The organism is Massilia sp. TSP1-1-2 (assembly GCF_049896185.1).
Classification (GTDB): Bacteria; Pseudomonadota; Gammaproteobacteria; order Burkholderiales; family Burkholderiaceae_D; genus Telluria_A.
The window spans coordinates 1-178,995 of the sequence record NZ_JAFCTU010000013.1; the positions used below are offsets into that span (position 1 = coordinate 1).

General features: G+C 64.2%; 147 protein-coding genes, 2 tRNA genes and 1 pseudogene. 84 read left to right on the top strand and 66 right to left on the bottom strand.

All coding sequences use genetic code 11. The annotated features are described in order from the left end of the window. Positions 1 to 162 precede the first annotated feature (162 nt). On the top strand, positions 163 to 432 hold the full coding sequence (locus ACP7BV_RS13125; RefSeq protein WP_426104325.1) for a hypothetical protein: 270 nt from the start codon (positions 163 to 165) through the stop codon (positions 430 to 432). An 82-nt stretch (positions 433 to 514) separates the two neighbouring features. Here ACP7BV_RS13125 and ACP7BV_RS13130 read toward each other — a convergent pair. After that, positions 515 to 591: transfer RNA gene (locus ACP7BV_RS13130), tRNA-Arg, on the bottom strand. 242 nt (positions 592 to 833) lie between these two features. On the opposite strand from ACP7BV_RS13130, the gene ACP7BV_RS13135 reads away from it, so the two are divergent. Beyond that, positions 834 to 1,388: an OmpA family protein gene (locus ACP7BV_RS13135; protein WP_426104327.1), complete on the top strand. Its 555-nt coding sequence runs from the start codon at positions 834 to 836 to the stop codon at positions 1,386 to 1,388. Between the two features lie 27 nt (positions 1,389 to 1,415). On the opposite strand, the gene ACP7BV_RS13140 is transcribed toward ACP7BV_RS13135, so the two are convergent. Further along, positions 1,416 to 3,272: a protein kinase domain-containing protein gene (locus tag ACP7BV_RS13140; protein ID WP_426104329.1), complete on the bottom strand. Its 1,857-nt coding sequence runs from the start codon at positions 3,270 to 3,272 to the stop codon at positions 1,416 to 1,418. A 390-nt stretch (positions 3,273 to 3,662) separates the two neighbouring features. On the opposite strand from ACP7BV_RS13140, the gene tssA reads away from it, so the two are divergent. The 11 genes from tssA to ACP7BV_RS13195 all read left to right on the top strand — a co-directional run bounded on the left by tssA (position 3,663) and on the right by ACP7BV_RS13195 (position 16,857). Further along, a complete protein-coding gene (tssA, locus tag ACP7BV_RS13145; protein ID WP_426104331.1) occupies positions 3,663 to 4,709 on the top strand; it encodes a type VI secretion system protein TssA in 1,047 nt (348 codons plus the stop codon). Between the two features lie 66 nt (positions 4,710 to 4,775). Further along, positions 4,776 to 5,276 carry a type VI secretion system contractile sheath small subunit gene (gene tssB, locus ACP7BV_RS13150; protein ID WP_426104332.1) on the top strand — a complete coding sequence of 167 codons (501 nt, stop codon included), beginning with the start codon at positions 4,776 to 4,778 and terminating at the stop codon, positions 5,274 to 5,276. Positions 5,277 to 5,300: 24 nt separating this feature from the next. Beyond that, the gene (tssC, locus tag ACP7BV_RS13155) at positions 5,301 to 6,791 is read left to right on the top strand and encodes a type VI secretion system contractile sheath large subunit (protein ID WP_426104334.1); all 1,491 of its coding nucleotides are present in this window, start codon (positions 5,301 to 5,303) and stop codon (positions 6,789 to 6,791) included. 85 nt (positions 6,792 to 6,876) lie between these two features. Beyond that, the gene (locus ACP7BV_RS13160; protein ID WP_426104335.1) at positions 6,877 to 7,371 is read left to right on the top strand and encodes an Hcp family type VI secretion system effector; all 495 of its coding nucleotides are present in this window, start codon (positions 6,877 to 6,879) and stop codon (positions 7,369 to 7,371) included. A 100-nt stretch (positions 7,372 to 7,471) separates the two neighbouring features. Then, positions 7,472 to 8,305 (top strand): type VI secretion system accessory protein TagJ, encoded by an 834-nt coding sequence (locus ACP7BV_RS13165; RefSeq protein ID WP_426104336.1) that lies wholly within the window; start codon positions 7,472 to 7,474, stop codon positions 8,303 to 8,305. Next, positions 8,298 to 8,810 (top strand): type VI secretion system baseplate subunit TssE, encoded by a 513-nt coding sequence (gene tssE / locus ACP7BV_RS13170; protein ID WP_426104338.1) that lies wholly within the window; start codon positions 8,298 to 8,300, stop codon positions 8,808 to 8,810. Before ACP7BV_RS13165 ends, tssE begins: the two co-directional genes overlap by 8 nt. Next, positions 8,807 to 10,681 (top strand): type VI secretion system baseplate subunit TssF, encoded by a 1,875-nt coding sequence (gene tssF / locus ACP7BV_RS13175; protein ID WP_426104340.1) that lies wholly within the window; start codon positions 8,807 to 8,809, stop codon positions 10,679 to 10,681. Before tssE ends, tssF begins: the two co-directional genes overlap by 4 nt. Beyond that, positions 10,666 to 11,709: a type VI secretion system baseplate subunit TssG gene (tssG, locus tag ACP7BV_RS13180; RefSeq protein WP_426104342.1), complete on the top strand. Its 1,044-nt coding sequence runs from the start codon at positions 10,666 to 10,668 to the stop codon at positions 11,707 to 11,709. Before tssF ends, tssG begins: the two co-directional genes overlap by 16 nt. A gap of 21 nt (positions 11,710 to 11,730) precedes the next feature. After that, complete coding sequence (gene tssH, locus ACP7BV_RS13185; protein WP_426104343.1) at positions 11,731 to 14,448, top strand: type VI secretion system ATPase TssH; 2,718 nt, start codon at positions 11,731 to 11,733, stop codon at positions 14,446 to 14,448. A gap of 31 nt (positions 14,449 to 14,479) precedes the next feature. Continuing rightward, positions 14,480 to 15,556 carry a Bd3614 family nucleic acid deaminase gene (locus ACP7BV_RS13190; RefSeq protein WP_426104344.1) on the top strand — a complete coding sequence of 359 codons (1,077 nt, stop codon included), beginning with the start codon at positions 14,480 to 14,482 and terminating at the stop codon, positions 15,554 to 15,556. Positions 15,557 to 15,630: 74 nt separating this feature from the next. Continuing rightward, positions 15,631 to 16,857, top strand: a complete 1,227-nt coding sequence (locus ACP7BV_RS13195; protein WP_426104346.1) for an anthrax toxin-like adenylyl cyclase domain-containing protein — start codon at positions 15,631 to 15,633, stop codon at positions 16,855 to 16,857. Between the two features lie 41 nt (positions 16,858 to 16,898). On the opposite strand, the gene ACP7BV_RS13200 is transcribed toward ACP7BV_RS13195, so the two are convergent. Next, complete coding sequence (locus tag ACP7BV_RS13200; protein WP_426104347.1) at positions 16,899 to 17,798, bottom strand: hypothetical protein; 900 nt, start codon at positions 17,796 to 17,798, stop codon at positions 16,899 to 16,901. Between the two features lie 242 nt (positions 17,799 to 18,040). Here ACP7BV_RS13200 and ACP7BV_RS13205 point away from each other — a divergent pair, with 242 nt between their 5' ends. From ACP7BV_RS13205 to tagF, 7 genes are all read left to right on the top strand, one after another. Next, entirely contained in the window at positions 18,041 to 18,430 is a 390-nt protein-coding gene (locus ACP7BV_RS13205) for a DUF4280 domain-containing protein (RefSeq protein WP_426104349.1), read from the top strand. 54 nt (positions 18,431 to 18,484) lie between these two features. Further along, entirely contained in the window at positions 18,485 to 20,518 is a 2,034-nt protein-coding gene (locus ACP7BV_RS13210; RefSeq protein WP_426104351.1) for a type VI secretion system Vgr family protein, read from the top strand. 131 nt (positions 20,519 to 20,649) lie between these two features. Continuing rightward, entirely contained in the window at positions 20,650 to 22,209 is a 1,560-nt protein-coding gene (gene tagH, locus ACP7BV_RS13215) for a type VI secretion system-associated FHA domain protein TagH (protein ID WP_426104352.1), read from the top strand. 10 nt (positions 22,210 to 22,219) lie between these two features. Beyond that, entirely contained in the window at positions 22,220 to 23,563 is a 1,344-nt protein-coding gene (tssK, locus tag ACP7BV_RS13220) for a type VI secretion system baseplate subunit TssK (RefSeq protein ID WP_426104354.1), read from the top strand. A 6-nt stretch (positions 23,564 to 23,569) separates the two neighbouring features. Next, the gene (icmH, locus tag ACP7BV_RS13225; RefSeq protein ID WP_426104356.1) at positions 23,570 to 24,925 is read left to right on the top strand and encodes a type IVB secretion system protein IcmH/DotU; all 1,356 of its coding nucleotides are present in this window, start codon (positions 23,570 to 23,572) and stop codon (positions 24,923 to 24,925) included. A 37-nt stretch (positions 24,926 to 24,962) separates the two neighbouring features. Next, complete coding sequence (tssM, locus tag ACP7BV_RS13230) at positions 24,963 to 28,514, top strand: type VI secretion system membrane subunit TssM (RefSeq protein WP_426104358.1); 3,552 nt, start codon at positions 24,963 to 24,965, stop codon at positions 28,512 to 28,514. Continuing rightward, positions 28,508 to 29,233 (top strand): type VI secretion system-associated protein TagF, encoded by a 726-nt coding sequence (gene tagF, locus ACP7BV_RS13235; protein WP_426104360.1) that lies wholly within the window; start codon positions 28,508 to 28,510, stop codon positions 29,231 to 29,233. Before tssM ends, tagF begins: the two co-directional genes overlap by 7 nt. A gap of 111 nt (positions 29,234 to 29,344) precedes the next feature. On the opposite strand, the gene ACP7BV_RS13240 is transcribed toward tagF, so the two are convergent. The 3 genes from ACP7BV_RS13240 to ACP7BV_RS13250 form a co-directional block, all read right to left on the bottom strand. Further along, positions 29,345 to 30,775, bottom strand: coding sequence for a PA domain-containing protein (locus tag ACP7BV_RS13240; protein WP_426104361.1), 1,431 nt, complete (start codon positions 30,773 to 30,775; stop codon positions 29,345 to 29,347). After that, the gene (locus ACP7BV_RS13245) at positions 30,762 to 31,193 is read right to left on the bottom strand and encodes a post-PEP-CTERM-1 domain-containing protein (protein WP_426104363.1); all 432 of its coding nucleotides are present in this window, start codon (positions 31,191 to 31,193) and stop codon (positions 30,762 to 30,764) included. The genes ACP7BV_RS13240 and ACP7BV_RS13245 overlap by 14 nt, the downstream gene beginning before the upstream one ends. Positions 31,194 to 31,521: 328 nt before the next feature. Continuing rightward, entirely contained in the window at positions 31,522 to 32,397 is an 876-nt protein-coding gene (locus tag ACP7BV_RS13250) for a GlxA family transcriptional regulator (RefSeq protein ID WP_426104364.1), read from the bottom strand. Positions 32,398 to 32,491: 94 nt separating this feature from the next. Here ACP7BV_RS13250 and ACP7BV_RS13255 point away from each other — a divergent pair, with 94 nt between their 5' ends. Both ACP7BV_RS13255 and ACP7BV_RS13260 read left to right on the top strand, forming a co-directional pair. Next, positions 32,492 to 32,932: a hypothetical protein gene (locus tag ACP7BV_RS13255; RefSeq protein WP_426104365.1), complete on the top strand. Its 441-nt coding sequence runs from the start codon at positions 32,492 to 32,494 to the stop codon at positions 32,930 to 32,932. A gap of 39 nt (positions 32,933 to 32,971) precedes the next feature. Continuing rightward, on the top strand, positions 32,972 to 33,718 hold the full coding sequence (locus ACP7BV_RS13260; RefSeq protein WP_426104366.1) for a M23 family metallopeptidase: 747 nt from the start codon (positions 32,972 to 32,974) through the stop codon (positions 33,716 to 33,718). A 6-nt stretch (positions 33,719 to 33,724) separates the two neighbouring features. Here the strand turns inward: ACP7BV_RS13260 and ACP7BV_RS13265 are convergent, their stop codons facing one another. The 4 genes from ACP7BV_RS13265 to ACP7BV_RS13280 form a co-directional block, all read right to left on the bottom strand. Next, complete coding sequence (locus ACP7BV_RS13265; protein ID WP_426104368.1) at positions 33,725 to 34,429, bottom strand: M50 family metallopeptidase; 705 nt, start codon at positions 34,427 to 34,429, stop codon at positions 33,725 to 33,727. Between the two features lies 1 nt (position 34,430). Next, positions 34,431 to 35,270, bottom strand: a complete 840-nt coding sequence (locus ACP7BV_RS13270) for a PP2C family protein-serine/threonine phosphatase (protein WP_426104370.1) — start codon at positions 35,268 to 35,270, stop codon at positions 34,431 to 34,433. After that, on the bottom strand, positions 35,267 to 36,115 hold the full coding sequence (locus ACP7BV_RS13275; RefSeq protein WP_426104372.1) for a serine/threonine-protein kinase: 849 nt from the start codon (positions 36,113 to 36,115) through the stop codon (positions 35,267 to 35,269). The genes ACP7BV_RS13270 and ACP7BV_RS13275 overlap by 4 nt, the downstream gene beginning before the upstream one ends. Before the next feature lie 451 nt (positions 36,116 to 36,566). Then, positions 36,567 to 36,643: transfer RNA gene (locus tag ACP7BV_RS13280), tRNA-Arg, on the bottom strand. A gap of 237 nt (positions 36,644 to 36,880) precedes the next feature. On the opposite strand from ACP7BV_RS13280, the gene ACP7BV_RS13285 reads away from it, so the two are divergent. The 4 genes from ACP7BV_RS13285 to ACP7BV_RS13300 are packed head-to-tail and all read left to right on the top strand — an operon-like array spanning position 36,881 to position 39,297. Next, positions 36,881 to 37,354 carry a hypothetical protein gene (locus tag ACP7BV_RS13285; protein WP_426104374.1) on the top strand — a complete coding sequence of 158 codons (474 nt, stop codon included), beginning with the start codon at positions 36,881 to 36,883 and terminating at the stop codon, positions 37,352 to 37,354. Then, complete coding sequence (locus tag ACP7BV_RS13290; RefSeq protein WP_426104375.1) at positions 37,305 to 38,435, top strand: sensor histidine kinase; 1,131 nt, start codon at positions 37,305 to 37,307, stop codon at positions 38,433 to 38,435. Before ACP7BV_RS13285 ends, ACP7BV_RS13290 begins: the two co-directional genes overlap by 50 nt. Further along, positions 38,413 to 39,153, top strand: a complete 741-nt coding sequence (locus ACP7BV_RS13295; protein WP_426104377.1) for a LytR/AlgR family response regulator transcription factor — start codon at positions 38,413 to 38,415, stop codon at positions 39,151 to 39,153. Before ACP7BV_RS13290 ends, ACP7BV_RS13295 begins: the two co-directional genes overlap by 23 nt. A gap of 21 nt (positions 39,154 to 39,174) precedes the next feature. Further along, positions 39,175 to 39,297, top strand: coding sequence for a hypothetical protein (locus ACP7BV_RS13300; protein ID WP_426104378.1), 123 nt, complete (start codon positions 39,175 to 39,177; stop codon positions 39,295 to 39,297). Here ACP7BV_RS13300 and ACP7BV_RS13305 read toward each other — a convergent pair. Both ACP7BV_RS13305 and ACP7BV_RS13310 read right to left on the bottom strand, forming a co-directional pair. Next, complete coding sequence (locus ACP7BV_RS13305; RefSeq protein ID WP_426104379.1) at positions 39,294 to 40,238, bottom strand: D-2-hydroxyacid dehydrogenase; 945 nt, start codon at positions 40,236 to 40,238, stop codon at positions 39,294 to 39,296. The two genes, ACP7BV_RS13300 and ACP7BV_RS13305, sit on opposite strands and share 4 nt — an antisense overlap. Positions 40,239 to 40,254: 16 nt before the next feature. Next, on the bottom strand, positions 40,255 to 41,172 hold the full coding sequence (locus tag ACP7BV_RS13310; protein ID WP_426104381.1) for a LysR family transcriptional regulator: 918 nt from the start codon (positions 41,170 to 41,172) through the stop codon (positions 40,255 to 40,257). A gap of 131 nt (positions 41,173 to 41,303) precedes the next feature. Here ACP7BV_RS13310 and ACP7BV_RS13315 point away from each other — a divergent pair, with 131 nt between their 5' ends. The 7 genes from ACP7BV_RS13315 (at position 41,304) to ACP7BV_RS13345 (ending at position 50,097) form a co-directional block, all read left to right on the top strand. After that, the gene (locus ACP7BV_RS13315) at positions 41,304 to 41,492 is read left to right on the top strand and encodes a hypothetical protein (RefSeq protein WP_426104383.1); all 189 of its coding nucleotides are present in this window, start codon (positions 41,304 to 41,306) and stop codon (positions 41,490 to 41,492) included. Beyond that, positions 41,489 to 42,337: an alpha/beta hydrolase gene (locus ACP7BV_RS13320; RefSeq protein ID WP_426104385.1), complete on the top strand. Its 849-nt coding sequence runs from the start codon at positions 41,489 to 41,491 to the stop codon at positions 42,335 to 42,337. Before ACP7BV_RS13315 ends, ACP7BV_RS13320 begins: the two co-directional genes overlap by 4 nt. 143 nt (positions 42,338 to 42,480) lie before the next feature. Then, positions 42,481 to 43,683: an efflux RND transporter periplasmic adaptor subunit gene (locus ACP7BV_RS13325; protein WP_426104386.1), complete on the top strand. Its 1,203-nt coding sequence runs from the start codon at positions 42,481 to 42,483 to the stop codon at positions 43,681 to 43,683. 4 nt (positions 43,684 to 43,687) lie between these two features. Beyond that, positions 43,688 to 46,864: an efflux RND transporter permease subunit gene (locus tag ACP7BV_RS13330; RefSeq protein WP_426104387.1), complete on the top strand. Its 3,177-nt coding sequence runs from the start codon at positions 43,688 to 43,690 to the stop codon at positions 46,862 to 46,864. Next, entirely contained in the window at positions 46,864 to 48,273 is a 1,410-nt protein-coding gene (locus ACP7BV_RS13335; protein ID WP_426104388.1) for an efflux transporter outer membrane subunit, read from the top strand. The genes ACP7BV_RS13330 and ACP7BV_RS13335 overlap by 1 nt, the downstream gene beginning before the upstream one ends. Positions 48,274 to 48,488: 215 nt before the next feature. Continuing rightward, positions 48,489 to 49,073: a sigma-70 family RNA polymerase sigma factor gene (locus ACP7BV_RS13340; RefSeq protein ID WP_426104390.1), complete on the top strand. Its 585-nt coding sequence runs from the start codon at positions 48,489 to 48,491 to the stop codon at positions 49,071 to 49,073. Next, on the top strand, positions 49,060 to 50,097 hold the full coding sequence (locus ACP7BV_RS13345) for a hypothetical protein (protein ID WP_426104392.1): 1,038 nt from the start codon (positions 49,060 to 49,062) through the stop codon (positions 50,095 to 50,097). The genes ACP7BV_RS13340 and ACP7BV_RS13345 overlap by 14 nt, the downstream gene beginning before the upstream one ends. Positions 50,098 to 50,200: 103 nt before the next feature. Here ACP7BV_RS13345 and ACP7BV_RS13350 read toward each other — a convergent pair whose 3' ends face one another. Both ACP7BV_RS13350 and ACP7BV_RS13355 read right to left on the bottom strand, forming a co-directional pair. Next, complete coding sequence (locus ACP7BV_RS13350) at positions 50,201 to 53,110, bottom strand: VIT domain-containing protein (protein WP_426104393.1); 2,910 nt, start codon at positions 53,108 to 53,110, stop codon at positions 50,201 to 50,203. Between the two features lie 152 nt (positions 53,111 to 53,262). Then, positions 53,263 to 53,652 carry a hypothetical protein gene (locus ACP7BV_RS13355; RefSeq protein ID WP_426104395.1) on the bottom strand — a complete coding sequence of 130 codons (390 nt, stop codon included), beginning with the start codon at positions 53,650 to 53,652 and terminating at the stop codon, positions 53,263 to 53,265. 185 nt (positions 53,653 to 53,837) lie between these two features. Here ACP7BV_RS13355 and ligD point away from each other — a divergent pair, with 185 nt between their 5' ends. Then, on the top strand, positions 53,838 to 56,378 hold the full coding sequence (ligD, locus tag ACP7BV_RS13360; RefSeq protein WP_426104396.1) for a DNA ligase D: 2,541 nt from the start codon (positions 53,838 to 53,840) through the stop codon (positions 56,376 to 56,378). Positions 56,379 to 56,583: 205 nt separating this feature from the next. Here ligD and ACP7BV_RS13365 read toward each other — a convergent pair whose 3' ends face one another. Genes ACP7BV_RS13365 through ACP7BV_RS13375 form a run of 3 tightly spaced genes read right to left on the bottom strand, consistent with a single transcriptional unit; the run spans position 56,584 to position 58,800 of the window. Further along, entirely contained in the window at positions 56,584 to 56,817 is a 234-nt protein-coding gene (locus tag ACP7BV_RS13365; protein ID WP_426104398.1) for a hypothetical protein, read from the bottom strand. Between the two features lie 7 nt (positions 56,818 to 56,824). Then, positions 56,825 to 57,790 (bottom strand): Ku protein, encoded by a 966-nt coding sequence (locus ACP7BV_RS13370; protein ID WP_426104399.1) that lies wholly within the window; start codon positions 57,788 to 57,790, stop codon positions 56,825 to 56,827. A 14-nt stretch (positions 57,791 to 57,804) separates the two neighbouring features. Further along, positions 57,805 to 58,800, bottom strand: coding sequence for an SDR family oxidoreductase (locus tag ACP7BV_RS13375; protein WP_426104400.1), 996 nt, complete (start codon positions 58,798 to 58,800; stop codon positions 57,805 to 57,807). 150 nt (positions 58,801 to 58,950) lie between these two features. Between ACP7BV_RS13375 and ACP7BV_RS13380 the strand changes: the two genes are divergently transcribed. Next, on the top strand, positions 58,951 to 60,402 hold the full coding sequence (locus tag ACP7BV_RS13380) for a diguanylate cyclase (RefSeq protein WP_426104402.1): 1,452 nt from the start codon (positions 58,951 to 58,953) through the stop codon (positions 60,400 to 60,402). Between the two features lie 88 nt (positions 60,403 to 60,490). After that, a complete protein-coding gene (locus ACP7BV_RS13385) occupies positions 60,491 to 62,125 on the top strand; it encodes a SulP family inorganic anion transporter (protein WP_426104403.1) in 1,635 nt (544 codons plus the stop codon). Positions 62,126 to 62,234: 109 nt separating this feature from the next. Here the strand turns inward: ACP7BV_RS13385 and ACP7BV_RS13390 are convergent, their stop codons facing one another. The 6 genes from ACP7BV_RS13390 to ACP7BV_RS13415 are packed head-to-tail and all read right to left on the bottom strand — an operon-like array spanning position 62,235 to position 68,117. Further along, positions 62,235 to 63,080 carry a GNAT family N-acetyltransferase gene (locus ACP7BV_RS13390; RefSeq protein WP_426104405.1) on the bottom strand — a complete coding sequence of 282 codons (846 nt, stop codon included), beginning with the start codon at positions 63,078 to 63,080 and terminating at the stop codon, positions 62,235 to 62,237. 60 nt (positions 63,081 to 63,140) lie between these two features. Further along, a complete protein-coding gene (locus tag ACP7BV_RS13395) occupies positions 63,141 to 63,884 on the bottom strand; it encodes a LytR/AlgR family response regulator transcription factor (RefSeq protein ID WP_426104557.1) in 744 nt (247 codons plus the stop codon). A gap of 20 nt (positions 63,885 to 63,904) precedes the next feature. Further along, positions 63,905 to 65,044: a sensor histidine kinase gene (locus ACP7BV_RS13400; RefSeq protein ID WP_426104406.1), complete on the bottom strand. Its 1,140-nt coding sequence runs from the start codon at positions 65,042 to 65,044 to the stop codon at positions 63,905 to 63,907. After that, positions 65,041 to 66,171, bottom strand: coding sequence for a serine hydrolase domain-containing protein (locus ACP7BV_RS13405; RefSeq protein WP_426104407.1), 1,131 nt, complete (start codon positions 66,169 to 66,171; stop codon positions 65,041 to 65,043). The genes ACP7BV_RS13400 and ACP7BV_RS13405 overlap by 4 nt, the downstream gene beginning before the upstream one ends. A 19-nt stretch (positions 66,172 to 66,190) precedes the next feature. Beyond that, on the bottom strand, positions 66,191 to 67,687 hold the full coding sequence (locus ACP7BV_RS13410) for a carotenoid oxygenase family protein (RefSeq protein ID WP_426104409.1): 1,497 nt from the start codon (positions 67,685 to 67,687) through the stop codon (positions 66,191 to 66,193). A gap of 13 nt (positions 67,688 to 67,700) precedes the next feature. Next, positions 67,701 to 68,117 (bottom strand): DUF2141 domain-containing protein, encoded by a 417-nt coding sequence (locus ACP7BV_RS13415; protein WP_426104411.1) that lies wholly within the window; start codon positions 68,115 to 68,117, stop codon positions 67,701 to 67,703. A gap of 490 nt (positions 68,118 to 68,607) precedes the next feature. Here ACP7BV_RS13415 and ACP7BV_RS13420 point away from each other — a divergent pair. The 8 genes and pseudogenes from ACP7BV_RS13420 to ACP7BV_RS13455 all read left to right on the top strand — a co-directional run. Beyond that, positions 68,608 to 69,303 (top strand): annotated as a pseudogene (locus tag ACP7BV_RS13420) (urease accessory protein UreD); the annotation flags it as partial. A gap of 162 nt (positions 69,304 to 69,465) precedes the next feature. Continuing rightward, a complete protein-coding gene (gene ureA, locus ACP7BV_RS13425; RefSeq protein ID WP_426104558.1) occupies positions 69,466 to 69,768 on the top strand; it encodes an urease subunit gamma in 303 nt (100 codons plus the stop codon). Positions 69,769 to 69,777: 9 nt separating this feature from the next. Beyond that, the gene (locus tag ACP7BV_RS13430) at positions 69,778 to 70,101 is read left to right on the top strand and encodes an urease subunit beta (protein WP_426104413.1); all 324 of its coding nucleotides are present in this window, start codon (positions 69,778 to 69,780) and stop codon (positions 70,099 to 70,101) included. A gap of 1 nt (position 70,102) precedes the next feature. Then, entirely contained in the window at positions 70,103 to 71,803 is a 1,701-nt protein-coding gene (ureC, locus tag ACP7BV_RS13435; RefSeq protein WP_426104414.1) for an urease subunit alpha, read from the top strand. Positions 71,804 to 71,812: 9 nt separating this feature from the next. Next, positions 71,813 to 72,319, top strand: coding sequence for an urease accessory protein UreE (ureE, locus tag ACP7BV_RS13440; RefSeq protein WP_426104415.1), 507 nt, complete (start codon positions 71,813 to 71,815; stop codon positions 72,317 to 72,319). Continuing rightward, complete coding sequence (locus tag ACP7BV_RS13445) at positions 72,316 to 72,981, top strand: urease accessory protein UreF (RefSeq protein ID WP_426104416.1); 666 nt, start codon at positions 72,316 to 72,318, stop codon at positions 72,979 to 72,981. The genes ureE and ACP7BV_RS13445 overlap by 4 nt, the downstream gene beginning before the upstream one ends. A 10-nt stretch (positions 72,982 to 72,991) precedes the next feature. Next, complete coding sequence (gene ureG / locus ACP7BV_RS13450; RefSeq protein ID WP_426104417.1) at positions 72,992 to 73,660, top strand: urease accessory protein UreG; 669 nt, start codon at positions 72,992 to 72,994, stop codon at positions 73,658 to 73,660. An 8-nt stretch (positions 73,661 to 73,668) separates the two neighbouring features. Beyond that, the gene (locus ACP7BV_RS13455; RefSeq protein WP_426104418.1) at positions 73,669 to 74,175 is read left to right on the top strand and encodes a HupE/UreJ family protein; all 507 of its coding nucleotides are present in this window, start codon (positions 73,669 to 73,671) and stop codon (positions 74,173 to 74,175) included. 224 nt (positions 74,176 to 74,399) lie between these two features. Here the strand turns inward: ACP7BV_RS13455 and ACP7BV_RS13460 are convergent, their stop codons facing one another. Then, positions 74,400 to 75,029, bottom strand: a complete 630-nt coding sequence (locus tag ACP7BV_RS13460) for a 1-acyl-sn-glycerol-3-phosphate acyltransferase (RefSeq protein ID WP_426104420.1) — start codon at positions 75,027 to 75,029, stop codon at positions 74,400 to 74,402. 168 nt (positions 75,030 to 75,197) lie between these two features. Here ACP7BV_RS13460 and ACP7BV_RS13465 point away from each other — a divergent pair, with 168 nt between their 5' ends. The 4 genes from ACP7BV_RS13465 (at position 75,198) to ACP7BV_RS13480 (ending at position 77,263) form a co-directional block, all read left to right on the top strand. Beyond that, positions 75,198 to 75,512: an ArsR/SmtB family transcription factor gene (locus ACP7BV_RS13465; RefSeq protein WP_426104422.1), complete on the top strand. Its 315-nt coding sequence runs from the start codon at positions 75,198 to 75,200 to the stop codon at positions 75,510 to 75,512. A 10-nt stretch (positions 75,513 to 75,522) separates the two neighbouring features. Then, positions 75,523 to 75,945 carry an arsenate reductase (glutaredoxin) gene (gene arsC / locus ACP7BV_RS13470; protein ID WP_426104423.1) on the top strand — a complete coding sequence of 141 codons (423 nt, stop codon included), beginning with the start codon at positions 75,523 to 75,525 and terminating at the stop codon, positions 75,943 to 75,945. After that, positions 75,946 to 76,659, top strand: coding sequence for an arsenical resistance protein ArsH (arsH, locus tag ACP7BV_RS13475; protein ID WP_426104425.1), 714 nt, complete (start codon positions 75,946 to 75,948; stop codon positions 76,657 to 76,659). 88 nt (positions 76,660 to 76,747) lie between these two features. Beyond that, complete coding sequence (locus tag ACP7BV_RS13480) at positions 76,748 to 77,263, top strand: SRPBCC family protein (RefSeq protein ID WP_426104427.1); 516 nt, start codon at positions 76,748 to 76,750, stop codon at positions 77,261 to 77,263. Positions 77,264 to 77,295: 32 nt separating this feature from the next. Here ACP7BV_RS13480 and ACP7BV_RS13485 read toward each other — a convergent pair whose 3' ends face one another. The 4 genes from ACP7BV_RS13485 to ACP7BV_RS13500 form a co-directional block, all read right to left on the bottom strand. Further along, positions 77,296 to 77,724: a DUF5990 family protein gene (locus ACP7BV_RS13485; protein ID WP_426104428.1), complete on the bottom strand. Its 429-nt coding sequence runs from the start codon at positions 77,722 to 77,724 to the stop codon at positions 77,296 to 77,298. Between the two features lie 45 nt (positions 77,725 to 77,769). Beyond that, positions 77,770 to 78,822, bottom strand: a complete 1,053-nt coding sequence (locus ACP7BV_RS13490) for an alkene reductase (protein WP_426104430.1) — start codon at positions 78,820 to 78,822, stop codon at positions 77,770 to 77,772. Positions 78,823 to 78,830: 8 nt separating this feature from the next. After that, positions 78,831 to 79,127, bottom strand: a complete 297-nt coding sequence (locus tag ACP7BV_RS13495; protein WP_426104431.1) for an ArsR/SmtB family transcription factor — start codon at positions 79,125 to 79,127, stop codon at positions 78,831 to 78,833. 79 nt (positions 79,128 to 79,206) lie between these two features. Beyond that, a complete protein-coding gene (locus ACP7BV_RS13500) occupies positions 79,207 to 79,578 on the bottom strand; it encodes a DUF1304 domain-containing protein (protein ID WP_426104433.1) in 372 nt (123 codons plus the stop codon). A gap of 127 nt (positions 79,579 to 79,705) precedes the next feature. On the opposite strand from ACP7BV_RS13500, the gene sugE reads away from it, so the two are divergent. Beyond that, complete coding sequence (gene sugE / locus ACP7BV_RS13505) at positions 79,706 to 80,026, top strand: quaternary ammonium compound efflux SMR transporter SugE (protein ID WP_426104435.1); 321 nt, start codon at positions 79,706 to 79,708, stop codon at positions 80,024 to 80,026. An 89-nt stretch (positions 80,027 to 80,115) separates the two neighbouring features. Then, positions 80,116 to 81,048 (top strand): proline racemase family protein, encoded by a 933-nt coding sequence (locus ACP7BV_RS13510; RefSeq protein WP_426104437.1) that lies wholly within the window; start codon positions 80,116 to 80,118, stop codon positions 81,046 to 81,048. 84 nt (positions 81,049 to 81,132) lie between these two features. Here ACP7BV_RS13510 and ACP7BV_RS13515 read toward each other — a convergent pair whose 3' ends face one another. Beyond that, entirely contained in the window at positions 81,133 to 82,113 is a 981-nt protein-coding gene (locus ACP7BV_RS13515) for a succinylglutamate desuccinylase (RefSeq protein WP_426104438.1), read from the bottom strand. Between the two features lie 91 nt (positions 82,114 to 82,204). On the opposite strand from ACP7BV_RS13515, the gene ACP7BV_RS13520 reads away from it, so the two are divergent. Next, a complete protein-coding gene (locus tag ACP7BV_RS13520) occupies positions 82,205 to 83,332 on the top strand; it encodes an acyltransferase family protein (protein ID WP_426104439.1) in 1,128 nt (375 codons plus the stop codon). A 4-nt stretch (positions 83,333 to 83,336) separates the two neighbouring features. On the opposite strand, the gene ACP7BV_RS13525 is transcribed toward ACP7BV_RS13520, so the two are convergent. From ACP7BV_RS13525 to ACP7BV_RS13535, 3 genes are all read right to left on the bottom strand, one after another. After that, a complete protein-coding gene (locus tag ACP7BV_RS13525) occupies positions 83,337 to 83,783 on the bottom strand; it encodes a hypothetical protein (protein WP_426104440.1) in 447 nt (148 codons plus the stop codon). Between the two features lie 153 nt (positions 83,784 to 83,936). After that, positions 83,937 to 84,812, bottom strand: a complete 876-nt coding sequence (locus ACP7BV_RS13530; protein ID WP_426104441.1) for a pirin family protein — start codon at positions 84,810 to 84,812, stop codon at positions 83,937 to 83,939. Positions 84,813 to 84,851: 39 nt separating this feature from the next. Continuing rightward, positions 84,852 to 85,451 carry an FMN-dependent NADH-azoreductase gene (locus ACP7BV_RS13535; RefSeq protein ID WP_426104443.1) on the bottom strand — a complete coding sequence of 200 codons (600 nt, stop codon included), beginning with the start codon at positions 85,449 to 85,451 and terminating at the stop codon, positions 84,852 to 84,854. 107 nt (positions 85,452 to 85,558) lie between these two features. On the opposite strand from ACP7BV_RS13535, the gene ACP7BV_RS13540 reads away from it, so the two are divergent. Both ACP7BV_RS13540 and ACP7BV_RS13545 read left to right on the top strand, forming a co-directional pair. Then, positions 85,559 to 86,476: a LysR family transcriptional regulator gene (locus ACP7BV_RS13540; protein ID WP_426104444.1), complete on the top strand. Its 918-nt coding sequence runs from the start codon at positions 85,559 to 85,561 to the stop codon at positions 86,474 to 86,476. Positions 86,477 to 86,559: 83 nt separating this feature from the next. Beyond that, positions 86,560 to 87,009, top strand: coding sequence for a nuclear transport factor 2 family protein (locus ACP7BV_RS13545; protein WP_426104445.1), 450 nt, complete (start codon positions 86,560 to 86,562; stop codon positions 87,007 to 87,009). 40 nt (positions 87,010 to 87,049) lie between these two features. On the opposite strand, the gene ACP7BV_RS13550 is transcribed toward ACP7BV_RS13545, so the two are convergent. The 3 genes from ACP7BV_RS13550 to asd all read right to left on the bottom strand — a co-directional run bounded on the left by ACP7BV_RS13550 (position 87,050) and on the right by asd (position 92,589). Then, positions 87,050 to 90,094: a diguanylate cyclase gene (locus tag ACP7BV_RS13550; RefSeq protein ID WP_426104446.1), complete on the bottom strand. Its 3,045-nt coding sequence runs from the start codon at positions 90,092 to 90,094 to the stop codon at positions 87,050 to 87,052. Between the two features lie 231 nt (positions 90,095 to 90,325). Beyond that, complete coding sequence (locus tag ACP7BV_RS13555; RefSeq protein WP_426104447.1) at positions 90,326 to 91,741, bottom strand: C13 family peptidase; 1,416 nt, start codon at positions 91,739 to 91,741, stop codon at positions 90,326 to 90,328. Further along, on the bottom strand, positions 91,738 to 92,589 hold the full coding sequence (asd, locus tag ACP7BV_RS13560; protein ID WP_426104559.1) for an archaetidylserine decarboxylase: 852 nt from the start codon (positions 92,587 to 92,589) through the stop codon (positions 91,738 to 91,740). The genes ACP7BV_RS13555 and asd overlap by 4 nt, the downstream gene beginning before the upstream one ends. 209 nt (positions 92,590 to 92,798) lie before the next feature. On the opposite strand from asd, the gene ACP7BV_RS13565 reads away from it, so the two are divergent. Next, positions 92,799 to 95,051: a TonB-dependent receptor plug domain-containing protein gene (locus tag ACP7BV_RS13565; RefSeq protein ID WP_426104449.1), complete on the top strand. Its 2,253-nt coding sequence runs from the start codon at positions 92,799 to 92,801 to the stop codon at positions 95,049 to 95,051. Positions 95,052 to 95,061: 10 nt separating this feature from the next. On the opposite strand, the gene ACP7BV_RS13570 is transcribed toward ACP7BV_RS13565, so the two are convergent. Then, positions 95,062 to 96,297 carry a TCR/Tet family MFS transporter gene (locus ACP7BV_RS13570; RefSeq protein ID WP_426104451.1) on the bottom strand — a complete coding sequence of 412 codons (1,236 nt, stop codon included), beginning with the start codon at positions 96,295 to 96,297 and terminating at the stop codon, positions 95,062 to 95,064. Positions 96,298 to 96,592: 295 nt separating this feature from the next. Between ACP7BV_RS13570 and ACP7BV_RS13575 the strand changes: the two genes are divergently transcribed. Further along, a complete protein-coding gene (locus tag ACP7BV_RS13575; protein WP_426104453.1) occupies positions 96,593 to 97,348 on the top strand; it encodes a hypothetical protein in 756 nt (251 codons plus the stop codon). Here ACP7BV_RS13575 and ACP7BV_RS13580 read toward each other — a convergent pair. The 3 genes from ACP7BV_RS13580 to ACP7BV_RS13590 form a co-directional block, all read right to left on the bottom strand. Beyond that, positions 97,326 to 98,012: a ribonuclease HI family protein gene (locus ACP7BV_RS13580; protein WP_426104455.1), complete on the bottom strand. Its 687-nt coding sequence runs from the start codon at positions 98,010 to 98,012 to the stop codon at positions 97,326 to 97,328. The genes ACP7BV_RS13575 and ACP7BV_RS13580 overlap by 23 nt on opposite strands. An 81-nt stretch (positions 98,013 to 98,093) precedes the next feature. Beyond that, the gene (locus tag ACP7BV_RS13585) at positions 98,094 to 98,888 is read right to left on the bottom strand and encodes a hypothetical protein (RefSeq protein ID WP_426104456.1); all 795 of its coding nucleotides are present in this window, start codon (positions 98,886 to 98,888) and stop codon (positions 98,094 to 98,096) included. 261 nt (positions 98,889 to 99,149) lie between these two features. Further along, the gene (locus ACP7BV_RS13590; protein WP_426104457.1) at positions 99,150 to 99,404 is read right to left on the bottom strand and encodes a hypothetical protein; all 255 of its coding nucleotides are present in this window, start codon (positions 99,402 to 99,404) and stop codon (positions 99,150 to 99,152) included. A 199-nt stretch (positions 99,405 to 99,603) separates the two neighbouring features. On the opposite strand from ACP7BV_RS13590, the gene ACP7BV_RS13595 reads away from it, so the two are divergent. The 8 genes from ACP7BV_RS13595 to ACP7BV_RS13630 all read left to right on the top strand — a co-directional run bounded on the left by ACP7BV_RS13595 (position 99,604) and on the right by ACP7BV_RS13630 (position 111,550). Further along, positions 99,604 to 102,732 (top strand): penicillin-binding transpeptidase domain-containing protein, encoded by a 3,129-nt coding sequence (locus ACP7BV_RS13595; protein ID WP_426104458.1) that lies wholly within the window; start codon positions 99,604 to 99,606, stop codon positions 102,730 to 102,732. Positions 102,733 to 102,804: 72 nt separating this feature from the next. Continuing rightward, positions 102,805 to 104,103 carry a hypothetical protein gene (locus ACP7BV_RS13600; protein ID WP_426104459.1) on the top strand — a complete coding sequence of 433 codons (1,299 nt, stop codon included), beginning with the start codon at positions 102,805 to 102,807 and terminating at the stop codon, positions 104,101 to 104,103. 4 nt (positions 104,104 to 104,107) lie between these two features. Then, positions 104,108 to 104,665 (top strand): hypothetical protein, encoded by a 558-nt coding sequence (locus ACP7BV_RS13605; protein ID WP_426104460.1) that lies wholly within the window; start codon positions 104,108 to 104,110, stop codon positions 104,663 to 104,665. A 7-nt stretch (positions 104,666 to 104,672) separates the two neighbouring features. Beyond that, positions 104,673 to 105,686 carry a hypothetical protein gene (locus tag ACP7BV_RS13610; RefSeq protein WP_426104462.1) on the top strand — a complete coding sequence of 338 codons (1,014 nt, stop codon included), beginning with the start codon at positions 104,673 to 104,675 and terminating at the stop codon, positions 105,684 to 105,686. After that, positions 105,679 to 106,668, top strand: a complete 990-nt coding sequence (locus ACP7BV_RS13615; protein WP_426104464.1) for a hypothetical protein — start codon at positions 105,679 to 105,681, stop codon at positions 106,666 to 106,668. Before ACP7BV_RS13610 ends, ACP7BV_RS13615 begins: the two co-directional genes overlap by 8 nt. A 148-nt stretch (positions 106,669 to 106,816) precedes the next feature. Then, positions 106,817 to 109,033: an SPFH domain-containing protein gene (locus tag ACP7BV_RS13620; RefSeq protein ID WP_426104466.1), complete on the top strand. Its 2,217-nt coding sequence runs from the start codon at positions 106,817 to 106,819 to the stop codon at positions 109,031 to 109,033. Positions 109,034 to 109,041: 8 nt separating this feature from the next. Next, positions 109,042 to 111,273, top strand: coding sequence for a bifunctional serine/threonine-protein kinase/formylglycine-generating enzyme family protein (locus ACP7BV_RS13625; protein ID WP_426104468.1), 2,232 nt, complete (start codon positions 109,042 to 109,044; stop codon positions 111,271 to 111,273). Between the two features lie 61 nt (positions 111,274 to 111,334). After that, positions 111,335 to 111,550: a hypothetical protein gene (locus tag ACP7BV_RS13630; RefSeq protein ID WP_426104470.1), complete on the top strand. Its 216-nt coding sequence runs from the start codon at positions 111,335 to 111,337 to the stop codon at positions 111,548 to 111,550. Here ACP7BV_RS13630 and ACP7BV_RS13635 read toward each other — a convergent pair. The 3 genes from ACP7BV_RS13635 to ACP7BV_RS13645 all read right to left on the bottom strand — a co-directional run bounded on the left by ACP7BV_RS13635 (position 111,531) and on the right by ACP7BV_RS13645 (position 115,437). Continuing rightward, on the bottom strand, positions 111,531 to 112,973 hold the full coding sequence (locus ACP7BV_RS13635) for an FHA domain-containing protein (RefSeq protein ID WP_426104472.1): 1,443 nt from the start codon (positions 112,971 to 112,973) through the stop codon (positions 111,531 to 111,533). The two genes, ACP7BV_RS13630 and ACP7BV_RS13635, sit on opposite strands and share 20 nt — an antisense overlap. A gap of 197 nt (positions 112,974 to 113,170) precedes the next feature. Further along, entirely contained in the window at positions 113,171 to 114,142 is a 972-nt protein-coding gene (locus ACP7BV_RS13640) for a PP2C family protein-serine/threonine phosphatase (protein ID WP_426104474.1), read from the bottom strand. Between the two features lie 41 nt (positions 114,143 to 114,183). Beyond that, positions 114,184 to 115,437: an MFS transporter gene (locus tag ACP7BV_RS13645; protein WP_426104476.1), complete on the bottom strand. Its 1,254-nt coding sequence runs from the start codon at positions 115,435 to 115,437 to the stop codon at positions 114,184 to 114,186. Between the two features lie 126 nt (positions 115,438 to 115,563). Here ACP7BV_RS13645 and ACP7BV_RS13650 point away from each other — a divergent pair, with 126 nt between their 5' ends. Together ACP7BV_RS13650 and ACP7BV_RS13655 are read left to right on the top strand one after the other, a co-directional pair. Then, positions 115,564 to 115,971 (top strand): GNAT family N-acetyltransferase, encoded by a 408-nt coding sequence (locus tag ACP7BV_RS13650; protein WP_426104478.1) that lies wholly within the window; start codon positions 115,564 to 115,566, stop codon positions 115,969 to 115,971. 2 nt (positions 115,972 to 115,973) lie between these two features. Next, positions 115,974 to 116,807 (top strand): hypothetical protein, encoded by an 834-nt coding sequence (locus tag ACP7BV_RS13655; RefSeq protein ID WP_426104480.1) that lies wholly within the window; start codon positions 115,974 to 115,976, stop codon positions 116,805 to 116,807. Between the two features lie 40 nt (positions 116,808 to 116,847). Here ACP7BV_RS13655 and ACP7BV_RS13660 read toward each other — a convergent pair whose 3' ends face one another. The 4 genes from ACP7BV_RS13660 to ACP7BV_RS13675 form a co-directional block, all read right to left on the bottom strand. After that, positions 116,848 to 117,315, bottom strand: a complete 468-nt coding sequence (locus ACP7BV_RS13660; RefSeq protein WP_426104482.1) for an SH3 domain-containing protein — start codon at positions 117,313 to 117,315, stop codon at positions 116,848 to 116,850. A gap of 1,324 nt (positions 117,316 to 118,639) precedes the next feature. Continuing rightward, positions 118,640 to 121,177 carry an FtsW/RodA/SpoVE family cell cycle protein gene (locus ACP7BV_RS13665; RefSeq protein ID WP_426104484.1) on the bottom strand — a complete coding sequence of 846 codons (2,538 nt, stop codon included), beginning with the start codon at positions 121,175 to 121,177 and terminating at the stop codon, positions 118,640 to 118,642. Next, the gene (locus ACP7BV_RS13670; RefSeq protein WP_426104486.1) at positions 121,174 to 122,262 is read right to left on the bottom strand and encodes a protein kinase domain-containing protein; all 1,089 of its coding nucleotides are present in this window, start codon (positions 122,260 to 122,262) and stop codon (positions 121,174 to 121,176) included. The genes ACP7BV_RS13665 and ACP7BV_RS13670 overlap by 4 nt, the downstream gene beginning before the upstream one ends. Positions 122,263 to 122,373: 111 nt before the next feature. Then, positions 122,374 to 122,946, bottom strand: a complete 573-nt coding sequence (locus tag ACP7BV_RS13675; RefSeq protein WP_426104488.1) for a glycine zipper domain-containing protein — start codon at positions 122,944 to 122,946, stop codon at positions 122,374 to 122,376. Between the two features lie 216 nt (positions 122,947 to 123,162). On the opposite strand from ACP7BV_RS13675, the gene ACP7BV_RS13680 reads away from it, so the two are divergent. Together ACP7BV_RS13680 and ACP7BV_RS13685 are read left to right on the top strand one after the other, a co-directional pair. After that, a complete protein-coding gene (locus tag ACP7BV_RS13680) occupies positions 123,163 to 124,299 on the top strand; it encodes a metallophosphoesterase (protein ID WP_426104490.1) in 1,137 nt (378 codons plus the stop codon). Between the two features lie 76 nt (positions 124,300 to 124,375). Further along, positions 124,376 to 125,800 (top strand): M20/M25/M40 family metallo-hydrolase, encoded by a 1,425-nt coding sequence (locus ACP7BV_RS13685; RefSeq protein WP_426104492.1) that lies wholly within the window; start codon positions 124,376 to 124,378, stop codon positions 125,798 to 125,800. 150 nt (positions 125,801 to 125,950) lie between these two features. On the opposite strand, the gene ACP7BV_RS13690 is transcribed toward ACP7BV_RS13685, so the two are convergent. The 3 genes from ACP7BV_RS13690 to ACP7BV_RS13700 form a co-directional block, all read right to left on the bottom strand. Beyond that, positions 125,951 to 126,142, bottom strand: a complete 192-nt coding sequence (locus tag ACP7BV_RS13690) for a Thivi_2564 family membrane protein (RefSeq protein ID WP_426104494.1) — start codon at positions 126,140 to 126,142, stop codon at positions 125,951 to 125,953. A 121-nt stretch (positions 126,143 to 126,263) separates the two neighbouring features. Further along, positions 126,264 to 126,635, bottom strand: coding sequence for a DUF1566 domain-containing protein (locus ACP7BV_RS13695; protein WP_426104496.1), 372 nt, complete (start codon positions 126,633 to 126,635; stop codon positions 126,264 to 126,266). A 167-nt stretch (positions 126,636 to 126,802) separates the two neighbouring features. Then, entirely contained in the window at positions 126,803 to 129,010 is a 2,208-nt protein-coding gene (locus ACP7BV_RS13700; protein WP_426104498.1) for a TonB-dependent receptor domain-containing protein, read from the bottom strand. 328 nt (positions 129,011 to 129,338) lie between these two features. Here ACP7BV_RS13700 and ACP7BV_RS13705 point away from each other — a divergent pair, with 328 nt between their 5' ends. Continuing rightward, positions 129,339 to 131,057 (top strand): rhamnogalacturonan lyase B N-terminal domain-containing protein, encoded by a 1,719-nt coding sequence (locus ACP7BV_RS13705; RefSeq protein WP_426104499.1) that lies wholly within the window; start codon positions 129,339 to 129,341, stop codon positions 131,055 to 131,057. 4 nt (positions 131,058 to 131,061) lie between these two features. Here the strand turns inward: ACP7BV_RS13705 and ACP7BV_RS13710 are convergent, their stop codons facing one another. Continuing rightward, positions 131,062 to 131,229, bottom strand: coding sequence for a hypothetical protein (locus ACP7BV_RS13710; RefSeq protein WP_426104500.1), 168 nt, complete (start codon positions 131,227 to 131,229; stop codon positions 131,062 to 131,064). Here ACP7BV_RS13710 and ACP7BV_RS13715 point away from each other — a divergent pair. From ACP7BV_RS13715 to ACP7BV_RS13725, 3 genes are all read left to right on the top strand, one after another. Then, complete coding sequence (locus tag ACP7BV_RS13715) at positions 131,216 to 131,758, top strand: PEP-CTERM sorting domain-containing protein (RefSeq protein WP_426104502.1); 543 nt, start codon at positions 131,216 to 131,218, stop codon at positions 131,756 to 131,758. The two genes, ACP7BV_RS13710 and ACP7BV_RS13715, sit on opposite strands and share 14 nt — an antisense overlap. Positions 131,759 to 131,995: 237 nt before the next feature. Next, positions 131,996 to 133,948, top strand: coding sequence for a family 43 glycosylhydrolase (locus ACP7BV_RS13720; RefSeq protein WP_426104504.1), 1,953 nt, complete (start codon positions 131,996 to 131,998; stop codon positions 133,946 to 133,948). A gap of 24 nt (positions 133,949 to 133,972) precedes the next feature. Continuing rightward, a complete protein-coding gene (locus ACP7BV_RS13725) occupies positions 133,973 to 135,214 on the top strand; it encodes an oligogalacturonate lyase family protein (protein WP_426104506.1) in 1,242 nt (413 codons plus the stop codon). Between the two features lie 15 nt (positions 135,215 to 135,229). Here the strand turns inward: ACP7BV_RS13725 and ACP7BV_RS13730 are convergent, their stop codons facing one another. Genes ACP7BV_RS13730 through ACP7BV_RS13755 form a run of 6 tightly spaced genes read right to left on the bottom strand, consistent with a single transcriptional unit; the run spans position 135,230 to position 142,001 of the window. Continuing rightward, positions 135,230 to 136,591 carry an FGGY-family carbohydrate kinase gene (locus ACP7BV_RS13730; RefSeq protein ID WP_426104508.1) on the bottom strand — a complete coding sequence of 454 codons (1,362 nt, stop codon included), beginning with the start codon at positions 136,589 to 136,591 and terminating at the stop codon, positions 135,230 to 135,232. Further along, positions 136,588 to 137,604, bottom strand: coding sequence for an ABC transporter permease (locus ACP7BV_RS13735; RefSeq protein ID WP_426104509.1), 1,017 nt, complete (start codon positions 137,602 to 137,604; stop codon positions 136,588 to 136,590). The genes ACP7BV_RS13730 and ACP7BV_RS13735 overlap by 4 nt, the downstream gene beginning before the upstream one ends. Beyond that, a complete protein-coding gene (locus ACP7BV_RS13740) occupies positions 137,601 to 138,599 on the bottom strand; it encodes an ABC transporter permease (RefSeq protein WP_426104510.1) in 999 nt (332 codons plus the stop codon). Before ACP7BV_RS13740 ends, ACP7BV_RS13735 begins: the two co-directional genes overlap by 4 nt. Beyond that, complete coding sequence (locus tag ACP7BV_RS13745) at positions 138,596 to 140,125, bottom strand: sugar ABC transporter ATP-binding protein (RefSeq protein WP_426104512.1); 1,530 nt, start codon at positions 140,123 to 140,125, stop codon at positions 138,596 to 138,598. The genes ACP7BV_RS13740 and ACP7BV_RS13745 overlap by 4 nt, the downstream gene beginning before the upstream one ends. Before the next feature lie 5 nt (positions 140,126 to 140,130). Next, the gene (rhaS, locus tag ACP7BV_RS13750; protein WP_426104514.1) at positions 140,131 to 141,138 is read right to left on the bottom strand and encodes a rhamnose ABC transporter substrate-binding protein; all 1,008 of its coding nucleotides are present in this window, start codon (positions 141,136 to 141,138) and stop codon (positions 140,131 to 140,133) included. Next, a complete protein-coding gene (locus ACP7BV_RS13755; RefSeq protein WP_426104516.1) occupies positions 141,135 to 142,001 on the bottom strand; it encodes a DeoR/GlpR family DNA-binding transcription regulator in 867 nt (288 codons plus the stop codon). Before ACP7BV_RS13755 ends, rhaS begins: the two co-directional genes overlap by 4 nt. 326 nt (positions 142,002 to 142,327) lie before the next feature. Between ACP7BV_RS13755 and ACP7BV_RS13760 the strand changes: the two genes are divergently transcribed. Genes ACP7BV_RS13760 through ACP7BV_RS13785 form a run of 6 tightly spaced genes read left to right on the top strand, consistent with a single transcriptional unit; the run spans position 142,328 to position 151,395 of the window. Continuing rightward, positions 142,328 to 144,436, top strand: coding sequence for a bifunctional rhamnulose-1-phosphate aldolase/short-chain dehydrogenase (locus ACP7BV_RS13760; protein ID WP_426104518.1), 2,109 nt, complete (start codon positions 142,328 to 142,330; stop codon positions 144,434 to 144,436). 27 nt (positions 144,437 to 144,463) lie between these two features. Beyond that, on the top strand, positions 144,464 to 145,756 hold the full coding sequence (gene rhaI / locus ACP7BV_RS13765) for an L-rhamnose catabolism isomerase (RefSeq protein WP_426104520.1): 1,293 nt from the start codon (positions 144,464 to 144,466) through the stop codon (positions 145,754 to 145,756). Positions 145,757 to 145,762: 6 nt separating this feature from the next. Next, positions 145,763 to 148,453: a tRNA(Met) cytidine acetyltransferase TmcA domain-containing protein gene (locus ACP7BV_RS13770; protein WP_426104522.1), complete on the top strand. Its 2,691-nt coding sequence runs from the start codon at positions 145,763 to 145,765 to the stop codon at positions 148,451 to 148,453. Beyond that, on the top strand, positions 148,450 to 149,898 hold the full coding sequence (locus tag ACP7BV_RS13775) for a glycoside hydrolase family 28 protein (RefSeq protein WP_426104524.1): 1,449 nt from the start codon (positions 148,450 to 148,452) through the stop codon (positions 149,896 to 149,898). The genes ACP7BV_RS13770 and ACP7BV_RS13775 overlap by 4 nt, the downstream gene beginning before the upstream one ends. A gap of 1 nt (position 149,899) precedes the next feature. Beyond that, positions 149,900 to 151,084, top strand: a complete 1,185-nt coding sequence (locus ACP7BV_RS13780; protein ID WP_426104526.1) for a glycoside hydrolase family 88/105 protein — start codon at positions 149,900 to 149,902, stop codon at positions 151,082 to 151,084. 17 nt (positions 151,085 to 151,101) lie between these two features. Then, a complete protein-coding gene (locus tag ACP7BV_RS13785) occupies positions 151,102 to 151,395 on the top strand; it encodes an L-rhamnose mutarotase (protein WP_426104561.1) in 294 nt (97 codons plus the stop codon). Here the strand turns inward: ACP7BV_RS13785 and ACP7BV_RS13790 are convergent, their stop codons facing one another. Further along, entirely contained in the window at positions 151,396 to 152,301 is a 906-nt protein-coding gene (locus ACP7BV_RS13790) for an alpha/beta hydrolase (RefSeq protein ID WP_426104528.1), read from the bottom strand. It abuts the gene before it with no gap. A gap of 173 nt (positions 152,302 to 152,474) precedes the next feature. Here ACP7BV_RS13790 and ACP7BV_RS13795 point away from each other — a divergent pair, with 173 nt between their 5' ends. The 4 genes from ACP7BV_RS13795 to ACP7BV_RS13810 all read left to right on the top strand — a co-directional run bounded on the left by ACP7BV_RS13795 (position 152,475) and on the right by ACP7BV_RS13810 (position 162,198). After that, a complete protein-coding gene (locus ACP7BV_RS13795) occupies positions 152,475 to 154,109 on the top strand; it encodes a GDSL-type esterase/lipase family protein (RefSeq protein WP_426104530.1) in 1,635 nt (544 codons plus the stop codon). A gap of 169 nt (positions 154,110 to 154,278) precedes the next feature. Continuing rightward, positions 154,279 to 156,684 carry a glycosyl hydrolase 115 family protein gene (locus ACP7BV_RS13800; RefSeq protein ID WP_426104532.1) on the top strand — a complete coding sequence of 802 codons (2,406 nt, stop codon included), beginning with the start codon at positions 154,279 to 154,281 and terminating at the stop codon, positions 156,682 to 156,684. Positions 156,685 to 156,985: 301 nt separating this feature from the next. Next, positions 156,986 to 160,759 (top strand): TonB-dependent receptor, encoded by a 3,774-nt coding sequence (locus ACP7BV_RS13805; protein ID WP_426104534.1) that lies wholly within the window; start codon positions 156,986 to 156,988, stop codon positions 160,757 to 160,759. A 5-nt stretch (positions 160,760 to 160,764) separates the two neighbouring features. Further along, positions 160,765 to 162,198, top strand: coding sequence for an SEL1-like repeat protein (locus ACP7BV_RS13810; protein ID WP_426104563.1), 1,434 nt, complete (start codon positions 160,765 to 160,767; stop codon positions 162,196 to 162,198). A gap of 295 nt (positions 162,199 to 162,493) precedes the next feature. Here ACP7BV_RS13810 and ACP7BV_RS13815 read toward each other — a convergent pair whose 3' ends face one another. From ACP7BV_RS13815 to ACP7BV_RS13830, 4 genes are all read right to left on the bottom strand, one after another. Then, the gene (locus ACP7BV_RS13815; protein ID WP_426104536.1) at positions 162,494 to 164,056 is read right to left on the bottom strand and encodes a GDSL-type esterase/lipase family protein; all 1,563 of its coding nucleotides are present in this window, start codon (positions 164,054 to 164,056) and stop codon (positions 162,494 to 162,496) included. Continuing rightward, complete coding sequence (locus ACP7BV_RS13820) at positions 164,053 to 165,270, bottom strand: rhamnogalacturonan acetylesterase (RefSeq protein WP_426104538.1); 1,218 nt, start codon at positions 165,268 to 165,270, stop codon at positions 164,053 to 164,055. The genes ACP7BV_RS13815 and ACP7BV_RS13820 overlap by 4 nt, the downstream gene beginning before the upstream one ends. Next, positions 165,267 to 167,612, bottom strand: a complete 2,346-nt coding sequence (locus ACP7BV_RS13825; protein ID WP_426104540.1) for a glycoside hydrolase family 2 TIM barrel-domain containing protein — start codon at positions 167,610 to 167,612, stop codon at positions 165,267 to 165,269. The genes ACP7BV_RS13820 and ACP7BV_RS13825 overlap by 4 nt, the downstream gene beginning before the upstream one ends. A gap of 181 nt (positions 167,613 to 167,793) precedes the next feature. Beyond that, positions 167,794 to 168,117 (bottom strand): hypothetical protein, encoded by a 324-nt coding sequence (locus ACP7BV_RS13830; RefSeq protein ID WP_426104541.1) that lies wholly within the window; start codon positions 168,115 to 168,117, stop codon positions 167,794 to 167,796. 215 nt (positions 168,118 to 168,332) lie between these two features. Between ACP7BV_RS13830 and ACP7BV_RS13835 the strand changes: the two genes are divergently transcribed. The 3 genes from ACP7BV_RS13835 to ACP7BV_RS13845 all read left to right on the top strand — a co-directional run bounded on the left by ACP7BV_RS13835 (position 168,333) and on the right by ACP7BV_RS13845 (position 172,724). Further along, positions 168,333 to 170,000: a rhamnogalacturonan lyase B N-terminal domain-containing protein gene (locus ACP7BV_RS13835; protein ID WP_426104543.1), complete on the top strand. Its 1,668-nt coding sequence runs from the start codon at positions 168,333 to 168,335 to the stop codon at positions 169,998 to 170,000. 206 nt (positions 170,001 to 170,206) lie between these two features. Then, positions 170,207 to 171,343: an alpha-hydroxy acid oxidase gene (locus ACP7BV_RS13840; protein ID WP_426104545.1), complete on the top strand. Its 1,137-nt coding sequence runs from the start codon at positions 170,207 to 170,209 to the stop codon at positions 171,341 to 171,343. Positions 171,344 to 171,365: 22 nt separating this feature from the next. Continuing rightward, positions 171,366 to 172,724, top strand: coding sequence for an enolase C-terminal domain-like protein (locus ACP7BV_RS13845; RefSeq protein ID WP_426104547.1), 1,359 nt, complete (start codon positions 171,366 to 171,368; stop codon positions 172,722 to 172,724). Positions 172,725 to 172,793: 69 nt separating this feature from the next. Here ACP7BV_RS13845 and ACP7BV_RS13850 read toward each other — a convergent pair whose 3' ends face one another. The 5 genes from ACP7BV_RS13850 to ACP7BV_RS13870 all read right to left on the bottom strand — a co-directional run bounded on the left by ACP7BV_RS13850 (position 172,794) and on the right by ACP7BV_RS13870 (position 178,823). Beyond that, complete coding sequence (locus ACP7BV_RS13850) at positions 172,794 to 173,723, bottom strand: hypothetical protein (protein ID WP_426104549.1); 930 nt, start codon at positions 173,721 to 173,723, stop codon at positions 172,794 to 172,796. 5 nt (positions 173,724 to 173,728) lie between these two features. Next, complete coding sequence (gene galA, locus ACP7BV_RS13855) at positions 173,729 to 176,644, bottom strand: beta-galactosidase GalA (protein ID WP_426104551.1); 2,916 nt, start codon at positions 176,642 to 176,644, stop codon at positions 173,729 to 173,731. A 151-nt stretch (positions 176,645 to 176,795) separates the two neighbouring features. After that, positions 176,796 to 177,002, bottom strand: a complete 207-nt coding sequence (locus tag ACP7BV_RS13860) for a hypothetical protein (protein ID WP_426104553.1) — start codon at positions 177,000 to 177,002, stop codon at positions 176,796 to 176,798. Between the two features lie 46 nt (positions 177,003 to 177,048). Further along, a complete protein-coding gene (locus tag ACP7BV_RS13865) occupies positions 177,049 to 177,681 on the bottom strand; it encodes a head GIN domain-containing protein (RefSeq protein ID WP_426104554.1) in 633 nt (210 codons plus the stop codon). 140 nt (positions 177,682 to 177,821) lie between these two features. After that, the gene (locus ACP7BV_RS13870; protein ID WP_426104555.1) at positions 177,822 to 178,823 is read right to left on the bottom strand and encodes a glycoside hydrolase family 53 protein; all 1,002 of its coding nucleotides are present in this window, start codon (positions 178,821 to 178,823) and stop codon (positions 177,822 to 177,824) included. Positions 178,824 to 178,995: the final 172 nt, after the last annotated feature.

The window sequence follows — 178,995 nt, forward strand, 5'->3', positions numbered from 1 at the left end:
CATCCACCCGCCCGCCATCACCCCTCATACCGCTTCATTGATGTCCCGTTTAATCGGGTAGGGAAACCATTGCTCGCAACATTGCAATCGCTGCCGATGAGGCCCCGCGTCGGCCAGCGGGAGACGCAGTGGCAGTTTATGAAACATCCAGGCTAGAATGCAATGACTTCTCTCCCTTCCTTGAAAACGGGATCTGTCCCCACCGCAGCGACCGCGCTCTTGCTCTTTGTTCTGTCGGCAGCGTCGCTGGGATGCGCCTACGCCGCCTGCTTCGGCGTCACCGCGTCGACCCCGGCGCCGCGCCCCACCGCGCCGGCGGCCAGATTGCAAGAAGCCGACCCGATGGCCGGCGCCGGCGCGCACATGCGCTGTTCGCCAGGTGCGCGCTTGCGCCGTCCTTACTGCCGCACGGCTGACCTGCCTGCTGTCTGATCGCCGCGGCGGTTAACCTTGCTGCGGACGAAAAAAAAGACCTGCGCCGCAATGCGACCCAGGTCTTTTTTCCTACGAATGTTGGTGCGGCTGGCAGGAATTGAACCCACGACCCCTTGGTTCGTAGCCAAGTACTCTATCCAACTGAGCTACAGCCGCGACGAGCGAGATTATAGCAGCGCCGCGCCAAATTACCAAGGCCGGCGCGCAACCTCCCGCGCGCGTGGCTTGGCGGCCCACCCTCCGGGCCGGGAAGCAGCAAGCGCGCCGCCCTGCGGAACCGGCAATGGCGGATCGTCAAAGTGAATAATTTACTACGATTATTGACGCATTCTCCCGTATAGTAAGCAAAAAAGTTTCCATAATGGCCAAGTCGAGCTTCACTTAACCAGGAGTCCACCATGTACGCCAAATTGCTGATCTCGTTTTGTCTCGTTGCTGCCGCCTTGCCCGTCTGCGCCCAACAGGCACCGGTCATGAAGGAGGGACAGGTGACTGAAAATGCGCTGGTCGACGCCTTGACCCCGGCCGAAGAGCCGATCCGCACGCGCGGCATCCGCGTCATCCGCGACGAGCAACCGGGCGGCGCGGCGCCCAAGCAGCCGGCCAAGCGCGCCGCTGCATCGTTGCTGATCACCTTTGAGACCAATTCAGCCGCGCTCACCGCGCACGCCAAGCGCTCGCTCGACGTGGTCGGCCAGGCGCTCGCGTCCGAGAAGCTGGCCGCGTTCCGTTTCGGTATCGAGGGCCACGCCGATCCGCGCGGCGGCCAGGAAGTCAACCTGAAGCTGTCGCAGGCGCGCGCCGAATCGGTGCGCGACTACCTGGTTTCAGCCAAGCAGATCGATACGGCGCGGCTGGAGCCAATCGGCAAGGGCGCAAGCGAGCTGATGAATAAAACCAGTCCGGCCGCCCCGGAGAACCGCCGCGTCACGATCGTCAATTTGTCCAAGTAAGCGTGCAGCGCGGATGTGGCGCGCGCGTCAGTTCGCGTATTCTTCCACCGAGAACATGCTCGCGCCATACAGCGGCGAGCACTGTGCCGGGTCCGGGCACACCGGGACCCCGGCGAACACGGGCGCCGCGCCCGTGTAGCTTTGCAGCGCCCTGGCCGCGCCGGCAGGGGAAAAGTCCAGGAAATCCCCACCCTTGACGCCGCCGGTGGCGCTGAAATCGCGCTCTACATCGGAGACGATGACCAGCACATGATCCTGCCCGGCGGGCCCGGTCATTTCAAGCTTGAAGCCGCGCGGCAGCTTGATCGTTTCGCCGGCCTTGATCCGATTGCGCGTGTCCGAGCGGTTTGGAAACAGCATGACAAAGGTTTTCGGGTCGGCCCCCAGCAGGTGGACGTACAGGTAGCCTGCGTGCGAAGCGGTCACTGAAAAAGCGAGACGGTCGCGTTTGATCAGCAACCGCCTGGGGCCGCTGTCTATGCCCACGCTGCGCTGCTCGCTGGCGCCGGCCACCACGTGCTGAAATGCGGCGAGCGGGTTGAACGGCGCGCTCGCCGCCGTGGCCGGGGGCGGGGCGACTGGCGGCGCCACGCCGGGATGCACTACCGGCACCACCACTGGCTGCACTGCCGTCGGCGGAGCCACGGCTACCGCCGGCGCCGGCAGGACAGCTTGATTCACGCGGGCCGGTTTTCCCATCATCAAGTAGCCAAGCCCGGCCGCCACCGCCAGCGCGCCGGCGACAGCGCCCCCGATCAGCATACCCTTGCGCGCATGTGGCGCCGGCGCCGGCATCGGCGCGGCCAGCGGCGGCGGCGGCGGCGGCTTGGGCGACGGCGGGCGCACCGACGCCGGCGGCGCGTACGTGGTGGCGCCGGGCGGCAGGCCCAGCAGCGCGCGCATCTCGGCCGCGCTTTGCGGGCGCTCTTCTGGCCGCACCGACAGCGCCTGGTCGATGGCGGTCAGGAAAGCGACGCTGTAACGGTCGGCGTAGCGCTGCGCCAACGGCACGTACGGGTCCGAGATGGCGCGCCCCACCGCCGGCGGCGGCGCCTTGCCGTCGATTGCGAAATGCACGACCGAGGCGAGCGCGAACAGGTCGGTCCAGGCGCCCTGTTGCATGCCCGGCGTTTCGGCGTACTGCTCGATGGGTGCGTAACCCTGCTTGAGGATGACGGTAAACGCCTGATCCATGCCGCTGATGGCGCGCCGCGCGGCGCCGAAGTCGAGCAGCACCGGCTGGCCTTCATCAATCATCATGATGTTGTCGGGCGCAATGTCACGGTGAAAGCATTGCTGGTCGTGAATCAGCGTGAGCGTGTCGAGCAGCGGGGCAAGCAAGCTTTTCAGCCACGCTTCGTCCGCTGGCGCCGTGCGTTCGCGCAAAGCCTGCTTGAGCGTGATGCCCTGGTAGTACGGCATGATCATATAGGCCGTGCCGTTCGCTTCCCAGAAGCGGTAGACCTTGATCAGCGACGGATGGTCGAACTGGGCCAGCATGCGCGCTTCATTGACAAAGCTGCGCAGACCGGCCTGGAAGGTTTCCAGGTGGCGCTCGGACTTCACCCGCACTTCCGAGAGCAGGGTGCGCGAAGCGAATGCGGAGGGCATGTATTCCTTGAGGGCCACGTGGCGCTCGAGCGAGCTGTCGTAGGCCAGGTAGACGATCCCGAAGCCGCCTTCGCCGAGCAATCCCGTGATCTCGAATTCTCCCAGGCGCGTGCCCACGGCCAGCGCATTGTGGGGTCCGTCGTCGGCCGGCGCGCCGGTGGCCGGCCCCGTCACCGGCATGTGGCCGGGGCCGGCGGCGCCGCTTGAGCCGGGAGCGGACGCCGCCTTGTTGGCCGCAAGGACAGTACGTTCGTCGTCAGAAGGAAGTGTCATGAAGGGGCTCTGGTTGGCCAGGCGGCGGCACGTTGCCGCCTGCTCGCATTTTTATTCTAGGGGCAAGCGCTCGCCGGCGGCATGATCGGCGGCGCTGTCCGCGCTCTTTTTACGGGCATCGGTCCGCCCGCAGCAAATGTTGAGGCCGCTATTTTAGGCTCGTATATTACAGAATATACGCCCTTGTAAAGATGTTCTAATAAAAATATTTTTTTGTAATTTTTTGAGATTTTTTGCCGTATAGTGAGGTTTCTGTCCCGTGTCCATACAACAATTCTAAATGCGGATGACCATGACCATAATTGCAAGGTATGCGCACTCACGCGTACTGTCCGAGCCCGCCTTCGCCGTCGATGTTGACGCACCAGTCTGCCTGGCGGGAGTGCTCCTTTGAGTCAGATTGACGTGGAGAGCCTGCTGCAGGAACTCGATCCGGCAGCCCCTTGCGGCCCCAACCTTGAATACGATCCCATCTTTGTCGCGCTGGAGCTGGAAGCGATTGGCAAGCCCGAAGTGCAGTACGGCGAGACTATCACGCCGGCCGTGCCGCCCGACTGGAAAGCAGTGCGCAAGATGGCTGCCGGCTTGCTCGAGCGCAGCCGCGACCTGCGCCTGGCGGTCTACCTGCTGCGCGCCGAACTGGCGCTCACTGGTCTGGCCGGCATGGCCGACGGCCTGCGCCTGATCGAGCGCCTGCTCGACGAGCGCTGGAACAGCGTCCACCCCGAACTGGACGCCGACGACGACAACGACCCGATGTTGCGGATCAATTCGCTGGCCATCCTGGCCGACGCCGGCACCGTCCTCAAGGACTTGAAGGAAGCGTCGCTGATCGTGCTGCCGGGGCTGGGACCGTTCAGCCTGCGCACGCTCGAGATTGCGAACGGCGAATTGCCGCCGCCGCCGGGCCAGGACAAGGTCTCGCTCGATTCGTTGCAACGCTCGCTGGACGACGTTGACGCCGCCGCGTTGAGCGCCGCGGTCGATCTGCTCGGGCGCGCGCTGGAAAGCGTCGTCGGCATTGAAACCTTGCTGGTGCGCCAAGTGGGCAGTTCGCAAGCGCTCAACCTCGATGCGCTCACCCGCCCCCTCAAGCGCGGGCGCGACTTCCTGGCGCTGCGCGAAAGCGCGCGCGCACCGGCCGAGCTCGCCAACGAAGAAGCCGGCGCCGTCCCACGCGCAGACGGCGCCGCGCACGCCGCCCTGATCAGCGGGGCCGTCGCCAACCGCGACGACGTGGTGCGCATGCTGGAAAAATTGATTGCCTACTATCACAAGTATGAGCCTTCCAGCCCCTTGCCCATCCTCCTCGAGCGCGCCAGGCGCCTGGTGCCCAAGTCGTTCATGGAAATCATGGAAGACCTCGCGCCCGATGGCATGGCGCAACTGATGGTGATCAAGGGCCCGGATGGTTCTCAGCAAGAAGACAGTTACTAGCTGCCAGGTTAGGACCGGGCATTGGGCGGGTGGGTTTGTGTGTGTTCATTCAAGGAGGTATCAATCGTGGGTAAAGAGAGTAGCCAGAAGTTCATCGCACGCAACCGTGCACCGCGCGTGCAGATCGAATACGACGTTGAAGTCTACGGCGCCGAAAAGAAGATCCAGCTGCCTTTCGTGATGGGTGTGATGGCCGATCTGTCGGGTCAGCCCGCCGATCCGCTGGCGCCGGTTGCCGAGCGCAAATTCCTTGAGATCGATGTCGACAATTTCGACGAGCGGCTAAAAGCCATGAAGCCGCGCGTTGCCGTGCAGGTGCCCAACACGCTTACCGGCGAAGGCAATCTGTCGGTCGAAATGACGTTTGAAAACATGGATGACTTTACTCCGGCGGCCATCGCCCGCAAAGTCGGCTCGCTCAACAAGCTGCTGGAAGCGCGCGGCCAGTTGTCGAACCTGATGACCTATATGGATGGCAAGACAGGCGCCGAAGACCTGATCGCCAAGCTGCTGGCCGAACCTGCCCTGATGCAGGCGCTGACCTCGGCGCCCAAGCCAAAAGACTAACACCTGACGTCCTGGAGAACTACGATGGCTGAACTTCAACAAGATACCCAGCAGACCGGCGGCACGCTCGAGATGAGCGAGTTCGGCAGCCTGCTGCAAAAAGAATTCAAACCGCAGTCGGACAAGGCCAAGGAAGCGGTCGAGAACGCCGTGCGCACGCTCGCCGAGCAAGCCCTGATCGGCAGCAACGTCATCTCCGGCGACGTGCTGGCCACGATCGAAGGCTTGATCGCCCAGCTCGACAAAAAGCTGTCCGAGCAAATCAACCTGATTTTGCACACGCCCGAATTTCAGGCGGTGGAGGGCGCATGGCGCGGCTTGCATCACTTGGTCAATAATACCGAGACGGATGAAACGCTGAAAATTCGCGTGCTCAACATTTCCAAGAATGACCTGGGCAAGACGCTCAAGAAGTTCAAGGGCACGGCCTGGGACCAAAGCCCGATCTTCAAAAAGATGTACGAAGAAGAATTCGGCCAGTTCGGCGGCGAACCATTCGGCGCCATCGTGGCCGACTATTATTTCGACAACAGCGCGCCGGACGTCGACCTGCTCTCGAACATGGCCAAAGTGGCCGCCGCCGCCCACGCCCCGTTCATCGCCGCCGCTGCGCCGTCGGTCATGCTGATGGAATCGTGGCAGGAACTGGCCAACCCGCGCGACCTGACCAAGATTTTCCAGACGCCGGAACACGCCGCCTGGCGCTCGTTTCGCGAGTCCGAGGATTCGCGCTACGTCGGCCTGGCCATGCCGCGCTTTTTGGCGCGCCAGCCGTACGGCGCCAAGACCGACCCGGTCGAAGCGTTCGATTTTGAAGAAGATACGTCCGCCCCCGGCAGCAAGAATTACACCTGGGCCAATGCCGCCTACGCGATGGCGGTCAATATCAACCGTTCGTTCAAGGAATACGGCTGGTGTTCGCGCATTCGCGGCATCGAGTCCGGCGGCGCGGTGGAAGGCTTGCCGGTGCACTCGTTCCCGACCGACGATGGCGGCGTCGACATGCAGTGCCCGACCGAAATTGCCATTTCCGACCGGCGCGAAGCGGAACTTGCCGCCAACGGCTTCATGCCGCTGGTACACAAGAAAAACACCGACTTCGCCGCCTTTATCGGTGCCCAGTCGCTGCACAAGCCGGCCGAATACGACGATCCAGACGCCTCGGCCAACGCCAACCTGGCGGCCCGCCTGCCGTACCTGTTTGCCACCTGCCGCTTCGCCCACTACCTCAAATGCATCGTGCGCGACAAGATCGGCTCGTTCAAGGAGCGCGATGAAATGGAGAAATGGCTTTCCAAGTGGATCGCCCAGTACGTCGACGGCGACCCGCAAAACTCGAGCGAAGCGACCAAGGCGCGCAAACCGCTGGCCGCGGCCGAAGTGCTGCTTGAGGAAGTCGAAGGCAATCCCGGCTATTACCGCTCAAAATTCTTCCTGCGTCCCCATTACCAGCTTGAAGGTTTGACCGTGTCCCTGCGTCTCGTGTCGAAAATGCCGTCTGCCAAGGGCGGTTGATGTGCCTGCAGTAAGCATCACAACTGTCACTATCGTTGTATAACTTGCCGGCGCTGGTCGCCGGTCAAAATTAGGGAGAAAAATCATGGCATTAGATATGTTCATCAAGTTCGACGGCATGACCGGCAGCTCGCAGGACAAAGCGCAAAAGGGCAACTCCGACGTTCTCGCCTACAGCTGGGGCATGTCGCAGTCGGGCAGCTTTCATACGGGCGCGGGCGGCGGCGCAGGCAAGGTCAACATCCAGGATCTGTCGTTTACCAAGTACCTCGATGATTCGACCACCGCGCTGATGATGCATTGCTGCACCGGCAAGCACATTCCCAAAGTCGTCATGCTGATCCGCAAGGCAGGCGGCGAACTGGGCAAGCCGGGTGACAAGGAAGTTGAAATCACGATGACCAAAGTGATGGTCACCTCGGTGTCGACCGGCGGCAGCGGCGGCGAAGACAAGTTCACCGAAAACGTCACCTTGAATTTTGCCGAAATTAAATTCGAAAACTTCAAGCAAGACGCAAAAGGCGTCGTCAGCACAGCTGGCAACCTGGACTGGAACATCGCGGAAAACGCCGGCAAATAAACGCCGCGCAGTAAGTCGGAACCGACCGTGGGAGCCTCTGGCCCCCACGGTGTCTACTTCGCGCCGCAGGCCAATGCCCGCGCACTAACGAAAGCTGCCGATGCTCGCTGAACAATCCCTTGAAGCGGGCAATCTGCCCGCCGCGCTCACTGCGCTGCAAGACGCCGTGCGGCGCGAGCCGGCCAACGTCAAACACCGTATTTTCCTGTTCCAGCTGCTGTCCGTCATGGGCCAGTGGAACCGGGCCTTGACGCAATTAAATGTCGCTGGCGAACTAGACGCCGCAACCTTGCCGATGGTCCAAACTTACCGCGAAGCCATCCAGTGCGAAGCCTTGCGCGGCGCCATATTTTCCGGCGCCCACGCCCCGCTCGTGTTTGGCCAGCCGCAACCGTGGCTGGCGCTGCTGCTGGACGCGCTGCAGTGCGACGCGGCCAATGCGCCCGAACGCGCGGCCAGCGCCCGCGCCCAGGCATTCGAACTGGCACCGGCGATTGGCGGCAGTATCGACGGCCAGCGCTTTGCATGGTTGGCCGATGCCGACCAGAGCTTAGGTCCGGTGCTCGAAGCGGTCGTCAATGGCCGCTATTTCTGGATTCCCATGCAGCGCATCAGCCGCATCGAGATCGACGCGCCGGCCGACCTGCGCGACGCGGTCTGGATGCCCGCCTCGTTTACCTGGACTAATGGCGCGCACACGGTGGGCTTGATTCCCACGCGCTACCAGGGCACGGTGGCCCATGGCGGCGACGCGCTGTTGCTCTCGCGCCGCACCGAGTGGGTGGAAGAGGGCGCTGCGGCCGGGCGCGGCCTTGGCCAGCGCACGCTGGCCACCGATGTGGGCGATTTTGCGCTGATGGACGTGCGGGTGATCGAATTTGACGCCCAGGAGGAAGTTGAGCAAGCTGAACCGGGCGCGGTGCAACATGGCTGAGTTGGCCCCGCGCGAGCGGCTGCAGCCGAGCTTGCTTGACCGCCTGTGCGACGACGAGCCGGCCAACGGTAGCGAGTCGCGCGAGCGGCGCGTGCTGTCGCTGCGCACGCTGCGCGAAGGCGTGCTGCGCGACCTGGCCTGGCTGCTCAATACCACCAATTTGCTCACCGTCATCGATGCTGCCCCCTTGCCTTACCTGGCCAATTCGGTGATCAACTTCGGCGTGCCCGATATCTCGGGCAATTCGGCGGCGAACATGAACGTGACCAAGCTCGAACGGGGCATTCGCCAGGCCATCTGGGACTTCGAGCCGCGCCTGATCCGCGCCACGGTGGTGGTGACGGCGCGCGCGGGCGGCGCCATCGAGCAAAACAAGATTACCTTCGATATCGAAGCGGACCTGTGGGCCCAGCCCTATCCGGAACGGCTGTACCTCAAGACCGAGCTCGACCTTGAGCGCGGTGCCGTCGTTGTTGCCGAAGCGAACGGCAGGGGCCGGCCATGAATCCCCGTTTTTTGCGTTATTACAGCCAGGAATTGCAACACTTGCGCGAAGTGGGCGGCGAATTCGCCCAGGACTTCCCCAAGATCGCCGGGCGCCTGGGCCTGGACAGTTTCGAGTGCGCCGACCCGTATGTGGAGCGCTTGCTGGAAGGCTTCAGCTTCATGGCTGCGCGCGTGCAGATGAAAATCGACGGCGAGTTTCCCCGTTTTACCCAGCATCTGTCGGAACTGGTGTATCCCCATTTGCTGGCGCCCACGCCGTCGATGGCGGTGGTGCAGCTGCAGCCGGATTTGAGCAATCCCGCCTTGCAGACGGGCTTTGTGGTGCCGCGCGGCAGCAGCATGCGCAGCGTGCTGGGCAAGGGCGACAACACGGCCTGCGAGTACCGCACCGCCCACGAGCTCACCTTGTGGCCGATCGAGCTCGTTGACGCCAAGTTCTTCACGTACGGCGGCAGCCAGGCTGGCCTGAACGTGCAATTGCCCGACACCGTCAAGGCCGGCATCCGGCTGCGGCTGCGCAGCAGCGGCGCGCCGTTCAATGCCTTGCCGCTGGAGCGCTTATGCCTGCACCTGCGCGGTGCGGACGATATGCCGGCGCGCATCTACGAAAAACTGCTTGGCAGCGTGGAAGGGGTGCTGGTGACGCCGCCGGGGCGGCCCGCCGCCTGGCACCGCCTGCTGCCAAAAACGGCGCTGCGTCCGCTCGGCTTTGCCGAGAGCGACGCACTGCTGCCCAGCGGAAAGCGCACCTTCCAGGGCTACCGCTTGCTGCAAGAGTATTTTGCCTTCCCGCAGCGCTTCCAGTTCGTCGAGATCGGCAGCCTGCAGCAAGCGCTGCGCCAGTGCGACGGCAATGAAGTCGAGATCACGATTCTGCTCAACCGGGCCGACGCGCAACTGGAAAAAACGCTCGACGCCGCCAATTTTGCGCTGCATTGCACCCCCGTGGCCAACCTGTTCCAGCGCCGCGCAGACCGCATCAACGTCACCGGCGAGCAGCTTGAATACCACGTGCTGGTGGACCGCACGCGGCCGATGGACTATGAAGTATTCCAGATCGAGTCGGTCACCGGCTACGGCAGCGGCGCCGCGTCCGAGCAAAGCTTCCAGCCTTTTTATGCGGCCAAGGATATCGGCACGCTCAATCAGGACCAGGCTTTTTTCCAGCTGCGCCGCGAAAAGCGCGTCATCTCGCAGCGCCAGCGGCGCGACGGCCCGCGTTCGAGCTACATTGGCAGCGAAGCGTTCATCGCCATCGTCGACGCGCGTGAAGCGCCGTACCGCAGCGACCTGCGCCAGCTTGGCCTGGCGCTCTGGTGCACCAACCGCGACTTGCCGCTGTCCATGCCGCTGGGGACCGGCAAGACCGATTTCATCCTCGACGCCGGGGCCCCGGTCACGGCGCTGCGCTGCGTGGCGGGACCGAGCCAGCCGCACCCGTCGTTTGCCGAAGGCAGCGTGGCCTGGCGCCTGCTCAACCACCTCTCGCTCAATTATCTCTCGCTGCTCGACACCGACGCCGCCCAAGGCGCGGTGGCGCTGCGCGAAATGCTTTCGCTATACTGCCATCCGGCCGACTTGAATGCGCAGCGCCAGGTGGAAGGGGTGCGCAGCATCGCCTCCAAGGCGATTACCCGGCGCCTGCCGTCGCCCGGGCCGATCACGGTCGGGCGCGGGATCCAGATCACCGTCACGCTCGACGACGCCGCTTTTGAGGGCACCGGCGCCTTTATGCTGGGCGGCGTGCTGAGCGAGTTTTTTGCCCAGTACGTGTCGATCAATTCGTTTACCGAAACCGTGGTCAGGACGCTCGAGCGGGGCGAGATCATGCGTTGGCCGGCCAAGGTGGGCGCATGCGCGACCCTGTAGAACTCGACCTCCTGCTTGAAGCGCAGGTGGCGCGCATGGATTTTTACCAGGTGCTGCGCCTGATCGAGAACGCCCATCCGGAGCTGCCGCGCATCGGCGCCTCGCTGCGCGCGCGCGACGACGCGGTGCGCTTCGGGCAAGACCCGGCGCTGGTCTTTCACGCCACCATGCTGGGCCAGTTCAAGCGCGCCGACGGCGAGGCGCGCGCGCGCCTGGCGGTCAATTTTTTCGGCCTGCTGGGCGCCAACGGGCCGATGCCGGTGCATATTACCGAGTATGTGCGCGACCGCCTGCGCCATGGCGGCGACGCCACCATGCTCGCCTTTCTCGACGTTTTTCATCACCGCATGCTCTCGCTGTTTTACCGCGCGCGGGCGGCCGCCGAACCGGTGATCAGCCTTGACCGAGTTGACGGCGACCGTTTTTCCGTCTTTGTCGGCAGCATGTTCGGCATCGGCGCCCCGGCGCTGCGCGAGCGCGACGAGATCGGCGACTTCGCCAAGCTCCATTTCGCGGGCCTGTTGGCGAACAAGGCGCGCCCCGCCTCGGGCCTGGCGACGATCCTGCGCCAGTACTTTAAGCTGCCGCTGCACATTGAGCAATTCGTCGGCCACTGGATGCGCCTGCCGACCGAGGCGCACAGCCGCATCGGCAGCCAGGACGCGTCCAACCGCCTGGGCAGCACGCTTTTGCTGGGCAAGAGCGTCTGGGATTGCCAGCACAAGTTTCGCATCGTGATCGGCCCGGTGGGCTACGCCGACTACCAGCGCTTTCTGCCCGGCGGGGCCAGCACCCGGCGCTTGCTGGCCTGGGTCAAGAACTACGTGGGCCTGACGCTGGACTGGGACGTGCGCGTGATTTTGAAGAAGGAAGAGATGCCGCCGCTGCGCCTGGGCGGCGCCACCCGGATGGGATGGAGCACCTGGCTGGCGAGCGCGGCGCCGGTGCGCAACCTTGACCAGATGTTGATTAATCCCGTCCTGATCGAAAGCAGCACCCGAGAACCGGCCGCACCAGGCCGGCATTAGAAAACCATCTGAGGGGAAGTCATGGCCGACATCAGTCGCGTTGCATTGTTTGGCAAGCTGAACAGCCTGTGTTATCGGGCGATCGAAAGCAGCACCGTGTTTTGCAAGCTGCGCGGTAACCCCTACGTGGAAGTGCTGCACTGGATGCACCAGATCTTGCAGCTGCAAGACTCCGACCTGGTACGCATCATCCGCCAGTACGACCTTGATCCGGCCACGCTGGCGCGCGACCTGACGGCGGCGCTCGACCGCCTGCCGCGCGGCTCCACCTCGGTCACGGATTTGTCGTCGCAGCTGGAAGAATCGGTCGAACGCGCATGGGTGTACGGCACGCTGATGTTCGGCGAGTCGCAGGTGCGCTCGGGCCACCTGATCATTGGCATGCTGAAAACGAACGGTCTGAAAAACGCGTTGTACGGCATGTCCAAGCAGTTCGAGAAAATCAAGCTGGAGCACCTGAGCGACAATTTTGCCAGCCTGCTGGCCGAGTCGCCCGAAGCAAAAATGGTCGCCACCGACGGCTTTACCGGCGGCGGCGCCGCGCCTGGCGAAGCGTCCGGCGCCATCGCCCCGGCGGCGATGGGCAAGCAGGAAGCGCTGAAAAAATTCACGGTCGACCTGACCGAGCAGGCCCGCAGCGGCAAGATGGACCCGATTGTCGGGCGCGACGACGAGATCCGCCAGATGGTCGACATTTTAATGCGGCGCCGCCAGAACAACCCGATCATGATCGGCGAAGCGGGCGTGGGCAAGACCGCCGTGGTGGAAGGCTTCGCCCAGCGCATCGCGCGCGGCGACGTGCCGCCCGCGCTCAAGGAAGTGCAACTGCTCACGCTCGACGTGGGCCTGCTGCAGGCAGGCGCGAGCATGAAGGGCGAGTTTGAGCAGCGACTGCGCTCGGTCATCGACGAAGTGCAGGCCAGCCAGAAGCCGATCATCCTGTTCATCGACGAAACCCACACGCTGGTGGGCGCGGGGGGCGCCGCCGGCACCGGCGACGCGGCCAATTTGCTCAAGCCTGCCCTAGCGCGCGGCACCTTGCGCACCATCGGCGCGACCACCTTTGCCGAGTATAAAAAGCACATTGAAAAAGACCCTGCGCTCACGCGCCGCTTCCAGAGCATCCAGGTCGACGAGCCGAGCGAAGAGCGGGCCATTCTCATGATGCGTGGCGTTGCCTCGACCATGGAAAAGCACCACAAGGTGCAGATCCTGGACGAAGCGCTGGAAGCTGCCGTCAAGCTGTCGCACCGTTACATCCCCGCGCGCCAATTGCCAGACAAATCGGTGAGCCTGATCGACACCGCCTGCGCGCGCGTGGCCGTCAGCCTGCACGCCACGCCGGCCGAAGTGGACGACAGCCGCAAGCGCATCGAGTCGCTCGACGTTGAGCTGGGCATCATCGGTCGCGAGAGCGCGATCGGCATCGACATCGGCAAGCGCCACAGCGACGCCACAGCCTTGCTGGAAGAAGAAAAGAGCCGCCTGGCGGGCCTGGAGACGCGCTGGAACGACGAGCGCGCGCTGGTCGACCAGTTGCTCTCGCTGCGTGCCCGCTTGCGCGACGGCGCGCAGCCGGTCGAAGGCACCGGCAGCAAGCTCGAAGCGCAGGCCGATTCCGTGGCGCCGGCCGCGCCCTTGTCGGTCGAGCAGCGCGCCGACTTGATGGAGCAGCTAAAAGGCGTACAGTCCAGGTTGACCGAGCTGCAAGGCGAAACGCCGCTGATTTTGCCCACCGTCGACTACCAGGCCGTCGCCGCAGTGGTGGGCGACTGGACCGGTATTCCGGTCGGGCGCATGGCCAAGAACGAGATGGAAACCATCCTCAAGGTCGCCTCGCTGCTCAGCCAGCGGGTGATCGGCCAGGACCACGCGATGGAGATGATCGCCAAGCGCATCCAGACCTCGCGCGCGGGGCTGGATAATCCGAGCAAACCGATTGGGGTGTTCATGCTGGCCGGGACTTCGGGCGTGGGCAAGACCGAAACGGCACTGGCCTTGGCCGAAGCGCTGTACGGCGGCGAGCAAAACCTCATCACCATCAACATGAGCGAATACCAGGAAGCGCATACGGTGTCGACTCTGAAAGGCGCGCCGCCCGGTTACGTGGGTTACGGCGAAGGCGGCGTGCTGACCGAGGCCGTGCGCCGCAAGCCGTATTCGGTGGTGCTGCTCGATGAAGTCGAAAAAGCGCACCCGGACGTGCACGAGATGTTCTTTCAAGTGTTCGACAAGGGCTTCATGGAAGACGGGGAAGGGCGCTTCATCGACTTCAAGAATACCCTGATCATCCTGACGACCAACGCCGGCACCGATTTGATCGCCGGCTTGTGCAAGGACCCGGACCTGATGCCGGACCCGGAAGGCATGGCCAAGGCACTGCGCGCGCCGCTGCTCAAAGTGTTCCCGCCGGCGCTGCTGGGGCGCCTGGTGACGATTCCTTACTATCCGCTGTCGGACGAGATGCTGGGCCAGATCGTCAAGCTGCAACTGAACCGCATCAAGAAGCGGGTCGAGGCGCGCTACAAGATTCCGTTCATGTATGGCGAGGACGTGGTCAAGCTGGTGGTGTCGCGCTGCACCGAGGGCGAGTCGGGCGGGCGCATGATTGACGCGATCCTCACCAACACGATGCTGCCCGATATCTCGAAAGAGTTCTTGACGCGCATGATGGAAGGCAAAGCCGTCGAGCGCGTGCAGGTCGACGTTGCCGATGGACAATTCCATTATCAATTTTAAACGGCGAGGGAGGAATCGATGGCTACCGTTGGTGATTAGAAACAAAGGCGCCAAAAAAGTTGCGGCACGATTGTCCACCAAGAACCGGCTGTACTATTACGAGACAGACAATCTGTCGCTGGTTCCACCGTCGGTGTATTTGCACGACTACATGTCGTCGCTGAAGCCTGGCTTGCTGGTAAAAGGCAAGCTGCTGGTGAATTACCCCCGGACGGAATGGGTGAACAACAAAGAGGGCGCAAAGTTCGAGTTTGACTGGAACGATGAAAAGGACACCGAGTTCCAAGGCGCGCCCATCCTGGTCAAGCCGACGATGGCGCACTACAAGCAGTTTTCCCTTGAAAAACTCGGCGCGCCGCCGAACTTGACCTCAATCTACGAGGAAACGGTGCCGTACGGCGAGAGCAAAGCCAGGCGCATCTACATGCTGGCGACCTTCTGCGTGCTGAAAAAGCATGGGTTTGTGTATTACCACAAGACGGAAGGGCATAACATCGGCGCGATCTTGACGTCCAAGCACGGCGATGTCCTGGCCTGGGGCGTGAATACGGGGGAGCACCGGCATGCCGAGGTCAATACCGTCATCAGCTATTTCCTGCGCAATCCTGGCGCCACCAGGTTGCCGGTAGACTCAGTGCTGTTCTCGACCTTGAAGCCTTGCAAGATGTGCTCCAGTCTGATCAAGGCCGCGTCCGATGCCGCGCGCACCCGTGTTTGGTACGGCATGATGGATGAAGGGAAAAGTGGCGCCAGCAAGTTGCTGGGAAATATGGCGTCCAGTTTCACCGGCGTCGATCTTGCCGAGCTAGACGTGTTCGAATTGATGAGCGAGAGCGGCACGCTCGACACGGCCATCACGGCCAAGGGCACCAAGCCGGTATGGGTGCCGGTCGACGGTGGCAAGGTTGACCTGTACGCGACCTTGAACGCCAGCAAGAAGAACGACCCCATCAATAAATCGGCCGCCGACTGGGTCGACGACAGCGCCGACATGATGAAGCTGGTCGAGGCAGCGCTGGTCAAGTTTCAGGGCAAGGCCGACAAGAAGAATCGCGCCGACAGCGCCGTCAAGAAAGTGCTTGCGCACTTGCAGGAATTCGTCAAGTAGGAATCAAGGTAACGGTCCCGTTTTGCCAGGTGCGCAAGGCAGGCCGGCGAGGTCAATCAACAAAAGGATAGCTTATGCGATACGGTGATGCAGCCTGCGAGGAAACCGGGATTTCACAGCGCCACGCCGCCGTGTTCCAGGAGGTGGCTAACGTCACCAAATGCATCATCGCATGCAGAGCGGTGGGCAAGTTCGCAACAGGACTGATCAGTGAGAGCTACTCATCGAAAGGCTTTCACAACAAGGCCAAATCGTGCAACTGGGGGCCGATGGCTGGCTTTGTACTGGCCGATCCGCGCTTTACCAAGTCGCCCGACTTGAAAGGGCAAACCAAGACGCTGGTCGCCGCCTATCTGGCGGGCGCGACCCAGGTGCCATTGTTTATTTCCGAGCAGCGCAGGATCTGGCTGCAAAACGCCGGCTTGTTCCAGTTCCGGTACGGCGACGAGCGGGTGCAGGAAGTTCGCGCGCAGCGGGAGGGACTAGTGATCGATTTTGAGTTGCACCGGGATGTGGGCGAACCCAAAGCTTTGACCTGGGGCATGTGGGCCGTCATGTACAGCATTAACGATCGTGTTGAAGCCTTGGTTCCCCCATTGGCAAGAGCGGCCGCGCAGTCCACGGTTGAAAAGGTAGGCACCCGTGCGCTCCCCAAGCCGCCCAGCGATCGCGCCCAGCCCAGTTCCGGCAGAATCGGCCCGCCGCGGCCGGCGCTGAAAGTGGCTGTGCAAAGCAGCAGCAGGGAACAAATCGAAGAGCGTCTTGCGCGCATCAATGCGCCCCCCGTGCAGCAGCGCATGGCCGACCCGCACCTGGTGCCCGTGATGGCGGTGCGCGATCCGCACTGTACCGTGGCGGCCAGCGACTATCGTTCGGCGACGACGGGTGATTATGATTTGTTCGCCGTATGGCCGCGCGTCGGCCCCGCAGAACTGATGAACCACCTGGACAGGCGCATGATCCAGACCCACGAACTCGAACAACGCATCACTGCAAGGAAAACCTACAGCTACGAAAGCGAGCACCAGGGTAATCTGACGCCGCGCATCTCCGAGGTTAAAAGCTTGCTCAATGGCGGCTTCATGCGCGCAGGCTACACCGGCGGCAACATGGTGCACCATAGCGACGAGGGTGGCCGCCCGTTCGTGACCTCGATCGACTTGCCTGTGTTCGCCGTTGTTCCCGGCGAAACGCAACCGTATTGCATCGAGTCGGCGCAAGACATGCGCGCCTTTGTCCGGGGGCGCGACGACTATGAATTCCCGATGAACCAAGGGTGGGTGCATGAGATGCGGAACTGAGGCAGACGGCTGCCTCAGCCCGGGCCGGCAGCATTGCCGCCTCAGTGCGCGGCAGCGGCAATTGCGGCGAACGTATCGAAGATCGCCGCATTCGGGTTGCCCGCCGGTGCGGCCGGCTCGAGCGCCGTCACGGGCGTGCCGTCATGCTCGAAGATAGCGAAGATCAGGCCGCCGGTCGGATCGTTGTGCGAGCCGAGCACCAGGCCGCTGTCGCTGTCGGCGCGCGACGAGGCTGCGCACACGCCCGCATTGCCGGTGCTGTGGCGGCGGTCGAAGACGGCGTCGGCCAGGCCGCGCGCGGCGCTGTAGTCTTGCGACTCGCTGGCGGCCGAGACCAGCATGTCGAACGGCGCCCAGTCGACGATGCCGTAACGGCTGCGCGCCTCGCCGCTGGCGCGCAGGCGCTGGAACAGGGGCGCGAGCGCGCTTAGGCGCAGGTCGGCAAACTGCAGCGGGTGGCGCAGCCGGAACAAATGAAAGCGTTGCGCCGACAGCGGCAGGGCGCCGCTTTTTTGCTGCTGCATGAAGGCGCCGGTCTGGTCGGGCGTGCCGGGTTTCCACAGCGCCGGCGCCGCCTGCTGCAGTGTGGAGGCCGGGTAAGACTGCAGGGAATAGTGGGCGTGCTCGCGCAAGATGCCGCCCACCGTGCCCACGTACAAGGCGCCCTGGCCGTTGCGCCCGTCAAGGCGGGGGCCGCTGAAACGGTTGTTGCCGTTCATGGAGCTGCCCGGGGGAATGGTGCGCGCTTGCTGGATGCTGAGCGCGCTGTTGACCACGCGCAGCACCAGGCGCCCTGCGCCCAGCGTCATGGTCGGCAATTGCTCGCGCAGCATGGCGTCGTAGGCGATGTCGTAGAACACGTCATACAGCGAAGGATTGCGGATTTTGCCGGCGACCGTCATTCGGCGGCGCGGCTGGTGGCGGCTTTGATAGGTAGTCATGGGCCTCTCGATGTGTTTGTGTCGGACAAAGCCTGGCCAATTGCGGCAGGCGCCGTGCTGTCGAGTATGCCATTGTTAAGGCCGGCCGCAAACGGGAATTGACGGCGCAGCGATCTTGTTGCGTTGCTGCCCAATAGTTGATTGCCATGCCTGCCGCATGCAGCAAAATATTGCATAAATGTACTTTTCCCGACATACTGAACACGAGCGCCACGCAGCGCTCACATTGCAAAGGACGACACATGGCAAGCCAGGTTTCAATGGGAGCGATGATGATGTGCACGATGGGCGCGGCGCCATCCTCGCTGGTCGTGCTGCCCAAGAACAAGGTGCTGTGCGAAGGGCCGCCAGCGGCCAACATCATGGACCATGTGCCGATGATGAACATCATGCCTTTTGGCGTGTGCATGTCGCCGGCCAATCCAATGGTCGCCGCAGCCACCGCAGCCGCGCTCGGCGTGCTCACGCCCATGCCCTGCATCCCCGTCACCGCCGCGCCCTGGGCGCCGGGCGCGCCGACTGTCTTGATCGGCAATATGCCTGCGCTGAACAATATGTCCAAATGCATGTGCAACTGGGGCGGCGTGATTTCCTTCACCATGCCCGGCACCGTCAAGACCATGATCCCGTAGCCGCGCCTTGGCCCGGCCGCAACCGCAGCTCCCTTCCACTTTCAGCACACTCCTATGCCACTAGCCCGCCAAGTTTCCGTCACTTCCGCACTGGCAACCGACGTGCTGCTGTTCAAGTCGATGAGCACGACCGAGGCGCTTGGCCGCCTGCCGGAGTTTCGCGTGCAATTGCTCAGCAAGGATAGCGAAATCAAGATCGCCGATGTGCTCGGCAAGGCCATGAGCATCGAACTGCTCGGCGGGCTGGGCGAGGGCGAGCGCCACTTCCACGGGATCGTCACGCGCTTTGGCAGCACCGGCTGGAGCGGCGAATTCGCCACCTACGAAGCGACCATCCATCCCTGGTTGTGGCTGCTCAAAAAGAGCGCGAACTGCCGCATCTTCCAGGATTTGAAGGTCACCGACATCGTCAAGAAAGTGTGCGCCGTGTATGGCGGCCTGGTCAGCCTGTCGCTCGACTCGCTCAGCGGCGAGTATCCCGTGCTGCCGTATTGCGTCCAGTACCGCGAGAGCGATTTCGATTTCGTGTGCCGCCTGCTCGAAGACGCCGGCATCTATTTTTACTTTACCCATACGGCCGACGCCCACACCATGGTGCTGGCCGACTCGCACAATGCCCATGAGCTCATTCCCGGCTACGGCAGCCTCAAATACGCGGTCCACAAAAACCCGGGGGAACTCGAAGAAGAGGCGATCTACCAATGGTCCGCCGGCGGCGAAATTCAGTCCAGCAGCTACGTGCTCAACGACTTTGATTTTGAAAAAACGGCCGCCAGCAACAGTGCCGGCCTGTTGACCACCAGGACCATCGCCGCCTTGTACCAACAGGAAGCGTTCGAGATGTTCGACTATCCCGGCGCCTACACCGATGCCGACGTTGGCAAGGCGCTCGCGCTGGCGCGCATCGAGCGCCTGCACGGCCAGTGCGAACAGATTGAAGCGCAGACCGATGCGCGCGGCCTGTTTGCCGGCGGCGTGTTCGCGATGGCCGACCATCCGCGCGACGAGCAAAATCGCAAATACCTGGTCACCAGCGCCCGCCTGGAAATCGGCGGCGGCCAGTACCGCAGCGGCGAAGAGGCGCAGCCGTTCACGGTGCTGTGCCAATTCACCGCGATCGGCAACGCCTACCCGTACCGGCCGAGCGCCACGGTGACCAAGCCGATCGTGCAGGGGCCGCAAACGGCGATGGTGGTCGGCAAGGCCGGTGAAGAAATCTGGACCGACAAATATGGCCGCATCAAGGTCCAGTTCCACTGGGACCGGCTGGGCAAGGAAGATGAAAACAGTTCGTGCTGGGTGCGCGTGTCGCAAGCCTGGGCCGGCAAGGGCTGGGGGGCGATGGCCGTGCCGCGCATCGGCATGGAAGTGATCGTCAGTTTCCTCGAGGGCGACCCGGACCGCCCCTTGGTGACCGGCTGCGTCTACAATTCCGACGCCATGCCGCCGTACGCGCTGCCGGCCGAGCAGACCAAGGCGACCTTCAAGACCAACACCAGCAAGGGCGGCGGCGGCTTCAATGAACTGCGCTTCGAAGACAAGAAGGGCGCCGAAGAAATCTTCATCCAGGCGGAACGCGACTGCAACCGGATCGTCAAGAACAACGACACGCTCAAGGTCGGTTTCGAGGTCGCCAAGAAGGGCGACCAGACCATCGACATCAAGAACGACCAGGCCGAAACCATCGGTAATGACCAGACGCTCAAGGTCGGCAACGACCGCAACGTCACGGTCACGCACGACGAGACCGTCAAGGTCGACAACAACCAGACCATCACCATCAAGGTTGACCAGAAACTCGATGTCGGCGCCAACCAGACAGTGTCGATCGGCGCCGACCAGGAAACGGCCATTACCGGCAAGCAGAAAGTCGATATCGGCAGCACGCTGGTGATCGAAGCGGGCACCTCGATACTGCTCAAGGTGGGCGGCAGCAGCATCAAGATCGAGGCCGCCAAAATCACCATCAAGTCGGCTGAAATCGAGATTTCCGCCGACGCCAACGCCAAGCTGAAGGCGGGCGCGATGATGGAAGTAAAAGCGGGCGCGATCATGACGGTCGAAGGGGCGATGGTCAAGATTAATTGATGCCGTTAGACATTTTTATTGTGTAAATTAATTGTTTGTGCAAAGTATAATCATCTGACTCGGTCGGCTGGCGGCGCGTTTTGCGATCGTGGCGCGACCGCAGGCAACCTTACCTATCTCATCCGATGCTGTTGTACCTACGAATCCTGACGTATCGCAATCAGCCCGTGCCGCCCGCCGGCCCTGTCGGCTTTGCCAAGGCCGGCGGCACCATCGGGCGCGCACCCGACAACGCGCTGGTGCTCGACGACGCCTCCAAATACATCTCGCGCGTGCACGCCAAGGTCGCCTTGCGCGACGGCGTGTTCATGCTTGAAGACGTGGGCAGCAATCCGAGCGTGGTCAACGACCGGCCGCTGGGCAAGGGCAAGGAAGTCGCGCTCGCCCACGGCGACCGGGTCACCATCGGCGACTATCAATTGATGGCCGTGATTGAAGCGGGCATGGCCGCGCTGAACTTGCCGCAGGCGCCACTCAACAATCCCGACTTGCCCCTGTTCGTGCCGCCGCCGCCACCGCCGCCGGTTCAGCTGCCGCCGCTTGAGCTGACGCCGCGCCCTGCATCCGGCATTCTGTCGGCCTCGACACCCCCGCCGGCCATCGGCATGCTCGACGCATTGTCTGCCGCAAGCATCCTGGACGTGGGGCCGGGCGACAGCTTCCAGGTCGGCGGCGCCGATCCGCTGGGCCTGAATTTGTTCGGCGATGGCGCCGACGTGCCGCGTCACGCGGCCGAGAGCGACCATGTGTCGCCGGAACTGGCTGCGTTTTCCATGCCCGCGATGTTTGCCGCAGCGCCGCCTGTACCTGCGAGCGCGCCGGCGCTAGCACCGGCTGCGCCTGGCAGCTTTGCCTTCCCGGCCGATTACGATCCGCTGGCCGACTTTTTCGCGCCACCGCTGGCCAAGCCGGCGCCGCCGGTGTATGCGCCGCCTCCCGTGCCCACCTCCGCCCCCGCATTCGTGCCCGACGAACTGGCGTCGTTCGACCTCGGCGGCCTGACCGACGCAGCGCCGTCGCCCGTCGCGCCGCCCATGGAGATCGCGCCGCCGGCCGCCGCGCCGGCGCCATCGACGGGCGCCGCCGACAGCGAAATCCTGCAAGCGCTGCTGCGCGGCCTGGGCTTGCCCGAACTGCGCTTTCACCGTCCGGCTACCGAAGTGGCCGAGATCGTGGGCAGCATGCTGCGCGAAGCGACCGCCGGCACCATCGACGTGCTCATGGCGCGCGCGCTGACCAAGAAGGAAAGCCGGATGGACGTGACGATCCTGTCGGTGCGCGAAAACAATCCGCTCAAGTTTTTTCCCAACGCCGAGGGCGCGCTGACCCAGATGCTGACCGGCACCATGGCCGGCTACATGGCGCCATCGCAAGCGATGGCCGGCGCCTTTGACGACCTGCGCGCGCACGAACTGGCCGTCATCGCCGGCATGCGCGCGGCGCTGGCAGCCGTGCTGCACCGCTTCGACCCGGACCAGATCGAGGCGCGCCTGGCCGTGCCGACGGTGATGGACAAGATGCTCAGCTCGAACCGCAAGGCCAAGATGTGGGACCGCCTGGTCGAGCTGTACGGTGAAATCGCGCGCGAGGCCGACGACGACCTGCAGCGCCTGTTCGGCGAAAAATTCGCGGAAGCGTACGAAGACCAGGTCGCGCGCCTGCGCCAGGCTAAAAAAGCGGCACTCAACTGAAAGAGACACGATGGCGTGGAAAAATAAGGTAGTGTGGTCGGAAGGCATGCTGTTGCAGCCCCAACACTTGCAGCAGCACGACCGGTACTGGCAAAGCCAGCTCGAAGCGCGCGTGGCCGGCTTGCGCCCGTACAGCTGGGGTTTCATCGACGTCAAGATCGACGAACAGCAACTGGCGCTGGGCAAGGTTGCCTTGCAAGCTTGCAGCGCGGTGCTGCCCGATGGTACCCCGTTCGCGCTGCCGGCCGAAGATGAACTCCCGCTGCCGCTGGACATTCCGGCCGATGCCCGCAACGTGATGGTGATGCTAGCCTTGCCGCTGCGCCGCCACGGCGTGCCCGAAACACGCTTTGACGGCGGCGCCGACAGCGGTGCCGATAACTTCGCGCGCCACCGCGCCGACGAATACGAAGCCTGGGACAGCAATGGCCTGGACAACAGCGCGCTGATGCAAGTGGGCAAACTGCGCCTGCGGCTGGCCCTCGAAAGCGAGGTCGCCAACGCCTACGCCACCGTGGGTGTGGCGCGCATCATCGAACGGCGCTCCGACAACCGCGTAGTGCTCGACCCGGACTATTGCGCGCCATGCCTCGATTTCCGGGCCGCGCCGCGCCTGGCGGGCTTCGCCGACGAACTGGTGGGCCTGTTGCACCAGCGCGGCGACGTGCTGGCCAGCCGCCTGTCGCAGCCGGGCGCTGCCGGCGCCGCCGAAATCGCCGACTTCCTGCTGCTGCAACTGCTCAACCGCGCCGAGCCGCTGTTCATTCACCTGGCTGCGGCCACCGGCGTGCATCCCGAAACGCTATACCGCGCAATGCTTGGCTTGGCCGGCGAACTGGCAACCTTTACCGATGCCGGCAAGCGCTGCAGCGCTTATCCGCCGTACCGCCACACCCACCTGGGCGAGACGTTCGCGCCCTTAATCGCGGACCTGCGCAAGTCGCTGTCGGTGGTGATGGACTCGCAGGCGGTCCCGATCCCGCTCGAGGAACGCCAGTTCGGCATCCGCGTGGCGGTGGTGCCCGACAAGGAGCTGCTGCGCTCGGCCACGTTTGTGTTGGCGGTCAATGCGCAGATGCCGCCCGAGACGCTGCGGGGCGCGTTTCCGTCGCAGGTCAAGATCGGTTCGATCGAAAAAATCCGCGACCTGGTCAACCTGCAGCTGCCGGGCATTGGCATGCGCGCGCTGCCGGTCGCGCCGCGCCAGCTGCCGTTCTATGCCGGCTACACCTACTTTGAACTTGACAGCAAGAGCGAGTATTTCCAGCATCTCCATCAGTCGGCCGGCGTTGCGATGCATGTAGCCGGGGACTTTCCAGGCTTGCAGATGCAATTCTGGGCCATCAGGAGGTAGCACCGCGTGAGCAATCGAGAGAGCAACCCAGAGAGCAACCCAGAGGGCCAGGATCCGCCCCAGGATCCCGACAAGACGATGCTGGTGCCCACGCCGGGCGGACGGCGCGCCGCTGCCGCGGCCAGTGCGGCGCCGCCCGCGCCGGCTTACAATCCCGGCCACGCGGGCGCGTCCGCCGCGCCGCTGGCCACGCTGCCGGGCAGCGGCGTCAATCCCCTGGTGCGCGCCGCTAATGGGCTGCTCGACCTGGTGGTCCCGCTGCGCATGACGGCCCAGCCGCCCGACCAGCAGCAGCTGCGTGAAAAGCTGGCCACGGCCATCAAGGCGTTCGAGAACCAAGCGCGCGCCGCCGGCATTGCCGTCGACACCATCGCAGCAGCGCGCTACGTGCTGTGCGTGCTGCTCGACGAAACCATCTCCAGCACCGCCTGGGGCAGCGGCGTGTGGGGTTCGCGCAGCCTGCTGGTCGCCTTTCACAACGAAGCGTCAGGCGGCGAAAAAGTTTTCCTGATCCTGCAAAAGCTAAGCCAGAACGTGGCCGCCAATATCGACCTGCTCGAACTGATGTATCTGTGCCTTTCGCTTGGCCTGGAAGGGCGCTACCGCGTGATCGACCAGGGCCAGGCCCAGCTGGCCACGCTGCGCGAACGCCTGCTCAAAATGATCCAGGACCAGCGCGGCCCGCGCGAGACCGACCTGTCTCCGAACTGGCGCGGCGAGGCGTCCAGGCTGGTCTCGCCGCTGTCGGGCGTGCCGGTATGGGTGATGGCCGCTGCCGCCTGCGCGCTGCTGCTGGTGCTGCAACTGGTGGGCAGCACGGTGCTCAACCGTGCTTCCGACCCGGTGTACGCGGGCCTGTCTAAAATTCGCGTAGCCGTGCCGGCGCCAACCGTGACCCCCGCCGCCGCCGCCCCCGCGCCGGCCAAATTTGCCACCTTCCTCGCGCCCGAAGTCGCGCAGGGCCTGGTGAGCGTCAAAGAGACGGCCGAACGCAGCGTGATCACCGTGCGCGGCGACGGCATGTTCGGTTCGGGCAGCGCCGAGGTGCAGGACAAGGTCGCGCCGCTGCTGGCGCGCATCGGCGACGCACTCAAGACCGAACGCGGCAAGATCATCGTGATCGGCCACACCGACGACACTAAGCCGGGCCTGTCGGCGCGCTTTCCCTCGAACTTTGACCTGTCCAAGGCGCGCGCGGCAGGCGTCATGGTCGAACTGGCCAACCGCGCCGTCACGAGCGCGCGCTTTAGCGCCGAAGGGCGCGGCGACACCGAGCCGATGGTACCCAATGTCTCGCCGCTGAACCGCGCGCGCAACCGGCGCGTCGACATCGTTGTCCTTGCGCCGCCGGCGGCGCCATGATCGCTTACCTTTTCCCGGGCCGCCACGGCGCGCAACCATGAAAAAACTATTTACCTGGATGTTCAAGCCGGCAGTCCTGGCGCTGGCGGGCGTTTTCCTGCTCGCGCTGGTGATCTGGTTCGAGGCGCCGCTGCTGGTATTTGACGGCAAGGTGCCGTTCGGCTCCAGCGGCGTGCGCTGGTTCATCATCGTGCTGCTGCTCGCGCTTTGGGCTGGATACTTTACCTGGAAGGTGGTCGCCGCGCGCCTGGCCAACAAGCGCCTGATGGCGAGCCTGGCGCCGCCGCTTGATGCGCCGCCGGCAAACGCCGGCGCGCCGGCCCAGCAGGCGGCACTGGCCGAACAGGCCGCACTGGCGCAGCGCATGCAGCAGGCCGTGGGCCTGTTGAAAAAATCGGCATCGGGCAAAAAGCAGTGGGGCGGCCAGTACCTGTACCAGCTGCCCTGGTATATGTTTGTCGGCGCGCCAGGCAGCGGCAAGACCACCACGCTGCTCCATTCGGGATTGAAGTTCCCGCTGGCCGAAGCGATGGGCCCCGGCGCCATTGGCGGGGTGGGCGGCACGCGCCAGTGCGACTGGTGGTTCACCGATGAAGCCGTGCTGCTCGATACCGCAGGGCGCTACACGACCCAGGACAGCAACGCTGAAGTCGACCAGGCCGGCTGGCAGGGCTTTTTGGGGCTGCTAAAGAAACACCGGCCGCGCCGCCCCGTCAACGGCATCATCGTCGCGCTCAGCGTGGCCGACCTGCTGCAGCAAGGCCCGGCCGCGCGCCAGGCGCAGGCGCTGGCCATTCGTGCCCGCATCAAGGAGCTGCACGACACCCTGGGCAGCAGCTTTCCGATATACGTAGCCGTCACCAAGTGTGACCTGCTGGCCGGCTTCGTGGAGTTTTTCGATCACCTTGGCCGCGACGAGCGCGCCCAGGTCTGGGGCATGACGTTCCCGCTGGCGCTTGAGGGTCAGGCCAGCGCTGCGCTGGCCAGTTTTCCCGAGCGTTTTTTGGCGCTCGAGCAGCGCCTGCAGGTGCGCGTGCTTGACCGCGTGCAGCAGGAGCGCGACCTGCAGCGGCGCGCCTTGCTGTACCGCTTCCCGCAGCAGTTCGCCGCGCTTGGCGACGTGCTGGGCGGCTTTTTGACGGCCGTGTTCGAGCCGAATCGCTTCGAGAGCGCTTCGTTGCTGCGCGGCGTGTACTTCACCAGCGGCACCCAGGAAGGTAGCCCGATCGACCGCGTCATGGCGTCGCTGGCGGCGGCCTTTGGACTGGACCGCAAGGTGCTGCCGCCGAACGCGGCCAGCGGGCGCAGCTACTTCATTACGGCACTGCTCAAAGAGCTGATGTTCAAGGAAGCGGGCCTGGCGGGCACCGACAGCCGTTTTGAAAAGCGCCGCAGCCAGATGCGCCTGGCGCTGGGCGCAGGCGTAGCCTTGCTGGTGGTGTTGGTGGCGACCGGACTTGGCGTGAGCTACTTTCGCAACCAGGCGTACGTGGCCCAAGTGGCCGCCAAGAGCGACCAGCTGGGGCAACTGGCCGGGGCCGCGCCGCAGCACGGCAGCGTGGTGGGCGTGCTGCCGCTGCTGAACGCCGCGCGCGAGCTGCCCGGTGGATATGCCGAGCGCGATGCCGGCGTGCCGGTCATGAATCGCTTCGGGCTGTCGCAGGCTGACAAGTTGGGCAATGGCGCCCAGAACGCCTACCGGCGCCTGCTGCGCAGCGCGCTGCTGCCGCGCGTAACGAGCCGGCTCGAAGAAGTGCTGCGCCGCGGCGACGCCAATAACCAGGAATATTTGTACGAAGCCTTGCGCGTGTACCTGATGCTCGGCCAGAGCGGCCATCTCGATCCCGATTCGGTGCAAGCCTGGCTGGCGATCGACTGGGCGCGCAACCTGATTGATGCCACACCCGAGCAGCGCGACCAGCTGGCGCTGCACGTGGGCGCCATGCTCGCGCCTGGCGCCGACAGCGAAGAACCGGCGCCGCTGGACGCTGCGCTGATTGCGCAAACGCGCATGACGCTGGCGATGATGCCGCTGCCGCAGCGCCTCTACAACCGCCTGAAGCGCCAGGTGGCAACGGCCAAGCTGCCGGAGTTTAGCGTCAGCAGTGCCGTGGGCCGCGACGCCACGCAAGTCTTGGCGCGCAAGAGTGGTGAGCCGCTCACGCGCGGCATTCCCGGCCTGTACAGCGTGGCCGGCTACAAGGAATTGTTAAAAGAAGCGCCCCAGGCCATGCTCGACATCGCCCAGGACAGCTGGGTGCTCGACAAGCGCGAAGCACAGGGCGCGCTGGACGCTGTCAGCGGCGACCAGATGCGCGCCGCCGTGCTTGCCTTGTACTACGCGGACTACATTGCGCAGTGGGATGCGATGCTGGCCGACGTGCGCATCTTGCCGTTTTCCAGCCTGGACCAGGGTGCGCGCATCACCAATGCGTTGGCGGCGGGCGACTCGCCGCTGCGATTGTTCCTGCAGGGCGCGGCCAGGGAAACCAAGCTTGCCGCAGCAGCGGGCAAGGCGCCCGCGCTCGACCAGGCGGTACTTAACAAACTGGCCGCCGCGCGCAAAAAGCTGGAAGCGGCGCTCGGCGCCGACGCCGCGCCTGCCGCCGGGCCGGCCGCCACCAACCCGGTCAACCAGCATTTCGAACCACTGCACAAGCTGGTGGGCGCGCCGGGGGCCACCACGCCAGCGCCGCTGGACGCCATGCTCGCCATGCTCAAGGAAGCGTCCGTGTATTTTGACGCCGCCGAAAACGCGCGCAAGGGCGGCCTGCCGCCGCCGCCTGCGGAAGTGCTGCAGCGTATCAAGCGCGAGGCCGACGGCAAGCCGGCGCCGCTGGGCGAGATGATGCAGACCATCGACAGCGCCGGCGCCGGCCTCACGCTGGGCAGCGAGCGCGCGCGCCTGAAAGCGTTGTGGGATGCCGCCGGCGCCACCTTCTGCCGCGAAGCGAGCAGCGGGCGCTATCCGCTGGTGCGCGGCGCCACCAAGGATGTGACGCTGGACGACTTTGGCAAGTTGTTCGGGCCGGGCGGGGTGATGGAGGACTTCTTCAACAAGAACATGGCGACCCAGGTCGACATGTCCGGGCCCCAGTGGAAGTGGCGCGATGCGGCGATCGGCATCCCGCAAGACACGCTCAACCAGTTCCAGCGCGCCGCGCGCCTGCGCGAGATGTTCTTTTCCGCCGGCGGGCGCCAGCCGGGCCTGCGCTTTGACCTGACCCCGGTCAGCGCCGATCCCGTGCTCACCAAAGTCACCGTCGACATCGACGGCCAGCCGGTGGTGTATGCGGCCGGCGCGGTGGCGCGGCCCACGCCGATCACGCTGCCAAGCGGCAAAGGCGGCGGCCTGGTGCGGCTGGAAGCGACGCCGGCGCAAGGCGCCGAGCTGCGCGGCGACGGCGCCTGGGGCTGGTTCCGCATGCTTGACCAGGGTGTGCTGGCGCCGACCGGCCAGGGTGAGCGCTACAAGCTGACGTTCGACCTGGGCGGCCACAAGATTGTCTATGACCTGACCGCCAGCAGCGTGATCAATCCATTCCGGCGCGACGGCCTGGAACAATTCCGCTGCCCGAGCGCATGGTAGACATGGTGGATCCACGGCCAGGCTTTTACGGCAAAGTCACCAGCCATGGCGACTTTGTCGGGCGCCGCCTGGCGCCTTCGTTCCAGCAGGGCTGGGATGGCTGGCTGCAGGCGGGCATGCAGCAAAGCCGGCAGACGCTGGCCGAGCGCTGGGTCGCCACCTGGCTGAGCAGCCCGATATGGCGCTTTGCGCTGGCGCGCGGCGTGTGCGGCGAGAACGCGTGGGTCGGGCTGATGATGCCCAGCGTGGACCGGGTGGGGCGCCATTTTCCGCTGACGCTGGCCGCCTGCATCGACGCTCAGGAGTCGCTGCTCGACTGCGCGAGTTTGCATGACGACTGGTTCAAGGACCTGGAAGAACTGGCCCTGTCGTCCCTGGGCGAAGGGTTTTCGCTTGACGCTTTTGACACGGCCTTGTGCAACCTGGGTCCGCCCGATCAATCCGGTGCTGCCAACGCGGCTGGCGGCAGCGAGGCCGGCACCGTGATTGCGCTCGATCCGGCGCTTCAATTGCATCAGCAGTTGGCAACGCCCTCACCAGGCTTGGTGAAAGCGGTGGCCGGCGCCGCGCTGCATGGCCACAGCTTGTGGTGGACCGATGGCTCGCCCAAGATTGCGCCTTGCATGCTCGTGTGTGACGGCTTGCCCGCGGCCGCTGCATTTGTTGCGCTGCTCGATGGGACGTGGAATGCGCATGGGTGGGTTGGGGCGCATGCTTGACGCCACAATCTCCACAATCTCCACAATCTCCACAATCTCCACGATCTGGCATAAAAAAACCGCCTGCAAGCAGGCGGTTTCGTTATACGGCGGTGGCAAGCAGCTTGCGCATTACCAGCCAATATCCTTGAGCAGCTCGAACGTCAGGTCAACCGGCACCGTCAGCGAATGGGTCAGGTCGGCGCTGATGGCTGGCTCCATCAATTGGTTGCGCCGGGCCGAGGTGTTGTAGTGCGATACCGACGAGCCTGACTCATACGGGTTCGGCGTGTACATCGTGATGCGCCGCTGAGAGTCGGTGCCGGCGATCAGCGTTTTCGACAGTTCAAGCTTGCCGACCGTACCGGAGGTGTCGCCGTTGGGCTTGCTCAGACTGGCGCCGATCGCGGCGCCGTCAGCTTGCGTGACGCGCACCGCCGGAATGGTGATGCTGGGATCCGCGCCGCCTAGGCCACTGAGTTCAGCGGCGACATTGTCGGCAACAATGACACCGATCGCACCGGCATTCTGGGCGTTCTTGACCTTGATCGTAAAGCCGCAAGTGCCGCGGCTGACCAGCGCAATTTTACCGTACACGGAGGCCGTATTGGCTGGATTGAACGGCGTGCAAGCCGAACCGGGGCTGTCGGCCTGCAGGGCCACTTTGGCGATTTCGCCCGTGACGGCCGCACTGCCGATCGCCGGGCCAAAGTCGGCCGCGCCCACCGCATACAGACTGGCGGCCTGCTTGGCGCCATAGCCGACCAGGCGCAGCTGCGGTGTGGCCGACAGCACCTTGGGCACGGCCGCCGTCACGCGCGCGCCGGTCCAGGACAAGCCTGCCGGCTTGAGCGACGATGCAACGCGCTCGGCGGCGGTCATGTTGACCCACAGTTTGTTGGTCGTATTGTCGAGCAGGAAGTGGTCCCAGACCGACGGGTAACCGGCCAACTGGCTGCCCGTCAGGCCGCTGGTAAAGGTCTGAAAGCCCAGGCCGTGACCCATTTCGTGCAGCAGCGTGGCGACAAAGTCGATGTTGCTGCCGTGGTTGGCATCCAGGCCCAGGTAAAACGAGGTACCGGTGAGGCAATTTGCCTTGCCCAGTTCGGAATTGAAGTTGGCGTTGATTTGCGGACCGACCTCGTCCGAGATTTCCGCACCATACAGCTTGTTTGCCAGCGCGTACGAATACAAGGTGCCAGCCTTTGGCGCGCCGGGGAAGTCGGCGAAAATCTGGGTCGCGCCAGCGCTGCCCAGTACGGCGCCGGTGGCGGTACAGGTGAGCGGCCGGAACTGCGCATTGATCACGATGGGCACGGCGCTGGTGACGGTCGCGCCCCAGATATTAGCCGCGTGGGTAAAGGCGATCAGGCGCTGCGCGCCGACCGTGGTGCCGGTATTGCCGCCCACTGGCGTGGCGGGCGTGGCGTCGTTAAAGCCGACACCGGCCGCGTTGGCGTTGTTGATGACAATCGTGGCCGCTGCCTGGGCGGCGCCGGCGGCGAACGAGCATGCCAGTGCCGCGGCAAGCAGGGTGAGGCGAGGGCGCTTATTGAACATCATTGTGCTGCTCCTTCGATTGCCTGGTCACTGGGCTCGACATGGTGCTCACTGCGGCGCTGGCGCCGGTGACGCAATCGGTTTCAAGGCCGCCTGCAGCGCTGCGCCGCACGACCGAATACGAGATCGATTCTTCGTCGACGTGGGCGGCGAGGATGCCGTTTTTTTGCAGGCGAATGACGTTGGCCTGCGGCGCGCCGGTGGCCTTGCGCGCGGCAAGCTCGCTGGCGCGGTGGGCGGCGCGCAGGTCGTTCAGTTGCTTCGCTTCAGCCGCGGTCGGGTTGCGCATCTTGCCGGTGGCCGGATCCTTGAACGCGGTCTGGCCGGCTTGGGCGTCCTGGCCTGCGGCGGACGCCGTGGCGGACAGCGCCAGGGCCGCGACAGCGACCAAAGTGCGCAGTGAAAACACGGAGGTATGCATTTTGTGATGTCTTTCTAAAATGTACTTCGATCGGTCTTTCAGGTCTACCGTCCCACTGTTCAAGCCGGTTGGCAATAACTATAGCTTCCCCGATAAGCTGCATGATTGAAATTCTCACGGTGAATATCTCGTTCTTCTCGTAAATGTAAAAATATCGTGCGGTTTCTCCTGGTAAAGCCCGGGCAGTGGCCGGCTTGGCACTGTTGTTTTCCGCGTTATGCGAAGCGTGCCTGGTACTCGCTCGGCAACACACCGAGTTGCGCCGCGAAGGCGCGCCGTAAATTGTATTCGGTGCCATAGCCGCTCTGGCGCGCCGCCTGTTTGACGCTCATTCCCGGCTGTTAAGCAGGCCGCAGGCCAGTTCCATGCGCAGGCGCAGCAGCAACTGGGCCGGCGCGACGCCGATCTCCTGGCGCAGCCTTCGGTGTAGCGTGCGCACCGACAATGCGCATGCGCCAGCCATCTGCACGACATCAACTTCCTGGCGCAGGCGCGGCCGCAGCCACGCGGCAAGCTGCCCGCCAACGCTCTGTTCGGGCAAGTGCGACAACATCTCTGAACTGAACTGGCGTTGTCCGCCGGGCCGCTTGAGGAAGAAAACCATGCGCTTTGCGACAGCGAGCGCAGTGGCGCGCCCAAGGTCCTGTTCCACCAGGCTCAAAGCCAGGTCCATGCCCGCCGAAATGCCGGCCGATGTGTGAAATTTCCCGTCGCTCACATAAATTTCGTTGTCTTGCGTAACGACGCCTGAATGCTCGCTGCGAAGTTGCGCGACGTCTTTCCAGTGCGTCACGGCGCGCCGCCCGTCCAGCAGCCCGGCGCGCGCCAGCACGAACGCGCCCGTGCAGACCGAACAGCAGCGCGCGACGGCGTCGCTGGCGCGCACGATCCAGCGCAGCAGCGTCGCGTCTGTTGGCAAATCCGCGCAGCGACCGCCCGCGACGATCAGCGTCGCGCCGGCAAGGCTGCGCCTCGGTAGTGCCGCAGTCAGCACGCTGATGCCAGACGACGAGACGACCGCGCCGCCACCGGGCGCGATGAGATGGATGCGATAGGGCAGCGGCCGGCCGGCGTCGCGCGCTTCGTCGTTGGCGGTGGAGAAGACCTGCGCGGGACCAGTGGCGTCAAGCAGCAGAAAGTGGGGAAACACCAGCAGCCAGATGTCGATGGGCGCTGCCGCATCGTTGTTTCTTGAAATTTTCATCGTGGCCGATATTCAACCATGAATATCATTTATGTCAATCGCCGTATCGCTACAATTGCGGTTTACCAAGTTACTTCAGAAAGAGAAATTGCCAATGCCGATCAAACAACATGCCCGTTCATTCGCGCTTGCCGGCCTGCTAGGCTTTGCCTGTACAGCATCGTGGGCCATTGCCGAAGCGCTGCCGGCCGGGTGTCAGTTGGCAGCCAGCACGGCAGCGGCCACGGGCGCGGGCGCGGCCAGCGCGCCTCAGGCTGCGTTTCCCCCGGTGCAGCTGGAAGTGCGCACGCCCGTCGCGCCGGTGCCTGTTCCGCGCGAGGGACGCAATTACCTGATCTATGAGCTGCACTTGCACAATTACGCCGCCGAGGCGTCGAGCGTGCGCGCCATCGAAGTGCGCAGCGCGGATGGTCGCAGCACGGCGAGCGCCCAATTCAAGGACGCGGCCCTGCAGGCGGTGCTGGCGCCGGACAGCGGCGACGAAATCGACAATAGCAACAGGATCAACCATGTGCGCCGCATCGGCGCAGGGTAGGCGGTGGTTGCCTTTTTGTGCGTGGCGTTTGACAAAACGTTGCCAATCCCGGCCAGACTGCGGCACCGCATCGTGCTCGATGGCGCGATCGCCGACGGTCCTGTCGTTGACGTGCGCCGCACCGCCTTGCCGATGCTCGGACGGCCCCTGACCGGCAGCGGCTGGCTCCCCCGCAACGGGCCGCACGCCGGTTCGCATCACCGCATGGGCCTGTTCGTTGCCGACGGCCTCGCAACCATTTCGCGGCGCTACGCGATCGACTGGCACAAATCGAAGCAAGGGGCAACGTTTTCAGGCGATCCGCGCGACCTGCACGCGTACTACGCTTATGGCGAAAACGTGCTCGCCGTGGCTAGCGGCACGGTGCTGGCGGCAAGCGACGGCATGCCGGACAATATCCCCAAGACCGAGGCCGGCTTTGCGACAGCGGTACCAATGTCCATGGCGTCGATCGCCGGCAACGCCATCGTCATTGCACTCGGTGACGGTCAGCTCGCATCCGATTCCCATTTGCAGGCCGGCAGCGTGCGCGTGAAGACGGGGGAGCATGTGAAACGGGGTCAAATGATTGCCCGCGTGGGCAATTCAGGTGACGCGCGTTGGCCGCATTTGCACTTCCAGGTCACGGACCGGGTGCACGCGCTGATGGGCGAGGGCAGCCCTTTTGTGATCGACCACTACCTGATCCAGCAACCCGGTGCTACGTGGGAAGCGCGCAGCGGCGAGTTTCCCTGGGGTGACACTGCCGTGATCGATTTCGGGCCTGGCGCCAGCGCCGCCCAGTAGTTAGCGTCAGCGCCTGGCCGGGACTGGCCCCGGGCGCGCGTTCGGCAGCTTGATATGGCCATGGCGAAACGCCGTCCACCAGATCAGCAGCGACAGCACGGCCATGCACAGCGCAATGGGCAAGGTCAGCAATTGCACGCCCATGTACCTGGCCAGGATGCCCGCGTCGGTGCGGCCGGGAATCGAAAACAGATACATCTGCACGTCGCGCCACGATTCGGAGGCGAACAGGGCCGACACAAGCAGCGTCACCGGTCCGGGGAACTTGCGCCACAAAAAGAACAGCCCCACGCTGATCGCAAGGATAGCCAGCAGGCTCAGGCTGATGCCATTTCCAAAGAGCATAACCAGCGGGGGCAGCGCCACCGTCAGCAAATGCATGGGCCAGATCCACGCGGGCCTGCGCGCCGTGACCAGCAAGGCCGCGCCCCACAGCGAGGTGCCGACATACCCGGCCATGGAAATGACGGGGAACCAGCCGCCCGACGTCCACGTCACGCCATTGCGCGCGTGCACTTCCATGCTGTGCACGGAGCCGCCGGTCAGCCAGGCGCCCACGGCGTGCATGCTTTCGTGCCAGGCGATCAGGTACAGGTCGACCGGCGCCATCAGCGCCGTTTGCCGCAGGTACGCGACGACAATGCCAAAGGCGATGAAGCCAAACAGGGTCGGCCAGATCCGGATGTCGAACCATTGCTTTATTTGTGGCATCTCAGATTGGTCCGTCCTGGCACAGCGCAATTAAGATCGTGATGTTGTCGCGGCCCCCGCACTCCTTGGCGCGTTCGATCAGCTGGGCGCAAATGGCCGCCAGCGACGCCGTCGTCGCGCCGCCCAAAGCCGCTTCCATTTCACCGTCCGTCACGCTGCCGTGCAAGCCGTCGCTGCACAGCATCAGAACGTCGCCCGGCTGCACCAGCTGCGAGCGTACTTCCGGCGCCACGGCAGGCGACGGCCCCATCGCCTGCAGCAGCATGTTGCGCGGCGGGAGATTGTCGAACAATCCCGCATCGAACGCCTGCTGGTACATGGTCTGGTCGCGCGTGAGCTGTTCGAGCCGCCCGCCGCGCAGGCGGTACAGGCGGCTGTCGCCGACATGAAAGAGCACGAAGGGCGCCTGTCCGGCCGGGCGCCAGATGCCGGTCAGCGTCGTGCCCATGCCGCCGCCGTCTTCGCAGTCATTGTCCATGTTGCGCCGGTACAGGCTGCGATTGGCGAACTCGATCGCGTCGTGCAGCAGGCCCACGGCGCGCATGGACGGGTCGGACCAGGTGGCGTCCGGATCGGCGGCGGCGAAGTCGCCGCCGTCGGCCAGCTTGTGCGCATGTGCAGTCAAGTACTCGCGCAGCGCCGTCAGCACGCCGGCGCTGGCCACTTCGCCGGCCGCGTGGCCGCCCATGCCGTCGGCCACCATCGCCAGGCCGAGCGCGGCGTCGATCAGGAAGTTGTCTTCATTGGTGGTGCGCACAGTGCCGATGTCGGTGGCGCCGTACGCCACGATCGAAGGCAACTGGTGCAGCTTGCTCGGGGAAAGTGCGGTCCAGGTGCTCATGGCGTCCTTGTCGGGAAAAGGGTCGGGGCGGGGCGGGGCGGGGCGGCGCGCGCCAGCGCATCGAGAAAGGCGCGCGCGCACTGAAATCGGTCTTGCGGTGCCTTGGCCAGCGCACGCGCGACGATGGCGTCGTACGGGCCCAGGCACGCCAGCAGCGTCGATGGCGGGGCGGGCGACTCATGCAATATCTGGTGCATCACCGCTGACGACGAGCCGGCAAAGGGCCGCGCGCCAGTGAGCAGCTGGTAGAGCAGCACGCCGCATGAAAACACGTCGGAACGGGCGTCGGCGGTCTCGCCGCGGAACTGCTCGGGCGACATGTAGCTGGGCGTGCCGATCATCGAGCCGGTCTGGTTGAGCGCGGACGGCTCGATGCGCGCGATGCCGAAGTCACTCAGCTTGACGCAGCCGCAGGATGTGATCAGCAGGTTGGCCGGCTTGATGTCGCGGTGGACGACGCCGCGCGAATGGGCGTAGTCGAGCGCGAGCAGCAGCTCGCTCATCCAGGCAAACACGCGCGCCGGCGCGGTGGGCCGCTGGGGGAATATCAATGTAGAGAGTGGCGCGCCGTCGACAAATTCCATGGCGATGTAGGCCGAGTCGCTGTCTTCGCCGTAGTCATGGACCATGACGATATGTGGATGGTTCAGCCGTCCGGCCGCCTGCGCCTCGTTCTTGAGGCGGCTGATCAGGTCTGCCTGCTGGCTGTTGGAGAACAACTCCTTGCGGATCGTCTTGAGCGCGACGACGCGTTCGCGCTGCGGGTCGAACGCTTTGTACACCACCCCCATGGCGCCTTGGCCGAGGATGCTGTCGATGCGGTATTTGCCTAGCTGCTCGATCATGCCGATCCGTCCCGCCTTATTCTTTCAGCACTTTCATGGCGCCAGCAGCGACCTGCTCACGGCATACCAGCTTATGAAAACATTGCCGCGCCCGGAAGTTTGCCTTCGCTTTTCCGACCCACGCTCCGGCTCATGCAAGTAAGTATAATTTGTCAAGATTGTACCGCAGCGTTCCTGGATAAAGTTGTGAAAGTTTGGGGTTTTTGGGGAGGCGAGGGTGTCCAAAGAGATACTGCGTGTTTCGGCTAGCATCTCAAACAACATCGTCCTCGCGCACGCGGGGATCCATGGAACAGTTGCACAGTTGAACCGTTCCATGGGTCCCCGCGTGCGCGAGGACGATGTCGTGCTGCGGCATTGCTGCCCCTTTTGCAACAGCCTCGTGCGCCAGGACGATACAAAGAAAAAAGGCCTGAAGATCACTCTTCAGGCCTTTCATCTTACGAATTTTTGGTGCGGCTGGCAGGAATTGAACCCACGACCCCTTGGTTCGTAGCCAAGTACTCTATCCAACTGAGCTACAGCCGCGAAAGAGACAGGAGTATAGCAGCAATGTTTTAATTCTGGAAGCGCAAAATAATAGTGGCGTTCCCTACAATGCCGCAGGCCGTTGCAGCATCGTGCCGCGCACCTCGATCTCCAGCGAAGGAAAAGCCAGTTACCTTGATTGCCGCAGTCATCCCCGAAAGGAAGCCATTCATCGCAGAGTGGCTGGTGCATACCCTCTTTGAAAGAATCGGGTTTCCCCCATTCTTGGAGCGACACATGCATACCCTTGCCCACCCTGCGACAGAGAAGCTTATTGCGCGTAAGTTCCTTTTGCTGTCACTAATTTGCCTGCTTGCCGCCCGCGGACTAGGCACCGTCTTTGCCTGCGCCGCGGCCGTGGTGCGGATGTTTTACCCTGCTTTCGATGTCCATCCGGCGCTGTCGTGGGCGCCGTTGACGCTGGTCGCCGCGCAGCTGGGCTATTTCGGGTTCTGCCGCTATCTGACGGAGGGGAAGACATCGTGGCCCGTCAGCGTTTTGTATTCATGCAAACTCCAGTTGCAGGCCACGTTTGAGTGTTTGTTAGTGATGGCTTGGATCCCACTTGGGATCGGGGGAATTTTACATCGCTGCAAGCATGAGGGGCGATCAGTCCACGGTCCACTGGATACTTCAGACCGTTGCGACGGGGCGCTTTGGGATGCTGGTTGTGGAGCTGTGCCTCGCAGCGCCCATCCTGGCGATCATTAATGCCAGCATACGCCTGTATGCCGCAAGCCGGCGCACTGACGCGCTGGTCAGGCTAATCGACGGCAGCCTCTTGGTGGACACAGTGCTTTTGCGCGGCAATGTCCTCGACTGCGAAAGCGAAATGGCACGCCAGATCGAACGCATTACCAGCGGGCAGATGCCGGGCTTGGGCCGCTTAATCTACGGCAGCCACGCTAAACTGACAAAGCGAATCAGGGGCAAGCAGACCGTCCATGCATTAACCTGGCTGGGCTGCCCGATGCATGTGGAGATCTCCATGCACGCGCTTGAGAATGGCCTACAGCAATTGCGCGTGCGCACTGTACGGTCCGGCGGGCTCGCCTGGTTTGTCGCCGCGCCACTGGACGCGATCGCGCAGATGCAGTACATGGACAGCAACTTGGTACAGCCATTGGTGAACCTGCTTGAGCGCAGGACTGCACAGCGCCAACGCGAAGCGCTGCACAACCAAACCATTGAAGCGCAGTTGCGCATCCTGCAGGCGCAGATCGAGCCCCACTTCTTGTTCAATACCCTGGCCAATTTACGCCAGCTCTACCGCACCAGCGCGGTCGATGGCGAGTCGATGCTCGATCATCTGATCGCGTACCTGCGCAGCGCCATGGAAAACCTGCGTGCCGAGTATTCATCCGTGGTGCAGGAAATGGACCTGGCTATGCATTATCTGGCGATCATGCAGATTCGCATGGGCTCGCGCCTGGCCTATCGTTTTGTCGTTCCGGATGCATTGCTGAAGCACCCGCTGCCACCGGCCATGCTCATTTCGCTGGTGGAAAATGCAGTCAAGCACGGCATCGCGGAGAGCAGCGAAGGGGTAATCACACTGTCCGTTGCGCGCATAGGCGCCGCGCTGCACGTTAGCATTGCCGACAACGGACCAGGCATCTCCAGCGTAGGCGGCACGGGTCTTGGCTTGTCGAATATCAGGCAGCGCCTGGAAGCGATCTACGGCAGTAGCGCTTGCCTGGAAGTGGGTTCCCCGGTCGAGGGCGGATTTACTGGCACGATTATCATCCCGTTTGAAGAAGGAGTTGTTCATGCCGACCGCATTGCTGGCTGAGGATGAAGCACTGCTGCTCGCCGAATTGCGCACCGCGCTTGCCGACCTGTGGCCAGAGCTGCGTATCGTGGCCGAGACCACCGATGGCGCGGCCACGCTGGCGGCGCTAAGGCAGCATGTACCGGACGTGGCCTTCCTGGACATTAATATGCCAAAGGCGACCGGCCTTGACGTTGCGCGTGTCCGACCGGCTGGCACCGCGGTGGTCTTTCTGACCGCGTACGGGGAACATGCGGTTGACGCGTTCAATGTGGGCGCTGCGGATTATCTGCTGAAGCCGCTCGACCGGGGGCGCTTGCTCGATACCATCGAACGCTTGAAACTGCGACTGGCGGGACCACCCGTTGCGCTCGTCGCACCAGTACCCGCGGGCGCGCCTGAACAACCACGTTATCTGTCGTGGATTCAGGCATCCGTGGGCAACCTGCTGCGCGTGATCACGGTGGATGAAGTGATCTATTTTCAGTCCGATGCGAAGTACACGAAAGTGGTGACTTCAAACGTTGAGGCGCTGATTCGTTTGCCGGTCAAGGATTTGGTGGAACAACTTGACCCGCAGGAGTTCATACAGATTAACCGGGGCGCGATCGTCAATCGCCGCCGGATCGAGGCCGTGTATCGGCAAGATGGCCACATGGAGGTGCGGCTGAAGGGCCGCGCCGAGGTGCTGAGCGTGAGCGCGTCGAATCAAAGCGAGCAGGCGTTCCGTCAAATGTGAATGATGGGCATGGAGATGCCGATGGATGACGCTTTCAGGGACAAGATCGGCAATGAGCTTGACCTGCCGATGGCCTTTTGCGGCCTGCGCGTCATCCTGGATGTCGACCGCCGCATCCTGCTTTCCGCCACTTGTCCACCTTAAACGACGTTCAGCGGCCTGCCCGCATGCCAGGCTTCAATATTATCGATCAGCATATCGGCCAGCGTTTGCATTGCGCCTGCGCTGGCCCACGCCACGTGCGGCGTCAGTATAAAATTGGGCAGCCGAAGCTGCAGCAGCGGATTGTCGGGCAAGGGCGGCTCCTGGCTCAAAACATCAAAGCCGGCGCCCCCGATCACGCCATCGGTCAAGGCTTGCGCCAGCGCCGCCTCGTCGACCAGGCCGCCGCGCGCCGTATTGATCAACAGCGCGCTGCGCTTCATGGTAGCCAGTTCCGCCGCGCCGATCAGCTTGCGCGTCTGCTCGTTCAAGGGCAGGTGCAGGCTGATGACGTCGGCCGTGCGCAGCAGTTCGGCCAGCGGCAATTCGGTCACGCCGGCGTCGCGGGCCGGCGAGCGGGACGTCACGCACACTTGCATGCCAAAGGCGCGCGCAATCGCCGCCACCTTCTTGCCCAGCGCGCCATACCCCACGATGCCAAGGCGGCTACCGGCCAGGTCTGCAATTGGATGGTCGAGCAGGCAAAACCGGCTCGATTGCTGCCACAGGCCCGCCTCGACATCGGCGCGATAGGCGCGCAGGTTGCGGCGCAAGGCCAAGATCAGCGTGAACACGTGTTCGGGCACCGACACGAGCGAGTAATTGCGGATGTTCGACACCAGAATGGCGCGCTCGCGGCAGGCCGCCAGGTCCACGTTGTCGGTCCCGGTGGCGGCGACAGCGATCATTTTCAGCTCCGGCAGCTGCGCGATATCGGCCGCGCGCAGCGGCACCTTGTTGGTAATGGCAACGCTGGCGCCGCGCAGGCGCTGCACAAGGTCGCCGGCGCCGGTGGCCGCGTGCTCGCTCCACTGGTGTGCAAAGCCCGGGCGGCGCACCTGCGCCTGCAGGCTGTCGCGGTCCAGAAAAACAATACGATCCATGACGCTACGCTCCATGTCAGGCTTTCTTCGGTTGCAAGCTGGGGTGGGTCATCAACAGGTCAGCCACCCATTCCACGAACACGCGCACCTTGGCCGACAGGTGGCGGTTTTCCGGGTACACGATATTGATCGGCATGGGCGCACTGGTCCAGTCTTGCAGCACCAGTTCCATCTGCCCCGAGGCCACCAGCGAGTCGACCTTGTAGCTGGCCATCTGCACCAGCCCCAGGCCCTGCAGCCCGGCCGTCATGTAGACGGTGGAGTCGTTCACCGCCAGGCACGACGGCACGGGAATGAAAATGGTTTCGTCGCCGCGCACAAAGTCCCAATCATGCGTCTTGCCGCTCTTGGACGAAAAATAATTGATGCAGCGGTGCTCGGCCAACTGGTCGGGGTGCGTGGGACGGCCATGCATGTCAAGGTACTCGGGCGTGGCGGCAATGGCGAAGTGCAGCACGCCGATGCGGCGCGCAATCAGGGCCGAATCGGGCAGGTTGCCGCCGCGGATGGCGCAGTCGACGCCTTCTTCGATCAGGTCCACGGCGCGGTCGCTGCAGCCAAGGTCGAGCCGGATGTCAGGGTAGCGCGCAAAAAAATCCGGCAGGGCGGGGATGATCAGATCATTTGCCATGCCCGTTGAAACGTCCACCCGCAGGCGCCCGCTGGGCGAAGCGCGGTTGGTCGAGAGCGACTCCTCGGCTTCGCGCACGTCCGACAGGATGCGCAGGCAGCGCTCATAATAGGCGGCGCCGTCGGAGGTCACGCTGACCTGTCTTGTGGTGCGGTGCAGCAATTTGACGGTCAGCGCCGTTTCCAGCGCCTGCACCAGGGTCGACACCGTCGCCTTGGGCAGTTGCATGTTCTCGGCCGCGCGCGTAAAACCGCCGGCGTCGACCACCTGCACGAATACTTCCATTGCCTGTAACTTATTCATTTTTCCCTTATTGTTCGGATTCCTGAACAATCAATTCGCGCTTGCCATCTTTATTAGATTGTAGAACAAGTTTAAAGTGTCTGTACTGGCTCAAGAGATGCAGTCAACAACAAAGCGGGAAGGGGTGTCGTATGCGTATTCAAAATGGTTTGTTTGTCGTGGCGGCGCTCACGCTGGCGGCCCTGACCGCTTTCGGTACCGTCTATACCGCCCCGTACCAGCAAGCGTCACGCTCGCAAAGCGCCGGTTTTGATGCACTTGCACATGACCTGTTCGGGGACCTTATGGGTTCCGGCCAGGGCCAGGACGCGGGCAAATGAGCGCGCCCATGAATCCCGCCGAGCTGACACTGCGCGACATTGACGTTGCCGGCGCCGAAGGCGCCCTGGCTGCCCGCCTGTACCGCGGCGGCGCCGACAAGGCCAGGCGCGACGGTCTGGTGGTGTTCTTTCATGCGGGTGGTTTCGTAGGTGGCGACCTTGACGAGGCGGACGAATTTCTGCGCCATCTGGCCTGCTGCTCGACCCGGCATCTGGTGCTTGCCTCGTGCTACACGCTGGCGACCGAACGGCCTTTCCCGGCAGCGGTCGAAGACGCCCATGCGGTGCTGGCGTGGGTGCGCAAGAACAAGACCAAGCTGGGTTGGACCGGCAAGCGCCTGGTGGTGGCCGGCATTGAAGCGGGGGCCAACCTGGCTGCGGTGGCGGCCCTGATGGCGCGCGACCGCGGCGGTCCGGCGCTCGCTGGCCAGATCCTGGTCATGCCCATGCTTGACCCGGGCTTGTCGACCTGCTCGATGCGCGAAGTACCGGTTGATTCCGGCGTGGCCGGCGTGGCCGGCGCGTGCGCGGCGAGCTATCGCGGCTACCTGCCCAACGCCGCCGACCGCAGCCACCCGTATGCGTCGCCCTTGCAATCGAGCCGCCTGAAAAACCTGCCGCCGGCGCTGATTCTATCGGCCGAAGACGATCCATTACGCGACGAAGCTGAACAATACGGCGCCAAACTGAGCGCCAGCGGCGTCACCACCACCATCAAGCGGCTCAATCCCGAGCCGCTGCCGGACGCCGCGGCGCGCAATGAATGCGCTTGCCAGGCGGCCGCGCTCCAGGAAATCGGCAAATTCCTGGTCGCCCTGGAAGAAGAAATTCCGGTTCTTTCCTAGTCAACTCCGCTGTACCAGTTAAACCCGTGCAGCTGCGCTGAGAGACCCTCGGTGCAGCGTACGGACCCTATTCGCCCGCAGTTTGCGGCGCGGACGCTTTGTCGTCTTCATCATTAAAAATATTCAATAAAACAAGGAATCTCATGAAAGACGTTAATTCACGAATTGCTCCGCGAATTTCTCCACTACGTCGCCCGCTCATCGCCGCGCTGGCGCTTGCCGGGTTGGCGCTGACGCTGTCGGGCTGCGATGAAAGCCGGGCCACGCCATCGGCGCCGATGGCCCCGCCGGTCACCGCCGCCGCCGTCATCGAACGCCAGGTCACTGAAACCGAGGAGTTTTCGGGCCGGCTGGAAGCGGTGGAGCGGGTTGACATTCGCTCGCGCGTGGGCGGCTTTGTGGTCTCGTCCAACTTCACCCCGGGCAGCCTCGTCAAGAAAGGGGACCTCTTGTTCGTGATCGACGCGCGGCCATTCCAGGCCGAGGCCAGCCGCGCCGAAGCGGCGGCCGGTTCGGCCCGCGCGCGCGCCGACCTGGCCAAGCTGGAACTGGCACGGGCCGAACGGCTGCTGGCCGACAAGGCCATCGCCCAGCGCGAGTTCGATGAAAAAGCGTCCGGCCTGAAGGAACTTGACGCCAATGTGCGCGCCGCGCAGGCCTCGCTTGAAGCTGCGCGCCTGAACGTGAGCTACACGCGGGTGCTCTCGCCTATCAATGGCCGCGTCTCGAAAGCGGAAGTCACCACCGGCAACCTGGTGGACGGCGCCGTGATCCTGACGACGGTGGTGTCGAACAATCCCATCTACGCCAGCTTTGACGGCGACGAAGACACTTACCTGCGCCTGGCGCGCGTGTCGCAAAAAGGTGCACCGGTCGTGGTCAAGGTGGGCCTGGCCAATGAAGAAGGCTTCCCGCACAGCGGCAAGCTTGACTTTGTCGACAACACGCTCGACGCCAAGACCGGCAGCGTGCGCATGCGCGCCACGTTCGACAACAGCGACAACACGCTGGTGCCGGGCCTGTTCGCCCGCGTCCAACTGGGCGGCGCGGACGGCGCGCAAACGAAAGCCGTATTGATCAGCGAGCGCGCCGTCGGGACCGACCAGAATCGCAAATTCGTGTATGTGGTCAAGGCCGACAACACCGCCGAATACCGCGCCGTGACGCTCGGCCCCGTGATCGATGGCCTGCGCGTGGTGCGCAGCGGCGTCAAGCCGGGTGAAAAAATCGTCGTCAACGGCCTGCAGCGGGTGCAGCCGGGCGCACCGGTGACCGCGCAGATCGTTGCGATGGACGCCGACACCAAGGGCGCAATCAAACTGGCTGCTGCCGCAGTCAAGGAATAAGAACATGAATTTTTCGCGCTTTTTCATCGACCGGCCGATCTTTGCGGCGGTCCTGTCGATCATCATCTTTGTCGCCGGCCTGCTCGCCATTTTCGAGCTGCCGGTGTCTGAATATCCCGACGTGGTGCCGCCATCGGTGGTGGTGCGCGCCCAGTACCCGGGCGCCAATCCCAAGGTCATCGCCGAAACCGTGGCCGCGCCGCTCGAAGAGCAGATCAACGGCACCGAAAACATGCTCTACATGTCGTCGCAATCGACGTCCGACGGCTCGCTCGCGCTGACCGTCACCTTCAAGGTCGGCACCGACGTCGAGAAGGCCGAGTCGCAGGTGCAAAACCGCATCCAGCGCGCCTTGCCGCGCCTGCCCGAGGAAGTGCGCCAGATTGGCGTCACCGCCGTCAAGAGTTCGCCCAACCTGACCATGGTCGTGCACCTGGTCTCGCCAAGCGGTCGCTATGACGACACTTATCTGCGCAACTACGCCGTTTTGAACATCAAGGACCAGCTGGCGCGCCTGCAGGGCATGGGCGAGGTGCAGCTCTTTGGCGCGGGCGACTACGCCATGCGCATCTGGCTCGACCCGCAAAAAGTGGCGGCGCGCGGCATGACTGCCGGCGACGTGGTCGCGGCAGTGCGCGAGCAGAACGTCCAGGTTGCGGCCGGCGTGGTCGGCGCGTCGCCTTCCAAAGGAGCCGAGTTCCAGTTGACCGTCAATACCCAGGGCCGTTTGACGACGGTCGAACAGTTCGGCGACATCATCGTGCGCACCGGCGAAGACGGCGCACTGACGCATCTGCGCGACGTGGCGCGGCTGGAACTGGGCGCCAACTCGTATGCGCTGCGCGCACTGCTGAACAACAAGTCGGCAGCCGCCATTCCCCTGTTTGAAGCGCCGGGCGCCAACGCCCTGCAATTGTCGGCCGACGTGCGCGCCACCATGAAGCGCCTGTCCAAGGACTTCCCGGAAGGCGTCGACTACCAGGTCGTGTATGACCCCACCCAGTTCGTGCGCGAATCGATCAAGGCGGTCGTGGTGACGCTGCTCGAGGCAGTGGCGCTGGTGGTGCTGGTGGTGATTATTTTCCTCCAGACCTGGCGCGCCTCGATCATCCCGCTGGTGGCGGTCCCGGTGTCGATCATCGGCACCTTTGCGGTGATGCTGGCGTTCGGGTTTTCGATCAATACGCTGTCGCTGTTCGGCCTGGTGCTAGCGATCGGCATCGTCGTCGATGACGCCATCGTCGTGGTGGAAAACGTCGAGCGCAATATCGAATCGGGCTTGAGTCCGCGCGACGCCACGGTGCAGGCCATGAAAGAAGTCAGCGGCCCGATCATCGCCATCGCGCTGGTGCTGTGCGCCGTGTTCGTGCCGATTGCCTTCGTGTCTGGTTTGTCGGGCCAGTTCTACCGCCAGTTCGCGCTGACGATTGCCATTTCCACCGTAATTTCGGCATTCAGCTCGCTCACGCTCTCGCCGGCGCTGGCCGCCGCCTTGCTCAAGCCGCATGACGCGCCGAAAGACGCCCTCACGCGCGGCATGGACAAGGTGTTCGGCGGCTTTTTCCGCTGGTTCAACCGGTTCTTCGGGCGCGCCTCGACCCGCTACGAGAGCGGCGTCAATGGTGTCCTCAAGCGCAAGAGCGCGGCCGTTGCCGTGTATGCGCTGCTGGCGATCGGCGCCGTGTTCATGTTCAAGGCGGTGCCGAGCGGCTTTGTGCCGGCCCAGGACAAGCAGTACCTGGTCGGGTTTGCACAACTGCCCGACGCGGCGTCGCTGGACCGGACCGAAGCCGTGATCCGCCGCATGTCCGACATTGCCTCCAAGGTGCCGGGCGTGGAATCGTCGATCGCTTTTCCGGGCCTGTCGATCAATGGCTTTACCAATGCCCCCAACGCCGGCATCGTGTTCACGTCGCTCAAGCCATTCGACCAGCGCAAGGGCAAAGGCGAGTCGGGACCGGAAATCGCCGCTGAAATCAACAAGCGCCTGGGCGCCATCCAGGACGCCTTCATCATGGTGTTCCCGCCGCCGCCCGTCAATGGCCTGGGTACCATCGGCGGCTTCAAGATGATGGTCGAAGACCGCGGCAACGTGGGCTACGATGAGTTGTACAAGGGCGTGCAGGCACTGCAGGCCAAGGCCTGGCAAAATCCCCAGCTGGCCGGCGTGTTCTCCAGCTTCCAGATCAATGTGCCGCAGCTGTTTGCTGACGTCGACCGCGTCAAGGCGCGCCAGCTCGGCGTGCCGCTGGCGACGATCTACCAGACCTTGCAGATCAACCTCGGTTCCCTGTACGTGAACGATTTCAACCAGTTTGGGCGCACCTACCAGGTGCGGGTGCAGGCGGACGCGCAGTTTCGCTCGCAGGCCGACCAGATCGCCCAGCTCAAGGTGCGCAGCGACAAGGGCGAGATGATTCCGCTGTCGTCGCTGATGCGGGTGAAGGACAGCTATGGCCCGGACCGCGTGCAGCGTTACAACGGCTATGTATCGGCCGATATCAATGGCGGCGCCGCGCCCGGCGTGTCGTCCGGCCAGGCCCAGGCGGCGCTGGAAAAAATCGCTGCCGAAGTACTGCCAAAGGGCGTGACGTTCGAATGGACTGACCTGACGTACCAGGAAATCCTGTCGGGTAATACGATGGTGCTGGTCTTTCCGCTGTGCGTGCTGCTGGTGTTTCTGGTGCTGGCCGCGCAGTACGAAAGCTGGACGCTGCCGCTGGCGGTGATCCTGATCGTGCCGATGTCGATCTTGTGCGCGCTGGTGGGCGTCAAGCTGACCGGCGGCGACAACAATATCTTCACCCAGATTGCCTTGTTCGTACTGGTGGGGCTGGCTTCCAAGAATGCGATCCTGATCGTCGAATTTGCGCGCGAGCTGGAAGACCATGGCCGCAGCGTGGTGGAAGCGGCGCTCGAGGCTTGCCGCCTGCGTCTGCGTCCGATCCTGATGACGTCGATCGCCTTCATCATGGGCGTGGTGCCGCTGGTGTTTTCCAGCGGCGCGGGCGCCGAAATGCGCCACGCGATGGGGGTGGCGGTGTTTGGCGGCATGCTCGGCGTGACGTTCTTCGGCCTGTTCCTCACGCCCGTGTTTTACGTCCTGCTGCGCACCTTTGCAAAGCGCATGGAGCGCAAGGCTCCCTTGCCCCAAAAATTGATCATTGAAGGAGCCATCTGATGAACCGCATTGCACAACGGGTCGCCCCCCTGCTGGCGGCGCTGCTGCTGGTGGCCTGTTCCACCGTACCCGTGTTGAAACCAGCGCCGCTCGAGATGCCGGCGGCCTACAAGGAGGCCGCAGCCAGCGGCGTATGGCAACTGGCCGCGCCGGCCGACGCCCAGCAGCGCGGCCAGTGGTGGCTGGCCTTCAAGGATCCGGCGCTCACCGCGCTGATCGACGAGGCGACCAGGGCCAACGCCAGCCTGGCGGTGGCGGCGGCGCGCGTCAAGCAGGCGAGGGCGCTGGCCGGCCTGTCCGAGTCGGAGCGCAGCCTGCAGCTGGGCGCCGGACTGGGCGCGCGGCGCACCGGTGCCGACGGGGTGAACGCGGCAACCCAGTACCAGGCCCGGTTGAGCGCGAGCTACGAGGTCGACCTGTTCGGGGGCGTTGGCGCGAACGTCAGCGCGTCGCGCGCCGATGCCGCGGCATCGACCGCGAAGTATCATTCCGTGCTGCTGTCGCTGCAGGCCGATGTCGCGCAGACCTACTTCAGGCTGCGCGCCACCGATGCGGAGCTTGAAACGCTGGCGCGTTCGGTCGACTTGCGCACGCAAGGCGTCAAGGTCAACCAAAGCCGCTTCGACAATGGCGACATTGGCGAATTCGATCTGGCGCGCGCCAAAACGGAGCTGGCCAATGCGAGAGCGGAAGCCATTGGTTTGCAGCGCCAGCGCGTGCAGACCGAGCATGCGCTGGCCGTCTTGCTGGGCAAGCCGGCTGCCATGTTCAGCGCGGCGGCGGGGCCTTTGCCTGAAACGCTCACCTTGCCGCTGATCCCGGCCGGCGTGCCGTCGCTGCTGCTGCAGCGCCGGCCCGACATCGTCGCCGCGCAGCGCGCAATGGTGGCATCGAATGCGCGCATTGGCGTGGCCAAGGCGGCGCGCTTTCCGTCGCTGATGCTCGATGGCGGCCTGGGAACCGATGCGGCGAGCGCGTCGAACCTGTTCAAGTGGAACGCGCATTCCTGGGTGCTGGGGGCGGTGATGTCGCTGCCGATCCTGGACGGCGGTCGCAACAAGGCCAATATCGCGCGCAGCGAAGCGGTGCTGGAGGAATCGGTGGCCGCCTATCGCCAGAACGTGCTGGTGGCGTTCGCCGAAGTCGAGGACAACCTGGCCGGGCTGCGCATTTTGGCGGGGCAGGCCGAACAAGTTGATGCGGCAGTGGTGTCGGCGCGGCGCTCGGCGGACCTGGCGCAAAAACTGTACCGTGCCGGTCGTTCGAGCTATCTCGACTTGCTCGACGCGCAGCGCAATCTGGCGGCGGTGGAACGCAGCGAAGTGCTGCTGCGCGGCGACCGCGCGGTGACGACCGTGGCGCTGATCCGCTCCCTTGGCGGCGGCTGGGACCAGGTCGCGCTTAAATAGCCCTTAAGCACCAGTCAAGAAACACCGGGGTCAGACCACTTTTGCCGAATCGCAAAAGTGGTCTGACCCCGTCTTGGTTTTGACCGCGCGTCGGTTTGGTAGGCAGGTGCGTTTGGTGCGCGGCTTTTGGTGGATTGGGCCGATAATCGTAGTCATGAAACAGTTTTGCCCCCTGCGATTGCGGTTTGGTATGGCGCACCCTACAATGTCGTTACATGCCGCCCACACCCATTCCCGACGAAGAGCTGATGATCCGTTACCGCGAAGGCGACTTGCGCGCGTTCGAGGAACTGTATGGTCGTCACCGCCTCGGCCTGTACCGCTTCGTGGCATGGCGTTCGCCGCGCGCCGACTGGGTCGACGAAGTCGTGCAGGACAGCTGGGCCAACCTGCATCACGCCCGCGGACGCTATCGGCCCGAGGCCACCTTTCGTACCTATCTGTATCAGATTGCGCGCAACCGCCTGCTCGACCTGGTGCGCCAGCAGCAGCCTTTGCTGGCCGCCGACATGGGCACCGGCACCGATGGCCGCGACGTTTTCGACAGCCTGGCCGATACCGCGCACGAAGTGATGACGCCCTACGCCGCGCTCGACGAAAAGCAGCGCAACGACCGTTTATATATGGCGCTGGCTGCCTTGCCGAGCGAGCAGAAGGAAGCGGTCGTGCTGCAGCAGTTCAGCGGCATGAGCCTGGACGAAATTTCAGCCATCGTAGCCGCGCCGGTCGAAACAGTCAAAAGCCGCTTGCGCTATGCGATGCGCCGGCTGCGCGAGGGGAGCCTTAGTGAACAAGGATGACATGAGCGACGACGCGCTATTCGACGCTTTTATAAGCGGCGAGGACGACCTTGCGCGCCGCCTGCAGGCACTTGCGCAGCCGGCTCCGAGCGCGGCCCTCGATGCTGCGATTCTTGCCAGCGCGCGCGCGGCCATGGCGCAGGAGGCGCGGCCAGCGGCGGCCAACGACAGCGGTGACAGCACTGCCGCGCCGCAGTTGGCGCGCAGCCTGGGATGGCGCTGGCGCATGCCGGCGGGGATCGCCGCAGCGGTGCTGGTCGGGGTGTTCGCCAAGCAGGCGTATGAAGCGTCGGCCGACTTGCACCAGGGCGGGGCCCCCGCTCCTGCGCAGTCCGAAGCGGTGATGGCCCCGGCTCCAGAGGCGACGGCCCCAGCTCCAGAGGCGACGGCTCCGACTCCAGAGGTGACGGCGCGGGATGATCGGCGTGCTGCGGCGCCGGTATTGGAGCCGGTGCCGGTGCCGGCGCAAAAACCAGCCGCTGCGGCGCCGCGGGTGAAGGCGGACATGCCGTCGCCGCCACCGCCGCCGACGGCGGTATCTGAATCGTCTGTGCCTGCGCCTGCTCCGGCACCTGCTCCTGCTCCGCCGGCCAAAAGCGCTCCGCCTGAAATGGCCGACAAAGCTTCCATTCCCGCATTGCCGCTCGAGGAGTACGCGCGCGCGGCGCCACGCACGCCGCCCGTGTTCAATTACAGCGCAGCGCCGGCGCCAATGGCGAAACAGGAATTCAAGCCGTCAGCGCCGGTTACTGTCTCGGTTTCGGGACGACGCAACCGGGTGGACGCTGCGGGCGCTGATGTCGCGCGCGAGCTGGCGCGGCCTGTGGTGGCTGCGCCGGCAGCGCCAGCGGTCGCCGCGCCGGCAGCGCCGACGGGGGTGATGGCTGAACGTGATTGGCTCGAGCGCATCAAGAACCTCCTCGCCCAGAGGCGGCAGGCGGAGGCTGTGGCTGACTGGAAGGCGTTTCGGGAGGTGTATCCGCATTATCCGGTGCCTGAGGAAATCAGGTCCCGGTTGGAATAAAAATGCGGCGCTGGCGGAGCATGGCGCAATGCGCTGCGCTTTTCCGGCCTACGTATGGTTACTGTACGGTGGAAAAGCGGCAGGACTTTCGCCTCTTCTCGCTTTAGGGCTTGACCTCGAACTCCCCGACGAACACCGTTTCGCTGGCTTCCTTCAGGCGCAAGGTAATTAACTGTTCCCTTTGCCGTGCCGTGCCGAATTGGCTGAACAGCTTTACTTGCAGCGTCGTCGCGCCGGCGATGACTTGCTGGCGACTGCCAAAGAAATTGGCTTCGATTTTGTACTTGCCCGGTCGCGCGCGCCGCAGCGAAAACTCTTCCGGACCGTAGCCGCCGGTGAAGTCGCGGGTCATGCGCCCGCCTTGCGCCGTTAGTTGATTCTGGTACGAGCAGCGTTCCCCGGTCGGATCGGTGACGTACAAATCCATGTCGGTGTTGTCCGCGTCCCACGTCATCACCACCCGCAGGTCCAGCGGCAAACTGGCGAGCAGGCGCGGGTCGATACGGCTGGTGTCGAGCTTGTGGCTGCTGGTGGCGACGATGGCGTTCAGTTCGGCCAGTGCGATCGATTCGATGTCGGGAAAACGGTCATGCCACGGCCTGAGCGCCACTTCGTAGAACATGTCGACGGCTTCTTGCTGGCGGCCCGCTGCGGACAGTGCCAGGCCCAGGTCGCGAAACGATTGCGGCTCTTCCATCGCAATACGCTGCACCTGTTCGAACACGGGGACGGCCAGTTGCGGCTGGCCGGCCTGCAGCAGGCGGTAGCCCAGGATGCGCAGCACGGCGCGGTTTTCAAGGTCCATTTCGGCCAGGTTGGATAACACGCGCAGCGCCAGGTCAGCCTGGCCGCGGGCGGCCAGGATATCGGCCGCATCGAGGAAGAAGGCGCTGCTGTTCGCATAGTCGGCCTTCTGGTCCAGATAGACTTGGTACACCTGGTCAGCCGGGGCGCGCTTGAGGCGGTCCATGTAGGGTGCATTGGCTTCCCACTTGCGCAAGGCAATGCCGATCGACGGCGCTATTTTTCCGGCAGCCGCGAAGTTTGACCGAGTACCGCTGTCCGCCGCCTTTTGCGATTCTTGCGGCGCCATTGCCAGCGCCATCGACCGGCGCGCCGTTACCACTACCGATTCAGGTGGCGGCGGTGGGGGCGCCGTCGCCGGCATTGGTAGAAAGGCTTCCATCGATGGCTGGGCTTCAAGCCGGGCTGCCCCTGCAACAGGCGGCGCCTTGCGCCGGTTGGCCGCAAAGGTGCGCTCCCACCACGTCTTGCGCTCTTCGAACCCCTGCACCACGCGCGCGAAGTGATCGCGGCGCTGGCCGGCGCGCTGCTCGTTTGCGGCGCGCTGCAGGCGCTCATACTCGGCCACCAGCTGCGCGGGCGGCGTGATGCCGTAGCGCAGGTAGTCGCTCACCTCTTCGAGTACGATCAGCGACGTTTCGCGCGTCGGAATGCCGAAGCGGCGACCGATGCGGGCAATTTCGCCGCGATGCGCTTCGAAGTCCGCTTCCAGGGTGCGCAAGCGAAAACTGGCCCACATGGCGCCAGCACGTGGATGCGGCACCGCATCGGCCGGCAGCGGCACGACGATGGTCTCGCGCTTGCCGCCATTGACGAGCGTGACCGTCAGCGCAGCCTGCGGCGAGAGCACGCGGCCCGCCACGCGCAGCATCGCGCCGCGCACCGTATGCGAGTCCATCTCGATCTCGGTGGCGCCGGTGGCGCTGATACTATCGACATGCGCTTCCTGGAACAGCAGTGCTTGCGCCCCCGCGCCGGGCGCGGCCCGGTCGATGGCAATCAACTGGCCGCCCTGGCGCTCGGCCAGCGCCGCCAGGCGCGCGCTGTCGGCGGCCAAGGACGAGGTGAGCGCAAACAGCTGCTGGTGCGCCGCCAGTTGGGGGAAGCGCGCGCCGCCATAGTTGTACAGGCCATCGCTAAAGAGCAGGTACTGGTTAACTGCCGGGTCGACCTTCCAGTCGTTTAGCGCAGTGGCGCCGTCGTACACTGTTGTCTCAAGCGCGCGCCGCAATTGGCTCCAGTTGCCACCCCGTACAGCAAACGTTTGTGTCGCTTCCGGTCGGTCGCGCAGGCGCGTCAGGCGAATTTCCACGTTATTCAGGGCTGTCAGGTAGCGATCCAGTTCGGCCAGTTCAGCGTCCACGGCGCGGTTGGCGCCGGAGCCTGAACTGTCCCACAACAGTCCGATGACGCGCGGGGCGGTGCGCGCCGCGCGTACCGATTTGACGGGAATATCGGCTACGAACCAGGCGGTGTCGCCAAGCTGCTGGCGATACACGCGTGGTTCGGCGCTTGCGCGGGTGACGATGTCGAGCGCGCCGTCGGTGGAAAAGCGCGTGCGGCTGGCGCGCGCTTGAAAGCCGTTGCCAACCTGCTCGAAAGCCAGGCCGGCCAGCGCGCCAGAGGCTTGCGGCGGCGCAGCGCTGTCATTGACCCGAATTTTCAGGTCAAGGTCGCGCACCGTGCCGTAGGCCAGCGGCAGCTTGTAGGCCCACGCCTGGGCGCGCCGCACCAGCGCTTCGCTGTAGCGTAGTTCGACGACGCGCACCGCCTGCGGCTCAATCGGATAGACGCGCAGTTTGAAGTTATTCCCTTGGGTGACTTCAAGCAGGCCGGGATCGACCCGTTGCCGCGCCACCGCTTCGAACACTTCCCGGCCGCGCGCCTTGTCGACCGGTACGGCCGGACGCATGTCGCCCTTGATATCGAGCGCAAAGCCGGTGATCTGCTGGCCGTCGGCGAGCGGGAACTGCAGGTTGCCTTCGAGCCGGCGCCGATTCGGATTGAAAAAGACCATCCGCACTGTCGTTTCGGCCATGCCGCCGCTGATGTCGGCGCTGATCTCCAGGCGCTGCAGTTCAATCGGTGTGGCGGCCTTGTCGGCCAGGGTCATGAGTGGCGCGCGCACGCGCTGGGCCGGATGGGTGGCCGGTTGCGCCAATGCGGTGCTCGCGCACAGGAGGATGAGGGTGAAATAGCGCGTCAGCATGGGTCTCTCCAGGTTGCCGGAACGTCCGGCTTACTGATGAAACGTGACTGCGCCAATAAAGGGGTTAAAACGGACGCCCGTTTGGACTAGCGAAGCGAAAAGGGCAGGTCCCTTGCGAGACCCGCCCCTTGTTCGGTACTGCCGGACTGAAATTACTTGGCTGCGGCTGCTGCGTCAACCTTGGCATCGACCATCGCGGACGATTTGTCAGCGGCTGCGGCTGCTTTGGCTTTTGCCGATTTACGCTTGGCTTTGGCTTTGGTAACTTTAGCGTCGGCCTTGGCAACTGCGACGTCGCCCTTGGCGTCGGCGGCTACTTTAGCGACTTTGGCGTCGGCCTTGGCATCGGTCTTCATTTCTTTGGCATCGGCCTTGGCGACAGCTTTGTCAGCCTTGACTTCAGCTTTGACAACAGCAGCGGCTGGAGCAGCAGGCACTGCCTTGACCGCTGGGGTGGCAGCCTTTGCCGGGGTCGCTGGATCAGCTGCAAATGCGGAAGTTGCGAACAGGCCTGCGATCAAAACTGCGATGACTTTTTGCATGATGTATCCTTAGATTGGTTTATGGCGTTGCGTTTTATATGTGCTGCAAGGATACAAACGCAGGCCCCACACCTTCGGTTGACATGTTATTTGGAAATTTTGAAATAGTGCTCGGTTAGCTGGCGTACGGTGCGTCCCCGATGCCAGTCATAGACTGATGGTATCTCTCCAGAAGGTACTGCGCCATGCCTGATCCATTAGAACGCTACAAATCCAAACGCGACTTTTCCATCACGTCCGAGCCGGCCGAGGGCGGGGAACAGGGCAAAGAGGAACTCAGCTTCGTGATCCAGAAGCACTGGGCCAGTCGCCTGCACTACGATTTTCGCCTTGAACTGGACGGGACAATGAAAAGCTGGGCCGTGCCCAAGGGGCCGAGCTACGATCCCAAGGACAAGCGCATGGCCGTGCATGTCGAGGATCACCCGATTGCCTATGCCAGCTTCGAGGGCACCATTCCGGAAAAGCATTACGGGGCCGGCAAGGTGATTATCTGGGACAAGGGGACCTGGACGCCGCTGGACGATCCGCACCAGGGCTACGAGGCCGGCAACCTGAAGTTTGAAATGCATGGCCACAAGATGCATGGCAAATGGGCGCTGATCCGGATGAAGGGCAAGGGGGAAAAGCAGGAGCCGTGGCTCCTGATCAAGGAGAAAGATGCGCTGGCGCGTCCGGCGGCCGAGTTTTCGGTCATTGACGAGATGCCCGACAGCGTCAAGGAGCTTGCGCTGCCGGGCGCCGCCAAGCAAACCGCAGCCAAACGCGCAGCCAAGCCTGCCTCCAAGGCCGCGTCCAAAGGCGCCATGCCGTCCGAGGCCGCCATGCCGCCCGAGGCAGTCAAGGCTGCGCTGCCCGCGACGCTGGCCCCGGAGCTGGCAACGCTGGTCGACCAGCCACCGTCCACGCCCCAGGACTGGATTTTTGAAATCAAGTTCGATGGCTACCGCATGCTGGCCCGGGTCGACGGCAAGGACATCAAGCTATTTACGCGCAACGGCAATGACTGGACCCACAAGCTTGGTGCGCTGCACAAGAACCTGTTGAAAGCCAAGCTGGCCGACGGCTGGTACGACGGCGAGATCGTGGTCCACGATGAGCAGGGCCGCCCCAATTTCGGCATGCTGCAGCTGGCGTTCGACGGTTCCGACACCGCCGACATTGTCTATTTCGTGTTCGATGCGCCTTACCTGGACGGCTACGACCTGCGCGAGGTGCCGCTCGAGGCGCGCCGCTTGCTGCTCAAGGCGGCGCTGGGCGAGGACAGCGCCGCGCTGCGCTTTAGCGAGGAATTTGGCACCGATCCTGAGCAACTGGTGCTTGCCGCCTGCAAGCTGGGACTCGAAGGCGTGATCGGCAAACGGCGCACGTCGCGCTACGTGACGCGCCGCTCGCCCGACTGGATCAAGCTCAAATGCGGCCAGCGCCAGGAGTTTGTGATTGCCGGCTACGCCGACCCGCAGGGCGCGCGCACCGGCATCGGGGCGCTGCTGCTGGGCGCGCACGATGATCATGGCGTGCTGCAGTACGCAGGCAACGTGGGCACGGGCTTTAATGAAGCAACGCTGCGCGACCTGAAGAAAAAGCTCGACGCGCTGGCCACCGACGAGAGCCCCTTTCCGCCCAAAGCGGTGGCGGGCCGCAAGCATCACTGGGTCAAGCCGACGCTGATCGCCGAGGTCAGTTTCGCCGAATGGACCAGTTCCGGCTCGGTGCGGCACGCCGTGTTCCAGGGACTGCGCGCCGACAAGCAGGCCAAGGCAATCGGCCGCGAAAAAGCACAACCCGTGGAGGAAACCATGCAAACGCGAAGCGAACCGGCAGCGCCCAAGGGCAAGCTGCCCGACAGCGTGAAAATCACCAATGGGGAACGGGTGATCGACGCCGAAAGCGGGGCCACCAAGCTTGACCTGATCCGCTATTACGCGCTGGTGGGCAGCCTGATGATGGAGCACCTGAAAGGCAGGCCCGTATCGCTGGTGCGCGCGCCGGCCGGCGTAAGCGGTGAACTGTTTTTCCAAAAGCACGCCGATGTCGCCAAAATGCCGGGCATGAAGCAGATGGACGCCGCACTGGACCCGGAGCATCCAGCGATGCTGGAAGTGGGCAGCGCCCAGGGCTTGTTGTCGGCGGCGCAGTGGAACGTGGTGGAGTTTCACACGCAAAACGCGGTGGGCAAGGCGTACGAGACGCCCGACCGGATGGTGTTCGACCTCGATCCGGGCGAAGGCGTGGAGTTCGCCACCATGCGCGAAGCGGCGCAATTGATGCATGCCTTTCTCGACCAGCTGGGACTGCCGTCTTTTCTCAAGACCAGCGGTGGCAGGGGGCTGCACGTGGTGGTGCCGATCAAGCCGTCCTTGGACTGGGACACGGTCAAGGATTTCTCGCAGGCGATCGTGCGCCACCTGGCCGCCGCGTTGCCCGAGCGTTTTGCGTTCAAGAGCGGGCCGAAAAACCGGGTCGGGAAAATTTTCATCGATTACCTGCGCAACGGGCAAGGGGCGACGACGGCCTGCGCATGGTCGGCAAGGGTGCGCCCCGGGCTGGGAATATCCGTGCCGCTGGCGTGGGATGAATTGGCCAATCTCAAGGCCGGCGACCAGTGGAATGTTAAAAATGCGCACACCAGGCTCGATCGCGGCAACGAACCGTGGGCAGGGTATGCCAAGGCCGCCAAGTCCCTCACGGCAGCGATGAAAAAAATGGATTTCAAACCGGATTAACGGCCTGTGAAGATAATCCTCCCCCCTTTAATGCTGAGCTCGTGTCGCAATTGGGGGAACTGACCCCGGCGAAGGTTGTGCAATCGTAGGGCGGAAAAGCCCATCGGGCGCATTCCGACATCCGGTACAGCGGCGCCTGCCGACACCCGCGCCGTCCGCTTTCCGGCCCTACCGGCGGCAACGGCCGCTGCCCGCGACCAGCCCGTCAATCCTCATTTTTGACAATGCCCCTGACGTTCAAGGCCAGCAGGCCAACATTGAGCGCAATGAGCGCCCACGCCTCGTCGCCCCAGCCCCACGCGATCCACATCAGGTTCCCGGCGATTAACAGGCAAAACGCCATGATGCGTTTTTCAGCTTTTTTGGACCCCATCCACCACGCCGCTGCAAGGCTGATGGCCATGGCGGGCCACTCAAGGTAAGCAACAATGTCTTCCATAGGCAGCTCAGGCCGATTTGCGACGCGCCGGCGCCGCCTTGGCGGGAGCTGCAGCCTTGCCGGTCTTGGGCGCTGCCGTCTTGGCGCTTGGCGTGCGCTTGGGCGCGCTCTTGGCTTCTTCCACGTCCTCAGCTTCGTCTTGCTCTTCGTCGTTCGCCGCCGTGGTCTTGCCCGCCGGTTTTTTGCCCAGGCTTTGCTGCAGCAGTGCGACCAGGTCGATCACGTTGCCAGACTTGGCAGGCGCTTTTTCCTTGCCCGGCATGGTGATGGTCTTGGTTTCCTTGGCCTTGACCTTTTTCTCGACCAGGGCCAGCACGTCTTCGCGGTAGGTATCGTGGTACTGTTCCGGCTTCCATTCCTCGCTCATACCCTCGACCAGCGCCATCGCCATCTTCAGCTCCTTGTCCGAAATGGCGGCTGCCTTGGCGCCCGAGCCGGGGATTTTCAGGTCGGCGGTGTCGCGGATTTCGTCGCTGTAGCGCAGCGTGTTCATGACGATCGCGTCCCCCACGCACACCAGCACGCACAGGTGCTGCTTGACGCGGATCACGACGTTGGCAATGCCGACCTTGCCCGTCTTGCGCAGCGTTTCGCGCAGCAAGGCATACACCTTGTCGCCGCCCTTGCCGGGGGCGAGATAATAAGGCTGTTCGTAATACAGCAGCGGCACCTGGTCGGCGTCGACAAAGGCAAGGATGTCGATCGTTTGCGTCGCTTCGGGATTTGCCTGGCGCAGGTCTTCGTCGGACAGCACGACGTATTCGCCATCGCTGTATTCGTAGCCTTTGACGATGTCGTCCCAGGTCACTTCCTGGTCGTTGCCCTTGTTGTAGCGCTTGAAGCCGATGGGCGAAAAATCACGCCGGTCCAGCATGGTCAGATCGAGCGATTGTTCGCGCGCGGCCGAATATATCTCGACCGGAATATGCACCAGCCCGAAGCTGATAGCGCCTTTCCATAAACTGCGTGCCATATGCCCGTCCTTTTTTAGGCGCCGACGTTGCCCGTCACGGGCAGCACTATGCCCGTGATGTAGCTTGAACAAATGGACGAGGCCAGGAACACATAGGCCGGCGAGAGCTCTTCGGGCTGCGCCGGGCGATGCATGTCGGTGTCCTCGCCGAAGGTGGCGATTATTTCGGGTGGCTGGTCGGCCGGATTGAGCGGCGTCCAGACCGGGCCGGGCGCGATGGCATTGACGCGGATCCCTTGGTCGAGCAGGTTCGACGCCAGCGACATGGTAAAGGCGTGGATCGCACCCTTGGTAGCGGAGTAGTCGAGCAGGTGGCCCGCGCCGCGCAGCCCCGTCACCGAACCTGTATTGATGATCGCCGCACCGCGCTTGAGGTGCGGCAGGGCGGCCTTGGCCATGTGAAAGTAACCGTAGATATTGGTGCGCATGGTCTCGTCGAAGCGCTCCTCGGTCAGGTCCATCAGCGAATAGGCATGTTCCTGAAAGGCCGCGTTGTTAACCAGTACGTCGAGGCGGCCAAAGGTTGCTACCACCTTGTCGATCGCATCCTGGCAAAAGACCATGTCCTTGACGTCCCCTGCCACGGTCAGGGCGCGCCTGCCCTCGGCCTCGACGCAGCTGGCCGTGTAGGCCGCGTCTTCATGCTCGTTGAGATAAAGGATGGCGACGTCGGCGCCTTCGCGCGCGAACAAGACCGCCACGGCGCGCCCGATGCCCGAGTCGCCCCCGGTGACCACGGCCACTTGCCCCTCGAGCTTGCCGCTGCCCTTGTAATTGTCTGCCATGAAGCGCGGCTTGAGTTCCATTTCGGACTCAAAGCCCGGCTTTGCGAGATGTTGATGGGGAAAGGGTGGTGCCGGTTGAATAGACGGACCTGCCTGGAAAGGCTCCTGGCTTTCCGACTTGATTGCTTCCCCATCCTTTTGATCTTGCCGGCCTTGAATCGCGCGCTGCTGGTTCGCGACAGACTCGACTGACATGTTTCCGCCTGATTGATTCCCTATGGCCATGATTGCCTCCCCCTGTGAAAGCCGAGTATTGGCGCACTCTGTTCGCGCGACCGTGCGCACGCACACACATGAACAGGATTGGTCGTGTGCGCCGCCTTTTATGGCAAACTAAGCCGCATGTGTGGATCAAAGAAATTATCAGGAGAATGCATGTTGCAGCAAGAGCAGAAAATGTCGCATCAGGTCGCCGTGTACCTAAACCCGGTGGCCGAACGGCGCGTGCACTTCCAGTCGCTGTTCGGCGAGCAATTCGCCCGCCTGTTCCTGGCCGACGGCCTCGAACAGGCCCGCGTCTTGCTCGCCCAGCAGGAGGTCGGCCTGCTGGTGATCGACCTGGCGCGCTTTGAACGCGGCTTCGATGGCGAGGCGCTCGGTCAACTGATCGGCCAGCGCGCGGGCGCGCCCACCTTGCTGCTGTGCCCATTTGAAAGCGCCGGCTGGCTGCCGCTCTTGATGTCCTTCGGCCCCATCACCTACGCCATATCGCCGCTGGCCGACGAGCACTTGCTCAGGCAAGTGCAGGCCGGAGATGCCATGGCGGCGCCCCCGGACGAAGAGCGCCTGCGCGCCTTGCTCGCCACCGACGCCCGGCTGCAGCACGCTGTCGCGCATGAGGACGACCTTGCCAACATGGCCGAGCGCCTGTGCGCGGCCATCGCCTGCCTACCCGGCGTGATGCACGCGTCGCTGTTTCATGCGCGCGAGGGGGGCGAACTGCAGCTCGAGGCGCAGCACTCGACGACTGGCCTGAGCCTGGCGCGCGTGCTGTATCGAACCGACCGCCTGATGCATTCGCCGCTGCGGCATGCGTTTCCCGGCCTGCTGGCTGCTTGCACCGGCGAGATGGCGCTGCTGGACGCGCCGGCCAAGTGCGGCGAACCGGAGCTGGCGGTGGCGCTGGTTGATTGCGGCGTAGAGATGGTGCTGGCGGTGCCGCTGCCGGTGGGCCGCAGCGGCGCGCAGCGCGGCTCGCTGTGCCTGATGTTTGACAAAGCGCGCCAGTTTTCAGCTGTGGAGTTGAGCGCCTTTGGCGGTTTTGCCCAATTGGCCGGCGTTGCCCTGCGCGTGGCTGACCTGAGCCGCGAGAATGAGCAATTGGCGGGTCGGCTTGTCCACATGTCGAGTAGCGATGCGCTCACGGGCGTGGCCAACCGGCGCCACGGCGAATATCTGCTCTCGCTCGAAGTGCGGCGCGCGCGGCGCTACCACGTGCCGCTGGCGCTGATCGCGTTCGATGTAGACCGTTTCAAGGCCATCAACGACCAGTACGGCCATCCCGTAGGCGACGGGGCGATCCGGGCGGTGGCCGAAGCGGCGCAGGCAGCGCTGCGCAACAGCGACGTGCTGGTGCGTTCGGGCGGCGATCAATTCCAGATCATCGCGCCGCATACCAGCGCGATCGATGCGCTCAAGGTCGCCGAAAAGATCCGCCTGGCCATCGCCGCGACCGATATTCCCGGCTGCGACAGGGTGACGGTGAGTCTGGGCGTGGGGCAGGTGTCGGAGCAGGAGACGCCGGACGCGCTGGTGGTGCGGGTGGACGCGGCGCTGGCCCGGGCCAAGCGCGCAGGGCGCAACTGCGTGGAGCTGGCGATGTCATAGGCTGGTGCCGGCAGGAGGCGAGGGGGCCGGCCTTGGGGGAACGCAGCGGCGGTGTTAAGCTGACGCTTTTCCCCACAGTCTTTCCAACATGCTCCACTGGCTCAGGCACTACCGGCGCTCGCTGCTGGCGGGCGACATCAGCGCCGGCATCGTCGTCGCCATGATGATGGTCCCGCAAGGCATGGCTTACGCGCTCGTCGCCGGCCTGCCGCCGGTGGTCGGCCTGTACGCCAGCATCGTGCCGCCGCTGCTGTACGCGCTGTTCGGCTCGAGCATGACGCAGTCGGTCGGGCCAATGGCCATCACGTCGCTGATGACCGGCGCCGCGCTGGCGGCCATTCCCAACGTCGGCCCCGGCCTGTACATGGTGCTCGCCGCCCAGCTGGCGCTGCTGTCGGGCGCCGTGCTGCTGCTGTGCGGCCTGCTGCGGGTCGGCTTTCTCGCGAATTTTTTCTCGCGGCCGGTGATGAGCGGTTTTACCATCGGCGCGGCGCTGCTGATCGCGTGGGGGCAGGTCGAACCGCTGCTTGGCGGTTCCGTGCGCACCCTCCACCTGCCCAGTGCCGCGCTGGGACTCGGTTCGCTCGCGGCGCTGTTCCTGGCGCGCCAGTTTCTCGCCGCGCTGCTGCGCGCGGCCGGCATGCGCGCAGGCGCGGCCGACGTCGTCGCGCGCCTGGCGCCCATGTTCGTGGTGCTTGGCGCCACGCTGCTGGTCGCCGCGCTGGACCTGGGCGGCGCCGGCGTTCACCTGACGGGCGAGGTGCCATCCGGCCTGCCGGGCCTGAATTTGGCCAGCTCCGCGCGGCACTGGCCGCAGCTGGTGAAGCCGGCGCTGCTGATCGGGTTTGTCATTTTCCTCATCAGCATGTCGGCCGCGCAGACGCTTGCGCTGCGGCGCCAGGAAAAGCTGCAAAGTAATTACGAGCTGGTTGGGCTGGGTCTGGCCAACATCGGCAGCGCGCTGACCGGCGGCTTTCCCGTCACCGGCAGCATCTCGCGTTCGGCGGTCAATTTTTCGGCGGGCGCCAACACGCCGCTGGCAAGCGTCATCAGCGCCGCCCTGCTGGCGCTGGCGCTGGTCGCGCCCACCGGCTGGCTGGCGCTGCTGCCGCTGCCCACCTTGGCCGCCAGCATCATCGTCGCGGTGCTCGGCATGCTCGAACTGTCGACGCTGCGCACGGCCTGGCGCTACGACCGCGGCGACGCGCTGGCGCTGCTCGCTACACTGGCCGGCGTGCTCTCGCTTGGCATCGAGGCCGGGGTTGTGCTGGGCGTGCTGCTGTCGATGGGGAACCTGATCTGGCGCGCCAGCCGGCCGCACATCGCCGTGCTTGGCCGCATCGCCGGCTCCGAGCACTTTCGCAATATCGAGCGCCACCCGGCCCAGACCACGCCCGATGTGCTGATGCTGCGCATTGACGCCAACCTGTTTTTCGGGAACGTGGAAGCGGTCAACGCACGCATCGAAGAAGAACTCCAAGCGCACCCGGACACGCGCCACCTGGTGCTGGTGATGACGGCCGTCAGTTCGATCGATACATCAGCCTTGTTCGGACTGGAAGAACTGAACCTCTCGCTCAGGCAGCGCGCGATCGGCCTGCACCTGGCCGAAGTCAAGGGGCCGGTGGTGGACCGGCTGCGCCATAGCGACTTGATCGACGCCTTGAACGGCAAGGTGTTCCTGAGCGCGGCCATGGCGTGCGAAACGCTCAGCGCGCAATGAGCGCGGGACAATTTGCCAGCGACGGCTTCGCGCCGGCCGAGCGGGTCCTGTCGGCCATGCCTGCGCTGCCGCGCTGCAGTTAGGCGCTGCAGTTAGGCGCTGCAAGAGCTTAAAGCACGCCCCGCGTGGTCCACGGCGCGAGCGTCACCGTGGCGTAGTCGCCCACCACGTTAAAACCGATCGCGCGATAGGCTGCCTGCGCGGCGGCGTTGCTGCGGCCCGTGGCCAGGACCGCTTCCACCACGCCCGCGTCGCGCGCAATGGCCAGCGCGCCGGCTACCACCGCGCGTGCATAGCCGTGGCCGCGCAGTGCGGGCGGTGTCCACACGTTTCCAATCTGGACCATCCGCGGCAAGCGCGCGTTAAACGAGCAGCACGCCAGCGCCTGTTCGCCTTCGAGGATGAACAGACTGCCGGCGGGGAGCAGGGCGGCGATGTCGGCGCCGCTGGTGAGCATGGTTTTCTCGCCTGGCGCATCGTTCAGCGTGGCCTGACGAAATGCGTAGCGCCAGGCCACCAGGTGCTCAAAGTCGCTCTCCACTGCCACCCGGCAGCGCACCTGTTCCTGCGCCAGGATGGCGGGCACGCGCAGGTCCGCCAGCGCGAGCGCAAACAGGTCTTCGGCGGTGTCCTTGAGCAGCCCCACCTGGCCCAGACCCATGTCGCGCAAGGCGCTGCGCACCTGCACCAAGGGACCAAAAAATCCGGCCAGCCGGCGCGCGCTGTCATTCAGGACGGCGGTGGCGACGGCGCCGGCGCACTGCGGCGCCTGCAGCAAGACCATCCCGCTTGGCGCCTGGGTGGCGGCGGCGACAATGCGACCCTGATCACGCGCGACGAAAAAGGCGCCCGTGGCGCGCCGAAGTTCCGAGCGCAAATAGGCCGAACTGTGGGCGTGCAGGGTTAAAAAGGCGTCCAGTTCAAAGGCGTCATGGACGCGGCTTATCTCAATCACGATTCGATTCTACGGCGCGTTAAAGGTGTCGCGTCAAATCTTCGAGCCGCTGGCATGGCCTCACATCTGGCGAAAGAGATCAGCATAATTGCGGCTGACGGTCAATTGCTCGGTGCGGCCTTTGAGCTTGACCACCAGGCGCCCGCGAAAGTCGGTATGCGTTCCCGCCACGTGCCGGGCGGCGACGATTGCGCTGCGGTGGATCTGCCAGAACCGCGATTCGTCGAGCTGCTCGCGCAGTTTGGAGAGCGGCGTGCGGATCAGGCATTCTTCGTCCTGCAAAAAGACGCTGGTGTATTTGTCATTGCTCTGAAAGTACACCACTTCATCGATGGCGATCAGGCGCGTTTCGTCCCCGTGCGCGGCGCGTATCCATTGCAGCGGCGCGGGCGCCGCCAGGATGGGCGCGGCGGCCGGCGCCAGGTGGCCGAGCAGCGCGCGCAAGGCGTCGGCCGGCACGCCGGGCGCGGCGGCCTGCAGCGCGGCCTTGACCTTGGCCACCGTTCTGGCCAGGCGCTCGGCGCCCACGGGCTTGAGCAGGTAGTCCAGCGCCGAATGCTCGAACGCGTCCACCGCATACTGGTTGTGCGCGGTGATGAACACGATGTGCGGCGCCTTGCCGTCGCTGGCCAGCTTTTCGGCCAGGCCCAGCCCGGACAGGCCCGGCATCTGGATGTCGAGGAACACGACGTCCGGGGCCAGTTCGTCGATCAGGCGCAGCGCATCGAGGCCGTTGACGGCCTTGGCGACGATGCGCAGTTCCGGCCACGCGGCGGCCAGCTGCGCTTGCAGGTACTCGAGCAGTTGCGGTTCGTCGTCGGCGATCAGGGCGCGGGGTTGGTTGATGGCAGGCTCTCCGTGAGTGGCAGCACAATGCGCAGCGTGATGCCGCAGGGTTGATTTTCCAATAATTGTACCTGAGCGGCGCCGTGATACAAACTGCGCAACCTGGCGCGCAGGTTGGACAGGCCCACGCCGCCGCCCGGCTTGACGGGCGCGCCGGACAGGCCGGCTCCGGTATCGCTCACTTCGATCAACAGCTGGCCGTGCTGGCGCGACGCGCGCAGTACGATCTCGCCGCCTTCCACCTTTGGCTCCAGACCGTGCGCGACCGCGTTTTCCACCACCGGCTGCAGCAGCATCGGCGCAATCACGATGTCGCGGCAGCCCGCTTCGATTTCGTAGCGGTAGCGCAGGCGCGGCCCCATGCGCACCGCCAGCACGTCGAGGTAGGCGGCCACCAGGTCCAGTTCCGCGCCCAGCGTGGCGCTGTCGGCGCGGCTGGCGTCGAGCGAGGCGCGCAGGTAATCGATGAAGCGTTCCAGCATGTGGCGCGCCTGCGTCGGGCGGGTGTCGATCATGCCGACCACGTTGGCTAGCGTGTTGTACAAAAAATGCGGTTCGATCTGCGCCTGCAGCGAGCGCAGCCTGGCTTCGGCCACCAGTTGCGCGGCGCTGGCGATCTGCTCGCGCTGGCGCAGCGCCAGTGTTTCGGTGGCGATGCGCCGCTCGCCAAGGACGAACACGGCGAACATGAAGATGGCCGTGAACAGGGCAAAAGGCAGCAGCGTCATGGCCGCGCCGCGCGTCATGTAATGCAGGGGATTGACGCCCTTGAGCAGCGCGCTGCCCAGCACCGTGCCGAGCACCACGCAGCCTGCCACAAGCACGACGTAAAAGAGCAGGCGCGGCAGGCCGCGCGCGCGCGCCGGCCACGCTTGCAGCAGGGGACTGGCCACCGTCATGGCGCCGTGGATCAGGTAACCAATCGTGTTCGACAGCACCAGCGAAGGGTAGAGATCGGCCCAGAATGTGCCGCTGCGCTCGCTGAACATCCGGTTCACGACCACCAGGAACAGCGCCAGCAATGTGTTCCAGATGCCCGTGTAGAGCAAATTGCGCGCGGGCGAACCGGGCCAGCGCCGGAAGTAAGGAATCAAGTCGAGCGGGTGCATGCTGGTCATGGCGCGCCTTTTTCAGTGTTGGCCGCCGGGCCGTATTCCCATTCCCATGGCATGCCGGTGGTACCCAGTACCAGGTGCGCCAGCTCGGGATAAATGCGTTCTGCCCGCACGTCGTTGGAGAGCATGACGATGCAGCGCCGGCCCGCCTCCTGGCAAATCACCATGTTCGCGGTAGTGTCATTGTGGCCGCCCTTGAACCACGTTAAGGCGCCGGCGTGGCGAAAAGTCACCACGCCCAGGCCCGCGGCCAGAGCAATACGCGCGTTGTCCGGATTGACGCCGGGCGCCAGGGTGGGAAACTGGCGGCTGGACGTGATCGGCAAATGCGCCCTGACCAACTGCGCGCGCGCTGCGGCGGAGAGACCTTCGCCGCGCACGATGCCGGACCACAGGCGTGCCTGGTCGGCGATGGTGGTGTCCATCGACCCCGCAGCGCGGACGCGGCTGCGCTGGTCATGCGCTTGCATGCTGCCGTCGATGGCAAAGCCGTCGGCCAGATCAAAGGCGAAGTCGGCGCGCCAGGTCATGCCGGTGCGCGTCATGCCGAAGCGGTCGAACACCCGCCGCTGCATTTCCTTGCCGGTGTCCAGCCCCAGGCCCTGTTCCAGCACGAGCTGCAGGATGTAAAAGCCTTCGCCTGAATAGGCGTAGCGGCTGCCTGGCGTGAAGTGAAAGCGCAGCTTTTGGTCGGGCTCGAGCCAGCGGAAGTTGGCAAAGCCGCCGGCGTGCGTGAGCAGGATGCGTGGCGTCAGCTTGCGCCAGCGCTCGTCGCCTTCCAGGTCGGAAAAATCGAAGCCGGCGTCCCGATATTGGGGCAAGAGGCGCGGCAGGGGGCGCGGCAGCAGCGCGGCGATCGAGGCATCCAGGTCGAGCCGGCCCTCATCAGCGAGCTGCAGCAGCAAGTAAGCAAAGGCGGTCTTGGTCAGTGAGGCGCCATACATGACCGTGTCTTGCGTCAGCGGCTGCGACCCATTGCGCCGGCCATAGGCGCTCACCTTCACCACGGCGCCGTTGTCGATCAGCGCCAGGGCCAGGCCCTCGACATTTTCGCGTGTCATCAGGCGCGCGGCCTGCGCGTCAAGGTCTGGAGCAACGCTGGCGCAGCCGGCCAGCACTAGGAGCAGCATGAACGGTGCAGCACGCATCTTAGCTTTGAAGGAAATTGCCATGGAAGCATTGTGGCGCACGGTAGGGCAGGCGCGCAAGTGCAACCGGTCCCGCGCTGACGCGGCTGGCGTCAAATACCGTCAACACGGTTTGCGCGCGCCGGGTGTCTTGCGCCACCCCGACCAGATAGCCGTCGGTTTCGGACCTGGCGTTGGCGCGCGGGACCAGCACATGTTCCTCGACTTGCCAGCCGGCGTCGAAAAGGTGGGAATCTGCCTTGCCGTTGTCGGTGTCGACCAAGTTGACGGTATCGAATTTGACGTCGGTCTTGCGCGGCGAGCTGCTGATCAGGGCCAGCCTGCGATGGCGCTGCGCGACCACGTGCGGCATCACGCGCGGGAACTCGCTGGCCGCCAGCATGCGTTCGATGCTCGCCTGGCCCGTCGCGTAATTGAGCGTGACGTGCACGCAATCGCTGCGCTGGTCCCGGTTCTTCTGGCGCTCGCCCTGCATCAGGCGCGCCAGGTCGCCCAGCACGTCGCCGGCATGGAGCACCACGTCAAAGCGGGTTGCGGCGCCGTCATCCCAGGCGTTCCCGAAGTGAAAAACCATCAGCGGCGGCAGCTCGAACACCTGGCGTACCTTCAGCGTCGCCTTGGAGACGACGATGGCACGCAGCGGGCGCGCGCTGGCGCCGCTGCCGGCCCAGTGATGCTGCTCGGCGAAGCTCTTGTCCTCGGCCGCCACCATGTCGTACGGCGGCACCAGGAAAATCAGGTGCCTGGCGCTGACCACGAAGTCGTGCACCATGGCCAGTTGCGGCACGTCGATCACGGCGTGCGACAGCATCTGGCCGTTGGCGCCGATACGGTAGATCACCAGCTTGTCGGCGCCGGGCAGGGCGCCGAAGTTCCACATGCCGCCGTCCGGATCGAGCTTGGGGTGGGCCGAAAACGGCATCGACTTCAGTTCGTCGGTCCAGGTTTTGAGGCCCACCGTGGCCAGCGTGAGCGGATCGACCTCGGTGGCCGAGCCGCCTTCCCACAACGCGTACACGCGGCCCTGGAACGGCAGCAGGTTGGTATTGGCCGCATTCAAGCTGTCGTTGCCCTTGATGCCGCGGCGCGCAATGTGGGTGCCGAACGTGGGGTACAGGAATTGGCCCGCCGCCGACTCCTCGGTGAATTTTTGCGTGGCGACGAAGCGGCCGCGGTGGCTCACCTTGCCGTCGGCAATCTGCCAGCGCTGGGCGAAGCCGTCGCCGTCGAACAGGTGGTGATAGCGTTCGCCGCCCAGTTCGAGGCGCCCGGGCCCGTTGCGGTAAAAAATGCCGTTCAGGTCGGCGGGAAGGCGGCCCGTGACTTTGGCCTCGCCGGCTTTTTCGCCGACAGTGTCGGCATACACGACCAGGCTCGGGTCGCGCTGCAGCGCCGCCTGGAAGCGCTTGAAGGTGGCGGCGTCGGCCAGCGCGGCGCCGGAGGTGAGGGCGAGAGCGCCGAAAGCGGCGCCGGAGGAGAGAAATTTGCGGCGGTCCATGCTGTTTTCCCCCTTATTTCAGTGACACGCGCAGGCTGGCGCCGGCGGCGGGCAGTACGAATCGGGCGCTGGCATAGCTCGGCGGCCCCATTTTTCCCAACGCGTTATTGCTGAAGCCGTAGTCTTCGGTGGGGATGCCGAGCAGGTTCCGGTCCATCTTGCCATTCGCGTTGGCGTCGTGGTAGACGGCGAAGGCATAGTCGCCCTCCGGCAGATCCCCGATGACGACGGTAGTGCCGTTCAGCGTGGCGGGCGCGCCGCCGGACTTGGCCGCAGCCTTGAGGAAGGTGCCTTCCGAATTGAAAACGGCGACCAGCACGCTGCCGGTAGCGGCCTTGACGTCGTCGACCTGAATGGTGAGATCGGCGGCGCCGGCGAGGCCGGTGGCCAGGCTTGTGACGAGGAAGGCGGTCTTGATCAGGGTGTGCATGGTTGTCTCCGGTGGTGTGGTTGCGATGCATGCCACTGTAGGGAAAAGCCGGCGCCGCAAGTTGGTGATGCGACCAATGGCAGCAAAACGGCGCCAGTTGCAGCCACGCGCCGCCAGTTGCGGCGATCAGCCGGGGGCTGCCTGCACCGGCACAGGATAGCGGGCAAATTGCGCTCGTCATGCACAGCGCATTGACCCGGAAAAACGGCAGGACTACGATCATCTCACGCTCAGCCGCAGGGCGAAAAGACCAGCTTGCACTTGCGACGGGCATGGTGTGCCAGGCGGTGCACCGGCACGGTGCGATCTGGTGTTGGATGTTGCTGTAGTTGCTGTAGTTGCTGTAGTTGCTGTAGTTGCTGTCTGGTGCGCCAGGGTGGGGGCCCTGGTGCGTCCTGAAAGGGTCAGGGGTGTCCGTTGGGTTCGGATGCCCCTTTTTTTGCGTCCTTGCAGATATTGGGCTGGCATGCATCCTGCTAAGTGAAAAAATATGCCCGACTCCACCCACCCATCCTCCGTCGCCGCCAACGCCTGGCAAGCCAGTCTGCGGCTGCGCTTCGCCGACGATGCCGGTACCACGCGTTTGGTCGAACGCGCGCACAGCGGACCGCTGCGAGTCCAGAAGCCGCTTTATCCCGAAGGCGCGCACATCTGCCACGCGATCGTGATCCATCCGCCGGGCGGCGTGGTCGGCGGCGACCGCCTCGCGATCGACGTCGGCGCCGGCCCCGCCACGCATGCCTTCCTGACGTCGCCGGGCGCCGCCAAGTGGTACCGCGCCAACGACAAGCTGTCGATGCAGGACGTGCACATCAGCGCCGGCGCCGGGGCGTGCGTCGAGTGGATGCCGCAGGAAGCCATCTTTTTCAATGACGCCAACGTGCGCATGACGCACCAGGTCGAACTGGCGGCCGACGCGCGCTACATCGGTGCCGAGATCCTGTGCTTTGGCCGCAGCGCCTCGGGCGAACGTTTCGACAGCGGCGCCGTCGCCCAGCGCACCGGCATCCGGCGCGGCGGCAAGCTGCTGTGGTGGGAGCAGGGTATGCTGACAGGGGGCAGTCCGGCCATGCACAGCGTGTTCGGCCTGCATGGCGCGACCGTCTGCGCCACGCTGATCGGGGTCGGCGTCGGGCCGGGTGTGCCGGCGCCGCTGCTGGCGGCCATGCGCGCGCTCGATCCGGCGCTTGCCGTCACGCAGATCAAACCGGTGTTCGTCGCGCGCCTGCTGTGCGCCGACAGCGAACGGGCGCGCCGCGTCGTTACCGGTATGGCAATTGCTGCGCCCTTACTTGCTCGGCTGCGCCGCGCCGGTGCCGCGCATCTGGAATACCTGATTGGAGGCCGCATGGACCTGACACCCCGCGAAAAAGACAAGCTGCTCATTTTTACCGCCGGCCTGCTGGCCGAAAGGCGCCTGGCGCGCGGACTGCGCCTGAACTATCCGGAGGCGGTGGCGCTGATCAGCGCGGCCATCATGGAGGGCGCGCGCGAGGGCAAGAGCGTGGCGCAGCTGATGTCCGAAGGCGCCCGCATCCTGAGCCGCGCCGACGTCATGGAAGGCATCGCCGAGATGATCCCCGACATCCAGGTCGAGGCCACTTTCCCGGACGGCAGCAAGCTTGTGACCGTCCACAATCCGATTCCGTAGAAGGTTGCCATGATCCCTGGTGAATATTTGCTCGAGGACGACGATATCGCCTTCAACCTCGATCGCGCATGCGTGACGCTGGTCGTTGCCAACAGCGGCGACCGCCCGATCCAGGTCGGCTCGCACTTTCATTTTTTCGAAGTCAATACGGCTCTCAAGTTCGGGCGCAGCGCGGCCATTGGCATGCGCCTCAATATCGCGGCCGGCACGGCTGTGCGCTTCGAGCCGGGCCAGCAACGCACCGTCGAACTGGTGGCGCTGGCCGGAGAGCGCCGTGTGTTCGGCTTTAACGGCCTGGTGATGGGCGAGCTGCCGCCTGCGGGAGCGAACTGACATGCCGTCCATTACCCGCCGCGCCTACGCCGAAATGTACGGCCCCACCACCGGGGACCGCATCCGCCTGGCCGACACCGAGCTGTTCATCGAAATCGAGAAGGACTTCGCCTTGTATGGCGAAGAGGTCAAGTTCGGCGGCGGCAAGGTGATCCGCGACGGCATGGGCCAGTCGCAGCGCGTGCACGCGCAGGTAATGGACACCGTCATCACCAACGCCGTCATCGTCGACCATTGGGGTATCGTCAAGGCCGACATTGGCATCAAGAACGGCCTGATCGCCGCCATCGGCAAGGCCGGCAATCCGGACATCCAGCCAGGCGTGACGATGGCCATCGGCGGGGCGACCGAGATCATCGCCGGCGAAGGCAAGATCGTCACCGCCGGCGGGGTCGATACGCACATCCACTTCATCTGCCCCCAGCAAATCGAGGAGGCCTTGATGAGCGGCGTGACCACGATGATAGGCGGCGGCACCGGCCCCGCCACCGGTACAGCTGCCACCACCTGCACGCCGGGGCCGTGGCATCTGCATTCAATGCTGGCCGCTGCCGATGCGTTTCCGATGAATCTGGGCTTCATGGGCAAGGGCAATGTGAGCCTGCCGGCGCCGCTGGAAGAACAGGTGCTGGCCGGTGCGGTGGGCCTCAAATTGCACGAGGACTGGGGCAGTACCCCGGCCGCCATTGACAATTGCCTGGCCGTGGCCGACCGCATGGACGTGCAGGTGGCGCTGCATTCCGATACCCTGAACGAGGGCGGTTTTCTGGAAACCACGCTGGCCGCCTTCAAGGACCGCACCATTCACACCTTCCATACCGAAGGTGCCGGCGGCGGACACGCGCCGGACATCATCGCCGCGGTAGGCCAGGCCAACGTGCTGCCATCGTCGACCAATCCCACCCGCCCGTTCACCGTCAATACGCTCGACGAGCACCTCGACATGCTGATGGTGTGCCACCACCTCGACCCGGCTATCGCCGAGGATGTTGCCTTTGCCGAGTCGCGCATCCGGCGCGAGACTATCGCGGCCGAGGACATCCTGCACGACATCGGCGCCATCTCGATGATGTCGTCCGATTCGCAGGCCATGGGCCGCGTGGGCGAAGTCATCATGCGCACCTGGCAGACGGCGCACAAGATGAAAGTGCAGCGCGGGCCGCTGGCGCCGGACAGCTCTCGCAACGACAATTTCCGGGTCAAGCGCTACATCGCCAAGTACACCATCAACCCGGCCATCACGCACGGCGTGGCACACGTGGTCGGCTCGCTCGAAGTGGGCAAGATCGCCGACATCGTGCTGTGGAAGCCTGCCTTTTTCGGCGTCAAGCCGTCGATCATCCTGAAAGGGGGCATGATCGCCGCGGCGCAGATGGGCGACCCGAACGCGTCGATCCCGACCCCGCAGCCGGTGCACTACCGGATGATGTTCGGCGCCTATGGCGGCGGGCTGAAAAAGTCCTTCACTTTCGTCTCGCAGGCCGCTTTCGACGCCGGCATCAAAGAGCGGCTGGGCCTGTTCAAGAACGTGATTGCGGTGCGCGGCATGCGCCACCTGCGCAAGACCGACATGATCCACAACGGCGCCACGCCGAGCATGGAAGTCGACCCAGAAACCTACCAAGTGCGCGCCGACGGCCAGTTGCTGGTCTGCGAAGCGGCAGCCGTGCTGCCGATGGCGCAGCGTTATTTTTTGTTTTAAGGAGAACCCATGCTGATGCTGCACACCAAACTGGATCGAGCCGACCGGATCGACGGCGAACTGCTGCTGCCCTACGACCAGCGCGAAAAATGCCGGCTGCGCGCGCGCCTGGTGTCAGGCGAGGAGGTGGCGCTGTTCACCCCGCGCGCCAGCGTGCTGCGCGACGGTGACCTGCTGACCGGCGCCGATCGGCGCGTGATCCGCGTGCTTGCAGCAGCGGAGGCGGTATACGCCATTCATTGCGCGACCCCGAACATGATGGCACGCTGCGCTTTCCACCTTGGCAACCGGCATACACAGGTGCAGATTGGGGACGGCTGCCTGCGCATCCGCGTCGATCCCGTGCTGCGGGACATGCTTGAAGGCCTGGGTGCGCGCGTGGAGCCGCAGACGGCGCCGTTCGAGCCGGAGGCGGGCGCGTATTCCGGCGCAGGCCACGTTCACGCCGACCATTTGCTGGCGCCAGTGCCGCTGCGCCAGAAGATCCACCGTCCCGGCGACGCGGCCGGCGCATGAACGCTGCGGCCCTGCTGCACCTGTTGCAATTCGCCAGCCCGGCGCTGCCGATCGGCGGCTACAGCTATTCGCAGGGCCTGGAAGCGGCGCTCGACGCCGGCGTGGTGCATGACGCCGTGACCGGCCGCGCATGGATCGCCGCCTATCTTGACGAAGTGGTGGCGAGCTGGGACGCGCCGCTGTTCTGGCGCCTGCTCAAAGCCCTGGAGGCTGGCGATGATGTCTTGGTCGCGCTGTGGAGCGAACGCTTCCTGGCCGCGCGCGACAGCGCAGAGTTTCGCGCCGAGACGGTCCAGATGGGCTATTCGCTGACCAGGCTCCTGGCCGAACTTGGCGTGGCCGATGTCGGCGCGCTCGGGTCCGAGGTCGGCCTGCCCACCGCGTTTGCCTGCGCCGTCAACGCGCTCGGCATCCCGCACCACGAAGCGCTGCTGGCGATGCTGTTTTCATGGGCCGAGAACCAGGTGCTGGTGTGCGTCAAGTCGGTCCCGCTGGGACAAGTCGCAGGCCAGCGCATGCTGTTGTCGCTGCGCGCCGACCTTGAGCAAGCGGCGCAACGCGCGCAAACGATGGGCGACGAGGCCATGTCGAACTGGTCGCCCGGTTTATCCATCCTGTCGATGCGCCACGAGGTGCAGCACGGCAGGCTTTACCGTTCCTGATAGGGCAATCATGATATCAAATCCACTGCGGGTCGGCATCGGCGGTCCGGTCGGCTCGGGCAAGACAGCATTGTGCGAGCGGCTTTGCCGCGGCATGCGCGACCACTATGACATGGCCGTCATCACCAATGATATCTACACGCGCGAGGATATGGACATCCTGGTGCGCGCCAACGCGCTCGCGCCGGAGCGTTTGATGGGCGTGGAAACCGGTGGCTGCCCGCATACCGCGATCCGCGAGGACGCCTCGATCAACCTGGAAGCGATTGCGCGCATGCATGCCGACTTTCCGGCGCTGGAGCTGATCCTGATCGAGTCGGGCGGCGACAACCTGGCTGCGACCTTCAGCCCCGAGTTGTCGGACCTGACGCTGTACGTGATCGACGTCGCAGGCGGCGAGAAGATCCCGCGCAAGGGCGGGCCGGGCATCACCCGGTCGGACCTCCTAATCATCAACAAGACCGACCTGGCGCCGCATGTGGGCGCCGATCTGGCAGTCATGGCCGAGGATGCAAAGCGCCAGCGCGGGGAGCGGCCGTTTGTGTTCACCAACCTGCGCAGCGGGGAGGGCGTGGAAGAGGTGATCGCTTTCATTCGCCGGCAAGGTTTGCTGGACCAACCAGCAAATGGAGAAAACCCAGGAGAAAACCCAGGAGAAAACCCAGGAGAAAACGCATGAGAAAACGCATGAGAAAAATATTGTTCTTCGCGCTGTGCTGTGTGGTGCTGCCGGCCGTCGCCCACCCTGGCCATGCAGATGCATCCGGCTTGGCGGCGGGACTGCTGCATCCGTTCATGGGGCTGGACCATGTGCTGGCGATGGTGGGCATCGGCATGTGGAGCCGGCGCCAGGAGCAGCCGTTGGCGTTGCCGCTGGTATTTGTGGCGATGATGGCGATCGGCGCGATGGCGCCTGGCGGGTTCGTTGTTGCGAATTCCTCGATTGCCGCCAGCGTGGCCGCGACGGGAGTGCTGCTGGCGGCGGTGCGGCTGCCGCAGTGGGGAGCGGTGGCGGTGGTGGCTGCGTTTGCGCTGCTGCACGGGCAGGTGCATGGACATGAGTTGCCTGGTGTCGCCAGCGCGGCCGGCTACCTGCTTGCAAGCGCCGCGCTGCTGGCGGCAGGACTGGCGATCGGGAAGTCGCGCGTGACGGGCGTGGCCATTGCGTGCGCCGGGTTTTGGATGCTAGCCTGACGCCACCATCGCTCTAACCTAGTGTCCCGAGTTGGAAGTTCGTTGTATGAATATCCCGAGAATCCCCGCGATACTGCGTCAAAAATGCTCGCAAGGCCTCGGCCTTGCTCCGCTTTTGTTCCTTGTCTCTCGGCGATTTCGGAACATTTATAAGCAGCGAACTTCCAACTCAGGACACTAGGCTGTCGGGACCTACGGCCGTGATCCGTTTTGCGACAGCCTCGCTACCCCTGCGCAGCATCCGCACCATCCTTGCGCGGCGGCGCCAGCGTGATCGGCGCGGCAAGTTCGGGATGCTTGCCCAGATGTCCCTTGTAGGCGGCCGCAATGGCCTCCATATCGAGTTCCTGGTCGCCGGTCAGCCTGATCGTGTCGACTACGCCCAATTCCTTGTTCGGATAATCGAGATACACAATTACCAGCGGCACTTTGGCCATCACCGCCAGATGATAAAACCCGCTGCGCAGGTGGGGGCGGTAACTGCGCGTACCTTCCGGCGCCAGTGCCAGCCAGAACCAGTCCGACTGGCGCATCTTGTCGGCCAGGCGCTGCGTGGCGCCGGTCGACGCGCCGCGTTCGACCGCCACCCCGCCCCACGAGCGCATGAGGCCGGCCCACGGCCCGCGAAATAGTGACTCCTTGCCGAGCCAGCGAAACGGCAGCCCAAGCGCCCATTTGCCCAATAGCCCAACCACGAAATCCCAGTTGGAAGTATGTGGATAGACGATCGCGACGCCGTGCCGGCCCGGCAGCGGCTTGTAGCGCACCTTCCAGCCAAACAGGTGGAACAGGCGCAGTGCCAGGCGCTGGCCAAGGCGGGGAAGGGAGGCCGCGCGCAGCTCGTAATTACTCATGATGGACTCCGTTATCAAAGGGCAATTCCGCAATGAAACTTGCGCTGTGGGAAATTTGCGTCTGGATTCTACAGTGCACCGAAGTGGCTGGACAAGCAAAAATAATTGTTTTGGTTTGATAATTCAAGTATTATTGAAATATCGAATTCATCATCAGGCACAGCTTAAGTGGATACCAAAAATGCCCTGGCGGCCTTGACGGCAGTGGCGCAGGAGTCGCGCCTTGCCGTATTTCGCCTGCTGGTCCGGTCCGGTCCAGGTGGGCTGGCCGCCAGCAAGATTGCCTATCAACTCGGCATTGCGCCGTCGTCGCTGTCGTTTCACCTGAAGGAGCTGGCGCATGCGGACCTGGTCACGCAGCGCCAGGATGGCCGCTTCGTCATCTACAGCGCCAACTTCGACACCATGACCGCGCTGATCGCCTTCATGACCGAAAACTGCTGCGCGGGTGCGCCGTGCAGTCCCCCCTTACCCAACGCTTGAGGAATCCACCATGGACATCACCATTTACCATAACCCACAATGCGGCACCTCGCGCAACACGCTGGCCCTGATCCGCAATACCGGCGCCGAGCCGCAAGTCATCGAATATCTGGCCAATCCACCAACGCGCGAAGCGCTGGCGGCGATGATCGCGCAGACGGGCTTGAGCGTGCGCGAAGCGATGCGCGCGAAAGAAGTCATGTTTGCCGAACTTGGGCTGGACGATCCTTCCCTCAGCGACGACGCTCTGCTCGATGCAATGATGGCCCATCCGATTTTGCTCAATCGTCCCTTCGTGATCACGCCTGCCGGAGCGCGCCTGTGCCGCCCGTCGGAACTGGTGCTCGACATCCTGCCGCTGCCGCAGCGCGCCGCCTTCAGCAAGGAAGATGGCGAAGCCGTCATCGATGCCAGCGGCAAGCGGGTGAACTGAATGGACACCAGCCTGCCCAATCTGAGCGAAGCGCAGTTCGACGTGCCAACGCCGGCAAAGCTGGCGCCTGCGCTGCCGTTCGACCATCCGCCGCGCATCCTGATTCTGTATGGATCGCTGCGCGAGCGCTCGTTCAGCCGTTTTTTGGCCGAGGAAGCGGGCCGCATCCTCACGCGCATGGGCGCCGAAGTGCGCTTTTTCGATCCGCGCGAACTGCCCGTGACCGACACCGTGCCCGCCACCCATGCCAAGGTGCAGGAACTGCGTGCGCTGTCGTTGTGGTCCGAAGGGCAGGTCTGGTCCAGCCCCGAGCGGCACGGCGCCATCACGTCGGTGATGAAAAACCAGATCGACTGGATCCCGCTGGAAGTCGGGTCGACCCGGCCGACCCAGGGGCGCACGCTGGCCGTGATGCAGGTGTCGGGCGGCTCGCAGTCGTTTAACACCGTCAACACGCTGCGCCTCTTGGGCCGCTGGATGCGCATGGTGACCATTCCCAACCAGTCGTCCGTGCCCAAGGCGTACGAACAATTCGACGAGGCGGGACGCATGAAACCGTCGCCGTATTACGACCGCGTGGTAGACGTGATGGAAGAGTTGTTCAAATTTACGTTGCTGATTCGGGAGCGCAGCGACTACCTGGTGGAGCGCTACAGCGAGCGGCGCGATGCGGCCGCCAAGCTTGATGCACAGGTGGCGTTGGCAAAAATGTAGCGTGCGAGGCTTGACATCTTCTCAACAACTGGGATGATGGCGCTGACTGCCTGCAAGACCAACGCAACGCTAGCCAAGGAGAAACTGGATGACAAGGGATACGAGCGTCGATTTCGTCATTGCGCGTACTTTTAACGCGCCGCGCGCGCTGGTGTTTGCCACCATGACGCACAGCGAACACTTGCAAAAATGGTGGGGGCCGCAGGGCTGCACCATCGATGTGCTCAAGAACGAAATGCACGCCGGCGGCGTGTTTCACTACTGCATGCGCTTTGGACCCGGCGTCGAAATGTACGGGAGGTTCAATTATGTCGAGATCGCGCCCGTTGAACGCCTTGTATTCATCAACGGCTTTGCCGATGCGCAAGGCAATCGGATTGCTTACGCGATGAGCCCGACCTGGCCGCTGGAAGTGCTCAATACCGTCACACTGGTGGAACAGGACGGCAAGACGAACATGACGCTGGTGTCCTCGCCCATCAATGCCGACCCGGTGGGGATTGAAACGTTCCGGGCCGGGCACGGCTCGATGCAGCAAGGCTTTGGCGGCATGTATGACGAGTACGAAAAATACCTTGCGACTTTGGTCACGGCAGAGCGTTGACTTGTTATGTCAATTTTTTGACGACGGAAACCCTATGCACGAGCACCCGCAGCGAGCTTCCATACGATGGGTTCGCTCGCGTGGGGTTTGCGCCCGGTAATATCCGCTTCCAAAGGCAGCCCCGCCTCGATCAGGTGCCAGGGCAACGCCGACCGCGGGATCTTGACCCGTTGCTGCCACGGCGTCGGCGCGTCGCCAAGCCGTTTCCAGCTCAGGTACAAAAATCTCTTTGCCGGCGTGCCGTGGACAAATGGGCCTGAAAAAGCGGGCAGCGCGCTAGCCGGATCCGGTTTGATTAGCACGGTGCACGCGAACCGCCAACCCGCCTCGCCGTGCACACCTTCGTGGACCTGCTGGAACTTGTCCTGTATGCCAACGGTGACCGGCAGCGGGTCTGCCGCGAGCTGGGGCAGCGAGCGGCAAGCCAGCCAAAGGGTGAGGGTTCGCGGTGCTTGTTTCATGAGGCTCCTTGAGGCTTCTTGATACCGACCGGGCTGGACGTCAGCTTACAACGCCGGATAGTCAGTATAGCCTTCCGAGCTCGGGTGATAGAACCGGTCCGGCCGCGCTTCGTTGAGCGGCGCATCTGTCTCCAGCCGGCGCGGCAAGTCCGGATTGGCGATGAACCACTTCCCGAACGCAACGGCGTTGGCTTCGCCGGACTTGACCAGTTGCTCGCCACTTTCCTTGGTCAGGCTTTCGTTGGCAATGTACACGCCGCCAAACTCCTGCTTCAGGTAAGGCCCGAGCCGATCGTCGCCCAAGCCTTCGCGGGCGCAGATGAACGCGATGCCGCGCTTGCCAAGTTCGCGCGCCACATAGCCGAACGTCGCTTTCGGATCCGAGTCGCTCATGTCGTGCGCATCGCGGCGCGGCGCCAGGTGCATGCCGACGCGGCCCGCGCCCCATACCTCGACGCAGGCGTCGGTCACTTCGAGCATCAGGCGCGCGCGGTTTTCAATCGACCCGCCATAGATATCGGTGCGTTTATTGGTGCCGTCCTGCAGGAACTGGTCGAGCAGGTAGCCGTTGGCGCCGTGGATCTCCACGCCGTCGAAGCCGGCCAGCTTGGCGTTTTCGGCGCCCTTGCGAAACGCTGCCACCACGCCGGCAATCTCTTCCAGCGCCAGCGCGCGCGGCACCACATAGTCGCGCAGCGGCCGCACGATGCTCACATGGCCCTTGGCCGCGACCGCGCTCGGCGCGACCGGCGCTGCGCCGCCGAGGAAAATCGGGTCCGAAATGCGGCCCACGTGCCACAGCTGCAGCATGATGCGACCGCCGGCCTTGTGCACGGCGTCGGTCACTACTTTCCAGCCTGCGACCTGCTCGTCGGACCAGATGCCCGGCGTGTCGGCATAGCCCACGCCTTGCGCCATGACAGCGGTCGCTTCGCTCAAAATCAGGCCGGCGGAGGCGCGCTGCACGTAGTACTGCGCCATCAGCGCGTTGGGCACGCGTTCGCCGCCAATGGCGCGTGCGCGCGTGAGTGGTGCCATGATGATGCGGTTTGGCAGTTCAAGGTCGCCAACGGTGATCGGATCGAATAATGTAGTCATGAGTATTCCTAAAGTCCCTGGTTCATATGGTCGAGGAAGGCCTGGATGGTCTCCTCGTCGCGTTTGTAGAAGATCCACTGCCCGACGCGGCGCGATGTGATCAACCCGGCACGCTGCAGCGTGGCCAGGTGGGCCGACACGGTCGACTGCGAAAGACCAGTGCGTTCGTCGATCAGGCCGGCGCAGACACCCATGTCGAGCCCATGCTGCTGGTGCCCGAAATGCGTTTGCGGATCCCTCAGCCACTGAAGGATTTCGCGGCGCACCGGGTTGGCCAGCGCTTTGTGAATAGCGTCGATTTGCATATATCGGATTTCTACGAAACTAATATCGTTATTCTACGATATAAACCAGGAACCTGCCTGAGCAGGGCGAAAACGACGATTACGCCGCCGTGCGGGCGATGTTGTACAGCATCAGCGCGAGGATGGCGGGGATGGTCTGGAAGAACAGGATGATGGTCTTGACCGTCAGTGCGCCCCACACGCCGGCCACGGCCACGCAGCCGAGGCCATACAGGACAAAGGTGTGGGCCACGGCCGGATCGCGGTGCAGCAGGCCGATCGCCAGGGCCACCACCAGAAAGCCGTTATAGCAGCCCTGGTTCGACATGGCCGGGGCCATGACGTCCGCCTTTTCGGCGGAGAGGCCAAACGCGCGGCGCCCGCGCGTCTTGAACAGGACCGTTTCGAGAAGCAGGAAATACACGTGCATGAACAAAATCAGGATGATCAGGACTTTGGCGACAATGGCCATGGGCGGCTCCTTTTTAATTATATGAATGGCGCAGTGTACCTGCCTGCGCGCCGCGTGGCGAGACTCGGCTTGCGAGGCCAGGCAGGCACGGCCAATGCTATACTCTTGCCTGCCATGAGGAGCCGAAATGCCGTGGATTTACCTGTTAGCCGCCGGACTGCTTGAAATCGCCTGGGCAGTGGGCCTGAAATATACGTATGGCTTCAGCAAGCTGGGACCTTCCGTGTTCACGCTTACGGCAATGGCCGGCAGCGTCGGCCTGCTTGGTCTGGCGCTGCGTCATCTGCCGCTCGGAACCGCGTACGCGGTGTGGACCGGCATCGGGACGGTGGGCACCGCCATTGCCGGGATGGTGATGCTGGGCGAGCCGGCCGGGGCGATGCGCCTGGCGTGCATCGCGCTCATCGTGGCGGGCATTCTGGGCCTGAAACTGTTGACGCCTGCTTGAGTTCCTGCGGTCGGCTTTGTGCCATTTTTCGTGGCGCCCAGGGTGTTTCAGTACAAGACAGACGGGTTCGGGCTTGGTATGCTGCGTCCATGAAACCCATTACCATTATCGACTCCCACACTGGCGGCGAGCCGACGCGCCTGATCATCGAAGGCGGCCCGGACCTGGGCAGCGGCCCCTTGTCCGAACGGCTGGCACGCTTTCGCGACCAGTTCGATCACATACGTTCGGCCGTCGTCTGCGAGCCGCGCGGCTCCGGCGTGGATGTCGGCGCGCTGCTGTGCGAACCGCACGCGCCGAATTGCGTGGCCGGCGTCATTTTCTTTAACAATGTGGGCTACCTGGGCATGTGCGGCCATGGCGTGATGGGCCTGGTCGTCTCGCTCGCGTATTTGGGGCGCTTGGCGCCCGGGCGCCACCGGATCGACACGCCGGTGGGCGTGGTGGAAGCTGAACTCCACGGCGACGGCTCCGTCACGATTGAAAACGTGGCCTCCTACCGGACCTTGTCCGCAGTGCCGGTGCACGTCGAGGGGCGCGGCACCATCACCGGCGACGTGGCGTGGGGTGGCAACTGGTTCTTTTTGGCGGGCGACCATGGTCAGGTGCTGGCGACTGAGCATGTGGATGCGTTGACGGCGTACGCGGTTGCCGTGCGCGAGGCGCTCGAAGCGAAGGGCGTCACCGGGGACGATGGGGCGCCGATTGATCACATTGAACTGTTTGCCCCGTCGCGCACTGGCGCGCACTGCCAGAATTTTGTGCTGTGTCCGGGGGAGGCCTACGACCGCTCGCCCTGCGGGACGGGCACCAGCGCCAAGATGGCTTGCCTGGCGGCCGATGGCGAGCTCGCAGAAGGCGCCATCTGGCGCCAGGAAAGTGTGATTGGCAGTGTGTTTGACGCCTACTATCGGCGTGACGGCGCCATGATACGGCCAAGCATTCGGGGCAGGGCGTGGGTGATCGCGCGCTCGATCTTCATATTCGATGAGACCGACCCGTTTTTGTGGGGAATTCGGTAGCTTGTGCGGCTAATTGGTCGCTACTGCGCAGTTACCGAAGTCGGGGTATCACCGCAGCTATAACTCCAGCTATTACTCCAGCTGTTACTCCATATGCCGATCAAAGTCGGTATTGGGCCGCGTCAGGTAATACCACTCATTGTTCGGCTGCGCGTTCACGTCCGGGAACAGGATCTTGCCATCGAATTCGGCCGTTACCGCGGTGCCGTCGGCGCGGGTGCCGATAAGGTCACCTTTGGCCAGCGCATCAAAACTCGACCAGGTGCGGCTGAACTTGTCGCCGGCATCGAGCTTGTCATGCACAACCACCATCGACAGCGACTCCATCGCCTCAAGCGCGATCGGCTCCGGTTCCGGCGCGTCGATCAGCTTGAGGAAAGCGAGCGTATTCATGATGGCGCGGTAAGCCACGTCGGGCACGGCCGGATCGGCATGCTGCCCGCACTCGAGCGTGAGCGCATAGCCGCCGGTGGTGCGCATGTATTCGGTGGTGCCGACGCCGTAGCGCAGCACGGTCTCGAGCTGCGCGGCAGCGCTGCCCTGCATGCGGCGCTGCACGCCCTGGCCGTAGGTGGCCAGCCAACCGTCCACAAAGCGGCTCACGCCAAGCCGGCGCGCCAGGGCGCGCTCCTTTTCGGCGTGCCGGAATGGCTGCAGCGCACCGTCGTTATTGCGCGGGCCGACCATCACGAAGGGCTGGCTCTGGGCGTTGAACGAGTGCAGGTCGAGCAGCACGTCATGCTGCGCCAGCAAGGGGCATAGCCAGTTGGCGACTTGGTCTTCGAAGTCTTGCGGCGCATCCTTGGGGAACAGGTTGCGGTTCAGGTTGCGATCGCCCGAGCGCCGGTTCAACTGATAGGCGAGGGGATTGGTGATGGGGACAAAGGTCACGCTGCCGGCGCGCACCAGCAGCTGGCCGCTGTCGATCTCCTCCATCACGCGGCCAATTGCGCGCGTGCCGCAAGTCTCGTTGCCATGGACGGCGCCGGTGATGATCAGGCGCGGTCCGCTTTCAAGACCCGTGTAATTGATCGATTTGAACTGCAGGTCGCGTGCACTTGTCATTGCTGGTCTCGTCCTCGGATATAGATGGCAGCGCTCATTTTAGCGGTAAACACTGGCGCGCGTTGCCTACGCATGGCATCATCGCCGCTTCATGAAAACCACGCTCCCCACACAGCGCAATCACGGCCTCGACACCCTGCGCGCCCTTGCCATCATCTTCGTGGTGCTGCACCATTACGTGCTGTTCGTCAGCGGGGAAGATACGTTCGGCTGGGTCGGCGAGATCGGCTGGGTCGGCGTCGACCTGTTTTTCGCCCTCTCGGGCTACCTGATCGGGAACCAGATCTTTGCTGCCTTGCGCAGCGGACGACCGTTTTCGCTGCCGCGCTTCTATGCGCGCAGGCTGCTGCGCACCTTGCCCAACTTTTACGTGGTGCTGGCGCTGTATTTTTTGTGGCCCGGTTTTCGCCATGGTTCGCCGCTGCTGCCGCTGTGGCACTACGTGAGCTTCACGCAGAACATCAACCTGCAGCCGGGCAGTGCGTTCTCGCATGCCTGGTCGCTGTGCATCGAGGAGCAGTTCTACATGCTGCTGCCGGCGCTGGCGCTGGGAGTCGCATCGATGCGCCGTTCGCTGCGCTGGGCATGGGGCGCCATCGCGCTTGCATTCGTCGCGGGGATGGTGATCCGCTACACCGTGTGGGGCGAGCTGGTCGCGCAGAGCCGGGAACCAGGCACCAGCTACTTCAAGTACATCTACTACTCGACCTTCTGCCGCTTTGACGAACTGGTGGCCGGCGTGGCGCTGGCGCTGCTTAAGAATTTTCATCCGCGCGCGTGGCGCAGTCTGACCGGGCATGGCAACGGCCTGCTGGCGGGCGGCGCGGCGCTGGCCGGGGTGACGTTCTGGCTGTTCCTGCACGAGCGCCAGGCGCTGCCGATCACCGTGCTTGGGTTTCCGCTGCTGGCGCTGAGTTTTTCGATGCTGATTGTCTCGGCATTGTGCCGCAAGAGCGTGCTGTGCACGGTGCGCGTGCCCGGCGCCGCCAGCCTGGCCCTGTGGTCGTATGCGATCTACCTTGGGCACAAGCAGCTGTGCATCCTGGCGCGCGGCCCGCTCGAACGCCTCGGGTACGGGCCCGAATCGGCGCTGGCGATTGCCGTGATGCTGTTCTCAAGCGTGTTTGCGGGGTGGCTGCTGTATCGCTGCGTCGAGACGCCGTTCATGCGGCTGCGGGCCAGGTACGTGCCGACCAATTTCGCGCCGGTCAAGGCTTAGCAGCTCAGGCTTCGATCACATTGAACGCCGCCGGCATCGCGCCCAAAAAGTCCATCACGCCGCGCGCGTCACCGTCGCAGGCGACGATGGCGGCGCGCAGGCCGGGGATGACGTCTGGCGTGTGGGGGCTGCGGTAGGCGTTGACCAGCATCGCCACCAGGTCGTTGGGATTGGCGCCGGGGCGGCGCATGCGCGCCTCGATCACCGACAGCAGCGCGCGCTGCATGGCCGGCGTGGGATTGGCGATCCGCACGAAAATGGTTGGCGTGTTGAAGATGCGTTCGCAGATCGAACGCTCGATTTCTTCGGGCTTGAGGTCGGAAGCGATGTCGAAGTAAGCACCGTTCCAGTACGTGCGCGCGTGGGGGTGCCCCGGCGGGAAGGAATCAACTGTTTCAAAGCCGCATACGCGGCTGATCCAGGCGAGGGCTTGCATAAAAAGTGGAAGCATAGGCAGTAGCGAAATGTAGGGTGGAACAGCGATAGCGCATTCCATTAAAGGCATGCGTCGCGTGAGCGCCGGCCTTCGGTAGAATGCGCTATCGCTTTTCCACCCTACTAAAACCAGGCGGCATGGGCGACGCCCCTAGTTTAACCCAGAATTTCAGGCAGCCGTCAGGCGCCCCGACCGGAAGTCTTCCACCGCCTCGATCAGCTCTTGCTGGGTATTCATCACGAACGGGCCGTGCTGCGCGATCGGTTCGCCCAGCGGCTGGCCGGCGATCAGGATCAAGCGGCTTGGCTGGGCGGCGACGATGCGCACGCCGTCGGCCGCCGGATCGTTCTTCAGAATCGCCATTTTTGTTTGCGGCACATTCTGCTCGTCGACGACGACCTGTCCCCGGTACACGTAGATGAAGGCGTTATGCCCTGGCGGCAGCAGCTGCTCGAACGTGGCGTTGGCCGCCAGGTGCACATCCAGGTACAGCGGCTCGGTATGCGCGCGCTGCACCGCCCCGGCCACGCCATGGCTGGCGCCTGCGATCACCTTGACCGTCGCCCCGCCGCTGGTCTCAAAGCGCGGCACTTCAGCGTCAGGGATGTCGCGGTACCACGGCGCCGTCATCTTGTCCTTGGCGGGCAGGTTGAGCCAGAGTTGGAAGCCTTCCATCAAGCCGTCGGTTTGCTCCGGCATTTCGGAGTGGGCCACGCCGCGCCCGGCCGTCATCCACTGCACGCCGCCATCGGTGATGAGGCCTTCGTTGCCGGCGCTGTCGCGGTGTCGCATGCTGCCGGCGAGCATGTACGAAATGGTCTCGAAGCCGCGATGCGGATGCTCGGGGAAGCCGGCGATGTAGTCGCCCGGCTTGTCGCTGCCGAAGGCGTCGAGCATCAGGAATGGATCGAGCCGGCGCTGCAAGGCGTGGGTGAGCACGCGGTTGATGCGCACCCCCGCGCCGTCCGTCACGAACTGCCCGCTGATCAGGCGCTCGACCCCGCGTGCGTGCTGGACGCGTTCTGCTGTCACTTGTTCAATCATGGCTTCCTCCGGGTCATATTGCTGCACAAGCAGCTGCAATTATGCCAGTTCGGCTTCGATCTGCGCGTCGGCCTTTGCCTGTGCGGTGGCCACCGCTTCCGGACCCATGCCCAGCCCTTCGGCGTAGACAAACGTTACGTCTGTCATCCCCAAAAAGCCGAGGAAGGTCTTCACGTGCTGGGTCTGGCTGTCGTTGCCGCCTTCCCTGTGAAAGCCGCCGCGGGCCAGCGTGACGTACACTTTTTTTCCGCTCAACAAGCCAACCGGGCCGGTTGCCGTGTAGCTGAACGTGGTGCCGGCGCGGGCCACGGCGTCGAACCAGCTCTTGAGCTGCACGGTGATGCCAAAGTTGTACATCGGCGAACCAATGACGACCACGTGCGCAGCTTGCAGTTCGGCAATCAGCGCGTCGTCAAGCGCCACGCGGGCAGCTTGCTCGGCGCTGCGCTTGTCAGCGGGCGTGAACAGCGCGCCCAGGGTTGCTTCGTCGATCGGCGGATGCGGCGTGACGGCAAGGTCACGGCGCACCAGCGACGCTTGCGGCGTGGCGGCCTGCAATTTGGCGACGATGGCATCGGCCAGGCGGGTGGACTCGGAACCGTTACTGCGGGCGCTGGAATTGATTTGCAGGATGTTCATGGTGTTTCCTTTGTTGGTTCAGGTGCTATGGAGTACACTCTATACGTTCCAAAAACAATGCGGAAGACCGTAAAATGGATATCATTATTCACCTGGTGGCATAATCAATGGACGTAGAACCAAACGACTTGCTGCTGTTTGCGCGCATTGTAGAGAGCGGCAGTTTCAGTGCAGCGGCATTGCGGGTGGACTTGCCCAAGTCGACCGTGTCGCGCCGGATCGCACTGCTGGAAGCCCGGCTGGGCGAGCGGCTGCTCCAGCGCACCACGCGCAAGCTGATGCTCACGGAGTTTGGCGCCAGTCTGCTCGAGCATGCGCGCAAGGTGGTGGAGGAGGTCGAGGCGGCCGGGGCGCTGGTCCAACACCGCCAGCAGGCGCCCAGCGGCCGGCTGCGCATTTCGATGCCGGGCGACTTTGCCAACCTGGGGCTGACGTTCATGATTGGCGCGTTTATCGAGCGCTATCCCGCCATTACGCTAGAGCTTGATTTGTCGCCGCGGCGGGTGGACCTGGTCAGTGAAAACTTCGATATCGCAATCCGCATGGGTGACCTGCCGCAGGATTCGACCTTGCATGCGCGCCGGGTGGCGCTGGAGAAAATCAATTTATACGCCGCGCCATCGTATATCGCCCGCAAAGGGATGCCGCGCGAGCCTGATGATCTGTTTCAACATGACTTGCTGTGCTTGTCGCGCCAGGCGGGCGGGGCGCAGCCGTGGATCCTAACGCGCGGAAAAACGGTGTGGCAGCGCGAGTTGCCGGCAAGGCTGGCAGCGAATTCGCCTGACTTGCTGGCGCGCATAGCCTGCGCCGGGACCGGGATTGCGGCCAGCTCCGACCTGTTTGCGGAGGGGTACGTAGAAAAAGGCGAGCTGGTGCGGGTGCTACCGGAATGGTCGCTGCCTGAAGTAACCGGGTGGGCGGTGTTCCCGGGCCGGCGGCTGATGCCCGCCAAGACGCGCGCGTTTCTCGATATGATGGAAGAGATGTGCTGCGACGAGGCGCGCAAGCGGTTCCGGGGGTAAGCCAAGCGCACAACTTTCGCAGCGCAGCACCAAAATAGTTCTGCACCAGCCTGTTACTCAATCCATCAACGAAAGGATTTCACATGTCCGAATCATTGGCAGAATCTTTGCTTGATACCGCTGCAAAACCTGATCTTGGCGCCCCTTTTGGCGCCGTGACGGCGCTCCTAAGTGACTACTTTGATGGCATCTATTTCAGCGACACCAGCATTTTGCGCCGCGTTTTCCATCCTGGCGCCCTGTATGCCTGCGCGACGGACGGCACCTTGTTGCAGCTTGGGATGGCTGACTACTTTGCCGTCGTCGACCAGCGGCCGGCGCCCGGCAAGCTTGGCCAGCCAAGGCAGGACCGCATCGTCTCGATTGAATTTGCCGGCCCCGGCCTTGCCATTGCCCGCGTTGAATGTGCAATTTTCCCCAAACGTTTCGTTGACTTGCTAACGCTGGTCCATCTCGACGGCCGCTGGCAGATCATATCCAAGGTGTTCCACTTCGAAATCGCTGACAACGCCGCCCCGGAAAAAGTAGCGTAATCCCCGATCTACCCCGGGTGCGGCGGTAGCGTCGGGTGGGCTAGCGCCATCGCAGAGCTTGTTCTGGCGCAATCGACGTCATCGCCGGCAATATTGCTTCGGCTACCAGGTCGCCAAGGGCGTTGGTGACGCGCGGCCCGGGGTTGGGCGCGTTGGCCGATAGCACCACGCCGACCCAGGCGTCGCGCCCCGAGTGCTTGGCCGCGTACAGGCACTGGTCGGCCATTTTCACGGCGTCTTCCCAGGCATACGCTTCCGGTTCCGATTCCAGCACGGGGAAGGCGGCAAACCCGAGCGAACAAGTCTTTTCCAGAATCACGCCATTGCCGATGTCGATCCGCAAATCGCGCACGGCGTCGCGCAGCTTGTTGGCCAAGACATCGGCGGCACTGCGGTCGGAATTGCGCGCAACGATCAAAAATTCCTCGCCGCCCCAGCGCACCACGAAGTCTGCATCGCGGCAAGCGCCCCTTAACGCGGTGCTCGCTTGCTGCAGCACCAGGTCGCCTGCGGCATGGCCGTAGGTATCATTGATTGCCTTGAAATGGTCCAGGTCCACCATGAAAATGAGCAGCGTCTTGTTGACGCCGTCGCGCGCGTGATGGCTTGCCCGAAATTGCCGCATGACCCGGGCCAGCTCATCGGGCATGCTCAGCCCCAGGAAGCGGCGGTTCTTCAGGCCGGTCAGGGGATCGATCATGCTCGCGTCGTGCAGCGCGGCATTGGCTTGCTCGAGCGCCTCGGTGCGCGCGCGCACCAGCGCCGCCAGCTCGGCGTTGCCGCGCTGCAGGCGGCCGTGGCGCCAGCGCATGAACAGAAACAGCAGCAGGCCGGCCGCAATCACGGCCATCCCAGCCGCCCACGCAGTGCGCCACCACGGCGCCAGAATGATTACTTCGCGCATGCTGGTCGGGCCGTATTCGTCTGCGCTCATCGAAGCGCGCACCTCAAAGCGATATTTTCCCGGCGGCAGGCCGGTGTAGCGCGCTTCGCGGATGTCGGTCCCGCGCCACGCATCTTCAAAGCCGAGCAGCCGCACTTGCGCATGGATGCGTGTTTCGTTCAGGTAGCTGAGCACGGCGAAACGGAAGGTCAGCGTGCGATTTTCCCATGTCACTTCGGGCACCGGCGCGCTCAAGCTGGCGCCCGCGCCGTCCTCGAGGCGCAGTACGTGCGTGGCGGGCAGCGGTGCCGTGCCGGGCTGGGCGTCGGCATGATAGTGCGCCAGTCCGCTTGCCATGCCGACCCACACGTCGCCGTTGCTGTCGGCCCAGAAGGCATTGGCCGCGGCGTCTTCGCTGGGCAATCCTTCGCCCCGGCCGAATTGCTCCACGCGGCCATCTTTCCAGCGCTTGACGCCCTGCGCCGTCCCCATCCACAGCGCACCGTGGGCGTCGAAGCCGAGTGAGTAGATGTTGTCGGACACCAGGTTCACGGGCGTTGCGAGCTGGGTCGCCTTGAGCAAGCCGGCGGCATTGGTCGCAAACTGCGTCATGCCGTGAACGTTCCAGTAGCTCACTACCAACGTGCCGGCCTGGTCCACCGCGACCGTTTCAATGTGGCTGTCGAGCAGGCCGTGCTGCTTGCCGAAACGGCGCCATGTGTGTCCGTCAAAAAAAGCCAGGCCATTTGCGCCTGCCACCCACAGCCTTCCCTGTGGGTCGCGCAGTACCTGGTTGATCTGCTCCTTGTTGCCGCCCTTTGGCAAGCTGACCGCCTCGCCCCGGTAGCCATCGCCGTCCCGCACCAGGCGATGCAGGCCGCTCATCATTCCCAGGTAGAGCGCGCCGTCAGGGCCGAAGTCCATACTGTTGATGCTGCCTGGACCCTCCAGGTGGCTGATGGGAATCGAGCGGAAGGCCGAGCCGTCGGCCGGGCGCATCAGCAACGCATTGCGCGCAGCTTTGGCGTTGTTGCCGCCCGCCCAAAGGTTGCCTGCGGCATCCTGGGCCAAGGTGTAGACGATCCGTTCCTCCGTGCCGGGCAGCACCACCCAGCCCTTGGGGGTCGACTGCGCCAGGCCGCGGTTGGTCCCGGCCCACAACACGCCGTCGCGGCTGCGCGCCACGTTCCAGACCGTATCCGATGGCAGTTTTTGGTGCCGCGTTTGCGCGCTCCACATGAACCGGCCTTGCAGCCGGTGCACGCCTTCGGACGACACCCACAGGTTGCCTTCGCGGTCGAACATGATTGACGCTGCTGACTGAGTGGGCAAGCCTTGCTGCTCGGCCAGAATCCAGATGCCCCGGTCGTCAAAGCGCGCCACACCCAGCGTGGTGGTGGTCCAGGCGCGGCCTTGCGGGTCCAGCGCCAGGTGCCCGCGCAGCATCGCGGCGCCGGGCAGTGTACTGCTCAAGTCTTCCGGCGTGGCGCGGGCGCTGGCCATGCGCAGCAGCAAGCGCGGTCCGCGCAGCCAGATGCGCCCGCGCGCATCCTTGATGACCGTGTGGATCAGTTCGTTTTTGGAGCCGACCGGCAGTCGATATGCCGTCCATGCGCCCCTGCCAATACGCTGGTACAGGTCGCCGTGCCAGGCAATCAGACTTTCCTGGCCGTTCGGCGCGATCCACACGGCGCCCCCATCCATGCTGGGCAAGCCGGGCACCCGCACCAGCTTGTCAGGCGGTCCTTCGTATACCCCCTCGGCGCTGGTGACGATCAGGCTGCCAGCCATCGACGCCCCCATCGTAAAGATCTTTTCGTTGGGCAATATGACGGTCTTGGCCAAGGGATCGGGGGTGGCGCCGTTCCAGGCCATGGCCCCCTTGTTGCTGATGACCCAGACCCGCCCGCCAGGTTCGGTGTACAGCGATACGATACTATCGCTGAACATGCCCTGGTCCATGCCGAAGCGCTCGAAACGGTTGCCGTCGTAGCGGAACAAGCCGTCTTCCGTGGCGGCCAGGATGAAGCCGTCGCGGTCCTGCGCCATACCGGTCACGGCCTGGTTGCGCAAGCCCTGTTCCGGGCCGTAACTGCGGAAGGTGTAGGCGCCCGCAGCGTCGGCGCCCCACGCCAGTGGCTGGCCGAGCAGCAGCAGGACGGCGCCAACGAGCAGGGCGCGGATGGACGAAATCAATGGCAAGATGTGTGGGTCCTTTGCCGCGAACGGCAAGCGTGTATGTACATTTGTGACAGTAAAATTGAATACGCGCAATAAGCTACAAGTATCAACGGACGGGATGGGGACGTCAACGGAAAGTGGCGGGCCACGACGTATTTGACTGGCGGGGCAACACTTCTCGCAGAGGGTATTGTTGGTATGATATTGAGCGCGATGGCAACGTCGCCAAAGAGCCGCGCTAGCCTCGCGGCGCTAGCCCTTCAACCGCATCCGCAGTTGTTTCAGGTATGCTCTGATTCTGGTGCCCACCTTGATCTGCGGATTGGAGTACCCGTCATCCTTGCCCGCTTCCTTTTCGCGTTGATCGATGACCAGCCTGGCAGCGGTGTGCGCTTCTTCAAACGACAGCGTGTTGGTGCGCAGCTGCTCGTCATACATCGCCCGTCCAAAGAAGGTCAGCTCTGATTTTTTTCCGCATCCATACGACGTGTGGTCGGCGTCGGACGCCGTCATCACCAGCGTATCCTCACCGGCCAGAGGTGCAATCCAGTTGCCGGCGTAGCAGGCCGATATCGATATCACCCGATGCTTGATGCCCGCTTCGTCGAGCCAGCGCTTCAGGTCTTCCGGCGTGACCGGCGCCACCTCGAGCGGCTCGAAGTTCGCCGCCAATTGCCCGTCCTGCGCGCCGTGCGATGTCAAGTGAATGAAGAGCACGTCCTCATCGCGGTCCATGGTCTGCGCCACGCCCGCAATCGCGCGCTGCAGATTGAGGGGCGTGGCCCACACTGCCTGCTCGATTTCCTCTGCATGGTTGATCAGCGTCAGGCCGCGTCCGGCCGCGTCGAAGCGCTTGGCCATCACCTCATTGACCACCCGGGTCTCGCGCCGGAACACTTCTTCGCCTTCAAACGGGGCAAAAGTGATGGTGTACATGTCGGCCACGCCGGGCCGCTGCGGCTTGAGGGCGGCCACGTCTGCCTGCAGCATGGGCTGCTGCATTTCGATCAGTTCCTGGTCGAAGCGCAGCGCCGGCGGTGGTTCGTCCAGATCGACTTCGAGCGCTGCTTCCCGCTCGCGCCAGAACGACGGGGCGGGGGCCACGTAGTACGACAGCACGCCACCGGCAACGACGGCGCAGACGGCGGCGAAACGGCGCAGCATGGCGCGCTCGCCGGTGCGCACCATCAGCGTCAGCGTGGCGAGCGTGCTCCAGAGGACCGGCACCAGCCACAGCGCCAGCTGCCCCCACTGGCCGACCTTGCCAAACCAGGCGCTGCGCGCAAACAGCGCGTACGCCAGTCCGTACACGCAAGACAGGCACAGCGACAGCGCCAGCACGAGGGTCAACAGATGGGCCGCGCCGGGCGCGGCGGATGGCGCTTCGCCGGCCACCGGTTGCGGGCGCATCACATGGCAGGCCCAAACGGTCAGCAGCAGGCCGCCCCATCCCGCCGCGCCGGCCCGCCAGTTAAATACGGCGCCGCTCTCGTAAAACAGGCGGCTCACGCCGATCGACACCAGCAGGCGCAGCGCGACCAGCAGGGCGATGAACGCCGGGCCGGTCGCCAGACGCTCCCAGCGCGGCAGGCGAAAGCACAAGGAGCGCGCCCCTTCGTGCAGCCAGCGCAGCAGCGAAAGACGCGCAGGCTGGCCGCTGCCCATCATGCGCTCTGGTTGCCCATGACCTCTCCGAGCCGCACCGCGCGCTCAGGCGCCCACTGTGGGTTGAAACGGATCGTGTCCTTCTTGAACAGCATGACGATGGTCGAGCCAAGCAGGAAGCGCCCCATTTCCTCGCCTTTTTTAATAACGATCTGCTGGTCGTCGTAGCGCCATTCGCGCAATTGGCCCGAGCGCGGCGGATTGACCAGCCCATGCCACGTCGTGGCCATGCTGCCAACGATAGTCGCGCCCACCAGCACCGACACGAACGTGCCATGCTCGGGCGAGTCGAACACGCACACCACGCGCTCGTTGCGCGCGAACAGGTTGGGAATGCCGCGCGCGGTGGTCGGGTTGACCGAAAACAGCGCTCCCGGCACGTAGATCATCCGCATCAGGCGGCCGTCGCACGGCATGTGCAGGCGGTGGTAATCCTTGGGACTGAGGTACAGGTTGGCAAAGCTGCCGTGCTGGAACTGGGCGGCCAGCGCCGCGTCGCCGCCCACCAGCGCCGTGGTCGTGAAATGGTGTCCCTTGGCCTGGAAAATCTGGTGGTCGTCAATCACGCCGGTCTGGCTGATGGCGCCGTCCACCGGGCACACGAAGTCGGCCTGCGCCAGCGGCCGCGCGCCTTCGCGCAGCGCGCGCGTGAAAAAGTCGTTGAAGCTGGCGTAACTGGCGATGTCCGGGTTGGCCGCTTCATCCATGTTCACGTTGTACTGCTTGACGAACCAGCGAATCAGCGTGGTGGTGTAGCTGCCGCCCTGGTGGCCGGCGACGCGCCCGGCGAGCTTGGTCAGCCCCTGTTTCGGGAGTAGGTACTGGGGTAGAACTTTGAGACGCGACACGATAGGGGCCTGTAAGGGTGACGATTCCCAATTATAACGGTCCGTTTCCGCGCGCAGTTCACAATTGCTCGGGGCTGCAATGCGGGTGGCGGGCCGAGGCGCGAAAAGTCCCTGATGCAACATGCATATCAAAAATATATGTTTTCTGCTGCCACAACACGTGCTTTCTGTTGGACAATGTCGGCCTTGAATACTTTTGCTGGAAAATCCCTATGTTTTTGAACAACCGCCGGTTTCGCCTGACCGTTCTCGCCGCCGCGCTCGCCGCTGTCCTGCCGGCCTTTGCCCAGCCAGCCTTTGCCCAGCAAACGGCGCCAGTCGTCAAGCCCCAACCGGCCGAGCCGGCGGCCATTCAGAAGGTCGAGGTCAAGGGCGCTGCCGACTCTTATGATGCGCGGCGCGACGACACTGCCTCCAAAATCGTGCTTAATCACGAGGAAATCATCAAGTTCGGCGACACCAATGTGCTCGATGTGCTCAAGCGCCTGCCGGGCGTGACCGTGTCGGGCGCGTCGGGCCGCGGCGGCGGCGAGGTGCGCATGCGCGGCCTGGGCAGCGGCTACACGCAGGTGCTGATCAACGGCGAGCGCGCGCCGGCGGGCTTTTCGATGGATTCGCTCGCGCCCGACGCGATCGAGCGCATCGAAGTGCTGCGCGCGGCCACTGCCGAATTTAGCACGCAGTCGATCGCAGGCACCATCAACATCGTACTGAAAAAGGCGATCAAGACGGCCCAGCGCGAACTGAAACTGAGCGTGGGTGCCGGCGCCGATACCCTCACTCCCACGGCCAACTTGCAGATGTCGGACCGCAAGGGCGCGCTCTCGTATTCGCTTACCGTCAATGCGGTGCACCAGAAGTTCGACCGCGATACGCCGGTGGAGGAAGTCGAGACCGACGGCGCCGGCGTCCTGCGCGCGCGGCGCATGATCGCCTACTATGAAACCGGCACCTACGACGGCCTCAATATCGGGCCCCGCCTGAACTGGACGTTCGCCAACGGGGACACCCTGACGTCGCAATCGTTCTTCAATTACGGTCGCTTCAAGCGCCTCTTCGAGGCGACCACCAGCGCCTTTCCAAGCAGCGCAACGGGGCCGTATCCTTATCTCGACTGGGATATGGAAAACGTCAGCAAGATCTTTCGTTCCGACCTGAACTGGGTCAAGAAGCTCGCTGACGGCGCCAAGCTCGACGTCAAGCTTGGCGGTTTCATCGGCCGAAGCCCCAACGACTCGTACCGCCAGGGCTACGCGGCCAAAAACGGCGCGCTCACGCTCGACAGCGACGTCAAATCGCGCTTGAAGGAACATGGCTATACCAGCACCGGCAAGTACTCGGTGCCGCTGGGCCAGGGCCACGCACTGTCGGCCGGCTGGGATGGCGGCTACACTACCCGCTACGACATGCGCTTGCAGGTCGAAAAGCGCGCCAAGGTCCCGAGCGCGCAAGACCCGCTGCCCGGCTTTGTCGACTTTCCGGCCGACGAGCGCTATACCGCCGACATAACGCGCTTTGCCGGCTATGCGCAGGACGAGTGGAACGTGACGCCGCAATGGTCGGTGTACATGGGCGTGCGCTGGGAAGGCATATGGACGGCGGTGTCGGGCAATCACTTCAAGGACAGCAAATCGCGCACCAGTGTCTGGAGCCCGCTGTTCCAGACGCTCTACAAGATCCCCGGCACCAAGGGCGACCAGCTGCGCTTTGCACTGACGCGTACCTACAAGGCGCCCAGCGCCGACCGCATCTTGCCGCGCCGCTGGACTTCGCCTGACAACAAGAACCCGAATGCGCCCGACCTGCTCGGCAATCCGGACTTGAAGCCTGAACTGGCGACCGGCATCGACGCCGCGTATGAACACTATTGGGCCAAGGGCGCGATGGTGTCCGTCAGCGCATCGATGCGCCGGCTCACCGACTACACGCGCACCTCGGTCCTGCCGGAAGCTGACGGCACCTACGTCTCGAAGCCGGTCAACGATGGCACCGCCAACACGCGCGGCCTGGAATTCGAGGCGAAGTTTCCACTGACGGCGGTGTTCGAAAAGGGGCCGGCGATCGATCTGCGCTTGAACATGAGCCGCAACTGGTCGAGCGTGTCGGCCGTTGGTGGACCGAACAACCGGCTCGACCAGCAGACGCCGTTTTCGGCAACGCTGGGCGCGGACTACAAGATGGGCAGCCTGACCACGGGCGCGAGTTATTCGTTCAGGAACGGCGGGCCCGTGCGCGTGTCCGCGACGCAGGATGCGTACACCACACCGCGGCGCGACCTGGAGATGTACGGGTTATGGAAGTTCAGTGCCAAGAACCAGTTGCGCGTTGGGTTGACCAACATCCTGGCGCAGGAGTACATCAGCGAGACCACGTACACCTATCTGAATGGCAGCGGCGCGAGTCGCCGCCGCACGTTCACGCCGGGCGAAGCGGTGCTGCGGCTGACGATGGAGATGAAGTTCTAAGGCAGTGCAATCAAACCTTGTAGTGGTGGGACTTAAAATACCGGCTCGCCACGAAAATGGCCACCGCCTGCATCGCGGCGCACACAAAAAACGTGGTCCCGATGCGCCAGTCGTTCGGGCTCAGATGCGTGCTGCGCGCCAGGATGGCCGTGCCCAGCAAGGGCATGAACACCACGCCCAGGCTCTGGATCGATTGCAGGGACCCCATCAACTCGCCCTGTTCCTCGGACGACGTAGCTTTTGAAATCACCCCCTGCAGCGCCGGCCCGGCTGCAAAGGCGAGCAGATTGCACAGGATGAAAACGTACATCATCCACCCCTGCGTGGCCAGCCCGTAAAGAATATAAGTGATCCCGCCCGAGGCCAGTCCAAGCAGCGACAGGCGCACTTCGCCAAAGCGCTTCAAGAGCACCGCCAGCAGGCCCGCCTGCACCACGGCAGCGGTCAGGCCGACGCAAAACAGCGCAATCCCGTTTTGCAGCGGCGTCCAGTTGAAGCGAAACGTGGTGTACAGCACCCAGGTAGTTTGCAGCATCATCTGCGCCAAGGCCGAGAGCGCAAACACGATCACCAGCCCGCGAATCTCGACCCGCCCGGCCAGCTTGACCAGCGCCGTGAAGGGATTGATGCGCGCCAGTTCAAACGGCTTGCGGCGCGCCGCGTCGAGCGACTCGGGCACGCATAAATAGCCATAGATGAAGTTGGCGGCGCTGAGCGCGGCGGCCACGTAAAACGGCAGGTGCAAATTGCCCTGACCGAGCACGCCGCCCAGCATCGGCCCGCAAATGAACCCCAGCCCGAAAGCGGCGCCCACCTTGCCGAAGCTCTTGGCCCGGTTGTCGGGGGTGGAGATGTCGGCGGCGTAGGCTGACGCGACCGACATGCTGGCCGACGACATGCCGCCGATGACGCGCCCGAGGAACAAGAAGCCGAGCGTGGGCGCCCAGGCGGTCATCAGGAAATTGAGGCACATCCCGGCCATCGAATAGAGCAGCACCGGCCGGCGGCCCACGCGGTCGCTGACCGCGCCCAGCATGGGCATGAACACGAACTGCATCAGCCCGAACACGGCCGACAGGATCCCGAACCACAGCGCCTGTTCTTCGCGCCCATGGACGAACTCGCCCACCAGCACCGGCATCACCGGGATGATCAGCCCGATGCCGAGCATGTCGATGAAAATGCTGACCAGGACAAAATTGAGGTTGCCTGGCTTCGCTGCCGCGGCGGCGGGGACGCTGGTCATGGGTATGGGCCCGGGCAGGGCATGGTGGCGGGACCGTCTATCTTAACGCAACATTGCCCCTCTTTGCGCCCTGCGAAGCCAGCAGGCAGGTCGGGAAAGGACGCAGGCGCATTCCGACCAGCGCCGTCGAAACGCATTGCGCCATGCGGCCCGCGCCCGCCAGAACTAAGGTACGGACAATTGCCATTCATATAAGTTCCTAGTGCGATGATGACCTGCCGCATTGCCAAGACATTGCAAATTGTTTAACATGCGCGGCGCACCTTAATTTAATTTCATTCACTCTGGAGCAAGTATGCCGATTGCCGGTTTGGGCCTACATTTCATCATCGCCCTGTTTTTCGCCATCCACGCGGTACGTTCCGGCCGCGAGCTGTACTGGCTCATTTTGCTGTTTTCCTTTCCCCTGCTCGGCAGCCTGGTGTACTTCCTGGCCATTTTCCTGCCGCAGTCGCGCCTCGAACGCACGCTGGGCAAAGCCGGCAAGACCGTCGTCGCCGCCCTCAATCCCGGGCGCGCACTGCGCGAAGCGCAACAGGCTTTCGACCTGACCCCGACCGCGCACAACCAGACGCGCCTGGCCAAGGCCATGCTCGAGGCGGGCATGCATGCGCAGGCGGTGGCGCAGTTCGACGCTTGCCTGGCCGGTCCCTTTGCCAACGATCCCGACATCATTTTCGACGCCGCCCAGGCGCGCCTCGCCAATGGCCAGCACGATGGCGCCATCGCCGCGCTGCTCGGCCTTCAACAAGGCAAGCCATCATTTCGCACCGAGCAGGTGTCGGTGCTGCTGGCGCGCGCTTACGCCGCGGCCGGCATGCATGCCCAGGCGGGACAGGAGTTTGCCACGACCGTGCAGCGCTTCACCGGCATTGAAGCGCGCGTCGAATACGCGCTGTGGGCCCTGTCGCGGCGCGAGGCCGTGGTGGCCCAGGAACAGATCAGGGAATTGGCGCATTCGCGCAAGCACATGAACAAATATACGCGCTCGCTGCACGACGACATGTTCAAGCGCCTTGACAGCGCCGTCAGGATGCAGGGCCGGCAGTAGACGGCTCGGTCCACGCCGCAATCGCGCGTTGCGACAGGGCGTCGGCTTCACCATTTTTGTGGCGCGGAATCCAGCGCAGCGCTGGTGCGCCAAGCCTGGCGATCAGCGTGCGGGCCTGCTCGCGCAGGCGGGCGAGCGCCGGCGACTGGCCGCCATCGCTGCGCGCCACATCATCGATGACAACCTGGCTGTCGCCGTAAATCGTCAGAGCGCGCGCGCCGGCCGCCAGCGCCGCGTCCAGCAATGCAATCAGCGCCAGGTACTCGGCCTCGCTGCTGTTGCCGTATCCCGCCGCGCGGGACACCACGAATTTTTCGCCGCCAGGACCCAGCAGCAGCGCGCCGATGCCGCAGCGGCCCGGGTTGGGATGGGCTGAACCGTCGAACCAGCCGCGCCAGGGCGTCGCCGCACCGTCATGGCGGGCGGCGCGGGTCTGGTTGGCGCGCTCTTTTTCTTCGCGCCGCGCCACGGTGCGCGCATGCGCGGCGGTTTGCAGCGCGTTGCGGCCGGCGACTAAACCGGCCAAACCCGCCAGACCGGCCGCCTGCTCCAGCGTGATGCGCAGCGCGGCTGCTTCGGTCACGCCGCTGCGCGCGGCGAGACGGCGGGCGGCGACGCGTTCGCCGTGAAAGGCGATGGCGCACAGGTCGGAAAAATCAGTCATGGGCGAAGCATAACTAAAAAACGTAAAAAAAGCGCCACCACGGAAAAGCCGGGTGGCGCTTTCAGCTATTATGCAAACCGTTTAATGGCGACGCTGGTCGTCCGGAAAGCGGTCGTTCTCATTGCGGTAGCCATCGCCATCGCGGTCGGCATCGTTACGGTTTCGCACACCGTCGTTGTCGCGGTCGCGGTCGCGCGCGTCGGGAACGCCATCGTGGTCGCCGTCGCGCCGTTCCATGCGGTCGGGCACGCCGTCGCGGTCACGGTCGCGTCCTTCGAGGCGATCGGGCACGCCGTCGCGGTCGCGGTCGGCGCCACCTTCCATGCGGTCCGGGATGCCGTCGCGGTCGCGATCATGTCCGCGGCCACGGTGAGCATCTTCCCATCGACCCTGTTCCATATACCACTGGCCGTTGCGCTCAATCCAGCGCGGTTGGGCGTACATGTAGCCCGGGCGTTCACGCATGTAGGTACCGGCAACCCATTCGTGGCGGTTGCCGCGCCAGTTCCAGTAACCCGGCACCCACACGTAGCCGCGCCGTGCATGCGGCGCGCGCTCGTAGCGTGCCGGTGGCGGCGCGACGCCAATCATGTTGCCGTTGACCGCAGCCTGCACCGCCACTTGCTGCCAGCCGCCGCGGTTCAGGCGCCAGCCGTTGTTGTCGCGTGCCCATTCATGGCGCTGGTACTGGTAGCCGCTGCGGATCGTTTCCCAGTGGCCCGCGGTCCAGACGTGGCGGTTGCCTTCCCAGTTCCAGTAACCAGGCGCCCATACCTGACCGGTCCGGGGCGCGGGAATGCTCTCGTAGCGAGGGGCCGGAGGGGCAGTGGTGACGAATACGTTGATGCCAGATTGCGCCATCGAAGGCAAAGGCATGAGGGCTGCTGCGCCTAACGTTAATGCTGCTGCAAAGGTGAGGGTGCGTTGCATTTTCAGGTCTCCTTGTGAAAGCGTACGGTCCAATATAACGTCCAGAATTTGCATTCAGGACAATTGAATCAAGTGCTTACATCTGAAACAACGGGAGGCCGTCTGTAAGTGCGGTAGCCAACACAGATCAGGAGCACTGCGGGCCAGGCTGTATCGCGTCAGCCGGCGCGCAGGTCGGTTCTGGAAATCCCTTGCGACCGCATGCCATTACATGCGGTTCGCTGCGCTCTGCGCTACGGCGAACTGGCCGTCGGCGTCGCGTTCAGCCTGCAGCGACTGGCGCTTTTCTTCGGCAGTCATGCGCTTGGCCTTGACCACGACCGCCGGTGCCTGGGCGCCCACACTGGCCGTCACCGCAGCTTTGGCGTTCGCCTGCGGCAGCGTGTCGATGGCATATGCGCCGCCTACGGCAAGGACGACGGTGGCGACGAATACGGCTTCCATGTGCTTATGGATGTTCATACAATTTCCTTTCAATGTGGGGTGTCGATGAATGTACTTTAGACGCACAATTCGCCCCCTTCCACCCGTATGCGATGAAGGGCCGCTTTCGCGGAACGGCCTGCGAAATTGGCCGATAAGTTGTTGCCGGGCTCGCTTTCCCGCCCCCCCCGCTAGTGTTGTGCAGGCCGGGTGGCCGCTTTCAGCGTGGGGGAATGCGATGGCAGGTTGGTTCGACAGGGTGGCGCTGGCGCTGGCGGGGCGTCACAGGCAGTGGCGGCGCGCGCGCAACCTGCGCGCGGGCACGCAGCGCCCGGCGCGCCCGGCCGCGCGCTGGGTCGGCGCCGGCGGCGTGCTCGTCGCGCTGGCTGGTGCCGTCATCATCGCCGGCCATGCGCGTCACCTTGGTCGCTCCGCGCCCGGGCCGCTTGACACCGGGGTGCCATCGGCGGTCGATATTCTTCCGCCGGCGCTGGCGGGCATGGGGTTCACGGTGCCAAAGCAAGCCGGCGTCACAATGGCCTTGAGCGACCAGGGCGCTATCGTGATCGCCGCCGGCATGCACGCCGCCGACCCGGTGCGCGTGAACTTGTGCGACCAGGTTCAGGGCGCGCGCATGCTGCCGCTGCGCATCGGCTACCAGTTTGACGACGTGGCGCGCCTGGTCGCGCGCAGCGAAGCCGGCGGCAAATTATTAACAATTCGAAACGTTGCGCTGGCGTCGGACATGCCCCAGGTGCAGATCAACGGCCTTGCCTTGCCCGCAGGCGGCCCGCTGCAGGTGTCGTGGCAAGCGGCCGGGCGCAAGGTGCGCTGGGCCAGCGATGCCGGCTCCGGCGCCTTCCGGCGCGACGGGTTTCTGGTGTGGAGCGACGGCGCCTTGCGCGTACAGCGCCGCGCCGCTGCCGCTTGCAAGAGCGCGGGCGAACTGGTGCTGCAGTTGTATCGCAACGGTGATGGCGGCGCTGCAAAAGCGCTGGTCACGGCCTTTCCGGCAGGCGGCGACGCCATCTCGACGTGGCTGCCCCCGGGGAGCTACCGCGTGCCGGCAGCGCCGCGCGCCAGCCTGGAAGACCAGGCGCTGTTCCAGCAATTGGCCGCGCACGGCCTGTTGCGTTTGGGTGATGACGGTTTGATCGAGTTGGCGCCGCGCGACCTGGCCAGCTGGCAAGCCGCGCCCGGCAGCGCGCGCAGCGGCGAACTGGGCAGTTGGCAAGCGCTGGCGTCCGACGCCGCCGCCACAATGCTGTTCAAGCGCCTCTATCGCATGGCCGACGGCGCCTATGTGCGCGAGCAGGTCCGCATCTTCAATAACGAACGCCGTTTGCTGGCCTGGCGCGTGCGTCCGGCGCTGGCCGGCGCCGTCTGGCAAGCCAGCGTGGCTGGAGCGAGCGTGGCCACCGGCGCCGAACTGCCGCTGGCGGCCGCGCGCCTGTTTGCCGACGTGCCGCAGGGATGGGCGCCATGGAACCGGGTGGCGGCGTGGCCTGCGGGCGGGCCGGACGCGGCGGCGCGCCTGGTCATGCAGCAGCCGCGCGCCGGACAGCGCATCGAACTGCTGCTCGTTGGCCGCGTGCTGGGCGTGGAAGGGGCGCGCATGCTCGCGCCCCCGCGCGCTGCCTGCAGCGGGCGCGCCTGTCCGGCGCCGGGGGCCGTGCAGCTGGTGGTGCTGGAAGCATTGCCGGGCGCGGCCAGCATTGCACTGACGGCCGCGCCGCTGGCGATGGACGCGCTGGCCGGCGCCGACGCCCAATATCGCCATCTAAGCGTTGCAGGCGGCAAGCTGGCGTGGCGCGCGCTGGCTGCCAACAGCGCCACCGCGCGCCGTGCCGATCCGGCCGGCGTTGTCCTGCAAGACCGGCATGGCGTGGAAGTGTGGAGCGGCGGCGCGCCGAGCGCGGCCGCCATCGATGCGGGCCTGGCGCCGCTGCTTGGCCTGCGCGCCGAACACGCCAGCAGCGTGGCCGGCATGCTCGCCCGCGTTCCCTCGCCAAGCGGGGAGCCGCACCGCGCGCGCCTGTCGCTCGACCTGGCGCTGCAAAAGGCCAGCCACGACGCGCTCGATTGCATCGGCATGCGGCGCGGCCGGTGGGACGGCGCGCGCTGCACCGGCGCCATGGCCGTACCGCCTGGCCGGCAGGCGGGCATCGTCATCCTCGACACCGACAACGGCGACATTTTGGCCGCGGCCGGCGCGGGCGGGGGCGTTGTCGACGCCGCCAACTGGAATGAAGTACGCGACTTCGACCGCGCCAATCCCGCGCGCAGCCCCTTGCGACTGCCTGCATTCCAGCATGACGGGGGCGCTTACCGCAGTCCCGGCTCCACCTTCAAGATCGTCAGCGCGCTGGGGCTGGAACTGGCGGCGCAGCGCGACGCGCAACTCGACATGCTGCTGGCCGGGATGCCGCTGGCCGCCCTGAACCGGGTGGCGCGTGCCAAGGGTTTCGCGTTCCAGACCAATGCCGCTAGCTACCCGTTCGGCACGCGCCTGGCGCACATCACCAACTATAAGGACCAGCACCTGGACCGGCGCGCGCAAGACGGCCGCATGGGACTGGCGCAGGCGCTCACTTATAGCTTGAATACCTGGTTCGCCTGGTCCGGGGAGCTGAGCGACCGCAGCCTGTTTGGCCGTGCCGACGGCGGCGCGCCCGACTTGCAGGCGCTGGAACCCGGCTCGCTGGACAGCGTGCGCCCGATCGCCGCCATGGCGCACAAGGTCGGCTTTGGCCAGCAATTGCGGCTCGATGGCGGCCTGCTGCCGGCGGACTTCCGCTGGTCGCCGTGGGACGCGCTGCAGCCAAGCGAAGCGCACATCGATCCGATTCACACCCGCCACGAACTGCGCCAGATGGCCATCGGGCTGCGCATGCAGGTAACGCCGCTGCACATGGCGATGGTGGCCGGTGCCATTGGCGAGGGCCGCGTGATCGCCCCGCGCCTGCTGCTCGAACTTGACGCTCGCGCGGCGCACGCAGCAGCGCCGCCCAGGCTTGGCGTGCGCCTGGACCGGATTCGCGCCGGCATGAAGGGCGTGGTCGACGCCGGCACCGCCGCCGCAGCGTTTCGCGGCGCGCCTCTGGACGCGGTGCGGCGCGGCCTGGCCGGCAAGACCGGGACTTCGCCGGCCATGGTCACGGGGCCGGACGGCGTGCGGCGCGAGCTGGCCACGGTCTGGTTCACCGGCTACCTGGAACCGGGCAGCGTGCCGGGACAGCGCCACCGGCTCGCCGTTGCCGCCTTTGTCAGCCATTCCGAGGCCAGCGGAGGCGAACATGCGGCGCCCATCGTGGCCTCGGTGCTGGGATCGATGGCGGGCCTGAACCGCGAACAGAAGGGTAAATAGGGGTTTCAAGCGCGCCTTGCCCAATCCCGTTGTGTGGCATCATTTTGAGGTAAACACAACATTGAGGATGGTATGCGCCTGCCGGGCACCCGCTACCAGGAACACGGCTGGGAACATGTGCGCAAACTGCTGGGGCGCTGTTCCCTGCAGGCGTTCGCCCACGCCGGTCTGTCCCTGCTGCCCGATGCGAACGCAGACGATCTGCAGCTCGCCCTGTACGTGGACCTGGTAGCCGAAGCGCTGCATACTGGCGCGCGCGCCGCGCGCGCCGAGGCGCCCGGTAACAGCTATGGCGATAGCGTAGCGGAACTGGCCCTGAGCCTTCTGTACGAGCTGCAGGCGCGGCCCGGCGACTGGTCCGCGTTCCGGGCCGCGGTGGCCGCCGAGCATGCGCGCAGTGGTCCTTTTTGGGAACGCGCGGGGGGCGAAGCCATCTTGCGCAAGAAGGTCAATGACATGTTCGCCGTTTTGCGCGACAAGGTCGACGCCGACAATTACCAGGCGGCCTGCGCCCGCCCGTGCAGCGCCAACAAGATCTACACCTACCGCATGCTTGATACCGCCTACGGCGAGATCGCGCGCATTTTCGGCAACTGGCAAGCCCACCTGGCGCAAGTGTCGGCTATCTTGGGGCGCGAGGTTGATGCGGCGCCGATCGAGGTGCGCCAGATGAAGTCGATCGCGGCGTGCCGCCCGGAGTGGGTAATACGCTGGAGCGAGTCGCTGGCGCAGTTCGGCGCCGGGCCGGGCCCCTTGCATACGCGCTCCAAGCGCTTTGCCAGCCTTAAAAACAGTCCGGCGAGGATCGCCGAGCTGATGACCGAGATCGGCGACTATGAAGAATTGTCGTCCAACCGCGACCAGGACTGGCTGCACGACGCCGGCGAAGCTGCCGAATGGCTGGAAGACCTGTGGCGCGTGCTGGACGCGCCGGCTGGCCCACAACCCGACCAGATTTTGCCGCCCGCCGAAGATGAATTCGACGGCAGCGCGCTATCTGATGCGCCGCCGGACGATGCGGGCAGCGACACCGGCAGCGACGCCGGCAGCGACGCCGAACGCGCAGCGGCCAGCGCGCTTTCACTGCCCCCCCGCTTTATGCAACTGGCAAGGGCTGCGCAGGAAGCGGGCAGCTGGACCGCGCGCCAGCTGGCAAACGAATCGATGGCGGTGCGCCTTGCCGTGTACCTCAAGCTGATGGGAAGCGCCGACGACACGTATCCGTCGCAGTGGCTGGACCCGGCAACGGGCGAACTGCCGACGATGGCGCAGTTGGCGGCGCTGGACCAGCTTTCGCTGCCGACGCTGCGCAAAAGGCGCGATGCGGCGATTTCCGTTCTGCTTGCCGCCGCGCCCCCACGAAAGGAGTGATGTGATGACTGAACAACTTGACGCCAGGCTGCAGGAACAACTGCTGCTATCGCGCCGCGTCGAAGGCGACCGGCTGGTGCTGGCCGACACCGTGATCGTCGCTGCGCTGGCCGGCAGCCGGGCACTGACTGCCAAAGAACGCGACGCATTGCGCGCGTCACCCCTCACGCTGCGCCGCTTCAAGGCGCTGGCGCAAGAGCGCAGGGGTGCTGCGCTGCGCAGCTGGCCCGATTGGAAGGGCAGCAGCGGCATGCTGCGCGCGGCGTCAAGCAGCGCGCCCTTGAGTGCCATCGCAACCGATGATGGTTTCTGGATGCTGCACTTCGTGGAGCAGGACGGCGCTACGCGCGTGATCCTCGCGTTGAATGCAGCGGCGCCCTTCGCGGCCCGCCTGCTGCGCGAGCAACCCATGCTGCGCGTGCTGGACGGCGCCGGCGCCGTCGTCCTGCAGGGCAGCCTGGATGCCGACGGCGAGTGCGAGAGCGCCTGGCCGTTTGCCAGCGCACCGGCGCCGCACTTTCAGCAGGCCGGCGCGGCCTTCTCCGTGCTAGCTGCACCCTGACCGAGCGATGCGCGGCCTGTTCAAACGCACCGCCCCCGCCGGCGCCCCCGATACCGCGGCGCTGGGGACAGACGCACTTGCGCTGCGCGTGCCTTCGGGCACGATGGTGCCGCATGCCTGCATCGGCCTGGCCTGCGGCAAGGGTGGTGCGACCCGGCGCGTGGAGCACGGCGCGCGGCTGGCCGCTGGCGACAGCAAGAGCGCCTATTGCTTTCATCCGGGCCCGTACAGCATTGAACTGACCCCGTTCGCCGCCGCGCCAGAAATCGGTCTGCAGCTTTCGTTCGTTGTCGACGACCCCGATCCGCGCGTGGCCCAGCAGCGTTTTGACCTGTACCTGGCCAGTGAAGGCGGCGAGGGCGTGTCCCTGGCCGCTTTCGCGCTCGCTGTCGACTCGGCACTGCAGCGCGAACTGGCGCAAGGTAATCTGGAACTGCCGCCCTGTACAACGCTGGACGAATGGAATCTGTTCCGCGCGGGCCTTAATCAACTGCTGTACCAGCGCTTTGGCGTGACAGTCGAGGACTGCCTGCCGGTCGACCTGGGCGATCGGGTCGACTATGCGCAACTGCTGCTCGCGCGCGCTGTCGATGTGCGGGCGAAGAGCGCGGTGAGCGCGCCGGCGCCAAGCGTGCCGGCACTCACCGACGCTCAGGCGCTGCGCCGCCTGTTCCTTGAACTGCCCGGCGTGACCAGTGCCCTGCGCCTGGTTGCCTTGCCGCCGGGGCAGGCGCTGTTCCGCCAGCACCAGGCGCTGCTGCAGCGGCTCGATGGTGTCGCCCTGCTGTTTGCAACCATGCCATCGCTGGAACTGGCAGCGCCTGGCATAGCGCTGGATGTGGCCAGCCGCGCCGCCCGCGAGCGGCACAGCGCCGGCGCCGTACTCGCGCTGGACGAAGCCTGGTCGCTGGCGGCGCGCTTTGCGCACGCGCCGGCTGCAAGCTGGTTCGACGACGCCGACCGCATCGTCGCCAACCTTGAACACCATGGCGCCGGGCGCCGCGCGAGCGAGCATGCATAAACTTCCCGACACCGCGCATTGCCGCACCACGCTGGCCGACGGCTCGATTGCAACTGTCACCGCCACGCGGCGCCCGCGCGCAGTTCGGGCCGACGTCAAGTGCAGCCCCGCGCAGGTGGCCGAACGCATGCAGCAAGTGGTGCGCCTGGCGCGCCACACCGAGCCGCGCGTTGACAGCCGCGACCAGGTTGTCATCAGCATCGACCGCGCGCCCGGCCGGGACGAGCGCGACTGGGAGCTGGCCGTGGTGCTGGCCGACCGCATGGTGCGCGCCGTGTGGCAGGGCGCAGGCCAGGTGCACGCCAACGGCTGGTCTGACCAATGGGAACTGGGGCGCATCGGCGGCCATGACAGCGCCGCTGCCGGGGCGATAGTCGGCGGGCCAACCGGTCTGGCGCATCTGGGCGCTCTGTCGGGCCAGCCCGATTGCGGCGCCAGCGTGTCTGCGGCGCGGGCCTGGTTTCCTTTGCATAGTGGCGGCATCAACGACTGTCTGTGCAGGGTCGAGGTCAGCGTCTATCCGTTATCTGGCGCGGCCGGGGAGGAAGAAGACAGCATCGCCACGCCCGGCCTGGACCTGGCCGCGCAACTGGCGGTGCGCCAGGTGCTGGCGGGCGCGCGTCACTTCGATGGGCGCGGCCTTGGCCGCTGGCGCACCGTAGTGCGTTTCGCGCAGCCGCGCTTTCAAGGCAATTCGTTCGAACTGGCGCTGGTGATGGCCGACCGCATGGCGCGCGGGCGCGAATTCGTGCCGCGCGGGCGCGTGATCGCCAGCGGGTCTTCAGGCGCCTGGCACGCGGGGCAGGTCGACGCGGTGGAAGGGTGCGCGCCGAAATGCGCGCTGATCGAGCGCGAGGCGGTGTCGGGCGACCGCATTTTGCTGCCAAAGGCATGGGAAGCGTCGGCGGCGCCCGAGTTTGCGGGAGCGCTGCACGAGCGCGGCGCCAGCGTGGCCTGGATTGACCGGATCGGGATCATCTGAGACCGAGAATGCACGACCACGAGAATGCATGACCAGGAGCGTACGCTTGCGTGCGCAATGTACGGCGCGCTGTCCCCTGCTAGAATCGACTTGAACAGGGCGGGCGCCGCGAGAGAAGCAGTGCAGATTAAACAACCAGGAGTCTCATATGTTCCAGATGTTTGGATTTGGCGGCATCAAGTGTCCGCGCTGCGAGCATAAAAATGCCGGCGATTCGGGCTATTGCGCCCAATGTGGACTCACGCTTGGCGCGGGCCGCAGTGAACCGATTTTCCGCGACAACCGCTGGATCCCGGCCGAGAACGAACTGGCCGTGTTTTTTGGCGTGCGCGAACTATCCGGCCTGTTTGTCAAGACCTTGCGCGTACCGGCCACCACCCGCGCCTACATTCTGCAGGCGGACAAGGCGACCGAGGTGCCGCAGGGCGAATACGAAATCGAAGGCTTTTTCACGCGCCTAAACAACCTGCTGCGCGACCAGCATGCCGAGATCCTCATCACGCGCAGTTCGGCTATGCCGGTCCACTTTGCATTCGACGACCTGCAAACGGCTGAACACCTGACGGTGTCGGCGCGCTTTTCGGTCAGCGTCAAGGTTGAACAGGTGGCCGCCTTTGCGCGCCACTTCATGACCATGCCGGGCACCGTCACCAGCGAAAACCTGCGCGACCTGCTGGCCCCTTCGGTGCGCCAATTGGCCTCTGAATTTATCGCCGGCCAGCCGATCCGCGACCTGGCCAGCAACCTGGACCTGCGAGCGCAGCTCGACGAGCGCCTGCAAGGCTCGCTCAAGATGCGCCTGGCTCAATATGGCCTGGCAGTGGTGCAGGTCGATACGCTCAGATTGCAGCACGACAAGTTCGACGCCAACCGGGCGCGTATTGGCAGCCTGTATCTGGTGGCCGACGAGCGCAACGTCCAGCTCGAGCATGCCAAGCACATCGACCAGCTCTACAACGACGAGGAATGGCAGCGCCTCTGGCGCGAGGAGCAGGAAGGCCGGCTGCGCCACCGCCGCCAGGAGATCGGCCAGGACGAGCAGGCTGACAAGGCCGAGCTGACCTTGCAGGGCGCCGAGCGGCTGCAGGCGATTCGCGCGCGCGAGATCGAGCTGTATGGCCGCATCGTCGACTCCAAGAACCGCAAGCAGGCGCTGGAACGGGGCGCCGGCGAAATCGTCACCGAACTCGAACACGAGCTGGCCAAAAAAGGCGCCGCGCGCGACGATGAATCGACCCAGTGGGCGCATTTGCGACACCTGGCGCAGATCCACATGCGCACCGAGCTTGAAATCGCGCAGCAGGCCGCCAACGAAACGCGCCAGCTTGCGCAGCAGCGTTTTTCGCACCAATTGCTACAGCAGCAGATCCAGAACAAGATCAGCCAGGCGCTGGGCATCGAGGACGAAGCGCGCAAACGCGCCGAGCTGGCCGGCCTGCACCAGCGCCAGCTCGCCGCCAGCGCGCGCGCGAGCGAGATCGAAGGCGAGCAGCACAAGGCCCAGTGGCAGGCGCTGGCCCTGACCAACGCCGCCCACCAGCGCGAGGCCGAGCGCATCGCCGAATGGGAAGAGCAACTGGCGCTGGACCGCAAGCGCGACCTGCTGCGCACCGACGCCCTGAAGGAAGTTGGCGGCAAGGCGCAAGTGGAAGAAGTCGCGCAACGCATCGACGCGCTGCGCCGCACGGGCGCGACCGCCGAATCCATCGCCCAGCACGAAAAGCTGCTGCGCACGATCGAGGCCGACGGCGTTCACCAGCGCCAGTCGCAGCAGCTTGCACTGGACGGCGAGCAGCAGCGCCACGCGCTGCGCCAGCAAGAGCACGAGGCGCAGTGGCAGCAAGAATTGCGCCGCCTGGACCATGCGCGCGAGGAGAAATTCGCGCAGCAGGCCCATGTTGCCGACATGGCGCGCATCGACATCGCGCGGGCCGAATCGATCGGCGCCATGAGCGACAGCGCCAAGGTGGCCCTGGCCGCCGGGCCGAATGCGGCCGCCCTGGCCGACGTGATGAAAACCCAGGTGCACGCCGGAATGAGCGCGCAGCAGCTGGCGGCGCTGGCGGGCGTGGTGGCGGCCACCAATGGCGTCACCGCGGGCGAGGCTGCGCGCCAGGTGCAGCAGCAGCTTGAACGCGAGCAGGCCAGGCGCGACGCCGAGGTTGACAAGGACCGGCGCCACCAGCTTGACCTGCTTAACTTGCAGAACGACGTCAACAAGGCGGCGCTCAAGACCCAGTCCGACCTTGGCGCCGGCGTGGCGCACGCGCGCTTTGCGCCTGCCCCGCGTGCCTGCCCCAACGGCCACGCGGCGGGACCGAACGACCAATTTTGCGCGCGCTGCGGCGCGGCGATTGCAGCTTGACGGGACCGATGCAAACGGCACGAGACAAGATCCGCGAACTGCGCGCCCTGTTTGAGGACGGCCTGTTAAGCCTTCAGGAGTTCGAGACCCGCAAAAACGCCATCCTGGACGCGGAGTACGCGCCGCCGGGAGCGAGCGCTACGCCCATGGCGCCGGCAATCCATATCAACCGTGGCACCGAGATCGGGCTGATGGCCGGCCAGGAGATCGGCCCGCAAAACCGCCGCTACCGGCTCGAACGGTTGATCGCGCAGGGCGGCATGGGACAGGTGTGGCAGGCGACCGACCTGGCCACCCACGCCGAGCTTGGCCACAGCGCCATGGTCGCGCTCAAGATTTTGCCGCCGATGCTCACCCAAAGCCCGACCCACGCCAAGCTGCTGATCGAGGAAGCCACGCAGGCGCGGCGTCTAGCGCACGAACACATCGTGCGCGTGTATGAATGGGCGCAGGACCCGGCCACGGCCAGCTATTTCATCATCATGGAATGCCTCGAAGGCGAGGATCTGGACAGCCTGCTGGCGCGCGAAGGGCCGCTGCCGCTCGCGCGCGTGCAGCAGCTGCTCGCGCCCATCGGCGAAGCGCTGCGCTACGCGTGGGACAAGCACAAGCTGGTTCACCGCGACATCAAGCCGGGCAATGTGTTTGTCACCAACAAGGGCGAAGTCAAGCTGCTCGACTTTGGCATCGCCGCGCGCGCGCGCAGCAGCGCCAGCGTGATCGGGCTGGAAGCGCCCGCCAATTCCGGCACCGCCGGCTACCGCGCGCCGGAGGCAGGCACGCTGCAGCGCCAGAGCGGCCGCGCGCTCGACGTCTATGCGGTGGCGGTGATGGTCTACCAGATGGTGGAGGGGCGCATGCCCTTTGACGGCATGCGCAGCGCCGGCCACGAGCCTTTCATGCCGCCTGCGCTGACCACCCGCCAGTGGGGCGTGCTGCAAAGCGGCTTTGCGTGGGACCCCGAGCGCCGTCCGGCGTCGGTCGCCGCACTGTTGGCTGCGCTGGACAATGCAGTGGCGCCCACCCCAGCCGAACTTGCCGCTCAAACCGCCGCCGCGCACGCCCAGGAAGAACAACGCGCCGCGCAGCTGGCCGTCAGGCGCAAGGCCGACGCCGACGCTGCGGCGGCGCTGCACTTGCAGCGGGACAAGCAGCGCCGCGAACAGGAGGCGGCCGAACGCGCCCAGGCCGAGCAAGCCAAGCGCGAACGCAAGGACGCGCTGCGCCAGCAACTGCACGACAGGCGCGTGGCCGACGCCGAAAAGGCGCGCCTGGCCAAGGAAGCGGAAAACCGCAAGGCGCTGCAGGCCAGGGCAGCGGCCGCCTACCGCAGCGAGCAGGAACGCGCCCGTTTCGAACAGGCCGCGCGCAACGAGGCCGAGCTTGATGCGCTGATGCCGGTGCCGTCCAGCCCCGTGGCCGACACCGAGGGCGTGCTGCGCGACCGGTTTTTGGACGGCAGCGGCAAGGGACCCGAGCTGGTGCTCATTCCAACCGGGCGCTTTCAGATGGGCTCGACCGAGGGTGAACGTAAAAAAGCGATGGACGCCGGCGCCCAGAAAGCCTGGGTGGAGCGCGAGAAGCCGCAGCACTGGGTCGGCATCGAGCAGTCGATCGCCCTGGGCCGCTACCCGGTCACGGTGGGCGAATGGCGCCAGTTCGTGCGCGCCACGCTGTGGGAACCCAAGGGGGAAGTGAACTGGTCGGCGCCGGGTTTTCGGCAAACGGAAAGCCACCCGGTGGTGGGGGTGACCTGGCACGACGCGCAGCAGTATGTGGTGTGGCTGAGCGTGCGGACGGGCCAGGTGTATCGCCTGCCCAGCGAAGCGGAATGGGAATACGCTTGCCGCGCCGGCACAAAAACCGCGTTCAGCTTTGGCGAGGACATCAACACCGGCTTGGCCAATTACGACGGCAACACCACGTACAACGGCAGCCCCAGGGGTGAATATCGCAAGGGGACCACGCACGTGGACATGTTCGACCCCAATCCGTGGGGCTTGTTCGACATGCATGGCAACGTGTGGGAGTGGGTGCAAGACGTGGTGCATGACAGTTACGAAGGCGCCCCGGCAGACGGCAGCGCCTGGGAAGAGGGCGGCGACCAGGGCCGGCGCATCCTGCGCGGCGGCTCGTGGCTGTACAACCCGTACTACCTGCGCTCAGCTTTGCGCAATGGCTTTTCGGCGGTACTGAGCAACGATATTGTAGGCTTTCGCGTCGCCCGTAATCTCATCTGACTTAAACTTTTCGCCTGGCCGCCTAGACTAAATGTTGTGTCCTGGTGACCGAGGAGAGACCATGAAAATCCCTGACGAGCTGCGCATTCCCGCTATCGTGTTTGGCCTGGAGGGCATTTTGATCACGGGCGCCGCGCTGGTGTTCATTGTGCTGGTGCGGCTGGTGCTGCTGGTGCTGCTGGTGCTGCTGGTGCTTCTGGTTCGGCTGATGCGGCCAGTGCGGCTTATGCGGCTTATGCGGCCGGTGCTGGCACTGTTCAGGCAGTGTACATATTGACGGCGTCTGCTGTTGTCGGCGCCTTCAGCGCCGAGCGCACAATCCAGCACTCCGGATACGACTCGGGCGCAAAGCGCGTGTGCGCGCTCACCTGGCTCAACTTGTCCATGGCCGTTTGCGGCGTGAGCGGCGTTTCTTGCCCGGTCACCCGGTCAAAATGCCAAAACCCGCCATGCTGGTGGAACAGCAGCGGCATGGCCGCCGCCTGCGGCAGCGCGCCAAATGCCGTCACCGGATAGCCTGGATGCCTGCCTGGCTCAAGAAAATAAAAGCACTCCGCATGCACACCCTGGTCGATCCGGTGCATGATCACCCCATGCGGCATGATTGCCGTCACGCTCAGCACCACAATGCCCTTGATGCTGGCAGACAGTTCAATACGCATCCCAAGACGCAACTGCACCGGCTTGTTTTTGCCCGGCCACACGCCGTCCAGCAGCAAGCCGTAGCGCGACACGTCTTCAATGTCAAAGCCTGCCCCCGCGCGCCGGATCACGGCGTGGCGTCCCGACAAGCGCCGCGTGAGGCCGTCACGGTCCTGGCCGTCGTCCCCAAAATGGGTGAGCAGCACGTCCGCTTCGGGGTCATGCAGCTCAAAGCGCCCCAGCACGCATTGTTCCATCGCGAACAGGCGTACCTGGCGCTGCGCCCCGGCGTCCGGCGCGGCATTGACCAGGCACGCCATGACGCTCTGGTGGGGGTGCGGTTCGGCATGGGCCGGAACGTCGATTTCGATCAGGTCTTCGTCCCAGGCGATGGTCGAAAAGCCCAGGTTGACCTTGCCCGGCCGCGCGTCCAGATTCAGGTGCGCGATGGAAGCGTTGCGCGCGTGGACGTCGATGTCGAGCCGCCCGCCGCCCGCCTGCGCCTGCACCCTGGCGATCGATGCATCGTCAGCCATCACGCGCACGTTCTTGTGCGTGGACAGAAACGTCTGGTGGATTTCGGTGAGGGTGGCGTCGGGACGGGGGATCAGGATCACCGGCGTGCACACCCACTTGTGGCTGATGCGCGCGTCCTTCTGGCAGTGCAGCTCAACGTCGATGCGGTACTGGCCGTGTTCCTTGTCGCGCGAGGAAAATTCAATGAACAGCGGACGCCATTCGCCGCGCAGCGTGCGTGCAAACGAATGGCTGGCCACGCCTTCGGGCAGCAGCGCCGATTGCAGGCGCATCGTCACCAGCGGCGCGCACCCTGCAGGCATGTTGCGTAGTTCGACCTTGATGGCCTGGCGTCCGCCGGCAGCGCGCGGGTCGAAGCCGCTGATATGCAGGTGCGGTGCGCCGTCGCGCGTGGCGGCATCGACGCTCTCGAGGGAACGCGACGGTGCGCTTGGCGTCGGTGCGACCGCGTAGCCCACCGGGTGCGGGTGCGCGGCACGCGTGCTGCGCAAGGCGCTGATCAATTCAAAGCTGGACGGCACGCCCTGCGCTTGCGCGTGCCCGCTTGCGCACGCCGTTTCCCCTGGCATTACCCATAAGGTGCAGTGCGGATGCTGAGGGTTGCTGCATTTCTTCATAGCCTGAAAGCCCGTCCGTTTTTTGATAAAGCTTACGCGATTTCGCCATTCGACGGCATTTCGCTACGCGTGAAATACAACGCTGATTCTGGCTGGAACATTTAATGCATGGGCACCGCCACCGGCAGCGCAGTTTCATGCATGTTGCCGAGGGAACGCAGCACAATGGCGGTCATGTTGTCGGGGTGGAGCGCCGGCGGCGGGTTGGCGCCGATCTCGTCAAACAAGCGCGCGTTCAGGGCCGCAGCGCTGGCAGCGCCCTCGAACAGCGCCGGCCAGCGCGCCACCCAGTGCTGCGGCGACGGGCAAGCCCAAAAGCCGTCTGTTGCCAGTACATACAGCGCTTTTGGATCGAGTTCCAGCGCGCGCCGATCAGCCATATGGGCCAGGAAAAACGGCAAGTTCAAGGGCGACAAGGCATACAGCGGATCGCGCAATTCCGCCGGATTGGCAAAGGCGTTGCCAAGAATAAACGCTTGCGAAATCTGTGAACGGTATTCGCCGTGCACCTGTTCCCACCAGGCGGCCTCGTCGAGCAAACCGTCCATGGCAAAGGCGGTGGCCGGAACGTGGTCGACCGTTTGCGGCGCGGCCTTGCCGCCGCCGATCTGGTACAGGCGCGAGTCGCCCACGTGGTACAGCAGCGCGGCCTGGCCGGGGCGCAGTTCGAGCATGGTCAGCGTGGTGCCGGGGCGCTTGCCGGGTTGGACGTCGGCGCCGAAGTGTTGTTGCAAGCTTGCGTGCAGGCTATCGAGGCGGCTGCACAGTTCGCCCAGGGTATCGCAGGCAGGCAAGGCGAGCAGGCCGGCGACGACCGCCTCGGCCGCTTCGCGTCCGCGTCCGTGGCCGCCCATGCCGTCGAGCACTGCAAGGCGGATATGGCCGGGTGGCCAGCCTTGCACTTGCTGGCGCCGTTCCACCTGGTCCGCGAGAAAACATGCCATGCCGCTCGTGTCGATCAACAGGTAATTGTCCTGGTTCTCTGTCTGCGAGGCAGCTTTGGCGCCGGCGGCGGTGCGCACCGCCACATCGAAGTGGGGACCAAACCGCAGGCTGTGGGGAGATGGCGTCATGACAACAGGATAACCGACTTGGCCGCCGTCCAAAGCACCGATCAGATGGAGGTTTCCCTCTTTCCAGTGAGCAAGGCAACGGCGTTAAGCATTACACAAGCGCCGGCGGCGGCGAGCGCGGCCTGCACACCAAAGTGGTCGGCGACGCGGCCCCACACCAGGCTGCCGAGCGCGTACCCGCCGGCCATCACGAACAAGTAAATCGACAGCGTGCGTGCGCGTATCGCCGGCGGAAAGGCCAGTTGCGCGGCCGCATTGAGCGTCGACACCGTGGCCGACCAGGCCATGCCCGCTGCCATGATCAGGGGCACCATGAGCGCGACGGTATGCAGGAAGGGCAAGGTCATCAGCATGATGCCGTACACAAACAGGGATGCGGCCAAAAGGCGCGTCTTGCCGACGTACTGGCGCACGGTGGGCAGCAGCAAGGCGCCGCCCACGGCACCGATGCCCAGGCTGCCCATCAACAGGCCGAAAATGCTGGAATTCATATGCAACACATTCTTGACGAATACCGGCAACAGGCCGGCGAAGGCAATGGTGGAAAAAAACACGGTGCTCACATTGACCAGGATGCGGCGGTAGCGGTGGCAGCCCAGCGCGCTCGACAGTCCCAGTTTCAGGCTGCTGGCAAAACTGGTGCGGACGATCACCGGCGCCGTGCTTTCGCGCCACCAGACGGCATACACCCCCAGCAGGCCGACAAAAGAGATGGCATTGATCAGGAACAGCGCCCCCGGGCCAATCCATGAAAACAATACGCCGCCCATAGCGGGCCCGACGATGGCAGCCACGTTGTAGCTCAGGTTGTTCAAGGTGGCGGCGGCCTCGACTTCGTCCGTCTCCACCAGTCCCGACATCGACGCTTGCCATGCGGGCCACATGAAGGCCGAGCCGGAACCGATGCAAAACGTGATAGCGAGCACCGGTCCCGCAGCCGCATGGCCGGTATTGACGAGCAAGGCCAGTGCGCACGCGCACAGCGCCATGAAGCAATTGCAAAAGAAAAGGAACTTGGGCCGATGCACGGCGTCGGCAATCACGCCGGCGAACAGGGCGAACAGGAACACGGGGATATACGTTGCGGTCTGCACCAGCGTGCTGGTCGAGGCCGACGTCGAAACGGTGGCGATCAGCCACGCGGAGGCGAAAGTCTGGGTCCAGGTGCCCAAATTCGATACCAGGTTGGCAAGCCAGAGCTGTCGGTAGCGCCTGTGCCGCAAAGGCTTGGTCAACGGCACCTTGGGGCGCCGCGATACCGCAGCGCGCGGCAGGGACAGGCTTTGTTTCGACATGCTGGTAGTCTACGGGCCGTTGATGCAGTGCGTCAACTTATACACCATAATGTGTGCGCATGTTATCTTTAGGGAATGACCATACGACCTATCACAGACGACGATATCCCCGCAGTGGCTGCGCTCATGCGTTCGCTCTCCAACGAATTTATCGTGCATGACTGCAGCCCTGTTGCTGCGGCCAGTTTCGTCCGTGAAAATGACGAACACGCCATCCGCGCCTTCGTGCGCGCCGGGATGGCGTATCACGTGGCCGAGAAAGAGCAGGGCATTGCCGGATTCATTGCGATTCGCGACAACAAGCATGTGTTTCACATGTTCGTGGCCAAAGCGCATCATCGCCAGGGCATCGCCAAGGCTTTATGGGCGGTGGCCCGGCAGGCCGCGATCGAGAAGGGCAATCCCGGACAGTTCACTGTCAACGCTTCCAACTACGCTTTGTCCGCGTATGAGGCGATGGGCTTTGTGCGGACCGCGCCGGTCCAGTGCAAGAAGGGCATCACCTACAATCCCATGCAATTTGACGGAACATGACGATGACGATGCGAACCATGGCAGCGTTGCTGCTGACGCTGGCCTCAACCGGGCTGCACGCGCAGCAAGTTCAAGTGTTTTCGGATGGCAAACCGGTGGCCATGGCGGATGATGGCAACGGCGCCCGCTTGCGCGCGCACGACGAGCGCGCTGCCAGACAACCCTTGGGCGAGCGCGCGGACGGTCCCGCCATCGCAGCGGCGCATGCGGCAGCTTTTGTGCGTTGCGGCTTGAATGAGGCGCGCTATCCGGCGGAAAAACCGAGCACGCCGGAAGAGCGCGATTATTTTGTGCGCAACGCCAGTTACATTCCCGTCAAGGGCAGCAACAACATCATCCTGATCGGTGAATTTTCGCGTGGCAAGGCGCTGATCGACCTCGACAAGCTGACCGTGCTGACGCCGCAATGCCCGGCCGGCGTGCGTTCGCTGTTCTGGTCGCATGATACCGAACGTGTCATGTTTGCCACGCAACAGGTGGACGGAATCGCGTTTCACGGCGACAGCCGCGCCCTGTGGACGGCCGCGTTCCAGGAACCGCAGGACGTCTGGTTGGGCGACAGTGCGCATTCGGGGTTCCGAAAATTGATGAGCCTGCCGAAGGAACGCGTGCTTGATATCATGCTGCCGGACAAGGCGGACCATGTCTGGGTGCTGAGCCAGTCCGAGAAAATAGACCTGGGCAACCCGGGCGCATGGATAAAGGCGGTGTCGGGCGCGCCCGCCAAAAAAATGGATATTTTGCTGCGCAAGGTGGATTTGCAGGGCAAGACGCTGGAGATCATTACGGTGGCCAAAGGCGTGGCGGCGGGGTCGGCGCTTTTCGTGCGCGAATAGCGTTGTTTCCTGCCCCTTGCATCGCACGCGCGAGGCCGGACTAAAGGCGCGCTTCGTCAGCACGGCGCAGCCACAAACTGCTCGACCACCCGCGCACTTCCTTGCCATCGACCCGTGTACTGACCTGCCACCAGTCGCCGTCGCCGTCCCCGGTCGTGGTCACTTCGCTGCCGGCCGGCACCACGGCGATTCTGCGCGCTCCGGTCCCCTTGGCAGAGCGCAGGTTCAAGTCTTCATGCACGCGATAGCGCGTTCCCTTCCCTGGTGCCGCCATCGAAAGAGGCGCAATTCCCATTGTCACCGGTGTCAATGCCAGCACCTGCGCAGGCCCAGGCATCAGCCACAGCACCAGGCTGCCGATGCCCCACGTGCCCGCCACGACAATGGCCAGCGCGCGCGCGTTCATCTGGCGCCACCAGCGCGCTGGCGTGAGCCAGGCCGCCAGCACCAGCGTGGCCACCAGGCCCAATCCAAACGCGGCTAAGGCAAGATAACTGACGTTGAACATAGCGGCTCCCTTCAGGCGTCGAAACGCAGCATGTAGTGACCGGCGACCACATGGTGACCGTGCGGCAGCAGGTACGGCTGCTCCGCGTTCGCTTCCCCGATGCTCGCGACAAAATTGCGCTGCGCGTCCAGGTGATACAAAGCTTGCGTGGGGCTGATCCGCCCGATCTTGAAGGCGCCGGCGACAGCTTCGAAACTGAACGCATTGCGCGACAAGCCGATGCGGTCGGCGCTGGCGCTCGCAGCGCCATCGGCGCAGCGCACAAAGTGCGGCGAATCGAGCACGCGCAGCGCCGCCAGCATGGGCGCGCTGCGGCCAAAGACCAGCCGCGCGCCGCTCGCCACCGGCAAGGTGGCCGGTTGCGGCAGCATCAGGATCGCGCTGTAGCGTTCCAGCATGCCCGGCGCGACCTCGGCCAGATCGATCTTGCCGCCGCCGGCTGCGATCGTGAAGCTGGCCGGGGCGCTGACCTCCTCGCGTCCGGCGTCCGTGGCGGCGTGCAACTGGTCGTTGTCATCGACGGAAAATCGGATCGCCGCCGGTGCGCCCGGACCGGCGATGTTCGATGCAGCGTCAAAGCCCAGCTCCAGGCTGGTGGCGCCGGTATCGCGGTAGCGGCTAAGCCGGGGCAGGGCAATGCCCACCAGCGTCACGCACTGCTGCGCCACCGGCGCGAAGGTGGCGTCGGCGGGGCGATGGCTGAACGGCACTGCGGTCAGTTCCGGCGCGGCGCAAGCGCGCGCCTTCCAAACGGCCGTCGGCTTGACGGTGGGCGGGGCTTTGGCCACGCGCTCCACCTTCATCAAGAACTGCACCGGCGCGCCGGCCTGATCGAACCTGGAAAAAGTATGGACATTGCTGGCCGCGTCCAAGCTGTACTCGAGAACACCCTTAGGGCGCACCTGCACTTCGAGCGGCGCATCGGGGCCGTCGTTGACCAGCAAAATGGCGCCCACGGGGCCAAAGGGCCAGCCCGGCGCCGCATGGCTGGCCAGTTCGGCGTCTTGCCCAATGAGCGCCAGGCGCTGGTGCAGGTAGATCGGGCAGGCCGGTTGCCACTGTTCGCCGTCGCGCGAGGTGCTGACCGTGTACAGTGTGCTTTCACCGGCGCTTGGCAGGTACACCGCGTGGCCGAACTTGACTTCGACTTCGCCCGGCGCCAGCGCCTCGGTGCCGATCACGTCGTAGCGCACTTCGTCGGCGCCGAGCAGGTCGCCAAAGTCCTTCTGGTGCAGCGCCTTGAGCGACTGCGCCAGGTCGCGCACGCGCGCGCCGCGCGTCAGGTGCCGGTCGTCGTCGAGTTCCTCCTGCGCCAGCAGCAGCGTTACGTGCGAAAAGCAGCGGGTCGGCGCGCGCCCGCGAAGCTCGCGCGGAGAGCGTTCCAGCAGGTCGCGCAGCAGCGGGCGGCGCGAGAACAGCGCCAGTCCCGGCGCCTGCCAGAGTGCCTCCGCATTGAAAACATCGTGAACCTTGCCCAGGACTTCGTGTTGGACATAGACCGGCATGACAGATTCTCCTCTAGTAATTGCGCGCTGATCGCATTGAACGCTAGCAGGGGGCAGATGAAAAACAGCAGATGGCTGCCGCCGGCCGACAAAAAGCTCATTGGCTGGCCCATGATCGGAAAGATCGCCAGGTTGGTGCCCCACGAGAGCAGCAGATGCCCCAGCACGAAGGCGGCGCCGCCGCACAGCGCAAAGCTGCGAAAGCGCCACAGCCAGGCCTGGCGAAAGTCGCGTGCCGCTTCGCTGGCTGCAAACGCGCGCGCCGCCGTTTGCAGCACGCCGACCAAAAACAGTGCCTGCAGCGCCCATAGGCCGAGCGCGCCCACCAGACCGTGGCGGTTAATGAAAAACGAGGGCGCAAAATCATCCTGCACCGCCGGGATGTGCAGCGCGCTGCCGCCAGCTTGGCCCAGGCTGCCAACGCCGAGCCAATTGTCGGCACCCCACCATGCACCGTCAGCCACTGCGCGCGCGCCCAGCAGCAACTGCTGACCCGTATGCGGATGGCGCGCCGGATCGAGCCACACCGCGAACCGGTCGGCGTAAAAGCCCCATTGCGCGATCTCCTCGCCGCCGGCTACGCGCAGCCAGGCAATGGCGCAGACGGCCAGACAGGCAAGGCCCGCCAGCAGGGCGGTCACCTTCAGGCGCCGCGCCGCGACCGACCAGGCCAGCGCCATTGCCATGGCCCACACCAGCAGCAGGATCAGCGGCGAAAAATCGTCCACCTGCAGCAGCGCCAGGCCAAGCAGGGCGGCAAACAGCAGCGCGGGACCGGCCAGGCGCAGCCAGCGTACACAGGGGCGAGCGCGCTGCGGCATGGCCCGATGCCAGCCAAGGCCGATCGCCAGGCAGTGGGCGCTCAGTGCCGTGAGCACCAGCTTGGCAAATTCGACCGGCTGCAGGTCGAACACCCCGGTTTCGTCGCCGAACAGCACTTGCATCGACAAGGCCACGAGCGCCGCGCCGGCCAGTAGCGCCAGTGTCCATTCGAGCCAGGTTTGCGGCGCCATGGCGGTGCCGGCGCCAGAGCCAGAGCCAGAGCACATGCGAAGGCGCAGGTGCGCGCCCACCCCCAGGCCGATTGCCAGCAGCGCCGTGGTTTTTTGAAAATGCCGCAACCATGACGACTCCATCGCGCCCAGGCCCAGCTCCAGCTGCATCAACAGGCCAATGGCGAGCAGCAGGATGGCGGCGCAAGTGGCCAGCGCCGGGCGCCCTGCGGCCAGCAGGAAAGTCCACAGCGCGGCCCAGCCCAGCAGCATCGACACGCCCACGCCCAGGTTGGCACCGGCGCGTTGGAGCAGCAGCGCGGTGACGCCGGCAATGGCCAGCAGCGCGGTCGCGGCGGCAGCGACGCGCATGTCGGCCGAAGCCTCGCGCACAAAAGGCCAGCGCCCCTGTTGCCAGGCCAGTGCGCCGGCGGCGGCCAGCACGGCGCACAGCGCGGCAGCCACCCACCACTGCGCGCCGGCGGGAACGCTCCACGCCGAGCGTTCCCGCCACTCCCAAACGAGCGTGGTTGGCAAGGCGACGCGCGCCTCGGTGAACAGCGCCACATGGCGCAGCGGGCGCAATTGGAGGCGCGCGCCGTCCAGCGAGACGGCAAAGCGCGTGCGCCCGGCGACGATGGCGGCGACACCATCGAGCCGCTCCTCGCGCTGGGCCAGGTCACGCTCACCCTGGGTTGACGAGAGCAGCAAGGGCGTCTGCGCTTCGCTGCCGGCGGCATTTGACAACAGCACCGCGTCCTTGGCGCGCACCGCGAGCGCGCTGCCCCCGGCGAGGTAAGCGATGCCCAGCCGGTTGCCGCAATTGAGGTTGCCGCCAAAGGACAGGGGCCGGGCGAGCGTCAGGCTGTACGGGGCCGCGCGGTTCCACAGCGCGACCGCGCCCGCCGCAAAGCCGGCGCCGGGACAGGCAGCTTGCGCAGCGCCGTCGCGGCGCAGCGTGGCCCCGTCGTAGCGCCAGGCGTGGCCCGCTCCCGTGAATGCAATCTCGCGCGCGTTCGCGGCGTCGACCGTAAAGCTGGCGCTGCCGATGCGGAACCACTGGCTCTGGCGCAGCGCGCTGCTGCCCATGCGGCGATCGACGCCGTCGCGCTGAAGCAGCACCTGCCTGCCGGCGCTGGCATTGCGCAACCACCAGTGGCCCGCGCGGTCGCGCCGCAGTGCCAGGTGGCCGGGTGAAGCCTGGGGTGCTGCCAGTTCATCGCGCCCGAGGGTGAATGCCTGCCCCGGTTCCAGCGTAATATTGACGGCAGAAGGCGAGTACACCGCCGGCGCGCGCCACAGGCAGAGCAACTGCAGGGCGCACAGCAGGGCGAGCAGGGGCAGCGCCAGCATGCGCGCACTCATGCCCGGCTCCCGGCGCGATGCTGCCCGACAGTGGAAGTGCGCGTGAACGCGGACGGCGCTTGCAGCTGGCGGCCAATTGCGACCAGCATGCGGCTGATTTGCAAGGCGTGCCGGGGGCGTGCGTTGCGGTCGGGGGCGAGCAGCATGCGCAGCAGCGCAAGCGCCGCCGCCGGTGGCTTGACGGCGGCGCCGGGGAACCAGGTCGCGTCGGTCCGACCAAGATCTGCGGCATCATTAGCAGTGCCATGATCAGCAGCGCCGGCCGCAAAGCGCTGCAGGAACAGGGCCGCTTCATCGTCATGAAGGGTGGGGCCCATGCCGCCGGGGCGCGCCAGCAGCACCGCCGCTGCGCCACCCTGATGCTCGCGGTAAGCCTGGCCGCAGTCGCCGCAAAAGCGCAGCGGCACGCCGCCCGTCACCAGGTAAAAAAACATGGCGCCGAGGGCGAAATAGTCCGTGCGGAGATCGGTCGTGAAGCGCTGCTGCGGGTCGGGGAAAAACTGCTCCGGCGCCTGCCAGCTGGCCGTACCCGCGTACGCGTACGCGGGCAGGGCGCTGCGCAGACGGTTGGTGCCGAAGTCCGCCAGCTTGACGGCGCCGTGGCGTGTAAGCAGCACGTTGGCCGGCTTCAAGTCCAGGTAAAGCCAGCCATACTGATGCACCTTGGCGAGCGCCTGGTTCACCTGGGTGATCCATTCGAGCACATTGATGATGGTGGCATTGTGTCGCTGGCCCAGGTCGCCCTCCATCAGTTCGAGCGCCATCACGGGCAAGCCGTCATGCGCCCCGCTGTCGAGCAGGCGCACAATATGGCGTTCATCCCACGGCGCCAGAGATTGCAGGAAAGCGATTTCGTTTGCCGCGCTGGCGACCCAGCGTGTGTGCAAGGCCGGCTGCGCGCGTTCCATCTGTACCCGGTTGATTAACTTGAGGGCGACGTCCGGCATCCCGTCTGGCGCTGCCGCGCGCCACACCACGCCGTAGGCCGACCCCGCAAGCTGCTGCTGCAGACGGTAAGCACCCTTGCTCAATGTAACGATGTCGTCCGACTGCAGCATGCCCATCCCCCGATAAGCGGCAACCATGCCGTCACCGAGCCATAGCGGAGGGACCCGCAAAAAACAACGCCTCGCCCGGGGGAAGGGGTGAAAAAAAGCCTGGCGGGGCGGCCAGGCTATGTGTGCTGCGGGTGTGGGTTACCAGCCGTGGCCGTGGCCATGGCCGTAGCCGTGGCCGCGACCGTGACCGCGCCCGTAGTAGCCGCGCGGCTCGACATACACCACGGCCGGCGCATAGTAGCGGGGAGCCGGGCGGTAGTACACGGGCGCAGGCTCGTAATACACTTGCGACTGCACGTACGTCGGCGCCTGGCGGTAGCGGTTGTCGTAGCCCTGGTTATAACGGTTGTCGTAGCCCTGGTTGTAACGGTTGTCGTAGCCCTGGTTGTAACGGTTGTCGTAGCCATTGCTGTAGCCGTTGTTATATCCGCCGTTGTTTTCGCCGCCGTTGTAACCGCTGTTGTAATAACCCGTGGACCGGTTATCGTAGTAGCCGTTGCGGTGATTGTTGTTGGTGCTGATCGAGTTGCCGACGGCGGCGCCGATCACGCCCCCCACCAGCGCGCCATTGCGATGGCCCACCTGGCTGCCGATTGCTGCGCCGACAACGGCGCCAACTGCGGTATTGACACCGCGGTCGCTTGCCATCGCCGACGAAGACACTGCCGTTGCGGCAATGATGACTGCGCCTACGAATTTGGTATTGAACATGGCGTTTCCTTTGGCCTCAACCGAGATCGGGATGATCAACTTAGCGCTGGGGCATTGATGTCACTATATATGGCGGCGCCCGGAACACCATTAGTCATAACAGAATATTACAAATGTCGAAGGCTCTGTAACACACCGGGGACGCACGTTCCAGCCCTTGCAGATGGCCGCCTTTGCCCCATGTAGTCATTCCCCCTATAGACACTCTCGACTCCCATGCCCCCGCGCCGTACCGTCTTTACTGTTCTTGCTCTACTGATATTATTGCATATGTATATAGGCGTGCGTCTGATTCCCGCCATGGGTCTGCATGCCGGCGCGCTCATGGCCGGGATTGCGCTGCTCGCCCTCTCGACGCTGCTGCTGCCCTTGGGACTGATGTCGTCGCGCTTCAAGCGCTGGCGCGGCGCCGACCAGCTGGCCTGGGCGGGGCTACTGGCGATGGGCTTTTTCTCCTCGCTGCTGGTGCTCACGGTGCTGCGCGACGCGGGACTGATCGCGCTCGCGCTGGTGGGCGCCGCCAGCGCCAAGGTCGACCACGTCAGCGCTTATGGGGTGCCCTTGATGGCCTTGGCGGTCACGCTCGTCGGCCTGGTCAACGCGCGGCGCGTGGCGCGCGTGGTGCAGGTGGAGGTGCCGATCGCCGGCCTGCCGGCCGCGCTGCAGGGTTACTGCATCGTCCAGATATCGGACGTGCATGTCGGGCCCACCATCAGGCGCGGCTACCTGGACGCCATCGTCTCCAAGGTCAACGCCCTAAAACCCGATGCGATCGCAATCACCGGCGACCTGGTCGACGGCAGCGTGCAGCACTTGTCAGTGCATACAGCGCCGCTGGCGCGCCTGGACGCACGCGACGGCACGTTTTTCGTCACGGGCAATCACGAATACTACTCGGGCGCGCATGCGTGGATCGCCGAACTGCGGCGCCTTGGCCTGACGGTGCTGATGAACGAGCATGTGGTCTGCGAACGCGATGGCGAAGCCTTGATCATCGCCGGCGTCACCGACTTTACGGCGCACCTGTTCGACCCGGCGCACCGCAGCGACGCGCGCGCGGCCGCCGCCGGCGCGCCCGGTCATGTGAGCGTCAAGATCCTGCTGGCGCACCAGCCGCGCAGCGCGCTGGCTGCGGCCGAGGCGGGGTTCGACCTGCAGCTCTCCGGCCACACGCACGGCGGCCAGTTCTTCCCGTGGAACCTGTTCGTGCCCTTGCAGCAGCCGTTTACGGCGGGGCTCAATCGCCTGAGCCAGTTGTGGGTCTATACCAGCCGCGGCACCGGCTACTGGGGACCGCCCAAGCGCTTCGGCGCGCCGTCCGAGATCACCTGCGTGCGCCTGATGGCGGCCTGACAGAAAGGCAGTCCTGCAAAAGAATGGCAAATGCGCTATCGTTCAGATCCACTTCAAGCTTTCAAGGACCTGCCGCATGCAACGCACGCCACTGCTCTCCATCCTGCCCGCACTTCTGCTGGCCATCGGCGCCCACGCCGCCACGCCCGGGAGCGACCCGGCCGCGCTGAATAAGGTGCGCGATACGGGCCTGGCCAGCGACTGGGCCTATGAACGCCTGGCTGACCTGACCGACCTGGTTGGACCGCGCCTGTCCGGCTCCGCCGGCGAGGCGGCGGCGGTGGTGCAGGTGGCCGATGCGATGCGCAAGCTGGGCGCCAAGGTGACGCTGCAGCCGGTCAAGGTGCCACACTGGGTGCGCGGACTCGAAACGGGCGAGCTGGTCGAGTACCGCGGCCGTCCGGCGGGCCTGTCGCAAAAGGTGGTGCTGACCGCGCTGGGCGGCTCCGGCGCAACCCCGGCCAACGGCCTGACGGCGCCGGTCATCGTGATCAAGACCCTGGAAGAACTCAAGGCCAGGGCGGGGGAAGTGAAGGGGCGCATCGTGCTGTTCGACGTACGCTTCGACCAGGACATGGCCGACCGCGGCCAGGCCGGCCAGGCCTACGGGCAGGTGACGCGCTTTCGCGGCGGCGGCACCCGCATGGCCGCCGAGATGGGCGCCGTGGCGGCGCTGGTCAGTTCGGCCGGCGGCGCCAACTACCGCCTGGCGCACACCGGTTCCAGCGGCCTGCAGGATGGTGCGCGCATTCCGGCGGCCGCCGTGTCGGTGGAAGACTCGCTGCTGATGGTGCGCCTTGCCGCGCGCGGTCCGCTCAGCATGAAGCTCACGCTCACGCCGCAGATCCTGCCCGACGCCGACAGCTTTAATGTCATTGCCGACTGGCCGGGCACCGACAAGGCCGATGAAATCGTGATCGTCTCGGGCCACCTCGATTCGTGGGACCTGGCCACCGGCGCCAATGACGACGGGGCCGGCGTGGCCACCGCCATGGGCGTGCTCGAGACGCTCAAAAAGCTCGACTACCGTGCGCGCCGTACGATCCGCATGATCGCCTGGGCCAACGAGGAAAACGGCGGGCGCGGTTCCAAGGTGTATCTGGAGGCGAACAAGGAGAACACCGCCCGCCATTTTGCGGCGATTGAAAGCGACAATGGCTCCGGTCGCCCGTTCGGCATTCGTTCAAGCGCGCCGCAACAGGCAAACGCTTTGTTCGCGAACCTGGCGCCGACGCTCGAATCGATGTCGGCAGGCGCGTTTCAGCGCGCCGATGCATTAGCGTCACCCGATTTGCGCGGGCTGGAAGAGGCGGGCGTGCCAAGCTTTACCCCGCTGATCGATACATCGGACTACTTCAATTACCATCATACGGCGGCCGATACGCTGGACAAGGTCGATCCACGCAACTTGAAGCGGCATGTGGCGGTGATGGCGTCGCTGGCGTGGTATTTGGCCAATATGGAGCAGCCGATCGGGCGCTGGTCGGCGCTGTCCAAATAGCACCAGTGCGCATGCAAACCCTCTGACGGCAAGGATGCGCCGCACAGCCTGCTGCAGCGTGCGGTGCTTTGACGCAAAAAAGCGCGGGGCGGAAAAACCAGTCGACTGGCTTTTCCGCCCCGCGCAGGGATTGCTTGCAGCGTGAGTGTGCTACAGGTTCAGCTTGGGCAGGTAACCGCCGGGGATAATGCCAAAGACGGACAGCACGATCAGGATCAACAGGATGATGAACAGAACGCGAACGATCTGCGCTACCGGGGCCGGTAATGGCAGCATGCTGACCAGCCACCAAATCAGGCCAAAAATGACCAGATAGACGATGAGGTTGATTAGTAAAGTCATTATTATTCCTCTATTGCTATTGTTATCAATGCGTTTTGTCGGAAGACAGACACAAGATAGCTGGAAAACCTTGTTTTTTCTGTACGGCAGGACACATAGCGGAAGGCAACCTTCATCCCCGCTACTCTTCCACCAGTCTGCGCACCGCGCGCGCACGCCCGCGAAATGGGCGCCCGTACATGGTTTGGATTCCACTAGTAAAGTTTTGCCCCCATACCAATTGCGCGCGGGGTTCCTGCGGTTCGCATGACCAGTACCAAACCCGTTCGAATTGTTCACGCATGTTGGCGTATAGCAGTGCCAGCTCGCGCCGCGTCGGCAGTTCGCCGCCCGCGCCACGGGCCCATTCGCCCGCTGCCGACCATGAAACCTCCTGCGCTTCGCCGGGCAAAAGCACCACATGGTGGTCCGGCTTGCCTTCCTTGCCCAAAATCAGCCCCGCATATTGCTCGCCGTCTTGCAGCGTAGCCTTGACCTTCTTGTAATCGCTCATCTAGCCCTCTCCGCTCATGGTTCCAGCTTTAGGACAGCGGCGCGGCCATGCAAGTTGCATCCAATTGTTTGACTTCCATACAGATATCTTGATTGACAGGATAAGGTGTATTCGCGTAAATAAGGGTTGTGGCCCTTGCGCGCGCGGCGGCGAACTGCCCCCACGTCTCATGTGCTTGGCTGGCTCCGGCGCGCGCCGGCAGGTCCCCTGCGCTGGGCCACGCCGCCAAACCGGTAGCTCAAGCCAACATACACAAGCCGACCATCCGACCTGCGCGTGTTCGTCTCCTGGAGCAGGTGGGTATCGGTAATCGTTTCTATCTTGTTGGTATTGAAAACATCGGTCACGTTCATCACCAGGCTCAACGCTGGCGTGAACGCATGGCGCAGGCTCAGGTTGGCGGTGGCATTGGGCTGCCGGTAGCCCTGGCGCGACAAGGCCTTGCCCTGTGCATTGACCGACAGCTGTACCTGGCCGCCATTGGGTAAATCGTAGCGCAGGCGGGCATTGCCGCCGAACGAAGGCGCGCTGCGCTTCGAATCGGGGCTTGACCCCGCATTAGCGCCCGGATTAACAATCCTCTGTTCGGTATAGGCCAGGTTGCCCGACGCGTTGAGCGTCAATCGGGGCATCAGTTTGCCGCGCAAGGTGAATTCGAGTCCGCTGGCCCGGTTGGTGCCCGCGTTGTCGCGCGTGGTCAGCAACACCGTCTCGCCGATGAACAGCTTGCGTTCCGAAATCAGGCCGCTGTCCTTGCGGTAATAGCCGCGCAGGTTGGTGTCGATGGGGCCGAACTTGGTCTCATACGCCAGCTCGAACGCGTCGGTAGTGGTGGGCTTCAGATTTGGATTGCCCGCCGAGACATTGAATTCGTCGCGGTACACCACGAAGGGATTGAGGTCGTTCGCGCCAGGGCGCCGAATGCGGCGCGCGTAGCTGAAACGAAAATCGGTGTCTTCCGATGCGTTGTAACTGATGAAGGAGCTGGAAATCACATTCAGGTAGTGATTGCTGGCCTTGAGGGCGCCCGTCATTTGGGCGATATCCAGGTCCGTGCGTTCAACGCGCAGGCCGCCGACCAGGCCCCAGCGCTGGTCCAGGCGCATCGTGTATGACCCGTAGGCTGCCAGGTTCATTTCGTGCAGCGCAAAGCGGTTGCTGCGCGCGCCGTTGGGACGCTCTTCCAGCGTAGTGTTGTCGATGTTGAGGTAGCGCGTGTCGAAGGTGTTCTTGTTGCTGGCGACCTTGTAGCCAACCCTCAGAAAACTGCTGCCGAGCGGCCGCTCATAGTCGCCCGTCACATCGACAATGGTGGTCCCGGTCCGGCTGGCATCCCGTCCGCGCGCGTCGGCCGGGTTGAATGCGCCCAGCGTAGCCGTGTTCAGGTATGCGTTGTTGCTCTCGTTGGCAGTGGACGATACGCGCATGTCGAGTTTGGCCAATTCGCCGCTGACCGCGCCCTTGTGATCGAGGCGGGCATCCCAGCTGACGCTTTTACTGCCGCCGGCGGTGCGCGACGTGCGCGCGTAATCGTGTGCCACGCTGCCATCGCCGCCAAAGCTGATGTAGCGGTTGACCGCATCACGCTCGTTGCCGCGCTCCATGAAAGCCACGCTGCTCGTGACCGTATCCTTCTCGCCCAAGTTGTAGGTGAGCGTTGCATTCAGGCCGGCCGAGTCGTTCAAGCCCTGGTTCCGCGTGGCCTGGCTGGTGCGGCTGGCCGCGCGCGTGACCGGGTCGATACGCACGCGCGCGGCGTCGGCCAGGTCGTTGCGCCCGTCGTGGCGCAGGTGGGCTGTACCCTGGACGCCGAGCCGGCCGCTATTGTAACTGCCCGAGGCCGATGCGTTGTAGCGCCCGGCCGAACCCGCGTTGGCGCTCAGCGCACCATAGCCGCCGGCCTTGCGGGTGCGCCGCATGACCAGATTGAGGATAGGCCCGCCGCCCGCCTCGTTGCCGAACTGCGCACCGGGGTTGTTGATGACCTCCACCGATTCAATGTCTTCGGCCGGCATCGCGTTGAGCGTATTGCCGCGGTTATCGCCTTGCAGCATCGCTGACGGCTTGCCGTCGATGAGCACCTGCACGTTGGTGCTGCCGCGCAGGGTGACGGTGCCGTCCGGGTCCACCGCCACCGAGGGGATATTGGCGAGTGCATCGGCGGCCGAGCCGTTACTGGCGCCCACATCGGACTTGACGTCGTAGACCTGGCGATCGACCCGGTTGGTAGGGCGCTGCGCGCTGACGTTGACGACCGGTTCAATGCCTGCCGCGACAACCGGAGGCGGCTTTTTGACCACCACGTTTGCAGCGACGGTTTGCGCGACGGCGGGCAGGGCGAGGCAGGCGATCGCGGCGAGGGGAAGGTGCTTCATGCGGCGGAGGTAGCGGGGATCATGCGAGCGAGCTTAGTGACAAGCCGGTCGCAGGCATAGGGCGCCCGGCAAATAATCAGGCGCGTGAGTGCGCACTGCGTGTTGCCGACCATCTGCCGTTGCGCTCGATTTCCGATCACGCCCGTGATTTTTTTTAAAAGTTACCGCCGCGCGATTGACTGCAATGTAACGACAACCCAATACTAATGCACACATTCCAAAACAAGAAACCCATGTACCGCAGGCCTTCCCGGGGCGCGCGGGTGGATCGGGTCGCGTGTGCGGTGCGGGCAATCCGGCCTGGCCCTCGACAAACAATGGAGACAAAATGAGAACAACCCTAATCCGGTCGGCCACCGCCCTGGTCGCGCTATCGGCCATGATGGCCGGGTGCGGCGGCAGCGATGCTGGCCCCGCCGCGCCCCAGCAAAAACCGGCCATGCTCGCCGCCGTGGTCGGCTCCTTCGGGCTGACCACCGACGCCACCTTCTACACCATCGACACCGGCGCTGGCCTGGTATTCAAGATACGCCGTTTCGATGACGGCGCCAGCACGCGTTCGGCCGGCGATATCGCTTCCATGGTCTACAACGGTGTGCAGTACCAGGATCCGAGCCGGGGCACGCAGGTCAATTCCGGCTTCGACTTCCTGTACACGGGCGTTTCTGCCGTCACAGTGACCGCCGAAAGCATTGGCCATGACTACGTCAAGGTAACCGTCAAAGGCGGCAACCTGACCCACTACTACATCGCCAAGCGCGGCGACCCGAAGATCTACATGGGTACTTACTTCACGACGGAGCCGAGCACGCTGAACCTGGTGCGATTCATCGCGCGCATACCGATCAATGCGCTGCCGTTCAGCCCACAACCGTCGGACCTGCGCGGCACCACCGGCACCGTGGAGTCGGGCGATATTTTCAGCCTGCCCAATGGCGAAACGCGCTCCAAGCATTATTCCAACATGCGCCTGAAGGACTGGAAGTACATTGGCGCGACCAGCAACACGGCAGGCGTGTGGATCGTGCGCGACAACCAGGAAGGCGGTTCGGGCGGCCCGTTCTACCGCAGCCTGCTGAACCAGGCCACGTCCACCAACCAGGAAATCACCTACATCGTCAACTATGGCGAAGCGCAGACCGAGGCGTACCGGTTCAATCGCCTCAATGCGTACACGATGGTGTTCAACGATGGCACGCCGCCCGGCGCTGTCGATACGTCGTTCTTCGGCAGCCTCGACCTGCTCGGTTACGTGGGTCCTGCGGGCCGCGGCGCGGTAGCGGGCGGCGGCATCACCGGACGCAATACGACCCACGCTTACACGGTGGGCTTTTCCAACGCCGGCGCCCAGTACTGGACCGACGTCGATCCCGTCGACGGGCACTTCAGCAGCACCGGCATGCTGCCGGGCGACTATACGATGAAGGTCTACAAAAACGAACTCGAGGTCGACACGCGTAGCGTGAAGGTGACGGCCGGCGCCACCACGCCGTTTGCGCCGTTCGCCATCGCGGCCGACCCGAGTGCTGCGCCGCCGCTGTGGCGCATCGGCGACTTTGATGGCAGCCCTGCCGAATTTTTGAATGGCGCCAAGCTGACGACGATGCACCCGTCCGATCCGCGCATGAGCTCATGGCTTACCGGCGACTACACAATTGGCAGTTCCACGCCGGCCCAGTTCCCCGCCTACCAGTGGAAGAGCGTAAACGGTTTTGTCACCATCAAGTTCAATTTGCGCAAGAGCCAGATCGCACCGCTGACGCTGCGCGCCGGTATCACGACGGCGTTTGCCGGCGGACGGCCCAAGGCGCAGATCAACGGCTGGGTCTCGCCCAACCCGGCGGCATCGGCGCAGCCAAACAGCCGCACCCTCACCGTGGGCACCTACCGCGGCAACAACACCATGTACAGCTTTAACATTCCGGCCAGCGAGCTGGTGGTGGGGGAGAACGTGGCTTACCTGAGCGTGATCAGTGGTTCGAGCGGAACCACGTTTTTGAGTCCGGGTTATGCCGTCGATGCGGTTGATCTGATTCGTACACCTTGAGTTTTTAGAACAGGCGGGCGGCTGCGGCTTCCCGCCAAACAGACAGAGAGAAAATAATGAAGAATGTTTTACTGAAGTTGGTAGTGGGCGTGAGCGCGGCAGCGGCGATGATGACGGCCTCGGCTGGGGTGGTGCAAACCTTCGGCGCAGGATCGGCCGTGAAAACAGTCACCAACAGCGCCAACTTCGCTGCCAACGTATCGCTGGCAAACAAATATATTGAAAATGGTCTACTGTTCAGCTTTACCGGATCGGCTGCCAATAATAACTGCGGTTACGCGGGCGCGAATTGCTACGACGACCCAAGCGAATTGAGTTCTTCGTTCGAGGGCAATTACATGGCCACGGCCGGCGAAGGCGCCTATTTGAGCGTGAAGAAAGCCAATGGCGCCGATATGCAGGGCATTGAATTTGCAGCGGGGACCTCGTATGCGAGCCTGAATGGTTTCTGGAGGACGTTTAATAATAATGTGCAGACGGGGATGGGCAATTTTAGCGGCGGCGATGGAACGGTGTTGGGATTGTTCGACCTGAGCGGTTTTGACGAAGTGCGCTATTTTTCCTACTCGCGCGCCAATCGCCAGAGCGGCTTTAGTGCGCCCGCATTCGACCAGGTCACGGTCGGCGTGCCGGAGCCAACCAGCCTTGCGCTGCTGGGGCTGGCGTTGATGGGATTGATGGGCGTGAAACGCCGCAAATAAGCGGTGTTGCGCGGGAGTGTGTTGCAAGGCGTTTCGCGACCATTTGACGGCACATTTTTGTGCAAGGAATTGGTCCTAAAACGTTTGCAACACCGCTGCGCGAGGACCACGCAGCGGAATGGCCCCGTCCGATACCAGCTTTACCCCTAAACCAGGCATTGCGATGATTGTTTCGCAGAAACACCCGCGGTACCGTTGCCATTGCATAAAATACGAGCTTTGCCTGGAGCCTGATCAATGACTGCTATCCTGCGCTGGTTCACCTGCGCCCTTCTATTGACATGCACCGTCGCAAGCGCCGCAAGTCCCGAATTCGCCAACCCCCTGGTGCGCCAGCGTGCCGACCCGCACGTGACGCTGCACACCGACGGTTACTACTACTTTACCGCGACCGTTCCCGAATACGACCGCATCGAACTGCGCCGCGCCCGCACGCTGGACGAACTGGGCAAGGCCGACACCAAGGTCATCTGGCGCAAGCACGCCAGCGGCCCCATGGGCAACCATATCTGGGCGCCCGAACTGCACTTTATCGACGGCAAGTGGTTCATGTACTTTACCGCCGGTACCGCTGAAGACAAATGGGCTATCCGCCTGTACGTGCTTGAAAACACGTCAGCCAACCCCATGGAAGGCACCTGGACCGAGCGCGGCCAGCTCAAAACTGGCTGGGAAAGCTTCACCCTGGACGCCACCACCTTCAGCAACGCGGGCCAGCGCTACCTGGTCTGGACCCAGCGCCGGCCTGAAAAAGATCTGCCTGCAACCAATATCTACATCGCAAAGATGGACACGCCTACGTCCATCAGCAGCGCCCCCGTGCAATTGTCAACGCCCGAGCACAAGTGGGAAAAGGTCAAATTCCTCGTCAATGAGGCGCCTGCCGCGCTGCTCAGGAACGGCAAGGTCTTCATTACTTATTCGGCCAGCGCAACGGACGCCAGCTACAGCATGGGCTTGCTGACGGCCGATGCCGGCGCCGAGCTGCTCGACGTCGCCTCCTGGCGCAAGTCGGGCGACCCGGTCTTTGTCACCAGTGCTGCGAACGGGCAGTACGGCCCCGGCCACAACGCCTTTACCACCACACCCGACGGCAAGACCGACGTGCTGGTCTACCACGCCCGCAACTACCGCGACATCAAGGGTGACTCGCTGCTCGATCCCAACCGCAACACGCGCGCGCAAGTGATCAATTGGCGCGCTGACGGCAGCCCCGACTTTGGCGAACCGGTTGCCGACCGCGGTCAGATTGCCGCCAAGCCGCTGTTTCGCGACCCGCTGTTCGATGGCGCGGCTGACCCGGTACTGGTGCGCAACGTTGCAAAAGACCGCTGGTGGATGTTTTATACGAACCGCCGCGCCACCGCGACTGAACTGCCCGGCGTATCCTGGGTGCACGGCACCCGGATCGGGATTGCCGAGAGCAGCGACGAAGGCGCCACCTGGCACTACGTCGGCACGGCCGACATCACCTTGCCAATCGAACTTGGCGGCAAGGATGCCACGCACTGGGCGCCGGACATCGTGCGCGCCGACGATGGCGTGTATCACATGTTCCTGACCCTGGTTCCGGGCATTTTTACCGACTGGAACCACCCGCGCCATATCGTGCACCTGACCAGCACCGACTTGCTGAAATGGGACAACGCGCAAACGCTCAAGCTGGCCAACGAAAAAGTCATCGACGCCGCAGTAGCGCGCCTGCCCGGGGGCGCCTGGCGCATGTGGTACAACAACGAGAAAGACAACAAGTCGATTTACTACGCCGACAGTACCGACCTGAAGACGTGGACCGATCACGGTCGCGCCGTGGCCGACCAGGGTGGCGAAGGCCCGAAAGTATTCGAGTGGAAAGGCGCCTGGTGGATGATTACCGACGTCTGGCATGGCCTGGCCGTGTACCGTTCGCCCGATGCGAAAACCTGGACCCGGCAGAGCGGCAATTTGCTGCAGCAGCCAGGGCAGGGCGCCGACGACAAAGTCATGGGCGGGCATGCCGACGTGGTGGTTAGCGGGGGGCGCGCCTACTTGTTTTACTTCACCCATCCCGGCAGACAAGGACCTGACGCCAAGAAAGATGGCGCCGAGCAGCGCCGCAGTGCGATCCAGGTGACCGAGTTGTTCCATGCCGACGGCAAGCTCACGGTGGATCGCGACGCGCCCACGCGCATCGTGCTGCGCAACGATTAATCCTCATCGATAAAACAGGTCCGCATGTCACGCAATGTCAGTTTTGGAATCATGGCCTTGGCGCTGGTCGCGCGCGTGGCAAGCGGGGCCGAACCCGCCGTTCCCCCCACCACCTGGATCGACAAGGATACCGGTCACCGCGTCTGGCGGCTGACGCCCGAGCCTGGCTCGTCTTCATTGTATTTCAACTATAACGCGTTCACGCCGGACGGCAAGTCGATGGTGTATAACTCGCCGGCCGGCATCCATGCGCTGGACATGGCGAGCCGCAAGACGCGCTTGCTGGTGCCTGCCGGGCCGGGCCGCAACCGGCCGCATACGATTTCCGTCGGCCAGAAAACCAATTCCGTGTTTTACCTGAAGACAGATTCCGAAACCAAGATCACCAGCATTTACTCAGCAAGTTTCGACACGGGTGTGGAAAAGAAGCTGGTTGAGCTGCCGGCAGGCAAACGGGTCGACAGTATTAATGCTGACGAAACACTGGCCGCAGGCACCTTCGAGCCGGTATCGGCCACACCGCGACCGCCCCAGCCCAAAACGAACAGCAAGGGCGCCATGATGGAGCAGCGCCTCGCTTCCAGGACGCCGCTGGTGCTGTTTACCATTAACCTGCAAACCGGTAAGGTTACCGAGTTGCTGCAGTCAAGGGATTGGGTCAATCACTTGTTGTTTTCGCCGACCGACCCAACGCTGCTGATGTATTGCCACGAAGGTCCGTGGCAAAAGGTGGACCGGATCTGGACCATTCGCACCGACGGCAGCCAGAACACCCTGGTCCACAAGCGCACGATGGCGATGGAAATTGCCGGGCATGAATGGTGGGGCAAGGACGGCAAGACCATCTGGTACGACTGGCAGTATCCGAAGGGCGTGGTGTTTTACGTGGCGGGGGTCAATATCGACGCTGGCAAGCGGACTGCATACAGCCTGCAGCGCAATGAATGGTCGATTCACTACAACGCAACGAGCGACCTGGCACTATTTGCCGGTGATGGCGGCGATCCGGGCCAGGTGGCCAAGGCGCCGGATGGGCAGTGGATTCAATTGTTCCGGCCGCAAAAGGTGATGGTGCCGGGAGCGACTGACGAACCGGGATATGTGCAGGGCGGCGTGTTCAAGAGCGAACGGCTGGTGAACATGGCAAAGCACGATTATCGACTGGAACCGAATGTGCGATTTTCTCCGGATAACAAGATGGTGATTTTCCGGACAAATATGTTTGGCCCGTCCTATGTCTTGGGCGTTGGGGTAGACCGGGAGTAAGCATCTCTCCCAGGTCTAGTCGAGCAGTACACGCCAACGAGCCTGGTAATCGTGCAAGCCGACTAAATCGAGCGCTTGCGCTTCAATACTGTTGAATGCGACAGAAATCGCAAGCTGGCGGTGCAGTTTCCATCCCCCGCAAATCGTCCCGTTGGCGTCATTGGACACGACTATTTTCTGTCCCGGTCGCAAGAGCGCCAGCACCGCCGGGAAGTGCGGATTCACGCTGAAGCTGCCCTCCAATGCAACGACGCCACGCGCATTGAGCGCTTCGAGGCAGTAGTCGCTCATCAGCGCCGTGTAAATTGTTGCCAGCGCGTACCATTCTTTCGCAGTACGCGGGCGAGGTCCTGTGATGGAGCCCACTCGGCCACTGAACGGTCCGCCCGATTGCGCAAAGCACGGCAGGGCAAAAATACCTTCATCGATAATGTGCTGTAAGTCCTGCAAAGTGCACATTTCGGGATTTGGCCCGGCCAGCACCCCGAACTCGCGCCCGCCCATGAAGCGCATGCACGCTACCGGTTCACCCAGTGCATTGGTATTGGCCAGCATATCGGCGCGCTCGCGCAATGCGTCAAGCGGGGTGCCGAACGAAGCGGCAATCACCCACGTCCCCGTGGACAGCACCGCGCCAACGTTGCCATCAAGGTAGCGCAGCAGTGATGCATTGCTGTCGTGAATCCCGCACAAGACCTTGCAATCGGCTGGCAGGCCTGTCAGCGCCACCAGTTCAGGCAACAGCGCCCCCAGCACCGCAGACGCGGGCTGAATGGGAGGAAACAATTCACGCCAGCCCCGCTGGGCCACGAGTGACGAATAATCCTGCCTTTTCGGGTCCCACAAATCGGTATGGCAACCAAGCGATGTGACTTCACTGGCCAACACGCCCGACAACCGCCACGCCCAGTATTGTGGATACATCAATATGTATTGGGCGCGCCCGAACTCGGTAGGAAATCTGGTCGACAACCATTCCAGCTGCCGCCCCAGGTTGAGCCCGGCCGCCAGTGCCGGCGAGTACGTTTCTTCAAAGGGCGGGCGCACCTCGCCATATTGCGCGTTCACTTGTTCCGGCAACGTACTTTCATAATCGAGCACGGGCAGGACCAGAGACTTGCTGTTCACCAAGGCAGCAGTCGCCCCGTGGGTCACCGGCACGATGGCGCCGACCTTGGCAATTTTGGCAAACGCGCGACAGGTGGTGAGCATCCAGTCCCAGATGCGCTCGGTATCGTGATGCGGATATTGTCCTTCGTACAGGATTGCATTCGGGCAGCGCTGCTCGGCCAGCGTGGCGCCGTCGACATCAATCAGCGTCAGCTTGCAGTTGGTCTTGCCAATATCGAGTACCAGCGTGGCGTCACGTTCCGTCATTTGTTCGTCTTTCGTCCGCGCATCAGGCGGGGTAGGGCAATGGTTACCAGAAGCAGCACGCCAACAACAATCGTCATGATGATGCCGGGGATATTCGCCAGCGACAGCCCGTAGGTGACAATGCCCAGCGTCAGCACGGCCAGCAAGACGCCGCCAATGCTGCCGGCGCCGCCCTCGATGCGCACCCCGCCCAAAATGACCATGGTGATGATTTCCAACTCCCAGCCCATGGCGATGTTGGGTCGCGTGCTGCCGATGCGCCCCGTCAGCAGCCAGGCGGCAAGGCCGGCCATGGCGCCGGTCAGCACGAACAGCATCATGCGATAGCGGTCGACCGGGATGCCGGAAAATCTTGCCGCCACCGGGTTATTGCCAATGGCAAAAATACGGCGACCCCAACTTGTGGTGTGCAAGATAAAGGCAAACAGTGCGGCACACACCAGCAGGATCACAAACGCGCGCGGAATCACGCCAAGGAAATAGCCTTGGCCCCAGTCGCTCATCAGTTGCGGGTAGCCAGTGAACGCTTGGTCGCCCAACACGACGCTGGCAAGTCCCCTGAACAGTGATACCGTGCCGATGGTCACGACGATTGACGGCAAGCCAAAGCGCGTCACCAATACGCCGTTGAGGCTGCCGCACAGGATCCCCGTTGCCAGCGCGACCACGATCAGCCCATGCGGCGGCATGCCGTGCGCGTGCGCCATGCCCATCGCTACGGATGACAAGGCCAGCGTGCCGGAGACCGAGATGTCGATCTCGCGGCAAATGATCAACAGCGCCATCGGCAGCGCAATAAGGGCTTTTTCACTGAAGCTGAAGGTGGAATCGGCCAGGTTGTACAGGTCGAAAAAATTTGGCAGCAGGATGCTGTTGGTGACGAAGGCCGCAATGAACAGCAGGCCGAGCAGAGTTTCCCAGCGGCCCAGAAAAGCTTTCCACTGGAACGCGGGCCGGTCGTGGATGGTGTAGCGCGATTTACTTGCGGCTGGCAAAGTGATGGTTGCACTCACGCTGCGCTCCTGTTGGCGGTTGGGTTGACCAGATGCAGCGGCAGGATTTGGCGGCTGCCTTTTTTATCGCCCCGGGCGTTGATCAGCACGGCAGTGAGGATGACCAGGCCCGTCAGCGCGCTCTGCCAGAATGGGGAAACCTTCACAATTGGCAAGGCGTTGTTGATCACCGAGAGGAACAGCGCGCCCAGCACCGCACCGCTGACCGTGCCAACCCCGCCCGCAATATTGATGCCGCCAATCACGCACGCGGCTATCACGGTGAACTCAAAACCGTAGGCAATTTCTGTGTAGGCAACGGCGTAGCGCGCCACCCACAAATAGCCGCACAGCCCGGCCATGGCGCCGGACAAGCCGTACGTCCACAGCAAACGGCGCGCCGTGGGAATGCCGATATAGCGCGCGGAGTGCGGTTCATTGCCGATGGCGTACAGGTCGCGGCCAAAACGGGTGTGGCGGGCAATGAACCATGTCAGCAGAATCACCAGCGCGGCGATCCAGACCAGGTGCGTGATGCCCAGTAATCGGCTGAGCGGAAAAGCAATAAAGTCAGCCGGCATCTGGTGCGAGGATACCCACGCGCCGCCCGAGAGCACAAACACGAGCCCGCGATAGACGCTCATCGTGCCCAGTGTCACCACAATCGGTGGCAGCGCGAGCTGGCCAATCAGATAACCGTTGATGAGACCCAGCGCAAGCCCAATGGCGACGGCGACGGCAATGACCGCCACCAGCGGCAAGCCAGGATACTTTGCTGCCAGCAAGGCTGACATCATCCCGGACAGCGCCAGGTTGGACGCGACCGACAGATCAATCCCGCGCGTGATGATCACAAACATTTGCGTGAGCGCCAACATGACCAGCAGCGTGCCGTCCGTGAGCAAGTTGCCCAGGCTGGCGGGCGTCAGGAACACCGGCGCGCGCATTCCCACCATCAAGATCAAGGCGCCAATCAGTGCCGCCAGCAATAGTTCACGTCGTTTCAGCAGCTTCATGCGCATTCTTTCTGTGCCAGTTCGCTGCCCGATGCGGCCGCCACCACGTTTTCCGGTGTGGCTTGCATGCGCGAAAAGATTTTTTTGATGTGGCCCTGATGCATCACGACCACGCGGTCGGCCATGCCCAGCACTTCCGGCAACTCTGACGACACCAGGATCACCGACAGCCCGCGCGTTACCAGTTCACTGATGAATCGGTGCACTGCAGCCTTGGAACCAATATCGATGCCCTTGGTCGGCTCATCGAGGATGATGACCTTGGGACTGGTCGCCAGCCACTTGCCCAGCACCACTTTTTGCTGATTGCCGCCTGACAGTTCGGACACAAGTTGCTGCAAGTTATGCGCCTTCAATTCCAGTTCGGCACTGAAATGGCGGGCAATCGTCGTTTCCACCGCGCGCTTGCCGCGCAAGAAGAAGCCGATTTTCGCCAGGATCGGCAGCGTGATGTTGTGTGCGATCGGCATCGACAAGTGCGCGCCCTGGTGCTGGCGGTCTTCCGGCACGTAGGCCAAGCCTTGCTTGACGGCGTCGGCGGGGCAGGTGATGCGAACCAGCTTGCCTTCAATGCTGAGCTTGCCGCTGACGCCAGCGGACAGCCCGAATAAGGCTTGCATTACTTCAGAACGCCCGGCGCCAACCAAGCCGTAAAAGCCGAGAATCTCGCCCTTGCGCAGCGCAAAGCTGACCTGATCGAACTCGGTCGGATGGCATAAATTATTCACCTCCAGCACCGTTTCCCCCAGCGCCACGTCCTGCTTGGGAAAGGTTTGGTGGATGATGCGGCCCACCATTAATGACACCAGTTCCGGCTCCGTAATGTCCGCCAACGCACCTTCGGCAACAAACTGGCCATCGCGCAGCACCGTGTAACGGTCGGCCACTTCAAAAATCTCATCAAACTTGTGCGAAATGAAAATCACCGCCGTGCCTGCGGCCTTCAACTGGGCAATGATGCGGTACAGCTCGTGGATTTCGCGCTGCGACAGCGACGCCGTCGGCTCATCCATGATCACCACCCGCGCATCTTGCGAGAGGGCGCGCGCAATTTCCACAAAATGTCGCTGCGCCACGCTCAAGTCTTTGACGCGCGCGCGCACCGGCAGCGTCACTTCCAGTCGAGCAAACAGTTTCTCGGCCTCGGCCTCGATGCGCGCCCAGTCCACGCGCGGCGGAAAGCCCCGCGTCGGTTGCCGGCCGACATAGATATTCTCCGCAACGGTCAATTCATCGAACATGACGGTTTCCTGGTGCACGGCGGTGATGCCCGCATGCATGGCTTGCTGCGCGCTGCCGAATACCATGTCTTCTCCGGCAAGGCGGATCGTGCCGCCATCGGGCCGGTAAATGCCGGTCAGCGTCTTGACCAGGGTCGACTTGCCGGCGCCGTTTTCGCCGATCAACGCCATCACTTCGCCGGCGCGCACGTTCAGGCTCACATTGTTGAGCGCAACGACACCGGCGAACCGTTTACAGATGCCGGAAAGTTCCAGCATGGGGACGGGCAAGTTAATTACAGACATAAGCGTCAAAACACCTTGGAGAATTTGTCGACGTTCTCTTTGTTATAGGTGAACGGTGGCGCCAGCGCGGCTTCGGCGCCGCCGTCAAGCGCCACGTCGCCCATCCGGCCCAGGCGCAGCGTGCCGCCGGCCTTGGCGTTCGGGTTGCCCTTGATGAATTCATTGGCGGCGTAGGTGGCCGCGTAACCCAGGTCGATGGGATTCCATATCGCAAATTCCTTGACGGCGCCGGACTTGACATGGCCCGCCATTTCGGACGGCAAGCCTAAACCCGTTACATACACCTTGCCAACCATTTTCTCGTCCACCACGGCCTTGGCTGCTGCATTGATACCCACCGTGCTGGGCGAAATGATGGCTTTCAGGTTCGGATAGGCGCGCAGCAAGCCCACCGCTTCGCGGTAGCTTTTGTCGGACTGGTCGTCGCCATACACGGTTGCCACCAGCTTGATCTTGGCAAATTCCGGCTTGTTCAACGTGGTTTTCATGACGCCAATCCAGATATTCTGGTTGGTCGCCTGGGCCGATGCAGACAGGATGGCAATATCGCCAGCGCCGCCAATCGCGTCGGATGCCATCTGCACTTGTTTTTCCCCGATCAGTTGCGCGTTCGATGGGTTCAGTTGCATCAAGCGGCCTTCGGGCGCCAGAGCGCTGTCAAAGGAAATGACCTTGATGCCGCGCTGCATCGCTTTCTTGGCGATGGGCACGATGGCGTTCGGATCGTTGGCTGAAATCACGATCGCATCGACCTTTTGGCTGATCAGTGAGTTGATGATTTCAATCTGGCCTTCCGCGCTCGGTGTGGTGGGGCCGGTGTAGATGATCTCGACATTGCGCAGTTCGGCGGCCGCCTCGAGCGCGCCTTCATGGGCCGCATCGAAAAAACCGTTGCCCAGGTTTTTGACGACCATCGCGATGCGCGTTTTGGCCGGTTTCTTCTCGGCGCAGCCGGCAACGGCGACTACCAGGGACACGGCCACGGTCGCCGCCAGGAGTGTTTTAAGGCTCAATGTGCTGTCTCCGAAAGGTAGAGTGCGCTGGATCGCTGATCGAAGGCTTGATTGAAGGCACTGCTGTTCGCTTGTGGCGGCAATGTTTCCGGCGCCACCGTGATCACTTTCACGCCCGATTGCTCAAGCAATTGAACGGCGGAATCGGTCGCATAGGTATCCGTGATCACCGTCGACACACGGTTAAGACCGCACAGGATCAATCCGGCCTTCTTGGCGAACTTGGAACTGTCGGCCAGCACGATCAATTCTTCCGCCTGGCCGATCAAGCGTTTTTCGGCCTGGATCAGCAGCGGGTCCGCTTCCATCAGGCCGAGCAGCGACAAGCCATGCACGCTCATGAACATTTTGGCTGCGTAATGGTGCTGGGTAATGTCGTTCTCAAATGGGCTGAGAATCACGTTTTGTTCGCGGTAGACAGTGCCGCCGGGAAGGATGATTTCATTCTCGCTCGACACCAGCAAGCGCTCAGCCATGAGGAAGGAGTTGGTCAGTATCTTGAGGTGCTTGTCGACCAAAAACTCGGCCATCATGAAGGTGGTCGTGCCGCCGTTGATGATGATCGTTTCGCCATCCACGCATAGCGTGCTGGCATGGCGGGCAATGGCGCGTTTGCGTTCGCCGTAACACTGGATATTGTTTTGAAAGGTTTCACTGGAAAGCGCGAAGCAGCGCTTCTTTTGTTCCAGGTTGGCGGCGCCGCCGCGTGTGCGGGTCAGCAGGTTGCGCGTGGCCAGCCAGCTGATGTCGCGGCGCACCGTTGCGGGGGAAGCGCTGAGCCACTCGACCAGTTGCGGCACAGTGGCCGTGGTATGTTCGGCGAGCAGTTTCAGCAAACGTTTACGGCGTTTGTGATTGACCATTTTGTGTCTCCATGAATGCCGTCTTTGCGGCCTGCGCCGGTAGTCGTTTCGATATTGAACGCCCCGATGACTGTGCAGACTAGTCAGTTAAAATCAGGCCGTCAATCACATCTGGCTCAATTAATTGATTATTTCGAAAACAGCGTTTTTGCGATATCCAAACCAATCAATAAAATGATTATTCACCGATTAATCAGTATCGTGATCGCCGATTGATTGACACTGACTGCCGTGCTGAATTCTACTGAACGCACTTGCTGGGGCTCGCATTGCATCCACATGCGCATGCAGCAAAACGCATTCACACATTCAAAAACGGAGATCGTATGACGGTGGTAAACCAATCGCAGCAACAACAAGCCATTACCTCGCTGTGGGACGACAGCGTTGCAGCAACCATGAGCGAACCTGAGCTGCTGCTGTATCGCTCCAACCTGCTCGGCTCGGATCTGCGCATCACCAATTTTGGTGGCGGCAATACGTCGGCCAAGGTAGCGATGACCGATCCGCTCAGCGGCGAAGCAGCAGAAGTGCTGTGGGTCAAAGGCTCCGGCGGCGACCTGGGCAGCATCAAGATGGACGGCTTTTCCACGCTTTACATGGACAAGCTCAACGCCCTCAAGGCCCGCTACCGCGGCCTGGCGCTGGAAGACGAAATGGTCGCCTACCTGCCGCACTGCACCTTCGACCTGAACCCGCGGGCCGCCAGCATCGACACGCCGCTGCACGCCTACATCGCGCGCCGCCATGTCGACCATATGCATCCAGACTCGGTGATCGCCATTGCCGCCTGCAAGAACAGCGAAGCGCTCACCGCCAGAATTTTTGAAGGTGAACTGGGCTGGCTGCCGTGGCAGCGCCCGGGCTACGACCTGGGCCTCAAGCTCGAACAGGTGTCGCAGTCGCAGCCGAAATTAAAAGGCATCATCCTCGAAGGCCACGGCCTGTTCACCTGGGGCGACACGGCCAAGTCCTGCTACGAAACCACGCTGGCGATCATCCAGCGCGCCGAAAGCTGGCTGCAGGCGAACACCAAAAAGCCATCGTTTGGTGGCGCCAAAGTCGCGCCGCTGGCTCCCGCCGAGCGCGCCGCGCTGGCCACCCGCCTGATGCCGGTCTTGCGTGGCAAGATCAGCAAGGACGAATACAAGCTTGGCCACTTTGACGACAGCAGCGCCGTGCTGGAATTTGTCTGCAGCGCCGATCTGGCGCCGCTGGCCGCACTTGGCACGTCCTGCCCGGACCACTTTTTGCGCACCAAGATCCGTCCCTTCCTGATCGACTTCGATCCTGCCAATCCGGATATCGATCGCCTGGTGGCCGGCCTGGACGACGCGCTGGCCAACTACCGTGCCGACTACATTGCCTACCATGCGCGCTGCAAGCGCGATAACAGCCCGGCCGTGCGCGACGCCAATCCGATCATCTACCTGATTCCCGGCGTGGGCATGCTCTCGTTCGCCAAGGACAAGGCCACCGCGCGCATCGCCGGTGAGTTCTACGTCAATGCGATCAACGTGATGCGCGGCGCGGCCGGGGTGGACACCTATGTGGGCCTGCCGGAACAGGAAGCCTTCAACATCGAATACTGGCTGCTGGAAGAAGCCAAACTGCAGCGCATGCCCAAGCCAAAAAGCCTGGCCGGGCGCGTCGCACTGGTCACGGGCGGTGCCGGCGGCATTGGCCAGGCAGTGGCACGCCAGCTGCTGCAGGAGGGCGCTTGCGTGATGCTGACCGATATCGACGTCGAGGCCCTGGCCGAAGCGCATGCGCACCTGGTCAACGTGGCCGGCAAGGACAATGTAGCCACCATTGGCGCCAACATCACTAGCGAAGAGGGCGTCGAAGGCATCTTGCAGGCCACCGCGCTGCGCTTTGGCGGCATTGACCTGTTGGTCTCGAACGCGGGCATCGCCTCGTCCGCCCCGCTGGAAGACACCACGCTTGAAAGCTGGGAGCGCAACCAGGCGATCCTCTCGACCGGTTACTTTTTGGTCAGCCGCGCCTCGTTTCGCATCATGAAGCAGCAGCAGCTGGGCGGCAGCATGGTGTTCGTGGCCAGCAAAAACGGCCTGGTGGCGTCGGCCGGCGCCTCCGCGTACTGCACCGCCAAGGCAGCCGAAATCCATCTGGCGCGCTGCATTGCGCTGGAAGGCGCGCCGCACGGCATTCGCGTCAACGTCGTCAATCCGGACGCCGTGATTCGCGGCTCGCGCATCTGGGACGGCAAGTGGAAGGAAGAACGGGCCGCGTCGAACAAGATTGAAGCGGGCGACGTGGAAGACTTTTACCGCCAGCGCAGCATGCTCAAACTGAGCGTGCTGCCCGAAGATATTGCCGAAGCCGTATACTTCCTCTCCAGTAGCAAGGCGGGCAAGAGCACCGGTAACATCATCAACGTCGACGCCGGCAACGCCGCCGCTTTCACGCGCTAACTATAAAAAATCCGGGAGACGCAGCACATGACTACACTGATTGACAGCGCACGCATCGAGCAGCACAACGCCAGCGTGTGCGCCGACCTCGAACTCGATTACGCCGCGCTTGGCGGCATGCTGGCGCGCCGCGGCCAGGACATCGAAAAGCTGACCGCGCTCGCGCAAACCTTCGCCGTCGCGCTCCCCAGCTGGGGCGTGGGCACGGGCGGCACGCGCTTTGCGCGTTTTCCGGGCACGGGTGAGCCGCGCAACGTGTTCGAGAAAATGGAAGACTGCGGCGTGATACAGAAATTGACGCGCGCCACCCCAGCTGTATCACTTCACTTCCCGTGGGATAAGCCGGGCGACGTCAAGGAGCTGCGCCAGGTCGCCGCAAGCTACGGCCTGGGTTTTGACAGCGTCAACTCGAACACCTTCCAGGACCAGGCCGGCCAGGCGCACAGTTACAAGCACGGCAGCCTGACGGCCTTGAGCGCCGAGGCCCGCGCGCAAGCCGTGGCGCACAATATCGAATGCATCGAGCTGGGCGCCGCGCTCGGCTCCAAAGGATTGACGGTATGGGTCGGCGACGGCGCCAATTTCCCCGGCCAGCACAATTTGCGCGGCGCGCTTGAGCGCTACCTGGACAGCATGCGCGGCATCTACGCGGCCTTGCCGGCCGACTGGCTGATGTACATCGAGCATAAATTGTTCGAGCCGGCGTTTTACGCCACCACCATTGCCGACTGGGGCACCAGCTTTGCCTGCGCCACCGAACTGGGACCGAAGGCCAAGTGCCTGGTGGACCTGGGGCACCACGCGCCCAACACCAACATCGAGATGATCGTGGCGCGCCTGGCGCAGTTTGGCAAGCTGGGTGGCTTTCACTTCAACGACAGCAAATACGGCGACGACGACCTGGACTCGGGCAGCATCAACCCGTTCCAGCTTTTCCTGATCTTTAATGAGCTGGCCGACGCCACCGCGCGCGAGCCGGCTTTCAAGCCGTCGTACATGCTGGACCAGTCGCACAACGTGACGGACCCGATCGAAAGCCTGATGAACAGCGCCATTGAAGTGCAGCGCGCCTTTGTGCAGTCGGCCCTGGTCGACCGCGCGGCGCTCGAGCAGCACCAGATGAACCACGACGTGCTGCAATCGGCGCAGGCGCTCAAGCACGCGTTTCGCACCGATGTCAGTCCGATCCTGGCCATGGCCCGCCTGCGCCTGGGGGGCGCCGCCGATCCGGTTGGCTGCTACCGCGCCAGCGGCTACCGCGCCAAACAGGCCGAACTGCGTCCGGCAGTGGCCGGCGCCAGCAGCAGCGGCATCGTTTGACGCGCAATGAAGAGCGCCAAGCTGCTAGCTGTCGTACTGTCCACCCACATTGGCCTCGCGCACGCGCTCACCCCGGGCGCGCCGGGGCCATCGGTTGCGCAACTGGCCGCCGGCTTTGTCACCCCGCCTGCCAACACGCGTCCTTTGGTGCGCTGGTGGTGGTTCGGCCCTTCGGCCAATAAACAGGAGCTCGAACGCGAACTCCTGGCCATGAAAGCGGGCGGCTTTGGCGGCGTTGAAATCCAGCCCGTGTACCCGATGGAGCTGGACGACCCTGCCCGGGGTATTCACAACACGCCTTACCTGTCGCGCGAATTTCTGGACGCGCTCAGCTTTGCCAACAAAACGGCCAACGCCAACCACCTGCGCGTTGACATGACGCTGGCCAGCGGCTGGCCGTACGGCGGGCCGCACATCGCGCCTGCCCACGCCGCCGCACGCCTGCGCAGCGTGGTCACCGAGCTGCCCGCGGGTGAAACGAACCCCATGCAGCCAGCCATCATGAGCGGCGAAAAGCTGCTCGCCACCTTCATCGGCCAAGGCAGCAGCGCCAGCTTTGATGCCGCCGGCCTCAAGCTGATTGATGGGATGGTGACCCCGGCGCCAGAGGCGCGCGTGGTTGTGAGCTACATCGCCAGCCGCACCGGCCAGCAGGTCAAGCGCGCCGCGCTGGGCGCCGAAGGCTTCGTGCTTGACCATTTAAGCCGCAGCGCCGTCGAGCACCATCTCGACAAGGTCGCCGCGCCCTTGCTCAAAGCCTTCGGCAAGCAGCCGCCGTATGCGGTCTTTTCAGACAGCCTGGAAGCCTACGGCTCCGACTGGACCGACGACTTCATCGCCGAATTCAAGCGCCGCCGCGGTTACGATGTCACGCCGCACCTGCCGGCTATCGTGAGCGGGCAGGGCGTCGCCGCCGCGAGCGTGCGGCGCGACTGGGGCTTGACCCAGACCGAACTTGTCAACGAACGCTATCTCACGCCAATTGACACCTGGGCCCGTGCGCACAATACGCGTTTTCGCTCGCAGACCTATGGCGAACCGGCGGTGTCGCTTTCGAGCAGCCGCCTGGTGGCGCTGCCCGAAGGTGAAGGCCCGCAGTTTCGCGCTTTTTCGTTCACGCGCCTGGCCACGTCGGCCGGGCACTTGTACGGCAAACCGGTCATCTCGGCAGAAACCTGGACCTGGCTCAATTCGCCCGCCTTTGCTGCCACCCCGCTCGACATGAAGGCTGAAGCCGACCGCATGCTGCTGCAAGGCGTGAACCAATTCGTCGGCCACGGCTGGCCGTACACGCCGCCCGGCACGCCGGAACCGGGCTACTCCTTTTACGCGGCTGCAGTGCTCAACGAGCACAATCCGTGGTGGACCGTGATGCCCGACGTGAACCGCTACCTGCAGCGTATGAGCTACCTGATGCGCCAGGGCGCACCGGCCAACGACATCGCGGTGCTGCTGCCCAATGACGACGTGTACGCCGCCTTCTTGCCTGGCAAGGCGTCACTGTCGGCCGAGATGCACAAGCACGTCACGCCCGAGCTGACCACGCAAATTCTCGACGCCGGCCACAACCTTGACTATGTCGATGCCGAATCGGTCATGGCGCTGGGCGTGGGGCACCCGGTACTGGTGATGCCGCACGTGTCGCGCCTGGCGCCGGACGTGATGGCCAGGCTGGCCGAGTACGTACGCGGCGGCGGCAAGATCATCGCGGTGGGCAGCAAGCCGTCGCTGGCGCCGGGCCTGGTCGACTTTGAACGGCTCTCGGCCAAGGTGCAGGCGGCTTCGCAGGCGCTGTTCGCCCAAGCCGGCGTGCAGTTCGTGGCCAACGATGCCGATCTGGGCGCGGCGCTGGCCAATGCCATCGTCCCTGACCTGCGTTTCTCAAGCCACGCCGCCGACATCGGCTTTGTGCACCGCAAGCTGGCCGACGCAGACCTGTACTTCATCGCCAACACCAGCAACCATGAGGTGAGCACCCGCGTCGACTTTCGCACGCCGCGCAAGTTTGCCGCCTGGTGGGACGCCGACACCGGCAGCATGACGGGCGCGGCGCTGGCGCCGCAGCTCAAGCTTGCGCCGTACGAGTCGCGCGTGCTGGTGATGAGCGAAGCACCGCAGCCCAGCGTACCGGCTCCGCGCCTGGCGCCTGCCACGCAGTTGGCCGACCTGGGCGCCGACTGGCAGTTGCGCTTTCCCGGCGCGCCAGCCGCGCGCATGCCTGTGTTGCGGTCTTGGACGGACAACCCGGCCACCCGCTATTTTTCGGGCGAGGCGGTTTATACCAGAGACGTTGATGTGACGGCCGCGCAGTTGACCGGCGCGCGCATCTCGCTCGACTTTGGCCCTGGCACGGCGCTGGCTGCCACGCCCGCCGTCCCGGCCGGCATGCGCGCCATGTTCGACAGCCCGCTGCGCGAGGCGGCCGTGGTGCTGGTCAACGGCCAGCGCGCCGGCGCCCTGTGGCATCCGCCCTATGTGCTGGACATCACGCGCTTGCTGCGCCCGGGCCGCAACCAGCTTGAAGTACGAGTGGCCAACCTGGCCTTGAATGCCAGGGCAGGGCGCTCGGAGCCGGATTACCGCTTGCTGGCGGCCCGCTACGGCGAGCGTTTCAAGCCGCAAGATACTGCCCTGGTTAAGCCCCAGCCCTCCGGCATGCTGGGCCCCGTGCGACTAATTGAAGAGAAAATCCAATGAACGGTCAACGTTACAAAATCCTGGGCGGCTCGCTCTTCGCGCTGCTGATGATGGTAGCCCAGGCCAGCGCCGCCGGCACCTTCAGCACCGCGCGCTATGGCGCCAAAGGCGACGGCGTCACAATGAACACCGCCGCTATCCAGCGTACCATCGATGCCGCCGCCAAAAACGGCGGGACAGTCATCTTCAAGGCGGGGACGTACCTGACCGGCTCCATCTTCGTCAAGAGCGGCGTCACGCTCAAGATCGACAAGGGAGTCACGCTGTTGGGTTCCCAGCATATCGCTGATTATCCTGTCATGCAGACCCGGATCGCGGGGGTCGAGATGCACTGGCCGGCGGCGCTGGTCAACATATATGAGCAAACCGGCGCTTCCATCATCGGCGATGGCACGATCGATGGCGACGGCAAGGTATTCTGGGACAGCTACTGGACACTGCGCAAGGCGTACGAGCCGCGCGGCCTGCGCTGGGCCTCGGACTACGACGCACAGCGGCCGCGCCTGGTGCAGGTCTACAAATCGTCGCAAGTCAAAGTGGGGGGCGGCCTGCTGCTGCGCCGCTCCGGCTTCTGGACGCTGCATGTCTGCTTTTCGGAAGACGTCACCATCGACGGGGTCGTGATTCGCAATAACGACGGCGGGCTCGGGCCGTCAACCGACGGCATCGATATCGACTCCTCGCGCAAGATCCTGGTGCAAAACGCCGACATTTCGGTCAACGACGACGCGCTGTGCCTGAAGGCCGGGCGCGACTCGGACGGCCTGCGCGTGGCGCGCCCCACCGAAGATGTCGTGATCCGCAATTCGATCGTGCGCGACGCCGCAGCCGGGCTCACCTTCGGCAGCGAAACGTCGGGCGGCTTTCGCAACATCGAGGCCTACAACATCACCGTCAAGGGCGGCAAGGTGCCGGTCGGGATCCTGTTCAAATCGGCCCATACGCGCGGTGGCTTTGGCGAGAACCTGCGCCTGCACCACTTTGACATGAGCGGCGTGCCGGTGGTTCTGCGCATTACGATGAACTGGAACCCGAGCTACAGCTACGCCCAGATTCCGGATAACGTGGCCGAGTTGCCGGCGGTCTGGAAGATACTGGCCACGCCGGTGCCCAAAGAACAGGGCATGGCGCGCTTTCATGACGTGCACCTGCATGACATCACGGCCCGGGGCGCCACCACGGCCTTTGAGGTGAGCGGCTTCAAGGAAGCGCCGCTGCAGCGCTTTCGGCTGGACCGGCTGGACATCGAGGCGGCCAGCGGAGGCCATATCCAGGATGCCGTGGACTGGCAGTTTTCGGATGCGAAGCTGATTCTGGGTGCTCCGGTGGCCCTCGAAAACGATACCGGCGTGCGCGGCTTGCCTGCCGCAGCTGCTGTCATCAAGGCGCCCGCGCCCCAGGTCGATCCGTCTAAAAAGAGTTTTGAAGAACAGGACAAGAGCTGACATGAACACGCGCCGTAACATCGTCTCCTTTGCCGCGCTGGCCCTGGCAACCGGCCTGCTGCACGCGCAAAGCTACCCACAGCCCACGAGCGCCATGCAAGCGATCATCGACAAGGACACCAGCCGTCACTTTGGCGACGCGCCGCTCGACGCCGGCCCGCTGGCGAGCGACTTGTCGGCCAGGCTTGAACCGGCCGCCATCGACAAGGCGCTGCGCAAGGTAGCCGACTGGCAGCTGGCGCGCTCGCGGCCCTATTTTGACCGCATCTGGACCTCGAGCGTGATGTACGCCGGCTTTATGGCCGCCTCGGCAGCGACCGGGGAGCGCAAGTACCGCGACGCCATGCTCGACATGAGCCGGCATTTTGACTTCCAGCTGCGCGACCGGCTGCCCAATGCGGACGACCTGAGCATCGGCCAGACCTATCTTGAGCTGTACCAGCAGGACAAGCGGCCCTCGTACATTGGCAAGACCAGGATGGAGCTTGATGACCTGATCGGCATGAAAACCGTAGCGCCGGGTGACCCGCGCCTGCCGTGGTGGTGGTGCGACGCGTTGTTCATGGCGCCGCCCGTATGGGCGAAGATGTACCAGGCCACGGGCGAGCGTAAATACCTCGACTACGTGCACGCGCAATGGAAACTGACGTCAGAGCTTTTGTACGACAAGACCGAGCACCTGTACGCGCGCGACGCCAGCTACATCGGCAAGCGCGAACCAAATGGCAAAAAGGTGTTCTGGTCGCGCGGCGAGGGCTGGGTCATGGCGGGCCTGGCGCGCACGCTGGACTTGATCCCGCCGGACGACAAGCAGCGCCCGTTTTACGTGCAGCAGCTGCGCGAGATGTCGGCGCGCGTGGCCGCCCTGCAGGGCGCGCACGGGCTGTGGCATGCGGGAATGCTCGATGCGGCCACCTATCCGCTGCCGGAAGTGTCCGGCTCGGCGCTGTTTGTGTACGCGATGGCGTATGGCGTCAATCACGGCCATCTGGATGCCGCCACTTATCGCCCGGTGATCGAGAAAGCATGGGCCGGCATTTTGAAGCATGTGTATGCGGACGGGCGCCTTGGGGGCATTCAGCAAACGGGAGCCGAGCCTGCGTTCTACCGGCCGGCGTCGAGCTACAACTACGGCGTGGGCGGCTTCATGCTGGCGGCGGCGGAACTCAAGCAGATGGCCAAGTGACGCAGCGCGCCTTCCGCATGCAGCTCAAGGCCGGTGCTGCCGACGAATACCGCAGGCGCCATGAGGCGCTGTGGTCTGACCTGGCTGCGGCGCTGACGGACGCTGGAATTTACGACTATTCGATATTTCTCGACGACGCCACGCATTGCCTGTTTGCGGTGCTCAGGCTGCGCGAGGGGGACACCAGTGCGACGCTCGCCAGTTCCCCGGTGATGCGGCGCTGGTGGGATTACATGGCGGACTTGATGGAGACCGAGCCTGGCAACCGCCCGCGCGAGTGGCCGCTCACGCCCATGTTCCACTTGCCCTAGTCACCGATCCGGCAGCCTGGCCAATTGTTCGCGCAGCCATTCCTCGGCCCTGCGCGGCCATGCGGATGCTGTTCCCAGGCCGCTTCGCATGCCCATCCCGTGCCCGCCCTGCTCGAACAAATACATCTCGGCCGGCACGCCCGCGCGCGTGAGCGCCTGGTAAAACAGGATGCTGTTCTCGACCGGGACCGTCTTGTCGGCCTGGGTATGCACCAGCAGTGTCGGCGGCGTGGCGGGGCTCACCTGCTGCTCCATTGACATCAGGTGCACCGCATCGAGCGTGGGCGCGCCGCCCAGCAGCGCCATGCGCGAACCGGCATGCGCGGCCGGTCCTGCCATCGTGATCACGGGGTACATCAGCATCATGAAGTCCGGCCGCGCGCTGACCGCATCCAACGCGGCGCCGGTGCGGCCAAGGGGATGGTCGAACAGCGTTCCCGCGCTGGCGGCCAGATGCGCGCCGGCCGAACTGCCCATCACCCCGATCTGCGCCGGGTTGAGGCCAAGCTTGCCCGCCTGCGAGCGCACCAGCCGCACCGCGCGCAGCACATCTTGCAGGGGCGCGGGGTGGCCAAACTGCGCCAGGCGATACTTGAGCACAAAGCTGGTTACGCCGAGCGTGCCAAGCCAGGCCGCATAGTGCGTCCCTTCCCGCTCGGTCGACAGGCGGCTGTAACCGCCGCCGGGGCAGATGATGACGGCGGCGCCGTTCGCCTTATCGACGGCGGGGCCGTACATGGTCAGCGTTGGCACGCTGACGTTACCCGTCTTGCCATCGGCCACAGTCTCCGCGCCGATCGCTTTAGCGCCCGGCACGCCTTCGGGCCAGAGCGGCATTACCAGTTCGGATGCGCAGGCAGCGAGCGACAGGTGGAGCAGGGCGGCCAGCACGACAAGGTATCTCATACATATTCCCGCAACAGTAAACGCCTATTGTCATCGCTTTTCGCGCCCTTGAGCACACCCCCCGCGCTTTGCTCACCCGCATGATTGCCGCTCATGTCGGTGATTGTTTCTGGCACGCATGGGCGTAGCGGCAGGCATCGCCTAGAATAGGGATTTTGTCCACCGTGAACGTTATGCACACATTGTTGCCCGCGCTGCGCCGCGCTCTTGCCTTTGTCGTTTTGCTCGGCTGCGTGAGCGCCTGTTCACAGGCTGCCTTGGCGCCGGCCGTCAACACCGATCCGCGCCATGGCCAGAAGATCGACCTGCCGGAACCGGCCAATCCGGCGCTGCCGTCGCTGTTTCTGATCGGGGACTCCACCGTGCGCAATGGCCGCAACGATGGCCAGAAGAAGGGCGCGCAGGGGCAGTGGGGCTGGGGCAATCCGATCGCCGCGCACTTCGATCCGAGCCGCATCAATGTGGTCAACCGCGCCATTGGTGGCTTGAGCAGCCGTACTTATCTGACGGGCGGCCACTGGGAGCGCACGCTCGCCTTGATCAAGCGCGGCGACTTCGTCATCATCCAGTTCGGCCACAACGACAATGGCGCCATCAACGACGCCACCCGCGCCCGCGCCAGTATCGGCGGCACCGGCGAACAGGCCGAACAGATCGACAACCTGCTGACCGGGCAGCGCGAAACCGTGCATACCTACGGCTGGTACCTGCGCAAATACGTGGCCGATGCGCGCGCCAAGGGCGCCACGCCCATCATCGCCACACTAGTGCCGCGCAAGCGCTGGGATGCCGGCGGCAAGGTGGTGCGCAACCTGGCCGAGCATGCCGGCTGGGCGCGCGAGGTCGCGCACCGCGAGGGCCTCGCCTTGATCGATCTGAACGAGGCCGTGGCCAGCAAATACGATGAGTTGGGCCGCGACGCGGTGCTCAAGCTGTTCCCGCAGGCAACGCCCGACGAGCATACGCATACCAACCTGGCCGGGGCTGAACTGAATGCGCGCATGGTGGTGGCGGGGCTGCCCGCGCCGCTTAAAGCGTTTCTTCGCCTGACCGAAGATGCGCGCCCCGTAGTCGACGCAGCTACGCTGCCGGACGAAACGGCGCGCGATCCGACGCTGCCCACTTTGTTCCTGGTCGGCGATTCGACCGTCAAGGGCGGCGGCCAGAATGGCGTCATCGGCTGGGGCGAGCGTATTGCGCCGTTCTTTGATGCGCGCAAGCTCAACGTCGTCAATCTGGCGATCGGGGGGCGCAGCAGCCGCACGTTCTTTACCGAAGGGCGCTGGAACAAAGCGCTGGCAAAGGTAAAGGCGGGCGACTTTGTGCTGATTCAGTTCGGGCATAACGATGGTGGGCGCGTGGGCGACCCGGCCAACAAGAACCGCGCGTCGGCACCCGGGACCGGGCCCGAGACGGTAGAGGACCGCAGGCCTGACGGGAGCGCGGAGCAGGTGCATTCGTTCGGCTGGTATATGGCCATGTATGTAGCCCAGGCCCGCGCCAAGGGCGCCGATGTGATCGTGTGTTCGCCCGTGCCACATCGCGATCAGTGGGAGAAGGGGCGCGATTTTGCGCTCGTGGCGCAGTGGGGCGAACAGGTGGCGCGCGCAGGCGGGGCGCAGTTTGTCGATCTGACGGGGCTGGTGAGTGATGGGTATCGGGCGGCCGGTACGGGCACGGTGAATGGTTTTTTTGCCGATGCCAGGACGCATACCAACGACGCCGGCGCCAGCTTTAATGCGGCGCGCGTGGTGGAGGGTTTGCGCAAGCTCGAGGGTGATCCGTTTGGGGCGTTTTTAGCGAGATGATCGCGCCATTGTGCTCGCGCAGGAGCGGCGTTTCCCGCCTGGTTTTGGTTTTCCCGTTTCCAGACGCCGCGGTTTCTGCGCTCGCGGGGACGAGGTCGTGATCTATTCGAGGCAATCGATGGTGCATCTTGTGCGGTTTCTATTCCTGGTTCTGGTCTGCCAGAGCGCCTTGGCAACCGAAACCTGGGTCGCGCAGACCGGCACCGCGCACGACTTTCCGCTCGCTACCCGCAGCGCCACCGCGTCCATCCACTATGCCGACACCGACGCCAAAGTCGTCGCCATCGCGGCCGGCCACCTGGCCGACGACGTGGAGCGCGTCACCGGCCGCAAGATGGCCCTCAACGCTAACTCGAACGGCCCCATGGTCCTCATCGGCACCCTTGGACACAGCCCCTTCATCGACCGCCTCGCCGCCTCCGGCCAGCTCGACGCCACGCGCCTGGCCGGCGCCTGGGAAAGCTTCATTATCGCCACCGTCCAGCACCCGTTCCCGGGCGTTGCGCAGGCGCTGGTCATCGCCGGCAGCGACCGCCGCGGCACCGCCTTTGGCGCCTACGAGCTGTCCCAGGCGATCGGCGTCTCGCCCTGGTACTGGTGGGCCGACGTGGTCCCGGCAAAAAGGCAGGCGCTCTACATTCGCGCCGGTACGCGCCGCTTTGGCCCGCCCTCGGTCAAGTACCGCGGCATTTTCATCAACGATGAAGACTGGGGCCTGCAGCCGTGGGCGGCGCGCACCTTCGAGCCCGAGCACGGCGGGATTGGCCCCAAGACCTACACGCGCGTGTTCGAGCTGCTGCTGCGCCTGAAAGCCAATACGCTCTGGCCTGCCATGCATGCGTCGACGCCTGCTTTCAACAGCTTTCCCCAAAATGCCCAGCTGGCCGACGACTACGCCGTCGTCATGGGGTCGTCGCACGCCGAACCCATGCTGCGCAATAACGTGAGCGAGTGGAAGGACGGGCCCGGCGCCTACAACTATCAGACCAACCGCGACGGCGTGCTGCGCTACTGGACCGAACGGGTGGCCGCCAACGCGGCTTTTGAAAATTTTTATACCGTCGGCATGCGCGGCGTGCACGACTCGCGCATGCAGGGACCTGCCACCGATCCTGAACGCATCAGTCTCTTGCAGCAGATCTTCGCCGACCAGCGCGCGCTGCTCGCCGCGCAGGGCGGCCCGAGCGCCGACCGGATCCCCCAGCTGTTCTGCGCCTACAAGGAGGTGCTCGGCCTGTACCGCCAGGGTTTGCAGGTCCCCGAGGACGTGACGATCATGTGGCCGGACGATAATTTTGGCTATATCCGCGGCTTTGCCAATGCCGCCGAACGGGCACGCCCGGGTGGCTTCGGCGTCTATTACCACCTGTCCTACCTCGGCGCGCCGATGTCGTACCTGTGGCTGAGCACCACGCCGCCCGCGCTGGTCTGGTCCGAGATGTCCAAGGCTTACGACACCGGCGCGCGCCGCATCTGGATTGCCAATGTGGGCGACATCAAGCCGGCCGAAGTCGATACCGAACTGTTCCTGCAGATGGCGTGGGACGCCAGGCGCTGGACTGCCGCCACGCTGCCGCGCTTTTTGCCAGAGTGGGCGCGGCGTGAGTTCGGCGCGCCGCATGCGGACGAAATTGCCGCCATCATGCAGGGCTATTACCGCCTGAACTACCGGCGCAAGCCCGAGCAGCTGCAGTGGTGGCTGCCCAAGGAGGCGCCGCGCCATAGCGACTTGTCGGCGCAAGAATCACAGGCGCGCCTGGCGCAGTTTGCGCAATTGAACGCGCGCGCCGAACGCGTGGCGCGCGCGCTCGCCCCCTCGTTGCAGGACGCGTTTTTTGAACTGGTGGCTTATCCGGTCGCCGCGTCAGCGCTGGCCAATCGGCGCTTGATCGAGGGCGAACGCGCCAACCTGGCAGCGGCGCTGGCGGCCAATGCGCGCCTGGAAGCGCTGACGGCGCGCTGGAACACCACGCTGGCCGGCGGCAAGTGGCGCCACATCATGGCCGAGGAACCGGCCGACAGCCAATGGCGTTCACTGCGCGCCGCGCGCTGGACCATGCCTGCCTATTCTGCGCCGGCCACGCTGCGGCAAGGGCCGATCATTACGCTCGAAGCGGAGCGCTACGATCACGCGCGCCAGCAAAGCGGCGCTGCGTGGACCGCCGTGGCCGGGCTTGGCCGCAGCGGCGCAGGTGCGGTGACTGTGCTGCCAGCGAGCGCGCCGGCTGTGTCACTGGAGCAGGCGCGCAACCGCGCGCCGCGCCTGGCTTACCGCTTCCGCGCCGCCGAAGGTGTTGCCGACCTGGCGGTCCACCTGGTGCCCACCCATCCAATCAGCGGCAACGCTTTGCGCCTGGCCGTGGCAATTGACGACGGGCCGCTGCAGCTGCTTGCGCTTGAGCTCAAGGATGGCGGCGCCGACTGGGCCGCCGGCGTGCTCGATGCGCGCCGCACCGCCCGCGCGCGCATGACGATTGGTGCGCCAGGCGCGCACACCTTGTACGTCTACGGCATTGACCCGGGCGTCACCCTTGACCGGATCGATATTTCCTTCCCGGCGCAATCAATCCCGTGATTGCGCGCGCCTGAAAATCCGAGCATCTGTTCGGTGAATTGGCGTGCGATACCGTTTATTTAGTTTATCTGATTAATTCCGGAAAAAACGTTATCGCATCTGCTCAATATGCGTCGCTTTCCTGCGCCGAAAAGACACTTTCGATCACATTGCTGAGTGTTTTTTGGAACGTCCCACACAGCGCAGATACGCCAATAGACTACAGGCTGTCCCGCGTGTATGTATCCAGCGGGGAGCGGTTGCACCGATCAGCAAGTCGACAAAACAGGTCCGCTACGAGACCAATAACGGAGATAGACAAATGCGTGAAAATTCAATAATCCGGCCGAATCGCCTGAGCTTTGCGGTATCGATGGCAATGGCCTTGCTGGCGGCCGACGTCGCGCTGGCGCAAGAGGTCAAACCGGCGCCAACGTCGCTGGCGCAAGACGCCAAAAAACCTGCCGCGCCGGCTGTCAAGAAGCCTGCCGCAGCGGTTGTCACCACCGACGTGAACACCGTCGTCGTGGTCGGCGCGCGCGAGTCGCAGCGCAGCAGCATCGCCCGCAAGAAGAACGCCAAGACGGCGATGGACTCGATCGTGGCCGAAGACGTAGGCGCTTTCCCCGACCGGAATGTGGGCGAAGCGATTTCGCGCATTGCCGGCGTGGCGCTCGACCGCGGCGACTTCGGCGAGGGCGTGAGCGTCTCGGTGCGCGGCAACGGCGCCGACCTGACCCGGGTTGAACTTGACGGCCAGGCGGTGCAAGCCGGCGGCGGCACTGACCTGCTGGGCGGCGGCGACGGGCGCGGCGTGGAGTTTCGCGAAATGTCGTCGGACCTGATCAAGAGCGTGGACGTGGTCAAGGGTTCGACCGCCGACATGGTCGAAGGCTCCCTTGGCGGGGGCATCATCATCAAGACGCGTACCGGCCTGGACTTCAAAAAGCCGTTTTACTCGCTGCGCCTGGGCGCTTCGCAAGGCTCGCTCAACAAAAAAACCAGTCCCAATGTGAATTTGGTCGTGGCCGATAAGTTCCTCGACAACCGGCTGGGCGTGCTGCTGAACGTCAACGCGTCTCAATATTATAACGAAGCCCATTCACTGGCCAATGGTGGCAGCAACAATACCCAGGGACCGCTGCGCCAGGTCGACTTTGACAACTCGCCGGAAAAGACGTTTTCCTTCAATCCGGCCGCACTGTCGAAGACTGAACCGTCCGTCACCAAGCCGTTCCTGATGTCGCCATTGACGGCAGGGGGCACGTTTGACGCCTCCAGCCCGATAGAGCTGGTCACCCGCTCGGGTGCGGCGGCCACCAAGGCTGATTGCAACGCCGCGTTCCCGGCGTTGACCAGCGCGCAGACGGGCGCCATCAATGGCCCCACGGCGCGTACGGCGGCGATCAACCAGCGCTCGAATGAACTGATCACGTGCCTGAACCAGTGGAACGATTACTCGCCATCGATCATCCGTTCGATCGTCAAGCAGCAAAATGACAAGCGTACCGGCGCCGACCTGCGCTTCGATTACAAGGTCAACAGCGCGCTGTCGGTGTATGCCAAGGGCAGTATCAACCGGCGCACGGTGGACGACCATGTCAGCTTCTACAATCTTGGCAACGTCAGCGTCAACAATGCGGCCGTCAATTCACCGACCACCGGCTACATTGGCAGCAGTATCGTCGACGCCAACGCGGCCGTTCGCGCGGCGGCTCCCAAGTCGGGTTACTACACGTATGCCAGCACGCCATCGTTTCGCGCTGGCGCAACGCCGGCCATGGGCGCCACGGCCAACGTCAAGCCCGGCTACACGGTCGACGACTCGCACCACCTGACCAAGTACACCATCACCGACGGCGGCTACGGCACCGACCAGATCAACAGCAAGGTCGAGACCAGCTCAAAATATCTGCAGCTGGGCGGGGCCTACAAGAGCGGCGACCTGTTTGCCGAGTTTTTTGTCGGCAGCGCCAAGTCCGACTCGATGCGTCATGATGTGCGCGCCGCGTATAACTATGGCTACGGCGAAGCGACCTTCAGCCTGTTGCCCGACGGCGCCTGGGCTTTCGCCCTGCCCGAAGGGAGCAACCGCGACCAGCTCAATTACGCCAACTATGCGCCGCTGGCGCCGGCCCCGGCCCAGGCTGCAGCGCCGCTGTCGGCCACCAATTCGCTCGCCACGCCGGCCTATACGCCGGCCCAGCGCGCGCTCTATACGCCGACCACCAACTTGCAGGTGATCCGGGCGCGCAAGAGCGAATCGGGTGAAAACACAGCGCGCGCGGACGTCACGTTCCGCCTGCGCGACCGGGTGCCATTCCTGACCTCGATCAAGACCGGCTTCAACTTGCGCGACACCTCCAGCGTGTCGTGGGGCCTGGGCGGCGGGGCGATCAAGGACCCGATCGGCACCTTTGGCACCCCCGGCTACCAGCCGGGCGCGTACCTGCCGAACCTGAACGCGAGAAGCTCCGTGGTCGGCTGCCAGAACACGCCAGGCTCGCTGGCGCCGGGCGGGCAGCCCTGCGCATACGGCTACAACCCGAGCACCAACCCGACCGCGCCGCTGTTCGGCCAGACGGTGCTCAGCCCGGCCGCCTATCTGGACATGGTCAAGCAGACTTTGTCGGTGGCGCCGTCCGGCCAGTTTTACGGCGGCGCCAAGGGGCGCGCGGACGGCTTGATCAACGGCTGGAACCAGATCGACATGGCCAAGCTGTACCAGCTGGCAGGCATCGAGAAGCACCTCGATTGCATCGTGCGCTGCACCGCGACCGACGGCAAGGACTACGACCAGGCCATCTCGCGCTACGACGAGCGTAGCTATGCCGGCTATCTCATGACTGACTTTGAGCTGAACCGCTTCCCGTTCACCAGACAGCCGCTGCCTTTCGGGATCGAATTGTCGGGCAATATGGGATACCGCATCGTCAAGACCAACGTCAAGGGCACCGGCCAGCTGGCCTTCACCTCGATTAAGAAGACAGCGGCCTACGATCCGGCCAATCCGGACGCCGCAGCCGGTATCGTCACCGCCACGTTCCGCCAGAATACCTCGATCGAAGATGATACGACCGACATCCTGCCGATCTTTAACCTGGCCGCCTGGATCGTGCCCAACAAGCTGGTGCTGCGCTACAACCGCGCCAAGACGGTGGCCCGTCCTGGCCTGAGCCGGCTGCTGCCGAACATCAACTGCCGGTACGACGAGCGCAGGCTCGATGCGCCCGACGACGCCGACGGCAGCGACGCCGACCAGACTTGCACCGGCACCATGGGCAACCCGGGGATCAAGCCGTTCACCAATATCAATTCCAACTTTGCCGTCGAGTGGTACGTGAACAAGGACACCATGTTCAGCGCTGCCACGTTCGTGCAGCGCGGGCGTATCGGTGCGCCGAACGGCGTGATCGCGCGCTCCGGCGTGAAGGTCTTTGGCGCCTCCGATTTTGTCGACCCGGTCTCCGGCGTGAAACTGTCGGACGTCGACTTCACCTTCAACCAGTACGACAACCTGAAGCCGTCCACGCGGCGAGGGGTGGAGTTTGGCACCAAGACTGCGTTCACGTTCTTGCCGTCGGTGCTACGCTACACCGGATTTGACGCCAACTACACGCGCGTGCGTTCGACCGAAGCGACGCCTACGCTCGACCTGCTCACGGGCGACACACTGCCGCCGCCGTATGAGCCGAAGTATTCGTACAACGCGTCGCTGTGGTACGACGACGGTGCTCTCTCGGCCCGCCTCGCGCTGCAGGTGGTGGCGCCGCGCTACAGCTGCTTTGCGCCGTGCACCAATTCGAACGTTGGCGTGAACAACTTCCCTGCCGACGGCGCGTCGAGCTGGCGCCTGCCGTACAACCCGGGCCTGCCGAACTTCATTGACCGCACCCGCTATCTGGATGCCAAAATGGCTTACCGCTTCAAGAACAACATAGAGCTGTTTGCCGAAGTGCGCAACCTGACCGGCGAGCGCACCCATAACAGCACCGGCGGCTATGAGGGCTATTCGAGCGGCGCGCCGAACCTTTTCTACGATAACTACAATGGCCGGCGTGTGATGGTGGGCTTGAATATCCGGAGCGCGCAGTGAGTTTGATGGCCAGGCCAGGCGCGCTGACGCTGGCGGGCAGCCTGGTGCTCGCTGCCTGGGGGCCCGCGCAGGCGGCGCCCCAGGCGAGCGCCGCGCCCGAGGTATCGGTCGTGACGGTGCTGGGACGCATGGCGCCGCGCACTTCACCCCGGGTACGGCGCTTGAGTTCGTCGTCGGCATCATCGTGTGCTTACGATGTTTCGTCCAGCCAGCAAGCTTTCATCGACAGCTACCTGGACAGCTTTCAGGGGCGCGAGCGGGGGCATGCCGGCGACGAATTGGACACGCGCGTGGAGGGCGATGCACAGGCTGGCGCCAGCTTCAGCGACACCAGCCCGTACGGCGACGCGACCGGCGCCGGCAAGCCGCTTGACGCCGAGGATCGCGAGGGCCGGCGTTCTGCCTGCACCCAGGCGTCGTACAGCGCGGCGGCGGGGCGCAACCAGATCGCGCGCACAGACAAGTCGCTGGCCGAGGCGTATGCGGCCTACGACCGGGGCGACTATGCGCGTGCGCTCGCTTCCTTCCAGGCGTCGTACAACAAGGTTGGCTGGGACGAGGCGGCGCTGATGGCCGGCACCATGTACGAAGCAGGCCAAGGCACGGCGCGCGACCCAAGGCAGGCAGCGGCGTGGTATGAAAAGCTGGCCCTGGCCAGGCTGAGCGCGGCCCATTACAGCAAGTTCGATCCGAAGGCGCCGCAACAGGGCACGCCGCGCATCGAGGCCCAGGTGCGCCTGGCGCAGCTGGCAATCACAAGCGGCGACATGGCGCGCGCGCGCTCGTGGTACCGGCAGGCGGCCGAACTCGATCATGTGCCGGCGCGGTATACACTGGGGCGCATGCTGTACAGCGGCTTTGGCGGCGAGCGGGATGTGGCCGGTGGGCTGAAGCTGTACGCTAGTGCGGCGCTTTCCGGCTACGTCCCGGCGCAGCTGGCGCTGGCGCAGGTATCTCAGGAAAATGACCCGCAAGGGGCGTTTGGCTGGTGGCAAAAAGTCGCCGTCAATGCGCCGGCCGGGCGCGACAAGGTCGAGGCGCAGTACGCGCTGGCGCAGGCGTATGACGAGGGCTTGGGCGTGGCGGGCGACCCGGCGCGGGCGCTGGTGTTTTACAAGCTGGCAGCGGTGGCGGGACATCCTGCGGCGCAAAATGCGCTGGGGACGTATTTTTTCCAAGGCCAGCAAGTCGGCCAGGATTTGCCGCTGGCGCGCAAGCTGTTTCTGGCCGCTGCCTCGCAGGGGTTGGACGCGGCGATGGTCAATGCGTCGGCCATGCTGTACCGGGGTGAGGGCGGGGTGAGGGATCCTGTGCAGGCGCTGTCTTGGCTGCGCCTGGGCGCCAAGTTGGGCAATGCGCAGGCGGTGCAGGGCGCGCAGGTGATGGAAAAGTCGCTTGCGCCGGATGAACTGGCGCGGGTGAACGCGGTGGTGCAGTAGTTTGCATGGGACTGTGGCACAAGAGGGACCGCGTGGCAGAACAACGTTGTCCTCGCGTGCGCGGCCGTCCGACGGCTCGGTACCCATAGAACGGATGCCAATAGTTCTATTCTAGTCAATGTGTTACCGTGATCAGCTCGTGTAAATGAGACCGTGACTCGTCCGTTCTATGGATCCCCGCGTGCGCGAGGACGATGTAACTGTGCTGCGCTGCTGTCCCTTCTGCTAAAGCCTAGTACGCGAGGACGTTGTGGTTCAGGGTTTTCGGCGCAAGCATACTGCGCGCGCGCTCGCCCTACGGTTTTAGCAGCGGCTCGAGCGCGCTCGCCCACATTTCGTACCCCTCGGCCGACAAGTGCAGCTTGTCGCGGCTTAGCCCTTTCCAGTTGTCGCCTTCCGGCGTAAAGCGCGCCGCCAGATCGATGTAAAACACGCGCTTGTCGTCCGCCAGTTTGGCCAGCTGCAGGTTTGCCTGGGCCATCTTCCCGGTCGCCCGCGCATTGGGCAAAATGCTCATCAAGGCGATCCTGGCAGCAGGGAACTTGCGTTGCGTGGCCGCCAGCACCGCTTTCACGCCGGCCGCAATCTCGTCCGGCGTATTCTGAACGTTGTTGGTGCCGATCATGACCACGGCCAGCTTGGGCGCCAGGTTCGGCAAGGCGATGTTCTCGAGCCGCCACAAGGTGTGCTGGGTCTTGTCCGCTCCCAGGCCGAAGTCGAAGCCGCGCTCCTCGAAATGCCGCTTCCACACCGGCCAGCCGGCGCCCCAGCGCCATTGCTCGGTGATCGAGTCGCCAACGAACACAATCTGCGCCGGCTGCCCCCGGCGGCTGGCCACGTAGTCGTTGAAGTAGGTCTGGTAATTCAGGCGCGGCCGGTAGTTGTCATCGTCGGCAATGGTGGTGGCCGGCGCGCCCGCTGAGCGCAGCGTGTCCACCAGCGCGGCTGGGACGGCAATGGCCGTGCCGTGGCGCATGCGCAGCGCCGTGCCGTCGTCGGGGAACTGCATTTTGGCGGTGACGTCTTCCCAGTTCACCATGTCGGGCGAGCGCAGCGCGCCGTAATGCTTCGAGGTGTACGCGTCGTAGTAGACGATGACGTCCTGGCCCACCTGCAGCGCGGTTGGCCCTTCCACCCACAGCCCGCTTTTGGTGATCGGTGCGCCCAGCTGGCCGAAAGGGCCGCGCACATCCGGCGCGGCGGCCAGCTGCAGGTATTTGCGCGGCGGATGGCGAGTTTCATCCTTCACCATCAGCCACGACTTGCCGAGCGCGCGCACGAAAGTGGCATCGATCACGCTAAAGCCGGGATCATAAAACAACTTTGTGGGGGTAAAGGACTTGAAGTCGCGCGTCGTCGTAGCGTACATCCGGTGATTGTATTTTTCTTCCGATGAGCCTTCGGTGAGCGGGAATTTGCCCGGTATGGTGGAGGCCCAGAATATGAGGAATTCGCCGCGCTTGTCGTCGTAGGTGATCTCAGGCGCCCAGGCGTTGAGCACTGTCGGCTCATGCGCCATCACGGGCAGTTCTTTTTGCTCGGACCAGTTCACCAAGTCGGTGGACGACGCGTAGCCGATGTTGTTTTCGTTCCAGCCCGACGTCCACACCATGTGGTAGGTGCCGTCCGGTCCGCGCACGATGCACGGGTCGCGCATCAGGCGCGATTTGCCGACCTTGGGCTGCAGATAGCTTTTGCCGCCATTGAGCTTGTCCCAGCGATAGCCGTCGCTGCTGGCCGCCAGGTGCAGGCCGTCTTCGCCGTTGTTGGTAAAGTAGGTGAACAGATAGGCGTCACCCGCGTGGGCGGCGGCGCTGGCGAGCAGCAGTGCCAGCGGCAGGAGTTTGGGCAGTTTCATTGATTGGTCTCGTCGCCAAGCGGGCGCTGTGTGGTGAAGTCGGGGCTGGCCGGAACGGCGAACGCCGCCACCGGATCGGGGTGGGCCGGATCGAACACGCCGGCGTCGTCGGCGATAAAGGCGGCGGCCGGCACCTTGGCCGCGCGCAGGCCGGTCACGATGGCCTTGGCAAGCTGGTAGCTGCCGTAGTTGTTGTGGTGCGTGTTGTCGGTCTGGCCGGGCTTTGGCTCGGCAAACGCCAGGCGCGATTGCTCGGGACCGAGCGCCTCGTAGAACGGTTTGCTGATCGCATTCAGGTCAATGAAGGCCGCGCCCAGTTCCTGCGCCGCCTGGCGCGCGGCGTTGGCGTAGTCGATCAGCGAGGGCCGCACTTTGCCATGCTCGTCAAAGCTGCGCCTTTCCATTGGCGAGACAATGACGGGCACGCCGCCGCGCGCGCGGATCCGCGTGACGTGGGTGCGGATTTCGTCCTTGTAGGTGGTGAACGGGCCACCCTTGCCATCCTTGAGCTGTTTCTGGTCGTTGTGCCCGAACTGCATGATGACTGTGTCGCCCGGCTGCAGGGCGCTGAGCACCTTGTCGAGCCGGCGCCGGGCGATCGCGTCGCGGTAGGTTTCGCCCGACTCGGCATGGTTGGCCACTGCAATGCCCGGCTTGAAAAACCGCGGCAGCATCTGGCCCCAGCTGGCGTACGGTTCGCGCCCCTGGTCGCAGACGGTCGAGTCACCCAGCAAGAACAATGTGGGCGTGGCCGCCGGCACGATGCGAATCTCGCGCACTGCGGGATGGGCGCCGATAAATTCGAGCGTCAAGCGCGCATCCCAGGAAACGGCTTCGTCCACGGTTTCGCGCGGCGCCTTGAGCTTGACCTGGCCTGCCGCCACGCCCGGCACTGCCTTGATCTGCGCGGTGCGCACATTGACCGTAAAGGTGCGCGTGGCCACTTCACCTGGCAAGGTGCGCACGTTTTCCAGCATCAGGCGCCGCAGTTCGGCCTTGACCGTGGTGCTGGCCGCCTGGCTTCGGTCGCCAAAGCTGATGCTGACGTTGTAATTGCCTTCGGGGAGGTCGGCATTGAAGACCAGGGGCTTGCCCCCTTGCGCCGCAGGGTCGAACGTGTAGCGCATGGCGTCGCTGCCATGCGCGCAGGCCGACAATGCCAAAGCGCTTGCCGCTGCGCTTGCCATCTTGGCGGCAAAGCCCACGCGCTTCATGGGGCCGCCGGCGCCGTGGCGATGCTCAGTGACGCTGGCGGCAAGCCCTTTACGGATGCCTTGAGCGTGATGGCGCTGCCCGTCGCAGTGGCCTTGACTACCGCCAGGCATTTGCCGGCGGCGGCCACGCACGCCGTGCCCTGGTACGAAGCGTGGCTGTTGATGTCGCCATTGTCGAGCGCTGCCAGCGCGCCGGGGCCGGCCACGGCAAAGCTGATCTCCTGGCCGCCGTTGGGAACCGTCACGCCCTTGGCGTCGACCAGGCGGGCAGTGACGAAGGCAGCGTCGTCGAATGCGGCGCTGAGCTTGGGCCGGCTGCTGGTCAGTTCGATGCGCGCCGCCGGGCCGGCCGTTGCCAGTTCTTCGGCGGCGACTTCCTGGCCGCCATTGCGGCCCACGGCGCGCAGCTTGCCGGGCGCGAAAGTGACGTTCCACGCACGCGGCGCGGCATCCTTGGGCAGGGCCTTGGCGCCCAGCGACTGGCCATTGAGGAACAGCTCGACTTCCTCCGCATTGCTGTACACCTCGACTTTGGCATCGTCGTAGGTTTGCATGTCGGTCGGGGTCCAGTCGTTGACCCAGGAGCCGGCGCCGCCGTTGTCGTTGTTGCGCACGATGTGCACCACCGGCTCGCTCGACCACCAGCTGCGCCGCTGCAGGCCGCGCGGCTTCCAGTTGCCGGCGCGATCGAACAGGCCCTGGTCATAGGTGGTGGCGGGCCAGTCGGCTTCGCCCAGGTAGTCAAAGCCGACCCACAGGAACTGGCCGGCGACAAAGGCGTTGTCGCGCATGGCGAGCCAGGCCGCGCTGGTGTGGCCGTTTTCGGTGCCGATGACCTTGCGCGCCGGCTTGGCCAGGTGCGCGGCCACCAGTTCGCTCTCGCGGTAGTTCTGGCCCACGATGTCCATGGTCTCGACGAAGCCATTCTGGTAGACCTTGGACAGGGCGGGGCGAAACAGCGCCATCGTCACCGGGCGCGTCGGGTCAAGCTGGTGCACCAGGTCTTGCTGCATCTTGTACTTCTGGAAGCCTTCGGGGTTGTCGAGGTTGTCATGGATCTCGTTGCCCACGCTGTACAGGATGATGCTCGGGTGGTTGCGGTCGCGCAGGATCATGGCGCGGGTGTCGGCTTCCCACCATGTCTTGAAGTTCAGGTTGTAACCCTTTTCGCCATTGTGTTTGGCGGCGGTCCAGGTGTCGAATGTCTCGTCCATGACCATGAAGCCCATGCTGTCGGCCAGGTCGAGAAATTCTGCGGCGACCTGGTTGTGCGAGGTGCGAATCGCATTCACACCCGCCTGGCGCAGCAGCGTAAAGCGTCGGCGCCAGGCGTCGAGCGGCACGGCAGCGCCCAGTGCGCCAGCGTCGTGATGCAGGCAGACGCCCTTGATTTTGAGGTTCACGCCATTGAGCCAAAAGCCGGTGACCGCCTCGAATTTTGCGTCGCGAATGCCGAAGGTGGTGCTTTGCTCGTCAAGTACCGCGTTCCCGTTGAGTAGCACCGACACGGCGCGGTATAGCGCCGGTTGCGACGGCGACCAGCGCTGCGGCGCCTTGACCGCGCCGGCCTGCTCCAGCGTGGCCGACTGGCCGGGTGCCACAGTCTGGGCGGTCTCGATGGTCTGGAGGGTTTTGCCGTCCGGGTCGACGATGGTGGTGCGCAGCGTGTAGCGAGCGCCGCTTGCCGATTCATTGACCACGTCCGCTTGCAGGCGCAGACTGGCGTTGTCGGCGCCGGCGTTCGGCGTGGAGACAAACACCCCGCCGGCGCCAAAGTGCACAGGCGCCGTGCTGACCAGTTTGACGTGCCTGAAAATCCCGGCGCCCGTGTAGTAGCGCGAGGCCGGTTGCACTGTCGTGTCGGTGCGCACGGCGATGACGTTGGCCTGGCCCTTGCCGAACTTGAGGTGGGCGCTCAGATCGAGGCTAAAGTTGACGTAACCGTAGGGGCGTTTGCCCAGGTGGACGCCGTTGATCCAGACGTCGCTGTTGGCCATCACGCCGTCAAATTCGATACGCACGCGGCGGCCCGCCTCGCCGGCCGGCAGCGTGAATTGCTTGCGGTACCAGCTCACGCCGCTGGGCAGGTAGCCGCCGCCGCGCCCGCTGGGGTTGGCTTTGTCGTAGGGGCCTTCAATGCTCCAGTCATGCGGTACGGCCACGCTTTTCCAGGCGGAATCGGGGAAGGCCGGCGCTTCGGCACCCGCCGCGTCGCCTTTCAGGAAGCGCCAGCCGGGGTCAAACGAGGTGGTCACGCGGCCGCTCTGGGCAAGCGCGGGAAAGGCGCCCAGCAGCAAGACGATGGTGGCGGTGAGACGAAGGGCTGGCAGCAGTGTTGGCATGAGGTCGGTTTCTATAGCGCGAATGGGGGAAAGCCTGAGCGGTATTCTATGTGAGGCATGCATGCGCGCAAGTGATGACTGGAAAGAATCAAAAACTTGATTGGTGTGATTGTCTAGTGAGCACGAAAGGCAGGCGCGGGGTGGGGTGGCGAGTGCGGCTCGCTCGTGCATTTTGTCGCGTTCAATGCCTCGTTTTGTCGAATTTGCAGGCGTTGCGCGGCTTTTCGACATTAAGGGGGAAACGGGACGAAAATTCGACAAAACAAAGCTGTCGATGAGACAAAACGCCATAGGGCTTGGGGTCGCGCCACCACACCCACGGCGCTGGCGGGTTGAGCATTAGTTGGCTGCTGATGCCAAAGTAATTGTAATTTGGTATGAAGACGGCGAGCTCGGTTGCGTTCTGTTGACCCAAAAAAATTGCAACGAGCTGTCGCCAGCCCGTTGCGAAGAGACTTAGGTGCGCAGCCTCATCAAGCAAGCGCGATGCCAGTATTAATTTCATGCCGGCGCTTGTCAACGACGCATGCCTTTGGCTCAACAGATAATCATGTGGCTGAGCAAATAGGCCTGCCCGCAGTCCCGCCCGTCGTCTTCCTTCCAATCAAGCGCCTGAGTCTTTCGGGAATTGGGCCGTGTTGTATTGACTGACCTGGCTCTGGCCGCAATAGTGGATTGCGGGCACGAGCCCGCCTCGATACCAATCAGACGGAGACAATTTTGGACAATCCAATCAAACCCACCGCGCCTCAGCGACGCTGGCGCAGCGCCTGCCTGGCGGCATGCTCGGCCATGCTGCTGGCGGGTGCCGCCGGGCCGCTGCACGCACAATCAGAACAACTGCTCGCGGTTAACGCCAGCGCCTTTGGCGCCGTTGCCGCCAGCGGCATCATTACCGTCGACAGTGGCGCGGGCCTGGTGTTCAAGGTCCGGCAAAGTTCGGGCGACATTATTTCGATTCGCTATAACGGCGGGCCCGAGCTGCAATTGCAAAGCAAGTTTTCGCACATCAGCTCCGGTATTGGCGCGCCGACCACGTTCGCCGTGGCCGATGGCGTGGTGAAACTGACCTTGACCACGCCCACGCTGACGCATTACCTGCTGGTACGCCAAGGCGAAAACACGATCTATATGGGTACTTACGTCACTGCCGAACCGGCGGTAGGCGAACTGCGCTGGATCACGCGCCTGAACGGGGCGTTGGTGCCCGAGCGTCCACCCGCGTCGAACACGGAGGGCACTACCGGCGCAGTCGAAAGCGCAGACGTATTCGGTCTGCCGAACGGCGAGACGCGCTCCAAGTATTTTGGCAACCAGCGCGCCATCGACCTCACGCTGCGTGGTGTACGCGGCCCCGGCGTCGGCGTCTACATGGCTTACGGTAATCGCGAGTCCAGTTCCGGCGGGCCTTTCTACAACGATATCCAGTTCCAGGCCGCTGAAGTCTACAATTACATGAATTCGGGCCACAACCAGACCGAAGCATGGCGCACGGGTTTTCACGGTCCGTACGCGCTGCTGTTTACCAACGGCGACGCGCCCGCCATTCCGGACATGGGCTGGATGGGAGCGCATAACCTGAAGGGCTGGGTGGGCCCAGCCGGGCGCGGCGAGGTGGTGGGCGCGGGCTTGAGCGGCATGAACAGCGCCTACCCGTACACCGTCGCGTTCGCCAATGCTGTTGCGCAATACTGGACGACGGCCGATCCCGTCACCGGCAGTTTTAGTTCGCCCGCGATGAAGGCAGGCAACTACAGCATGACCGTCTACAAGGGCGAGTACGCCGTGCTGACCGAACCGGTGACGGTGACGGCGGGGGGCAGCACCACCCTGGACAGCCGCAGCGTGCTGGCCGACCCGGGCAACGATGTTGCGCTCTGGCGCATTGGCAACTGGGACGGCACGCCCAACGAATTTGCCAACGGTGCGCGGCTGCGCGACATGCATCCATCCGACGTGCGCCAAGGTCCGTGGACCATGGGCGAATACAGGGTAGGAACGTCGGTAGCGGCGACCGATTTTTCGCCTTACCAGTGGAAAGATGTGAACGGCAACATTACGATCAAGTTCAACTTGCGCAAGAGCCAGATCGCACCCTTGACGCTGCGCGCAGGCATCACGGTGGCGCAATCGGGCGGGCGGCCAAAAGCCCAGGTCAACGGCTGGGTCGCGCCCAATCCCGGCGCCTCGAACCAGCCGAACAGCCGCAGTATTACGCTGGGTAGCTTTCGCGGCAACAACAAGATGTATACTTACAACATCCCGGCCAACGAGTTGCTGGTGGGGGAAAATACCATTGTCTTGAGCGTCATCAGCGGCTCCGGCGGCGTCCAGTACTTGAGTCCCGCCTACGCCTACGATGCCATCGATTTGATCAAGACGCCCTGACGCCGCGCCTTGTTTGCGCTGGCGGCAGGGCGCAGGGCATTGGCCTCGCCCCCACCGGCGGCGCAAATCATCATCTTGATTATTTGGGTGCCGGTTCGATCAATGCCAATCATTGCTTGTACGATGGCCGCAAATCAAAGGGCCGCCAGCGCCCGGCGGGCGTGCCCGAACAACGCTTTTTTTTCGGAGAATGACAAGTGCAATCGATGACCTGCATTGAGGACCTGCGGCTATTAGCCAGGCGCCGGGTGCCGCGCATGTTCTACGACTATGCCGATTCGGGCTCCTGGACCGAATCGACTTACCGCGCCAACAGCGACGATTTTGGCGCCATCAAGCTGCGCCAGCGCGTGGCGGTCAACATGGAAAACCGCTCGCTTGCCGTCACCATGGCTGGCCAGCACGCGGCCATGCCGGTGGCGCTGGCGCCCACGGGCCTAACCGGCATGCAGCATGCCGACGGCGAGATCCTCGCGGCCAAAGCTGCCGAAGCGTTCGGCGTTCCTTTTACGCTCTCGACGCTGTCGATCTGCTCGATCGAAGACGTCGCCGCCCACACCAGCGCCCCTTTCTGGATGCAGATCTATGTCATGAAGGACCGCGCCTTCATTGAACGGCTGATCGAGCGCGCCAGGGTGGCCCGATGCTCGGCGCTGGTCCTCACGCTGGACTTGCAGATACTCGGCCAACGCCACAAGGATTTGCGCAACGGCCTGTCGGCGCCGCCGCGCCTGACCTTGAAAAACATCGCCAACATGATGACCCGGCCACGCTGGTGCATGGGCATGCTGGGCACGCGGCGGCGCGGCTTTGGTAACGTGATCGGGCACGCGGCAGGGGTGACGGACATGTGCTCCTTGTCGTCGTGGACCTCGCAGCAGTTCGATCCCGCCCTGTCCTGGAGCGACGTCGAGTGGATCAAGCGGCGCTGGGGCGGCAAGCTGATTTTAAAAGGCATTCTGGACCCGGAGGACGCCGTGCTTGCCGCGCAATGCGGGGCCGACGCGCTGATCGTGTCCAACCACGGCGGGCGCCAGTTGGACGGTGCGCGGTCGAGCATTTCGGCCTTGCCGGCGATTGTGGAGGCGGTCGGCAAGCAGGTCGAGATCCACATGGACGGCGGCATCCGCTCGGGCCAGGACGTGATCAAGGCCGTGGCGCTTGGCGCGCGCGGCGTCTATATTGGCCGGCCCTTCCTGTACGGGCTGGGGGCGGGCGGGCAGGCGGGCGTGGCGCGCTGCCTGGAGATCATCCGTAATGAACTTGACATCACGATGGCGCTTTGCGGACACCGCGATATTGCCGACGTTGGCCGTACCATCCTGGTGCCCGGCACCTATTAGGAAGCAACTCAGGAAGCAACGCATGACGCAACTCATGAAGCAACTCATGAATGAACTGCCTACGGCGCCGGTCATTACGGCGATGCGGGTGGTGCCGGTGGCTGGCCGCGACAGCATGCTGCTGAACCTGAGCGGGGCGCACGGCCCTTATTTCACGCGCAATATCGTGATGTTGACCGACAGCGCGGGCCACACGGGCCTGGGCGAAGTGCCGGGCGGGGAACCGATCAGGAAAACGCTGGAAGAGGCGCGCGAACTGGTGCTGGGGCGGACGCTGGGCGCCTACCAGCAAGTCCTGAACGGCGTGCGCGCCGCCTTCGGGCAGCGTGACGCGGGTGGCCGCGGCTTGCAGACGTTCGACCTGCGCGTGACCGTCCACGCCGTTACGGCAATCGAGTCAGCCTTGCTTGACTTGCTCGGCCAGTTCCTTGGGGTGCCGCTGTGCGCGCTGCTGGGCGAAGGGCAGCAGCGCGACAAGGTGCCCATGCTCGGTTACCTGTTTTACATTGGCCAGTCCGATCGCGCGCCAGGATACGCCGCCGAACCGGACGCGCCCGATACCTGGTCGCGCATCCGGCGCGAACCCGCGCTCACGACCGAGGCGGTAGTGCGCTTGGCCGAGGCGGCGCAGGAGCGCTACGGCTTCAAGGATTTCAAGCTCAAGGGCGGCGTACTGCGCGGCGACCAGGAAATGGAGGCGGCCGCTGCGCTGGCCGAACGGTTTCCCGATGCGCGCATCACGCTCGACCCGAATGGCGCATGGTCGCTCAAGGAGGCGATCCGCCTGTGCCGTGGCAAGGAGGCGGTGCTCGCTTATGCGGAAGACCCGTGCGGGGCCGAAGGCGTCTATTCAGGGCGCGAAACCATGGCCGAATTTCGGCGCGCGACCGGGCTACGTACGGCCACCAACATGGTCGCCACCGACTGGCGCGAGCTGGGGCACGCGTTCTTGCTGCAAGCGGTCGATATTGTGCTGGCCGATCCGCATTTCTGGACCATGCAAGGGTCGGTACGGGTGGCGCAACTGTGTCATGAATGGGGCTTGACGTGGGGTTCGCACTCGAACAATCACTTTGACATATCGCTGGCCATGTTCACCCAGGTCGGCGCCGCCGCGCCGGGGCACATTACCGCGCTCGACACGCACTGGATCTGGCAGGACGGCCAGCATCTGACGCGCGAGCCACTGCGCATTGTCGACGGCGAAGTGGCGCTGCCGGCCAGGCCCGGGCTGGGCGTCGAGGCTGACATGGACGCGATCGAAGCGGCGCACCAGCTCTATCTGCGTCATGGACTCGGGGCGCGCGACGATGCTTGCGCCATGCAGTATTTTTTTCCCGGCTGGACCTTCGACCCCAAGCGGCCCAGTTTCGTGCGCTAGCAGCAGCGTGTTGATTGCAGCCCAATTGCAGCCTGATTACGGCCTGATTACGGCCTGATTACGGCTAGATTATGGCTTGAGCGGCGCCCACAGCAGACCGCGTGCCAGCGCCGCCCGCTCGGGCGACTGCGCCCCCTCGTCAGGCTTGCTGGCGGCGTATTGCGAAGCCGGTCCATCGAGAACGAACAGCCGCCGGCCACCCTTTTTCTGTTCCTCCAGACCGCGTTTGATGCCGGGAAAACTGCGCATCAGGCGCTCGTAACTGCCATCGTCCTGCGCAATCTTCAAGCCAAGCTCGATACGCTGCGCGAGCGCCTTGTCCTTCCGATTGACAAAAAAGTAGAACGGCGCCGGATAGTAGAGCATCAGGCTTTTCTCGATGCGCAATCCGGCCTCGCGGTGTATGCTTTCTTCATTCCACACTTCATACAGCCCGCGCGGGAAGTAGTCGAAGCGTTTGAGCACCAGCATCTCGAATAGCGCGTTGTAGTGCAGCGACGTTGTCACCTGGTAGCCGTTGCTGCGCATGATGTCGCTATCCACCCATTGCGCACCCATGCCGGCGCGCAGTTTGCGCAAGTCATCGGCCGTGCGCACCTGGTCGAACACAGCCTGGTCCTGTTCGCGTATCAGGAGCACACGGTAATTGTTCAACTCGCGCAGCAGTGAAATGCGCACGGGCAGCAGCTGCTCTTCACGAGCAGGGTTGCTTGCCGTCCAGATCAGGTTGATGGCCTTGCCGGCGCGTAGTTCCTCGACGCTGCGTTGCACCGACACGTGGCGCGGGTAATAGTCAATCGCAAAGGCACCATGGCTCGATTCTGTCTTGCGCAAAGCCAGTTCTAGCGCCTGCGGAAAAAATTGGGCATGCCCGCGCGCGCTCGTTTCAATCGGCGGGATGATGATCCTGAGCGCTTGCGCGCCGGCCTTGGCCCCCCCCGTCAGCAGTACCAGGGCGCAGCCGATGCGGGCCAGATGGGTGAACAGTGCAGGGCACATGCGATTCACCGCGCCAACGCGCTGGCCTGGGCGATGCTGCCCGCTTCCACGCTCACGTCGTCCATGCCGGCCGCTTCCCCCGCCTGGCGTTCGATGATCACCGTGATCCGGCGCGCGCCTGTTCCTGCGAGTAGCGGCACGCGCCATTCGGCCGGCGCGAACGCGCTCTTGGTGCCCGCCAAACGGCCATCGAGCCAGACTTCAGCCTTGCCTGCGATGCGCTTGAAACGCAGGTGGGCGTTGCCGTCTGATAGATTTTTGCGCGGCGTGAAGCTGGTGCGAAACAGGTTGAACTGACCGCCTTTTTCGGCGTCCAGCTTGGCCGGCGCCTGCTGGCCCCAACCCCACACTTGCAGCTCGCTTTCGCTGGGATTGGATGCCGGATCGGGCCGCGTAGCACTGGCCGGGGCGATGCGCCAATTCCCAAGTTTAGTGGGCGCAGCGCCGGCTGCCGGCGCGAACGGCATTGCGCCGACCGCTTTGACGGGAATGCGCACGCTGGCTGCGCGCAGTCCCGGTGCGCTGGCCGTCACCTGCAGCATGCCTGCGCTCTCAAAGCTGCTTTGCACGATCAGCTGGGCCAGGCCGTTGAACAATTTGCGCGTGCTGCCTTGTTCATCTTCGTGCGAATTCGGGTCGCCATTGCCATGGCCGATCGCGCGGCCCGCGCCTGACACGTCGAAGGTCAGCTGGGCGCTGTCGGTGGGCACCGCGCGCCCCTGCGCATCGATGGCGCGCACGGTAATGGGCATGGCGTCGCGGCCGTCGCCGGCCAGCGCATCGCGGTCGGGGACCATTTCAAGGGCCACGGCCGGGCCGGTGGTTTCCACGCTGGCGCGCGCCACTTCGCGGCCGTGATTGAAACCAACCGCTTCCAGCTTGCCGCTCTGGTAGGGGACGGTGAAGTAGTTCATACGGTACGGGTCGATCGCCTGTTCGCCGATCACGCGCCCGTTCAGCAGCAGCATGGCGCGTTCCACATTGGCCATCACCATCACGCGGATGTCCTTGCCTTCCTTGCCGGCCCAGTTCCAGTGCGGCGCAAGGTAGATCAGCGGGCGGTCCTTGATCCACTGCACCTGGTGCAGGTAGTAGGCCGTCTTGGGAAAGCCGTTCATGTCCATGATGCCAAATACGGAGCTCACCGACGGCCACACGTTGGGCGTGGGCTCGCCCCGGTAGTCGAACCCGGTCCAGACAAAACTGCCTGCCACAAAAGGCCGGGTGGCGATGGCTTGCCAGGCGTCGCGGTGGCTGTTGCCCCACTGTGCGAAGTCGTCGTCGTAGCTGGCGATCAGGTTTTTGCCGGCGTCGGTGGAAAATTCGCCGCGCGTCATGAAGGCGGACGTGTCTTCGGAACTGGTGAACGGCTTGCCGGGATTGGCCTTGTGGTACTTGTCGTAGTCGCCCACGTGATAGTTGGCGCCCACCACGTCCACCGCCTGCGCCACGTTGCGCTCGCTAAAGTAGCCGCCGTTCATGGCGGCCGTCACCGGCCGTGTCGCGTCCAGCGTCTTGACGGCGGCGACCATGCGGCGCACCATTTCGTAGCCCACTTCGGTGCCTTGTTCGGGTTCCTCGTTAAACACGGACCACAAGATGACGCCGGGACGGTGGCGGTCTCGCCGCACCATCCATTCAAGCTGCAGCAGGTAGTCTGGCGAGGGATTAAAGTTACGGTTCTCGTCCATGACCAGGAAACCCATGCGGTCGACCATGTCCATTACCTCGGGCGCGACGGCGTTGTGCGAAAAGCGGATCGCATTGACGCCCAGTTCCTTTAGGCGGCGCAGGCGGTATTCCCAGATCGCGTCGGGCACGGCCACGCCCACGCCCGCGTGGTCCTGGTGAATGCACACGCCTTGCAGCTTGACGTGCTGCTCGTTGAGGAACAAGCCTTGCTGCGGATCGAAGCGGATGGTGCGAAAGCCCGTGTGCAGCATCGTTTCGTCGAGCAGCTTGCCATCCTGGCGCACCGTCACGCTCACGCGGTACAGATTGCGCTGTTCCAGCGACCAGCGCGCCGGCGCCTTGATTGCCAGCGGCAGCGTGACGGTGGTGTTGGCCAGCACGGGTAGCGCGACCCGGCGCGCAGCGCTCGCGGCCAGCTTGCCGTCCGGCGCAAACAGGCTTACTTCAACGCTGACCTTGGCCGGGCGGTCGGCGCTGTTATTGAGCGTGACGCCTACCGGCAGCGACCAGTCATGGCCTTTGACCAGGCGCGCGGTGGCAGCGACGCCATCGGTCACCACATGTACGCCATTGCTTTTGACCAGCCACGCGTGGCGATAGATGCCCGCGCCTTCGTACCACCAGCCTTCCATCGGGTTGGCGTCGGCGCGAATGGCGATGGTGTTGCCAGCGTCGCCGTAGCGCAGGTAGGGCGTGATGTCGATGTTGCTGGCGTTGTAAGCAGACCAGTTGCGGTGCACCAGGTTGCCGTTGACCCACACCGTGGCGTGGGTGGCGATGGCGTCGAACTGCAGTTCCATGTGGCGGCCGCGCTCGCTTGGATCGATACGCAGGTAGCGCCGGTACCAGCCGACCCCGCGCGGGCGGTAACCCTGGGCGCTGTTGCCGTTGGGGTCGAACGGGCCTTCGACCGCCCAGTCGTGCGGCAGGTCGAGGGCGCGCCAGTCGGAGTCGTCGTAGGTGGTGGCGGCGGCGCCGGCGGCGTTGCCGGCCTTGGCGTTGTTGTAGCTGGGGTCGGCGCCCTTGATGTCGGGCGGGGTGATGTCACCGAGATGGAATAGCCAGCCGCGGTCGAGGGACAGGCGTTCGCGGGGCGACGCCGCGGCGCCGGTAGTGGAAGGAGCGGTGGCAGCGGCGGCGGTAGCGGCGAAGGCGGCCAGACCGAGCGCCATGGCGGCAAGCGCGCAGATGAAGCGGCGCTGCCCAGCCTGTCCGTAGATGGCTTCCATGTCTCGCTCCAATAATTATTCTATGGAGCAATATTAGGCAAGGGCGAGGGCGGGGTCCAATGCCTTTTTTCACCGAAGCCATATCATTTTTGTGAAAACCAGTATCAAGTTTGCCACTAACCGATCATTTCAGGGTGGCTGCCCGTTCACTTTAGTCGCCCGGGCCATCGCCTGGCATGGTGTCGGCCATCAGCCTGAGTTCTTCCTCGCTCAGCTCCTCGGGCGCCTTGATCGCGTCGTCGGCCGCTTCCTCTGCCGCTTCCTCTGCCGCTTCCTCTGTGTCTTGCTCTGTGTCCTCCTCGGTGTCTTGCACGATGCCTTCCTCGTTCCCTTGCCCTTGCTCCGGCAGCTGGTTCATGTCGCACCTCCATAAAGCAAGTCTGACCGCCCTGGCCGCCGGGAGTTCAATCGCCAGCCTTGACCGACCCGATCCCATCGACTTGCTTGCGCACCGTGCGCGGGTTGCCGTAGTAATTGAGCGAGCCCATGCCCTGTACCGTCGCGTCGAGCTTTTGGCTGGCGTACACTTTGACCGCGCCAATGCCTTCAAAGTTGACGTTGGCCTCCTGCGCCAGCAGCGCCTTGGTGTCGACGTCGCCAACGCCCTGGGCATTGAGCTTGAGCTGCCTGACCTTGCCTGTGGCCACCAGCCGTCCTGCGCCCTGGAAACCGATATCGATCTTGTCGCCGTTAATATTTTTCAGCTCGACCGAACCGGCGCCCTCGACGTTGAACGAACTAAGCGTGGGCATGGCGATGTTGATCGTCGAGTCGCTGTTGACCTCGTGCTTGTCGGTTTTGGGGAAGGTGATCACGAGTTTGCCGTCGACGACCTTGGTCATCACGCGCTTGAGGAATTTGTCGTCGCCCTTGAGCACGAGCGACTGGGTCTTGCCCACTTCTACGATCATGTTGACCGGACCCTGGGCGCTCACGCCCGTAAAGGGAGGCATGGGACGGGTTTGTTCGGCGGCGCCGGCAACAGCGCTGGCCAACAAGCTGAACAACAATACAGCGAAAGAGATAGAAGTGCGCATGGTCGTTTCCTCGGTAAGCAATGTTTGGTTTCTTGAAAGAACACAATCATCGTAACGGGGGGCCATGCGCGCGGCAGCCTGTTTGCGACAGGCTGCATTATTGCCGGTCTGAGCGGTAAAACCGCGTCAACCATGCGCCGTCAAAAAGGATCCATCGCCGCGGTGAACTTGCCCGTCGTGTCCATGGCGCCAAAGGTATAGCCCTGCCAGCCCGGATAGGCTTGCGGCTCCCAGTAAAACACGCCCAGGCCGTTGGCGCCCATCGCGCGCGTCTTGGCCAGCAAATCGGTCAGCATGCTTTTACTGGCCGCCGCCTGCTGCCAGTCCATGCCCACTTCGGCAATCATGACCGGTTTGCTGTAGCGCGCGATCATGTCCCACATGGTGTCGGACACGTAGCGGTTGTAATTTGCCCAGTCGGCCGGTGGCGGGTAGTGCGACATGGCGGTCACGTCCCATTTGCCGCCGTTGGCCTTGAGCCGGTCGAAGAACGACCGGAATTCGTTCATCTTGTAGCCGTTGGCCAGGTGGACGATCACCTTGGCGTTCGGATACACCGCTTTGCTCGCGTTGTAGCCGCTGTTGATCAGGCTTGCCAGGTTGGCAAAGTTGGCGGTGCTGCCTTCCGGCCACAGCATGCCGCCATTGATTTCATTGCCAATCTGTACCCACTCGACGTTGATGCCATTGGTCTTCAGGTAGTTCAAGATGCCCCGGGTGTGGCTGTCGACATCGTGCAGGAGCTGGGCAATCGTGTGGTTGGCCCACGCCGCCGGCTTGTTTTGTTTGCCCGGATCGGCCCATGCATCGCTGTAATGAAAGTCGATCATGATGCGCTGGCCCTGGGCGGCGGCGCGCTTGGCCTTGTAGAGCACGTCGGCGCCGCCGCTCCAGCCGCCGGCCGGGTTGACCCACACCCGCAGCCGGATGGCGTTGATCTGCAAGTTCTTCAATAGCAAAAACGGATCGGTCTGCACGCCCGCACTGTTATAGAACTTGTAGCCGCTGCTTTCCTGCTGGCTGACCCAGCTGACGTCGGCGCCGTTGGCGAAACTCTGGGCCGAGGCGCCGGCGGCCGCCAGGCCCAAACCGGTTGCAATGAGGGCGGTGCGGATGCGCTTCCAGATGCTGGATGTTGTCATTTTGTTGTCTCCTGTTATGTTTTATTGTGCTGCCTAATCATTGTGCAGAAAGGCGGCGTTCACCACTACTGAGACGTTCATATAGCAGAATGCATTGTGACTGTTCAGCCGCTATGCTGCGAGCTGGATAGGATTGCCTGTGAAGGCCCGAAGCAAGACCTCCAGCATTCCA

Coding starts and splice junctions, on each gene's coding strand:
- ACP7BV_RS13125 (WP_426104325.1), top strand. CDS start 163: ATGACTTCTCTCCCTTCCTTGAAAACGGGATCTGTCCCCACCGCAGCG.
- ACP7BV_RS13135 (WP_426104327.1), top strand. CDS start 834: ATGTACGCCAAATTGCTGATCTCGTTTTGTCTCGTTGCTGCCGCCTTG.
- ACP7BV_RS13140 (WP_426104329.1), bottom strand. CDS start 3,272: ATGACACTTCCTTCTGACGACGAACGTACTGTCCTTGCGGCCAACAAG.
- tssC (WP_426104334.1), top strand. CDS start 5,301: ATGGCTGAACTTCAACAAGATACCCAGCAGACCGGCGGCACGCTCGAG.
- ACP7BV_RS13160 (WP_426104335.1), top strand. CDS start 6,877: ATGGCATTAGATATGTTCATCAAGTTCGACGGCATGACCGGCAGCTCG.
- ACP7BV_RS13165 (WP_426104336.1), top strand. CDS start 7,472: ATGCTCGCTGAACAATCCCTTGAAGCGGGCAATCTGCCCGCCGCGCTC.
- tssE (WP_426104338.1), top strand. CDS start 8,298: ATGGCTGAGTTGGCCCCGCGCGAGCGGCTGCAGCCGAGCTTGCTTGAC.
- tssF (WP_426104340.1), top strand. CDS start 8,807: ATGAATCCCCGTTTTTTGCGTTATTACAGCCAGGAATTGCAACACTTG.
- tssG (WP_426104342.1), top strand. CDS start 10,666: ATGCGCGACCCTGTAGAACTCGACCTCCTGCTTGAAGCGCAGGTGGCG.
- tssH (WP_426104343.1), top strand. CDS start 11,731: ATGGCCGACATCAGTCGCGTTGCATTGTTTGGCAAGCTGAACAGCCTG.
- ACP7BV_RS13195 (WP_426104346.1), top strand. CDS start 15,631: ATGCGATACGGTGATGCAGCCTGCGAGGAAACCGGGATTTCACAGCGC.
- ACP7BV_RS13200 (WP_426104347.1), bottom strand. CDS start 17,798: ATGACTACCTATCAAAGCCGCCACCAGCCGCGCCGCCGAATGACGGTC.
- ACP7BV_RS13205 (WP_426104349.1), top strand. CDS start 18,041: ATGGCAAGCCAGGTTTCAATGGGAGCGATGATGATGTGCACGATGGGC.
- ACP7BV_RS13210 (WP_426104351.1), top strand. CDS start 18,485: ATGCCACTAGCCCGCCAAGTTTCCGTCACTTCCGCACTGGCAACCGAC.
- tssK (WP_426104354.1), top strand. CDS start 22,220: ATGGCGTGGAAAAATAAGGTAGTGTGGTCGGAAGGCATGCTGTTGCAG.
- tssM (WP_426104358.1), top strand. CDS start 24,963: ATGAAAAAACTATTTACCTGGATGTTCAAGCCGGCAGTCCTGGCGCTG.
- tagF (WP_426104360.1), top strand. CDS start 28,508: ATGGTAGACATGGTGGATCCACGGCCAGGCTTTTACGGCAAAGTCACC.
- ACP7BV_RS13240 (WP_426104361.1), bottom strand. CDS start 30,775: ATGATGTTCAATAAGCGCCCTCGCCTCACCCTGCTTGCCGCGGCACTG.
- ACP7BV_RS13245 (WP_426104363.1), bottom strand. CDS start 31,193: ATGCATACCTCCGTGTTTTCACTGCGCACTTTGGTCGCTGTCGCGGCC.
- ACP7BV_RS13250 (WP_426104364.1), bottom strand. CDS start 32,397: ATGAAAATTTCAAGAAACAACGATGCGGCAGCGCCCATCGACATCTGG.
- ACP7BV_RS13255 (WP_426104365.1), top strand. CDS start 32,492: ATGCCGATCAAACAACATGCCCGTTCATTCGCGCTTGCCGGCCTGCTA.
- ACP7BV_RS13265 (WP_426104368.1), bottom strand. CDS start 34,429: ATGCCACAAATAAAGCAATGGTTCGACATCCGGATCTGGCCGACCCTG.
- ACP7BV_RS13270 (WP_426104370.1), bottom strand. CDS start 35,270: ATGAGCACCTGGACCGCACTTTCCCCGAGCAAGCTGCACCAGTTGCCT.
- ACP7BV_RS13275 (WP_426104372.1), bottom strand. CDS start 36,115: ATGATCGAGCAGCTAGGCAAATACCGCATCGACAGCATCCTCGGCCAA.
- ACP7BV_RS13285 (WP_426104374.1), top strand. CDS start 36,881: ATGCATACCCTTGCCCACCCTGCGACAGAGAAGCTTATTGCGCGTAAG.
- ACP7BV_RS13290 (WP_426104375.1), top strand. CDS start 37,305: ATGCTGGTTGTGGAGCTGTGCCTCGCAGCGCCCATCCTGGCGATCATT.
- ACP7BV_RS13295 (WP_426104377.1), top strand. CDS start 38,413: ATGCCGACCGCATTGCTGGCTGAGGATGAAGCACTGCTGCTCGCCGAA.
- ACP7BV_RS13300 (WP_426104378.1), top strand. CDS start 39,175: ATGGATGACGCTTTCAGGGACAAGATCGGCAATGAGCTTGACCTGCCG.
- ACP7BV_RS13305 (WP_426104379.1), bottom strand. CDS start 40,238: ATGGATCGTATTGTTTTTCTGGACCGCGACAGCCTGCAGGCGCAGGTG.
- ACP7BV_RS13310 (WP_426104381.1), bottom strand. CDS start 41,172: ATGAATAAGTTACAGGCAATGGAAGTATTCGTGCAGGTGGTCGACGCC.
- ACP7BV_RS13315 (WP_426104383.1), top strand. CDS start 41,304: ATGCGTATTCAAAATGGTTTGTTTGTCGTGGCGGCGCTCACGCTGGCG.
- ACP7BV_RS13320 (WP_426104385.1), top strand. CDS start 41,489: ATGAGCGCGCCCATGAATCCCGCCGAGCTGACACTGCGCGACATTGAC.
- ACP7BV_RS13325 (WP_426104386.1), top strand. CDS start 42,481: ATGAAAGACGTTAATTCACGAATTGCTCCGCGAATTTCTCCACTACGT.
- ACP7BV_RS13330 (WP_426104387.1), top strand. CDS start 43,688: ATGAATTTTTCGCGCTTTTTCATCGACCGGCCGATCTTTGCGGCGGTC.
- ACP7BV_RS13335 (WP_426104388.1), top strand. CDS start 46,864: ATGAACCGCATTGCACAACGGGTCGCCCCCCTGCTGGCGGCGCTGCTG.
- ACP7BV_RS13340 (WP_426104390.1), top strand. CDS start 48,489: ATGCCGCCCACACCCATTCCCGACGAAGAGCTGATGATCCGTTACCGC.
- ACP7BV_RS13350 (WP_426104393.1), bottom strand. CDS start 53,110: ATGCTGACGCGCTATTTCACCCTCATCCTCCTGTGCGCGAGCACCGCA.
- ACP7BV_RS13355 (WP_426104395.1), bottom strand. CDS start 53,652: ATGCAAAAAGTCATCGCAGTTTTGATCGCAGGCCTGTTCGCAACTTCC.
- ligD (WP_426104396.1), top strand. CDS start 53,838: ATGCCTGATCCATTAGAACGCTACAAATCCAAACGCGACTTTTCCATC.
- ACP7BV_RS13365 (WP_426104398.1), bottom strand. CDS start 56,817: ATGGAAGACATTGTTGCTTACCTTGAGTGGCCCGCCATGGCCATCAGC.
- ACP7BV_RS13370 (WP_426104399.1), bottom strand. CDS start 57,790: ATGGCACGCAGTTTATGGAAAGGCGCTATCAGCTTCGGGCTGGTGCAT.
- ACP7BV_RS13375 (WP_426104400.1), bottom strand. CDS start 58,800: ATGGCCATAGGGAATCAATCAGGCGGAAACATGTCAGTCGAGTCTGTC.
- ACP7BV_RS13380 (WP_426104402.1), top strand. CDS start 58,951: ATGTTGCAGCAAGAGCAGAAAATGTCGCATCAGGTCGCCGTGTACCTA.
- ACP7BV_RS13385 (WP_426104403.1), top strand. CDS start 60,491: ATGCTCCACTGGCTCAGGCACTACCGGCGCTCGCTGCTGGCGGGCGAC.
- ACP7BV_RS13400 (WP_426104406.1), bottom strand. CDS start 65,044: ATGACCAGCATGCACCCGCTCGACTTGATTCCTTACTTCCGGCGCTGG.
- ACP7BV_RS13405 (WP_426104407.1), bottom strand. CDS start 66,171: ATGCTGCTCCTAGTGCTGGCCGGCTGCGCCAGCGTTGCTCCAGACCTT.
- ACP7BV_RS13410 (WP_426104409.1), bottom strand. CDS start 67,687: ATGGACCGCCGCAAATTTCTCTCCTCCGGCGCCGCTTTCGGCGCTCTC.
- ACP7BV_RS13415 (WP_426104411.1), bottom strand. CDS start 68,117: ATGCACACCCTGATCAAGACCGCCTTCCTCGTCACAAGCCTGGCCACC.
- ureA (WP_426104558.1), top strand. CDS start 69,466: ATGGACCTGACACCCCGCGAAAAAGACAAGCTGCTCATTTTTACCGCC.
- ACP7BV_RS13430 (WP_426104413.1), top strand. CDS start 69,778: ATGATCCCTGGTGAATATTTGCTCGAGGACGACGATATCGCCTTCAAC.
- ureC (WP_426104414.1), top strand. CDS start 70,103: ATGCCGTCCATTACCCGCCGCGCCTACGCCGAAATGTACGGCCCCACC.
- ureE (WP_426104415.1), top strand. CDS start 71,813: ATGCTGATGCTGCACACCAAACTGGATCGAGCCGACCGGATCGACGGC.
- ACP7BV_RS13445 (WP_426104416.1), top strand. CDS start 72,316: ATGAACGCTGCGGCCCTGCTGCACCTGTTGCAATTCGCCAGCCCGGCG.
- ureG (WP_426104417.1), top strand. CDS start 72,992: ATGATATCAAATCCACTGCGGGTCGGCATCGGCGGTCCGGTCGGCTCG.
- ACP7BV_RS13455 (WP_426104418.1), top strand. CDS start 73,669: ATGAGAAAAATATTGTTCTTCGCGCTGTGCTGTGTGGTGCTGCCGGCC.
- ACP7BV_RS13460 (WP_426104420.1), bottom strand. CDS start 75,029: ATGAGTAATTACGAGCTGCGCGCGGCCTCCCTTCCCCGCCTTGGCCAG.
- arsC (WP_426104423.1), top strand. CDS start 75,523: ATGGACATCACCATTTACCATAACCCACAATGCGGCACCTCGCGCAAC.
- arsH (WP_426104425.1), top strand. CDS start 75,946: ATGGACACCAGCCTGCCCAATCTGAGCGAAGCGCAGTTCGACGTGCCA.
- ACP7BV_RS13480 (WP_426104427.1), top strand. CDS start 76,748: ATGACAAGGGATACGAGCGTCGATTTCGTCATTGCGCGTACTTTTAAC.
- ACP7BV_RS13485 (WP_426104428.1), bottom strand. CDS start 77,724: ATGAAACAAGCACCGCGAACCCTCACCCTTTGGCTGGCTTGCCGCTCG.
- ACP7BV_RS13490 (WP_426104430.1), bottom strand. CDS start 78,822: ATGACTACATTATTCGATCCGATCACCGTTGGCGACCTTGAACTGCCA.
- ACP7BV_RS13495 (WP_426104431.1), bottom strand. CDS start 79,127: ATGCAAATCGACGCTATTCACAAAGCGCTGGCCAACCCGGTGCGCCGC.
- ACP7BV_RS13500 (WP_426104433.1), bottom strand. CDS start 79,578: ATGGCCATTGTCGCCAAAGTCCTGATCATCCTGATTTTGTTCATGCAC.
- sugE (WP_426104435.1), top strand. CDS start 79,706: ATGCCGTGGATTTACCTGTTAGCCGCCGGACTGCTTGAAATCGCCTGG.
- ACP7BV_RS13510 (WP_426104437.1), top strand. CDS start 80,116: ATGAAACCCATTACCATTATCGACTCCCACACTGGCGGCGAGCCGACG.
- ACP7BV_RS13515 (WP_426104438.1), bottom strand. CDS start 82,113: ATGACAAGTGCACGCGACCTGCAGTTCAAATCGATCAATTACACGGGT.
- ACP7BV_RS13520 (WP_426104439.1), top strand. CDS start 82,205: ATGAAAACCACGCTCCCCACACAGCGCAATCACGGCCTCGACACCCTG.
- ACP7BV_RS13525 (WP_426104440.1), bottom strand. CDS start 83,783: ATGCTTCCACTTTTTATGCAAGCCCTCGCCTGGATCAGCCGCGTATGC.
- ACP7BV_RS13530 (WP_426104441.1), bottom strand. CDS start 84,812: ATGATTGAACAAGTGACAGCAGAACGCGTCCAGCACGCACGCGGGGTC.
- ACP7BV_RS13535 (WP_426104443.1), bottom strand. CDS start 85,451: ATGAACATCCTGCAAATCAATTCCAGCGCCCGCAGTAACGGTTCCGAG.
- ACP7BV_RS13540 (WP_426104444.1), top strand. CDS start 85,559: ATGGACGTAGAACCAAACGACTTGCTGCTGTTTGCGCGCATTGTAGAG.
- ACP7BV_RS13545 (WP_426104445.1), top strand. CDS start 86,560: ATGTCCGAATCATTGGCAGAATCTTTGCTTGATACCGCTGCAAAACCT.
- ACP7BV_RS13555 (WP_426104447.1), bottom strand. CDS start 91,741: ATGATGGGCAGCGGCCAGCCTGCGCGTCTTTCGCTGCTGCGCTGGCTG.
- ACP7BV_RS13565 (WP_426104449.1), top strand. CDS start 92,799: ATGTTTTTGAACAACCGCCGGTTTCGCCTGACCGTTCTCGCCGCCGCG.
- ACP7BV_RS13570 (WP_426104451.1), bottom strand. CDS start 96,297: ATGACCAGCGTCCCCGCCGCCGCGGCAGCGAAGCCAGGCAACCTCAAT.
- ACP7BV_RS13575 (WP_426104453.1), top strand. CDS start 96,593: ATGCCGATTGCCGGTTTGGGCCTACATTTCATCATCGCCCTGTTTTTC.
- ACP7BV_RS13580 (WP_426104455.1), bottom strand. CDS start 98,012: ATGACTGATTTTTCCGACCTGTGCGCCATCGCCTTTCACGGCGAACGC.
- ACP7BV_RS13585 (WP_426104456.1), bottom strand. CDS start 98,888: ATGCCTTTGCCTTCGATGGCGCAATCTGGCATCAACGTATTCGTCACC.
- ACP7BV_RS13590 (WP_426104457.1), bottom strand. CDS start 99,404: ATGAACATCCATAAGCACATGGAAGCCGTATTCGTCGCCACCGTCGTC.
- ACP7BV_RS13595 (WP_426104458.1), top strand. CDS start 99,604: ATGGCAGGTTGGTTCGACAGGGTGGCGCTGGCGCTGGCGGGGCGTCAC.
- ACP7BV_RS13600 (WP_426104459.1), top strand. CDS start 102,805: ATGCGCCTGCCGGGCACCCGCTACCAGGAACACGGCTGGGAACATGTG.
- ACP7BV_RS13605 (WP_426104460.1), top strand. CDS start 104,108: ATGACTGAACAACTTGACGCCAGGCTGCAGGAACAACTGCTGCTATCG.
- ACP7BV_RS13610 (WP_426104462.1), top strand. CDS start 104,673: ATGCGCGGCCTGTTCAAACGCACCGCCCCCGCCGGCGCCCCCGATACC.
- ACP7BV_RS13615 (WP_426104464.1), top strand. CDS start 105,679: ATGCATAAACTTCCCGACACCGCGCATTGCCGCACCACGCTGGCCGAC.
- ACP7BV_RS13620 (WP_426104466.1), top strand. CDS start 106,817: ATGTTCCAGATGTTTGGATTTGGCGGCATCAAGTGTCCGCGCTGCGAG.
- ACP7BV_RS13625 (WP_426104468.1), top strand. CDS start 109,042: ATGCAAACGGCACGAGACAAGATCCGCGAACTGCGCGCCCTGTTTGAG.
- ACP7BV_RS13630 (WP_426104470.1), top strand. CDS start 111,335: ATGAAAATCCCTGACGAGCTGCGCATTCCCGCTATCGTGTTTGGCCTG.
- ACP7BV_RS13640 (WP_426104474.1), bottom strand. CDS start 114,142: ATGACGCCATCTCCCCACAGCCTGCGGTTTGGTCCCCACTTCGATGTG.
- ACP7BV_RS13645 (WP_426104476.1), bottom strand. CDS start 115,437: ATGTCGAAACAAAGCCTGTCCCTGCCGCGCGCTGCGGTATCGCGGCGC.
- ACP7BV_RS13650 (WP_426104478.1), top strand. CDS start 115,564: ATGCGTTCGCTCTCCAACGAATTTATCGTGCATGACTGCAGCCCTGTT.
- ACP7BV_RS13655 (WP_426104480.1), top strand. CDS start 115,974: ATGACGATGCGAACCATGGCAGCGTTGCTGCTGACGCTGGCCTCAACC.
- ACP7BV_RS13660 (WP_426104482.1), bottom strand. CDS start 117,315: ATGTTCAACGTCAGTTATCTTGCCTTAGCCGCGTTTGGATTGGGCCTG.
- ACP7BV_RS13665 (WP_426104484.1), bottom strand. CDS start 121,177: ATGAGTGCGCGCATGCTGGCGCTGCCCCTGCTCGCCCTGCTGTGCGCC.
- ACP7BV_RS13670 (WP_426104486.1), bottom strand. CDS start 122,262: ATGGTTGCCGCTTATCGGGGGATGGGCATGCTGCAGTCGGACGACATC.
- ACP7BV_RS13675 (WP_426104488.1), bottom strand. CDS start 122,946: ATGTTCAATACCAAATTCGTAGGCGCAGTCATCATTGCCGCAACGGCA.
- ACP7BV_RS13680 (WP_426104490.1), top strand. CDS start 123,163: ATGCCCCCGCGCCGTACCGTCTTTACTGTTCTTGCTCTACTGATATTA.
- ACP7BV_RS13685 (WP_426104492.1), top strand. CDS start 124,376: ATGCAACGCACGCCACTGCTCTCCATCCTGCCCGCACTTCTGCTGGCC.
- ACP7BV_RS13690 (WP_426104494.1), bottom strand. CDS start 126,142: ATGACTTTACTAATCAACCTCATCGTCTATCTGGTCATTTTTGGCCTG.
- ACP7BV_RS13695 (WP_426104496.1), bottom strand. CDS start 126,635: ATGAGCGATTACAAGAAGGTCAAGGCTACGCTGCAAGACGGCGAGCAA.
- ACP7BV_RS13700 (WP_426104498.1), bottom strand. CDS start 129,010: ATGAAGCACCTTCCCCTCGCCGCGATCGCCTGCCTCGCCCTGCCCGCC.
- ACP7BV_RS13705 (WP_426104499.1), top strand. CDS start 129,339: ATGAGAACAACCCTAATCCGGTCGGCCACCGCCCTGGTCGCGCTATCG.
- ACP7BV_RS13720 (WP_426104504.1), top strand. CDS start 131,996: ATGACTGCTATCCTGCGCTGGTTCACCTGCGCCCTTCTATTGACATGC.
- ACP7BV_RS13725 (WP_426104506.1), top strand. CDS start 133,973: ATGTCACGCAATGTCAGTTTTGGAATCATGGCCTTGGCGCTGGTCGCG.
- ACP7BV_RS13730 (WP_426104508.1), bottom strand. CDS start 136,591: ATGACGGAACGTGACGCCACGCTGGTACTCGATATTGGCAAGACCAAC.
- ACP7BV_RS13740 (WP_426104510.1), bottom strand. CDS start 138,599: ATGAAGCTGCTGAAACGACGTGAACTATTGCTGGCGGCACTGATTGGC.
- ACP7BV_RS13745 (WP_426104512.1), bottom strand. CDS start 140,125: ATGTCTGTAATTAACTTGCCCGTCCCCATGCTGGAACTTTCCGGCATC.
- ACP7BV_RS13755 (WP_426104516.1), bottom strand. CDS start 142,001: ATGGTCAATCACAAACGCCGTAAACGTTTGCTGAAACTGCTCGCCGAA.
- ACP7BV_RS13760 (WP_426104518.1), top strand. CDS start 142,328: ATGACGGTGGTAAACCAATCGCAGCAACAACAAGCCATTACCTCGCTG.
- rhaI (WP_426104520.1), top strand. CDS start 144,464: ATGACTACACTGATTGACAGCGCACGCATCGAGCAGCACAACGCCAGC.
- ACP7BV_RS13770 (WP_426104522.1), top strand. CDS start 145,763: ATGAAGAGCGCCAAGCTGCTAGCTGTCGTACTGTCCACCCACATTGGC.
- ACP7BV_RS13775 (WP_426104524.1), top strand. CDS start 148,450: ATGAACGGTCAACGTTACAAAATCCTGGGCGGCTCGCTCTTCGCGCTG.
- ACP7BV_RS13780 (WP_426104526.1), top strand. CDS start 149,900: ATGAACACGCGCCGTAACATCGTCTCCTTTGCCGCGCTGGCCCTGGCA.
- ACP7BV_RS13785 (WP_426104561.1), top strand. CDS start 151,102: ATGCAGCTCAAGGCCGGTGCTGCCGACGAATACCGCAGGCGCCATGAG.
- ACP7BV_RS13790 (WP_426104528.1), bottom strand. CDS start 152,301: ATGAGATACCTTGTCGTGCTGGCCGCCCTGCTCCACCTGTCGCTCGCT.
- ACP7BV_RS13795 (WP_426104530.1), top strand. CDS start 152,475: ATGCACACATTGTTGCCCGCGCTGCGCCGCGCTCTTGCCTTTGTCGTT.
- ACP7BV_RS13805 (WP_426104534.1), top strand. CDS start 156,986: ATGCGTGAAAATTCAATAATCCGGCCGAATCGCCTGAGCTTTGCGGTA.
- ACP7BV_RS13810 (WP_426104563.1), top strand. CDS start 160,765: ATGGCCAGGCCAGGCGCGCTGACGCTGGCGGGCAGCCTGGTGCTCGCT.
- ACP7BV_RS13815 (WP_426104536.1), bottom strand. CDS start 164,056: ATGAAACTGCCCAAACTCCTGCCGCTGGCACTGCTGCTCGCCAGCGCC.
- ACP7BV_RS13820 (WP_426104538.1), bottom strand. CDS start 165,270: ATGAAGCGCGTGGGCTTTGCCGCCAAGATGGCAAGCGCAGCGGCAAGC.
- ACP7BV_RS13825 (WP_426104540.1), bottom strand. CDS start 167,612: ATGCCAACACTGCTGCCAGCCCTTCGTCTCACCGCCACCATCGTCTTG.
- ACP7BV_RS13830 (WP_426104541.1), bottom strand. CDS start 168,117: ATGAAATTAATACTGGCATCGCGCTTGCTTGATGAGGCTGCGCACCTA.
- ACP7BV_RS13840 (WP_426104545.1), top strand. CDS start 170,207: ATGACCTGCATTGAGGACCTGCGGCTATTAGCCAGGCGCCGGGTGCCG.
- ACP7BV_RS13845 (WP_426104547.1), top strand. CDS start 171,366: ATGACGCAACTCATGAAGCAACTCATGAATGAACTGCCTACGGCGCCG.
- ACP7BV_RS13850 (WP_426104549.1), bottom strand. CDS start 173,723: ATGTGCCCTGCACTGTTCACCCATCTGGCCCGCATCGGCTGCGCCCTG.
- galA (WP_426104551.1), bottom strand. CDS start 176,644: ATGGAAGCCATCTACGGACAGGCTGGGCAGCGCCGCTTCATCTGCGCG.
- ACP7BV_RS13860 (WP_426104553.1), bottom strand. CDS start 177,002: ATGAACCAGCTGCCGGAGCAAGGGCAAGGGAACGAGGAAGGCATCGTG.
- ACP7BV_RS13865 (WP_426104554.1), bottom strand. CDS start 177,681: ATGCGCACTTCTATCTCTTTCGCTGTATTGTTGTTCAGCTTGTTGGCC.
- ACP7BV_RS13870 (WP_426104555.1), bottom strand. CDS start 178,823: ATGACAACATCCAGCATCTGGAAGCGCATCCGCACCGCCCTCATTGCA.